Genomic DNA, 229,195 nt, shown 5'->3' on the forward strand with positions numbered 1-229,195 from the left:
CGAAGCGGCCCCCTGCAACATCTCGCTGATGCGCCAGGCTCAGGTGGTCAAGAAGGGCGTCGCTGCCGCCAGTGGCACGCCGCGCGAATTCTGCACCATCACCGTCACCGACGGTATCGCCATGGGCCACCAGGGTATGAAGTCGTCGCTGGTGTCGCGCGAGGTCATTGCCGATTCGGTCGAACTCACCATGCGCGGCCACTGCTACGATGCACTGGTCGGCCTTGCCGGCTGCGACAAGTCGCTGCCCGGCATGATGATGGCCATGGTGCGGCTCAACGTGCCGTCGATCTTCATCTATGGCGGTTCGATCCTGCCCGGCAGCTATCGCGGCCGCCAAATCACCGTGCAGGATGTGTTCGAAGCGGTCGGCCAGCATTCGGTCGGCACGATCGGCGATGCCGAGCTGCTCGAGATCGAACAGGCCGCCTGTCCGTCGGCCGGCTCCTGCGGCGCGCAGTTCACCGCCAACACCATGGCCACCGTCGCCGAGGCGATCGGTCTGGCGCTGCCCTATTCCTGCGGCGCGCCGGCGCCTTACGAAATGCGCGACCGCTTCAATTTCGCCTCGGGCGAAAAGATCATGGAGCTGATCGCGAAAAACATCCGGCCGCGTGACATCGTCACGCTGAAGGCGCTGGAGAATGCGGCGACCGTGGTTTCCGCCACCGGCGGCTCGACCAATGCAGCCCTGCATCTGCCGGCGATCGCGCATGAGGCAGGGATAAAGTTCGACCTCTTCGACGTGGCGAAAATTTTCGAGAAGACGCCTTACATCGCCGACCTCAAGCCGGGCGGCAAATATGTCGCCAAGGACATGTTCGAGGCCGGCGGCATTCCGCTGTTGATGAAGACGCTGCTCGACCATGGCTATCTGCATGGCGATTGCCTGACGGTCACTGGCCGCACTTTGGCCGAAAACATGGAGCACGTTGCCTGGAATGAACACCAGGATGTGGTCCGCCCGGCCAACAGACCAATTACCCAAACCGGCGGTGTCGTGGGGTTGAAGGGAAACCTTGCCCCCGAAGGCGCGATCGTGAAGGTCGCGGGCATGGCGGAGTTGAAATTCTCCGGCCCGGCGCGCTGCTTCGATTCGGAAGAGGAATGTTTCGAGGCGGTGACGCATCGCAACTACAGAGAAGGCGAGGTCCTGGTCATTCGCTACGAAGGACCGCGCGGCGGCCCGGGCATGCGCGAGATGCTGTCGACGACGGCAGCGCTCTACGGTCAGGGCATGGGCGGCAAGGTGGCGCTGATCACCGACGGCCGCTTCTCGGGCGCGACGCGCGGCTTCTGCATCGGCCATGTCGGGCCGGAAGCAGCGGTTGGCGGCCCGATCGGTCTCATCCGGGATGGCGACGTGATCTCGATCGATGCGGTGAATGGTACGATCGACGTGGCGCTGACCGAGGCCGAACTGGCGGCGCGGGCAAAGACATGGAAGGCGCGCACGACCGACTACCAGTCGGGCGCGATATGGAAATACGCACAGACGGTCGGGTCTGCCCGCGACGGCGCGGTCACCCATCCGGGCGGTGCGAAAGAAACACACTGCTATGCGGATATCTGAGTTGTTGAGGTCGTCTGTCCTTCCGGCACTGGTCGCTGTCGCGATCTTTGGCGCCGTGGGCCAGGCTTTGGCCTTCGACGACAAGGTGTTCGACGACAAGACCGGCGTGAAGCCGCAGTCGAGCCCCTGGGCGGTGTTCCAGTTCGGCTTCTCCGCCTATAAGAACGGCCACAAGGAACAGGCCGCCGAGGCCTATAAATACGCCGCCGAAAACGGCCAGATCGGCGCCACCTGGAAGCTTGCCCGCATGTATGCCGAAGGCGACGGCGTGGCGCGCGACGACTATGAGGCGTTCAAGTTCTTCTCCGAGATCGTCGACCAGGATGTTGAGCCCGGCTCGCCTGAGGAAAGCTACGTCTCCGACGCGCTGGTGGCGCTCGGCGACTATCTGCGCACGGGCATTCCCGGCAGCCCGGTCACCGAGAACGAGGTGGCGGCCCAGGAATATTACATGCGCGCCGCCGCCAACTACCGCAACCCGAACGCTCAGTTCGAGATGGGGCAGATGTTCCTGAAGGGCGAGGGCGGCGTGAAGGCCAGCGTCAAGCAGGCCGGGCGCTGGTTCCAGCTCGCCGCCGAGAAGGGCCATGCCGGCGCGCAGGCGACGCTTGGCCATCTCTTGTTCCAGAGCGGCAAGATCGTTCGCGGCCTGGCGATGATGACCGCGGCACTCGAGCGCGCCTCGCCGGCCGACCAGCCCTGGATTCGCGGCATGCAGGAAGAGGCCTTCGCCGCCGCCGGCGAAGCCGACCGGCGCACGGCGATTTCACTGGCCGACGACATCCTCACTAAGGGCACCGCCAACACGGACCAGTAAGGTCGTCTGCCGGCATCTCCCCACAACGGGAGATCGGCTAATGGGCAAAATCAGTTCTCGGTCGGCTCTGTCGGCACCATGCTTGGCGCGGGCGTCGAGATCGGGGTGACGTGCAGATGCGGCGCCATCGTGTTTTCGGGACAGCTGTCGCCGACCTTGGTCCAGGATGTGTTGTTGAGCACCATCTCGCAGCGCGCCAGATGGCTCTGGTCGGCAACGGTCAGGCAGGCGACCTGGCCGACCGGATAGGATTTTCCATTGGCGAGACATTCCGGGGCGGCGAAGGCCGGCAACATCGCGGCCGTGGCAAATGCCACGCCGATCGGACAAACAACAAATCGAATGGTCATGGGAACCCCAGCCGCCATGATGATTTTCTCTCATGCGCCCGATTTGTGGCGATACAACGTCCAGACCAATCGACGGCGGAGGGGCTCCGGTCAGGCCGGCTGCAAGGCGAGGTCGATCGCCACCGGCACGTGATCGGACGGCTTTTCCCAGGCGCGCACATGCTTTTCGATCGAGGCCGACGAGAACCGGTTGGCGGCTTCCGGCGACAGCAGCAGATGGTCGATGCGGATGCCGTTGTTTTTCTGCCAGGCGCCGGCCTGATAGTCCCAGAAGGTGTAGGTGTCGGGCGCATCGGTGACTGCGCGCACCGCTTCGGTGAAGCCGAGGTTGAGCAGCCGCCGGAAGGCCTGCCGCGTCTGCGGCTGAAACAGCGCGTCGCCCAACCAGTTCTCCGGAAAGCGTGCGTCGATCGGCTCGGGAATGACGTTGTAGTCGCCGGCCAGCACCAGTGCCTCTTCCAGCCTCAGCCGCTCCTCGGCCCAGCGCTCCAGCCGCGCCATCCAGTTCAGCTTGTAGGGGAACTTTTTGTCGTCATCGATCGGGTTGCCGTTCGGCAGATAGAGCGAGGCGACCCGAAGCGCACCCTTGTCGGTCGAGAACACGCCTTCGATGAAACGCGCCTGCTCGTCGGTATCGTCGCCCGGCAGGCCGCGATTGACTTCGTCGAAGCGCAGCTTCGACAGCAGCGCCACGCCATTAAAGCCCTTCTGGCCATGGGTTTCGACATTGTAGCCCAGGGCCTCGATCTCGGCGCGCGGGAACTGCTCGTCGACCGTCTTGATCTCCTGCAGGCAGACGATGTCGGGCGCGCTCTCGGTCAGCCAATGGGTGAGGTTGCCGATGCGGGCGCGAACGCCGTTGATGTTCCAGGTGACGATTTTCATGACGGTCTTATTCTTCCTGCGGCGGGTGGCGTTCGACGAGGCCGATCGTATTGCCTGCCGGGTCCTTTAGGAAGGCCATCCACTCGCTTTCCCCCGCCGGACCGAATTGGCCTTCGGTGTCGCGATGCACGAGCGTCGGCGGCGCGGTGAAGGGGACGCCAGCGGCTTTCGCCTCGGCGTGGAAGGCTTCGAGGCCTGCAATGTCGAGATAGACCGTGCCGGCCGGAACGCCGTCGGTGAACAGTAGCCTGACATCGCCGGCCATGATGAAGGCGATACCGGGAGGATCGTAGCGGGCGTGAACGCCCATGCCGAGCACGTCACGCCAGAAGGCTAGCGTCGAATCAAGATCGCGTCCGGCCGACAGCGCGACCTGACGGACCGCGCCGATGGCAGGCATGCCGCTAGATGGAGAAACTGGTGCCGCAGCCGCAGGAGGCGACCGCATTCGGATTGCGGATCTGGAAGGACTGGCCCATCAGATCGTCGACGAAGTCGATTACCGAGCCGCCCATATAGACCAGCGACAGATCGTCGATCAGCACGGTCGCGCCATCCTTCTCGATGGCGACGTCGTCGTCGTTGCGCGTGTCGACCAGGTCGAACTTGTAAGAAAAGCCGGAGCATCCGCCGCCTTCGACGGAAACGCGCAGCGCCGTCTTGCCGGCCTCGCCAGACACAATCTTGGCAATCCGCCTGGCGGCGGCTTCGGTCATGTCCACTTTCATGGCGGTCTTGGCATCAGCGCCCATGGGCGTCACCTTGCTTTCGGTTTCACATGATAGGTATGAAGCGCAAGGGGCCAAGTCAACTGCGGCAGCATCAGCCATGACCAATGAGTTGGGCGACATCGGGTTCGGCTATCGGCCGCGCGCGGCCTATGCCACCGATCCGGCGCGCTCGCGCGGTCGGCTGTTCGTCGAGGTCGAAAGCCCGACCCGCACGCCGTTCCAGCGCGACCGCGACCGCATCATCCATTCGACGGCATTCCGGCGGCTCAAGCACAAGACGCAGGTCTTCATCGCCCATGAGGGCGACCATTACCGCACAAGACTGACCCATTCGATCGAAGTGGCGCAGATTGCACGTGCGCTGGCGCGGGCGTTGCGCGGCGACGAGGATCTCGCCGAGGCGGTGGCGCTGGTGCACGATTTCGGCCACACGCCCTTCGGCCATACCGGCGAGGACGCGCTGAACGACAAGATCGCGGCCTGGGGCGGTTTCGATCACAACGCGCAATCGCTGCGCATCGTGACGCGGCTGGAGGCGCGCTACGCCGAATTCGATGGGCTGAACCTGACCTGGGAGACGCTGGAAGGCCTGGTCAAGCACAATGGCCCGCTGACCGACGCCAGCGGCAAGGGCCTGAAAGGGCCGGTGCCGCAGGCGATCCGCGATTATTCGGAACTGCAGGATCTCGAACTCGACCGGTTCGCCGGCATCGAAGCGCAATGTGCCGCGATCGCCGACGACATCGCCTACAACACGCACGACATTGACGACGGCCTGCGGTCAGGGCTGCTGACGCTCGACATGTTGGAGGCGGTCTCGCTGCCGGGAAAGATCCTGGAGGGCGTGCGCCAACGCTATCCCGGGCTCGATGACGTGCGCACCGGCCACGAACTGATGCGGCGGCAGATCACCGCCATGGTCGAGGATGTCATCGTCTGCGCGACCGCCAATCTGGAACGAGTCAGGCCCCAGAGCGCCGATGCGGTGCGGGCGGCGGGCGAGACGATGGTGACCTTTTCCGCCGAGATGGCCGCAGCCGAGAAGGAACTGAAAGCCTTTCTCTACAAGCACCTCTACCGGCACAAGGAGGTGATGCGGGTGCGCGCCGGCGCCGAGCAGATCGTCAGGGACCTGTTCGACGTCTATTTCGCCGACCCGCGCGCCATGCCGGATGGCTGGCGCGAGGGGCTGGACAGGGCCGACGATCGCATCAAGGCGCGCAGCGTCGCCGATTTCCTGGCCGGGATGACCGACACCTACGCGCTCAAGGAACACAGGCGTTTGTTTGACCGCACCCCGGATTTGAGCTAGGGCGGGCGCGATTTTGCCGGCCAACGAGCCGGATTCGCCATAAAGCCACCAGAGCAATACCCCATGAACATCTTCGCCGATTTCACCGCGCGAGTCACAAAGGCTGTCGAAGCGCTCGATCTGAAAGACAAGGATGGCGTTTCGCCCGACCTGTCGCGCATTGCCGTCGAACCGCCGCGTGACGCCAGCCATGGCGACCTCGCGACCAATGCGGCGATGGTGCTGGCCAAGCCCACCGGGCAGAACCCGCGTGCGCTGGCCGAGAAGCTGGCGCTGGCGTTGCGCGATGACAAGGATGTCGCCGCCGCCGAGGTCGCCGGCCCTGGCTTCGTCAATCTCCGGCTCAAGGACGGCTTCTGGCAGGCGCATCTGTCGGCGCTTCTGGGCGAGGGCCGCAATTACGGCCGCTCGACGATCGGTGCCGGCCGTAAAACCAATGTCGAATATGTCTCGGCCAACCCGACAGGCCCGATGCATGTCGGCCATTGCCGGGGTGCGGTCGTCGGCGACGCGCTCGCCAACCTGATGGCGTTTGCCGGCTACGACGTGACCAAGGAATATGTCATCAACGATGCCGGCGGACAGATCGACGTGCTCGGCCGCTCGGTCATACTGCGGTACCGGGAGGCGCTCGGCGACGAGATCGGCGAGATTCCGACTGGCCTTTATCCAGGCGATTATCTGGTTCCTCTCGGCCAGGCGCTGGCGAAAGAGTTCGGCCGCAACCTGCTCCAAATGCCGGAGGATGAGGCGCTGGCCATCGTCAAGGATCGCGCAATCGATGCGATGATGGTGATGATCCGTGAGGATCTGGCGCTGCTCAACGTGCATCACGACGTGTTCTTCTCGGAGCGCACGCTGCATGCCGACAATGCCAGGAAGATCCGTTTGGCGATCAACGACCTGACGCTGAAGGGCCACATCTACAAAGGCAAGCTGCCGCCGCCCAAGGGCGAGAAGCCGGACGACTGGGAAGACCGCGAGCAGACGCTGTTCCGCTCGACGGCGGTCGGCGACGACATGGACCGGGCGCTGGTCAAGTCGGACGGATCGTTCACCTATTTCGCCGCCGACGTGGCGTATCTGAAGGACAAGGTCGATCGCGGCTTCGTCGACCTGATCTACGTGCTCGGCGCCGACCATGGCGGTTACGTCAAGCGGCTGGAAGCCTTGGCGCGGGCGATTGCCGGCAACGAGGTGAAGCTCACGGTTCTGCTCTGCAATCTGGTCAAGCTGTTTCGCGACGGCGAGCCGGTCCGGATGGGAAAAAGGGCTGGGAATTTCATCACGGCGCGGGAAGTTATTGAAGAGGTGGGCCGCGACGCGGTGCGCTTCATGATGCTGTTCCGCAAGAGCGATGCGCCGCTCGACTTCGACTTCGCCAAGGTCACCGAGCAGTCCAAGGACAATCCGGTGTTTTATGTGCAGTACGCCTCGGCGCGCTGCCATTCGGTGTTTCGGCAGGCCAGCGAGCAGCTGGGCGAGGCGAATTTCGATCGCAAAAGCCTGGCTGCCGCGGCGGCTTTGCTGACCGACGAGGGCGAGCTTGGCCTGATCCGCAAGCTCGCCGAATATCCACGCCTGATCGAATCCGCCGCTCTTGCGCTGGAGCCGCATAGGCTGGCATTTTATCTCTATGATCTGGCTTCCAGTTTCCACGGACACTGGAACCGGGGCACGGATAATCCGGACTTACGTTTTGTTAAGGTTAACGACCGACAATTGACGCATGCCAGACTAGGGCTGGTGCAGGCTGTTTCGGACGTTCTCACGTCCGGCCTGACGCTGATCGGGGCCGCCGCGCCCACCGAAATGCGTTAGGTTTGACTAAAAAACCTGTCACCTTTTGCCCACATTGCGCTGGTAAGGGCCAACCCTGCGCGACGTCCATGGCGTCCGAATGAGTGCGAGTTCGGGAACAATAATGGCAGACAGAACCCAGCTGAGAGTAGCCGACAACAACGACATCGCTGACGATGATCCGTTCGCGGAACTGACCAGGATCATGGGATTCGACCCACGCCAGCCGGTCAAGCAGCAGGCGCGGGTCGAGCCGCAGGTCGCTGCCGCCAGTCAGCCCGTGCAAGAGGACGATTTCGACATCGACCTCGAAAAGGAACTGATGGGCGACTTCGACGCTGGCGACAGCGATGCTGCTCCGGTTGTCGAGACTCATGAGCCGGCATTCGAAACGGCGGCCGTGCATGCGGCTGACGACGATCTTGCGCTGTCGCTCGACGACGATTTCCATCTGGACTTCACGGGTGCCGATGATCAGGCGGTCGTCGCCAGCCATGCCGATCTCGGCGCAGCCGAAGCCGCGCCATCTGTCGAACCTGCCTTCGACGCCGATTTCGACAACGCCGTCGCGAGTTCGCTCGATGACGTTTCGCCCTTCGAGGACGATCTGCCGATCGAGGAAGAACTCGCCGCGTCGCTCGATCAGGATTTTCACATCGAGGACCATGCCGTCGAGATCGAGGACGAGGCCGTAGAGGCCCAGCATGCCATTGCCGAAGTGCCGATGGCTGTCGAGCCGGCCCCTGAGCATGAATTCGATGATGCGGTCGCGCTTTCGCTCGAAGATGAACTGACGCTGGACGGCCATTCGGCTGATCAGCGCCCTGTGGCTGCGGCCACGGCCGACTATCCGGACCTGGTGCCAGCCGCCGCGCACGAGGCTGAGGCGATTTCCGACGAGGATTTCGACGGTCGCTTCGAGGCCGCGATGGCGGATGTCGATGTGGATTTTGACGTTCAGGCGGATGAGCCGGTGGCCTTTGACGTGGCTGATGCGCACGACGTGTCCGCCCATGCCGAGGATGCGAGGGACGAACTCTCGAGCTCCGAAGCCGCTTCGGAAGATGATTTCGATCTGAACCTGGATGACGCGTTCGCCGAGCCTGCCGAAGAGCCGGTCGCCGAGGTTGCGGCTGCCGCGGTCCAGCCGATAGCTCCAGCAACGCCAGCGGCCGTCATGGCCGAGCCGGCGCCGGCCCCAGTGGCGGACGAACGCAGCCTCGAAGACGAGTTGAACGCGCTTCTGGGCGCCATGACGGCGCGCACGCTGCCGTCGGCCAAGGAGCCTGTCGTGGCTCAGCCTGTCGCCGCTCAGCCCGTTGTGGCTCAGCCGGTTGCCGCTCCCGTTCAGCCGTATGCTGCTCCATATGCTGCCGCGCCTGCAAAGGCCGCCGAGGAACCGGCCGATCTTGTCGGCGATCTCGACTGGGATCTCGATGAGCAAGCGCCCGAGGATCTGCATGCCTCCAGTGCCGCTCACGATACCGATCTCGACAATCTGCTGCTCGACGAGCTTCAGGGCCAGGATCCTGGTTCGGATGCCGCTGATCTCGATGTCGATTTCGACAATGATGCGTTCGACGCAGCCTTGGCCAGGAGCCTAGATCCGCGCGACGAGCCTGCCTCCCGGCAGGATCCGGCCGATTCCCTCGATTGGCTGGCCGAGCGCTCCGCTCCGACGGAGCCGACCCGTTCGTGGAGCCGCGTGACGCCGGTTCCCCAGCAGCCGGCATTTGCCGCGCAGCCGGCCGCTTCGGTGGCCCCGGCAGTGGCTCTTGTGCCGACCTACCGTGCGCCCGAGCCGGTTGCGGCTGCTCCTTATGCAGCCCCCGTATCGGCGCCACAGCCGCGACAGTCCTCGCGCTACGAAGAGATGCCCGATGTCGAAACGGTCGATGTGCCGGAGCGCGTCGTGGCGCTGGCGGACGATCTCGACATTCCGGAACTGCATTTCGAGGAAGACGAGCCGGCCACCGCTGGTTATGACGATCTCGACGCCGAGTTCGCCAGCCTTCTGACGGAAATGAATTCGGTGGAGGTTGCGCCGGCTCCCGCTGCACCCGCAAGCAGCGCTGCCTATGCCGACGATTCCTACAATGCCGGATTCACTTCGGGCTATCAGGCGCCGGCATATGAAGCGCCCAAACCAGCCTTCCAGCCGGAAGCACGGACCTATGCGGCGCGGCCGGCGGAAATGCCCACGCGCACAGCGGCGAATACAGGCTATGCCGATGCCGCCGACGGCTTCGATCTCGACAGTTTGCCCGGCAGCCAGCCGGTCTCGCAGCCGGACGACTTCACCGTCGATGAACTCGACTATGATCCTGAGTTGGACGAGGCGATGTCCGTTCCGGGTCTCGGCGAGCGTCAAGCGGCCAAGCCGTCGGGCCGTCGCGGCCTGTTCATAGCCGCCATCGTCGGTGCCGTGGCGGTCGCGGGCGGCCTTGGTGCCTTTGCCCTGTCTTTCGGCGGCAAGGGCGGCAGCGAAGCGCCTGTCATCGTCAAGGCCGACAATTCGCCGATCAAGGTCAAGCCGGAAAATCCGGGCGGCACCGTGGTGCCGAACCAGGACAACAAGGTCTACGACGCCGTGGTCAAGGGCGCGAAGCCCGCCGAGCCGGTACAGCAGAAACTTGTCACCAACACTGAAGTCCCGGTGGATGTGCAGGCGAAGGATCCGGCCCGTGCTGTCGATCTTTCTGCTGATCAAGGTACTGCCGTTGGTGGAGCCGACGACGGCAATGCCGCGCCGACTGCCAGCGCGGCACCGGCCGCCAATGCAGCGCCGGCCGACAATGCGGGGGCGTCCGCGCCCAAGTCCGAGGATCGCATCGCGCAGGTGCTGCAGGATGCCGACAAGGGCACCAACACCGATGTCGTCGCCGTCGCGCCGCGCAAGGTGAGGACCATGGTGGTGAAATCGGACGGCTCGCTGGTGCCACGCGAGGATCCGGCACCGGCTGCGCCGCAGGTGGCAGCCGCCGAGCCGACCGATCCGGCGCCGCAGCATGTCGCGCCGTCCGCCGATGCCGACCAGACCGGCACGGTGGCGCCCGCCGCCCAGTCGGACGACGAGCCGGCCCTCAAGCCGGCAGCCAAACCGGCGGCCAAGGCTGAGGCCAAGGCGCAGTCAGCGAACACGCCGGCCAAGGTAGCGATCGCGCCGCAGCGTCCGTCCGACCAGCCGGTCGACGTCGTCGGCGAGGTTAAGCCCGATCAGGTTGCGTCCATCGATCCGGCAACGACGGCGACCGGTGGTGGTTCGTGGTCGATGCAGGTTGCTTCGCAGCCGACCGTGGAAAGTGCGCAGTCGACCTACCAGGACCTGCAACGCCGCTACGGCGGCGTGCTTGCCGGGCGCACCGCCAACATCGTCAAGGCCGAGATCGCCGGCAAGGGCACGTTCTACCGCGTCCGCGTCGTAGCCCAGTCGCGCAACGATGCCATCAATCTGTGCACCAGCTACAAGGCTGCTGGCGGCAATTGCTTCGTGTCGCGTTAGACGACGTTCAACCGTTCAAAGCCGGCGCGGCCCCAGGTCGCGCCGGCTTTTTATGTGCCCGGCGTTTTTCATGTGGAAGCATTTCTGCCGTTGGACCGCATGTACTCCCCGACGATTCCCTTTAACCGCGCGAAGCCCTAGACTCCTGATATGACCGAATCAAAATCCATGATCCTCGGCTGTGCCGGGAAATCGCTCACCCGCGAAGAAATCAATTTCTATCGCAATGAATGCCCATGGGCCTTCATCCTGTTTGCCCGCAATATTGGCGAGACCGAGCAGATCCGCGATCTCGTCGCCGAGATGCGCGACTGTATCGGACGGCCGGACGCGCTGGTGTTCATCGACCAGGAAGGCGGCAGGGTGCAACGCCTGCGGCCGCCGCTGGCGCCGAACTATCCGGCCGGCGGAGCGCTTGGCGCGCTGTGGCGCGACGATCACGACGCCGGCGCCCGTGCTGCCTGGCTGATGGCGCGCCTGCATGCCTTCGACCTCTTGCGCTACGGCATCACGGCGGATTGCCTGCCGGTGCTCGACGTGCCGATCGAAGGCGCCAGCGACGTCATCGGCGCGCGCGCCTATGGCAAGGAGCCGCGCCCGGTCATAGAACTCGGCCGTGCTGCCGCCGAAGGCCTGATGTCCGGCGGCGTGCTGCCGGTGATGAAACACATTCCCGGCCATGGCCGGGCCTTTGCCGACACACATTTCGAGCTGCCAATAGTCAACGCCTCGCTGAGCGATCTGCAGCGACATGATTTTGCCCCGTTCCGGGAGCTCAACGACCTGCCGATGGCGATGACAGCGCATGTCGTGTACAGCGCCATCGACCCCAACAACCCGGCGACCACCTCCGGCAAGGTCATCGACGAGATCATCCGCCACGAGATCGGCTTCGATGGGTTGCTGATGAGTGACGACACCTCGATGAAGGCACTTTCTGGGGATTTCCCGACAAAGGCGGCCTCGATCCTTGCGGCGGGCTGCGATCTGGTCCTTCACTGCAATGGCGTTTTCGAGGAGATGGCGGGCATCGCATCGCGCACCAAGGGGCTTGAGGGCAAGTCGCTGGAGCGTGCAAAGCGGGCACTGACCTATATAAAGAAACACGACGCGGTCGAGGAAACCGAGATACGCGCGGAATTCGCCACCTATTTCGATGCGGTGGCCTAGCAAAAGGAAGTGACAGGGACAGTGGCGGAAACATTGGAAGGCAAGGCCGCGAAGGCCGCACCGATGGACCGCCTGTGGGCCGAGAACGACGATCCACGCGTCACCGGCGATCCGTCGCTGGTCGTCGACGTGGCCGGCTTCGAAGGCCCGCTCGATCTCCTCTTGCATCTTGCCCGCACCCAGAAGGTCGACCTGGCGCGGATTTCGATCCTGGCGCTGGTCGAGCAATATCTGACCTTTGTCGAGACGGCGAGGGCGCTGCGGCTCGAGCTTGCGGCCGACTATCTGGTGATGGCGGCGTGGCTGGCGTTCCTCAAGTCGAAGCTGTTGATCCCCAAGCAGCCGGGCGAAGAGGGCGAGAGCGGCGAGGAACTGGCAGCGGTGCTGCAATTCCGGCTGAAGCGGCTGGAAGCCATGCGCGACGCGGCGGCGCGTCTGGTCAACCGCAACCGGCTCGGCCGCGACGTGTTCGCGCGCGGCATGCCGGAAATGGTCATCATCGAGAAGCGCAACGCCTATTCGGCGTCGCTCTATGATCTGCTGACCGCCTATGCCCAGCAACGGCAGAAGCAGGCGATCAACAATGTGACGATCGCCAGGCGCGGTGTCTGGTCGCTCAAGGACGCGCGCGACATCCTGACCCGCCTGGTCGGGGCTGTGAGCGACTGGACGACGCTGGAAAGTTTCCTGATCGTGTACATGACCAGTCCCGAGGAGAGGCGCACGGCGATCGCCAGTTCCTTCGCGGCAACATTGGAACTGGTGCGCGACGGCACGATGGATGTGCGCCAGGATCAGACGTTCGCGCCGATCTATCTGCGCGGCCGTGCACCGGCAATCAAGGCAGTCGAGGTGGCATCATGAGCGAACGCGCCAACGCTTCGGTTATCCCCTTCAAGGTGGATGATGGGCCGGAAGAGGGCGATCTTGACCAGGCGTCCGTCCAGAGTTCGGCACAGAACCCGGCCGAGCGCCTGCATATGGCGGAGGCCATGCGCATGGCCGAGGCGATTGTCTTCGCCAGCGCCGAGCCCGTCAGCGAAAAGCAGCTTGCGGTACGCCTTCCCGACGGCATCAATGTCGCCGTGGCAATGGCGGAGTTGCAGCAGGTCTACGCCCGGCGCGGCGTCAATCTGGTGCGGGTCGGCGACGCCTGGGCTTTCCGCACGGCAGGCGACCTCGCCTTCCTGATGAGCCGTGATACGGTGCAGCAGCGCAAGCTGTCGCGCGCGGCGCTCGAAGTGCTGGCGATCATCGCCTATCACCAGCCGGTGACGCGCGCCGAGATCGAGGACATCCGCGGTGTCGAGACGTCGAAGGGCACGCTGGACACGCTGCTCGAGACCGAATGGGTGCGCATGCGCGGCCGCCGCAAAACGCCCGGCCGTCCCGTCACCTACGGCACGACCGAAACCTTCCTCGACCATTTCGCGCTCGAGGAAATCCGCGATCTTCCCGGCATGGAGGAGCTGAAGGGCGCCGGCCTACTCTCAGGCCGCATGCCGTCGAATTTCTCCATTCCGCAGCCGCCGGCCGACCCCGACGCGCTGACCGATGACGAGGATCCGCTGACCGATATCGATCTCGAGGAACTCGGCCTTTTGACGCCGCGCGTCACGGAAGATTCGACCGCGGGCGTCTATCAAAAGCGGCTTTACGCCTTTACATGCGCCGTTTGGTAGCGGGCCGCCTTGCCGAAAATGCGTGACATCCGCCAGCCTTTCATAAACTCTGTCGCGGTTGTGTTTGAATCCCAACGCGAAAACGCATAGATCATCGCCAGGGAAAACATTCGAGAGAGATTTGCTATGGGTTCATTTTCGATTTGGCACTGGATGATCGTGCTGGTCATCGTGCTTCTGGTGTTCGGCCGCGGCAAGATTCCGGAACTGATGGGTGACATGGCCAAGGGCATCAAGAGCTTCAAGAAGGGCATGGCGGACGACGACGTCGCCGAGGACAAGCGCACCGTCGAACACCGTGCCGATGAGACCGTTTCGGCCGTGAAGGAAAAGGCCAGCAAGAGCTGAGCCAAGAGTTCTAGTCGGAACAGAATGCCATGTTTGAAGTCGGCTGGACCGAAATGCTGGTGATCGCGATCGTCATGATCGTGGTCGTCGGGCCGAAGGATTTGCCCAATATGCTGCGCACCTTCGGGCGCACGACGGCGAAGCTGCGTGCCATGGCCGCCGACTTCCAGAAACAGTTCAACGAAGCGCTGAAGGAAGCCGAGCTCGACGACGTCAAGAAGTCGGTCGACGAGCTCAGGGGCCTGAGTCCCGTTGCCGAGATCAAGAAGCAGCTTAATCCGTTCGAGCAAGCGGCAGCCGATGTGCGCGCAGGTGTGGACGCGGCGATGAAGCCGAAGCCGGCGGCTGATCCGGCAGCACCCGCCGCTTCGACGCCGCAGGCAGCCGAGCCGCTGAAGAATGGCGCGACGGAAATGCCTGGCGTCAGCGGGCCAGAGGCCGCGCCGCCAACGCCGATTTTCCCGGCGATGACCGATGAATCGGTGGTAGCGGCATCCACGGAATCTGCCGTGGCGCCGAAGGCATCCGCGGCCAAGAATGCCGTCAAGGCAGCGCCGGCAGCAAAAGCGCCGTCCAAGGCTGCGACTTCCGCCAAGACCGCGACGGCAAAAGCCGCGCCGGGGGTCACGGCTAAACCTGCACCTGCGCCCAAGGCGTCGACAAAGGCCGCGACAGCGGCAAAGCCTGCAACCGCCGCTTCGACGAAGCCCGCCGTCGCCAAGACTGCTGCTGCCAAGACGACGACTGCCGCAAAGACCGGGGCGAAGGCCGAACCGAAGCCTGCCGCGGCGAAAAAGCCGGTGGCCAAAAAGACGGCGGGAGCCGCCAAGTGAGCGTTTCGGACAAGGAAAAGGACGAGATCGAAAAGTCGTCGGCGCCATTGATGGAGCATCTGATCGAGTTGCGCAGGCGGCTGATCTGGTCGCTCGGTGGCTTCTTCGTTGCCTTCCTGGTTTGCTTCTTCTTCGCCAAGAGGCTGTTCAATCTGTTGGTCGTCCCCTTCAAATGGGCGACGAAATGGGCGGGTCTCGATCCGCACAAGGTCGAGCTGATCTACACCGCGCCGCAGGAATTCTTCTTCACGCAGGTCAAGCTCGCCATGTTCGGCGGCATGGTCATCGCCTTTCCGCTGATCGCCACGCAAATCTACAAGTTCATTGCGCCCGGCCTCTACAAGAACGAGCGTAACGCCTTCCTGCCGTTCCTGATCGCTTCGCCGATCCTGTTCCTGATGGGCGCCTCGCTGGTCTATTTCTTCTTCACGCCGATGGTGATGTGGTTCTTCCTCGCCATGCAGCAGGTCGGCACCGACGACCAGGTGCAGATTTCGCTGCTGCCGAAAGTGTCGGAATATCTCAGCCTGATCATGACGCTGATCTTCTCCTTCGGCCTGGTGTTCCAGCTGCCGGTGGTGACCAGCCTGATGACGCGCGTCGGCATGCTGTCGTCCAAGGCGCTGGCGGAAAAGCGCAAATGGGCGATCGTCATCGCCTTCATCGTTGCTGCCGTGCTGACACCGCCGGATCCGATGAGCCAGATCGGCCTGGCCATTCCGACCATCCTTCTCTACGAGGTCTCGATCTGGGCCGCGCGATGGATCGAGCGGGACCAGGAAAAGCAGCGGCTGGCACGCGAGAAGCAGGACGCCGGGGAGACCGTGGCGGATAAAACACCGGACGAGCCTCCAGCGCCGGCTGCTTCGTAAACCGTCAGCGACGGCGGAAAACGACAACCGCCGCCCAGCCTCATCTTGCATCGGTCAAGGATGCGGTTTACGCCCTCGGAGCTTAGCTCAGGAGCGTTCAAATCATGCTTGACATCAAATGGATTCGCGACAACCCGAAGGCCCTTGTCGAGGCGCTGATCAAGCGCTCGTGGTCGGCGGCAGAGGCGCAATCTACGGTCGATGATTTGATCGCCAGGGACGAGGCGCGGCGCGAACACGTCACCGAGCTGCAGACCAAGCAGGAGCGCCGCAACGCCGCCTCGAAAGAGATCGGCAACGCCATGCGTTCAGGCGATGCCACCCTTGCCGAGAAACTCAAGGCTGAAGTCGGCGAGATCAAAACCTTCATCCAGAATGGCGAGGCGCGCGAGCGCGAACTCGACAAGGCGCTGAACGACGCGCTGGCGGTGCTGCCCAATGTGCCGCTCGAAGACGTGCCTGTCGGCAAGGACGAGCATGACAATGTGGTCAAGCACATTGTCGGCAAGCTGCCGACGCGGCCGAACTGGGTGAAGGAGCATTTCGAGATCGGCGAAGCGCTCGGCATGATGGACTTCGAGCGGGCGGCAAAGCTGTCGGGCTCACGCTTCACCGTGCTGAAGAGCGGCCTGGCGCGGATGGAACGCGCCATCGGCCAGTTCATGCTCGACCTGCACACGACCGAGCATGGCTATGAGGAAGTGATCCCGCCGCTGATGGTGCGCGACGAGGTGCTTTTCGGCACCAACCAGTTGCCAAAATTCGAGGAAGACCTGTTCTTCACGCCGCACGGGGAGGGCAGGCTTGGCCTGATCCCGACCGCCGAAGTGCCGCTCACCAACCTCGTGCGCGAGGAAATCACCGCGCACGAGAAACTGCCGCTGCGCTATACCGCGCTGACACCGTGTTTCCGTTCGGAAGCGGGCTCGAGCGGGCGCGACACGCGCGGCATGCTGCGCCAGCACCAGTTCTACAAGGTCGAACTGGTGTCGATCACCGATCAGGAATCCTCGCTGGCCGAACACGAGCGGATGACGCAATGTGCCGAGGAAGTGCTGAAGCGGCTCGAATTGCCGTTCCGCACCATGGTGCTGTGCACCGGCGACATGGGTTTTGGCGCCCGCAAGACCTACGACATCGAGGTCTGGCTGCCCGGCCAGAATGCCTATCGCGAAATCTCGTCCTGTTCGGTCTGCGGCGATTTCCAGGCGCGCCGCATGGATGCCCGCTACAAGGACAAGGATGGCAAGGGCAACCGCTTCGTCCACACGCTCAACGGTTCGGGCACCGCTGTCGGCCGCGCTCTTATTGCTGTCATCGAAAACTACCAGAATGAGGATGGCAGCGTAACCATTCCTGAAGTGCTGCGGCCTTACATGGGCGGTCTGGCAAAGATCGAAGCGAAATAATGCGCATTCTTCTGACCAATGACGACGGCATTCATGCCGAGGGGCTGGCGTCGCTCGAACGCGTCGCCCGCACCCTGTCCGACGATGTCTGGGTGGTGGCGCCGGAGCAGGACCAGTCCGGCTATGCGCATTCGCTGTCGATCTCGGAGCCGCTGCGGCTGCGCAAGATCGGCGAGAAGCATTTTGCCGTGCGCGGCACGCCGACCGATTGCGTCATCATGGGCGTAAAGAAAATCCTGCCCGGTGCGCCCGACCTGATCCTGTCCGGCATCAATTCGGGCGCGAATATCGCCGACGACGTGACTTATTCCGGCACCGTCGCGGGCGCCATGGAAGGCGCGCTGCTCGGCATCCGCTCGATCGCTCTCAGCCAGGGCTACTCTTACGTCGGAGAGGACCGCGTCGTACCCTACGAGACCACCGAGGCGCTGGCGCCGGCGCTGCTGAAGAAGCTCGTCGCGACGCCGTTGCCGGACGGCGTGCTGCTCAACGTCAATTTTCCCAACTGCCTTCCCGATGAGGTCGTCGGCACGGTCGTCACCACCCAAGGAAAGCTCGTGCACAGCCTATGGGTGGACGAGCGCCGTGACGGGCGCGGCCTGCCTTACTATTGGCTGCGCTTCGGCCGCGAGCCGGTCGAAGGCAAGCAAGGCACCGACCTCCATGCGCTGCGCAATCGTCTGGTGTCGGTGACGCCGTTGCAGCTCGACCTCACCGCGCATGAGATCCGTGATCAGCTGAGCAAGGCGCTTGCATGAACCTGCCAATCGATGACCGCGAAGGATTTGCTGCTTTCCTGTTGCGCCTGCGCGGCAGGGGCACCGTGCCGAAGGCGCTGATAGCGGCTTTCGAGGCGACTCCACGGCGCGGCTTCCTGGCGCCTCACTTCCACCAGATCGCCTGGTCGGACCGTATGCTGCCGATCGAGTGCGGCGAGGCGATCGAAGGCGCCGACATGCAGGCGGCGGTGATCGCGGCCCTCGCCATCGAAGCGGGAAACCGCGTGCTCGAGATCGGCACCGGTTCCGGCTATACGGCGGCGGTGATGTCGCGGCTGGCGGCGCGCATCGTCACCGTCGATCGCTACAAGACGCTGGTCGAACAGGCCAGGCAGCGTTTCGAGGCACTTGGTATCGGCAATGTCATCGTGCGCCAGGCGGATGGCTCCGGTGGGCTGCCTGCCGAAGGGCCGTTCGACCGCATCGTCGCCTGGGCGGCTTTCGACAGCTTGCCGCGCTTCCTGCTCGACCAACTGTCGAGCGGCGGCATCGTCATCGCACCGATCGGGCCGGAGGAGGGCGAGCAGGTGCTGGCCAAGCTGACCAAGGTCGGCAGCCGTTTCGAGCGCGAGGACATCGGCATGGTGCGGCTGCAGCCGATCCTGCGCAGCGTCGCCGCAGTGATCTAGTTTCCGGCAGAGCACTGGTCCGCGGTCGAACACCTGTTCGGCCTCATGATCCATGCCTCCAGCTATCCCCAAAATGTTTTAAGAAAATTTTCGTCGGATTCTAATGGGTTAACCGCCCAGTAACATTAACGCGCTTTAATCCTGTCTCAGTTGGTGCAGCGTTTGTGCGGGTTAGTGCGATGCAACTCAGTGTTTTGAAGACAAACAGTCGCAATCTGGCGCGAGGCTGCGCTGTTCTCATGATTGCGGGTGCCGCCGCCGGGTGCAGTTCCCAGGCTTCGCGGTTCAACAGCGTCGACGATGTCTTCACTTCCTCGACCAACAATCAGCGCGCCATCATCAACAAGCAGGATGCCGCGCAGCCCTATCCGGGCGATGTATCGGCTGCTCCGCTTGACGGCAGCCACACGCAGTCGGTCAGCCGCTCCAGCCTCGAACCGGTTTCGAGCCGGCCGTTGCCGCCGCCCGCTTCAGCTCAGGCCGCGCCGGCACTCGCGCCTGCTGCCAATCCGGTGCGTGTCGCATCGGCGCCAGCCATGGTGCGCCCGGCGCCGCATGTCGACAGGGTGACAACCGGCACCGTCGAGCCGGCGGCCAAGCCGTTCAAGAATGCCCAGCCCGACGCGCCGAAGATGGCAGAAGCGGGCAGGCCGCACGCGACCGAGATCGTCGTTCGCGACGGCGAAACGATCAACGGCTTGGCGCAGCATTACAAAGTGCCGGCCGACGTCATCATGAAGGTCAACGGGCTTAGCGCGACCAAGGGACTGAAGACCGGGCAGAAGATCGTCATTCCGGCCTATGCCTATTCGAGCAAGGCCGAGCCGAAGGTCGCTGACGCGAAGCCGGCGAAGGACGGCAAGCACGATTTGCCGGCCACCGCGCCGGACAAGGTCGCCGTCCTGCCGCAGCAGCCGAAGCTCAAAGAGGGCAAGGCTGCCGCGCAGGTCGATGCTTCGGCGGCTGCAAGCCAGCCCAAGGAGCCCAAGCCCGCGCAGGTCGCCAAGGCAACCGGTGCCGCCGGCACCTATACGGTCCAGTCGGGTGACACGATGTCCTCGATCGCCAGGAAGACCGGCGTCGGCGTCGTTGCGCTGAAGCAAGCCAATGGCATGAAGGATGGCCTGCTCAAGATCGGCCAGACCCTGAAAGTGCCGGCAGGCGGAACCGCGACGGTCGCCAGCGCCAAGCCGGCTAAGGTCGATCCGGTGACCACGGCAACCACCCAGCCCCCGGCAAAGACCACGCCGTCGGAGACGCTGGCATCCTACACTCCGCCGAAGAAAGACGCGAAGGTCATCCAGCAGGCTGAGGACGACGAAGCGGTGGCGCCCGATGCCACGGGTATCGGCAAGATGCGCTGGCCGGTGCGCGGCCGGGTGATCTCCGGTTTCGGATCCGGCAAGGACGGCGTCGACATCGCCGTGCCGACGGGCACGCCGATCAAGGCGGCCGAGAACGGCGTCGTGATCTATGCCGGCGACGGGCTCAAGGAATTCGGCAACACGGTGCTGGTGCGCCACGAGAACGGTCTGGTCACCGTCTACGGCCATGCCAGCTCGATCGAGGTGCAGCGCGGCCAGAAGGTCAAGCGCGGTCAGGAAATCGCGTTGTCGGGCATGAGCGGCACGACGGACTCGCCGAAGCTGCACTTCGAAGTGCGCAAGAACTCGGCGCCGGTCGATCCTTCGACCTATCTCGAATAGAATAAAAAACGCAATTTGCGGGCCGTCTGACCTCCAGTCCGGCCCGCCGGCTCAGCCCGTTCCGCAAGGAGCGGGCTTTTTCAGTTTTGTGCAAAAGCCCGCCAGCAAGACTCACAGATGATCGCGCAGCGTGTCGGCGATCATCTCCTCAAGGCTGCTGGCCTTGACGCCCAGAAGCGCCTCGGTGTCGGAGGCATCAACCAGCAAGGGGCTCTCGAAAAGATAGCTCATCTCAATGACCTCATGCATGCCCAAGGCTTCCATCTCGGCGACGGAATAGGAGCGTATCGCTGAAACCTCTCGTCCGAGCAGCGCCGCGGTTTTCTGGATGAGCTCGCGCGGCGAGGCGTATTGCGAGGGAACGTGAAACGCCCGATCCCATTCACCCGTGTAGCGGGCGGCCGCGACCAGTGTGTTCGCGACGTCCTTGGTGAAGGTCCAGGCATGGTTTGCGTCGAGATCTCCAATGAAGGCGGTGGGCTTGCCCTCAATGATAGAGGGCAGCGCGACCAGGGAGAAGTAGCTGATCGCGCCCTGTCCGAGATAGTCGCTGGAGCGTATTTCGATCGCCGGCACATCGGCACGGACCGCTCGCTGCCACATGATCGTCCTGGTTGTTCCTTTCCTCGACGTCGGATCCAGGGACAGGTTGGAGCGGAGCGGGCTGTCGGCGTTTTCCCCATAACCATAGAGGTTTCCGAGCACGATAAGCTTCGCGCCGACCGCTTCGGCCGCGCGCACGGTGCCGTCGATGATGGGGAAAAAGTCGGTCGGCCAGCGATGATATGTGGCCATGGCACACATGAAGATGGCATCGGCGCCTCGGCAGATACGCGACAGTTCCGAGGCATCCGTGGCATCGGCCTGTATGGTCCGCACGTTCGGCAACGCGTTCGAACCGACGCTTCGGCTGGTGAGAACGACATCATGTCCTTCCTCACCAAGAAGGCGCGCGGTCTCGCGTCCAACCGGGCCCGCGCCGACAACAACATAGAAACTCATGGCAACCTCTCTTCCAAGCTTGACGGAGAGGCGTGCGTACAGGTTCGCGGCATTGAAAATCGCGCGGGAATTGCCAAATCTTGAACAGGTTTCGCCATGAATCGAGAGAGCATGCGTCCGCAATCCGCTCCGGCCCGATCCCCGTCCGACGTAACAATGGTTTCCCGGCATATTGAGGCGGGCGTCCATCGCCTGCCGCGGGCGCCACACCACCGTGTCATGGTGCATGCAAGCGCGGCGACGCGCTCCTACTGCAATCAGGTCGGGCGCTATTTCGTCAGGCGCGCCGGCGATATCGACCTGGTGCCGGCTGGCGAGGAGGGCGGTTTCGAGGCTGAAACCGCGTTCGACACGATTGAGATTGTCTTGCAGCCAGCGCTGATGGAAAGGGTAGCGGTGGAACTTGGCGGCAGGGCGCTGGCAACGCGACTCGACACGCGCCATCTGCTTCGTGACCAGCGCATCGAGCATCTTGCTCGCGCACTGCAGAGCGATCTCGATGCGCCGAGCGGCTCTCTGTTTGCCGACAGCATTGGCGCCGCGCTCGCGGTCAGGCTGCTCGGCCTCGATGATATAGACATCGACCGAACGAACCGCTTGTCGGACACCCAGCTCAAGCGCGTCCTAGAGTACATTGAGGCCGCTCTGCATGAGCCGCTCTCGATCGATCGACTAGCCCGGGTTGCCGGCGCCAGCAGCTCGCATTTGCGGACATGGTTCAAGGTGGCGACGGGCGTCACCTTGCATCGCTATGTGTTGCGACGTCGCGTCGAACGCGCGCGCCTCCTGCTGCAGCAAGGCGATCTCAGCACAAGCGAGGTCGCGGAATTGACGGGCTTCGCGCACCAGTCACATCTGGCGCATTGGATGCGCCGCGAGATTGGCCAAACGCCGCGCGACGTGCGACGGGCGCGGCCGCCCAGGTGACACGCCTCAATCCTTGAGCGGCTTGCCAAGCCGGCCGGCCAGGTCCTGCGTGAACTGCCAGGCGACGCGGCCCGAGCGGCTGCCGCGCGTCGTCGCCCATTCCAGCGCTTCCGCGCGCAACTGCTCGGGGTCGATGTCAAGGCCATGATGGCTCACATAGCCATTGATCATCTCGAGATATTCGTCCTGCGAACATTTGTGGAAGCCGAGCCAAAGCCCGAAACGATCGGACAGCGAGACCTTTTCTTCGACCGCTTCGGACGGGTTGATGGCGGTCGAGCGCTCATTGTCGATCATGTCGCGCGGCAACAGATGGCGGCGGTTCGAGGTGGCGTAGAAGATGACGTTGGCCGGGCGGCCTTCGACGCCGCCTTCGAGTGCCGCCTTCAGCGACTTGTAGGAGGTGTCGTCATGATCGAAGGACAGGTCGTCGCAAAACAGGATGACGCGGAAGGGCGCCGCCTTCAGCAGACCCATCAGTTTGGGCAGCGTGTCGATGTCTTCGCGGTGAATCTCGATCAGCTTGAGCGGCAGGTCGGATTTGGCCCTGGCGTTGATCTCGGCATGCACGGCTTTGACCAGCGACGATTTGCCCATGCCGCGCGCGCCCCACAACAGCACGTTGTTGGCGGCAAAGCCGGCGGCGAAGCGTTCGGTGTTGTCGACGAGGATGTCGCGGACACGGTCGACGCCGCGGATCAGGCCGATGTCGACGCGGTTGACCTTGCGCACCGGCTCCAGATAGCCGGGATCCGCCTGCCAGACGAAGCAGTCGGCCTCGCCGAGGTCCGTTTCAGGCACCGGCGGTGGGGCGAGGCGGCCGACAGCCTCGATCAGGCGGTCGAGTTTCTTGTTGAGGGCGTCGATGCTGCTGTCGGTCATTTCAGGTCTTTTTGGTTCGTTTCCTGGGGCGGGCAGGTGGGGGCGTTCGAATCCGTCGCGTTCGAAACCGGTTCCAACCTTTTGTTCGAGCGTGATCTTTTCCGAAAACCGGCTCGCGCTTTTCGCGGTCATGCTCTAACACGGCCCGACAAGCCGGAAAAGCAGCCGATTTGCCCGGCCGCGCAGTTGCATTGACAACTTTACCGACTATATTCCGGCCAAATTTCAAGGGGCCGCCAAACTCCGCAGGACGGTTGGCTGCTGTTTTCAAAATTCAGGAGTACCTCGATGTTCGTGACACCGGCATACGCCCAAGGCATCGGCGGCGCCTCTCCTGATATGTTCATCAGCATTTTGCCGTTTGTCCTGATTTTCGTGATCATGTATTTTCTGATCATCCGCCCGCAGCGCACGCAGCTGAAGAAGCGCGGCGAGATGCTGGCGGCGGTCCGTCGCGGCGACACGGTCGTCACCGGCGGCGGTTTCGTCGGCAAGGTGACGAAAGTGATCGACGACAACGAGCTCGAGATCGACCTTGGCGGTGGCACCAAGGTGACGGCGCTGCGCTCGACGATCGCCGATGTGCGCGTCAAGGGCGAACCGGTAGCCAACCAGAACGCCAAGAAATAACCCAATTCCAGGCGGAGCGATCCGCGGACACGCTCTGACGGACGACGCCATATGCTGTATTTTTCGCGCTTCAAGATGATCCTGATCTGGCTGGCTGTGGCCGCCACAGTGGTCCTCGCCGCGCCCAATCTCATCCCTGCAAGCACATTGGCACAGTTGCCCAGTTGGGTGCCGAAGCGGCAGATGACGCTTGGCCTCGACCTGCAGGGTGGCTCGCACATCCTGCTCCAGATGGACCAGAACGACCTGATCAAGGCGCAGTTGGAGACGACACGCGACGAGATTCGGACGTTGTTGCGTGATGCAAAGGTAGGCTACACCGGCCTTGCCGGCACGGGCCGGACCGTGCAGGTGCGCATAACGGACCCAGCTCAGATTGATGCCGCAAAGAAGGCGTTGAAGACTTTGACCGATCCGGTGGCTGCAGGCCTGTTCACCGGCGGCTCCATCCAGGAAATGTCGCTCGACGATTCCGAACCGGGCGTGCTCAAATTCACAGCCACCGACGCCGGCGTTAAATACCGTACCTCGTCCGCATTGGCGCAATCGATCGAAGTCGTCGAGCGCCGCGTCAATGAACTCGGCACCACCGAGCCGATCGTGCAGCGGCAGGGCGACGATCGCGTCCTGGTTCAGGTTCCCGGCCTGCAGGATCCGCAGCGGCTGAAGGAGATCATCGGCCAAACCGCCAAGTTGACCTTCCAGATGGTCGACGATTCGATGCCGGTGCAGGATGCGTTGAAAAATCGCCCCCCAAGCGGTTCATCGATCCTTTATTCGCAGGACGATCCACCGGTTCCCTACCTGATCGAGAACCGCGTGCTTGTTTCGGGCGAGGATCTCGCCAAGGCGACGGCAACTTTTGATTCGCGAACCAACGAACCGGTGGTGTCGTTTACCTTCAACTCGCGCGGAGCAACACGCTTCGGTCAGGCGACGGCGGCGAATGTCGGTAAGCGCTTCGCCATCATCCTCGACAATCAGGTGATTTCAGCGCCACAAATTCGCGAACCTATCCTTGGCGGCTCCGGTCAGATTTCCGGCAGTTTCACCGCTGAAAGCGCCAACGATCTGGCCGTGCTGTTGCGCGCCGGCGCGTTGCCGGCGAAGCTGACCGTGATCGAGGAACGAACCGTCGGTCCGGGCCTTGGCCAGGATTCGATCCATGCCGGCAAGGTCGCCGGCATTATCGGTTCGATCCTCGTCGTTGCCTTCATGTTCGTCGCCTATGGCTTCCTCGGTTTCCTCGCCAACATCGCGCTGGCGGTGCACGTGGCGATGATCGTCGGATTGTTGTCGCTGCTCGGGGCGACGCTGACCTTGCCGGGTATTGCCGGTATCGTGCTGACCATCGGCATGGCGGTCGATTCCAACGTGCTGATCTACGAGCGTATCCGTGAGGAACGGCGTGCCGGCCGCTCGGTGATCCAGGCGATCGACACTGGCTTCTCGAAGGCGCTGGCGACCATCGTCGATTCCAACGTCACGTCGCTGATCGCCACCGTGGTGCTGTTCTATCTCGGCACCGGCCCGGTGAAGGGCTTTGCCATCACCTACGCCATCGGCATCCTGACCACGGTCTTCACCGCTTTCACCTTCACGCGCCTGCTGGTGTCGATCTGGCTGCGCCGCGCCCGTCCGAAGGAATTGCCGAAGGCGCCGGTGACCTTCATTCCGCCGGGTACCAAGATCCCCTTCATGGGCATCCGCCGCTGGACGTTCGCGCTGTCGAGCTTCCTGTCGGTGCTGTCTGTGGTGCTGTTCATGACGGTCGACATCAATTACGGCATCGACTTCAAGGGCGGCTCGATGATCGAGGTGAAGGCCAAGAGCGGCGACGCCAATCTCGGCGATATTCGCGCCAGGCTGATGGAACTCAATATCGGCGAAGTGCAGGTGCAGCAGTTCGGCGCGCCGAACGACGTGTTGATCCGCGTCGGCACGCAGGATGGCGGCGAGAATGCCGAGCAGACGGTCATCGACAAGGTGCGCGGCGAGCTGCAGGACCAGTATGATTTCCGCCGCGTCGAGGTCGTGGGACCAACGGTTTCCGGAGAACTCGCCAAGCAAGGCACCATCGCCATGCTGGTCGCGCTGATCGGCATCCTCGTCTATGTCTGGTTCCGTTTCGAGTGGCAGTTCGCTGTCGGCGCCATCGTGGCGACGGTGCACGATGTGGTCATGACGCTCGGTTTCTTCGTCATTACCGGGCTTGAATTTAACCAGTCGTCGCTGGCGGCGATCCTGACCATTATCGGTTACTCGCTGAACGATACGATCGTGGTCTATGACCGCGTTCGAGAGGATTTGCGAAAATACAAGCGAATGCCGCTGCCGCAGCTGTTGAACAACGCCATCAACGAGACGCTGTCGCGAACGACGCTCACCTCGGTGACGACGATCCTGGCGCTGTTGGCGCTGGTGCTGTTCGGCGGCGAAGTCATCCGCTCCTTCACCATGGCGATGCTGTTCGGTGTCGTGTTCGGCACCTATTCGTCGATCTTCATCGCGGCACCGCTGCTGATCCTGTTCAAGCTGCGGCCACAGGCTTCGGCCGATGAGGAGAAGCCGGTCAACGGCGGCAAGGCGGTCGCGACCTGACGCGCGGCCCCGAAGGGGTGACAAAGTGGTGACCGGCAAAGGCATCGTCATCCGCGAGGCGCATTTCCCCGGCCGCGCGCCGATCGAGGCCTATGGCAATGGCGGTTTCCGCTTTGCCGACATGTCGCATCGCGGCTCGCTGCTGTGCCTGCCATCCGGAATTCATGGCTGGGAGCCGGCGGATACTTCAGCGTTGACGGTGGCGGATTTCGAAAAACTTCTGGCCGAAGCCGACAAGGTCGAGATCCTGCTGGTCGGCATGGGCAAGGATTTGCGGCCGTTGCCGGCGGCGCTGCGGCTGGCGTTGAAGGAGGCAGGCATCGCCTCCGACCCGATGTCGACGGGCGCCGCGGTGCGGACCTACAATGTGCTTCTGGCGGAAGACCGCGCCGTGGCTGCCGCGCTCATCGCCGTCGATTGATATGTATGAAAATGCCAAAATCGTCATGGACGCGGTGCGCGCCGCCGACCATGATCGGTATCTGACGGTGCTCTACGCGCCGGCCGAGAAGCGCGATGCGCTGTTTTCGCTCTACGCTTTCAATGCCGAAATTGCCGGCATCCGCGACCGCATTCATGAAGCTTTGCCGGGCGAGGTGCGGCTGCAATGGTGGCGTGACCTCATCGCCGCCGACTATGATGGCACAGGCATCGGCCATCCCGTTGCCGACGCGCTGAAGGCGACAATTTCCGCCCATCGCCTGCCGAAATTGGCCTTCGATAACATGCTCGAAGCGCGCATCTTCGATCTCTATGACGATCCGATGCCCTCGCGCACCGATCTGGAAGGCTATTGCGGCGAGACGGCGGCCGCGCTCATCCAGCTTGCGGCAATGATGCTCGATCCCTCCGAGGCGCCTCGCTTCGCCGAACTCGCCGGCAGGGCCGGCTGCGCGCAGGCCATGACCGGCCTCCTGCTTCTGCTGCCGCTGCACCGTAAGCGCGGGCAGTGTTTTGTCCCGGCCGAGATACTGGCGGCGGCGGGGTCGTCGCCCGAAGAGTTTGTTGCCGGCGATGGCAGGCCTGGAGCGCGGCGCGCCGTGGCGGCGATGATCGCGCTGGCGCGCGAACATCTTTTCGCTTTCGAGCAGGGCGCCGCAGGGCTGCCGGCATCGTTGCGACCGGCATTCCTGCCGCTGGCGCTGTCGCGCGCCTATCTCGACAAGATGGAAGGCTCGCGCCAATCACCGCTCGACGGCGTCGCGAGGCTGTCCGCCTTGCGCCGGCACTGGCTGCTGTTGCGGCGCGCGAGCAAGGGCTGGCTGGCACTTTGACGTAAACGTCAATCATGCTAAGGATTCGGCCGAGCTGGGAACTGTCGCCGAAGACGACAGGCCGGCCCGGAGGAAATCCATGAGCTTGCCCGTTCTGGTCGCGATCGTCGTCCTTGGCATTGCGCTGTCGGTTGCCGCGGTGCATTTCACCGGCGGCAGCAAGGCGGCCACACTGGCCAATCCGGATCAGGCGTTGCACCGTTTCGCCGAGGATTTTCCGGATGAAGTGGCGCAAACAGTCCGCCTGACGGCGGACGCCAAGACGGCATTCCTGGACCTTGGGCGAGGGCGCACCGGCATCGTTCACAGCATCGGCGACTGCTTCTTGACGCGTATCGTCACGGCTGCGGACGTCTCGGTGTCCAGTTCCGAAGAGACGAACACAATTCTGATGCGGCTGAAGGACTTCACCTGGAAGGGCGGCCGCTTCCGCTTCGCCAATGCCGGCGATCTACAGGCCTTGCTTAACGCTCTTGAAGCACGCCAATCAGATGCCGCCAGCGAGGCCGCGTGATGGACAGCTATGATTTTCCGCAGGTCACCCAGCTCGCCATTCCGTTCTTCGTCGCCGCCATCCTGATCGAGCTCTGGCTGGTGCGCACCGGCCGCGCCAAGGGCTCGTTCGAGACACGCGACACGCTGACCAGCCTGATGATGGGCACCGGCAATGTCGTCGCCGGGCTGCTGCTTGGCGTCGTCTCCTACTGGGCGCTGCTGTGGCTTTGGCAGTTCCGTTTCTTCAATCTCGGCCTGTCGGTCTGGGTCTTCCTGGCCGCCTTCCTGCTCGATGATTTGCGCTACTATGTTTATCACCGCATCGCGCACCGGGTGCGTTGGGTGTGGGCCGAGCATGTCAACCATCATTCAAGCCAGCACTACAATCTATCGACGGCGCTCAGGCAAAGCTGGACCGGCCTGTTCACCTTCATGTTCGTGCTGCAGGCGCCTTTGGTGCTGCTCGGCTTCCATCCGGCGGTGATTGCCTTCACCTTCGGCTTCAATCTGGTCTGGCAGTTCTGGATCCACACCGAGACGATCGGCAAGATGTGGGGCTGGTTCGAATTCATCTTCAACACGCCCTCGCACCACCGCGTCCACCACGCCACCAATCCGCGCTATCTCGACGCCAATTATGCCGGCACGCTGATCATCTGGGACCGCATGTTCGGCACCTTCGTCGAAGAGCTGGAAGAGGACCGGCCGCGCTACGGCATCGTTAGGAATCTCGGCACCTTCAACCCGCTGAAAGTGGCGTTCCACGAATGGATCGGCATGTTCAGGGATGCCTTCGCGCCTGGACTGACTTTGGGCGAGCGTCTGAACTACCTGATCAAGCCGCCCGGCTGGAGCCATGACGGTTCGCGCGAGACCTCGGAGACACTGAAGGCGGCTTATGTGCGGAGAAATCCGTCAGAGGCGGGCAAGCCGGGCCTGCCGGGAGCGAGCGCGGAGCCGGCGGAGTAGCGTACGAGCCTAGTCGACGACCTTGATCCGCACCTTTGAGGTGTCAGGCAATTCGTTTAATTGGCGATGAAGATCGGCCATACCGATGAACTGCTCTGTGACCGGAATTACGAACATGTTCTCGACGTCAAATTTGCCCTCGGCGAAGACGGGCAGGATGGTGAAGTCGTAGCATTCTCCCGCCTTCGGCTTCTTGCCCGGCGGCGTGAAGACGTTCGACAAGCGGTGGCAGGAACCATTCGTCAACGCGATTGGCAGCAGTCCTGATCATCTCCTCAAAGTCCGTCCTGCTGTGAGCTACCTGCTCGACCAGGCCCGTCCCGGTGTCCAACCAATGAACCCCACTGTTCGGTCGTTCGACAAACAAGCCTCCCACCATTGAGCAGACAAGCGGCGTCCAAGGCTCTGGCAAAAGCCACGACCAGGCCTTCGCTGCCTTCTGCGCGACATCCGGTTCAAGTTGAAAAGCGATCTCTCGCCAAGTGATGTTCATTGGACTTCAAGCCACCACATCACCATTGTCTCGTGCCGCCACTTGCGAAATTCGGCTCTTCACCCGGTCTACTGCTTCGTCGAGCAAAACATCGGGCCTCTCGCGGGTCATGTGCGCCATGGCCGTCGTGACGGCCCGACCAGCCCGGTCAGCTGGCTTTGGGCTGTTGCGCGTCAGTGACGGGAACACCCCATGAAGGCAGGAGTCTATCGTTCGATGTTCGCACCAGCGAGTTATAGACGGCAAGGCTCTGCAGGCGCTGCGTTTCACTGCTACACTGCTGGACGAAGCCACCCGCATACCATGTGCAACCGAGCCGTTCGCCCGGCAAGGCACCAGTCGCCCAATCCTTGACGATACCGTCGGGACCAACGCGAAAATAGGCAAGCCGGTAGCGCGTGCCAACGCTTTCGCGCTGCATCAGGACCCCGGCATCCACATTCGTTCGCGTGGATTCCACGTTGTCGATATGTCGATAGACCGTATCGCCGTCCGCCAGGCGATACGCGCCGATCATCGGCCCGTAGATGGTCGCGCCTGCCAGACCTTCGACAGACATCTGGCTTTGCGATGCAATCTGCGTGTAGGGCTTGCCTGTCGCATACCGCATGTAGTTGCGGTCACCGAGCGACTGCAGCGCCTCCGGCGCTGTGGTACAGCCCGCGCAAGCAGACAAAATAACGAAGGCCAGAACAGATCTACCCGGAAACATGGATGGCCCCCGACGATGAGGGCCGCAAGCTAGCCCGCCGCCGCTTAAACGTAAATCCGTTTATTCCGCTGCCAGGGTCTGCGCCGGCAAGCCGAGCCATGCACGGCAGTGGGCCAACGCCCGTGCCGTCGTCGCCTTCTTCTTGGCAACCGATTTGTCCTTGCCGCGGAAGCGGCCCTCGAAACCGTCAGGACGCAATTTCGTGCCAGCCTCCAGCGGCGGGAACAGGCCGAAATTGACGTTCATCGGCTGGAAGGAGCGTTTTCCGGGTTCGTCCTCCGAGACGATGTGGCCGCCGGTGATGTGGTTGAGCAGCGCGCCGAAGGCGGTGGTCAGCGGCGGCAGCGACGGCGCCTGGCCGAGCCGCTCGGCGGCGGCGAAGCGGCCGGCGAGCAGACCGATAGCCGCGCTCTCGACATAGCCTTCGCAGCCGGTGATCTGGCCGGCGAAACGCAGACCGGGGCGCGACTTCAGCTGCAGCGAGGCATCAAGCAAGGTCGGCGAGTTGATGTAGGTGTTGCGGTGCAGGCCGCCGAGGCGGGCGAAATCGGCATTTTCGAGGCCGGGAATGGTGCGGAACACCCGCACCTGCTCGGCGTGCTTCAGTTTGGTCTGGAAGCCGACCATGTTGTAGAGCGTGCCCAGCGCATTGTCCTGCCGCAGCTGGACGACGGCATAGGCCTTGACGGTCGGATTGTGCGCATTGGTCAGCCCCATCGGCTTCATCGGACCATAGCGCAGCGTCTCGACGCCGCGTTCGGCCATGATCTCGATCGGCAGGCAGCCATCGAAATAGGGCGTGCCTTCCCACTGCTTGAATTCGGTCTTCTGGCCGTCGACCAGTGCCTGCACGAAGGCAAGGTACTGCTCCTTGTCCATCGGACAGTTGATGTAGTCCTTGCCGGTACCACCGGGGCCGACCTTGTCGTAGCGCGACTGGAACCAGCAGGTGTCCATGTCGATCGTGTCGAAATGGATGATCGGCGCGATGGCGTCGAAGAAGGCGAGCGCATCGGCGCCGGTCGCCTCGGCAATCGACTGGGCAAGGGATGGCGCGGTCAAAGGCCCCGTGGCGATGATCGCCTGGTCCCAGTCGGCAGGCGGCAGGCCAGGCACTTCCTCGCGCTGGATGGTGATCAGCGGGTGCGCTTCGAGCTTTTTCGTGACGGCCTCGGAGAAACCGTCGCGGTCGACGGCCAACGCGCCGCCGGCCGGCACCTGGTTGGCGTCGCCTGCGCTCATGATCAAGGAGCCGGCCAGCCGCATCTCGGCGTGCAGCAGGCCGACCGCGTTGTTCTCGGCGTCGTCGGAGCGGAAGGAATTGGAACAGACGAGCTCGGCCAGGCCATCGGTCTTGTGCGCGTCCGTGCCGCGAACCGGGCGCATTTCATGCAGCACCACGGGAACGCCGGCTTGCGCCGCCTGCCATGCGGCTTCGGAACCGGCGAGACCGCCGCCGATGATATGGATGGGATTTTTGCTCATGAGCGCCGGAATAATCGCTTGGGGCGGCGATTGCAATTGCCGTGCTTGGTGCGGGCAAACGCAGATGGCGAAACCAGGCACTGAATACAACAACACCCGCCGGGGGAGGAGGTCCGGCGGGTGTCGTTTTGGGGGTCGATCCTCGGGAGGAGGTGAAGATCGACCGTATTCGTCATCGCCGGGGAGGAGGTCGGCTTTGACGAAATCTCTTTCGCGTTTTGAAAGGGGGCGAAACCCTTTTGGGCAAAATCCGTTTTGCCCCGGGGGAAACAACGCCCGCCGCGGGAGGAGGTGCGGCGGGCGCCGTTTGGTTGGCCAACCCTCGGGAGGAGGTGAAGGTCGGGCCTATTCGTCATTGCCGGGGAGGAGGTCGGCTTTGACGAAATCTCTTTTGCCATTTTTAAAAGGGGCAAAACCCTTTGGAGCAAAATCCGTTTCGCTCCGGGGAACAGCGCCCGCCGCGGGAGGAGGTGCGGCGGGCGCCGTTTTGGTGGTCAACCCTCGGGAGGAGGATAAGGGCTGACCGTTCGCTGGAGGTCGGGGAGGAGGTCGACCCCAGCGAAATTCCGTTAGATCGCCCGGCGGGCGATGATCTTGATTTCGTCGCGGACGATACCGAGATCATGCAGCTGGCGGTTCGAAAGGCGACCCAGCTCGGTAACCGTCTCGCGATAAACGCGCCAGTTACGATAGTTGCGGATCAGGTTCATTGTCGTTCTCTTTTCAGAAACTTGTTCGGACCATTTGCGGTCCGAAGAATTAGACCGCCTTGCGAGCGACGTAAGGAATGTCGCTGCGGCTGATGCCGAGGTCGGTCAGTTCACGGTTGCTCAGGCGGCTCAGCTCGGACACGGTGTCCCTGTAGCGGCGCCAGTTGCGGTAGTTGCGGATCAGGTTCATGGTAGTTCTCGTTTCGTCTTTCTTGCGGATCATTCCGTTTGTGTACGAACCATAAATAGGCGGGCTCATATCGATTTAAAAGCGCTATGGCTGCATGGCAGCAATGCAAATTGTGCAATGCAACATTAACGAGCCTTCACGGACCTGACACAAAGAAGCCAGAATCGGAAAGTGCCGTGACGTCAACGGTTTGGCTGGTTCGGCTGAAAAAAACGACCTAGCGGGGAGGCAGGACATGGCGGGCTATTCGACACGGGTCAGAGCCGACATCGCGCGATGGCTGCAGACAGGCCTGATCGATGCCGCGACGGCCGATGCCCTGACGCGTGACGTCGAGGCCAATACGCGCAAATCACTGAGCTTCGGTTCGATCCTGGCGATGATGGCGGCCCTGCTGTTTGGCGCGGCCATCCTGATCTTCGTCGCCGCCAACTGGGACGCCATCCCGCGGCTGGCGCGGGTGGCAGCGCTGTTTGCCATCATCCTTGGCGGCTATGTCGGCGGCGCGGTGCTGAAGACGCGCGACCATGCGGCGATCGGCGAAGCGCTGTGGATCGTGGCGGCGGCGGCCTTCGGCGGTTCGATCGCCCTGATCGGCCAGATGTATCACTTGTCCGGCGACGAGGCGTCCGCGCTGGTCACCTGGGGCGCCGGCACGGCGCTGGCGGCGGTGGCGCTCAGGTCGAACCCGCTGACGGTCGCTTCGGTGGGCATCGCCGATGCCTGGCTGTTCCTGAAAGGATACGACTACTACAACCGCAGCGAATTTCCGCATTTCTTCGTCGTCATGGCGATCGTGCTGTTTGCGATCTCGTTCTGGACCCGCAGCCAGGCCGCTCGCCACCTGATCATCCTGTCGCTGCTCTTCTATCTCACGCTGCTGGTCACGGATCATGAGACGCTGCGGGTGGCGATCCCGCTGGTCGTCGTGTCGGCATTGCTGTTCGCGGCTGCCGTCTTCGCGCCCGACCCGGTGGACAGGATCGTGCAGCTTGGCGGCCGTTTGCCGCTGCATGCGCTGTTCGGCTTCCTCACTGGCCTGGCGATGATCCAGTTCTCACTCGCGGATGAAAGCAGCTACAATAGCGGCTTCGCCCTCGCCTCGGTGGTGGCGCTGGCCGGCATCGTTGCGGCAATCGTGCTGGCGGGACGGGAAAGCCGCGGGCTGCGCTGGCTGGCCTATCTCGGCTTCGCCTTCGAACTCGCCATCATCTATGTCGTGACCTTGCAGTCGATGCTCGACACCGCCGGCTTCTTTCTCGCGGCAGCGGTGCTGCTCGGCATCCTCGCCATCATCATCATCCGCGTCGAAAAACGCATGAAGGGTCCGGCCACCGGAGGAGCCACCGCATGATGACCGGAAAGAGGCTTGTTGTCTCGGCGCTGGTATTGGCGCTCGTCCAGATCGGCTTCCTGAGCTGGATCATTGCAGGGCGGGCGGCGATCCTGCGCAGCGGCAAGGAAGTGCTCCTGAAGATCGAACCCGTCGATCCGCGCGACCTGCTGCGCGGCGACTACATCATCCTCAGCTACAGCATCACGCGCATACCGGTGAAGATGATCGCCAACATCCCCGCCGACAAATTTTCCAGCGACGATACGTCGATCATGGTCCGCCTGAAGAAGGGCGCCGACGGCTATTGGGCGCCGACCACCGCCTGGTTCGGCAGGCCGCCGGCGCCGGCCGCGGCCGATGAAGCGGACATTGCAGGTCATGTCGCGGCCGGCTGGGATCTGCGCGAGGAAGGCGCGACAATCGCACCGGATTACGGCATCGAACGCTTCTACCTGCCGGAAGGCCAGGGTATGGCGATCCAGAACGACATGCGTGTGCGTCCATTCGGGATACGGCTTGCCCTTGCCAGCGATGGTACCGCGCAGATCAAGGCGCTGGTCGATGGCGACAAGACGCTGTTCGAGGAGCCGCTGTACTAGGCTGCATACTCATGATTGACGCGCCGGCGCTGGCGCGTCGCCCTCGAAGATTTCGCGCGGGGCCATGCCGATAGCTGCGGTGCGCGCGGTGATCGCCAATGTCGATTTCAGTCGAACGAAGCAGGAGATTGTTCAGTGCCGCTCGAACTCATCAACCCCGATGATCTGCCAGTTCCAGAAATGTACACGCAGGTTGTCGTCGCGACGGGATCCACGCTGGTATTCGTCTCAGGTCAGCAGCCCGAAGACATACACGGCAAGCTCGTTGGGCATGGTGATTTTGCGGCGCAAGCGCGCCTGGCATTCGGCAATCTCGGTCGAGCGCTCAATGCGGCAGGTGCACGCCCTGAGCACGTTTGCAAGATCACGATCTACATTGTCGATTACAGGCGCGATGAACACGTTCCGATCATTGAAGAAGCGCAGATTTCGCTGTTTGGAGATCACAAACCAGCCAATGTGGTGGTCGGGGTAGCGATAATGTCCCCAGGCTACCTCATAGAGGTCGACGCGATAGCGGTCATTTGACGAGGCGATCAGAAGCTAACGGTTTCAGATGGCCTGCCACCCGGAGCTCGCAGAGCGAAGGGTGGTGCGGGTAGAGGGACTCGAACCCCCACGATCTCTCGCCAGAACCTAAATCTGGTGCGTCTACCAGTTCCGCCATACCCGCAGCGCTCCGGCAATCCCATGTAGCCATCATTCTGTCAATGTCAGAGACGAGATGTCGGGTCAGGGCCGAAATGTTGGTTATTCGCCTAAGCGCGAAGACTGTTGAAAATTAGCCTCGCCTGTGACAAAAGGCGTGTCAAATGTGACGGGACGCGACGATCCGCTTCTACAGAATGTGATAAGAAGTAGGAAAAACAAGAACTTATTCACATTTTGGAACGCAGTTTGGGAGAGTTTGAGCCGTAGTTTCGGTCAAATCGCCAGGTTCCGTACCAAAAGCCATTCCCGGCAAGATTATACCGGCAGGCTGTAAACGGCAGAGGCCGTGGCAGTCTCATTGGTGAAAACAAAGGTTTTACGATGCAGGTCACCGAAACGCTCAACTCCGGTCTCAAGCGCGAGATCAAGATCACCGTGCCGGCCGGTGACATGGAAGCCAAGCTGATGGCGCGGCTGTCGGACGCCCGCAACAAGGTTCGCATCAACGGCTTCCGGCCGGGCAAGGTGCCGGTGCAGCACCTGCGCAAGGTCTATGGCAAGTCGTTCATGGCCGAAGTGGTCAACGAGATCCTCAACGATTCGACCCGTTCGATCATTACCGGCCGCGGCGAAAAGGCCGCCATGCAGCCCGAAGTCATCATGACCGAGGACGAGAAGGAAGCCGAGAAGATCCTGGCCGGCGGCACCGATTTCGAATTCCGCCTCAATTACGAGATCATTCCGGCGATCGAGATCAAGGATCTCTCCGACATCAAGGTGACGCGCCAGGTGTTCGACGTGCCGGACGCCGAGATCGACGATCAGGTCAAGCGCGTCGCCGAATCGGCGCGTAGCTACGAGCCGAAGACCGGCAAGGCCGCCGAAGGCGACCGCGTCAGCATCGACTATGTCGGCAAGATCGACGGCGAAGCTTTTGCCGGCGGCGCCGGCACCGACCAGCCGCTGGTGCTGGGCTCCAAGGAGTTCATTCCGGGCTTCGAGGACCAGCTTATCGGCTCCAAGGCCGGCGACGAGAAGCAGGTCACCGTGACCTTCCCGGAAAACTACCAGGCGGCGCATCTGGCCGGCAAGGAAGCGACCTTCGACGTCACCGTCAAGGAAGTGTCGAAGCCTGGCGAACTGGAAATCAACGACGAGACCGCCAAGAACCTTGGCCTGGAATCGCTGGAGCGCCTGCGTGAGATCGTGCGCGGCCAGATCGAGAACCAGTTCGGCTCGATGACGCGCCAGAAGGTCAAGCGCCAGCTGCTCGACCAGCTCGATGCGGCCTATTCGTTCGAGGCACCGTCGAAGCTCATTGACGCCGAGTTCAACAACATCTGGGCCCAGGTCAACCGTGACCTGGAAGCCGCCGGCCGTACCTTCGCTGACGAAGAGACGACCGAAGAAGAAGCCCGCGCCGAATATCTGCGTCTTGCCGAGCGCCGCGTGCGCCTCGGCCTGGTGCTGGCCGAGATCGGCGAGAAGGCCGGTGTCACCGTATCGGACGAGGAATTGCAGCGCGGCCTGTTCGAGCAGGTTCGCCGCTTCCCGGCCAACCAGCAACAGGAAGCTTTCGAGTTCTACCGCAACAACCCCGAGGCGCTGAACGCGCTGCGCGCGCCGATGTTCGAGGAGAAGGTGGTCGATCACCTGCTCGGCCAGATCTCGGTCACCGACGTCAAGGTCAGCAAGGAAGAGCTGATGGCCGACGACGAGGAAGCGGAAACCACGACCAAGGCGAAGCCCGCCAAGAAGGCCGCGGCCAAGAAGGCTGAGGCCAAGGCGAGCGAGGCCGGCGACGAGGCAGAAGAGCCGAAGAAGAAGGCGGCGCCGAAGAAAAAGGCTGCCAAGGACGCTGAATAAGTTTCTCGTACTTGATGGAATCGACGAAGGCCGCCCTCGGGGCGGCCTTTTTCGTTGCGAAACTGCAACAGCCGATTCGCTTCGCGGTAGGTGGCACTTGGCTAAACCAAGCGCTAATCACTATCTGCGCTGTTGCTGCAAACCGTGTGGTTCCTGGAGGGGGCGTTGAGCCTATTCTTCGAAACGGGGCGTACCGTCGCCTTGGCGCTTGTTCTGGCCTTCGCCTGTGATCTCACGCAAGCCGACGCGCTTGCGGGCGACTGGCGCTTCGGCACGGACGACGATGGCCTTGTCACCGCTTCGCTTCACGGCACCAACAAGCTGATCACGGGCGGCGGTGCCTTGAGTTATAGCCCGGTGCTGACCATCGCCTGCCGGGCAGACGGCGAACCGCGCTGGACCGAATGGCTGCAATTGAATGACAAGGTTTCGGCCAGCCGCAAGATCACCATGTCGGTCTCCGTCGACGGCGGCGGCAAGTTCGACGAGAGTTGGTCGGTCGGGTCTCGCGGCCGAATGCTGGTGCGCGACGGCGCCGACGGCATCAAGCGCCTTGTTCCCGCAAGCCGGCTGTCGCTTTCCTGGCGGTTCGGATTGTTGTCAGGCCGTGGCCAGGCGGATTTCGACCTTGCCGGGCTCGAAGAGGCGGTCGAGCAGATCGCCGGAACCTGCCGGACCGCTCCTCCATGAGCGCGTCTGGTTACTAAACCTCCGCAATGTTTGGCTTTTTCTACCCGCCGCCTGGATTCCATGGTATGTAAGTACTGCAATTCCACCGGGGAGAGATATTCGATCGTCCGAGGCATAAATGGCGATCAGGGAGGGAATGCCATGCGCGCTATAGCGTTTTTCGCTGCGGTCTCCGTTACGATCTTCATCGCGCATCCGTCGCGGGCACAGGATGCCGCGGCTGGTGAGAAGGTCTTCACCAAATGCCAAGTCTGCCACATTGCAAACGAGGACAAGAACAAGATCGGTCCATCGCTGCACGGCGTCATCGGCCGCACGGCCGGTACGCATCCGGATTTTAAATATTCCGATGCCATGATTGCGGCAGGCAAATCCGGCGTCAAATGGGACGAGCCAACGCTGACGACCTACCTTCACGATCCCAGGGCCATGGTCAAAGGCACCAAGATGACGTTTCCCGGCCTCAAGAACGATGCAGACGTGGCCAACGTCATTGCCTATCTGAAAACGTTCTCCAAGTGACCTGGCTCCTCCGCCATTCGTCTAACACCTTGTTTTACCGTGATCTTATTGGAATCAAAGGGACAGCGTAAGCAAAAACAGGGTTCGGTTTTCGCCCGCGTGGGCGTTCAGTTCGGGACCATGGCCTAGCTTGCCTGCTTCCATCGGTGGTCGCCTGCAATGTCGACTAAGGAAAGCCACCTCGGGGACAACACCGGCGTCCGTCTCTCGGAAGCGATGGCCGCCGATTTCTTCGCGCTGCTGAAGCCGCGCGTCATGGCGCTCTCCATCTTCACCGCTTTCGTCGGCCTGATGGTGGCTCCCGTTGCGATGAATCCGATCATCGCCGTGATCGCCATCGGTGCGATTGCGATCGGGGCAGGGGCGGCCGGGGCTCTCAACATGTGGTATGACGCTGACATCGACGCGCTGATGTCACGTACGTCAAAGCGGCCGGTTCCGTCTGGCCGCATCATGCCAGGCGAGGCGCTCGGCTTCGGCCTGGTGCTTGCCGGGTTTTCGGTCATGACGCTCGGCTTGTTGGTTGGGTGGCTCGCCGCATCGCTGCTGGCCTTCACCATCTTCTTCTACGTCGTCATCTACACGATGTGGCTGAAACGCTCGACGCCGCAGAACATCGTCATTGGCGGCGCCGCCGGCGCTCTTCCTCCAGTCATCGGCTGGGCGGCGGCCACCGGCGCCGTCGGCGTCGAAAGCCTGGTCCTGTTCCTGATCATCTTCCTGTGGACGCCACCGCATTTCTGGGCGCTGGCGCTGTTCAAGGTCGGCGACTACGCCGCCGCCGGCATTCCAATGATGCCGAATGTGGCCGGCCCGGCTTCGACGAAGAAGCAGATCCTTGCCTATGCGCTGCTTCTGGCGCCGGCCGGCGTGCTGCCTTGGGCCGTCGGATTCGCCAGCGGTTACTACGGAATCGTCTCGGCCGTATTGGGCGCGGGTTTTATCTGGCACGCCTGGAAGGTCCTGGCCGCTGCCGAAAAGGAACTGAAGCCCGCCAAGGCGCTGTTTGCCTACTCGATCATCTATCTTTTCGCGATCTTCGCCGCGCTGCTTGCCGACACCGTCATCATGCGCGCGCTGGTTTCAGCCGGCGTTTGAACGGTTGGCAGTGCCACGCTAAGACCGCACGCTGATCCGTTACGATGGCAGCGCACAAAATCCCAGCAGCAGCAGAATGACTATGCCGAGGCCAAGTATGAGAACTGTCCTTGCGTCCATGACCTACACCTTCGACCTCGCGCAAAGCTGCGAAAAACCGGATCGATTTTCGCCTCGCTGACCTCCGGGCGGGAGATCCTGCGCCAATCAAAGTGCCTGCAGCGTCCCGGGCGCGCCAAAAAGGGGCGCGCGGCACTGTGTGAGAATATCGAAGAAAGACTTCCGGGGCCAGCGTCCCGCCCGCCACCACCAACCCTTACCAACAAGGCGACAAGTCCCGCACAAGAGAGTATGTTAGGGGCAGTGCAGGTCGCGTTTGCGTGGCCAGCCATGCACATCGGTGGCACCGTGAACCCCCCGACCTTGCCGGACCTGATCTGGAGGAACGGTCATGGCGAGCTTTCACGTGATTGCAGGTGCCAGCGAGACGCTGGAGCATATGAGAATTCGAAAGATCGGTGTTTCCGACCTCTTCGACGCACTCAGGCGCGGCGTCGATGATTTCATGGTCAAGCCCTCGCATATTGTCTTTCTCTGCCTGATCTACCCGCTCGTCGGCGTCGTGCTCGCCGCCTGGACATCGGGCGCCAATGCGCTGCCCTTGCTGTTTCCGCTGGTGTCCGGCTTTGCGCTGATCGGCCCGTTCGCGGCGATCGGCCTCTATGAGATCAGCCGCAGGCGGGAGGCCGGGCTCGATACGTCCTGGCGGCACGCTTTCGAGGTCCGGAATTCCCCGGCTTTGCCGGCGATCGCGGCGGTCGGGATCATGCTGTTTGCGATCTTCATCGCGTGGCTCCTGACTGCGCAGATGTTCTACCAATATCTGTTTGGCCCGGCGCCGCCGGAATCGATATCCGGCTTCATCAATCAGATATTCGCCACCGGGCGCGGCTGGACGCTGATCATCCTCGGACACGCCATCGGCTTCGTCTTCGCCGTCGTGGTGTTGTGCACGACGGTGGTTGCTTTCCCGCTGCTGCTCGACCGCGATGTGGGCGCCTACGAGGCCATCCACACCTCGGTGCGGGCGGTTATGGCGAACCCGATCACCATGGCTGTCTGGGGATTGATCGTCGCTGTCGCGCTGATCATCGGCTCCGTGCCGGTGTTCGCGGGACTGGCGGTCGTGCTGCCGATCCTCGGTCACGCCACCTGGCATGTCTACCGCAAGGTCGTAGAGCCGCCGGCCTCCGCCAGACCGGCAAACTGAGCCGTTCCAGCTTTTGTCGCGTCGGCGAGGGCGCGCCGGCGCGACAGGATCAGGTTCAGTAGGCAGCGTGGCTGAAGCGGGCCTGGCGTGCATCCCTGGTCAGGTTGCGGAAGTCCTTGCCGCTTACATGCACCAGCGTCCGGTGGTCGCCGCCCTCGAAATAGATGTCGGCGGCGTTGCCGAGGCTTTCATCGAGGATCACCGGCACATCGTAGGCCGCGCCGATCGGTGGGACGGCGCCGATGTCGCAATCGCCGAAGAGGGAAACCACCTCATCTTCGGAGGCGAGGCCGAGGCGTCTGTCCATGAGGTCCTGCAACCTGCCGAGCTCGATCCTGTGCGTGCTCGGAACCACGGCCAGCGCATAGCCGAGTTCGTGGTGAACGACCACTGACTTGGCCATGATGCTGCCGGGCACATGTGCGGCTATTGCCGACTGCCTGCTGGTGGATGTGCGATGGTGCGGGACGGTGTCGTAGGAAATTCCCTTGCCGTCGATAAATTCCCTAAGTCTGTTTGCGATGGTCATTTTTGGCGTCCCTCTTGCTTGAGTTTGCGACGCATGCGGAAACGAGGGCAATTCGTTCCTCCTGTCGTTTCCGGTACCAGGAGAAATGCACCAGCGGCCGCTTGTTTCAAGGCCGCCGACTAGCAAGCGGCGCGGGCTTTCCGGCTGCGGTTGTCGCCGGCCGGCCCGGAGTGCGGGTCAGGGGCCAGCGCCGAAAAACGTCATCCGGGTCAAAAGCGTGTAATCGGCCTCGAAGAGCATCATCGCCACGAACACAAGCACCAGTATCGGCGGCAGGATGATCGCATAGGCGAGCGCCAGCCGTTCCCAGGCCATATGCATGAAGACAGCGACAATCAGCCCAGCCTTGAGGATCATGAAGATCAGGATCAGCGACCATCTGAGATAGCCGTGCAGGCCGAATAATCGACCAGATAGGAGCAGGTGCTGAGGATGAACAGCCACGCCCAGACCACCAGATAGAGCTTGATCGGGTGTTCCTGGTGAACTTCGGCATGGGCGGCCGCCACCGGCGCATCATGTGCGTGAAGTGCGTGTTGCCCGAGGCCGTTTGCGGTTGCTTCAGCCATATCTGCCTCTCACCAAAGATAGAAGAAAGCGAAGATGAACACCCAGACCAGATCGACGAAATGCCAGTAGAGCCCCATGATCTCGACGTTCTCGTAACGGCCCTTGCGGCTGGTGAAGAAGCCGGGCCGCCCGGTGTCATAATCTCCGCGCCAGACTTTGCGCGCCACGATGATCAGGAAGATCACCCCGATCGTCACATGCGTGCCGTGGAAGCCGGTGATCATGAAGAAGCATGAACCGAACTGCGCCGCGCCCCAGGGGTTGCCCCAGGGCCGTACCCCTTCGGTGATCAGCTTGGTCCATTCGAAGGCTTGCATGCCGACGAAGGTCGCGCCCAACGCAGCCGTCAGAAGCATCAGGATCGCGGTTTTGCGGCGGTCGCGGCGATAGCCGAAATTCACCGCCATCGCCATGGTTCCGCTGCTCGAGATCAGCACGAAGGTCATGATGGCGATCAGGATCAGGGGGATTTCCTGGCCGCCGATGCGCAGCGCGAAGACCTCGCTCGGGTTTGGCCACGGCACGCGCGTGGAGATGCGCGCGGTCATATAGGAGAGTAGGAAGCAGCCGAAGATGAAGGTGTCGCTGAGCAGGAAAATCCACATCATGGCCTTGCCCCAGGACACGTTCTTGAACGCGCGCTGGTCGGAGGCCCAGTCGGCGGCAATGCCATGCCAGCCAGCTGGTCTTGGCCTCATTTGGCCGGTGTGCGTCACTGTCTCAGCCATCCCTATCTCCTAGGTCAGCAGTTGCCGGCAAATATCGATGAACGTCGCAGCCCAGCCGGCCAAAAGGGCGAAGATGGCCAGCCAGACGAAGAGCAGGAAATGCCAGTACATGGCGCAGAGTTCGACGCTTAGGCGCAGCCGCTGCGGCCGCACTCCGTTCCAGGCGCCGGCGGTCGTCCTGCCGAGACCGATCAGACCGCCCAGTATGTGCAGGCCATGCATGCCGGTGATCAGGTAGAAAAAGCTGTTGGCGGGATTGGCGCTGAGCAGGTAGCCGTCTTCGGTCAGTTGCTGCCACGCCACAAGTTGTCCGACCAGGAAGGCGATCGCGGTCAACCCGGCCGTGGCAAGGCCGAGCCGGACGTTGTCGATCTGGCCTTTGCGCGCGGCAAATACGGCGCATTGCAACGCGACGCTGCTCAGCACCAGCACGCCGGTGTTCAGCCAGAGCAGGCGCGGCAACGGCAGCGGCTGCCAGTCCGACACTGCCATCCGCATGAAATAAGCGCTGGTGAAGAGCGCGAACAGGCAGCCGACGACGGCGAGGAAAACGCCGAGGCCGATCTTGGCGGTGGGCAGCGCCGACCGGTCGAAGCCGACAATGTCGCTGGCCAGACCTTGTTCGAGCCATGGCTTCGCTGTCAGCCGCTGGTGCGAAAGCCACCAGCCGGCAAAGCCGGCGATCACGAGCAAGAAGACCAGGATGACACTCATGCCGGCTCCCTGGAGGGGGCGAAGGCGCCCGGCACGTTCTGCGGGATGAAGTCCTCCTTGGCACCCGGCACGCTGTAGTCGTAGGCCCAGCGGTAGACGATCGGCAGGTCCTTGCCGAAATTGCCATGCGCCGGTGGTGTTTGCGGCGTCTGCCATTCCAGCGTCGTGGCCCGCCACGGGTTGCCGCCGGCCTCGCGGCCATGGCGGATGCTCCAGATCAGGTTGAACAGGAAGACCATCTGGGCGAAGCCGACGATGAAGGCCATGATGCTGATGAACGAGTTCAGGTGATGGGCCGACTCCGTCATTATGGTCATGTCGGTCAGTTCGGCATAACGCCGCGGCACGCCCATCAGGCCGAGATAATGCATGGGGAAGAAAATCAGGTAGGCGCCGAGGAAGGTGACCCAGAAATGGAACCGGCCGAGCGTCTCGTCGAGCATGCGGCCGGTGACCTTCGGGTACCAATGGTATATCGCGCCGAACACCACGATAATCGGGGCGACACCCATGACCATATGGAAATGGGCGACGACGAACATTGTGTCGGACAGCGGAACATCGACGACGACGTTGCCGAGAAACAACCCGGTCAGCCCGCCATTGACGAAGGTGACGATGAAGGCCAGCGCGAACAGCATCGGAATGGTGAGATGGATGTCGCCGCGCCATAGGGTCAGCACCCAATTGTATACCTTGATGGCGGTCGGAACGGCGATGATCAATGTCGTGGTGGCGAAGAAGAAGCCGAAATAGGGGTTCATGCCGCTGACATACATGTGGTGCGCCCAGACCACGAAGCTCAGCGCGCCAATGCCGACGATGGCCCAGACCATCATCCGGTAGCCGAAGATGTTCTTGCGCGCATGGGTGCTGATCAGATCGGATACGATGCCGAAGGCCGGCAGCGCCACGATGTAGACTTCGGGATGGCCGAAGAACCAGAACAGATGCTGGAACAGGATCGGGCTGCCGCCATTGTGCGGCAGTTGCTCGCCCATCTCGGAGATCGCCGGCATGAAGAAGGAGGTGCCGAGCGTGCGGTCAAGCAGCATCATCACGCAGGCGACGAACAGTGCCGGGAAGGCGAGCAGCGCCATGACGGTCGCGGTGAAGATGCCCCAGACCGTCAGCGGCAGGCGCATCATCGTCATGCCGCGCGTGCGGCCCTGCAGCACCGTCACGACATAGTTCAGGCCACCCATGGTGAAGCCGATGATGAACAGGATCAGCGAGGAGAGCATCAGGATGATGCCCCAGTCCTGGCCGCCTGGCGTGCCGCTCATGATGGCTTGCGGCGGGTAAAGCGTCCAGCCGGCACCTGTCGGTCCGCCCGGCGCGAAGAAGCTCGACACCAGAACCAGGACGGCTAGCAGGTAGATCCAGTAGCTCAGCATGTTAACATAGGGAAAGACCATGTCGCGCGCGCCGACCATCAGCGGGATGAGATAGTTGCCGAAGCCGCCGAGGAAGAGCGCGGTGAGCAGATAGATCACCATGATCATGCCGTGCATGGTGATGAACTGGTAGTAGGCCTCCGGGGTGATGAAGTCGAACGTTCCGGGAAAACCGAGCTGCAGCCGCATCAGCCAGGACAGCACCAGCGCCACAAGGCCGATGGACGTTGCCGTCGCCGAATACTGGATGGCGATGACCTTGGCGTCTTGCGAGAAGACGTATTTCGTCCACCAACTGTGCGGATGGTAGAGTTCCATCTCGCCCACTTCGGCGGGCGGAACGGCATCTGCGGGTGTTACGTCGACCATAGGAACACCTCCGTGTTCTTTTCAGCGAGACCCGACCGTTTCGAGCTGTGCTGCAACCTTCAAACCCGACGGCATCGTCCTGCCCGGCGTCTGGTCTGCCGAGCCTGTTTTCTGGGGCGCCGACAGTTGCGCGAAAGTCTGCTGCTGGCCGAGCCAGGCTAGGTAGTCCTGTTCGGTGTCGACCATGACCACGCCGTGCATCAGGGGATGGCCCTGGCCACACAGTTCGGCGCACAGGACCTGGAAGCTTCCGGTCCTGGTCGGGGTGAACCAGAAATAGGTGACCGAACCCGGGATCATGTCCATCTTGGCGCGGAATTCCGGTATGTAGAAATCGTGCAGCACGTCGATCGAGCGCAGCAGCACCTTGACCGGCTTGCCGACCGGCAGATGCAGATCCGCCGCTTCGACCACGACATCGTCCTGGCCGTTGGGATCGCCGGGGATAACACCGAGCGGGTTTTCAGATGATACGTCGCGGGTGTCCGACGTGCCGAGCTTGCCGTCCTTGCCGGGCAAGCGGAAGCTCCACTGCCATTGCTGGCCGATGACCTCGATCTCGGTGGCGTCGCTCGGAACGTTGACGAAGCGGCTCCAGACGAACAGGCCAGGAACCAGCAAGGAGGTGACACCGACCGCGGTGACGATCGTCAGCCACGATTCCAGCCGCTTGTTCTCCGGTTCGTAGGCGGCGCGGTTGCCTTCCTTGTGCCGGAAGCGGAAAACACAATAGGCCATGAAGAGAACGACGGCGGCGAAGACGACGCCGGTGATCCAGAACGTGATGATGATGGTGTGGTCGATATAGTCCCAGTTCGAGGCAATCGGCGTCCACCACCATGGGCTCAGGAAGTGGAACAGCACCGAGCCCACGACGATCAAAACGAGTACAAGCGCAATGGCCATGTCCCGTTCCTCCGGATATTTCGCGGCGCGCGAAGCAGGCCTGCGAAATACCAAGCCGCATCATGCTCGATTTTCGGTTGAAATTCCAGAGCCGACTATTTGATGTGCAAAACGTTGCTTTTCGCCGGCCGGAGCCCTGACGTCGATTTTGGCACGACGGTACTTCGAGGTCGACGGGTCTCGAACAGGGTGGCGTCCAATAGGACAATTGGAAGAGACGCCCTAGTTGGAACGCGGCGCCTGAAATCGTTTTCCCGAAAAGACCTCGAGCGCTTGCGGCTTTTCACCGCTGACGATCCACTCGGTAAGGTATTTGGCGAAGCCAAGGGCGATGGCGAAGCCATGGCCGGTCCAGGCGAACCCATAGATGGTGTTGTGCAAGGCAGCAGGCGTGTCGACGATCGGGATACCGTCAATCGCACAACTCTCGACGCGGGAAGCATCGACCTTCAGGAAGGCGGACTCATCGATGAAGGGCAAGGTCGCGATGGCATCGGTCAGGCCGAGAGCTGTTGCGCTGAGCGACCCCTTCCAATGGCCCTCCGGCGTATAGGCAACGCTCTGGCCGCCTGAAAGCATCAATGTCCCATCCAGGAGCTGCTTCACCGACAGTTTGCGGTGGGCATGTCCGAGAAGATGATTGATCTTTTTGCCGTGCGGGTTGGTGACGAACATCATCTGCGGCATCAGGGTGATGACGGGCATGATTTCCTGCGGCTGGAGAACCGGTTTCAGCAGCGGCAGCACGCCATTGTTGGCAAGGAGAACGAGTTTGTCGCCAACCGGCACAACTTCGCCGCTCGCCAGCTTGACCCCGGTTGCCCTCCCTTTGTCGTGGAGGATTTCGGTGACGCGCGTGCCGGTGCGCAGGGCCGCTCCAGCCTTGCGCGCCTGTTCGGCGAAGGCCCGCGTGGCGAAGGTGTGATCGCACACACCGTCGTGCGGGCAGTAGATCGAACCGATCAGATCCCCCGACAGCTTCGGCTCACGTTCCAGCGTTTCGTCTCGGTCAAGAAGCTCGGAGGGAACGCCAAGTGCGTTCTGTGTCATGGCCATGGCTTCCATGGTGCCGCGCACTTCATGCTCGTGAGCGCCACGCGGGATATTGAAGAGATGAAGGCCGCCGATCCGGCGGTAGCCAACGCCGCCTTCGAACTGTTCCTGATATCTCGCCCAGAGCGGAAAGCTGACCGTTGCCATTTGCAGTTCGCGCAAGTCGCGGCCGTTTGCCCGCACGCCCCGTTCGCCGGAGCCGCCCGATGCGCCGGCCGCGATGTCGTCGGCCTCGAGCAGCGTGACGGTCCTGCCGGCCTGCGCCAGTTCATAGGCGAGGCTCGCACCGTAGATGCCGCCTCCGACGATCACGATTTCAGACGCGGCGGCCTGTGTGGTCATGCTGTCAGTTCCTTCTCGGATATTTTCGTGTGTATCGCATGCGTGGGAAAGTTGGCTTACTTCAAGCCGCCGCCGCCGGACAAAAATTGCCGGAAGCAGTCGGATCGGCCGGCGGTGAACATGTCGTGCGGAGAGCCTTCCGCCTCGACCGCGCCCTTGTGCAGGAACACGACCTTGCTGGAGACGTCCCTGGCGAAGCCCATTTCGTGGGTGACAACCAGCATCGTCCTGCCTTCCTCGGCGAGCGCGCGCATGACACGCAGCACCTCGCCGACAAGCTCCGGGTCGAGCGCGGAGGTCGGCTCGTCGAAAAGCATGACCTTCGGGTGCTGGGCCAGTGCCCGGGCGATGGCAACCCGCTGCTGCTGGCCGCCGGACAGATGGGAGGGGTAGTGATTGCGCTTCTCGGCAATGCCGACCTTTTCCAGCAACGCTTCAGCCTCCTCCACACAATCGGCGCGCGAACGCTTCTGGACGTGGATCGGGGCCTCGATCAGGTTTTCCAGGATCGTCATATGCGACCAGAGATTAAAGTTCTGAAACACCATGCCGATGCTTGCGCGCATGCGCTGCAACTGATGCCTATCGGCAGGCCGCGTCCTGCCACCCGCCTGTATCAACTGGATGCTCTCTCCGCCGACCTCGATCCGCCCGCTATCGGGCGTTTCAAGCATGTTGATACAGCGCAGCATGGTCGACTTGCCGGAACCGGAGGAGCCGAGGATGGAGATGACATCGCCTTCCATCGCCTCGAGTGAGATGCCTTTCAGCACCTCGAAAGCGCCGAAACTCTTGCGAAGCTCTGTCAGGCGCACGGCCGGCTTAAGCTGGTCAGTCATAGGGTTGCTCCTTGCCTGGGTGCCGCAGCTGGAGGCGGCCTCAGCTCGGCGCTCAGCGCGTATTCGGCCCACTGAACGAGCCGCGTGACGGTAAAATTGAGGAAGAGATAGATCGCGGCCGCGACGATCAGGATTTCGATGGCACGAAAGGATTCGGAAATGAGCTGCGCTGCCAGACCAGTCACCTCCATCAGGGTGATGATGGAGGCCAACGCCGTCGATTTTATCATCAGGATGAATTCGTTGCCGTATCCCGGCAAGGCATGGCGCAAGGCAAGCGGGAAGACAATGCGGCAGTGGAGGGTGAAGCTCGACATGCCGCAGGCCCGCGCGGCCTCGATCTGGCCTGATGGAACCGACAGCAATGCACCGCGAACGATCTCGCAGGAATAGGCGGCGGTGTTCAAGGTCAAGGCGATGAGCGCGCACCAATAGGGTTCGCGCAGGAGAGGCCAGAGAAAACTGGTCCGCACCGCATGGAACTGGCCAAGCCCGTGATAGATCAGGAAAATCTGCACCAGCAGCGGCGTGGAGCGGAAGATGAAGACGTAGAAGGACGCGGACCAGGCCAGGAGCCGCAGGCCGGATAGCCGCGCCAGGGCGAGCATAACAGCCAGAACGGCACCCAGCCCGACGGAGGATACTGCGAGTTGCAATGTCAGCGGCACTCCCGTCAGAAGCTTCAGCAGTGTCCCGTAGAGGAACGGAAGATCCATCAGGTCCGCCTCGTGCCGAGTGCGAGCCGCCCTTCGGCCTGCCGCAGAAGCCATGTCGAGAACGACGAAATGGCCAGATACAGAACGGCGGCGGCGAAGAAGAATGTGAATGGCTGGCCGGTCGATCCGGCGCCGATCTGCGCCTGGCGCAGGATTTCCACGAGCCCGGTGACCGAGACCAGTGCGGATTCCTTGAGCACCAGCTGCCACACATTGCCGAGACCTGGTAGGGCATGCCGCAGCACCAGCGGCGCGATGATGCGGCGAAACATCGTCAGGCGGGACATGCCGGCGGCGATCGCCGCCTCGATCTCTCCAGGCGAAACCGCGCGATAGGCGCCGCGCATGATCTCGGCCTGATAGGCGCCGGACACCAGCCCAATCGCCAGCGCACCGGCCATGAAGCCCGGCAGGCTGACGAAACCCGAAATGCCGAACAGGCCGGCCAGCGGTGTCAGGACCGCGCTTGAACCGAAGTAGAAGAGATAGATGACGAGAATGTCGGGTATGCCGCGAAGCACGGTGGTGTAGGCATCGGCGATCAAGCGTGGAAGAACGCCGCCTTTGATCTTTGCCCACGCGCCGAAGCTTCCCACCAGGAGGCCGAAGGCGTAGCCGGTCGATGCCACGGCAAGCGTCATCATCGCGGCTTGAAGCAGTGCCGCTCCCCAGCCGGCTTCGCCAAATCCCAGAACGAAATCGGAGGCTGTCATTGCGGTGGCTCGTCGCGCAGGGCGCAGCAGCGTGGGGCAGGGGTCATTGGCGGTTGGCATCCCTGAGACGAGTGTCATGGGGAATGCGAAGGCGACCCGGCGCGCCGGGTCACTCATCGCGTCAAGAGGCGACAATCGCGAAAAGACGCGAAGCGCTCGCGCTCGTTCGTTTCAATTCTTCACAGAGATATCGACGCCGAACCATTTTTCCGTCAGCGCCTTGTTGAAACCGTCGGCGTTGACCGCATGGATGGCGGTATTGAACTTGTCCTTCAAAGCGGTGTCGCTCTTGCGCAAGGCCACGCTTGTCCCGCTGGCCAGGAGAAAAGTTGGTCCCACGAGTTCCGCCTCAGCCATGTCAGGCTTTTTCAGCGCCTCGGCGAGAACCGTGATGTTGGCCATTGTGAGATCTATGCGACCCGCCAGAAGATCGAGATTGGCCTCATCCTGCGTCTTGTAGGATCTGACCGTGACCGCGTCCTTCAGATACTCGTCGACAAATTTGCCTGCCGTCGTCGATCCCTGGATGCCGAGGACTTTTCCCTTGAGTGCTGCGTCGAGCTTTTCGACAATGTCCTTTGATCCGGAGGCCTTGTCGCGGAGATCGAATTTGTCATGCCAGGGCAGGGCCTGCGCCAAGCCGCTGCCCTTCAATGCCAGGAAAGCGTTGGGCGCGGTCGAGTATGGATCCGAAAACGCGGCCACTTTCTCCCTTTCGGGCGTTACGCCCATGGAGGCGATGATCGCATCGAATTTTCCGGCGTTCAGCGCCGGTAGCATCCCATCCCAGTTCTGCGCGACGACTTCGCATTGCGCCTGCATGCGCTTGCACAATTCCTTGGCAAGATCGATCTCATAACCGGCAAGCGTGCCGTCCGGGAGCGTATAGTTCCACGGCGCATAGGCGCCTTCGGTTGCGATGCGGATGTGGAGCGCGTCCTGCGCCGACGCCTCACCATTTGAGTAAAGGCCAGCCAGCGATACAGCCGCTGCCAGGATGATATTTCTGATCATGCGAAGCTCCCACTCTTGTTTTTGAAACGCCCGCAGCCTCGCCGCCGACGATAGGAAAAACCGATATCCTCACACGGGGCAGGCGAGGCATCGATCTTTTCCGCTGTTGGCGAGTGCCTATCCAGGACTCACTGGAGCGGGTTAGTCGCTCGACTAGAAAGGAAAGTTCCGACGTATTCCAATATGAAATGTTGTGCGGAATATAGCTTTTTCCTATAGATTTTGCCTCACTCGAGCCGGAGATCGCTGATGAACTACAAGCAGCTTGAAGCATTTCGAGCCGTCATGGAGGCAGGAACGGTCACCGGCGCGAGCGAGGTTCTGCATATCGCCCAGCCTTCGGTCAGCGCGCATATCTCGAACCTGGAACATGCGTTGAAAATCCCGCTCTTCATTCGTCGGGCGGGACGTCTGGTTCCGACGGCGGAAGCCATGCTTCTCAATGAAGAGGTCGGGCGGATCGTCAAGGGAATGGCGAGGATACGGCGCCTGGCTGGAGACATCGGGCAGTTGGAAGCCGGGCGGCTTATGATCGGTGTCTATCCGGCGCTTGCCAGCATCGTCTTGCCGCGTTTCCTGAAGTCGTTTGCTGGTCTCCACCCGAAGGCGCGCATGGGCATCTTTCCGGCGGCTTCGCTGCGGATCACGGAATTGACGGCAAACAAGGAGATCGACCTCGGTCTCATTCAGATGCCGGTGGTCGATCCCGCCATCGCCTGCGATCTGATTTTCCAGACGGAATGCGTGTGTGTGGCGCCGCTCGACCATGCATTCGCCAATGACAGCGTGATTTTCGCGCCCCAGCTGGAAAGGCAGGAATTCATTGCGCTCGGCCGCGAGGACCGCACGCGACAGGACATAGAGCGTATCCTGGATCATGCCGGCGTTGCCGTCGACCATCGTTTCGAAACACCTTTCGCCGATACCGCATGCGCGCTGGTCGCGCAGGGCCTCGGCGTGTCGATCGTCGACCCGTTCTCGGCGACTCGATGGGCCGGCAAGTTGACGATACGTCCCTTCAGTCCCGGTCTTCTCTGCGACATCTACATGGTCAGAAACAGGGCTCAGGTCTCGTCCATGCTGCAACAGGCGTTCGAGCGGGAATTCCGAACCGCACTCGAGGAGAATGTTAGCGGAGGCGCACGCTTATTCTAGCCGGCTTCCAAATCCTATTTCAGCAGGTCGACCAGGACGTCGAAGGCAGCGTCGATATCGGCACGAATCGCCTGGCGGACGGCTTCGGCGTCGCGGTTGCGTAGCGCCGCATACATCGCCTGATGGTGCTCGTTGGCGGTCGAATAGTTTCCGGAGTCGTGCAGCATGTTGAAATAGGGGCTGATCTGCAGCCACAAATTCTCGATGATGTTGAGGATGTTTTCCGAGCCTGCCGCCCGGTAGATGGAGAAGTGAAAGGCGTAGTTGGCTCTGAGATAGGATTTGACGTCTCCCGCCGCATTGGCCTGTTCTAGGGCAGCCAGGTGCTGGCCAAGCTGCGCGATGCCTTGGTCGTCGATGCGTTCGGCCGCCCAGGCGGCAGCGATCGCCTCGATTTCGAAGCGGACATTCCGGAGATCGACCAGGCGCGCGCGGCTGAGTGCCGGGATGCCGATCGAGCGGCCTGAAACAACCATCAAGGCGTTGGCCGCCGTCAGCCGCCGCAACGCCTCCCGGACCGGCATCGGGCTGACTCCGAAGGCGTCGGCGAGACTTTGCACCGTCACCATCTCGCCAGGCACGATGCTGCCGTCGAGGATCAATTCGGTGACATGGCGATAGACCCTGTCCTGCAGGGTCTCCCTGGACAGGGGCACGATCTCGACACCAGGCTTCCTGAACGCCGCTCCGGCCATTTCCCAATCTTTCCGCGCAAAGGCCGCGCCACGACCCGTTCCCGGAATGCAGGGTTCCGGCTGTCGCGTCAAGCGTCCGCGCCTGTCGCTTTGCCGTCAAGTTATTTTATCATTGATCTTTGATCAAATGCTGATACGGTCGCCGACATCGAATGACAAGGGCCACGTCTCGTGCCCTTGGGAGGCATTCGGTCGTTCGTTTCGGGAGGAATTCACATGGGTATCGGATTGAAAGTCCGGCGGCTCGCGCTGCTGGCCGGCATGGCCGTATGCGCCTTTGGCATGTCGGCCGCCGAGGCAGCCGAAAAGCACAAGATCTTTCTCAGCATGAGCTACATCGGCAATGACTGGCAGGCTGAGGCGGCAAACATGGTCAAGGCCATGGCCGCTCACAAGAGCCTTGCCGACAAGGTCGACCTGCAGGTCCAGGTCGCCGGACCCAACGCACAACGCCAGATCCAGCAGATCAACGCCATGGTGCAGAGCGGCGCCGAGGCGATCGTCGTCTATCCGATCTCGCCGACCGCGCTCAATCAGGTCGTCAAGAACGCCTGCGACAAGGGCGTGAAGGTCTTTGCCTATGACGCAGAGATCACCGAGCCTTGTGCGTACAACGTCCACATTGACCAGCTGGAAGCGGGCAGGGTAACCGCCGAATGGCTGGTGAAGAAGCTCAATGGCAAGGGCAACATTATCGCCATCACCGGTGTTCCCGGAACATCGGTCGACGATCAACGGACAAAGGCCGCCAAGGAGGTCTTTGCCAAGTATCCCGACATCAAGATTGTCGGCGAGGCTGTCGGCATGTGGAGCCAGGCGGTCGCCCGCACCGAGCTTTCCAAGATCCTGGCCACGCGCAACTGGAACGACATCAACGGTCTGTGGATGCAGGTCGGCTGCTTCACCGCAAACTCGATGCAACTCGAAGCCGGCAAGAAGGCCAGCGAACTCTTGCCTTGCGCCGGCGAGGGCTCCAATGGCGGCCGCATCCAGATGCTGCCTGAGGGCACCGACGTCGAAGGTGCGGCTCCGCCCTATGCGCCGGCGGGCGCACAACGCATTTCCTATGCCTCGCCACCTTATTCCGGCGCGCTGGCGCTGAAACTTGCCGTCGAGGCGATCGAGGGCAAGGATGTGCCGAAGACCACGATCCTGCCGCTGCCGCTCGTCACCAACGAGACGATCAAGCTGTGCGATGAAGGCACCTGGGCGGAGATGAAGGCCGGCTGCAACGTCTTCAAGCCGTCGCTGGTGTCCAATCCCGGCTGGTTCGCCTCGATCTTTTCCGACCAGACGCCCGAGATCGGCCTCAACGCCGCGCTCGTCGGACAGCCGGAGAACTGAGCCTCCCAAGGCAGATCCTGACGATGCACGGATGTCTTGTCCGTGCATCGTCGATCCGCGCCAATGCATGGCGTCCAAAAGTGCGCAGCCTGCGATCGAGGATATGACAGAACATTCCACGCTCCCCGCTATCGAGATTGACGGTATCAGCAAGGCGTTCGGCGCGACCGTCGCACTGGACGGCGTGTCGTTCCGCATCGCGCCCGGCAGCGTCCATGCGCTGCTGGGTGAGAATGGAGCCGGCAAGTCGACGCTGGTGAAACTGCTGTCGGGGCTGGTGCGGCCGAGTGCCGGTCATATCAGGGTCTTCGGCAAGGAGATCGGCTATGGCGCGCCGCGCACGGCCCATGCGCTGGGCGTGCAGACGGCGTTCCAGGAGATGACCCTGGTGCGCGATCTCTCCGTCCTCGACAACATGCTGTTGCCCTACGCTCCCGTCGGCGTCTCCGGCCTGATCCGCCGCGGTGCTGCCCGCAAGGCGGTCCGCCGCCACATCGACGAGCTCGGTTTTTCCGTCGATCTCGACGCGGAGGTCAGCGAACTCGAGCTTTCCGTGCGGCAGAAGATCGAGATCGCGCGCGCCGTCTACCGCAAGCCGCGCATCCTGCTGCTCGACGAGCCGACCTCGACGCTCGCCGGTCGCGATGTCGACTGGCTGGGCGACATCATCGCCAGGCTGAAGGCGGCGGGCACCACTATCGTCTTCATCACTCATCGCATGCGCGAGGTGCGCGCCTTTTGCGACACGCTGACGATCCTGAGGAACGGCCGCCACATCGTCACCGCGCCGGTCGCCGATGTTTCGGATGCCGACGTCATCGAAAAGATCATCGGCCGCAGCATCGAACAGACCTTCCCGCCCAAGCCCGACGGCGCCCAGGCTTTCGGCCCGCCGGTTCTTGGCGTGCGCGATCTCAAGGTCGGGCGCAAGCTTGACGGCGCGCGCTTCGACCTGCGCCAGGGCGAGATACTCGGCATTGCCGGACTGCAAGGCATGGGCCAGCAGGACCTGTTCCTGGCCTGCTTCGGCATGGCTGAAATCACCCGTGGCGACGTGCTTGTCGACGGCCGCAAGGTCTGGCTTGGCTCGCCTGCGGATGCGTTGCGGCCGAATATGGCCATCGGCCTCGTGCCGGAAGACCGCAAATCCGAAGGCCTGTTCCTGAAACTGTCGGGCAGCCAGAACGCCACTTTGCCCGTGGTGTCGCGCTTCACACGCTTCGGCCTTGTCGATGCCGCGGCCGAGATCCGCTCCGTCGAGGAGGCGTTTGCCACTGTAGAGGTCGACCGCCGCGCGCTGTGGACGCGGGCCGGGGCGTTTTCCGGCGGCAATCAGCAGAAGATCGCCATCGCCAAATGGCTGGTGGCGCAGAGCCGCATCCTGCTTCTGTTCGATCCCACGCGCGGCATCGATGTCGGCACCAAGCATGAGCTCTATGTGATGATGCGAAACTACGTCGCCGCCGGCGGCTCGATCCTGCTGCACTCGACCGAGATTCCCGAACTGGTCCACCAATGCGACCGGGTCCTGGTGCTCTATGACGGGCGCATCGCGGCCGAGCTCGAAGGTGACGCCATCACCGAGCCCGCCATCATGCGGCCGGCGCTTGGCCATGCCGGGGACGAAGCCGCATGAGCAGCGCCGCAATTTCCTCGCCTGTTTCCACTGGCTTCGGCCTGCGCCGTGCGCTGGTGCGCCATCGCGGCGCGCTGATCGCCGCTATCGTTCTTGCGACCCTGCTTTTCATCGTCGACTGGATCAGTGCCGGGCCGCTGACCTATTTCGACGTGTCGTTCCTGTCCAGCGGTGGCGCGACCTCGGCGCTGGCGGCAATCGGCCAGACCATCGTCATCCTGTCGGGCGGCTTCGACCTGTCCGCCGGTGCGGTGATCTCGCTGGTCAATGTCGTGCTGGCATCGAGCATGGATCCGATGGCGCCAGGCGCCAGCATCCTTTTGTGGACGGCCATCGGCATCGGCGTTGGCATGGCGGTAGGCGCCTTCAACGGCTTCTTCATCGCGGTGCTGCGCATGCAGCCGATCGTGGTGACGCTGTCCACCATGTTCATCCTGCAAGGCGTCACGCTGCTGGTGATGGACAAGCCCGGGGGCTTCGTGTCGCCCGATCTCGGCACGTTCTATCTGGGCGACGCGATCAGCGGCTGGCTGCCAATGCCGCTGGTGGTGATCGGCGTGGTCCTGCTCGCCTGGTTCTGGCTGAAGGGAACCCGTTTCGGCACGGCACTCTATGCCGTCGGCAGCGACCCGGATTCGGCCGCTGCCGTCGGCATCAATGTCGTGCTGGTGCGCTTTGCCGTCTATGTCATTGCCGGCGGCTGCTACGGCCTTGCCGGCGTGTTCATCAGCGCGCAGACCGGCAGCGGCGACCCGCTGGTCGGCAATCCGTTGCTTCTGTCGATGTTTGCGGCGGTCGTCGTTGGCGGCACGCGCCTTGGCGGCGGGCAGGGTGGTCCGGTGGGCACCGTCTTCGGCGCCTATATCCTGATGATGGTGGTGAACATCCTGCTGGTGCTCAATGTGTCGGCCTACTATTCGACCATCGCGGAAGGCACCATTCTGGTGCTGGCGGCCCTTGCCGGATCCTTGTCTCATGCATCGGTGCTTGCCGTGCAGTTGCGTGCGGCCCGCGCCCGGATCGCCGCCCGGCGCGCCGGAATCTTGCCCTCGCAGCTCGAGCCGATCGACCGGCGGCTGAAGATCGCCGGACCGTCGAATGGCCCACGCGGTCCGGCATCGCCGCGCCCGGCTTTCCGCCTGCGCAATGCCGAGACGCTGCGCTATGCGCTGCCCGCCTATGTCTGCCTGCTCGTCATCGTCATCGTAACCCAGGTCTGGCTCGGCCGCGCCATCCTCAATCCGGGTACTGGAATTCATTGCTCGTGCTGTCGTCCTTCCTCGCCGTGCTGGCGCTGGGGCAGGGGACGGTCATCCTGACCGGCGGCCTCGATCTTTCCGTGCCGTGGACGATCGGTATTTCCGGCATCATCCTGGCCGGCATGGTCAATGGCTCCGATGCTGCGCTGCTCTACGCCTTGCCGGTCGTGCTGATGATGGCCTGCGCCATCGGCTTCGCCAATGGCTTCGGCATCGCTTATCTCGGCATCTCGCCGATCGTCATGACGCTCGCCACCAACGGTATCCTGCAGGGTTTCGCGCTGATCTATTCGCAGGGAACGCCGGCCGGGTTTTCCTCGCCGATGCTGCGCTGGTTCATGACGGCCAAGCTCGGTTTCGCGACGCCGATCGTCCTGTTGATGATCATCTTTGTCGTCGGCGCGGTGCTGCTGCTTGGACGCACGCCGTTCGGGCGCCGGGTCTACGGTATCGGCAACGGGCTGCGCGTGGCGCGGCTGTCGGGCGTCGGCGTCGAGCGCACGCTGATCCTGGTCTACATGCTATCAGCCGTCTGTGCCGCCGTTGTCGGCATCATGCTGACTGGCTTCTCCGGCCAGGCCAGTCTTGGCATGGGCGACGATTATCTCTTGCCGTCGATTGCGGTCGTGGTGGTCGGCGGCGCGCTGATCACCGGTGGGCGCGGCCATTATCTCGGCATGCTCGGCGGCGTGCTGCTCTTGACGGCGCTGCAGATGCTGCTGGCCGGCACCACGCTGCCCTACGCCACCAGGGCAATTCTTTACGGGCTGGTCGTTCTCGGCGCCGTCATGGCGCTGCGCGAACGGCGGCTGCAATGAAAAGGACAGGACGATGAGCACCAAGGCACCCGCATCGGCGGACGAATTTCTGGCCGGGCTGAAGGGACAGCGCGTGCTGGTGACGGCAGGCGCCGGCGGTATCGGTTTCGCCGTTGCCGATACGCTGTCGCGACTCGGCGCGCGCATCGTCGTCTGCGACATCTCCGACGAGGCGCTGGCCGCGGCTCCGGGCAAGATCGACCTGGTCGCGGCGGTCAAGGCGGACGTCTCGCGCGATGAGGACGTCGATCGGCTGTTCGAGACGGTCAAGGAAAAACTCGGCGGGCTGGACGCGCTGATCAACAATGCCGGCATTGCCGGGCCGACCGGCGGTGTCGACGAGATCGAGCCGGACGACTGGCGCCGCTGCATCGACATCTGTCTGACCGGCCAGTTCCTGTGCGCGCGCCGCGCCGTGCCGCTGATCAAGGCGGCGGGTGGGGGCTCGATCGTATCGATGTCGTCGGCCGCCGGCCGCCATGGCTACGCGTTCCGCACGCCCTATTCGGCGGCCAAGTTCGGCGTCATCGGTTTCACCCAGAGCCTCGCCAAGGAACTTGGGCCGCACGGCATCAGGGTCAACGCCATCCTGCCCGGCATCATCGAGGGACCGCGCATCGAGGGCGTCATCGCGGCTCGCGCCAAGCAGGTCGGCATCAGCCACGAGGAGATGACCGGGCGCTACCTGCAGAACATCTCGCTGCGCCGCATGACCAGTCCTTATGATGTCGCCTCGATGGTCGCGTTCCTGCTGTCCGACGCGGGCATCAACATTTCGGGCCAGTCGCTCGGCGTCGACGGCAACGTCGAAACACTGTGAGGACCAATCCATGGCCAATGTCGCGATTGTCGGAAGCGGGTTCATCGGTCGGGCCTGGGCGATCAGCTTCGCCCGCGCCGGCCATGCTGTGCGCATGTGGGACCAGTCGCCTGCTGCGACGGGGGGCGCGCGCGACTACATAGAAGGTGTGCTCGGCGACCTTGCCGCGAACGACCTGCTGCGCGGGCAGTCGGTCGACACCGTGCTTGGCCGTATCACCATCGTTGCCGAGCTGGCGGAAGCGCTGGCCGATGCAGCGCATGTCCAGGAGAACACACCTGAAAACCTCGATGTGAAGCGGGAGGTGTTCTCGCTGATCGACAGGCTTGCCGGGCCGCAAACGGTCATCGCCAGTTCCACATCGGCGCTGTTGCCGTCGAAATTCACCGACCATCTGCAAGGGCGGCACCGCTGCCTGGTCGTGCATCCGATCAACCCACCCTATCTCATTCCGGCTGCCGAGGTTGTGCCGGCGCCGTGGACGTCCGCCGAGACGCTGGAAAGGACTCGCGCCTTCCTCATCGATGCCGGCCATGCGCCGTTGGTGATGAAGCGCGAGCTTGACGGATTCATCATGAACCGCCTGCAAGGCGCCTTGCTGGAGGAAGCTTTCCGGCTTGTCGCGGACGGCTACGCCAGTGTCGAGGATGTCGATATCGGCATCCGCGACGGCTTGGCGCTGCGCTGGTCGTTCATGGGACCGTTCGAGACCATCGACCTCAACGCGCCCGGCGGCGTGCGCGATTATGTCGATCGCTACCAGGGCATCTATTCCAACATTTTTCCGCAGATGCTGCGCCGGGTCGACTGGGCGGGCGAGGTCATGACAACCGTCGAGGCCGAACGCAGCAGGCGCTTGCCCAGGGAGAGCCTGGGTGAGCGGCAGGTGTGGCGGGATCGCCGGCTGATGGCGCTGGCGGCGCACAAGAAGAAATCGGATCAGGAGTTCGGACAATGAAAGAAACCAGCCGCAAATCAGGCGCATCGGCGGTCAAGGGCAAGGTCATCATCACCTGCGCGGTGACGGGGGCGATCCATACGCCGACCATGTCGCCCTATCTGCCGATTACGCCCGATCAGATCGCCTCGGAGGCGATCGCGGCGGCGCAGGCCGGTGCCGCGATCCTGCATCTGCATGCCCGCGATCCGGAAACCGGCAAGCCTGACCAGACGCCGGAGGCCTTTGCCCGCTTCCTGCCGCGCGTCAAGCAAGGCACCAATGCCGCCATCAACATCACCACCGGCGGCAGCCCTTACATGAAGGTCGAGGAGCGCGTGCGCCCGGCCGCCCAGTTCAAGCCGGAAGTGGCCTCGCTCAACATGGGCTCGATCAATTTCGGGCTCTATCACCTCGCCGACAAATACGAGACCTTCAAGTTCGACTGGGAAAAGCCGCATCTGGAGGCGACGCGTGACCTCGTTTTCCGCAACTCGTTCAAGGACATCGAGTACATTCTGGCGACTTGCTACGACAATGGCACGCGCTTCGAGTTCGAGTGCTACGACATTGCGCATCTCTACAACCTCGCCCATTTCGCCGATCGCGGGCTGGTGAAGCCGCCGTTCTTCGTGCAGTCGGTGTTCGGCCTGCTCGGCGGCATCGGCACCCATCCCGAAGACGTCGCCCATATGAAGCGCACCGCCGACCGGCTGTTCGGCGACCAGTTCCGCTGGTCGGTGCTCGGCGCCGGCGCCAGCCAGCTGCGCATTGCCGCGCAATCGGCCGCACTCGGCGGCAACATCCGGGTCGGGCTGGAGGACAGCCTGTGGGCCGGCAAGGGCAAGCTTGCCAAGTCGAACGCCGAACAGGTCTTGCTGGCGCGTAAGATCATCGAAGGGCTTGGCATGGAGGTGGCGACGCCCGACGAGGCGCGCGAAATCCTGTCGCTGAAGGGTGGCGACAAGGTCGCTTTCTGACGCGACCGGAACAAGCGCTGCGCGGTCACCAAATACACAGGAGGATGGCATGAAGATCGAAGTCGTGGTGGACGTGAAGACGACGCTGGGCGAAGGCCCGCTCTGGGACGTCGAACAGGAGCGCCTGTACTGGATCGACAGTTTCGACGGGCGCGTGTTCCGCGCCACCGCCGACGGGCGCGAGATCCGCTCCTGGGACGTGCCGATGAAGATCGGCTCGATGGCGCTGCGCAAGGACGGCAGCGGCGCGGTCGTCTCGCTGCAGCGCGGCTTCCATCTGCTCGATTTCGCCACCGGCGAGGTGACGCTGATCCATGATCCGGAGCCCGACAGGCCGATGAACCGGCTCAATGACGGCAAGGTCGACCGGCGCGGCCGCTTCTTCGCCGGCTCGATGGATACGATGGAGGAGGGACCTTCAGGCGGGCTCTACCGGCTCGATCCGGATTTCTCCGTTACCAGGATCGATTCCGGCATCATCTGCTCCAACGGTCCCTGCTGGAGCCCTGACGACCGCACCTTCTATTTCGCCGACACCTGGACCGGCGAGATCTGGGCCTACGACTACGACATCGCCACCGGTGCCGCCACCAACCGCCGCACCTTCGTGCGCGTCGACACCAGCAAGGGCGGTGCTGCGGATGGCTCGACCGTCGATGCCGACGGGTACCTGTGGAATGCGCTGGTCTATGACGGCCGCCTGGTGCGCTATGCGCCGGACGGTACCGTCGATCGCATCATCGACATGCCGGTGAAGAAGATCACCAGCGTGATGTTCGGCGGGCCAAAACTCGACACGCTCTATGTCACCTCGATGGCCAAACCACCGCTGCCGCGCTTTCCCGGCGACGGCGTCCTGCGCGGCAGCCTGTTCGCCATATCAGGCCTCGGCGTGACCGGCGTTCCGGAGCCGCGATTTGGCGGCTGAGGGTTAGCGGCACCATTTCTCCACCGCGATCGCAATCGCCTTTGTGCAATCGACGAGATCGCGCACCGAGACGCGTTCATTGGGCTGATGCGCCTGCGCCGGATCGCCGGGACCGAAATTGACGGTCGGCGTGTTGCCAAGGCCGGTCGGCAGGCCGATGTCGCTGTGCGCGCCGAAACCGCTGAGGGTCGGTGACAGATCGGCTTCCTCGACCGCCTGCTGAAAGACGCCGACGAACGGATTGTCCGACGGGATCTCGGCGCAATCGGCGTCGAGGATCCACTCGATGCGCGCCGGATGCTTTCGCAGATAGGGGTCCGCCTGGCAGACATTGGCGATGTGCTCTTCGATTTCGCGCTTGACGTTGCCGCCCAGCCTGAACTCGTCATGCTCGCTCGGCAGGTATTGCGCGTCAATGATGATCTCGCCGCGTCCTGCCATGGAGGAGGGTGTTCGCCGGCATTGATCTGGGTGACGATGATCTGGTTAGGCAGGTCCATCAGCGGATGGTTTTTCCGGGGATCGAACATCCAGCGCCGGTTGAGAATGTCGATGCCGTCGAGGATTTGCCGGCAAAGCTGGATGGCATCGACCGGGCCGCTGGAATACCAGGCATTCGGCGTGAGTTCGGCATGGCCGCCTATGCCGTCGATGATGATCTTGCCCCACAATATGCCGTGGCAGAGCGGCGCTATTTTGTTGGCCGTCGGTTCGGTCATGATGCCGGCATCGGCGTGAAAGCCGCGATCGACCATGGCGAGCGAGCCCATGCCGCCGATCTCCTCGTCGACAACCGTGGTGAACACGATATCGCCGGACAGGGGAATGTCGAGCTCCTTCAGGATTTCGACGGCCATCAGCATGCAGGCGACGCCGCCTTTCATGTCGACCGTGCCGCGGCCGTGCAGAAATCCATCCTTGAGGACGGGCTGGAACGGGTCGGTCGTCCAATGGCTGGCGGCGCCGGGTGGGACGACGTCGATATGGCCGGTGAGCATGATGGAGCGTCCGCCGCCTGCACCCTTCAGGACGCCACCGAGATTGGGGCGGCCGTCGAAGGTTCGGCCCTTGTTGGCGCCGGCACGGCCCTTGTATTTTTCATAGAGCGCCGGCCCGTCCGGATCCCAGAGATCGGTGGAGAAGCCGAGCGCTTCGATGCGTTTTTGCAGATAGAGCTGGCAGTCACGCTCGCCCGGCCCGGCCTCCTTGGGATTGGATTTCACGATCGAGGGGAAGGCGACGAGATCGCTCAGCGTTTCGACGATGCGGTCGGCGGCTGCCTCGACGCGCGCGGCGATGATCTCTTCTTTGGACGGCATCATGATCTCCAACGTTGGGAAAGTCGGTCGGCGAGAAGGACGAAAACCAGAAGGGCGCCGACAATCCCCACCTGCCAAACCGTGTTGATGTTCAATTGCAGAAGGCCGGTCTTCAGCGTGACCAGAAGCAGGACGGCCGCGAAGACGCCGCCGACGCCACCGCGCCCGCCGGTGATGACGATGCCCCCCAACATGGCGGCGGTCAGCGATTCGAGTTCGAGGTTCTGGCCGATATTCGGCCTGCCGCTGCCGAGCCAGGCCAGCGAAACCAGACCTGCGGCGCCGGCGAGCGCGCCGCTCAAGCAATAGAGAATGAAGCGCACGCGATCGACTGGAATGCCGACCAGCTTGGCCGAGCGTTCATTGAAGCCCATGGCGTAGATCCAGCGCCCCCAGGCCGTCGAGATCAGCACCAGGCCGGCCAGGACGAAGCAGGGGATGGCAAGTGTGAGAAAGGGCATGGGAATGCCCATGACGACGCCACGCCCCCAGACAAGCAGCCATGTGGGCACACCTGCCTGGGCGGCGCCGCCGGTAACGGCAAGTGCCGCGCCGGAATAGACGAAGAATGTGCCGAGCGTCGCAATGAAGGGGAGAAGCGCCAGCCCGTTGACAAGCCACCCATTCAACGCACCGAGCAGCGCCCCGGCCAGGATGCAGACGGCCGGCAGCAGGATAGGCGGCAAGCCCAGCTTGAGGCAAAGCATGGCAAGGATGGCCGAAAGCGAGACCGCGCCGCCGACCGACAGGTCGATGCCGGCGCCGCCGGCCAGGATGACCAGCGCTTGGCCAAGACCGACCAGGGCCAGGATCGTCGAGAACTGAAGAACGGTGGTGACGGTGCCGAGATTGAAAACCGAAGGCCTGAGCGCCAGCAGGCCGACAATCACGATCAGCCAGAGCGCGCAGAGCAAGGCCAAGGTGAGGGCTGGGCCCTGCAGATTGCGGAGCGTCTTCATGCGCGGGCCCGCTGTATCAGGCCAAGCGGCAAGCGGTTGGAGACGGCCTCGAAGCCGAGCACGCCGATGATGAGAACGCCGGTAACGACAGGCTGCCAGAGCGAGGGGACGCCGATCAGCAGCAATCCGTTCTGGAGTATGCGCAGCAGAAGCACGCCGAGCACGGTGCCGATCAGGCTGCATTTGCCGCCCAATATGCTGGTGCCGCCGAGAATGACCGCGGCAATGGCATCGAGCGCCAGCGTGCCGCCGATCGTCATTTCGACATTGCGGTAGGTGGCGACATAGAAAGTGGCGGCAATGCCGGTCAGAAGGCCGCTGATGAGGAAGGTCATGAAGCGGGTCTTGATGACCGGGATGCCCGACAGCCGCGCCTTTTCCTCCGAATTGCCGATCGCCAGCAGATGCAGCCCATAAGGCGTTCGCCGCAACGCCAGCCAGACGATGAGATAGGCAATGGCGATCACCAGGGCAGGCACGGGGACACCGAGTACGGTCGTTGCAAGAACATTGGTGAGGCTCGAGGGCAGGCCGGAAAGCCATTGCCCGCCGAGCAGGACGAAGACGGCGGTGCGGTAGACGCCGAGCAGGCCGAGCGTTCCGACGATGGCCGGAACGCGGCCCAGCACCACGACGGTTGCCGTCACGCATCCAAGCAAGGCCCCGACCAGCGGGCCGACAATGATCGCCAGCGCCGGATTGCCATCGGCACCAAGCACGCGGCCGATGGCGATGGCCGCGAGCCCCATGACGATGCCGATCGACACATCGATGCCGCCCATAGCCAGAAGCAAGGTCATGCCAAGGCCGATCAGCAGCAGTTCGACGCTGTTGCGCAGCACCGTCGCTGCATTGCCCGAGGTGGCGTAGTGGGGCGATGCGACAGAAAAGATGACGATCGCCAGCAAACAGGCGACAAGCAGAGACCACTCTCGTCCGTTCATGGCGAAGAGACCATTTGCAGACTGTCGCACCGCGTTCATGTCAGGCTCAGAAGTTGAACTTGTCGACATTGTCCTTGGTGAAGACAGCCGGCGGCCCGAGCAAAAGGATGCCCTTGGCGGCGTCATAGGTGACGGGCTTGTCCAGGCCGGCGATCTTGTTCTCCGCCTCGAAGGCCTTGCCGTCGATCAACTGTTTGCCGGCCCAGACCGTGAGATAGCCTAGCTGCTCTGGATCCCACAGCACGGTAAAGCCGAAGGCGCCGCTCTTCAGATAGGAACGCGCCGTGTTCGGGCTGCAATAGCCGGCGCCGATGACCGAGCCGATCTTGCCGGCGGTCTCGATGGCCTGGGCAACGCCCGGGCAGGTCGAGGACGCGACGGCGATGATGGCCTTGATATCGGGATTTGCGGCCATGAGATCGCCTGATATCTGCGCGGCACGCTCGGCCGTGCCGCCGGCAAATTGCGGCGCCAGCAGCTTCAGCTTCGGATATTTGGCGGTGGCTTCCTTCTGCATGAAGCCGATCCAGGCATTGAGATTGGACGCCGTCGCCTCGCCGGAGACGATGCCGATCGTTGCGTCCTCACCGACGCGTTTGACGAGTTCGTCGATGATCGTGGTGCCGAGGCCTTCGTCGGTCGCCTGCGCCACATAGACCGCACGGCCGCTGTCGGGTGCATCGCTGTCGCTGGTGAATAGTTTGATGCCCTTCGCCTTGGCGCTCTCGACCACGGGGGCGATGCTGGAGGCATCGAGCACACTGACCGAAACCGCCTCGACGCCTTGGTCGATCAGGTTCTGGACGATCTGCAGCTGGTCGACCGGATTGGTGTCGACCGGACCGGAATAGATGAAATCGACACCAAGGTCCTTGGCGGCGCGATTGCCGCCGGCTTCCATGGCGTTGAAATAGGGGATGCCGATCAGCTGCGGGACAAAGGCGACCTTGTGCTTGTCGGCGGCATGGGCTGCCGTTGCAACAATGAGGGAGAGCGCGGAGGCGGCGAGCACTTTCTTGAGCTGTGAAAGCATTTTGGTTTGATCCTCTCTGGAAATGACGTGCGTTTCAGTTTGTTTTTTCGAGCGCCCGCACGTCGGGATGAGCGCCTGTTATGAGCGAAACGACTTCTTCGTGATTGGTTTCGGTGGCCAGCCGTTCGGCCACCTTGCGGCCGCGCCGGAACACGACGATGCGGTCGGCAACCTCGAAGACTTCGGAAATGTTGTGGCTGATGAGGACGACGGCACAGCCGCGCGCGGCAAGCCGCCGCGTCAGCGCCAGGACCTTGCGGGTCTCGGCGACGGCAAGCGCCGCCGTCGGCTCGTCCATGATGACCAGTTTGGCGTTCAGATTGAGCGCGCGGCAGATGGCGACGGCCTGGCGCTGGCCGCCGGACAGGCTGCCGACAGGCGCTTCCGGATCGGAAATATGGGCATCGAGTTCCTTCAGCAGGCCATCGACGCGCTGGCGCATTTCCTGGCGCTTCAGAAACGGAATGCCCAAAATGGAGCGTTTCAATTCGCGGCCGAGAAAGACGTTTTCGGCGATCGACAGGTTCTCGGAAAGCGCCAGTTCCTGGAAGATTGTTGCGATCCCCGATGAGGCTGCATCCTTGGGCGAATGAAAGGCAACCGGATTGCCCTCGATGACGAGTTCGCCGTCGCTCGGTGCATGAGCGCCCGCCAGGATCTTGATGAAGGTCGATTTACCCGCACCGTTGTCGCCGAGCAGCGCCAGCACCTCGCCGGAACGGATTTCCAGGTCGACATTTGAAAGCGCCGTCAGCGCACCGAAGCGCTTGGCGATGTTCCTGGCGACAAGAAAGGGTTCTGTCATGACGGTTATCCAGCGATTGCGGATTGGTTAGACGGCCTTGCTCACCCAGCGCAGCACGTTGGTCCAAAGGCGCGCATAGCCGGGCCATTCGACAAAACTGTTCGGCAGCCAGTGCGGGCCGATATCTGACGTCCAGACCAGGGTGCGACCCTCGCCATGGCGTCCCGTGACCAGCAGGGGGTGACCGCCCTGGTCCTGCGGCAGCCGGGCCAGGACTTCGACATCGTCCCGCTCGCGGGCAACGACCTCATTGGCGCCGAGAAGAATGGGCCATTCACCGTCGATGCCGGCAAAGAGCGGGTGATCCCTGGGCCCGATGATCTCAGGCCGAAAGCCCTCGGGGATCTCAAGCCGGTCATCGTTGGGCAGGCAGGTCACCGGCAGCGCATCCTCGACAGCCGTGCGGTGCCAGCGCGCCTTGCCGTCGATGCCCTGGAAGGAGAAGTAGCCGCCGATCATGATCAGGCCGCCGCCGGCCAGCGTCCAGTCGCGCAATAGCTTGAGCCGGTTGGGGACCGTCTTGCCGTGCAGCCAGACATCGGGATGGAGCAGCAGCGAGTTCGCGCCGATGTCGGAGAGGATGATCGCCTTGTATTGCGCCAGGCCCTCCATGGTGAAAGGCAGCTTTTCGACGGCCTCATGGGCCGGCATGTACTCAAGATCAAATTCGCTGTCCTTCAGGGCGGTGACGAGCGGTGTTGCACCCAGATGAAAGGTGACGCTGCCGAACTGGTCGAAGCCCTTGTAGTGAGTCGCCGAGCTCATCCAGCTTTCGCCGACCAGAAGGACTTTTGCTTTCGCCATGATCATACTCTCCTGATTTCGTCCGATGGGCGGATGCCCAGAAACCGATAAGTCTTTGATTTAACTTGCCATCACAGTGTCGTTCGCCGAGGCGGTGGCCTTCAGGGTCGCGAAATCCGCGATGTAGCCCTGCGCGCCTTCGACCGTGGTCGTCAGGCTTGCGCCGATCGCGGCATAGCGGGCGGCGGCGTCCAGCGACGCGCCATGCAGCCACAGGCTCAGGAAGATGCCGGCGAAGCTGTCGCCGGCGCCGGTGGCATCGACGCGGTTGACCGGCAGTGCCGGCACCTCGATCTGTGGGCCGCCACCCGACGGGAAGACGACCGCGCCGAACTCGCCAAGGGTGAGCACGACCGTCCCGCGCGGCTTGATGCGTGACAGCATTAAGCGCACCTCTTCGATCATGCTCGCCATCCCGGTGCGAAAACCGAAAATCTCGCGCATCATCACGTCGTTGATGAAGGTCAGATCGATCTGCCTGACCATCTGTGTGAAGGTTTCGGGCGTGCGCGCGCTTCTGGGCAAACCGGCCGAATGCAGACTGACCCTCCAGCCGGCCTGATGAAAGCGCGCGATGGAGGCGGTCATCGTCTCATAGTGAAAGCCTTCGATATGCAGGCAGGCCGGGCGCTGCTCGGGCTGGATGTCCAGATTGGCGGTCAGGTCGACCTCGCCAAGCTCGAACGGTTCGCTGATGATGGTGCGGCTGCCGTTGCGCTCGATGATGACGATCGCTTGGGAAAGCCGGTTGTTGGGCGTGCTGCGGATAGGGAGGGCGTGGACACCCAGTTTGGCGAGTTCGCCCAAAGCCCAGTCGCTCTCGGCGTCCCTGCCGACCGCTGTCGCCAGTTCCACGTCAAGCGCGTAGGGGGCCCCGACGCCGGCCGCGGCAACCGCGAGATTGGCGGCCGGGCCGCCCAGCGCCTTTTCGATATGGCTGGCGGTGATGCGGTCGTCGCGATGCGGCAGCACGTCGACGCGGCACAGGAAGTCGACGCTGACGCGACCGGCGACCAGCAGCCTTGGCAGATGATCGAGGTTTTTTGGCCTGCGGGGCGCGCGGCCGGGCAGGGAACGGGCAAGGAACTCGGCCGGTACATCAGCGCGGCAACCGCCTTCTCGATGCGTTCGCGTGTGTCTTCCCTGAGGCCGGCGGTGCCATTGATGAAGTTCGAGACCGTGCCGATGGAGACACCGGCGGTTCGTGCGACATCCGCTATGGTAGGGCGCTTGCGTTGCAATTGCCTGGTTCCGATTGAAGCGTTTCAAACGGTAGCAGTGGAAGCGCGACGCCTCAACGAAACTGTTTTCCAAAAAAATGGAGATCGCACTTGTTCATTGGAAGATTGATCCAATCAGGCGGGGATGATTGGATTGCTCTTTCCATGATTGAATGATTTTCAAATTTCCGAATTTCGTTCGATCCGTGGCGCCTGATCGAACGCTCATCGCAGCGCCTTCCAGCAACTCAGCGAGTAGCTGCCGCCGCGGAGTGGCCGTCGGGCGTTTTTCTGCTACGGCCAGAAACAGCAATGCCGCCGGGCGGACCCGGCGGCATTGTCTTGGATAAATCAGGATACTGCCGTTCTGGTCGACGCCTAAGGCGTGGTCTGCGCTTCGATCTTGGTAGCCATCTGGTCGATCTTGCCGGCAAGGACACCCTGGGCCCAGGCCGTGACCTCGTCATCGACCGGCTTGTTGGCCATGTCCGTCAGCGCTGCATCGAGTGATGCCTGGTCGGTACCGACGGTCGCCGTGGCAGCCGCCGCCTCAGCCTCGTCGGCCGCCGCGTTGTCGGCGTCGACAATTGCCTGCTGAGCAGTGATCTGGTCTTTCACCGCCTGGATCTGTTCAGGCGTAGCGGTCGGATCCGCCTGCAGCGCGGTCAGCTGCGCATTCAGCGTATCCAGTTGCGCCTGGGCGGCCGCCGCCGTGGCGGCTGCCGTCTCAGCCGCGGCCTGAGCAACCTTGGCTTTCGCCGACTGTGTCACAAAGGCCTGGATGCCGGCGAACTTCTTGCTCTTGGAATTCATATAGGCGTTGATGTTGCGCTGCAGGGAGTTCAGCCGGCCGAGCTTGGCATGGATGTTTTTCTCCTTGGGCACGGATGCGACCTGAGTGGTTGTGTCGACCGTGGTGGAGGTCGTAGTGCCCGCGTCCACCTTGCCAACATGGCCTGGAGCCGATGCCGACTTGCCATGCGAGGCGCCGCTGTTGCCATTGCCATTGCCGCCAGCATTGCCGTTGCCGTTACCCCCGCCGTTGCCGTTGCCGTTGCCGTTACCGTGCCCGTTGCCGCCGCCATTGCCGTGCCCGTTGCCGCCGGCTCCAGCGAGCGCTGGGGACGCCAGAAGCGCCAATGCGGCAAGCGCCGCGAACAGAGTTTTTCGGTTTGTCATGGTGTCTCCTCGGGGAATCGCCGCCTCCGCCCCACCGCTAGAGCAAGCGTAATATGAGAAACCCCTAATTGTACGGAGTAAACTTTAGACAAATGCGGTCGCAATGCGCGATCTCGATGATGGCAGGTGGCATAACTATTTGATATTTCATGAAAATAAACGCCGTAAGGTCGCTGTGCTACTGAAGTCCCATGCCGGCCAGACCATCGTCCTAGCTGCCGCCAATGTCGTCGAGCGGTTGGTCAGAAACGCGCTGGAATGCAGGAGTCAATGCAGGAGTCGATGAGCAAAACCTGGTCGGTATGCGCCATGCGAGAAACGCTCTTGCTTCCCTGTCGGCGAAGACGAGCGGGCCACCTTTTTGGTTGTCGCCCTAGATCAGCAACAAACCCTTCATGCTGGCGTATCCCTTGCGCCCGATGATGATGTGGTCGTGCACGGCGATGCCCAGCCGTCTGCCTGCTTCGATGATCTCTTTCGTCATCTCGATGTCCGCGCGCGACGGCGTCGGATCGCCCGAAGGATGGTTGTGCACCAGGATGATCGCGGTGGCCGACAGTTCGAGCGCCCGCTTGACGACTTCCCTGGGATAGACGGGCGTGTGGTCGACAGTGCCGGTCTGCTGCACCTCGTCGGCGATCAGCGTGTTCTTCTTGTCGAGGAACAGGATGCGGAACTGCTCGCGCGCTTCGAAGGCCATGGCCGAGCGGCAATAGGCGAGAAGCTGCGTCCAGGACGAAAGGACCTCGCGGCCATGCACTTCGCCATGCGCCATGCGCTGCGCTGTCGCCGCCACGATTTTCAGGTCGAGCGCCACCGCCGGGCCGATGCCCTTGACCTCCTGCAGCAGGTTGATGGGCGCGCCGAGCACTTCGGCCAGCGTGCCGAAGCGCGCCAGCAGCGCCCTGGCGGCCGGCTTGGTGTCGGCGCGCGGGATCAGCCGGAAGAGCAAGAGCTCCAGAAGCTCATAATCGGGCAGGGCATCAGGGCCAGCCGAGGCAAAGCGCTCGCGCAAGCGGTCGCGATGGCCGAGATATCCAGGTTTTTCGGCTGGAGCCGGCCTGGCCTTCGCCGCGGGCCGAACCGGCACCTCGGCAAAGAAACTCCGCTCGTCGTCGTCGCCCGTTGTCCCCATCAGCCCCCGCATCCAGCCAATCAGTCGGGCAAAGCGGTCGCCCGACGTATTAAAACATCAGGCCGGCAGGCCGGGCCGGTCGAGGTTGTTGGGCGAGAGCGTGAAAATCTCGCAGCCCGTGTCGGTCACGCCGATCGTGTGTTCGTACTGCGCCGACAGCGAGCGATCGCGTGTCACCGCCGTCCAGCCATCCGACAGCACCTTCACATGCGGGCGGCCGAGATTGATCATCGGCTCGATGGTGAAGATCATGCCGGGCCGCATCTCGACGCCTTCATTGGCGCTGCCATAGTGCAGGATGTTCGGGGCGTCGTGGAACAGCTGGCCAACGCCGTGGCCGCAGAAGTCGCGCACCACCGAGCAGCGCTCCGCCTCGGCATAGGTCTGGATGGCGGCGCCGATGGCGCCGGTGCGCGCACCCGGTCTGACCGCGGCGATGCCGCGCATCAGGCATTCATGGGTGACCTCGAGCAACCGCTCGGCGGCGCGCTTGATCGTGCCGACCGGATACATGCGCGAGGAATCGCCGTGCCAGCCGTCGAGGATGTAGGTGACGTCGATGTTGACGATGTCGCCATCCTTCAGCGGCTTGTTGTCTGGAATGCCGTGACAGACGACATGGTTGATCGAGGTGCAGGACGATTTCGTGTAGCCGCGATAATTCAGCGTCGCCGGCAGCGCGCCGTGGTCCATGCCGAACTCGAAGACGAAACGGTCGATAGTGTCCGTGGTGACGCCGGGCGCGACCATCGGCACCAGCGCGTCCAGGCAACGCGCGGTGAGGTCGCATGCCTTGCGCATGCCGGCAAAACCGTCCTCGCCATAGAGGCGGATCTGGCCGGTGTTTCTGAGAGGGGCCGTGGCGGCGTCGAGATAGGTGACCATTTTGTCCGTATAGAAGGGTGGGCGCTGCAGGAGTGCTGGCGTGAAAATCCCACCAGATTTGGCACTTGGAGGCAAAAGGTTCAAGGAAGAACTGCCTGATGCAGCCCGAGCCGCCCGGATATTCGTATCGCTAGGGCGCTCTCTTGTCGGTTTTCACATGGTTTGCTTTCCTTTCCGGCCATCGTGCGCTAGGGCGGGACGATGTTTTGGAGATCGCGTCCAGCCCTGAAGCGCGCTAGATCGCTTGAAGCGCCGCTGACCGCAGCCTGCTCATGTCTGATGGGCCTGGTGCTGCTGGCGATGCTGTGCCTCGGCCGGCCCGACGTGCCCACCTTCGCGGACCCGTACAGGGCGGTGCCAGCGTTGGCGTCGAACGGTCGGGCGAAGTCGCGGCGCTGCTGCGCGTCACCAACAAGGCTCAGGCATTGGAGGTTCGCACCGCCCGGCCGGTGCTGGCCAAATTCGCCGGCGGTCATCCGGCCTTGCCGGCTCCGCAAGCTGCTTTCCTTTGGCTAGACCGGATTTCCCAGGCTGTGCCTGTTGCCGGATCTGGCACGGCCTCTGCTCCCAGCGCGAGCACCAACCAGCCGCGTGCGCCGCCGTCCAGGCTGGCCTGAGCGGTCCAGGACCGCACTTCACCTCCAGTTTCAAGCCATTCGCGCCCGCGACCCGTGCGGCGGCTTTTCAGCCGCGCATGGGTGGCGCAGCGCGTCATTTCCGGATGATTGCAATGCAACAACGTATCAAGACATTCAAAAGCCTGACGCGTGCGGCCTCGGCTGCTTCCTTTCTGTCCGTGCAGGCGTTCATCTGTATCGGAACCGTCTATTGGGCGATCGCCGAGACGCTCTATCTGTCGGGAACCGGAGCGCTCGTCCTTGGCGCGATGTTTGCCTTGCCGTCGGCCTATGTTCTGCTGACCGTGGTGCGCATGGCCTTCGACGCGGAGACCGACCCGGCCAACCAGTAATCGCGCCGCCAACTTGGAAAGTTCTGCCGGCCTAGCTGGTGCCGGCGAACTTTCCTTGGCCCGTTTGCAGCAAGAACGGCCGTTTCCGCAGTGACGACACATTTGCGTGGCACTAGCCGGTCAAAGCAACTTTTGACGACGAACGGCGTTGCTTGGGCGACGCCGGTTCGGGAGATGCCTGATGGATAGATTGCAATTCGAGGTGCCGGTGCGCATTGCGCAAGGCTCCGGCTTGCCCGTCGAGGAGATTTACAGCGTCGACCAGGCGCTGGATTTTCTTCAGGACTGGCCGGCACGCCGGCAGGGGCCGGTGTATCAAAAAGCCTTCAACGCCTGCTTCGGCGCCACGGTTGACGTGGTCAAGACCGAGGATGCCTGCCGTGCGTTCATGGCGTTCTGCCGCGTCACCGGACTGATGGCCAGCGACATGATGGCGCCGCGCAAGCGTGGCGGCGAGGCGAGGGCGCTGCAGGCTTGAGGCCGTTCGCCCTACAACCACTCCGCTTCCCAACCAATTCTGCTTGAACGAAGGTGATGATCTCGTTTGCGGATCATCACGTGCATCTCGTCCTATGACGACGCATTGACCTGCGCGTTAAGCTTCCGTTTCCACATCAGAGGCTACGCCATTGCTTGTTCAGCAATGGTTGATTCGTTGCGTCAGTTCATGGTTTGGAAGATGTCCCCAGAAAAAGTCCGTGCATTCCCGATCGACCGTCAGCTATTCTTGGTCAGGGAAGTTGCAGCCAAGCTCTACGATCTGCATGGCGAGCCTGCAGCCTCGTTCTGGAGGGCTAAGGCAGCCGAATTGCTTGACCTCGTTGTTGGGTCGGGCAGGGACAGAGCCACAGCCAGTGATGAGGTGCGCAGGTTTTTCCTGGCCGTACAAAGAGAGCTTTCGGCTGAGCTGGCTGCTGAGCCGGCTCCAGTTCTTTCCGCCTGAAGCAAACATTGGTCTATTGCGCTACGCTATTTACTCCAATAGCGCGTAAATGCTTGCCGATAGCTATGGGGATCTGTGCTTGAACGGCAACACTGCACCTAATTTACATCACCTCTATTCTTAGGAGCGCTTATTGCCATTGCAATCTGTTAGGTTGCATTAGCAAGGGCAGATTCGCGCCGGGGGTGGTGCGGGTCAGGGGGGTGATGATGACTCGTGTTGGGAGGGGCGCAGCCGAGTCTCGCTTTGTTTCTGGCTGGTTGAAACAGAGATTTCTTGGCCTTTCAGGGCTTGCGGCGGTAGCGGCCATTCTCATGGCGCTGACGCTGTTCGTCGGCTCGACGGGTCCTGCCGAAGCGACTTGCACGGGGCCAAGTGGTGGCGTCGAGACCTGCGCGGGAGCCGGAACGCAGTCTGACGTCAGCTACACCGCGCCTGGCGTCACGACGCTCAACGTCAACACGCTGACGATCGACCCCAGCCGGATATCGCTGACGGGGACAGGTGCGGCGCCAGCTGCTCCCGGCGAGGCGCACTATACGTGCAGCACCGGCATCGCGAGCGACTGCACAATCACGTTGGCGGTTCCCGCGAACGGCAGCAATCCGGCCCAGCCGGAAAAATGCGTGGTCAATTCCGGCGCTACGAGCGGCGCGACCTGCGTGGCGCCACCGCCGGTCGCTGCGGGCGGGCCCTCCGGCAATTCCGGTCCGACACTTGTGGTCAACTACAATCAGCCCACCGCCAACACCAACACGCCGAACAGCGGCGCGGTGATCGCGACCGGCACCATCGGTGTTCTCGGCGCTTCCAACGGCAGCCGCGGCGGCAATGGTAGCAACGGCTACGTCTTCTCCGATGGCGGTGACGGCGCCAATGGCGCGGATGGCGGCACCGTGACCGTCAACGTTGATGGGGCCGTCAAGACGAGCAACAATTGCGTGTTGCCAACAGCTTGTCCTAATGCGGGCATCGTGGCCAGCAGCGTCGGCGGCGATGGCGGCGATGGCGGCGACGCCAAGGGCATTTCGGGCGATGCCGGCGATGGCGGGCTGGGCGGTAGCGGTGGCAATGCCACGGTCAATTTCAACAGCGGTAGTGTCGAAACGCTGGGTAATTATTCGGCGGGCATCGCAGCCATCAGCCAGGGCGGCCATGGCGGCAATGGCGGCGGCGGCGGCGGCCTGGTCTTCAATCCGGGCGGCGGCAGCCCGGCAGGTGCCGGCGGCAACGCCAATGTCTTCACCGGTGTCGGCACGGCGATCACCACCTACGGCATCTATTCGCACGGCATAGCCGCGCAGTCGATCGGCGGCGGCGGCGGCGGCAGTGCCGGTGGTTTCGGCCTGTTTTCGTCCTCCGGCGGCGGCGGCGGCAATGGCGGCAATGGCGGCATCGTGCAGGTGATCAACAATGCCAATATCACCACCTGGGGCAACAATTCACAGGGCATCCTGGCCCAGACGATCGGCGGCGGCGGCGGCGACGGCGGTTCGAACTTCGGCCTGTTCGCCTCGGGCGGCAGCGGCAGTCTCGGTGGCAATGGCGGTCCGGCGAATGTCGTGACGGTCAGCGTCACCAATTCCGGCGCGATCGTCACCCATGGCCAGGAATCGAACGGCATCCTGGCGCAGTCGATTGGTGGCGGTGGCGGCAATGGCGGCAATTCAGGCGGTCTCGTGTCGCTTGGCGGCGACGGCGCCTCGACCACCAATGGCGGCATCGTCGAAGTGACGAACACATCAGCCGGTTCGATCAGCACCGACGGCAAGCAGTCCGCCGGCATCTTCGCACAGTCGGTCGGTGGCGGCGGCGGCAATGGCGGCACCTCCGGCGGCCTGTTCTCGGCCGGCGGCAAGGGCGGCGCCGGCGGCAATGGCGCGCGGGTGACGGTGATCAATGCCGGTGATATCGAGACCGGAAAAAATGGTGCCGGTTCCGTCAATTCCGCCGGTATTTTCGCACAATCGGTCGGTGGCGGCGGCGGCAATGGCGGCGGTGCTTTCTCCGGCGGCATCGGCTTCAGCGTGGCGATTGGCGGCGCCGGCGGGAGTGGCGGCACGTCCGGCGCGGTGGAGGTGCTGCGCGACGCCAACGATACCGCCTATTCGATCATCACCCATGGCGACCAGTCGGATGCCGTTTTCGCGCAATCGATTGGCGGTGGCGGCGGCAATGGCGGATTTTCGGTTTCGGGCGCGGTCGGCGTGCTTGCGCTCGCCATGGGCGGGGCTGCCGGCAATGCCAGTGACGGCAACATCGTGACGGTGGAGACCGCCGGCTCGCTGACCACCTATGGCCAGGGATCGCGCGGTATCTTCGCGCAATCGATCGGCGGCACGGGCGGCAATGGCGGCGCCGCGATCGCGGTGGCGGTCAACGCCACCGGGACATTCGCGGCGGCGATCGGTATTGGTGGCGATGGCGGCGCCGGCGGTGCATCGAAACTCGTGACCGTGTCGAGCCTCAGCGACATCTCGACGGCCGGCAACAATGCCGGCGGCATCGTTGCCCAATCGGTCGGCGGTGGCGGCGGCAATGGCGGCTATTCGATCGGCGGTGCCATCGGCGGCGCGGTCGGTATTGCCGTCAATATTGGCGGCAAGGGTGCCGGCGGTGGTTATGGTGCCGACGTCATTGTCGGCAGTTCCGGTTCGATCCACACAAAAGGCAACAATTCGACCGGCATCCTGGCGCAGTCGGTCGGCGGCGGCGGCGGCAATGGCGGCTTCACCATCTCGGCGGCCCTTGGCGGCGGCGCGGCGAGCGTCGGCCTTGGCGGCGCGGGCGCGGACGGCAGCAATGCGGGCAACGTCACCGTCAATGCCGACGGCGCCGGCCATGCGGTCGCCACCGGCTATACCGGCACCTGGAACCTTGTCACCGAAGGCAAGAACGCGGTCGGCATCCAGGCCGAAAGCATCGGTGGTGGTGGCGGTAATGGCGGCTTCTCCGGCAGCCTCGCGGCGGGCGGCCTTGTCGGTGTCGGCGTCAGCCTCGGCGGCTCCGGTGGGGGCGGCGGCGACGCTGGTACGGCGACCGTCAACAATGGCAAGAAGGTCGGCAACACCGTCACCCAGAACAACATCCTGACGATAGACGACAACTCGACCGGCATCCTGGCGCAGTCGATCGGTGGTGGCGGCGGCAATGGCGGCTTTGCCGTGACGCTCAGCGTTTCCGGTTCCTATGAAGGTGCTGGCGGCGCGGCCGCGGTCTCGGTCGGCGGCAGCGGTGCCACCGGTGGCGTCGGCAAGGACGTTTTCGTCACCAGCTACGGCAACATCGCCACTTATGGCAAACAGTCCGACGGCATACTGGCGCAGTCGATCGGCGGTGGCGGCGGCAATGGCGGCTTCAGCGTCGCCGGCACGTTCACGACCGGCGCGCTGGGCGCTTCGGTGGCCGTCGGCGGCAGTGGTGGCAGCGGGCAGAGTGCCGGCGAGGTGACGGTGACCTCGACCGGCAACATCCAGACCCATGGCGACCAGTCGATCGGCATCATGGCGCAGTCGGTCGGTGGCGGTGGCGGCAATGGCGGCTTCGCCGGCGCCGGCGCGATCACGCTGCAGGGCGTCAGCGCCGCGGTCGGGCTTGGCGGCAATGGCGCCGGCGGCGGCAGCGCGAAAACCGTCCGCGTCACCTCGACCGGCGATATCACGACCTATGGCGACCAGGCGATCGGCATTCTGGCGCAATCGGTCGGCGGCGGCGGCGGCAATGGTGGTTCGACCGTTTCGCTGGCGCTTGCCAAGGATGCCGGTATCGGCGTGGCGCTGGGCGGCAAGGGTGGCGCGGCCGGCAACGGCCTTGATGTCACTGTCATCTCGACCGGCAACATCTCGACCGGCGCCGGCTTCATATCAGGCGGTGTTCGCGGCACGGGTGCTGCCGGCATCCTGGCGCAATCGGTTGGCGGCGGCGGCGGCAATGGCGGCTTCGCCGGCACGCTTGGCGGCGGCAAGTCGATCGCTGTCGGCGTGGCGTTTGGCGGCAGCGGCGCCGGCGGCGGCAGCGCCGATATCGTCAAGGTCACCTCGACCGGCAACATCTCGACCAATTTTGACAATTCGTCCGGTATCATCGCCCAGTCGATCGGTGGCGGCGGTGGCAATGGCGGCTTCAGTGTTGCCGTAACCGGTGCGCTCGGCGATCCCGATGCGGCAACGGCGTCGGTCGCGATCGGCGGCAAGGGCGGCGTCGGCGGCGTCGGCAAGGACGTGACGGTGACGAGCACCGGCACGATCACGACAACAGGCAAATTCTCCAACGGCATCCTGGCGCAGTCGATCGGCGGCGGCGGTGGCAATGGCGGCTTCGCGGTCGCCGGCTCGGCCACGACAGGCAATGCCGGCATCGGCGTCGGCGTCGGCGGCACGGGCGCCACCGGCTCGACCGCTGGCAAGGTGATCGTCAACAGCTACAGCGTCGTCGACTCCAATGGCCAGCCGGTGCTGCAGCCGCCGCCCGCAAACACCGTCTCGATCTGGACCCAGGGCGACAATTCATCGGGCATCTTCGCGCAGTCGGTCGGCGGCGGCGGCGGTTCGGGCGGCTTCGCCGGCAGCCTCGGCGTCGGACTCGGCGGTGGCGGGCTGGGCGTCAGCATCGGCGGCGGCGCCGGATCCGGCTCGACCGCCGATACCGTCACCGTCACCAGCTACAACAACATCCTGACCGGAGGGAAGATTCCTTCGGCATCATGGCGCAGTCGGTCGGCGGCGGTGGCGGCAATGGGGGCTTTGCCATTGCGCTGGCCGGCAGCAAGGATATGGCGGCGAGTGTCGCGGTTGGCGGCTCCGGCTCGAGCGGCGGCGACGCCGCGGTCGTGATCGTCACCAGCCACGGCAATATCGAAACCGACGGCGACGGTTCGCATGCGATTTTCGCACAATCGGTCGGTGGTGGCGGCGGCAATGGCGGTGGCGCCGTGGCCGGCACTTTGACCGGCCAGGGCACGGGCAGTCTGGCCGTCGGTGTCGGCGGTTCCGGCGACAATGGCGGCGACGGCAAAGCGGTGACCGTCACCTCGACCGGCGATCTCAGGACCGAAGGTTTGAAGGCCGACGGCATCCTGGCACAGTCGATCGGCGGCGGCGGCGGCAATGGCGGCTTCTCCGGCGCGCTGGCGATCACCACGGGGGCCGGCGCGATCGGCGTCGGTGTCGGCGGTTCAGGCAAGGGCGGCGGCAATGCCGACACGGTCACCGTGACCTCGACCGGCAACATCGTCACCCTCAAGAACGGTTCGAACGGCATATTGGCGCAATCGGTCGGCGGCGGCGGCGGCAATGGCGGAGCCGCGGTCACCATCGCCGGCGCCGGCCAGAAAGCGGCCGCGGCGGTATCGGTTGGCGGCAGCGGCGCCAAGGGTGGCACTTCCCAGCTGGTCACGGTCAACAACATCGGCACGATCAACACGACCGGCGACAAGGCGAACGGTATCCTTGCCCAGTCGATCGGCGGCGGCGGCGGCACTGGCGGCTTCGCCATTTCCGGAGAGATGGTGGTCGACGGCGCCGGTGGCGCCAGCGTCAGCGTCGGCGGCAATGGTGGTGCCGGCCAGGATGGCGGCCGCGTCATCGTCAACAGCAATGTCGGCACTACGCTCGCCAACAACAACGCGACCATTCACACCGTTGGCGGGGATTCGAATGGCATCTTCGCGCAGTCGGTCGGCGGCGGCGGTGGCGATGGCGGCTTCTCCGGTGCTGTTTCGGTCACCGGCCAGAATGCCAAGGCCGCGATCGCGGTGTCTGTCGGCGGCTCCGGTGCGGGCTCCGGCGATGGCAAGATCGTCAACGTCACCTCGGTGGACAACATCCTGACCGAAGGCAATGGCGCGAACGGGATTCTGGCGCAGTCGGTCGGCGGCGGTGGCGGCAATGGCGGGTTCTCCTTTGCCGCGACGATCAAAGGCTCACTCGGCAAGAACCCGAGCAAGAACGGCGCGGTCTCGGTATCGCTGGGTGGCGGTGCTGGTTCGGGTGGCGATGCCGAGAAGGTTACGGTCGATTCCACCGGCATCATCCAGACCGGCGGCGACAAGGCCTTCGGCGTGCTGGCGCAATCGGTCGGCGGTGGCGGCGGCACCGGCGGGCTTAGCGTGGCGGCAGCGCTCAACCTCGGTGAGGGCGGCAACCAGATCACCGCCGCGGTCGGCGGCGAGGGCGGCGGCGGCGGCACCGGCGGCGAAGTTCTGCTGACGCGCCACGGCTCGACCATCACCACCGGCGATCAGTCCGTCGGCCTGTTCGCACAATCGGTTGGCGGCAGCGGCGGCAATGGCGGCATGGCGATCTCCGGCGTGATTGCCGGCACCGATGCCAAGACCCTGTCGGCCAGCGTCGGCGGCTTCGGCGGCGCCGGCACCAACAGTGGCAAGGTGACGATCGACAACACCGGTGCGATTTCGACCTACGGCGTCGAATCGCACGCCATCCAGGCGCAGTCGATCGGCGGCGGCGGCGGCAATGGCGGCATGGCCGTCTCGGCCGTCATCGGCTCGCTCGGCACCGGAACCAATTTCAATGCCGGTGTGACCGTTGGCGGCTTCGGTGGCGACGCAGGCTTTGCAGGCGACGTCTTCGTGACCAATCACGGCCTGTTGCAGACCGGCTTGCTCGCGGCCGGCCAGACCGTGACCAATGGTGACGGCGCCTACGGCATCTTCGCGCAATCGGTCGGCGGCGGCGGCGGCTCCGGCGGCAACGCCATCACCGGCGTGCTCGGCCTGAACGGCAACAATGCGGGCACGCAGGTTAACGTCAGCGTCGCCGTTGGTGGCTCGGCCGGCAACGGCAACACGGGCGGCAACGTCACCATCAGGCAGTATGGCGGCATCGAAACCAACGGCATGGGCGCCTTCGGCATCCTGGCGCAATCGATCGGCGGCGGCGGTGGCACAGGCGGTCGCGCCAATTCGATCTCGCTGCAGCTTGGTGCGAAATGCACCCTTCCGAAGGTCTGTGAACCGGCCGGTGGCAAGCCGAACTGGAACCTCCAGGCGACGGTCGGTGGCGCCGGCGGAACCGGCAATGACGCCCAGACCGTCGATGTCGGCAACTATGATTTCATCACCACGCATGGCGACAAGTCGTCCGGCATCGTAGCGCAGTCGATCGGCGGCGGCGGCGGCATTGGCGGCGACGCCTATGTGGGCACCGGCGGCCTGCTGGCGATACCTTACGTGCCGGTCGATCCGACGCTGCTCCTGAAGCCGCTCGGCACCAGCAGCCTGACCAGGTCCGGCACGGTCGCCATTGGCGGCAACGGCGCCGGTGGCGGCAATGGCGGTACCGTCATCGTTGCCAATGAAGGCGTGATCACCACCCACGGCACCAAGTCGGACGGCATCCACGCCCAGTCGATCGGCGGCGGCGGCGGCGATGGCGGCGACGGCGAGGCCGGCGCGCTCGGCACCGTCGGCATTGGCGGTCAGGGCAAGGCCGCCGGCAATGGCGGCTCGGTCACCGTCACCAACGGCAAGACCGACCTCAGCCAGGCCGGCACGGCCATCATCCAGACATTCGGCACGTCGCCGACGCCGCCGGCAGAGGGCGCGCCGAGCGCCGACCCGGAACAGGGCTATTCGGCCGGCATCTTCGCGCAGTCGGTCGGCGGCGGTGGTGGCACGGGCGGTGGCGCCGGTGGCCTGCTGTCGCTCGGCGGCTCGGGCAAGGCGGGCGGCACCGGTGGTCATGTCACGGTCAACAATTATGGCGGCATCCTCACCCATGCCGATGATTCGGTTGGCATTTTCGCGCAATCGATCGGCGGCGGCGGTGGCGCCGGCGGCTCGCTCGGCATCAGCGCGATCGCGGTCGGCGGCTCGGGTGGCGCCAGCGGCTCCGGCGGCCAGGTGGATGTCATCAACGACGCGATGATCGAGACGCACGGCATCGATCCCTACGCGATCCAGGCGCAGTCGGTGGGTGGCGGCGGTGGTTCGGGCGGTGGCAAGAATGGCGGCATCACCGGCTCGATCCCGGCCCTTATCTCGATCGGTGGCGCCGGCGGCTCGTCCGGTATCGGCGGCATCGTCAATGTCACCAACAACAACAGCCTGCACACTTATGGCGCCGGCGCGGACGGCATCAACGCTCAGTCGATCGGCGGCGGCGGCGGTTCGGGCGGCCGTGCGATCGGCTTCATCGCCGTCGGCGGCAAGGGTGGCGATGTCGGCAACGGCACCACCGCCGGCAGCACCGGCTCTGGCGGCGCGGTCACCGTCAACAACAATGCCAATGGCACGATCACGGTCGAAGGCGTTGGCGCACACGGCATCTTCGCGCAGTCGGTCGGTGCCGGTGGCGGCTCGGGCGGCGGCGCCTTCGGCGTCAGCATCGTGCCGGTTGCGATCGGCGTCGGTGGCGGCGGCGGCAGTTCGGGCGATGGCGGCGTGGTCACCGTCAACAACCGTGGCGACATCACGACGGTGTCAGCCTCGTCGGTGGCGATCTTCGCTGAATCGATCGGTGGCGGCGGCGGCACGGGCGCCATGAGCGTGGCGGCGAGCCCCGCGCCTGGCGCCTTCACCTTCGGCATCGGCGGCGATGGCGGCGCCAATGGCAAGGGCGGCAACGTCAATGTCACCAATTTCAGCGATGGCATCATCCACACAAAGGGCTTTGGTTCGACCGGCATCATGGCGCAGTCGGTGGGTGGCGGCGGCGGTGCCGGCGGCGCGTCCTATTCCGTGTCGGGCGGTCCGCCCGGACTCGCCATCGCACTCGGTGGCAAGGGTGCCGCCGGCGGCGACGGCGGCATTGTCACCGTCATCAACAATGGCGCCATGCAGCTCGACGGTGACAATTCCGTCGCGATCTTCGCGCAATCGGTCGGCGGCGGCGGCGGCTCAGGCGGCACGGCGATTGCCGCGGCGATCGGCGTGCCGGTGTTCATCGGCGGCGACACCGGCGCGACCGGCAAGGGCGGCGATGTCACCGTCACCAATACGGGGCAGATCATGCTTACCGGCAATGGCTCTGTCGGCATCTTCGCGCAGTCTGTCGGTGGTGGCGGCGGCGTGGTGACCGCGGGCACCGACGGCATCGTCCAGGCCGTCGCCGGCGGCAGCGGCAATGGCGGTGTGGTGACGATCAACAGCAACGTCGCCATGCTCATCACCGGCGACAATTCGGTCGGCGTGTTCGGTCAGAGCATTGGCGGCGGTGGCGGCGTCGGCGGCTTTTCCGGCAACTATCTCGGCCTCGACCAGGCGCCGGCCGCAAGCAGCATGATGATGGCCATGGTCGCGGCCCCGCAAGGCTTCATGGGCAGCGCCGGCGGCGGCGGCACCGGCGGTGCCATCACCTTCACGCAGACGGCCGACCTCGCGGTCACCGGCAAGAATTCCTTCGCGCTGATGGAGCAGAGCGCCGGCGGCACTGGCGACATTGCCGACAATGGCGACATTAACGTCACCATCGCCAGCGGCGTGACGATCACCGGCGGTTCAGGTGCGGGTGCCGGCATCGGCTACAAGGACGGCAAGGACAATCTGCTGACCAACAACGGCATCGTCCGTTCGATATCGCTGATCGACGGCTACGCCATGCGCGGCGGCGTCGGCAACGAAACGTTCGACAACAAGTACCTGACGGTCGGATCGATGGACCTCGGCGCCGGTCTCAACACCTTCAACAACAAGACCAACGCGGTCTATCTGATGGGCGACACGGTCTATCTCGACCTGCCCGGCCAGTTCAACAATGACGGTTACGCGGCTCCCGGCGGTCTCGACCGCGTCATGACGACCGAGGTCACCGGCAACTGGTCGCAGTCGCTTGGCGGCGTCTATCTGCTCGATCTGGACCTCGACCCTGAAGCGGACCGCATCAATGTGAGCGGGACGGCCGACGTCGATGGCCTGGTCAGCATCAACATCATGAATCCCGGCGCGGCAAAGCCAGGCAACCAGGACTACATCATCCTGGAGGCGCAGGGCGGCGTCACCGACAATGGACTGAAGCTCGATACGATCCCGAGCGCGGTGGCGCAGTATTCGCTGAAATATCCGAATCCTGAGGATGTCGTCCTCAATGTTGACATCAATTTCGCCCGCACCGGCCTGACCGAAAACCAGACCGCGGTGGGTCAGGCGATCAACGCGATCCAGACCGATCTGACGTCGCCGAACTTCACCAAGATCGCCAATGCGATCTTCTACATCCCGACGCTCGACCAGCTTGGCGCCGTCTACGACACCATCTCTGGCGAGGGCATCAGCGGCTTCCAGCAGCCGGAGTTCGACGCCAACAACACCTTCCTGGCCCAGATGAACCGGCAGTCCGATGCCTGGCGCATGGGCCTGTCGACGGATCCGATGAGCCAGTCGCTGAAAGTGCCGGAGGTGGCCTATGCCGAACCGCCGGGCAAGGCGCATCCGTTCGATGCCTTGACCAAGGCGCCCAATGCGCAGCGCTGGAATTACTGGGCAACAGCGGGCGGCAATTCGGGCGTGGCTTCCGGCGATCCCGTGGTCGGCAGCGCGGCCCTTGGCTACAAGTCCGGCAACTTCGCCGTCGGCCTCGACTCGCAGGGCGATCCCGACGTCCTGATGGGCTTTGCGCTCGGCGGCGTCGCGGGATCCTTCGCCGTGCCCGATCGCGAAACGTCCGGCAATATCATCGGCGGCCATGCCGGCGCCTATGGTGCACGCAAATGGGGCCAGTTCTACATCAACGGCTCGCTGGCGATGGATCTCTACAGCAATACGACCGACCGCTTCACCTCGGTGCCTGGCGCGCCCAATCCGCTCAATCCGGTGCCGGCCATCACCAGAGAACACTGGACCGGCGATTTCATGAGCGCAGGCTTCGGCACCAGCCTCGAGGCCGGCTGGCGGCAGCCATTCGGCGCCGGCGCCATCACGCCGTTCGCCGGGCTGCAGTTCCAGGCACTGGCGATGCAGGCCTTCTCGGAAAAGTCGACCAGCGACGGAGCGCTCGGCCTCGACTTCGACAGCCGCACGGTCATCTCGCTGCCGGTGTCGCTCGGCCTGCAGCTCGACACGACGGTTGCCATCGGCGAGACGAAGACGCTGCAGGCCTGGGGCCGTGCCGCCTGGCTGCATGAGTTCAATCCCGACCGCTCGGTGGAGCCAACCTTCCAGGCGGCCCCCGGCTATGCCTTCGTTGTCCAGGGGGCAGCGGCGGCCGAGGACGCGGTCACCGTCAACGCCGGCGTCAAGCTGAACTGGAGCTCCAACACGTCGGTGTTCGCCACCTTCGACGGCAAGTTCGGCGACCGGGTGCAGACCTATGGCGGCAATGTCGGGTTCAGGGTGAACTGGTAGGCGAGGGCACGGATCGCTCGCCAGTCAGTGCATGGCGCACCTATCGTGGGCCGGCAGCTCTGAGGCATCGAGGCTTGCCTTCGCTGGCGCTCATGTGAGGTGCGTTTTGTTCATCAGCGATGTCTGCGTGCACCGGTCAGCCAACGGGCGGGTGTTTTGAAGCCAATTCAAAAAATGAACGGAACTTTTTAGCCGTTCCTTCATATATGCGTGCTTTCTAATTTAAGCTATGGCTTTGAATTGCTTCACCCTAATTCGGCTCATGGCAACCGGTATACGCCGGGGGACAAGTGCAAATGTCGCCACCATCTTCGCCCTCAGCCTGCCGATCGTTGTCGGCGCCGCCGGCTTCGGTGTGGAGACCTCCTACTGGTACTACAACAGCCTGAAGCTGCAGGCGACGGCGGATGCCGCGGCCTATGCCGGCGCGCTCGAACAGATCTCAGGTTCCGACAAGCCGACGATCGTCGCGGCCGCGACACAGTCGGCAGCGACGAACGGGCTGGGCTCGGGCACGATCGTCGTCAACACGCCGCCTGCGTCTGGACCGAACACGGCGAAGAAAGCGGTCGAGGTCATCGTCGGCCAGAAGCTCGACCGGATGTTCACCTCGATCTTCACGCAAGCTCAGGTTCCCGAACAGGCGAGGGCGGTCGCCCTCATCACCAACGCGTCGAAAGCCTGCGTGCTCGCGCTCGACCCATCCGCTTCGCAGGCGGCGCTGTTTTCCGGCAACACCAGCGTGACCCTCATCGGCTGCTCGGTCATGGCCAATTCGATTGCCTCGGACGCCGTCAAGCTTCAGGGCTCGGCAGGCCTGCAGGCCGATTGCCTGATATCAGGGGGCGGCGTTTCCCTCAGCAATCCCGTTACGACCGTCTGCGCGGCGCCGATAATTCATGCGCTGCCTGCCGCCGATCCATTTGCCGACCTGCCGGCCCCGGCAGCCTCGAATCCCTGCCAGAACGATAACAAAGCCACACTGAGTCCAGGCACCTATTGCAGCGGCATGACGCTAAAGGGCAATGTCACGCTCTCACCCGGCGTCTACGTCGTCCAGGGCAATCTCAAGATAAACGCCAACGCTGCCATCACCGGCAGCGGGGTGACGATCTTCATGTCGGGCAGTTCGACGGTCAGCATAAACGGCAACGCGTCCGTGAAGCTCAGCGCGCCGACTTCGGGCACCTATTCAGGCGTTCTGTTCTATGGCGACAGAACCGGCAACAGCGCATCCAGCACTTTCAACGGCACAGCCGACTCGCTGCTGACTGGGGCCATCTACTTCCCAAAACAGCAGATCAGCTATCTCGGCAACTTCTCGGGCAACAACGGCTGCACCCAAGTCGTCGCCAATACGATCCAATGGTCAGGGAATTCAACCATCAATCAGGATTGCACGAGCCTCGGAATGCGAGACATTCCGGCCACGCAGTCCGTGGCACTGGTCGAGTAGCTTCCCATGGAACGCCGACCAGAGCCGAACCTTGGCGACGCTTCAGGCGTTGCCGCGGTCGAGTTCGCGATGGTCCTGCCTTTCCTGTGCGTAGCGCTGCTCGGTATAATCGACGGCTGGTCCTATGTGACGAGCTCGCTGTCGATGCGTGCCGGCGTGAAGACCGCCGCCAATCTGATCATGGAAGGCTCGAGCAATGATACGGCGACGCAGGCGGTTGCCATTTCGAGCTGGGAGAAGCGGCCGGCGGACGGCCAGGTCACGCTAAGCCGGATCTACATGTGCGGGACGACCGTGGTCGATGCCTCCACCCTGTGCAGCGGGCCAAAAGTGCCATCGGTCTATGTCCAGATCCAGGCATCCGCCACCTGGACGCCGCCCTTCAGCTTCGGCGTCTTTTCTGGTCCGAGCGTCATCGGCCACCTGGAGGTGATCCGTGTTCGGTAGGGCTAGCGCGTTCAGGCGGAACCGATCGGGCGGGGCCGGGTTGGAGTTCGCGCTGATCGCGCCCTTCCTCATCATATTGCTGTTCGGGATCTTCGCCTTGGGCTGGTCGATGAACTCCGTCTCCAGCGTCCGCTATACGCTGGAGACATCGTCACGCTCGCTGCAGCTTCAGAACACGCTGACCCAGGCCGACATCCAAGCGATCGCCACGCAGAAATTGCAGGCCTTGGGTTTGAAGGATGTGAACGTGACGATCGCCATCGATCCGGCGAGCGGCGGCTTCCGCATGGCGCATCTGACCGCCACCTATGCCTTTGTCGTCGACTTCCCTTACCTCGACACCTTCCCGATCAACTACGCGACCACTGTCACCGTGCCGCTGGTCGGCGGTTAGGCAGGCGTTATCCGCTGTGTCGCGCGACCTCTGATCGTCAACGCCATTCCAACCGTTATGTCGAGGCCGATGGCGCACACGTCCCCACAGCGCGCTGAGCCGGAAACCCTCATGCCGCCTTTGATTGACGCGCCGTCTCGCCAGCATGATCCTCAAATCGCGAAGAGGGCAAGTTGCCGGCCGCTGCAAGACTATCCAACAGATGGAGGATTTCGCGGGCAGCCTCGGATTTGCACGAGTAGAAGATGTTCTGCCGCTGACGTCGAGGAGTTACGAGTTTCAGGCGCATCAGCTTGTAAAGGTGCTGCGACAAAGCGGATTGGCTCAATCCAACTCGCTTGGCGAGATCGCCAACTGACAATTCCCCCCCAACCAAATGAACCAAAATCAACAGCCGCTTTTCTGAGCCCATCAAAAATAACAGCTCAGCGACATCACTCTTTGCGGCCAGTTTTTCGGGGGTCACCTTCTTCTTCCTCTAGATTCTGTCTGCTGCTGCGGTAAACGCTCAGTTAGGTTCAAAGCTTCCCAGAATTTCCTGGTGCTAAGAAAATGGCCGGCGCTCAGTTGGGCGGGGGGTGTTGGGGTAGAGGCGCCGGCCAGGCGGAAACGGGCCCGCCACAAGCACACGCTAATATACGGTGCCGCCAGCGCCTATGGTGTGATCGCGGAAGCCTGGTGCCGTAGCGGGCGGGCGCCCGACCGGCTGGGCGGACTGGATGCGCGGCGTCGGCTTCGAGCCAAACGGCACCTGGCACGGAACCAATTTCAGCGACAGCGATCTGGCACTCGCGGCCGCCGAGCGGGGCCAAGGCGTGGCCCTGGGCAGCTTGACTTTAGCAAGCGAGGCGATCGCTTCAGGGAGCCTCGTCCAGCTATTCGAGCACGTGCTTGATGCGGGGCGTGGATGGTATGCAATCTCCACGCAGGACCGGCTTCGGGACGTTGATGTGCGGGGACCTGGGATTGGCTGCGTGGACAGGCGTTGCCCGAGTCGCACGTCCCTTGATCGTCAACTAGGTCACGCCTGGGAGGGTTGCGATTGCTCATCGCCAGCGGCCGATGCGTCTACTTGACCTTTTCAATCTCCGGGCCTGGCATCTGGTCGGTCGCCGGAGCCGGCTTGCAATCCTGGCCCTTGCAGTCGAGGACTGGGTCTTCGGCCGGAGGCAGGCAATTTTGCCCCTCGCAATGAACTGGCGGCTGCAGTGGTGCTATTTCGCTGTTTGGCGGAACAGGCTTATCTTCAGCGCGTGCGCCTGATAGTTCTACTAGGCCGACGATGGCTGTGCACAAAAGCGACGTCTTCAGCAAGTTCATTCCCGCCTCCACGGCTGAGAGCGGGTGGAACTTACACCTTCGGGTTGATGCCTACATCCTGTCGCCCGCGAACGATGTTAACAGCGCGTTTCAACAAGCTCGACGCGGATGCGAAACTGCCCAGTAGAAGAAACCGGACGAGCGGTTGGCCGTTGCGCAATATGTTCTTTGCGCTCGCCAGAATGCTTACATTTTAAGGCTGAGTCCATGCATCAGAGGTCTCTAAAGTCTCGGCCATAAAATTAGCAACTGCTAAAATTTCTCCTTTGCGTTTAATCGCGCCGTAATGTGCCCGAAACGATAATGCCGGGATCAGTCACTGTGGCTGGCAAGCCGACATTGGAGAAAACGATGAAAAAGCTCCCCTTGCTGTTAGCGACTTCTGTCGGTGCGCTGGGCATTTTCACGGCAGCTAATGCCTTCGCAAGCCAGGTCTCCGATCACGGTGGTGCAGCGACCGTCAACGCGCCAAATGATGATGGTCAGGGTGTCACCGCCGGCGACCAGAACGATGATGATGCGGTCGAAACCGAAGCCAGCAATGGCCACCATGGTGACGATAGCGCCACCGCCGGCCAGCAAAAGGGTGGTGACGACCAGGGTGAGAAATCCGGTGATGACAGCGGTGACCACCAGAGAGGTGAGCACCAGAGCGGTGAGCATGCGGGTGGCGAGGGCGGTGGCAGCGGTGGTGGTGGTGGTGGCGAGGGTGGTGGTAGCGGTGGCGGTGGCGGCGAGGGTGGTGGCGGCGGCGGTGACGACTGACACAGGCGGCTTAGCCGGCCAGTTAAGCCTTGTCGCCAAAGCGATCATGGTTTTCCACCGTTAACTCTTTGGATCGAGTTTTCTTGCTGGAGCTTCGGTGACTCGTTTATTAGAAATCCCTTATGGAGCGACGGCACACAATCCGAAGAGTCATGGATGGGCTCTGGGAGGTCTACGACATAGACAACAGCAAGGTTGTGCGCGTGGGCGGAGTGCCCTTGACAAACTTGTTGGATGAAGACGCGCTCGACGCGTTGGACCTGATAAGGGATGGCTTCCTGACTCCTGGCCAGCCCAGGAAGACAAAGGCCTAAGGCGAGGTGCCAGTTCCGCACGACTAGTCGTGCGTCGGAGGTTGCAATCCCAGACGCAAACGCTGATCTTCAGCGAAAGCGATGGCATCTGGCTCACGTTCGAAGGCTCTGGAATAGCTGTTGCCGTCCGTTGTTACGACCCTAACAACCCACTCGCCTAAGGATTGGCTGATTTCTACTGCTGGGGCAGACGGTCTGTTATCGGCCATGCCCCTGCTTTAAAAACTGACGGTTTCGGAATGTCTCACGAAGTTCGTTGCCCCCTTATTAGATCATCTTAATATAATGCCATAGCAATTGCGATACCAGCTTAAGCTGACCTAAACGGGACGCTTTCCGGATGGCCTGGCGCATGAGCGGGCCAGACGATGCTGCGGTGTAGAACAGCGGCCGGCGAGAACGCGCGCTGGCAGGGCTCCCTACGGTCTGGGCAGCGGAAGGTTTCCTTCGGCGCAGGCAACCTGATAGCCTTGCTGGATAAGTAGTCTCCAGATCCCCGGAGCCTCGGTCATGTGCAACGACTACGAACAGCATGTCCTCTGGGCTGAATATTGCCGGATGATGGCTTCACTGGCGCTGAAAATCCCGACCCATCAGACCGAGCTCGACCTGCCAAAGGCTGACGACGTCCGCATCAACGATCCGGCACCGATCATGCGCACCGCGGGCGATGAGATCGAGCTGGCCTCGATGACTTTCGGATTTCCGCCTTCCGGACCGAAAGGCGGACCTGTGTTCAACTTCCGCTCGGAAGGCCGGCAATTTGCAAATAGCAACCGCTGTCTCATTCCGGCGTCGGGCTTCTTCGAATTCACCGGCACGAAATATCCGAAGGCCAAACATCGCTTCGCAATTAACGGCGCCCCGTTCATGGCGATAGCGGGCCTATGGCGAGAAGGCGCGGGCAACAAGCCTCCTACCTTCACCATGCTGACGACGGAGCCAGGGCCGGATGTCGCACCAATTCACAACCGGCAGATTGTCGTCCTGCAGCCAGAGAACTGGGCGGCCTGGCTCAACCTGTCGAAGCCCGAGGGCGAGCTGGTGCGACCGCTGCCGGCCGGGTCGCTGTCGGTGGAAACGGTGCGCGCCGAGCGTTCGTGACTTATATGCACTTCCGTCGGAAGTAGGCGTTGGCGATGAGCCAATTTGCGATCCAGGCCTGCCCGAATAACCGTTGCTGCTGGGCTATGCCATAAGCCTGCAAAAAGGCCCCGGCGCAGGGTGAATCGCCGGAGCTTTAGCCATGTACGAGCTACTCAGCATGTCTGCTTATTACGATGCGCTAACATGCTCAAGAATCCGTAAATCCGCCACACAACCTGTAGCTGGTGGCAGGCGAGGGAAGGGCAGGAATATAATCCTTCCTGTTGCGGCGAACCCCTCAAAAACGGAGATCGCCAAATGGCCAGGACCAAACCTTCCAAGCAGTTATCGCAGGCTGAAATCGAGAGCTTCCTGGTGGCAGCGGAAGCGCTCCACAAGAGCATCGTGAAGCCGCTCATATCGCCTACATGCGATCACTACCGCGCTACGCGAACCCTGCATACCCACAGATCGGGATGTGAATAGGACGCCCAGCCTAGCCGACTTGGGGGTTCCTTCGGGGCAAGCCGGCTATTGCTTTCGTCGGCCCACGCTCATCGTCAGGGGCGTCGGCTCCACAGGGGAGTAGGGTGCTGATCGGCCGTGTTGCCTGGCACCACGTTTTAAACCCTGCGCAGCTTTGATCACTGCCTTGCGGCTGTTGCCGTGTTTTAGGATCAACTCCCAGACCAGGTCCGCTGTCAAACCGTTCTCCGAAGCGAAACATTCGACCTCATGGTCGTGAATAGCATCATGCCAAGGCTTAAAGCCACCCATTTGGGACTCCGCTCTAGGCGCCGCATGGCATGTATATGCGTTAATGCTAATATATGCGAAACATGCGAACGAAGGACGTAAGGCCTTGGCGATGCCCGACAAGCCTGCAACAACCTACATCGTCAGCGTGTTCGATAAGCCTTATTGGCGCACTATCCTCACCACCAAGGACAGGGCAGAAGCAGAGGCGATGGAACAGGCGATAGTCCAGGACGGAGTGAAAGCGGCTGGCGGGAGAGAACATCGCAGCAGCCGAAGTCCTCCGATGCGACCTCTTCCGGCTCACTCATCCATTGCGGGAGCGTTTCGAAAAAGAGGGATGGCCAGGCGATGCGCTGAAAGGCGGTGCAGCCTGCCAACCGCAAGGTGATGGATGAACGCAAAGCCGTCGGCTTGATTTGAAATCCCAACTGGGTCGGAATTTGGCCCGCTGCCGCTGGTGGCGGGCCTTTTAGTTGGCGACATCGGAACAAAGAGAACGGCTATTGGGTTTCAAGTGACGGAGGAACCGATGCCAAATCAAGCCAAAGAGCCACGGCCGGCACCCGACCCGCATAAGACGCCTGTCGATGACGAAGCAGCCCCGGAGCCTAAACATATCGATCCGCCACCGCGAGACGTGCGAGAGGCACCGGTACCAAATCCAAACGGCGAGAAGACGTGACCGCCAGCCCGCTGCCTCACGGTGGCGGGCTTCCTGTATCTTGTGGCAGAAAAGTCACGCAGCTTGAATATGCAGAGCCTTCAACCGGAGCGAGCTTATTATCCAGCCAAGCGAGGCGTACCGTTTGACTATCCACGAGTAAATGGGGTTGCTCGTGACGCCTCCCGAACTAGCGCCCGCTGCCCTTCAGGTGGCGGGCTTTTTCATTTTTCCAGCTACGGAGTGCTGATGCCAGCGAGACGGAAGAGTTCTGGCCAGCGAAGCACGAGCGCCAGGACACCTCCAAAAACTATTAAGAACTGCCAAAACCCCAAGGTGCCCTTCATCTCGCCCCTCAAGCCGGAAATATCTTTGCCCAAGGCAGACACGTCCTCTTTCGTCGCCAGAGCATTAGCGCGCTCATCCAGGCGGGCGAGCGTAACCTTGATGTCGATTATCGCATCTTCGAGGGCTTTAACGCGCTGCTCCACAGGATCATATGTACCGCCACCATCGCCAGATTCAAAGGCTTGGGCGCCAAGTTCGTGATTCTCGTTTGAGGGGACGAGGCGTGCGTATGGTTCAACCATTTTGCACCGGCTTTGCTGTTGTCATGGCGTGCATCACCAGATTGTCGATCTGGCTGATCGCGTTCCGCTGGTGCAACAAGGCGGCATCAAAGTGCTTCTGAGCGCCTTCAGTATCCCCGTGGGTAAGAGCCTGAAGACAGGAGGAGAGGTCGCTTTGGCCGATGATGCATTCACGTATCGAGAGAAATAGATTGTCGAGATCTGACCGCCGCAAAATCACTTGCAACGGCGCGTCTGCGGGCACGGAGGCCCACATTCGCTACGCTTCTTGAGTGATAACAGGCTCGGGAGCTTTGGGCGATTCGTCCATTATCCCCTCTTGCTTTTCCGATATCGGGCGGATCTGCCCGATACTCGCAGGGCCGTGGCTAATTGCAAATGACAGGATTCGCGAGGGGATATTGGCCAAAAATTGGACAGGGCAGGGAGGTTTTCTCAAGCGCTTGAAATTGCTGGTACGCCCAAGGGGAATCGAACCCCTGTTACCGCCGTGAAAGGGCGGTGTCCTAACCGCTAGACGATGGGCGCGCTCAGACGAAGCGGCTTATACTGACGTTGTGCGCAACCGGCAACCCGTCAGTTGCCGCCTTGGACAACTTTTTTGCGGACCTGCCAGGTTGGCGATTTCGCCGGGGTTGGGCATCACGGCCGCGCGGCTTGGCGATTAGCAGAAACGCCCATCGCCTCGTCATTCTAGGGTCAGCGCTGCGTCGCTTCGCTCCTTGCTCCGCCCTAGAATGACGAAGTTGGGGACGCTTAGGCCAATCTCGAATGTTTGGGGATGCTCCACTGGAGCGACATTGCCTGAACGGCCTCGGCTGCCAACAGGCTCCGGCCTGTCAAATCGTGCCGCTAGCCGTCGTCGCCACCGCCGCTGCGCCGGCGGCAGCGCCAGTTCCAGTCGCGCTCGGGGCCGACGTCGACGTGGACCGATTCGGTGTGGCAATAGGTGCCGACACCGCCGCGGCCAGGCATGGTCCTGATGTAGTTCGCCAGCTCCCATTTGGAGACGCCGGGCACCTGGATGTCGGCGGCGGCGCAGTACATGTGCAGCGAATTCTGGCGCCGTTGGCGCGGCGGTTGCGGGCCGGGTCGCGATAGCCCGAGGTGACCACCATCTTGCGGCCGTAATGGCCTTCGATCGTCTTCAGCACGCGCACCAGCGACGGCTTCAGGCAGGCGACGTCGACGCTTTCGTTCTGCCTCAACAGCCCGTTGGGCGCGAGCCTGGCCATGCCGGCGGCGGACGCGACCTGATAGGAGCCGCCGATTGGACCCTCGTCCTCATTGAGGTCGACGTCGCTTTCATCGTCGAGGCCGGATTTGCGCTTGATCTCGAACAGCGCCGTCTGGCGCACGCCGGGCAAGGCATCGCTGCCCGTGATGTGACCGGTGTCGTCACCGGTCGAAGCCAACTGTATCGGTTTTGCCGTGGCGTCGGCCGAGGCCAGCGTGATGATCGGCTTTGCCGGTGCGGCCGGCGCGGGCTTGGCCTGCACCGGTGGCTGTTCGCCTGTGCGCGTGTTGATCAGTGGAGCGGCTGTGGCCGAAGCGGGCGTGGCGCCAAACATGGAGGCCAGGAAGCCTTTTTCTTCGGCGCCTCGGCTTGCGGCGCCTCGCCCGCCGTCACATAGACCGGATTGTTCATCACAGGTGCTGCGGCCGGCTTTGGCGTTGTCACCGCGGCGTCGGCGGCGGCGATCTTCTGGGCGACCGCGTCGGTCTGCTGCGCCGTCTGTGCGGGCTGCTGCAAGGCCTGCGGCGTTTGTCCCACGATCGTTTCAGCGCCGGCCGGCACTGTCAGCGGAAAGGCGGCCTGCGGCTTGGCCATCGGCACGTAGGCGACCTTTTCGGGCAGCGCCCTATCGCCTTCGCTCATCACGGTCGTTTGCGTTGTTGTCGTCTGCGATGTCGAATCGGCGGTGGCGATGGGCTTGCCGGTGGCGGCCGCATTGATGTCCGAGGCGGAGGCGTTGTAGCCGGGCATTCCGACTGACATTGTCGGGTCGCCGGCCGATGTGCAGGAGGCCAGGAGCACGGAGCAGAGCGCTGCCACGATGGCGCGGCGTTCTCCCTTTGCGAGGCTCCATCCTGCTGATTTCAAAGTCAAATTCCCCCTCGATGTCCGGTCGGTATGTCCTTGGCGCAGCCCTAGGATGTCTGCGTCGAGGTGACCTTTGTCTCCGATCCGGAAACGAGACCTGTGTCAAATCCGCAAGCCTGGAAGTATTTTTGCAATGATTGCCGAATTGCGGCTGCTTGATGGTTGACGACACCATTTCGCCCGCTTTTGCCGGGCCGTCAACTCACCACACATTACAGTCCGTTACACACGCACCTTCACATAGGTGCCGGGCGCATCGCCCAAGGTTTTCATATGCTTGCCGGGTTTGCGGGCAGGCACGCGGGTGTTGTCCTTGGCCTCTATCCAGCTTTGCCAGTGCGGCCACCAGGATCCCGGATGGTCTGTGGCCGTGGCGATCCATTGGTTAAAATCGCCGATCGGCGCGCCACCGGTCCAGTACTGATATTTGTTGGATGCGGGCGGATTGACGACGCCGGCGATATGGCCGGAGCCTGCCATGACATAATCGACCTTGCCGCCGAAATATTTCGAGCCGAGGAAGACGGACAGCGCCGGCGCGATGTGATCTTCCCGGGAGGCGAGGTTGTAGATCGGGATGGTGATGTCGCCCAGCGAGATGGTGTGGCCGGCGAGCTCCATCGTGCCCTGCGAAAGCGTATTATCGAGGTAGCAGTTGCGGAGGTAGAAGGAGTGGTTGGCCGCCGCCATGCGGGTCGAATCGGCGTTCCAGTAGAGCAGGTCGAAGGGCAGGGGATCCTTGCCGCGCATGTAGTTGTTGACGACATAGGGCCAGATCAGGTCGCCTGAGCGCAGCATGTTGAAGGCGGTCGCCATCTTCGTGCCGTCGAGATAGCCCTTTTCGTTCATCGACTTTTCCACCGCCGCGACCTGTTCCTCGTCGACGAAGACTTTCAGGTCGCCGGCATGGGTGAAGTCGACCTGCGTGGTGAAGAAGGTCGCCGACTTGATGCGGTCGTCGCCCTCGGCGGCCATCAGGGCCAGGGCCGCCGCCAGCAGCGTGCCGCCAACGCAATAGCCGATGGCATTGACGTCCCGCTCGCCGGTGGCCTTCTCGATCGTGTCGAGGCCGTATTGCAGGCCTTCCCTGATATAGGCTTCCCAGCTCTTGGCGCCGTGGCGCTCGTCTGGATTGATCCAGGAGATGACGAAGACGGTATGGCCTTGCTCGATCGCCCAGCGGATGAAGGATTTCTGCGGGTTGAGGTCGAGTATGTAGAACTTGTTGATCCATGGCGGGCAGATCAGCAGCGGGCGCTTCAGTACCGTCTCGGTCGCAGGATCATACTGGATGATCTCGGCGACATCGCTACGGCCGACCACCTTGCCGGGCGTGGTGGCGATGTTCCTGCCGATCTCGAAGGGCGAATAGTCGGCCTGCCGCAGCTTCAGGTCGCCCTTGCCGGCGGCGATGTCCTCGGCCAGCATTTTCATGCCGCGCACCAGGTTCTCGCCGTTGGAAGCGACGGTTTCGCGAAACAGTTCCGGGTTGGTCAGGATGAAATTCGACGGCGAGATGGCGTTGGACACCTGCTTGACGTAGAAACTCGCCTTGTGGCGAGTGTGCTCGTCCAGACCTTCGGCGTGATCGACCAGTTCGGACGCCCAGCGTGAGGTGACGAGATAGGCCTGCTTGAGGAAATCGAAGAAGGCGTTGCGGCCCCATTCCGGATCCTGGAAGCGCTTGTCGCCGCGCTCCGGCTTGACGGCGTCGTCGGGTGCTTCCGCGTTGGGACTGACGCGCTGGATGGCATTCGCCCACACGGTCATGTAGCCGGCGAACAGCCGCGTCTGCGCTTCGAGCGCGCGCTGCGGGTCGGCAAGCCAGTATTCGCTGAGCTTGGAGAAGGTCTTAACCATGTCGACGACCGGCTCGGCGACGTGGTCGCGCACTTCGCCGCGTTCGCGCGGTTCGGCCCAGGCGGACGCCGCCTTGCCGGCCTGCTCGATCATACGCGCCATATTCAACGCAAAGCGCTCCGGGTCCTTCACCAGATATTGCTCGACGGTCGAAGGCTCGTCATCTTCCGCTTTGCCCGAATCGGGTGTTTTGGACATGGTTCGCGGGGTTCCTCCCGAAGCGTTTTCTTGACATATTAACATGGGACATCCGACAGGGTCCAATCTCGCTCTACCTCGGCTGCCAAGGAAACAATATGACGATTTATTTTGGCGGGACTGTTTTTTTTGCTGCCGCACGCTTTTTCCGCATCGGCGCGGCGATCGTCCTCCTGGCGATTGCCGGGTGTTCGAGCACGAATACCAGTGGTCCGGTGCCCATGGCCGAGAATGCAGGCCCGAAGGATACCGGCACCTTCCCGAACCTCAACATCCCGCCACAAGTGGCGAACAAACAGTTCACCGCGGACGAGAGCAAGGCCAAGCTCGCCGAACTCAAGGCCGCCAAGAACGCGCAGGGCGCCAAAAGTGGTGGTGGCGCTGCCGGCAATCAGGCGGCACTGACGGATCTGGCCAAGAAGCATGGCCCGCAGACGCTGGAGCAGATCGAAGGCAAATGCGATCCCACCCTCGACCCTACCTGCAAATGAGTATATAGCGCGCGCCCAATACCCCTTTTGCTGTCTGGAACTGCCATGGAAGAGTTTCACAAGGTTCGCCGGCTTCCGCCTTACGTGTTCGAGCAGGTCAACCGGCTCAAGGCCAGCGCCCGTTCGCGCGGCGCCGACATCATCGACCTCGGCATGGGCAATCCGGACCTGCCGACGCCCAAGGCCATCGTCGACAAATTGTGCGAAGTGGTGCGCGATCCGCGCACGCATCGTTATTCCTCGTCGCGCGGCATTCCGGGCCTGCGCCGCGCCCAGGCCGCCTATTACCAGCGCCGCTTCGGCGTGAAGCTCAATCCCGACACGCAAGTGGTGGCCACGCTCGGCTCGAAGGAAGGCTTCGCCAATATGGCGCAGGCGATCACCGCGCCCGGCGATGTCATCCTGTGCCCAAACCCGACCTATCCGATCCACGCTTTCGGCTTCATCATGTCGGGCGGCGTCATCCGTTCGCTGCAGGTCGAACCTGATGATGGCTTCATCCCGGCGCTTGAGCGCGGTGTTCGTCACTCGATCCCGAAGCCGCTGGCGCTGATCCTCAACTATCCGTCGAACCCGACGGCGCTGGTCGCTTCGCTCGATTTCTACAAGGACGTGGTGGCGTTCGCCAAGAAGAACGACATCATCATCCTGTCCGACCTTGCCTATTCCGAGATTTATTTCGACGGCAATCCGCCGCCTTCGGTGCTGCAGGTGCCGGGTGCCATCGATGTCTGCGTCGAGTTCACCTCGATGTCGAAGACCTTCTCCATGCCCGGCTGGCGCATGGGCTTTGCCGTCGGCAACGAACGGCTGATCTCGGCGCTGACTCGGGTGAAGTCCTATCTCGACTACGGCGCCTTCACCCCGATCCAGGTGGCGGCGGCGCATGCGCTGAACGGTGACGGCGCCGATATCGCCGAGGTGCGTGACATCTATCACAAGCGCCGCGACGTGATGGTCGATTCCTTCGGGCGCGCCGGATGGAACATTCCGGCACCCGCCGCCTCGATGTTCGCCTGGGCGCCGATCCCCGAACCGTTCAAGCATCTCGGCTCGCTCGAATTCTCCAAGCTGCTCATCGAGCACGCCGATGTGGCGGTGGCGCCCGGTGTCGGCTTCGGCGAACATGGCGACGATTTCGTGCGCGTGGCGCTGGTGGAAAACGAGCACCGGATCCGCCAGGCGGCGCGCAACATCAAGCGCTTCCTGTCGAGCAGCGCCAAGCAGCCCAACAATGTGGTGCCGCTGTCCGCCCACCGGTAAGCAAAAATTCGATCTGATTTGAGGGACGTCGCCTTCCATGGCTGAAGCTCTGCGTGTTGGAATTGCCGGACTTGGCACGGTCGGTGCATCGGTGGCGCGTGTGCTGCGCGACAAGGCAGCGGAACTGACCCGGCAATGCGGGCGCGACATTGTCGTGTCGGCGGTTTCGGCGCGCGATCCGAAGCGCGACCGTGGCGTCGATGTCAGTTCGGCGAAATGGTTCGACGATCCGGTCAAGATGGCGCAGACCGCCGATATCGACGTTTTCATCGAGCTGATTGGCGGCGATGAAGGGCCGGCGCGCCTGTCGGTGAAGGCGGCGCTCGAAGCCGGCCGCCATGTCGTCACCGCCAACAAGGCGCTGCTCGCCAAGCATGGCGTGGCGCTGGCCGAGATCGCCGAGAAGAAGGGCGTGCTGCTCAACTACGAGGCGGCGGTGGCGGGTGGCATTCCCGTCATCAAGACGATGCGCGAGGCGATGGCCGGCAACTCGGTCACCCGCGTCTTCGGCATCCTCAACGGCACCTGCAACTACATTCTGACCCGCATGGAGGCCGAGGGCATCTCGTTCGATGCCTGCCTGAAGGACGCGCAACGGTTGGGTTACGCCGAGGCCGATCCGACCTTCGATATCGAGGGCCATGACACCGCGCACAAGCTGTCGATCCTGACCAGCCTTGCCTTCGGCACCAAAATCGCCGCCAACGACATCTATATGGAAGGCATTTCCAACATCACCCAGGCCGACATCCGCGCGGCCGGCGATCTCGGCTACCGGATCAAGCTGCTCGGCGTCGCCCAGCGCACCGAAAGCGGCATCGAGCAGCGCGTGCACCCGACCATGGTGCCGACGGCCTCCGTCATCGCGCAGGTGCACGGCGTCACCAATGCGGTGGCGATCGAGACCGACATCCTCGGCGAACTGTTGCTCTCCGGTCCCGGCGCCGGCGGCAACGCCACCGCCTCGGCCGTCATCGGCGACGTCGCCGACATCGCCAAGAGCCGGCCCGGTTTCCAGCACGGCCCGGTCTTCGGCCGGCCGGCGAAGGAGCTCAGGCCCTACAAGAAAGCGCAGATGCGCAGCCATGCCGGAGGCTATTTCATTCGGCTGACCGTGCATGATCGCATCGGCGTCTTTGCCGCGATCGCCAAGCGCATGGCCGACAACGATATTTCGCTGGAATCGATCGTCCAGCACGCGGTCAATGGCGAGGCCGAGGCGCAGAAGACAGTGATCCTGGTGACGCACGAGACCACCGAGGCTGCCGTGCGCAAGGCCGTCGACGGCATCACCAAGGACGGCCATCTGACCGACAAGCCGCAGGTCATCCGCATCGAGCGGGCGGGGTAGCTCCGTCTCCGGGGAGAATCCCCGCCGGCCAGCGGTCGATCCGATTGGCGATCAGCCGCGAATAGACCGGAACGAAATCGTTGCAGCACCGTTCTCTTGGTCAGCAACCAAGGGAGCCGCTTCATGGCCGATACCAACAAATCCGACACGCCAGGCATCGACGATATCCAGAAAACCCTGGAAAAGCAGATCGCCGAGTTGCGCAAGGAAATCACCAAGATCAACAAGAGCATTTCGGCGCGGGGCGCGGAAATGCTCGATGACGCCAGCGAGCAGGCTTCGGATTTTTACGAAACGGCCGCGGCGCGCGCATCGCGCACGGCACAGCAGCTGCGCAGCCAGGCCCAGGCGGTCTCGGAAGTCGCGCGAGAAAATCCGGGCACGACAACCGCCGTGGTCGGCGTGATCGGCCTGCTCGGCTTTCTGGCCGGAATCGCCGTCGGCCAGTCGTTGAACAACGACACATCGCGCCGCTGGTACTGAAAGCGTCGGTCTTGAGTCGGCATTGCCGGCTCCCGTTTTAGGAAATCATTTCTAGGAGGGCATCGTGGCTTCATCCATGTTGATCGGCATTCTGATCACATTTCTCGTCATCATTCTCGTTCTCTATCTGGTGCAGCGCCTGCCGCTCGACGCCAGGATGCGACAGATCGTGCAGGTTATCGTCATCATCATCGGCATCATTTCGCTGCTCAAATACCTTGCGGTTTTCTAGATCGCGAGACCAACAGTTTGGGCGTCTTCAAGGCGGCCCGGTCGTTTGCGACCGGGCCGCAATCTTGTTGGGAATACGGTTCAATCGATTGATATTGCTGGCCTTTCGATAAAACTTGCGGCAGGTCTTGCCGTTGTCATGCTCGTTTGACAAAACAGGCGCGCCTCCGGCGGGAGGCGCTACGCGAACGAGGATTTCCCGAAAATGAATGTGGCCCAGAACATTGTCGCCGGCCTGGACCGGATACTCACCATGGAACTGGTGCGCGTCACCGAACGGGCCGCTGTCGCGGCCGCCAGGCTGCGCGGCCGCGGTGATGAGAAGGCTGCCGACCAGGTCGCGGTCGACGCCATGCGCCAGGAGCTCAACTGCCTGGCCATCAAGGGCACGGTGGTGATCGGCGAGGGCGAGCGCGACGAGGCGCCGATGCTCTATATTGGCGAGGAGGTCGGCACCGGCAAAGGTCCGGCGGTCGACATAGCGCTCGATCCGCTCGAAGGCACGACGATCTGCGCGAAGAACCTGCCCAACGCGCTTGCCGTCATCGCCATCGCCGAGAAGGGCAGCCTGCTGTTCGCGCCCGACGTCTACATGGACAAGATCGCCATTGGGCCGGGCTATGCCGAAGGCGTCATCAATATCGATGCCTCGCCGGCCGAGAACATCGCGAGCCTGGCCCGGGCCAAGGGCGTCGCGGTGTCCGATATCACCACTTGCATCCTCGACCGGCCGCGCCACGCCAAGCTGATCGATGCCGTGCGCGCCACGGGCGCGGCGATCCGGCTGATCGGTGACGGCGACGTCGCCGGCGTCATCCACACCACCGACCCGGAAGAAACCGGCATCGATATCTATCTCGGCACCGGCGGCGCGCCGGAAGGCGTGCTGGCTGCGGCTGCGCTGCGCTGCACCGGCGGCCAGATGCAGGGCCGGCTGATCCTCGACACACCCGAGAAGATGGCCCGCGCGGCGAAGATGGGGATTTCCGATCCGAAGCGGATCTATCACGCGGAAGACATGGCGCGCGGCGACGTGCTGTTCGCTGCCACCGGCGTCACCGACGGCAACATGCTGGCCGGCGTCAAGTTCGGCCGCACCTACATCACCACGCACACGATCGTGCTGCGCTCCTCGTCACGCACCGTGCGCGAGATCAAGGCCCGGCACCAGGATCTGGATAAGTTCTAGAGCAGCTTGCGAAGCCGCACCGCAGTTGCTAGCCCATGGCTGCATCTGAACCCTGGCCGCGCAAGGATTGACGATGAATGCGTTCGACTGGCACGCGGATCCGATTTCGCGTGCCACGCCCATCACGAAATCCTATCGCAACACCCAGAATGTGCGCCGCTTTTCACCCGCGAATGCGGCGATACGTTCAGGTTCGACCGGCCTTTCATGGCCTGGCTCAAGGACGGTCTGGAAAAGACGATGGGGGATGCAGCCGACGAATGGATCCGGCGCCAGGCTGAAAAGCGGAAAGCGTAGTTTTTCTTGAATTTTCCTGCGACGCCACCCGCCGCGAACCGTTTGGCTTTGCCCGCCTTTGGCCCTGAGGCGGACCGCGTTCTCGCGAGGCGCTTCAGCCTGTTGCTTGTGCGTGTCGTTATCCCAAAACCGCTGCACACATTTTGGGCGATATGCACTATCCTGCTGCCAACCATAGATTGGCAGAGCGCATGATGGGCGACAGGCGCCTCTTCCTCGATGTCAGGCAGTCGGCGACCGGTCTCTCCTGGGAGCACCGGCTGACCGAACGCCAGGACATGGTCGCGCTTGCCATCGCGCAAGGCCATGGCGTGCCCGACATCGTCGCGCGCGTGCTGGCCGGACGCGGCGTTACCGCCGATGAGACCGAGCGGTTCCTCGATCCGACGATCCGCGACCTGTTGCCCAATCCGGCCTCGCTGACCGACATGGACAAGGCCGCCACCCGCATCGCCGCGGCAGTGATGGCGAGGGAAAAGGTGGCGATCTTCGGTGACTACGATGTCGATGGCGCCGCCTCGTCGGCCTTGCTGAAGCGGTTCCTGGCGCATTTCTCCATACCGTCGGAAATCTATATTCCGGACCGTATCTTCGAGGGTTACGGCCCCAATCCAGATGCCATGCGCGAACTGGTCTCGCGCGGCGCAACGCTGATCGTCACCGTCGATTGCGGCACCAACAGTGCCGTGTCGGTCGATGCGGCCAATGAAGCCGGCGCCGATGTCGTGGTGCTCGACCACCATCAGGTCGGCGGCGCCTTGCCGGCGGCGATCGCCGTCGTCAATCCGAACCGCGACGACGATCTTTCCGGGCAGGGCCATCTGTGTGCCGCCAGTGTTGTCTTCCTCACCTTGGTGCAGACCGCAAAAGTCCTGCGTGGCCTGAGCGATGCCGCGCCGCCCGACCTGCTTTCGCTGCTCGATCTCGTGGCTCTCGCTACCGTTTGCGATGTGGTGCCGCTCACCGGCGTCAATCGCGCTTTCGTCGTCAAAGGGCTGCAAATGGCGCGCCAACAGAAGAACGAAGGCCTGGCCGCGTTGGCGCGGGTTTCCCGTATTGGCGAACCGATTAGCACCTTTCATCTCGCCTATCTGATCGGTCCACGTATCAACGCCGGCGGGCGCATCGGCGATGCCGCTCTCGGCAGCCGGCTGCTTGCGACGGACGATCCGGTCGAGGCCCGGACCATCGCCGAGACGCTCGACCGGCTGAACCAGGAGCGGCAGCTGATGGAACAGGAGATGCTGGCCGCGGCGCGTGCCGAGGCCGATGCCGAGCTCGCCGGCGGCAACGGCCCGGCAATCGTCGTCACCGCCAGCAACAATTGGCATCCCGGCATTGTCGGCCTGCTCGCCTCGAGGCTGAAGGATCATGCGCGCCGGCCGGCTTTCGCCATCGCTTTCAACGCCATTGGCATCGGCACCGGCTCGGGCCGTTCGGTGTCGGGCTTCGACCTCGGGCGGCTGGTGCGCGAAGCCGCCGATGCCGGGCTGATCGTCAAGGGCGGCGGCCATGGCATGGCGGCCGGCATCACGGTGGAACGCGCCAGGCTGGGTGAGCTCAGGGCGTTCTTCGAGGAGCGAGCGGCTGCCGACGTGTTTCGGTTACAGGACGAGGAGAGCCTGGCGATCGACGGCGCGCTTGCCGCCGAAGGCGCGACGCTCAGCCTGCTCGATGCGCTGGAAAAGGCCGGTCCCTTCGGCGCCGGCCACGTTGCGCCGGTTTTCGTGCTGCCGCGCCACCGGCTGGCCGACGCCCGGCCGGTCGGCACCAACCACATCCGCTGCGAATTGCAGTCGGACAGCGGCGGCCGCATCCAGGCGATCGCCTTTCGTGCCGTCGATACGGTGCTTGGCGAATTCCTGTTCAAGAACCGCGGCAAGACCGTGCATGTCGCCGGCTCGCTGTCGGGCAATCATTGGAACGGCAACCGCACCGTGCAATTCCGCATTGTCGACGCGGCAAGGGCGTAGCTGCGTCTGAATCTATAAAGCTTGGTTGGCCGATGCGTAACTAGGCGAGAACAGTCTGCAGCCGGGTCAGTTCGCCGATCTGCGCCATCGTCGCCTGGTAGCCGAGCTGGATCGCCTCATCGGCGCGATGGAACTCGGTCAAGCCGATATGGCTGAGTTTCGGCTGCAGCGACATGTCGGGCGGATCGCCGGCAAGCCTGGCGCGCGAGATGCGGTCCTGGATGATGTTGAAGGCCTCGACCATGACGCCGGTGATGCCGAGGCGGCTCTGATGCGACTGGTGCTCGGCGTCGACACGGCCGGCGCGCGGCGCGTCTTTTTCGATAACCAGTTCGCCGGCGCTGTGCTTTATCACGGCAGCGCGGCCGAACAGATCATAGTGGAGGTTGACCGCCACCACGAGCGGCTGCTCGTAGGCGCGGCAGACCGATACCGGCACCGGATTGACCAGCGCGCCGTCGACCAGCATGCGGCCGTTGCAGTTCACCGGCTCGAACACGCCAGGCAATGCGTAGGACGCGCGCATGGCCGTGATCAGCGAGCCGCTCGACAGCCAGATCTCGTGGCCAGTACGGATTTCCGATGCGACGCTGACAAAGGGTTTTGGCAGGTCCTCGAAACGGATGCCGTTCACATGTTCGCGCAGACGGGCGTCGAGCTTCATGCCGCCGAACAGGCCGCTGCCGCGCAGATTGAGATCGAGCAGGCCGAAAATGCGCCGCTTGGTCAGGCTGCGGGCGAACTCTTCCAGCTCGTCCAGTTTGCCGGCGAGATAACAGCCGCCGACCAGTGCGCCGATCGAGGTGCCGGCGATCATCGAAACTTCAATGCCGGCTTCATCGAGCGCGCGCAGCACGCCGATATGAGCCCAGCCCCTGGCGCAACCACCGCCCAGAGCGAGCGAAATGCCTGTTTTCTTGGGAGATTTCGTATCGGAAGCGCCGCCGTGAGAGGTCAGGCCGTTGGCCTCCCTGACATCTGGTCTGTTCCGCAATGACGCCCACTCGAGCATCATGATCTCCCTTGTCCCAAGGCTAATATACGGACGGGCCGTATCGAAATGATGAATCTGTGTGGTTGGTGTGAAGTAGAAGGTTCAAGCTGACGGCTTTCGATACGTGTTTTCCGCATCGAACAGCGGCTTGCTGCCGTCGTCAAGAAGCGTCCCCTTGCCGTCGACCAGGCCCACCGTCCGATAAAAGCATGAACGCCGGCCGGTGTGACAGGTTGCGTCGTGGCCCAATACTTTGACGCGCAGCCACAATGCGTCCTGGTCGCAGTCGGTGCGCATCTCGACGACGTGCTGGAAATTGCCCGAGGTTTCGCCCTTCTTCCAAAGCGCGTTGCGCGAGCGTGACCAGTAGTGGGCGATGCCTGTTTCCAGCGTCAGCGCCAATGCCTGCGCATTCATATGCGCGACCATCAGCAGCATGCCGTCTTCGGCGTCGGTGACGACGACCGTGACAAGGCCGGCCGCATCGAAGCGCGGTGAAAACACCGCGCCTTCCTCCAGGGCCTTCTTGTCTGACGTAGCTTTGGGAAATTCCAGTGCCGACATCGCCGGTCTATTTTCCTGTTGACCGTGACGCCGGTGAGGGGCTTACGCCCCGCCGCGCACCATGGTGACGAAACGAACCTGCTCCTCGGGCGTATCCTTGAAGACGCCGGTGAAGGTGGAGGTGAGCGTGGTGGAACCCTGCTTGCGGATGCCGCGCATGGCCATGCACATATGCTCGGCCTCGATCATGACGGCGACGCCGCGAGGGTTGAGCACATCCTGGATGACGCTGGCGATCTGCGCGGTCAGCGCTTCCTGCGTCTGCAGGCGATGGGCAAAGATATCGACCACGCGCGCGATCTTGGACAGGCCGACGACCTTGCCATCCGGCAGGTAGCCGACATGCGCCTTGCCGATGATCGGCACCATGTGGTGCTCGCAATGCGAATGGAACTGAATATCCCTAACGATGACGAGATCGTCGTAGCCGGCGACCTCCTCGAAGGTGCGGCCGAGTTCCTCGGCCGGGCACATGTCGTAGCCGCCGAACATTTCGCGGTAAGCCTTGGCCACGCGCTTGGGCGTATCGATCAGCCCCTCGCGGTCCGGATTGTCGCCGGTCCAGCGCAGCAACGTGCGCACGGCGGCCTCGACTTCGGCTTCGCTCGGCCGGTCGGTGACCGGCTTTTCCATGTAGGCGGACTGGGGCATGAATTTCTTGATGACGGCATCCATAAAAGGCGTCTCCCGTAGTTCCTCTCCAAGGAGGAACGAGTTGAACGGACCACGACCTTTCGGTGTCGGAAACTCGCCCCGTTTCCAGCCCCGTAAGCGGCGTGAACTTCCCGGCCAGGACAGCGGCGCTCATCGCCTTGTCGTTACCGGACTGCCAGCATTATATAAGGTCGTAGCGAGCGAAAGGAAGACGCAACAGCGGCAATCGCTGTTCGCTTGGCGGCGACGGATTGGAAAATAATGATCAACGACGTCTATAACGCGAAAATTCTCGGCTTTGCCGGAAACATCGCCCGCATCGGCCGGCTCGATCATCCTGACGCGACCGCCAAGGCGCATTCCAAGCTTTGCGGCTCGACCGTTACCGTCGATCTCAAGATGGCGGACGGAGTGGTCACGGACTTCGCCCATGACGTGAAGGCATGCGCGCTCGGCCAGGCGTCGTCCTCGATCATGGCGCAGCACGTCGTCGGTGCGAGTGCCGAGGAATTGCGCACGGTGCGCGACACCATGTTGAAGATGCTGAAGGAAAATGGCGCACCGCCCGAGGGGCGCTTCGCCGACCTGAAGTATCTGGAGCCGGTGCGCGACTACAAGGCACGCCATGCCTCGACCATGCTGACCTTCGACGCGGTGGTCGACGCGATCGGCCAGATCGAAAAGAAGCGCGCCGAAGAAGCGGCTTAGACTTGGGCGGCCGGTGGTCCGGCGCGAAGCTCTTCGACAAGCCAGTCCACAAAAATCTCGGCCTGTCGGCTAAGACGCTGGAAGTCAGGGGCGACAAGCCAATACGCGCCATAGGGGACTTCCATTTCGAATGGCCGGACCAAGAGACCGGCTCGAAGATCAGCACCGTTCAGGATGCGGTCGCCCAAAGCGACGCCGTGCCCGAGTTTCGCGGCCTGCATGGCAAGCGCGGCGTCCGTGTAAAGCGGTCCTCTCTGGAGGGCGAGCTCCGGAAGGCCCATTGCCTGAAACCAGCTCGCCCAGCCATCGCGATTGTAGTCGTGGAGCAAGGTGTAATGCCGCAGGTCGGCCGGTGATGTCAGGGGCGCGCCCGACGCGAGCAACCCCGATGACAGGACCGGCGTCACCAGCACGTCGACCAAATGCCGCGCTTCCGTGCGTGGCCAGGACCGGGCATGCGCTCCGTATCGAATCGCGATCTCTGCTTCGTGTCCACGAAACTCTATGAGCCGGGAGTCCGCGTCGACTGAAATGTCGATCTCGGGATGGCGTTGCTGGAACGAATTGAGCCGCTGTATCAGAAATTCGCCCGCAAAGGACGGCTCGACGCTGACCCGCAACGGACTCTGAGCCGGCTTGCTGACGATTTCCGACAGCCGACGGTCGATGTCGTCAAAGCTGGTGGTCAACTGATCGAGGAGATTTTGCCCTGTTTCCGTCAGTTCGACTCGGCGGTGAAGCCGCTCGAACAGCGGCTTGCCGGTCAGCGTTTCCAATTCCCTTATCTGCCGGCTGATCGCCGCCTGCGAGACGAAAAGCTCCTCGGCGGCCTTGCTGAAACTCAGGTGCCGGCCGGCCGCCTCGAAACTCCTCAATGCCGTCAACGGCAGGCGTCCGCGCTTCATTTCGCATAATCCAGGGTTATCCGAAGTGGAAATTATACTCGTTTGAAGGCCAAGGCCAGCGGCGGTCTAATCGCGTCAAAGGAGACCGATCATGATCCAGTTGCTAAACATCTTCGGTGATGTCATGCGGATCGCAACGTTCCAATGGCGCGACGACAGGCACCATGCAAAGCGCAGCGAGGAGCCGGCCGGCACCGGCCGCTGGGCGCCTCCTGTCGACAGGCAGCCGTTTCGCCGCTCCCGCCCATGGCAACACGGCGGATAAGGGCGGAGGGATTGCGTTCTCCCGACGAAGCTCACATCTATCGCGGGAAGAACGCGATACGGAGACCGCGGTGCACGACCCGCATGGGCATGCCCACACTGCCAGGCCGCCGGGGCGCGGCCGCAACTGGCCCGGCCCGTGGCGCAGGACGCCTGGCCGTCTGCTCGGCACCTCGCTTGTGCGCCTCTACCAGCTGACGCTGTCCGGCTTTGTCGGCAATTCCTGCAGGCATTTGCCGACCTGTTCGGAATATGCGCATGAGGCGATCGCCCGCCATGGCCTGTGGGCCGGCGGCTGGATGGGATTTTTCCGGGTTCTGCGCTGCGGGCCCTTCGGCACGCATGGCATCGATTTGGTGCCGGAAGTGCTGGCGGACCGTTATGTCTGGTTCATGCCGTGGCGGTACTGGCGGATCGGCCGCAAGCACGCCGAAACGAAGGCATGATTGCACCGGCCACGCCTCGGGCGGCAGTTCGCGTTTACGATCCGGTAGGGTTAACGCAAGCCTGCACAAAGACTGCGCATTTGAGACAAAATCGAGACAAGAGACCTCGCTAAGCCCGCTCGCGAACACCTTCTGGAGCGAGCATCAATGCGTAACATCGACCGTCTTCCCTTTATCCTGGCTGGAGTCCTGTTCCTGCTCGCCTGGCTGCTGGGGTTCCCGATGCGCGCGCAATCGGCGCCGCTTGGGGATGTGCAGTGCACGCTGATCGCCGATGCGGCGAGCGGCAAGGTGCTTTACCAGGACGGCACTTGCGACCAACGGTTCAGCCCGGCCTCGACGTTCAAGGTGCCGCTTTCGCTGATCGGCTATGACGCCGGCATCCTGAGCGACGAGCACACGCCGAGCTGGGACTACAAACCCGAATTCAACGCCGTGAAGCGGGACCAGAAGACCGTCGATCCGGTGATCTGGGAACGGGATTCGATTATCTGGTTCTCGCGGGAGATCACGCGCCGGCTCGGGGCAGAGAACTTTGCCGGCTATGTCTCGAAACTCGACTACGGCAACAACGACGTTTCCGGCAATCCCGGCAAGAATGATGGCCTGACCCATTCCTGGGTGAATTCCTCGCTCAAGATCACGCCGGTCGAGCAGGTCGATTTCCTGCGCAAGCTGCTTGCCCGCAAGCTGCCGGTCTCGGCCAAGGCCTACGACATGACGTCAGCGATCATCCCGACATTCCAGGCTGGTGGCTGGACGGTGCAGGGCAAGACCGGCAGCACCAGGCTGGCCAACGATGCCGACAAGATCAAGGACAAGCGTTCGCTCGGCTGGTTCGTTGGCTGGGCGAAAAAGGACGGCCAGCAGATCGTCTTTGCGCGCCTGGTTGTCGATGCCACCCGCACCGACATGCCAAAAGGCCTCAAGACGCGGGCGGCGTTCCTGAAAGACCTGCCGCTGCTGGTGAAGTAACCCGGTCAGGCGGTTCGGCGGGCACGGATGATGTGGCCGCCGGAATTGCTCGTCATTCCCCTCGGTGCTCCGGAAAAGCGGGCGGCGATATCGCCGCTCTCGATATCTTCGATCTCGTCGAAGCCGAGCTTGCCCAAGGATTTCGCCAGCTCGGTCGGAGCGAAGAAGCTGATCCATGGCTCCCCGACAGAAGCGACACGCGCCGCATGGAAGGCCAGCGCCCCCTGTCCCGCCGCATCGCGGTTCTCAGCCGGTTCGCTATAGTCGAACACGACCTCCGAGCCGGGGACACCGGCTATCCAGGACAGCGTGTTGAAGATCGCTTCTTTCGTCAGGTAGGGCACGACACCCAACCACATGAAGAAGCTGGGCTCGGTCGACCGCAAACCGGCCGCAGCCAGTTCCGCGGACAAGCTTTGCCGCTCGAAATCGACTGGCACGAATGTCGTGGCGGGTGGCTCGGCGAGCCCACTATCGACAATACATTTGCGTTTCCAGGCTTGCGTGGCCGGGTGGTCGACTTCGAACACGCTGAGATCCGGATACGGATTGCGCAGCGAAAACGTATCGAGGCCGGCGCCAAGCACGACGAGCTGCCGGATGCCGCGACGCACCGCCGCCGCCAGCCAGTCCTCGGCGAACCGGGCGCGCGCGGTGACGAACAGGCGCATGCGCCGGCGGCGCTCGTCCTCTTGTTCAAGCTCCTGTGCCGTGGGCGCAGCTTCACCCAGAATCGCGATCGCGTAGGGATCGCGAAACAACCCTGCCTGCGGCGAAAATTGGTGCAGAGCCCTCATACGGGCGACGCCAAGGGCGGTTCGGCTGGGTGTTGCGTTTTCCATGTGGACAATTCCAGACGATTGCGGGGATGTTTGCAAGCCTGGGCGACAGGCCTGCGACATCCCTGCAGACATTTCCTGACGGCCAGGCCAATCAGCGCTCTTTACCTGACGCGGCACTGCCTCTAAAACCCGCCCGCTTGCCGGACGCATCCGGCCCCCACGACCACCCGCGCTCGTTTGCGGGACTGGATAGGAGAACCATATGCTGAATTCCGTTTCCCTGACATTTCCCGATGGCTCCGTCCGCGACTACGACGCGGCGATGACTGGTGCCGGCCTTGCCGAATCGATCTCGAAGTCGCTGGCCAAGAAGGCCGTCGCCTACGCCGTCGACGGCACCGTGCGCGACCTTTCCGACCCGCTCGGCAAGTCCGGCAAGGTCGAGATCATCACCCGTGACGATGCGCGCGCGCTAGAGCTTATCCGCCACGACACCGCGCACGTGCTGGCGGAAGCCGTGCAGGAATTATGGCCGGGAACGCAGGTGACCATCGGGCCGGTGATCGAGAACGGATTCTATTACGACTTCGCCCGCAATGAGCCGTTCACCCAGACGACTTTCCGGTGATCGAGAAGAAGATGCGCGAGATCATCGCGCGCAACAAGCCGTTCACCAAGGAGGTCTGGTCGCGCGACCGGGCGAAAAAGGTGTTCGCCGACAAGGGCGAGCGCTACAAGCTCGATCTGATCGACGCCATTCCCGAGGATCAGGATCTCAAGATCTATGCGCAGGGCGACTGGTTCGACCTCTGTCGTGGCCCGCACATGGCCTCGACCGGCCAGATCGGCAACGCCTTCAAGCTGATGAAGGTGGCCGGCGCCTATTGGCGTGGCGATTCGAACAACCCGATGCTGACGCGCATTTACGGCACGGCCTGGGCCGACCAGGCGCAGCTCGAAGCCTACCAGACCATGCTTGAGGAGGCCAGAAGCGCGACCATCGCAAGCTCGGCCGCGAGATGGACCTGTTCCATTTCCAGGAAGAGGGGCCGGGTGTCGTGTTCTGGCACGCCAAGGGCTGGAAGATGTTCCAGAACCTGGTCAACTACATGCGCCGCCGTCTCGACGAGCAGGGCTACCAGGAGGTCAACGCACCGCAGGTGCTCGACAAGAGCCTGTGGGAAACGTCAGGCCACTGGGGCTGGTATCGCGACGCCATGTTCAAGGTGACGGTCGCCGGCGACGACACCGATGACGACCGCGTCTTCGCGCTGAAGCCGATGAACTGCCCGGGCCATGTGCAGATTTTCAAGCATGGGTTGAAGTCATATCGCGATCTGCCCGTAAAACTTGCAGAATTCGGCAACGTGCATCGCTACGAACCGTCGGGTGCGCTGCACGGGCTGATGCGCGTGCGCGGCTTCACGCAGGATGATGCGCATATCTTCTGTACCGAGGAGCAGCTGGCATCGGAATGCCTGCGCATCAACGATTTGATCCTGTCGACCTATGCCGATTTCGGTTTCGACGAAATCAGCGTCAAATTGTCGACGCGGCCGGACAAGCGGGTCGGCACCGACGAGGCGTGGGATCATGCCGAGGCGATCATGGGCAGCGTGCTGGAGACGATCAGGACGCGGTCCGGCAACCGGATCAAGACCTCGATCAATCCGGGCGAGGGCGCCTTCTACGGGCCGAAGTTCGAATATGTGCTGAAGGACGCCATTGGCCGTGAATGGCAGTGCGGCACGACGCAGGTCGATTTCAACCTGCCGGAACGGTTTGGGGCCTTCTACATCGGCTCGGATTCGGAGAAGAAGCAGCCGGTCATGGTGCACCGCGCCATCTGCGGTTCGATGGAGCGTTTCCTCGGCATCCTGATCGAGAACTATTCCGGCCATTTCCCGCTGTGGTTTGCGCCGCTGCAGGTGGTGGTGGCGACGATCACCTCCGAGGCGGACGGCTATGCGACCGAGGTGGTGGCAAAGCTGAAGGCTGCCGGGCTTCTGGCGGAAGCCGATCTGCGCAACGAGAAGATCAACTACAAGGTCCGTGAGCACTCGCTGGCCAAGGTGCCGGTCATCCTCGTCTGCGGCAAGCGCGAGGCGGAGGAACAGACGGTCAACATGCGCCGGCTTGGCTCGCGCGACCAGGAATCGCTTGGGCTTGTCGAGGCGATCGAACGGCTGACCGAAGAAGCGGTGACGCCGGACCGCAGGCGCAAACGCGCTGCCTGATCCGCATGGTCCCAGGAATGGCGGTGGAGCGATCCACCGCCATTTTCATATCCCTGTCACGCCGATCTTGTAACGAATCGCTATGCTCAAGCTGAAATTGCGCGAAAAACCATTTCCCGAACTTTCCTACGCCAATCCGCACCAACCGGTGCTAACGCGCTGGGTCATCCATTCCATTGAAGGCCTGTCGGGGCGCGACCGTTATGCCGCGCTCTATGATTTCTGGCGCCGTCAGGTGGTGCCATCGGGCGAGCGCGTGTTCAGCCGCATGCTCGACCTGATCGACGTGCGGATACGGACCGCCGACCAGTGGCCGCCCGCGCCATTGCCGGACACACCGCTGGTGATCGTGGCCAACCATCCGTTCGGCATTGGCGACGGCATCGCCGTGCTCTCATTGGTGGAGCAACTGGGGCGGCCATTCCGGGTGATGATCCACAAGGATCTGCTCAAGATCCGCGAGATGGAGCCCTATTCGCTGCCGATCGATTTTTCCGAGACCAAGGAAGCGCTGAAGAACAACATGGCCGTGCGCCACGAGGCGGTGCGGCTGCTGAAGGAGGGCGTCACCATCGTGGTGTTTCCCGCCGGTGGTGTCGCCACCGCGCCGAAAGGCTTTGGCCGGGCGCGCGACCTGCCCTGGAAGATGTTTCCGGCACGCCTGGTTCAGGATGCCAAGGCGTCCGTCATTCCGATGCATTTTTCCGGACAGAACGGCAGGCTGTTCCATCTGGTCAGCGGGCCGATGAACATGGCTGAACGCGACGGCCGCGTCGCGAAATTCGTCGGCAAGGCCTCGCTGACACTGCGCCTTTCGATGCTCATCCACGAATTCGCGCGGCTGTCCGGCAAGGCGATCGATGTACGCGTCGGCGAGGTGCTGAGCTGGAGCGAACTGGAGCCGCTGCGTGACCGCAAGCTGTTGCTGGAGCGGCTTTACCGCGGCGTGTTCGACCTCGCGCCGCAGCTGCCGCGCCGCCGGATTCCCTTCCTGCCGGCACGCACCAAGCTGGCAGCCTGAGATCGGGAGCATACGGCTGAAGGCTAATCCGCGCCTTCTTCCGGATCCATCGCCGCGGCTTCGGTGGCGAGAACCTCGATTTCCTGGTTCTGTCCGGCCACCACCGTGAAATCCTTCTGGTAGATGCGGTCGCGGTTCTTGGCGATGATGGTGTAGTCGCCCTCGGCAAGCACCATCGAGGCGAAGGCGCCGACAGTCTCCTTGATCGGATCGCCGGATTCGTTGAGCAGCGACCAGGACGTGTCGGCGATGGCTTCGCCGCCGGTCTCGCGCACCAGCTTCATCGTGATCTCGGCGGCGTGATGCTCGACGGTGGCTTCGGTCAGTTTGCCGGCCTCGACGCGAATGTCGGAGCGGATGACCGCATTGACCGCGCCATAGGTCGAGACGACGTGGTAGATGCCCGCATTGAGCCGCACGACGCTGTTTGGCTCGACATCGGGAATGATCAGCGCGCGGTCGCCATTGGCCTCGGCGGTGCCCTCATAGATCGAAAAGCGCAGTTTCTTCGGCGGAATGCGCACGCCGCCGGACAAGACCGCGTCGAGTTTCAGGCCGCCGGCATCGAGCACCAGGCTTTCCCGCTTGGCTTCCTTGCCGACAGTGATGCGCTTGGTGGCGCCGGCGCGGCCATAGGAGGCATGGACCAGATAGCTGCCGGGCTCGAGCTGAAAGACGGCGCTGCCGCCATGGGCGGAGGCGACCATCGGCAATTTGCCGTTGACGGCTTCAGGCTTGAAGACACGCCAGACGAGACCACGGGTGATGTCGGTGCCCTTGTCGGTCAGCTGGGCCGACAAGGTGATGGAGCCACCGCCGCCAAGCGCCAGCGGGGTTTCGCTCTTCGGCGTCGCATAGCTCGAAATTCCGGGAAGTTTCAGGTCGCTGACGCCGTCCTTTTGCTGCGCAGCAGCCATGGAGACCGGCAGCAGGAACAGCGCGGCGCAGAGCCAGACCAGGAAAAGACGCAGTCGCCCCTCAAACATGCCTTGCGTTGAAGCCCATGGCGGTGGCAATTTCAAGGCTTAAGAGTCCAATCGATGACTCTTCAGCCCGGCGCTTGCGCGCCTTTGCCCGAGCCGCCCGAATTCCCGATGGTGCGCTTCAGCTCAAAACAGAGTGTTTCAGGAGACTTGCGCCCATGGCGTCGCCGATCATCGACTTCCTGCTGAGCCGAAATTCAGCGCCGATTCCGGACCTCAAGGAGCCGGCGCCCAGCGACGCCGACATCGCAACGATGATCGCCGCCGCCACGCGTGTGCCCGACCATGGGCGGCTCGAGCCGTGGCGCTTCATCGTCTATCGCGGCGATGCCCGCATCGAGATCGGCAGGAAGCTGGCGGCGTTTGCCGAACAGCGGGAAGGGCCGCTGCCCGAGGGTCGCCGCAACCAGGAACTGGCGCGCTTTTCGCGCGCGCCGCTGGTGATCGGCGTGGTGTCGGTGCCGAAGGAGAATCCCAAGATCCCGCAATGGGAAATGTTCCTGTCCGGCGGCATGGCGGCGATGAATCTGATGATTGCTGCCAACGCGCTGGGCTATGGCACCAACATGATCAGCAACTGGTATTCCGACGTGCCGGAGGGCAGGGCGATCCTCGGACTGGCGCCGCAGGAGCGCGTCGTCGGTTTCATCCATATCGGCTCTTATGCCGGCCCGGCGCCGGAGCGGCCGCGGCCTGATCCTGCAAAACTCTATGCCGATTACTCAGGACCCTGGGTGGGCTGAATGTTCTACGAGCCGTCCAAAGGGCACGGGCTGCCGCATGATCCGTCGAAGGCGATCGTGGCGCCGCGCCCGATCGGCTGGATATCGACGCTGAACAAGGCCGGCGAGATCAATCTCGCGCCATACTCGTTCTTCAATGCGGTTTCGACGCGACCGTTCATCGTCTGGTTTTCCTCTGAGGGCGAGAAAGACAGCGCCTCCTTCGCCCAGGAGACCGGCGAGTTCGTCGCCAATCTGGTCGGCCGCGATCTTGCGGAGAAGATGAATTACACGTCGGTCAACGCGCCGCGTGGCGTCAACGAGTTCGTTTACGCCGACCTCGCCATGGCGCCTTCACGTCTCGTCAGGCCGCCGCGCGTGGCGGCAGCGCCGGCCGCACTGGAATGCCGGGTGACCGAAGTGTTTCGCCCAAAGGCGCTAGACGGAACCCCGACGAGCGCCGTCATCGTCGCCGGTGAGGTGGTCGGCGTGCACATCGACGACGCCTTTCTGAAAGACGGCCTGTTCGACATCACCAAGGCCGGCAATGTCGCCCGTCTCGGCTACATGGACTATGCCAGCGTCGACGAGGTCTTTTCGATGCGCCGGCCACGCTGGGGTAAGGAGTAGGGGCTGCGAACTCGACCGATCACCGTGCCTTGTCGGTGCTCGTTTTCCGCCGCGCCGTCATGACGGCTCTGATATAACCGGGCTCTCCGATCCGAATGCTGCCGTCGGGAAGGCCGAGGATGCGGTCGAGAGCGATCTCGTAGAGCCTGACGCGTTTCTCCAGGACTTCGATCGCGATCTCCATATCGGCGTCGCTGCCGCCGGCGATCGCCTTGGCGACGACGTCATGCGTGGCCAAGCCGAACTGCATGACGATGTCGGCGACGCCCTCGGGATCGAAGGTCCTGAAAGTGCCGTCTTCGACACCTTGCCGGATGATCTTGACCAACAGGGGTGAAAACGACGCGCTGGCCGCCAGGTTGATGCGGTGGAACAGCACCAAATTCTCTGGCTGAAACATCGTCTCGAAAAGAGCCCAGGCCTCCGCCGCGGTCTCGATCTTGGCCTGCCGCGACTGGCTGAGCAGGCCATTCAGGCGGCCAAGCGGGTCGAGGCCGGGATCGTCGACTATGCCCTGAACCCCAGCCAGTGCCTGTCTGGCGAAGCGGTCGGCCAGTGCTTCGAGAAGAGCCTCCTTGGAAGGGAAGTAGTGATAGAAGGCGCCCTTCGAGATGCCGGCGGAAGCAATGACGTCGTTGAGGCTCGCTCTGTCATAGCCCTGCGTCAGGAACAGTGCCTGGGCATGGTCCAAAATGTCCTCTCGCCTGAGTTCCGGATGCTTGATGACACGGGGCATGACGAACCTTCTGCACGCGATGGCCATTCCCGTCCAGCACGGGATAGGCCGCTTGAACTATAGACCACTGGTCGGTATGATAGACCACTGGTCTACTTCAGCCAATGCCGGCGAGGGGCATACCGTGGAAGGTCGATCATGATCGCGAAATTGGTGCTTCAGACATTCATCTGGTTCGGCGTCATGGGCGCCTTGCTCTTCCTGTCGGCCGGCACGCTTGCCTGGCCGGGTGCCTGGATCTACCTGGTGGTGATGGTCGGGCTCAGTCTCACAATGGGTGTGGCGCTGGCGCGGCGCGATCCAGGCCTGATGAATGAGCGGCTGAGCCCTCCTATCCAGAAGAACCAGGCCGCGGCCGACAAGGTCCTGCTCTCCATACTGCTCATAGGCATCTTTGGCTGGCAGATCTTCATGGGATTCGACTTCCGTTTCGGCTGGTCGGCGGTTCCCGTCTGGGCGCAGGTGGTTGGCGCGCTGGTCCTGCTGGTCGGCATCTGGATCTGCTACCTGACCATGCTGGAGAACAGTTTCGCGGCGCCGGTGGTGAAGATCCAGGACGAACGCGGACAGCGCGTGATCAGCACCGGGCCTTACAGCTATGTCCGCCACCCGATGTATGCCGGCGCCATCCTCTTCTTCGCCGGTACGGCACTCCTGCTTGGCTCGTGGTGGGGGCTGGCATCGGTGCTCGTGTTCATCATTCTCCTGGCCATCCGCACCTTCATCGAGGAAAAGACCCTTCGCACCGGACTGCGCGGCTATGATGACTACGCAGCCAGGGTGCGCTACCGCCTGATCCCGATGGTCTGGTAGCAACCGTTACCAGCCGCGTGCGGCAGGTTTGCCACCACGGAAGGAATCCTTAGCCGTGACCACGCGAAAGCGATTCCCCTTCCTCCAAACACAGGTTAAGAGAGCGGCTTCGGCGTTGCGCTGGGGTTGGCGCATCGGCCTTGGGGATAGTGCGGGGGCACCGGCGGCATGAAGAAACGAGACTCGCTGGGAACCCGGCTGCGCTACGGCTTCGACAAGAGCATGGCCGCCGGCCCGATCGCGCTGATCGGCTGGCTTGCCGTCGTTTCCCTGCTGATCATCATCGCCGCCGCGGCTTTCCTTGCGGTGACCCGTATCGCGCCGGAGGGCGGCGAGCCGCTGGGCTTCTTCGAAGCGTTCTGGGAATCGCTGATGCGCACGCTCGATTCCGGCACGATGGGCGGCGACACCGGCTGGGCCTTCCGCCTCGTCATGCTGGTCGTCACGCTTGCCGGCATCTTCGTCGTGTCGGCCCTCATCGGCGTGCTCAGCGCCGGCGTCGACGGCAAGCTCGATGAATTGCGCAAGGGCCGTTCGCGCGTGCTCGAGGCCGACCACACCATCATCCTCAACTGGTCGCCGTCGATCTTCGACGTGATTTCCGAACTCGTGATTGCCAATGCCAGCCGCCGGCGGCCGCGCATCGTCGTCATGGCCAATATGGACAAAGTCGCGATGGAGGATGAGATCGCAGCCAAGGTTGGCAAACTGGGCAACACGCGCATCATCTGCCGCAGCGGAGATCCGACCGATCTGTATGATCTCGCCATCGTCAATCCGCAGAGTTCGCGGTCGGTCATAGTGCTGTCGCCGGACGGCGACGATCCGGATTCGCAGGTCATCAAGACGGTGCTGGCGCTGGTCAACGACCCGAACCGGCGCAGCGACCCCTACAACATCGCCGCCGAGATTCGCGATGGCAAGAATGCCGAGGTCGCCCGGGTCGTCGGCGGGGCCGAGGTGCAGCTGGTGCTGGCCGATCAGCTGATCTCGCGCATCGTCGTGCATTCGAGCCGTCAGTCGGGCCTCAGCGGTGTCTATTCGGAGCTGCTCGATTTCGACGGCTGCGAAATCTATACGATCGAGCAGCCTGATCTTACCGGCAAGACCTTCGGCGAGGCAGTGATGGCGTATGAGCACTGCGCGCTGATCGGGCTTTGCGACCAAAAGGGGAGCGTCAATCTCAACCCGCCGTCAGAGCTGGTGATCGGTGGGGATATGCGCGCCATTGTCATCGCCGAGGACGATGCCGCGATCAAGCTCGGCAGCACCGGGATCAAGATCGACGCGGCAGCGATTCGTGGCCCCCGGCCCGTCGAGGCGAAGCCGGAGCGCACGCTGATCCTCGGCTGGAACCGGCGCGGGCCGATCATCACCTATGAACTGTCGCGCTACGTCGCGCCCGGTTCGATCCTGACCATCGCCGCCGACACGCCAGGCCTCGAGCAGGAAGTCGCCGGACTGCCGGTCGCCGGCGACAATCTGTCGGTCTCCTGCCGCATCACCGACACGTCGAGCAGCACGGCGCTTTCAAACCTGGACGTGCCGTCCTACGACCACGTACTCGTCCTCGGCTACAGCGAAACCATGGCCGCGCAGCCTGCCGATACGCGCACGCTGGTGACGCTGCTGCATCTGCGCAAGATCGCCGATGATACCGGCCTGCACATCTCCATCGTCAGCGAGATGATCGACGTGCGCAATCGGGAGCTTGCGGCGGTGACCAAGGCCGATGATTTCGTCGTCAGCAACCGGCTGGTCAGCCTGATGTTGGCCCAGGCGTCCGAGAACCAGCACCTGGCTGCGATCTTCGATGATCTGCTCGACGAGCAGGGTTCTGAAATCTACATGCGTCCGGTCGCCGATTATGTCGCCATCGATCAGCCGGTAACCTTCTGGACGATTGCGGAGTCGGCGCGGTTGCGCGGCGAGATCGCCATAGGCTACCGGCGCATCCGCGCCGGAGATGCCGACCAGCGGGCACTGGGCGGCGTCACCGTCAATCCGCTGAAGTCGGAAGCGCTGGCCTATCTGCCGGAGGATCGGATCATCGTCCTGGCGCGGGACTAGAGCGGTTCACCGTTTCATGGAAACGGTGAACCGCTCTAACTCTTTGTTCTGACGCAATTCCGGACGGAAAACCGCTCACACTTTTCCTGGAATTGTTCTAAACGAAGATCCCGGCTGCCTTGGCGCGTGCCAGCAGCCGTTCGGCCAGCCGCAAATGCGGGCGGTCGAACATCTTGCCGTCGATGCCGACGACGCCGGGATTTCCGGCGGCTTCGAACGCCGCGACGATTGCCGCCGACTGTTTTACCGCCTCGGTCGAGGGCGTGAAGGCGGCGTTGATGACGGGCACTTGATCGGGGTGGATCGCCATCTTGCCGGTGAAGCCGTCGCGCTCGGCTTCAGCGCACTCAGTAGCAAAGGCCGCCATGTCGCGAAAATTCGGGAACACGGTGTCGATCGCCGCGACCTCGGCGGCACCGGCCGCAAGGATGGTCGCCAGGCGAGCATGGCGGAAGAGATCGGTGTAGCGGCCTTGCTCGTCACGGGCCGTGCGCGCGCCGATCGCCGCCGACAGGTCTTCCGCGCCCCAGGTGAGACCGGCGAGCCGCGCGCTAACGCCGGCATAGGTCGCGGCGGCGAGCACACCCGCCGGGGTTTCGGTGATGATCGGCAGGATCTTGATCGAGCCGTCGGCCAGGCCGTTCTCGGCCTCGTGCACCCTGAGCTTTGCCGAGAGCTGCTGCACATCTTGGCCGCTGTTGGACTTCGGCAGCATGATGCCGTCCGGCTTCACGGGAACAAGCGCCGCAAGATCGTCATCCGTCAGCCCGGTCGAGAGGTCGTTGACCCTGATATAAATCGCCGCGCTGGTTTGTCCCCTGCGTTCGGCGATAAAGCGTGCCGCGACCGCGCGCGCATTTGCCTTGTTCTGTGGCGCGACGGAATCCTCGAGGTCGACGATCACGACGTCGGCGCCGGCGCCAAAGCCTTTTTCAAGCTTGCGCTCGGAATCCCCGGGGACGAACAGCAGCGAGCGCATCAGGCGGCCTTCTTCAGCATCATCGCTTGCCTGGTGCATTTGGCGACAAGGTCGCCATGCTGGTTGTAGGCGCGGTGCTCGAATTCGACGATGCCGCGATCGGGCTTCGATTTGGACTCGCGCACCGAAATGACTGTGGTCTCGACGCGGATCGTGTCGCCGTGGAACACCGGATGCGGAAAGGTGGTTTCCTTCATGCCGAGGTTGGCGACCGTCGTGCCGACCGTGATGTCGTTGACCGAAATGCCGATCATCAGGCCGAGCGTGAACAGCGAGTTGACCAGCGGTTTGCCCCACTCGCTCCTGGCGGCGAAATCGAAGTCGATATGCAGCGGTTGCGGGTTCAGCGTCATCACCGAAAACAGCATGTTGTCGCTTTCGGTAACAGTCTTGCGCAGCGTGTGCTGGAAGACATGGCCGACGACAAATTCCTCGAGATATAGCCCGGCCATTTTCAGTCTCCTGCGCTGATTGACGGTTGATAGGCGCTGCATCCAGCACTCGCAAGCCAGTTAATGAACATGGTGAACCGTTCGTAAACCATTTCTGCCTACCGTCTTCAGCGGGGCCGGAAACCTTCCGGCAAGGGGCGTAAGCAGACGGGCATGGTTGTTGTTTCGCATTTCCTGAAGTGGATCTACACGGCAAGAGTGTCCGAGCGCGCCGCCGCGGCCAACGCACTGGCCCGGGCCTATGTCAATTCCGAATTGCCGTTCGAGGATCGCTGCGCTGCCGAGGCGGCACTGACGCTGCTGCTCGACGATGCCTCGTCGAAGGTGCGGCTGGCGATGGCCGAAGCGCTTTCGATGAGCCAGCATGCGCCGCTGCAGATCATCAGTGCGCTGGCCTCCGATCAGCCGGAAGTCGCCGGTGTGGTGCTGGCGCGTTCGCCGCTGCTCACCGACGCCGATCTGATCAACCGTGTGGCGGCGAGCCAGAAGGCAACGCAGAAGCTGATCGCCGACCGTCCCGTTGTCTCGATGGCGCTGTCGGCGGCCATCGCCGAGATCGGCGAGGCGGAAGCCTGCGCGGTGCTGCTGGCCAACAGCGGCGCCGACATCGCTTCGCTGAGCTTTCGCCGCATGGCCGAACGCCATGGGCATCTGCCGCTGGTACGCGAGGCGCTGATATCGGATGCACGTCTGCCTGCCGACTGCCGGCATATGCTGCTCATCAAGCTCGGCGAGACATTGAAGACGTCACCACTGGTGATGGCGTTGATGGGCGCCGCGCGTGCCGACCGCGTTATGCGGGACGCCTGCGTCAAAGCCTCGGTGACGCTGATCGAGGGCACGCACCAGGAAGAACATGCCGCGCTGATCGAGCATCTCAGGCTGCGCGGCGATCTCACCGCGAGCTTCCTCATCCGCACCATTGCGCATGGCAAGGTCGATTTCTTCGGCTCCACGCTGGTCGCGCTCAGCCTGCAATCCGAGCCGCGGGTGAGGGCGCTTTTGGCCGGCGGGCACGATGTGGCCTTGCAGGCATTGTTCCGCAGTGCCGGCCTTGCCGCCGCCACGCATGCCATCATCCTGCGTGCGCTGAAAATCTGGCGTGAAGTCGCCAATGGCAAGCGCGTCGCCGGCGTGCAAGAAGTCAGCTGGCTGATGCTCAAGGAATTGGGCGGGCAAGCCGCGGAAGGCGATCTTGCCGCCCTGGTCAAGTCGATCCATCTCGATGCGCTGCGCGAGAACGCGCGGGGTCACGCGCTGGCGATCGCGGCGGCCTAGCTCGATACCTTTCGAACGGCCGGATGGTCTTGATGCTTGCGTTGTCGGCGCAAAAAATCGGTACTATGTTTCAAGCATGCGCCATCCATCTTCAACGCGCCTGACGGTACCGGTCGAGATTCGGCCGCTGATTGATGAAATCAGGGTTCGTCTGAACCCCGATTCCATCTGGCTGTTCGGCAGCCGGGCCCGGGGCGACAATCGACCTGACAGCGACTGGGATATTCTCGTTGCTTTGCCGGATGATGCCAGACCGGAACTGCTGGACCCACTGATCGGTTGGGCGATTCAACACGAACTCGGAATTCCTGCGACAATCCTGTCCACCACATCGAGTGCTTTGGCTGCGAGCTGGGATTCGCGAAACACGATCGCCTATGACGTCGCCCGGGACGGACGTCGATTGGATGTCTGACCAGTGGACCATCGCCAGCGCGCTTCGGTTGGCGAACGGGTGTATCCGGGATGCGCATATCCTTGCTGCATCAGGATCCCGCAACGCAGCCTATCTCAGCCAGCAGGCGATTGAGCAGATCATCCGGGCACTCGCGACTTCAGAGGCTATTCACATAGAACGTCACGATGCCCACCAGCTCGACAAGATTGTAAGGCGATTTCCAGACGATAACGCTGAGAAAGCAGAGTTGAAGTCACTCGTTTGGCTGGAGGCCTATGCGACCACTTTCAGATATACTTTGCCTTCTGGTCAGATACCCCGTGCGCCCGAAAAGGCAAAGCTTCAGAAAGCCATAGAGGACATTTCGAGCCTTATCCTGCGAGTCGCGGGGCACTTCAAAGTTGACCTTGGCGATGAATCAAAGCCGGCCCAGACCGTGACACCGATGCGCGGGTCTAGCCCGCAATGACATTCGTCTAAGACCTGTTTTTAGTGAAAAAATCCGGAAAATCCTCCATCGCTGCGGCAATGATGCGCAGTGATGCCGCGATCTGCAGCATTTCGCCGGTGGCGTTTCGCTGGGCGATGCCCGCGGCATACTGCCGGGCGACGGCGATGGTCGCTGTTTGCGGATCGCCAGGGGCGCGGAAGAGCAGTTCGCGTGCCAATCCCCTCAGGAAATTGGCGATCGAAAGTGTGGTTTCGGACGGGATGGCGTGGTTTTGGCTGGCATCGCGCAGCCGCAGGATCTCCAGGCCGACCGTGACTGCGGCGACGCCGCCACCCAGCACCGCCTCGCCCTTCCTGCCGGAATTCTGCACCAGCGGCATCAGCTGGTTGATCCGATCATAGGCGAGGCTCTCGAAGGCCGAACGCCTCGGCACGCGCTCGTGCAGGCAAAGCCGCGCCAGATCCTCGCGCATGGCGCGCACGATACGATTGGCTGCGAGCCACGGATCTGCGGGTAGCACGACAATGAAGACGCCGATTGCCAGCAGGATGCCGACCAGCACCGACGCCGAGCCGGCGAAGAAGGGGCCGGGATCGTAGGTCATCGCCTGATGCGGGCTGAGGAAGGCTAGGAAGTTGATGGCGAAGGCCGTGGCTATCCCGACATAGCGCGGATTGGCCATGCCCAGTGCCGTCGGCACCAGAATAGGCACGACAAACAGGACGAACCAGCCGAAGCCGGGCAGGGCAGGCAATGCGATCTGGCCGACGAGGAAGGCGAAGGGCAAAGCGAGCAACGTTCCCTTGAAGAAGCCCCAGGACACCTGCACAGGGTCGGGGCGAGCGGCAAACAGGCTCGACACGACGGCAACGAGAATGACGGTGCCGGCCGCTTCCGACCATTTCGTCGTCAGCCAGAACGCCGCGACCAGCAGTGTGGCAAGGGCGGCGCGGATGGCATTGCGCGCCGCGCCGGGATAGTCGCGATGCACCACCAGGGCAGGCTGCCGGCTGCCGGGACCCGGCCGGCGCGTGACCGGCGCGCGCAGTGCGTCGAGCCCGCGTAGCACCTGCTTCAGCGCTTCGGCGAAATCGGCGGCGATGGTGAGGCGGGTGATGGTGCCGACCCTGTCGTCGCCCTGATCGGTCGTGGCATCTGGCATTTGCCGGGCCTTGGCCGAGATGGCGTCGAGGCGTGCCGCCCAGGGCGTGGTGTCATCCAAGGCGCTGGGCTTGGCGGCTAGCTCGCTCACAAGCGCCTGCAATTCCGAGCGCACCGGGATAAGGGCCGCGTTCTTCGGAGCGGCGTGCGAATGCAGCGCACGGGCCGCCGACAGGGCCGAGAGCAGTTGCCCGATCGTGCGCCGGACCGGATGGGCGCGCGGTGCGAAGCTCGGCGCTTCGAGCCTGGCATAGGCGCGCATCTCGCCAAGCGTCTGGGTGTCGGCGATCAGTTTCCGGTGCAGGCCGGCGAGCGTTGCCGGATCACCACCGGAAAACGCACCGCCGGCATAGGTGGCGAGATCGAGAATGCAGCGTTTCAGCCGCGAGATGATGGCATCACTGGCGAGTTTCGGCAGGATCAGCCGGCTGGTCACGCCGGCGCAGACGATCCCAAGCACGATTTCCGCGCAACGCGCGACAGCGAGATCGACGACCAGATGCGGCTGTCCGAAGGCAGGCAGGCCGATGATCATGGCGGTGTAGCCGGCAAGTGCGGCACCATAGGCTTCGGGATTGCGCAGCAGCGAAGAGACCAGAGTGCAGATGCCGATCCAGACGGCGAGCACTGTCACCAGCACCCATGGATTGGTGCCGAACACCGTGGTGATGCCGATCGCCGCAACGCCACCGGCGAGCGTGCCGAGCAACCGGTAAAAACCTTTCGCCAGCACCATGCCGGCAACCGGCTGGGCGACGATGAACACCGTCATCATCGCCCATTGCGGATGGTCGAGCTTGAGGGCGTAGGCAGCGAGAAGCGCGATCAGGCCGGCCGACACAGTTCTAAGGGCGAAAATCCAGTCCGAGCGCGTCGGTTGCGTCAGTCCGGCCAGGCTCGTTTCGAAATAGGCTTTCAGCCAGGCGCCGGTCACATGCTCGTCTCCGCAAGTTGAGCCTGTTATGGACCGGCAGACGGCTAGATATCCAGCACTTCCGTTTCGGCGAATTCGGCACGTTCCTGGATGAAGCGGAAGCGGGCTTCCGGCTTGGTGCCCATCAGCTCATCGACCCTATCCTTGGTGGCTGAATCGATTTCGTTCACATCGACCCTGAGCAGCGTGCGCTTCCTCGGATCCATGGTGGTCTCCTTGAGCTGCGAGGCCATCATTTCGCCCAGACCCTTGAAGCGGCCAAGCTCGACCTTGCCGCGCCCGGTGAATTCGGTGCGCAGGAGTTCGTCCTTGTGCGCGTCGTCGCGGGCGTACGCAACCTTGCCGCCCTGCCTGATCGAGTAAAGCGGCGGCACCGCCAGAAAGAGGTGGCCGCCGCGCACCAGCGCCGGCATCTCCTGATAGAAGAAGGTGATCAAAAGCGAGGCGATGTGGGCGCCGTCGACGTCGGCGTCGGTCATGATGATCACGCGGTCGTAGCGCAGATCCTCGTCGCGATACTTTGAGCGCGTGCCGCAGCCAAGCGCCTGGATCAGGTCCGATATCTGCTGGTTGGCGGCCAGCTTGTCGTTGCCGGCACTGGCGACGTTGAGGATCTTTCCGCGCAATGGCAGCACCGCCTGGCTGGCACGGTCGCGTGCCTGTTTGGCCGAGCCGCCGGCCGAGTCACCTTCGACGATGAACAGTTCGGCACCTGCCGCGGCGTTCTGCGTGCAGTCGGCGAGCTTGCCCGGCAGGCGCAATTTGCGCACCGCGCTCTTGCGCGACACCTCTTTTTCTTGGCGGCGGCGCACCCGCTCGTCGGCGCGCGCGATCACCCAGTCGAGCAGCTTCGAGGCTTCCTGCGGATTGTCGGCCAGCCAATGGTCGAACGGGTCGCGGATCGCGGTCTCGACAATCCGGATCGCCTCGATCGTCGCCAGCCTGTCCTTGGTCTGGCCGACAAACTCCGGCTCGCGGATGAACACCGACAGCATGCCGGCGGCCGAGATCATGACGTCTTCCGAGGTGACGACGGAGGCACGCTTGTTGCCGACGAGATCGGCATAGGCGCGCAAGCCGCGCGTCAGCACGTTGCGGAAGCCGGCCTCGTGGGTGCCGCCTTCAGCCGTCGGGATGGTGTTGCAGTAGGAATTTATGAAGCCGTCGCCGCCGAACCAGGTCACCGCCCATTCGAGCGAGCCATGGCCGCCCTGCTTTTCGCTTTTTCCCGCGAAAATTTCGCGCGTCACCTGGAAGTCGTCGCCGAGCGACGCCTTGAGATAATCCTTCAGGCCGCCCGGAAAATGGAACTCAGCCTTGGCCGGCGTCGGGTCCTTGTCCTTGATCAGGGAGGGATCGCAGGTCCAGCGGATTTCGACGCCGCCGAAGAGATAGGCCTTCGAACGCGTCATGCGATAGAGCCGAGCCGGCTCGAAGGCGCAGCCCTTGCCGAAGATCTGCTCGTCGGGATGGAAGCGGGTCTTGGTGCCGCGGCGGTTATGGACTTCGCCGAGGTGCTCCAGACCGCTTACGGGGATGCCGCGCGAGAATCTTTGGCGGTAGAGCTGGCGGCCTCGCGCGACTTCGACCTCGAGATGGTCCGACAGCGCGTTGACGACGGAGACGCCGACGCCGTGCAGGCCGCCCGAGGTCTCGTAAACCTTGGAGTCGAATTTGCCGCCCGAATGCAGCGTCGTCATAATGACTTCGAGCGCCGGCTTCTTGTATTTCGGATGCGGATCGACCGGGATGCCGCGGCCATTGTCGGTAACGGTCAGGAACCCGTCGGCCGAAAGCTCGACGTCGATGAAGGTGGCATGGCCGGCAACCGCCTCGTCCATGGAATTGTCGATGACCTCGGCGAACAGATGGTGCATCGCCTTGTCGTCGGTGCCGCCAATATACATGCCCGGCCGGCGGCGTACCGGCTCCAGGCCTTCAAGCACCTCGATGTCGGCGGCACTATAGCCCTCGCTGCCATCTTTGGTCGCGGCCGGGCGCTTGGCCGCTGCCTGCACCAGCGGATCCGCCGGGCGCGCGGGTGTACGAACAGGCTGTGGTTGCTTGTCGATATTGCCGAAGAGATCGTTGTTGTCGTCCATGCCTGCCATCGGGTCCGATGCTGCGAATCACCCGTCGATACTGCCACGCTTTGCGGCGCCAAGCGACGGAGGTTCCTGTTACGTTCGGGGATTTGACCCCTCATATCCTAAAACCATTCGATAACCAAGCCGGCGGAAATAGGTCCAATACCACCGTTCTGCATTCCTGATTCTTTAACAAAGCGGCCTAGCGTGAGCCCAACATAACAAGAAACTGCAGGCATCAGGGGTTTCGGCGTGAGGGGCAAGGCCATAACGATGATCGGCATCGCTGCCGTTTTCGGCGCGATCTCGATCTTTGCCGCGGATTTCTGGGTCAAGAGCCAGGCCAAGCCCAATGCCGAGGAGAAGACGGCGTCGATCGCCGCTCCGGCACCGCCCAGGATCGAGTTCAAGACCATCGTGGTGGCGAACGCGCCGTTGCGCTACGGCATGGAACTCGACCGCGCCAAGCTGATCGAAATCCCGTGGCCGCAGGATTCGCTGCCGCAGGGCGCCTTTGCCACCATCGATGGATTGCTCGGCGAAGGCAATCGTATCGTGCTGTCGCCGATCGAGGTCAACGAACCGGTGCTGCTGACCAAGCTGTCGGGTCCGAACGGCCGTGCAACGCTTTCCAACATGATGACACCCGGCATGCGGGCGGTGACCATCCGCACCGACGAGATCGCCGGTGTCGGCGGCTTCGTCACGCCGGGCGACCGCGTCGATGTCGTGCTGACGCGCGATGCCGGCGAAATCCAGGAAGTGGCCAAGAACGCGCAAGGGGCGGCCGGGTCGACCGTCACCTCCGAGATCGTCGTTGCGGACGCCAAGGTACTGAGCGTCGGCCAGGGTGCCGATGTGCGCCAGACGACGCCACAGATCTCCAATTCGGTGACCATCGAGGTGACGACCGAAGGTGCGCAGAAAGTGGCGCTTGCCCGCACGGTTGGCACGCTGTCGCTGTCGCTTCGTTCCGCGGGCGAAGGCGGCGATGGCAAGAACGGCGTCACCACCATCTCTTCCTTCGGCGGATCGGTGGCGGCCAAGGCTCAGGCGGCGGCCGGCTCGCTGTTCGATGCGATGACCAAGGAGCCGGAGAAGCCGAAATTCAAGACAATCGTCGTGACGCGCGGCACGAAGGCCGAGGAATATCAGGTTCCTGCGCGGGACCAGAAGTAAAGGCCGGTGGGGACCGGACGGGACAGGGCAATGTTGATGCGTACCCTATATCGAATGACGGGCCGGCTGCGCTTCGTGCGCATCCTGGCGATGGCGGTTGCTCTGGCTGCGGGCGGGATGCTCACCTTGCCCGGCGCGGCCAAGGCGGACAATGATGTGGTCTATGTCTCGTCGACCAAGAACGCGTCGATCAAGGTAGCCAAGGGCAAGCCCAAGACGATCGTGACGAGTGCCGCCTTCTACCAGATCGTCATCGGCGATCCGGAGATCGCCAACGTCAATCCGCTGACCGACAAATCCTTCTATGTGCTGGGCAACAATCTCGGCACCACCGGTATTGCGCTGTTCGACGACAAAAAGCAGCTTGTCGGCACCATCGACATCGAGGTGACGCTCGACACCGACCAGCTGGCCAGCACCATCCGCGCCAGCGTGCCGGACGCCAAGATCAAGGTCGGCTCGGCCAATGGCCGCGTCGTGCTGTCGGGCGAAGCCGATGACGCGGTGGCGGCGGACAAGGCAAGCAAGATCGCCAGCCGCTTTTCCGGCAATGAGGAAGTGATCAACTCGGTCAACATCTCGTCCTCGCAGCAGGTTCAGCTCAACGTCCGCTTTGTCGAGATCAACCGCCAGGCCGGCCAGGATCTCGGTGCCAAATACAGCGCCAATTTCGCCTATGGCCTCGGCGGGCGCGACGTCACCATCGATCCGGGGACCGTGCCGGCGGCAGGCACCGGCGAGATCATCGGCCGGCTGTTGTCGAACGGTGTGTCGATCGATATCGCCATCAAGGCGCTGGAAGAGCGCGGCCTCGCCCGGCGGCTGGCGGAACCGAACCTTATTGCCCGTTCCGGCGAGACGGCGAGCTTCCTGGCCGGCGGCGAGTTCCCGATCCCGGTCTCGGAAGACAACGGCAAGATCTCCGTCACCTACAAGAAATACGGCGTCAGCCTGGACTTCACGCCGACCGTGCTCAAGGACGGGCTGGTGAGCCTCGACATCGCGCCGGAAGTCTCTTCGATCGATGCGTCGTCCTCCTACAACATCGGCACTATCTCCGTGCCGGGCTTCATCGTGCGCCGCGCCAGGACGTCGGTCGATCTCAAGAACGGCCAGAGCTTCATGATCGCGGGACTGCTGCAGTCGCAAAACGACATCACCACGTCGCGCATTCCCGGCCTCGGCAAGATGCCGGTGCTCGGGGCGCTGTTCTCGTCGAAATCCTACCAGCGGCGCGAGACCGATCTGGTCATCATCGTCACGCCCTATCTGGTCAAGCCGGTCGATCCGTCGAAGAAGATGGCCGAGCCGACCGACGGCACGCAGCCGGCCAGCAATGCCGACTATTTCCTCAACAACACCGAGGAAGTGAAGGCGTCGGACAGCGGCCGCGCGTTGGCGCTCGCCGATGGCAACACCGCACGGACCGCTCCCGCCACCACGGTCGGGCACTTCCTCGATCTGCCGAAGGACTGAAGCCATGCGTCTGGTCCTGAGATCGAGCGTCACCTTGCTTCTTGCCGGTTTGGCCGGCGGCTGCACCAGCGACGATTATGTCCGCAGCGAAGGGGTGACGTCGGGTGCCGGCAACGCCCAGGCCGCCAACACCGTCATGCAGATGGTCGACCCGTGGAAATACGGCGTCCAGAACACCAGGCTTCTCGTGCCTGCCAAGCGTGGCGATGCCGGACCTGTCACGCCCGATCAGGCGGCGGGCGCGAAGGCATCTCAGACGCCCACGGGCACCGCGGGCAACTGACCCCAAAGGGCGATCAAGCTCACAGGCTGACAAAAAATGGCAAACGGCATCAAGACCCGGAAAATCCTGCTCGTATCGACGGACAGGACTTTCGTGCAGGACACGCGGACCGCATTCGCCGCCTCCGAGATCATCCAGCTCTCGGCGGTGGAAAAGAATGTCACCGAACTGCGCGGCGAGATCCAGGAGACGGATTTCGGCGCCATCATCGTCGACATGGACGCGGCGAAGCTGGAGGAGGTCGAGTCGCTGCAGCGCATCATGCGCCGGCTGGAGGGCAAGGCGCCGGTGGTCGTGGTTACCCAGGAGTTCAACGCCGCCGCCGTGCGCATCCTGGTGCAGCTCAAGGTCGCGGACTTCCTGGTCAAGCCGATCACCACTGCCGATCTGGTGCGCTCGGTCGTGCGGGCCCTGCAAGGGCCGGGGCGTGAGGAAAACACCGAGTCGCAGATCTACACCTTCATGCCGGCCGCCGGCGGCGTCGGCACCACGACACTGGCGCTGCAGACCGCGTTCCAACTGCATCATTCGGTGACGCGCGGCGCCTCGACCTGCGTGGTCGACCTCAATTTCCAGCAGGGCGCCTGCGCCGAATATCTCGACCTCGAGCCGCGTTTCGACATCACCGAGATCGAGAACCAGCCAGAACGTCTCGACCGGCAACTGCTCGATGTGATGCTGTCTAAGCATGCCAGCGGCCTTTGCGTGCTGGCGGCACCGACGCACCCTGCGGAGATGCGCTCGTTCAAGACCGATGTCGTGGTGCGTATGCTGGATCTCGTCTCGGCCTATTTCGACAATGTCGTCATCGACATGCCGCGCACCTGGTTTCCGTGGACGGAGACCGTGCTGCTTGGCTCCAACAAGCTCTATATCGTCGCCGAGATGACGGTGCCGTGCCTGCGCCACACGCAAAGGCTGATCCAGGCGGTCTACGAGACCGCCGGCAAGGAAGTGAAGCCGAACGTCATCGTCAACCGTTTCGAGCAGAAGATGTTCGACAATGGCATCAAGCAGGCGGACGTCCAGGAAATCCTAGGTGAGCATTTCGTCGGTGGCATCTCCAACAACTACCGGCTGGTGCGCGAGGCGGTCGACCGCGGCGTGCCCCTGCACGAGATCGATCCGAACGCCAATGTCATCAACGATTTGAAGAAGATCATCCTTCCGGAAGAGGCAGTCGCGACCGGGGTCAAGTCGAAGTCGCTGTTCAGCTTCGGCAAGGGTCTGTTGAAGAGGAAGGCCGGATGACCAGTCGTTTTTCAACCCTGCAGAATCGCGACGCGCGCCCGCTCCGTCCGGCTGATACAACGCCGGTCGCGCATCACGCGGTCGTCATCCCGACCAGCCGAAAGGCATCGCCGGCAAAGCCGGATGTCGCACCGGCAAAGAGCGCCAACAAGGTGCTCGATGCGCGCGTGCGCATTCACCGGATGCTGCTCGAAGAAATCAACCTCGTGGCGCTGGAGCGTTTGCCCAAGGAGGAGATGCGCCGGCAGGTGCATGATTTCGTTTCGGAAAAAACCCGCCAGGAGCGAATGGCGATCAACACCGTCGAACTCGAAGCGCTGGTCGACGATATCGTCGACGAGATGGTCGGCCTCGGTCCGCTCGAGCCATTGCTCAAGGACCCCGATATCAACGACATCCTGATCAACGGCCACCAGAACTGCTTCATCGAAAAGAAGGGCAAGCTGCAGCAGGTCCATATCCCGTTCAAGGACGAGGCGCATCTGCTTAGAATCATTAACAAGATCGTCGCCGCGGTCGGCCGCCGCGTCGACGAATCGCAGCCGATGGTCGATGCACGCATGCTGGATGGCTCGCGCTTCAACGCCGCCATCCGCCCGGTTGGCGTCGACGGGCCGCTGGTGTCGATCCGCAAATTCTCCAAGAACAAGCTCGGCCTGCACAAGCTGGTCGAATTCGGCGCCATCACCCAGAACATGGCCGAAGTGCTGGCGGCGGCGGTGCACGCCCGCAAGACGACGATCATCTCGGGCGGCACCGGTACCGGCAAGACGACGATGCTCAACGCGCTGTCGGCCTTCATTCCCGAAGACGAGCGGCTGATTACCATCGAGGACGCGGCCGAACTTCAGCTGCAGCAGCCGCATGTCGCGCGCATGGAGACGCGCCCCGCCAACATTGAGGGCCATGGCGAGTTGAAGCAGCGCGATCTCGTCAAGAACGCGCTGCGCATGCGCCCCGACCGCGTCATCCTCGGCGAGTGCCGCGGCGAGGAGGCTTTCGACATGCTGCAGGCGATGAACACCGGCCATGAAGGCTCGATGGCGACCATCCACGCCAACACGCCGCGCGACGCCATTTCGCGCCTCGAACAGATGCTGGGCATGACCGGCATGCCGATGACGGTGCAGTCGATCCGCAGCCAGATCGCCAGCGCCATCGATATCATCGTCCAGCTGACCCGGCTTTCCGACGGCAAGCGCAAGGTGACAAGCGTCGCCGAGGTGACCGGCATGGAAGGCGACGTCATCCAGACGCAGGAGATCTTCCGCTTCGTGCGCACCGGCATGGATGCCGACGGTGGCATTCTCGGCTATTTCGAGGCGACCGGCATTCGGCCGCGCTTCCTCGAGGATATGCGCGCCATGGGCATCGAGTTTCCCGGGCGGTATTTCGAACCCGGCCGGCCGCAGGAGTAACCAGGTGTTCGACGGGCTGAGCGCGATCTATGTCGTCTACGCCGGAGCAGCGCTCACCGGCATCATGATCGCCGAGGCCTGCTATCTCCTTTACGCCGGCCGCAGCGACAAGCGCACCGCCATCAACCGGCGCATGAAGCTGCAGGAAAACAAGATCAGCCAGGAGCAGGTGCTGATCCAGCTGCGCAAGGAGCGCGGCCTCGACGCCGGCACCTCGCTGTTCTCGCCGGACCGGTTCCGCGCGCTGCGCACGCAGTCGGGCATGATCATGCCGCTGTCGAAATTCCTGATGATCACCTCGGGCGTGGCGATGGCCATGAGCCTGGTCGCCATCTGGCATGGCTTGCCGCTGCTGATGGGGCTTCTCCTGTTCGTCGTGCTGCTGCCGCTGGTGCCGGTGATGGTGATGCGCTTCAAGCGCAAGCGCCGGCTCAAGCGTTTCGGCATGCAACTGCCCGAGGCCCTGGAGCTGATCACGCGCGGCCTCAAGGCCGGCCACCCGGTGCCGGTGGCCGTCGCCATGGTGTCGCGCGAGATGCCCGATCCGATCGGCACTGAGTTCGGCGTCATTGCCGATGAGGTGACCTATGGTTCCGATCTGGTCTCGGCATTGAATTCGCTGTTCGACAGGGTTGGCCATGAGGATCTGCCGCTGTTCATCACCGCCGTCTCGATCCAGTCGAGTTCAGGCGGCAATCTGCGCGAGATCCTCGACGGCCTGGCGTTGACGATCCGCGAGCGCGGCAAGTTGCGCCGCAAGGTGCGCGCCATCTCGACCGAAGGCCGCATGTCGGCCTACATCCTGACGGCGATACCGGCGCTTTTGTTTGCCGCCATCATGGCGCTCATGCCGGGCTTCTACCGCGATGTCTGGGGCGAGCCGAAAACCTGGTACCTGATCGGCGGGTCGGTCGCCTGGCTGATGCTGGGCAATCTGATGATGTTCAAAATGTCGAATTTCAGGTTCTGACATGCAGGGCTTCATCGAGTTCCTCGCCTCGCTTGCGCCGACCTCCCTGATACCGGTGGCCATCCTGCTTTTGGCCCTGGGCAGCGTCGCGGTCGCGTGGCCGATGGTCATGGCGAAGGGCGACCGCAACGAGGTGAAGCGCCGGCTCAAGGTCGACAAAAGTGCGGTGACCGCGAAACCGGAGCCGCTGCAGAAGAAGAACACAGGCGTCGTGCGCGAGAAGGCGGTCAAGCGGGCGCAGGAGTTCTACGCCAAGAGCGATCCGGAAAATGTCGCCCGGTTGCGCATGAAGCTGATCCAGGCCGGCTATATGGAGCCGCGCGCCGTCGGCACGTTCTTCATCATCCGCTTCTCGGCGCTGGTCGGCGCCGCGATCGGCGCCTTTGTCCTCAACCAGTGGATGGCCAGCGCCGAAGCGACGATGGCCAGCCGCTGGGCGTTCGTCATCCTGTCGGGCGTGGCCGGCTATTTCCTGCCTGGCCTGGTGCTGACCCAGAAGGTGCGCGAGAAGATGCGCGAATACCGCAACGGCTTTCCCGATTTCATGGACCTGATGATCGTCTGCTCGGATGCCGGCATGAGCATGGAGTCCGGCATCGAGCGCGTCTCGAAGGAACTCGCCAAGACCTATCCGGCACTCAGCCAGAATCTGCAGCTGGTGTCGCTGGAACTGCGGGCCGGGCGGAGCCTCGACGACGCGCTGAAGGCGCTCGCCGAGCGCCTCAGCCTGGACGAGGTCCGCTCCTTCGCCACGCTGTTGCAGCAGTCGAAGGAACTCGGCACCAGCCTGTCGGGCGCGCTGCGCGTCTTCTCCGACGAAATGCGCCACAAGCGCATGTCGCTGGCCGAGGAAAAGGCGCACGCCTTGCCGGCCAAGATGTCGATACCGGTGACGGTGTGCATCCTGCCGGTGGTGCTGATGATCGCGGTCATTCCAATCATCGTCAAAATGACGAACGGCCAGTTTCACTGATGTTCAGAGGCGGCCATACAGTGAGTCTATACGGGGCGAAGAGGGATTAAAGTGCACTGTCACCGTAATTCTTAGTGTCCAATTCTCAAATGCCCAGACAATTGGCGACCTACGAGGATGGTTTGGCAACATTGCGGGTCACGGCGGGCTTGGGCTCGGTGGGTCCATGGACTACTTTACTGGAGATAGTCCTCATGGTCAGGTGACGGGCGGCGGCGCAACGGTAGGGGCTGCAGCAGGCGCATCATTTACCGCCGCAGGAACTTATACGACGGTCTACGATCCATTCGAATAATGGTGAAACATGCTCAAAAGGTTTAGATCTGCGTTGGTGGTAGCTATCGCTACTGCCTGGATAGCAGCCGTTTGCCGCAAATACACTACTAGACAATACATACGTAGGGTATCCAAGAGTTACTGATCCTGGTAGGGGGGGGCTAATTTTCCCTTATAGCGTCAAGGGTATTGTTGTTTACGTAACTTATGAGCAGATGTATGTCTTGTCTATTTTAAGATATGTCACAATAATATCTGGAATACTTATGGTTGTACTTGTCTTTATAAATTATTTCTTTCCTTTTAGAAAGAATGACAAACCCAATCGGTGATCTGTGTGCAATCGGCCATCAGGTGCTGGCAGAAAAAACCGTTCTTAGGTCTTAGCAATGCTGTCTCTGTTCCAGACAAGGGCGCTTCTGACGCACTTCAATCGCGCCAGGATGTTTTCCAACTGAGAATCCGAATTACGGTGAAGGGAATTACCCGCAATTCGGCATTGCCAGTGGGAAGCAGGCGCGCCCGAACGCTTGGATGAGGTTTACGGATACTTGCAAACTCAGCAAATGAGAGTCGACAAATCCAGAGCAGGGGCCGACAACCATCATCCCGCCCCAACGCGGCCCTGCGACATGAGAACTCCATGCGAATACTGTTTCTTGCCCTCGCTCTGGCCGCCGCCGGCCTGTCGCCAGCCCACGCGGCTGCCGACGATTGCGGTGATACCGCCGCGCTGTTGCGGCAGGCTTATCCCAAGGTTCAGAAAAGCGCCGACGGCCGCTCGTTCACGCTCGAACCGCATACCAGCATCCCGCTCGCGGTCCCGCAGGACGGTATGCCGGGCCTGGTCTGCAAGGTCTGGCCCGCCCATGACGATCTGTTGCTGGTCGCGGTGCCGCTGATCGACAGTGTCCAATCCGTCGACGGCCAGCATGTTGGCGATATCGAGCTTCTGGTCGTCGACAGGAAGACCTTGCAGGTGCGTCAGCGCCTGCTCCAGCCCAGGCTGATGAACGACGATGCCGTCGCCATCCGTGGCATCGAATTCGATACCGCCCGTTATGGGCTGGCGCCCGGTGTCACCGCCTTCGGCCTGCGCATCGACATGGCCAATCATTCGCAGCCCAATCCCTTCAATGAAACCGACCTGCGGCTCTACGCCGTCGCCGGCAACGCCCTGCACGGGGTGCTCGACGGCCTCGTCGTGGCCGGCTTTGGCGGCGAAGGCGACACCAATTGCGCGGGATCCTTTTCATTCGAGCCAGGTCAGCCTGGCGATGAGCCCGACGATCCATCGCGGCTACCACGACATCATCGCGGTCGAGCGAAAGGATACCGACGAGCCGGCTCCCGACAAGGATGGCGAGTGCCAGTCCCATCCCGGCAAGTCCGTGAGCCGGACCTACCGGCTGCGCTATGACGGCAGCCGCTATCCGGTTCCGGCGGCGCTCAAGGCCATGGACCCGCCGTGAGAGCGCCGCTCGCGTCTGCTTGAGGCGTCAGAGACCGTTTGGAAATTCTACTCCGGCGGCCATCTGAAGGCGGTTTCTGCGCTTCCGGTGCTCACAGACCTGAATGTCCGCTGCGCTCCGGTTCTCGAAACCACCATCATATGACTCGCCAGAGCGAATTTCGAAACGGTCTCTCGCGGTCCAGTGGTTAATGGCCGGTATTCCCGAGCCCTAATCTTGGATGCATTTCGGCACCGAAGCTTAACCGCTGTGCTGTAGTGTCTTTCCCGAAGAACGACCCGACAAATCGGGCGACGGGGCAGGGCATGCGTCAGATAAAATTTGCGGCGGTGGCCACGATGGGGGCCGTCTTGATGATCACCGGGTGCACGACGAACAACAACGTCGACACGACCAAGACGACCGCGATCCAGCCGGCGGCCAGGGATGTCGACACATCCGATCTGGCGCAAGGCAAGGCGCAGTTTCGCGACGCCAATTATGGTCTCGCCGAACAGCATTTCCGCAAGGCCGTCGAGCTGAAGGCCGACAATGCCGAGGCCTGGATGGGGCTCGCCGCCTCCTATGACGAGCTCGGCCGCTTCGACTTTGCCGACCGTGCCTATGGCCAGCTCTTGAAGGTCGCCGGCCGCAAGCCGCAGATCGTCAACAATATGGGCTATTCGCAACTGTTGCGCGGCAACAAGAAGAAGGCCAGGGCGCTGCTGCTCGAGGCGAAGGCCGGCATGGCCGACCCGACGGTCGTCAACGCCAATCTCGCACTGCTGAACAAGGGCTGATGCGCGTTTGATCCTCGCTTCTGCCTTGGTGCGATTTCCAGACAGGCGGTGTCGACGCTTTGTAAACCGTAACCGCAGCTTGGGTCGAAAGATCGGCTGAAAACCATGTCCGAGGGCAGCCGCTGACCTAGAATGCGGCGTAACCGCCGACGCTCGAGAGGCCTCCGCCCGAAATGTTGGATTTCAGTTCGCTCCTGCTCGCGGCCGCGCTGTCGGGCACCTGCCTGGCCGTCACCATGTTTGCCATCTGGCTCACCGCGCCGCGGGCGCGTTTCGTGCTGACGGTGGCGTGCGGCATCCTCGTGCTTGTCGCGCATGTGATCCTGTTCTGGCGCTACACCAAGGGGCCCGATCCGCTGCTTTGCCAGATCGCGCTGGCGCTGCTCAGCCTGGGCTTCCTGATCCTCTGCATTTCGGCCATGCAATATCTCGGCGTGCCGGAACACAGGCGTGCGATCCTGCCGACACTTGCCGCCATGGCGATCTGCGCGGCCGTGACCTTCCTCGGTCTTGACGGTGTCGGCTTCATCGTCACCTACGCGACGGTCACCGTCCTGCTGTCGACGATCGGAGCCATGTTCTGGGTCAATGGCAGTCACGATCGCCGGATCCTGCTGGTGGTTTCGTTCCTGAGCGGCACCTGTGCGGTGTCGTTTGCCCTTTGCGGCGCGGTTCTGATGGCCAAGGGGCAGTGGACGCTGGGGGCGGCGCCCGACAACTGGGCCGAACGTCTGAATTCCGTCGTTGCGGTGGCCTGCATGACCGGCCTCGGCGCCTTGACGCTCTCGCTTCACCATCTGCAGGCACAGATAGAGCTGAAGGCCGAAACCATGACCGATCCATTGACCGGGCTGATGAACCGTCGCGGGTTGATGTCGCTCCACGGCGAGCGGCAGTTCGGCCCGTTCATGGCGGTCGTCATGTTCGACCTCGATCATTTCAAGAGGACCAACGACGTCTACGGTCACCCGGTCGGGGACCAGGTCCTGTGCCGCTTCGCCGCCGTCATCCGGAAATATGCCAGGACCGGCGTCGACGCCTTTCGCCTGGGCGGCGAGGAGTTCGCCGTCGTCATGTCGCGGATGACGGAAGAGCGCGCCTATGATCTCGCCAGCAAGATCGGCGTTGCCTTCGGCACCGAAGTCGTTGCCACACCGCACGGTCCGTTGCGCAGCACGGTCAGCGGCGGCATCGGCTTTGGCAGCGCCGACGGCAGCAGCCTCGACGAGGTGCTGGCCGAAGCGGACGCCGCGCTCTACGCCGCCAAGCGCGCCGGCCGCAATTGCGTCATCAGCCATAGAAGGATGGGCAAGGCCGAACCGGTCAAGCCGGCCTTGCGCTCAGCGTAGCTATTCAGCCGCTCCCAAATAATCCGACAGCGGCGGGCAGGAGCAGACCAGATTGCGGTCACCGGCGACATTGTCGATGCGCGACACGGGCGGCCAGTATTTGGCCGCCGTGTCGGCGTCGCCGGCGGGATAGGCCGCTTCCAGGCGCGAGTAGGGATGGGTCCACTGGCCGGCCAGCGTCTCGGCGGCGGTGTGCGGTGCGTTGACCAGCGGATTGTCGGTCAAAGGCCACTCGCCCCTGGCAACTTTCGCCGCTTCGCCCGCAATGGCGATCATCGCTTCGCAGAAACGGTCGAGCTCGCGCTTGGGCTCGGATTCCGTCGGCTCGACCATCAGCGTGCCGGCGACCGGGAACGACATGGTCGGCGCGTGGAAGCCGTAGTCGATCAGGCGCTTGGCGATATCGTCGACGCTGATGCCGGCGCTGTCCTTGAGCACGCGGGTGTCGAGGATGCATTCATGCGCGATACGATCGTGCCGGCCCTTGTAAAGCAGCGGGAAGTGCGGCGCGAGCCGTGTCGCCACGTAGTTGGCCGAGATGATGGCGGTCTCCGTCGCCTGCTTCAGGCCGGCTGCGCCCATCATGCGGATATACATCCAGGTGATCGGCAGGATGGAGGCGCTGCCGAAGGGTGCTGCCGACACGGCATGCGCGGAGCCTTCGGTGACATGGCCCGGCAGATAGGGTTTCAGGTGCGCCCTGACGCCGATCGGGCCGATGCCGGGGCCGCCGCCGCCATGCGGGATGCAGAAGGTCTTGTGCAGGTTCATATGGCAGACATCGGCGCCGATATCGGCGGGCCGGGCGAGCGCGACCAGCGCGTTGAGGTTGGCGCCGTCGAAATAGACCTGGCCGCCATGCTCGTGAATGAGGGCGCACAGGTGGCGGGCGCCTTCTTCGTAGACGCCGTGCGTCGAGGGATAGGTGAACATCAGCGCCGCGAGATTTTTGGAATGCTCGTTGGCCTTGGCCCGCATATCGTCCATGTCGATATTGCCGTCTTCCAGGCAGCGCACGACGACAACGCTCATGCCGACCATCGCCGCACTGGCCGGATTGGTGCCATGCGCGGAGGAGGGGATCAGACAGACGGTGCGATGACCTTCGCCGCGCGAGCGGTGATAGGCGCGGATGGCGAGCAGGCCGGCATATTCGCCCTGGCTGCCGGCATTGGGCTGCAGGCTGACCGCGTCGAAGCCAGTGATTTCCGACAGCCAGCCTTCCAGCTCGCCGATCATGGCGCGGTAGCCGGCCGAATGGCTGGCCGGTGCGAAAGGATGCAGATTGGCGATGCTTGGCCAGCTTACCGGCATCATTTCGGCCGCCGCATTGAGCTTCATGGTGCAGGACCCGAGCGGAATCATGGAGCGGTCGAGCGCCAGATCCTTGTCGGCCAGCCGGCGCAGCAGGCGCATCATGTCGGTTTCCGACTTGTTCTCGTTGAAGACCGGCTGGGTCAGAAACTCTTTTCCACGCGGCTTGCCGGGAACGGTGCTGTCGGCTGAAGCGGCGGCCTTGGCGCCGAACAGGGAAGCGATCGCGTCGAGATCGGCTTCGGTCGAGGTCTCGTCAAAGGCGATGCCAACATGGTCGGCGTCGAGGACGCGCAGCAGCCGGCCGGCCTTTTCGGCGGCGGCGGCGATCTCAGCGGCCTTACCTTTCGCCGCCACCGTCACCGTGTCGAAGCGGTGGGCGCCGAGCACCGAAACGCCGGCCGCCTTGAGGCCGCTTGCGAGACGGTTGGCGAGCGCGTGGATGCGCCCGGCAATCGCCTGCAGCCCGGCGGGGCCGTGCCAGATCGCATAGGCCGTCGCCATGTTGGCGAGCAGGGCCTGCGCGGTGCAGATGTTGGACGTGGCCTTGTCGCGGCGGATATGCTGCTCGCGCGTCTGCAAGGCCAGGCGATAGCCGGGTCGGCCCTTGCTATCCGTGGACTGGCCGACCAAGCGGCCGGGCATCAGGCGCGTCAGCCTGTCGGAAACGGCGCAATAGGCGGCGTGCGGGCCGCCAAAGCCCATCGGCACGCCGAACCGCTGCATCGGGCCGACGGCGATGTCGGCGCCGAGTTTCGCCGGCGCATCGGTCAGCGTCAGGCCAAGCGGATCGGCGATGAAGACGACCAGCGCGCCGGTGGCGCGGGCCTTGTCGATCGCGGCCTTGTGGTCGCCATAGACGCCGAACGTGTCGGGCCAGGAGACGAGCAAAGCGGCCGTGTTGTCGTCGATCGTCTCGCCGTCGATCTCGATGCCGAGCGGTTCGGCGCGGGTGCGCACCACATCCAGCGTCTGCGGGTGCGGCGTGCCGGCGAACGCCACCTTGGTGCGCTTGTCGCGGTGGTGGCGCAGCGCAATGCCGACCGCTTCGGCGACCGCGGTTGCTTCATCGAGCAGCGAGGCCGATGCCACCGGCAGGCCGGTCAATTCGGTGACCAAGGTCTGGAAATTGAACAGCATTTCCAGACGACCCTGGCTGATCTCGGCCTGATAGGGCGTATAGGCGGTGTACCAGGCCGGATTCTCGAACAGATTGCGCTGGATGACCGGCGGCACATGGACGCCGTGATAGCCGGCGCCGATGAAGCTCTTCAGCACCGTATTCCCAGCCATGATCGCCGACAATTCGGCCAGCGCTTCGGCCTCGCTGGCTGGCGCCGGCAGGGTCAGCGGCAGGTCGAGGCGGATCGACTGCGGCACGGCCTGGCTGATCAGCGTTTCGACGGAGGGAACGCCGATCACCGCAAGCATGGCTCGGACGTCGTTGACACCAGGACCGATATGGCGGGCCGAGAAGGGGGTGAGTGCTGTGGTCATCATCTCTAGTCCTGATTTCAGGCGATATGGGCTTTGTAGGCGGCCTCATCCATGAGGCCGGCGAGTTGGCTTTCGTCCGCGAGCTTCATCTTCCACAGCCAGCCGGCGCCGGTGGCGGCCGAGTTGACCAGCGACGGATCGGAAGACAGCGTGCCGTTGGCCTCGGTGATCTCGCCGTCGACCGGCGCGTAGACGTCGGAGGCCGCCTTGACGGATTCGACCACGACGGCGGTGTCGCCCTTGGCCAGCTTCTTTCCCGTTTCCGGCAGTTCGACGAAAACGAGGTCACCGAGCTGCTCCTGCGCGTAGTCGGTGATGCCGACGGTGGCGATGCCGCCTTCGACGCGGAGCCACTCGTGATCTGCGGTAAAATAGGTCGTTGCCATCGGGATTATCCTTTGCGGTAGCGATGAGGAGTAAAAGGCAAGGGGTTGATTTCGATCGGGATTTTTGTCCCGCGAACATCGGCGAAGAGTTTTGCGCCCGGCTTGGCCAAAGCGGACGGGACGTAGCCCATGGCGACGGGATGGCCGGCCGAGGGACCGAAGCCGCCCGATGTGACGTGGCCGGCGGGATTGCCGTCGGCGTCGAACAGAGCAGCACCGGCGCGTACCGGCTGGCGGCCTTCCGGCTTCAGGCCAACGCGCTTTTGCGCCGGGCCGCGTTCCACGGCGTCGCGCAAGGCGTCTGCACCGATGAAGGCGCCGGAAGCGCGGATGTCCTTGGGGATTGCCCACATCAGCGCGGCTGCGGCCGGGTCGGTCTCTGGCGTGATGTCCTGGCCATGCAGGCAAAGCCCGGCCTCCAGCCGCAGGCTGTCGCGCGCGGCAAGGCCGATCCACAGCACGCGCTCATCTTGCAGCAGCTTCGCGACAAGGGCGCGCGCATCGGCTTCAGGCAGGCCGATCTCGAAACCGTCCTCGCCGGTATAGCCGGACCGGCTCATGAACCAGTTCTTGCGCGGCTCGACACCGTGCATGAACAGCAGCGAGCCAGTCTCGATGCCGGCGCGGGATAGCACGGCCCAGGCCTCGGGCCCCTGGATGGCCAGGAAGACGCGGTCGAGCGGCTCAACCTTCACATCGAAATCAGCGGCCAGCGCGCGCAAATGCTTTTCGTCGGCAACGGCGTTGCCGGCATTGGCGACCACCATGAACCTGGTGTCGCCGAGCCTTGTGACGATCAGGTCGTCGAGGATGCCACCGGCCTCGTTGAGGAAGAAGGACAGTTTGGATTGCGAGATTTCGAGCGCGCCGGCGTCCAGCGGGCAGGCGCGGTTGAGCAGCGCGACCGCTTGCGGCCCGCTGACCTCGAACAGTTTCATGTGCGAGATGTCGAACAGGCCCGCATGCTCGCGGGTATGCAGGTGCTCCTTCATGACGCCGGCAGGATAGGTCAGCGGCATCGACCAGCCGGCAAAGGCGCCGAAGCGCGCACCGGCGGCTGCGTGGATATCTTCGAGGGGAAGGTGTTTGTTGTCGTCGCCCGTCATGTCGTCTCCAGAGTCGCACGCAATCGGCCGCGAATGGCGACCAGTCCGTGCCCCTCTGTCTGAAGCCTGAGAGACTCGCGCAACCGGAACTCTGTCAGCGGCGCTTACACCTTCGGCGCGGGGGCAAGCCCCGACTTTCCAGAGTGTCTTTCCCGTCTACGGTTCTTTTGCCTGAGAGATTTCGGGCGATTTCCCCTTCGGCGGCAGCTCTCGCTGCTCTCTCCCGCAAACAGGTAGGACTCAGAACCGAGCCCTCGACGCGCCATCCATAGCCCGTCGGCGACACCTTGTCACCTCCCAGCGACATCAAAGGTGCGTTGATATTCAGCCAGCCTGCAAATGGCTGACCTGAATCTCTACACACCTAAAGCGCGTCGCGCCGACAAGTCTTCGCTAACCACGCCGTTTGCCGGTTTTTCAAGACACTCCTGATATATCGGGCCCATGTAACGCTTTGGGGCGGACGGGGACGACAATGGGCGAACTGATCATGAGCGCGCCGGTGGCAGGGCTGACGTCGAAGAATCGCATTGCCTCCGAAGATGTGGTGATGCTGCGCCGCGACGTGTTCGCCGATGGCGTGGTGACGCGAGGCGAGGCCGAGGCGTTGTTTGCGCTCGACCAGACGGCGCGGGACAAGTGCGCCGAGTGGGCGCCGTTCTTCGTCGAGGCGGTGACCGACTACATCGTCCATCAGGAAAAGCCGTCCGGCTACATCTCGCAGGACAATGCCGACTGGCTGGTCCGCATCATCTCGCGCGACGGCATGGTCGACAGCCGCACCGAACTCGAATTGCTGGTCCATGTGCTGGAAGAGGCGAGATCCTCGCCGGGCAAGCTTTGCGTCTATGCGCTGGAGCAGGTCGCCCATGCCGTCATCGACGGCAAGGGGCCGCTGATGTTGGGTGGCGCGCTGGTGCCCGGACTGATCGCCAAGGCGGAAGTCGAGCTGCTGCGCCGCATCCTCCACGCCCATGGCGGCGACGGCAACATCGCCATCACCCGCGGCGAGGCCGAGGTGCTGTTCAAGATCAACGAACAGACCGCACAGGCCAAGAACGATCCGTCCTGGAACGATCTGTTCGTCAAGGCGATCGCCAATTTCGTCATGTGCTCGGCCGGTTATGAAGCGCCGACCCGCGATGTGGCGCTGCGTCAGGAAAGCTTCCTCGAACACGCCGATCCGCAAATCGGCGGCTTCTTCAGCCGCATGGTCTCGGGCGGCCTTGCCGGCATCATCGAGGCTTACCGGTCCCCCGATGACATCGAGGCCGAGTGGGAAGCCAAGAACAGGGCGGCCGAGGCCCTGGCCCGCCGCGCCGAGACGATCGACGCCGGCGAAGCCAAATGGCTTGTCGAGCATATCGGGGCGAACCGGCCTTTGTACGAGAATGAGCGCGCGCTGCTGACCCTCATCAAGCATGCCTCGCCGGAGATCCATCCGGCGTTGAAGCCGCTGCTCGACAAGGTCGCCTGAGAGAACAAGCTTCCAATTCGCGGCACCCCTCTCGGTTTCGATAGGGTTAATCGGCCATGAAATTCCTCTAGTGTCGGGCGGGGACGTCCACTCTGGGGAGTACAAATATGACCGTGCTTCGTAAGATGCTTGCGCTTGCACTCGCCTTTGGCCTTGGCTCGACAACGCTGGCCTTCGCCGGCGGATGACGCCGCAACAACAGGCCGACGCGCGCACCAAAGTCGAAACAGCCGTGGCGCTGGCCAACATCGCCAAGGCTGACAAGGACGGCGAGGCGATGCTCGTCGCAGCCAGAATGCTGGCCGAGGCCGGCCCGGTGGCCGAGCAGGGTGCCAAAGTGACGGACGGCAAGCCGACGCTCATGGACACCGGCAAGATGGCCAAGATGGCTAAGGACATGGGCGCCGACGCCAAGAAGGCTGATGCCGTCGCCAGCATGGCAACGTCGAACGGCGAAACGGCGCGCAGCGATGGCTATTGGTATTACAGCTGCGATTCCTACAACAACTGTCAGTGGATCTACGCCGGCTATTGAGCAGGGCCGGGGGGCTCAATCATAGCAGGCGTTCGTGATCGGCCCGTGGCTTCCACGGGCCGATCATCTTTTTGTGTTGAGGCTAGATCCCGCCATACCAGTCGTAGCCATTGTCTTCCCAATAGCCGCCACGGCCGCCGCCGACATTGGCGAAGCCGTCGACCAGTTCGATCTTGTAGAGATATTTCGGCATCTTGTAGCCGAGCTGGCGCTCGACGCGGACGCGCAGCGGCGCGCCGTTCTCGACCGGCAGCGGCTTGCCGTTCAGGCCGTAGGCGAGGATCGTTTGCGGATGGCGGGCGTCGATCAGGTCGATCGTGCCGTAATATTTGATGTCGCCGGACAGGCTGCGGTCGATCGTGTCGAGGCAATGGAACATGACGTAGCGCGCCTGCGGCTTGACCACCGCCTGGTCGAGCACCAGCGATAGCGGCGTACCAGTCCATTTGGCGATGCAGCTCCAGCCTTCGACGCAGTCGTGGCGGGTGATCTGGGTGCGGCTCGGCATGTTCTGAAGCTGTTCGCGGGTGAGCGACAGCGGCTTTTCGACGAGGCCCGAGACTTCCAGGCGCCAGTCGGCGAAATTGTTGGCGAGCAGGCCCTTGTAGGTGTCGTCGTCAGGGGCGGTGACGCCGTTCGGCCGCTGCGGCTGGCGGATGTCGGCCTCGGTGAATTCCGGCGCCAGCGCGTCGCGGCCAGCAAGCAGGCGTTGCGCGCGGTACGTCAGGCCATTGGCGTTTTCGAGGAAACTGCGCAGGCCGCTGCCGATGCTCAACTGGCTGTCGAAGGCGTCGCAGCCCGACAGCATGATGCCGGAGGCGCCGAGGCTGGCGGCGGTCAGGAATTTCCGGCGGCTGATCTGGAATTTTGCCATGTCAGGCACTCCTCTCGGTCGTCTTGTCGTCATGCGCGGGAGGGTCGGTGCGGTACCAGCCGGTGATGATCGAGCGCAGTTCGTTGATCGGGCCGGCGGCCAGGATCATTAGGATGTGGATGATGAAGAAGCCGACGAGCAGCAGCATGACGGTGAAATGGATGGTGCGCGCCGTCTGCCGGCCGCCGAGCACCTCGTTGAGGAACGGCAGCACCGAATTCATGCTGGGCGACATGGCAAGGCCGGTGATGATCATCAGCGGCAACAGCACGAACAGCACCCCGCCATAAGCCATCTTCTGCAGCGTGTTGTATTCGCGTGTGTGATGGAATTTCAGCTTGGCGTGGTCGACGATGTCGCGCGGCAGGCGCTTGAGGTCGTCGAGGCGCGGGGCGAGATCGCGCCTGATATGACCGTTGATCAGGCTGGCGACCAGCCAGACGATCAAGGTCGTCGTCAGGATCCAGGCAAAGAAGAAATGGATGACGCGGGCGGTGCCGAGATCATAGTAGGACGGGATGGTCGCCCAGGACGGGAAACCGCGCGCCGTCTCGTTGCCTGGCGGACCCGACCAGCCGAGCACGCCCGTCGTGTTGAAGCGGTGCCCCAAGATTTCTGTGTAGCCGCGCGGACCGGCATCGGTGTTCACGGCGCCGATTTCGAAGATGGTGTTGTTGTAGCCGAAGCCGGATTGCTTGCCGATGTAGAGCTGTGGCCGGGCGTTGAAGATCTGCAGGCCGGAAAGCAGCATGAAGAACAGCGAAATGGCCCAGATCCAGTGCGTCAGCCGCGTCCAGCGCGATTGCCGGTAGATCAGTGTGCTGTTGCTCGACACGGGGGCGTCCGGCCCGGTGGCGGATCGGCTTCTGGCAACCGATTCCATCTTGTCTCGTCTCCCGGCCTCGCGGCGTGGCCTGTGCGCTCATTGTCCTCCTGATACGTCGCGATCCAAACCGATGTTTCATCCGATCACGGATTTATTACGGACTACCCAGGCTGACGGCGAGATTGACGGCGGCGGCGACGATGACGGTGTTGAAAAAGAACGACAGGATGGAATGAACAAGCACGACGCAACGCATATGCGTGGTCGAGATGTTGGTGTCGGCAGTCTGCGCCGTCATGCCGATGACGGTCGAGAAGTAGAGGAAATCCCAACCTTCGGGCCGCTTGTCGCCTGGGAAAAGCAATCCGCCGACCGGGATTTTCTTCTTTGTTTCAGCGTCCACAGCATCGCCGTCCATCCAGTAGACATGCGCATAGTGCAGTGCCGCCATGGCATGGATGGTGAACCAGCCAAGCGGGATCGATAGCAGCGCGAAACCGAGCTCGACGGAATTGCCTCTGTCCTTCTGATTGATCAGCAGGAACAACGAGATAACGGCGACCACAACGACGACAAGCGTCACCGCGAAGATGACCAGCACTGGCATGTCGGTGGCGCGCGCATACTTGCTCAGATACTTGCCGGTGAACGTTGGCATCTGGCTGACGACAAGAATGATGTAAGTGGCGAAAAATGCGTTGGCGCCGATCGAATAGGCGAGCGGGGCGTGCAGCAGCAACGCCACAACAAACGCCACAGCACCGAAACACGCCGACATTGCGAACAGCATATGGCGCTGCATGGGTTTCTGGATCGGAGGTTCGGCGGCCATGGCGGTCTCCACCCTTGATGGCGCTCGGTTTCTAGCCGGGTGTGGCGGATTTCAGGGCGCGCCGCAAGATGCGGTCGAGTTCGCCGAGGAACCGCGAGCGGTCCTGCGGCGCGAAGGAGGCGTTATAGCCCTTGCTTTCGCCGGTCTCGCGCAGATGCTGCTTAAGGTCGCGCATCGCCACCGCCATGCCGATGGTTTCGGGCGTGAACGGGCGCCCGGTTGGCCCAAGCACATGCGCGCCCAGCGCCACGGCGCGAGCGGCGAGTGGAATATCCGCGGTCACCACGACATCATTGGATTTAGCATTCTCGACGATCCAGTCGTCCGCGGCATCGGCGCCCTTGGAGACCACGACGTTGCGGATCATCGGATCGCGCGATGGCCGCAGGCCGCCATTGGAGACGTAGGTGACGACGACGCCAAGACGCTCGGCGACTTTTTCCACCTCGGCCTTGACCGGGCAGGCATCGGCGTCGACGTAGATGGCAGGGCGCTCATTCATGCTTGCGTGATACCGTCCTCGACGACGATCTCGGCTTCCTTGTCGACCATATGTTCACGCATAACCAACTCGGCTTCCCTTACTGCTCTTTTCACATAAGGGCCTCTGGCGCTGAATGTGATTTCGTCGACACAGCTATCGATTTCGCCGATATCAATGCTGACGCGTTTGTTGTGACGAAATGTTCGCCAGAGGTCTTCGCCGAAATTGCGAATACGGTGGATGTCCGAGGCTTGCCAGTCGCGAAATTTGATGCGGATCATGACCATCAGGTTGCAGCTTTCGCGCGGCCGATGCGGGCCGAGTCCGAAACGACCGGCCCGCAACCATTCAGGCCGGCAAAGCGCCGGACTTCTTCGCCGTCCATGTGGCGATATAATCCATCAGGCCGGGGTTGAGGCAGTCATAGGGTTCCAGCCCGATTGTCTTCAGCCGCGCCCGGATGCCGTCCATCCGCTTTGGATCGACGCCGGATTCGATGATCGACGAGACGAAGGCGGTGAAGCCCGGCGGCGACCAGCCATCTTCGACGAAGCGCTCGGGGTGGATGAAGGTCAGCCCCTTGAACGGATGGTCGCGCTCGACCGGGCCGTGCATGTGGACACCGCAGCCGGTGCAGGCATGACGCTGGATCAGCGCTGAGGGGTCAACCACCTTGAGCTTGTCGCCATTCTCGGTGACGGTGACATCGCCGGTGCCGGCCACGGCAACCACCGAGAACACCGCGCCGTCCGGCTTCCAGCACTTGGTGCAGCCGCAGGCATGGTTGTGGGCGATCTGCCCCTTGACCTTCACCTTGACCGGCTTGCTGGTGCAGGCGCAGACCAGCGTGCCGCCGGCAAAGCTCGCGCTCTCCTTCGGCAGGCCATTGTCGATTTTCGGATGCAGTTTCTCCGCCATTCTTTTCTCCTCCCAGTTGTGAACCACAGAGGTCGCTGGCCGGTCGGTCGGCGGCGTGTGGCTTGCTTCAGTAAACGACGACGCTGCGGATCGACTTGCCCTCATGCATGAGGTCGAACCCCTTGTTGATGTCTTCCAGCTTCAGCAGATGGGTGATCATGGGATCGATCTGGATTTTGCCGTCCATGTACCAGTCGACGATGCGCGGCACGTCGGTGCGGCCGCGCGCGCCGCCAAAGGCGGTGCCCATCCAGGTACGGCCGGTGACCAACTGGAACGGCCTGGTCGAAATCTCCTGGCCGGCGCCGGCGACGCCGATGATGACCGACTTGCCCCAGCCGCGATGCGAGGCTTCCAGCGCCTGGCGCATCACCTTGGTGTTGCCGGTGCAGTCGAACGTGTAGTCGGCGCCGCCGATCTGGTCGGCGCCGCGCTTGGTCATGTTGACGAGGTGCGGGACGATGTCGGCGTCAATCTCCTTCGGATTGACGAAATGCGTCATGCCGAACCGCTCGCCCCATTCCTTCTTGTCGTTGTTCAAGTCGACGCCGATGATCATATCTGCACCGGCCAGCTTGAGGCCCTGGATAACATTGAGGCCAATGCCGCCGAGGCCGAAGACGACGGCGGTCGCGCCTTGCTCGACCTTGGCGGTGTTGATGACGGCACCGATGCCGGTGGTGACGCCGCAGCCGATGTAGCAGATCTTGTCGAAGGGAGCGTCGGGATTGACCTTGGCCAGCGCGATCTCGGGCAGCACGGTGAAGTTGGAGAAGGTCGAGCAGCCCATATAGTGGAAGATCTTGTCCTTGCCGATCGAGAAGCGCGACGAACCGTCGGGCATCAACCCTTGCCCCTGCGTGGCACGGATGGCGGTGCACAGGTTGGTCTTGCGCGACAGGCAGGACGGGCACTGACGGCATTCCGGGGTGTAGAGCGGGATGACGTGGTCTCCCTTCTTGACCGAGGTGACGCCCTTGCCGACATCGACCACGACGCCGGCGCCCTCATGGCCGAGAATGGCCGGGAACGCCCCTCGGGATCGGCGCCCGACAGTGTGAACTCGTCGGTGTGGCAGATGCCGGTCGCCTTGATCTCGACCAGCACCTCGCCATCGCGCGGACCGTCGAGGTCGACCTCCATGATCTCCAGCGGCTTTCCGGCGGCGACAGCGACAGCGGCGCGGGTTTTCATAAGGCGTCCTCCAAATGCGAATTTTTTTCCAAGGTTTCAGGTTTTCTCGACACGATCAACTGGAAGCTGATGCCGAGAAAGGGCCACAGCGATGAATTGGAATCGCAAATCGATTGAAAGCCAGTGATTTGCACGGTCGGCTTGACCCCGCAAGCACAGGCCATAAAAGGAACGACCGACCGGAGGGGAATGACCTCAGCATGTTCACGAAAATCCTGATCGCCAATCGTGGCGAGATCGCCTGTCGCGTCATCAAGACGGCGCGCAAGATGGGGATCGCCACGGTCGCCGTCTATTCCGATGCCGATCGCGATGCCGTGCATGTCGAGATGGCCGACGAAGCGGTGCATATCGGGCCTTCGCCGGCCGCGCAGAGTTATTTGCTGCCTGAAAAGATCATCGCCGCCTGCAAGGAAACCGGCGCGCAGGCCGTGCATCCCGGCTATGGCTTCCTGTCCGAGCGCGCCGCCTTTTGCGAAGCGCTGGAAGCGGAAGGCATCGTCTTCATCGGCCCAAAACCCAAGGCCATCAAGGCGATGGGCGACAAGATCGAATCGAAGAAATTCGCCAATGCCGCCAAGGTTTCCACCGTGCCCGGCTGGCTCGGCGTCATCGAGAATGCCGATCATGCCGAAAAGATCGCCGGCGAGATCGGCTATCCCGTGATGATCAAGGCCTCGGCCGGTGGCGGCGGCAAGGGCATGCGCATCGCCTGGGACCAGTCGGAAGTGCGCGACGGCTTTGATCGGGCGCGCTCGGAGGCCAAGAGCTCGTTCGGCGACGACCGCGTCTTCATCGAGAAATTCGTCGTCGATCCGCGCCATATCGAGATCCAGGTGCTGGCCGACGCGCATGGCAATGCGCTCTATCTCGGCGAGCGCGAATGCTCGATCCAGCGCCGCAACCAGAAAGTCGCGGAAGAGGCGCCATCGCCGTTCCTCGATGCCAAGACGCGCAAGGCCATGGGCGAGCAGTCGGTGGCGTTGGCCAGGGCCGTCGACTACCAGAGCGCCGGCACGGTCGAGTTCATCGTCGACAAGGACAAGAACTTCTATTTCCTTGAAATGAATACACGATTGCAGGTCGAGCATCCGGTGACCGAACTCGTCACCGGCATAGATCTGGTCGAACAGATGATCCGCGTCGCCGCCGGCGAAAAGCTCTCGATAAAGCAGAGTGACATCAAGCTGAAGGGTTGGGCGGTGGAAAGCCGGCTCTACGCCGAGGATCCCTATCGCAATTTCCTGCCGTCGATCGGCCGGCTGACGCGCTACCGGCCACCGGAGGAGGGGCAATTCGGCGACATCGTCATCCGCAACGACACCGGCGTCACCGAAGGCTCGGAGATTTCGATGTTCTACGACCCGATGCTCGCCAAATTGTGCACCTGGGCGCCGACACGGCTCGAGGCGATCGATGCCATGTCGGAAGCGCTCGACAGTTTTGTCGTCGACGGCATCGAGCACAACATCCCGTTCCTGGCGGCGCTGATGCAGCATCCGCGCTGGCGGGAAGGGGCGATATCGACCGGCTTCATCGCCGAGGAATATCCCGACGGTTTTGCGCCCGTTGTTCCGAACAGCGAGGAAAAGGCCGTGCTGGCCTCGATCGTCACTGCCGTGGAGCTGCTGCGCCGCGACCGGCTCGACCGGCTGGGCGGGCGGCTCGCACCGCATTCGGGAGTGCTCAAGCGCGACTGGGTGGTGAAGCTCGGCGACGACTATCTCCGGGCATCCATCCTCGAAGGCATGATTTCCATCCCGATGCAGATCGACCTGTCGATCGAAGGCGGCAAGGCGCTGACCGTTTCATCCGACTGGCGGCCGGGCGACCTGATCTGGCGCGGCACAGTCGGCAAGCGCTCCGTTGTCGCCCAGATCCGGCCTGTCGCCAACGGTCTTCGCATCGCCTGGAAAGGCATGTCGGTGACCGCCCGCGCCATGCTGCCGCGCATCGCCGAGCTCGAACGGCTGATGCCGGAGAAGGTGGCACCGGACACGTCGAACCTGTTGCTCTGCCCGATGCCCGGCCTCGTCGTGTCGATCGCCGTTGTCGAAGGCCAGGAGGTCAAAGCCGGCGAGACGCTGGCCGTGGTCGAGGCAATGAAAATGGAAAACGTGCTGCGGGCGGAGCGCGATCTCATCGTGTCGAAGCTCAACGCCAAGCCGGGCGACAGTCTTGCCGTTGATGCAGTGATCATGGAATTCGCCTGAAGAGGCGGAAGCCTGTGATTGTCGGTCGTTTGTGCTGGACTGGTATCGCCAGGTCCCGGACAATACATCTCCATCGACTCAAAGCCTTCGACTGCGCGAGAAACCATGGCGGATGACAGACTTCGACGCGACCCACTGAAGCGCGAAGCCGCGATTGCCGCCGCGCGGCCGGAGACGCCGGCGCGGCCGTTCGTGCATCTGCGCGTGCATTCGGCCTATTCGCTGCTCGAGGGCGCGCTTCAGCTCGGCAAGATCGTCGGTCACGCCGTCAAGGACGAAGCCCCGGCGATCGCCGTCACCGACACTAACAATTTGTTCGGTGCGTTGGAGTTCGCACAGAAGGCAGTGAAGGACGGCATCCAGCCGATCATCGGCTGCCAGACCGCACTCGCCTTTTCCGGTGAAAACAGCGACGGCCAGCGCGACCGCCGCCGGCAGGGCCCGGAGATGCGGCCGGTCGTGCTGCTCGCCGCGACCGAAGCCGGCTATTCCAACCTGGTCAGGCTGGTAAGCCGCGTCTATCTGGAAACACCGCCCGGCGAGGCGGTGCACCTGACAACCGAGATGCTGGAGGGCAAGGCCGATGGGCTGATCTGCCTCAGCGGCGGGCCGCGCGGCCCGATCGGCAACGCCTTGAAGGAGGATCGCCGCGATCTGGCCGAGGTGCGGCTTTTGACGCTGAAGGCGCTGTTTGGCGACCGGCTCTATGTCGAATTGGACCGGGTTGCCGGTTACGACCGGGTCATCGAACATCAGACAATCGATCTCGCCTACGCGCATGAACTTCCGCTCGTTGCCACCAATGAGGCGTTTTTCTCCTCGCGCGATGATTATGAGGCGCATGACGCGCTGATCGCCATCGCCGAGGGCTCCGTCGTCGCCGTCGACACTCGCCGGCGACTGTCGCCGGACAATTTCCTGCGCAGCCAGGCCGACATGGCAAAGCTGTTCGCCGACCTGCCGGAAGCGATCGACAACACGGTCGAGATCGCACTGCGTTGCTCCTACTATCCAAAGACCCGCAGCCCGATCCTGCCGCGCTTCACCGGCGGCGATGCCTCCGACAAGGATGCGGCCGAAAAGGCCGAGGCCGCGGAACTCGCCCGCCAGGCGCGCGAGGGGCTCGACGCGCGGCTCGCTTTGCACGGACCAACGCCGGGCTACACGGTCGAGCAATATCGCGAACGGCTCGAATTCGAGCTCGGCATCATCGAGAAGATGAAATTTCCGGGCTACTTCCTGATCGTTGCCGACTTCATCAAATGGGCCAAGGCGCAAGGCATTCCGGTCGGACCGGGCCGTGGTTCGGGCGCCGGATCGCTGGTCGCCTATTCGACGACCATCACCGATATCGATCCGCTGCGCTTCTCCCTGCTGTTCGAGCGCTTCCTCAATCCGGACCGCGTGTCGATGCCCGACTTCGACATCGACTTCTGCCAGGATCGCCGCGAAGAGGTGATCCGTTACGTCCAGCAGAAATACGGCCGTGACCAGGTCGGCCAGATCATCACCTTCGGTACCCTGCAGGCCCGCGCCGTGCTGCGCGACGTCGGCCGCGTGCTGCAGATGCCCTATGGCCAGGTCGACAAGCTGTCCAAGATGGTGCCACAGAACCCGGCCAATCCGGTCAAGCTTGCCGACGCAATCGCCAACGAGCCGCGCTTTGCCGAGGAGGCCGAGAAGGAGCCGATCGTCCAGACGCTGCTCGACATGGCGCAGAAACTCGAGGGCCTTTACCGCCACGCCTCGACGCACGCCGCCGGCATCGTCATCGGCGACCGGCCTTTGTCGGAGCTGGTGCCGATGTACCGCGATCCGCGCTCGGACATGCCGGTCACCCAGTTCAACATGAAATATGTCGAGCAGGCCGGCCTGGTGAAGTTCGACTTCCTCGGCCTGAAGACGCTGACCGTGCTGGAGACGGCGGTAAAGCTGATCCGCCGCCGTGGCATCGACATCGATCTGGCCACGATCCCGCTCGACGATCCCGACACATACGCCATGCTCTCGCGCGGCGAAGTGGTCGGCGTGTTCCAGGTGGAAAGTGCCGGCATGCGCAAGGCGCTGATCGGCATGCGGCCCGACTGCATCGAGGACATCATCGCGCTTGTCGCACTGTACCGTCCGGGCCCAATGGAGAACATCCCGACCTACAACGCCAGAAAGCATGGCGAGGAGGAGATGGCGTCGATCCATCCCAAGATCGACCATCTGGTGAAGGAGACGCAGGGCGTCATCGTTTACCAGGAACAGGTGATGCAGATCGCGCAAGAGCTGTCCGGCTATTCGCTCGGCGAAGCCGACCTTCTGCGCCGCGCCATGGGCAAGAAGATCCGCGCCGAGATGGACAAGCAGCGCGAGCGCTTCGTCTCGGGTGCGGTCGAGCGCGGCGTCAGCAAGCCGCAAGCCGACTTCATTTTCGACCTGCTGGCCAAATTCGCCGACTATGGTTTCAACAAGTCGCACGCCGCCGCCTACGCCGTCGTTTCCTACCAGACCGCCTATCTCAAGGCGCATTATCCGGTCGAGTTCCTGGCGGCGTCGATGACGCTCGATATGGGTAACACCGACAAGCTCGCCGACTTCCGCCAGGATGCGCTGCGCCTCGGCATTGAGGTGCTGGCGCCGTCGGTGATGACCAGCTTCCGGCCTTTCGAGGTCGGTGAGAACCGCATCTATTATTCGATGGCGGCGCTGAAAGGTGTCGGCGATGCGGCGGTCGAGCACATCGTTGCGGTGCGTGGCGAAAAGCCGTTCAAGAATCTCGCCGATTTCTGCGAGCGGGTCGATCCCAAGATCGTCGGCAAGCGGGTCTTCGAAAGCCTGATCATGGCCGGCGCGCTCGACTGTTTCGGCCATGACCGCGCCCAGATGATGGCCGGTGTCGAACGGATGATGGGGCTGGCTTCGCTCGCCCAGCAGAATGCCGTTTCCGGCCAGGCCGATATTTTCGGCGCCTCGCTGGGCGCACAGTCGCAGGCGCTCAACCTGCCGGCGACGGATCCATGGCTCGCCGCGGATCGGCTGCACCGCGAATTCCAGGTCGTCGGCTTCTATCTCTCGGCCCATCCGCTCGATGAATACAAGGTGGCTTTGCAGAAGATGCGGGTGCAGAACTGGGCGGAGTTCTCGGCCGCCGTCAAACGCGGCGCTTCCGCCGGTCGCCTGGCCGGTACCGTGACTAGCAAGCAGGAGCGCAAGACGCGCACCGGCAACAAGATGGGCGTGGTGGCGTTTTCCGACACCTCCGGCCAGTACGAGGCCGTGCTGTTCTCCGAAGCATTGGCCCAGTACCGCGACCTCCTGGAAGCCGGCCGCTCCGTCGTCATCACGGTCGCGGCGGAGGACAGGCCCGAGGGCGTCAATTTGCGCATCAACTCCGTGCAATCGCTGGAGGACGAGGCAAGCCGCATCCAGAAGGCGCTGCGCATTTTCGTCAGGAACGACGGACCGGCCTCGATGATCCAGTCCCAGCTCACCCAGCGTGGCGAAAGCCAGGTGAGCATTATCGTGATCAAGGAAGAGGCGCAGGGCGAGGTCGAGATCGCCTTGCAGGGCGGCTACCGCGTCTCGCCGCAGATCGCCTCGGCGATGCGCGCCGTGCCCGGCGTGGTCGAAGTGGAACTGGTCTAGAGCCGATTCGCTGATGGCTGGAGGGCCATGGACGCGCGGACGGCAGCTTTGGCACTGCAAGGCCTGCGGGCATGTTCTCAACATACCCGACGAGGGAAACTGAGCAGCGGCAGCGTTACGATGCCGCCACTTCGGCCGCCTGTGCCGGCTTGCGCTGCAGATTGAGCAGATTGCCCATCAGGATAAGTAGCGCGCCGCCGGCGGTGAACGCGTCGATCTGCTCGTGGTAAAGCAGCCAGCCGATCAGAGCCGACAGCGGTACGCGCAGGAAATCCATCGGCGAAATGACGGTGGCGTCGGCATAGCCGAGCGCGCGGGCCATGCAGAAATGCGACGACATGCCGGTGAAGGCAATCAGTACGATCCACGGCCACAGCTCCAGCGGCGGGTTACGCCACGTATAGAGCGCCGGAACCAGGCCGACCACGGACTGGATGATCAGCATCCAGAAGATGATGCGCACGACGCTGTCCGTTCGCGTCAGCGACTTGACCATGACCACCGAGATGCCGAAGCAGACCGCGGCACCGAGCACGACGAGATGTCCCGGATCGACCGAGCCGACACCGGGGCGAACGATGACCACCACGCCGATCAGCCCGAGCACGACTGCCGCCAGTTTCGGCCGGCTCAGCCTTTCGCCGAGAAACGTCACCGCCAGGATCGCGGTCCAGATCGGCGTGGTGAATTCGATCGAGATCAGCACCGCCAGCGGGATCAGTGTCAGTGCATAAAGCCAGGCCGCCTGGCCGGTATAGTGGATGACATTGCGGGCGATATGGGCGACGGGGCGCTGCGTGCGCATCGCCGCAAAGCCGCCGCTCGTCATAACCAGCGGCAGCAGAATGAAGAAACCGATCACCGAGCGCAGTTCCAGCACCTGGAAGACGTTGAGCTCAGCTGTCGTGGCGCGGCCGGCGATCGACATCCCCAGAAACGAGGTAATCGACAGCGCCATCCAGAACGCGGCCTTGGGGATCGAAGGGGTGGGTGCCATGGCAGCTATCTCGCAGGCCGGGGCTTTTGCCGCAATCGCTAGTCGTTCCATTCTTCTGGGCCAGTCGCAGCGATGGCGTTGCAAAACAGTCGCGGGCGGAACCCGATACGGCCATGGGCGTTGAGTCTCGATATTTTGTCCCTGCTTTGCAAACCCGCCTTTCCAATATCGACAAGGAGAGTTTCATGAGACCATTCGCGCAAGTCGCGCTTGCTGCCTGCCTGGCGATTGCCGCGGGCGCTGCTCATGCCGACGAGACCAAATTTCTCCAGTCGTTCAAGGGCAATTTCGCCGGCAAGGGCACTGTCCAGGTGACCACGGACGTGCCGAACGTCAGTGTTTCCTGCAGCTTCAAGTCGAACGCTACCTCAACCTCGCTCTCCCTGGATGGCAATTGCCGCGGTCTCGTTGTGGTGTCACGGGCCATCAGCGCCAATCTGAAGGTCACAGGTGCGAAATACAGCGGCGTCTATGTCGGATCTCGCACCGGGCCGGCGCAGCTGAACGGCAGCCGGTCGGGCAACGCGATCAATCTTGGCATCCGCTGGGCTCAAGAGGTCAATGGCGATCGCAAGGCGCGGATGACGGTTGAGAAGCGCGGCGAGAACGGCATCCGGCTGACGGTCACCGATACCGATCCGAAAACCGGCAAGAGCGTGGTGACGAGCCGCATAGATTTGACACGAACCTGATCGCTCAGTCCTCCAGCGGCTCCGGCGGGTGGGCATCGCGGCCCCTGCCGAACGTATAGCCGGTTTCCACCGCCTTGCGGCCGAACTTGTCGCGCAGCGCGTCGATGGCGCCTTCGGCCATGGCACGTTTGCGCGACTGGACGTCGACCAGATCGGGCGGGTCGGCCTTGTCGTCGTCGGAGAGGTCGCTGACGCCAATGCCGAGCAATCGAAATTTCGTTCCGTCCGTTTCCTTGCGAAGGAGCTCCACTCCGGTCTGAAAGATACGGTCGGCGAGCCGTGTCGGGTCGCCGAGTTGGCGGTTGCGCGTGCGCAGCTTGAAATCCTGGGTCTTCAGTTTCAGCACCACGGTGCGTCCGGCAATGCCAGATTTTTTCAGCCGGGCCGAGACTTTTTCCGAAAGGCCCCTTAGCACCGAGACCAGTTCCTCCAGAGACGCGATGTCAGTGTCGAATGTGGTTTCGGCCGACACGCTCTTGGCGTCTTGGTCGGGATCGACGCGGCGGACGTCCTCCCCACGCGAAAGTCGGTAGAGCCGGTCGCCCATTGTGCCATAGCGGCGCATCAGGTCGCCACGCTCCATCGTCTGAAGCTGGCCGATGGTGCGGATGCCGTCGCGTTCCAGCGTGGCGTTGAACGCCTTGCCGACGCCCCAGATCATGGTCACCGGCTGCGTCGCCAGGAAGCCGACCGCCTCGGCCTCGCCGATGACCGAGAAGCCGCGCGGCTTGCGGAAATCGGACGCGATCTTGGCGAGGAATTTGCAATAGGAGAGGCCGGCCGAAACGGTGATGCCGATCTCCTTCTCGACGGCCAGTGCAAAGCGCGCCAGCACCACTGCCGGCGGCAGGCCGTGCAATCGTTCGGTGCCGGCGAGGTCGAGAAACGCCTCGTCGATCGACAGCGGCTCGACCAGTGGCGTCAGCGCCTGCATCATGGCGCGCACCTCGCGGCCGACACGCACATATTTTTCCATGTTGGGCGGGATCACGACCGCCTCGGGGCAGGCCTCGAGCGCCTTGAACATCGGCATGGCGGAGCGAACGCCGCGGATGCGGGCGATGTAGCATGCGGTGGAGACGACCCCGCGCTTGCCGCCGCCAATGATCAGTGGCTTGTCCTTGAGCGCGGGGTTGTCGCGCTTTTCGATCGCCGCGTAGAAGGCGTCGCAATCGATATGGGCCAGATGCAGCCGGTAAAGCTCGGGATGGCGGGCAAGGCGAGGGCTGCCGCAGCGCTCGCAGCGGCGCGTTTCACTGCGCTGAAACGTCAGGCAGTCACGGCAAAAACCGTGATCGGGATTGTTGACAGGGGCCGCCATCGCTGCGAACATAAAGAGAACAGAGGCAATGGTACGACAGTGCAGGGCCAGCGACAAGCTTGGCCTGGGGAGAACCGTATGAGCACGACCATAGCGCCGCTAGCGCCTGAGCTCTGGCCTGATTTCGAGGACCTTTTCGGCAAGCAGGGCGCCTGCTATGGCTGCTGGTGCACGCATTTCCGGCTGGCGCCGGCGGCGCGGCGCGAGAGCAGCCGCGAACGCAACAAGGACCATATCAGGGCGCGCATCGAAGCCGGCCCGCCGCCCGGCCTGCTGGCCTTCGAGGACGGCAAGGCGGTCGGCTGGATGCAGATCGGGCCGCGCGCCGACGTGCCCGAATGGAACAACAAGGGCAGGGGCTCGGCGCCGATCGACCCCGCCGACGCTTCCGATCCGGCCGTTTGGGCGATCTCCTGCTTCTTCATCCGCGCCAAGGCACGGGGCCGAGGCATCACGCATCGCCTCGTCGAAGGCGGTATCGATTTCGCCCGCAGCAACGGGGCACGGCTTGTCGAGGCCTGCCCGATCGACCTGTCGCGCGATTCGCGCTCGATCGGCCTGTTCGTCGGCTCGTCGGGCGTGTTTGAGAAGGCCGGTTTCGAGCGGCTGGTGGAACGCAAGGCGGGCCGGCCGCTGATGCGGCTGGTGCTGAGGCCGATTGCCTGACTGTCATCATCTTGCAGTTGTGATGGTATTTCCCTACCAGAAGTACGAAACGATTTTTGCCTTTCGACCCAACGGAGAATTGCCGTGAACCGTATGCTGCCAGTTGCCTTTACCGCGCTTCTGTTCTGCGCGCCCGCTTTCGGTCAGACCGTCGACAGCCAGGGGGCGAAGCAATTGTCCGATGATCTGTCCCGCTATGTCGGCAAGCAGGCGCTCGACAAGGGCATTCTGAAGGTTTCGGTCGAAGGCGACGCCTACAAGATCGTGTTCGATCTCCAGGCGCTTGCCGCGACGGTTCCCGCAGAGGGAAAGGTGAAATTCGACTTCGCGCCCTACGCCCTGCTGGTCAAGCCGCGCAGCGACGGGACCTGGGATGTCTCGATGGATTTTTCGCAGAGCGGATCCTTCGAGTTCAACGGACCCGAGGGGCTGCAAAGCACGCAGTTTTCGATCAAGGACGGCAAGGGTTCCGGCGTCTACGACCCCAAACTGGCTGCCTTCATCAGCGGCGCCAGTTCGATGGCGGGCATGACGATCGCATCGAAGGAGGCCAAGCAGCAGATGGAAGCCAGCGCTGGCGCCGGCACCGCGACCATCGCCGCCACCAAGGCTGCCAATGGCGGCGTCGATTTCACCACGTCGCAGAAAGTTTCGAATTTCGTCGAAACGATAAAATTGAATGATCCCGAGAACGGGCTGAATTTTCCGGTCACCGTGAAGTCGCCGGAATTGTCGGTGGAAGCCAGCGGCAAGGGCGTGCAGACCAGGCCGCTGCTCGACCTCCTGGCATTTGCCGTGGCCAATGAGGACGAGAAGACGCTGAAGGCAAACCAGGCGCAGCTGAAGTCGCTTCTGCTCGCCGCGCTTCCGGTGTGGGAGCGCATCGACGGCACCTATGGCTTCAAGGATTTCGCGGTCGACAGCCCGATCGGCACTTTCGGGGCGACGCAGCTCAGCACCGCGTTCGGCAGCGACGGCGTTTCCCAGAGCGGCAAGGTCACCTACGGCATCAAGGCGTCGGGGCTGACCGTACCGCAGCAGCTTTTGCCGAGCTGGAGCGTGGCGCTGCTGCCCACCGATATCGACCTGAACTTCGGCGGTGCCAATATCGATCTCGATAGCATGGCGAGGAAGGCGATCGAAGCCTTTGATCTCAATCAGGATCCGCCACTGTCGCCCGAGTTCGGCGACCAGCTCAAGGCCGATTTCCTGGCCAAGGCGCCGAAGGTCGTCATCGGCCACAGCACTGTGAAGAACAAGGACATGGAGATCGCGCTGGAAGGCGAGATGACAAGCTTCGGTGAGAAGCCCGACGCAAATCTCACTGTCGATGTCGCCGGCTTCGACAAGATCATGGCGCATCTGCAGGAAGCGGCAAAGACGGAGCCCGAGGTCGGGCAGTACGTGCCTGCCGCCCTGATGGTGAAGGGGTTTGCCAAGACACTGCCGGACGGCCGGCTGGAATGGGCTGTCAGCACCAAGGCTGACGGCTCCGTCACCGTCAATGGCGTGATGCTGAAGCCCGCCGATCCGGCGGTGGACGACAGCGTCGACGATAGCGACGGCGCGGACGATAGCAGCGGCAGCGACAATGGCGGCGGCGCCAACGGTGGCGGTGGCGCCAATAGCGGCGGCGGCGACAATGGCGGGGCCGGTGCGAAGCTGAACCCTTGAGGGTTCGGCTCTAGACACTTGTTTTGACGCAATTTGGAATGCGCCCTTCGGAGCGGACAGCTTGACTAAGCAGAATTGACTTGGAAGCCGGGCTTTCGAAAGATGGAAGCCATGACTGCACATCGCGCGCACAGCATCGAGTTCAAACGTCAGGTAGTGCAAGAGTTCCTCTCCGGCGAGACGCTTCATGGTCTGGCCAGGCGGCACGAACTAGCGCGTAACCTGATCCGTATCTGGGTCCAGAAATACGAGGCCGGCGCCTTCGACGAGGATGTAGCGGCGGCCGAGACGATGCAGACCTATGAGGCTCGGATCGCCGCGCTGGAGCGGCTGGTAGGCCGGCAAGCCTTGGAAATCGAGTTTCTAAAGGGGGCTCTGAAAAGCGCACCACGTCCCAGAAGCGGGCCTACATCCGTGATCACCGGCCCCGCGGTGTCTCCATCGCTGAAGGATGCCGGCTGATGGGGATCGCGCGATCAACCTACTACGATCAGCCCGAAACCGCCGTGGATGACACAGCGCTCGTCGAGACGATGGGTGAGATCTCCGACAGCTTCGAAGCCTACGGCTATCGCCGCATGCAGGCGGCGCTGCGGCAGAGCGGCATTGTCGTGAACCACAAGAAGATCAGACGATTGATGCGCGAGCATGATCTGCAGCCCAGGATCAGGCGACGCTTCATCGCCACCACGGACAGCAATCATGAATTGCCGATCTTCCCGAACCTGGCGAAGGACGTGACACTCGATGGCCCGAACCGGCTTTGGGTAAGCGACATAACCTACGTGGCGATTGCGGCAGGCTTCGTCTACGTCGCGGTCATCTTGGATGCCTGGTCCCGCAAGGTCGTTGGTTACGCCATCGGCCGTTCGATCGACGCGCGCTTGACCGTTGCAGCATTGAAGGCGGCAATCGAACGGCGAAAGCCGCCGCCGGGCTGCGTCCATCACTCGGATCGAGGGGCGCAATATGCCGCGCTCCTCTATCGCAATCTTCTCGCCGAGCACGATCTTATTGGATCGATGGGTCGGCGCGGCAATCCTACGATAATGCCAAAGCGGAAAGCTTCATGAAGACGATGAAGGTCGAAGCCATCTATCCGATGGCCTATGAAACCTTCACCGACGTCGCTGAGGACCTTCCCCGCTTCATTGATGAGGTCTACAACACCCGCCGATTGCATTCAGCGCTCGGCTATCTCAGCCCGCAACAGTTCGAAGACCAACACGCCCGGAAGATGGTCAAAACTGCCGCTTGATCCTGTCCGCTCCGAGGGGCGCACTCCAATTCCCAAGGGAAAGCGCTACGCGCTTTTCCCGGGAAAACCGTTTCACACTTTTCCTGGAATTGCTTTAGAGCCCCAGCGCGTCCGCGATCTTCGCTGCGGCTTCATGCCAGTCCTGGACGACGATGACATCGTCCGGGACCGCCGGCAGGAACGCCCGCAGCGAATTGTCGGCCATCAGGTGGAAAAGACTAGCGTCGGCGACCTTCTCCCGCACCGATGCCAGATTGTGCGGCTGATCGTCGACGAAGACCACAGGCCGGCCGTTCTTGCCGCGCAGCCTGGCCACTGCCGGTCCCTTGGCCATTTCGGTGGTCAGCAGCGGGTAGCTCAGGCCCAGCGCATCGAGATGGGCGCGGCGGACGGCGCGATGCCGGTGCGGCATGGCCGTCAGCAAGATGATTTCCGCGCGGTCGCCAAGCCTTGCCAAGGCTTCCGCGGCTCCGTCGGTGATGCTTTGCCAATCGGCTTGTGCGTCGAAAAAATCGCCCAGGAGTGCCGTGACTTCGGGCTGTTCGATCAGCCGGCCGCTGGCCGTTTCGGCAATGTTGCCGGTCAGCCGGAAGGACGCCAGTGTCAGGCCGTAGCCGCGCGATTTCAGGAAATGCGGGAAGGGGCGGATGAACTCGAGCACGACGTCGTCGACGTCGAGCACCAGCAGCGGCCGGTCGTCGGCCGAAAGTTCCTCGATCTGGCGCGCAGTCTCCGGATCATCGCTCATATGGAATGCTCATGGTTGTCGTCGCCGAGCGGCAGGGCGCGCAACGCCTTGCCGACGGCGGCGGGCGGCGTGCCGGTCTCCTCGGCAAAGCGCATCAGGGTCGGCTCGTGGGCGAGGATGAACTGCAGCACGCCGGCCAAAAAGCCCGGCTCGCCGGCGGCCTTGCGGATCGAATGCGCTTCTATTCCGGTGATCGCCAGAAAACGCGGCAACAGTTCCGGATCGGAGGCAACGAAACCCAGCGCCTTCACGGCAATGGTTTCCGCCTCTTCGCGCATTGACGCCGCGTTTGCCATCACTACCTTCGGTATGTGGAATGAGTCTCTTCCGCAGTAATGGCAAGAATTGCTTGCGGCAAGCCTTTACAGCGCGGCGCGCCGTTTGGACGCGCAGGCAGGCGAGGTGGAATTCGCGCTGCTTTGCAGCCCGAAGGTTTCCGTTTCGTCAATCATATTGCCGTATAGTGAAGCAGGGTTTGGTGCGTTCAACCAGGGGCGCATGACGGTCACCTTCGAGCGGAGGGACGGCCGGGACGGGATGTCGATGCCTAAGAAGGTCATGATCGTCGAGGACAATGAGCTCAACATGAAGCTCTTTCGGGACCTCATCGAAGCAAGCGGCTACGAGACGGTGCGCACCCGCAACGGGCTCGAGGCGCTGGACCTAGCGCGCAAGCACCGGCCCGATCTCATCCTGATGGACATCCAGTTGCCCGAAGTGTCGGGGCTAGAAGTGACCAAATGGCTGAAGGAAGATGACGATCTGCACGTCATTCCGGTCATCGCGGTCACCGCCTTCGCCATGAAGGGCGACGAGGAACGCATCCGCCAGGGCGGCTGCGAAGCCTATATTTCGAAGCCGATCTCGGTGCCGCGTTTCATCGAAACCATCAAATCCTATCTGGGCGATGCCTGATGTGCCATTCCAGCCGAGCCGGAGCCTTGTGAAATGACTGCGCGGATCCTCGTCGTCGACGACATCCCTGCCAATGTGAGGCTGCTGGAGGTTCGGCTGCTGGCCGAATATTTCGAGGTGCTGACCGCCACCAATGGGCCCGACGCGATCGAGACCTGCGAGAACGGCAAGGTCGATGTCGTGCTGCTCGACGTCATGATGCCCGACATGGACGGGTTCGAGGTCTGCCGCAGACTGAAGAGCGACCCCGCAACATCGCACATTCCGGTGGTGATGATCACCGCGCTCGACCAGGTGTCCGACCGCGTGCGCGGGCTGGAAGCTGGCGCCGACGATTTCCTGACCAAGCCGGTCAACGACCTGCAGCTGATGACGCGCGTCAAGAGCTTGGTCCGGTTGAAATCTCTCACCGACGAGCTCCGGCTGCGCGCCTCGACGACGCGCAACATCGGCATCGAGGAACTGCTCAGCCGCAATTTCGCGTCCGAGGACACGATCCCGAAAGTGCTGTTGATCGACGAGCGCAAATCGTCGGTCGAGCGCATCCAGAAAATGTTGCGCGACCGCGCCGATCTTGACGTCAGCGGCGACCCGCATGCCGGGTTCTTTCAGGCCGCCGAGACGTCCTATGAATGCGTGATGATCTCGACGGCCTTCGCCGATTTCGATCCGCTGAGGCTCTGCTCGCAGTTGCGCTCGCTTGACCGCACGCGTTTCGTGCCGATCATCCTTTTGGCCGAGGAGGGCGAGGAGGAGCGCATCATCCGCGGCCTCGAACTCGGCATCAACGACTATCTGATGCGGCCGATCGACCAGCAGGAACTGACGGCGCGGCTGCGCACCCAGGTGCGCCGCAAGCGCTACAACGACCAATTGCGCGCCAGCGTCACCCAGACCATCGAGATGGCGGTCACCGACGGCCTGACCGGACTGCACAACCGCCGCTATCTCGACAGCCATCTGCAGACGCTGTTCGACCGCGCCGTGGCGCGGCGCCGGCCGTTGTCGGTGATGATCACCGATCTCGACCGCTTCAAGTCGATCAATGACGCGCATGGCCATGATGGCGGCGACGAGGTGCTGCGGGAATTCGCGCGGCGGCTGCGCAAGAATGTCAGGGGCATCGACCTTGCCTGCCGGTTCGGCGGCGAGGAGTTCGTGGTGGTGATGCCGGATACCGATGGCGCTGTGGCCGAGAAAGTGGCCGAACGCATCCGCGCCGAAATCGCCCAGAAGCCTTTCGCCATCGGTGCCGACGGCAAGACGATCGAGGTCACCGTCAGCGTCGGCGTGTCGTCGGTGCTGAAGGGCGTGGACACGGCGGCGGCGCTGATGAAGCGCGCCGATCTCGCGCTTTACGAAGCCAAGAGCGGTGGCCGCAACCGTGTGGTTGCCAAGGCGGCGTAGCGGTCCGAGACCGATTGTGCGGTCAATCCAACAAGGTTAGCCATTTACCTTAATCCAAGCGATTCGCGAGCCTTGGTTAAGAAACTGTTGATTTTCATAAGCTCTTGCGCAAATGTGCAGGCCAAGACGAAGCCGGCACGAGGATACATAGCCGGCTCGATCCCTAGAAATACCCCATGATGCTCAGGTCCGCCGCATCTCCTGGGTCCGTGGGGTCGGCCGGCCGGCGCTGGCACATAGTGGCCTCCTCGTACCGCTGCCAAACGCCGACCGGCCCCCTTCTTCCAAACAGACATCAGAACTTCGTGCCAAGGCACGAAGGACTCTGATTTTTTGCCTGCAGGCAATCCGGGCTCCCGTCTTCGATCCACGGCTGTCGGCCGTTCAAAGCGATCCGCGCAGGAGAGCACCCCTTCCATTTCGTACATATGGCGCACAAGGGGCTTGCGGCAAGACCCGGCTCCTCCCGTAAAAACCACGCAGATCAGGCGCGAAACGGGAGTGACGATTAATGATTTTTGATCATGCTGTGGTGATCGCCGGAGCCGGTCCGACCGGGTTGATGCTGGCAGGCGAACTCACTCTGGCGGGCATCGATGTCACCAGTGTCGAGCGGCGCCCGGACCAGCAGTTAATCGGCTTGCGCGCGGGTGGCCTGCACGCACGCACCATCGAAATTCTCGATCAGCGCGGAATTGCCGAGCGGTTCCTCTCGCAGGGGCAGCGCTTCCCGACCGTCGGCTTCCACATGATCCGTTTGGATATCGGCGACCTTCCCAGCCGGCACAATTATCTGCTGGCGCTGCGGCAAAACCACATCGAGCGGATATTGGCCGACTGGATCAAAGAGTTGGGGGTGCCGGTCTATCGCGGACAGGACGTCACTGACTTCACGCAGCATGATGACGGTGTCGACCTGGATCTGTCCGGCGGCCGACGGTTGAGGGCGCAATATCTCGTCGGCTGCGACGGAGGGCGCAGCACAATCCGCAAGGCGGCGGGCATCGAGTTCGCCGGATGGGACCCGACGATGAGCTGGATGATCGCCGAGGTCGAAATGGCTAGGGAACCGGCATTGGGCTTTCGCAGCGACGCCTACGGAATTCATGCCATAGGCAAGATCGAGGAAACCAACCGGGTGGGTGTCGTGCTGACCGAGAGGCAATTGACCGTCGGCGGCGAACCGACGCTGGCCGATCTCCGCCAGGCGCTTATCGCTGCCTATGGCACCGATTTCGGGGTCCACAGTCCGACCTGGATCTCCCTTTTCACCGACATGACACGACAGGCCGCCGCCTACCGCGACAGACGTGTCGTGTTGGCCGGCGACGCCGCGCATATCCATCCTCCGATGGGCGGGCAGGGGCTCAACATCGGCGTGCAGGACGCGGTCAATCTGGGGTGGAAGCTCGCCCAGGTGGTCAAGCGGACATCACCGGAAAGCCTGCTCGACAGCTATCACGCCGAGCGCCATCCGATCGCCGCTCGCGTGCTGCGCAACGCGATGGCACAGGTTGCGCTTCGTCGCATGGATGCCAGCACCAAGGCCTTGGGCGACATCTTTACCGAGCTGCTCGGCATGGATGAGCCGCGCAAACGGATCGCCGCGGAGATGTCCGGTCTGGGCATCCGGTACGACCTCGGCGAGGGACATCCACTGCTTGGGCGGCGAATGCCCGATCTCGATCTGGTCACTCGCAATGGCCCGTTGCGGGTCTTCAGCTTGCTGCACGATGCCCGGCCGGTACTTCTCAACCTCGGCGAACCTGGCGGACTGGACATCGCGCCTTGGGCGGATCGGGTCCTGCAGATCGAAGCTGGATACGACGGCACCTGGGAACTGCCGGTCCTCGGGACGGTCGCCGCGCCCGCCGCCGTGCTGATTCGGCCCGATGGCTACGTGGCCTGGGTTGGGATTGGAACCCAAGACGGGCTGGCTGACGCGCTGACCACCTGGTTCGGGCCGCCCGCCGCGAGTAAGCGCCTTTGCGTCAGAAGCGTTCGCGGTAATCGCGCGGGTTTGTGCCGAGGGCTCTTAGAAAGCCGCGCCGCATCGTCTCCTCCGATCCGAAGCCGCAGCGACGGGCCGTCTGGTTGACGGCCTGGCCTCGTTCCAGCATCCGTCGCGCCCCCTCGATCCGGATCTCCTTGATCGCGCGCGCAGGTGTGCGGCCCGTTGCCTCCCGATAGTGCCTGGAGAAACTGCGCGGGCTCATATTGGCGCGCTCGGCCAGGTTCGGCAGCGAAAGGTCGCCGTCCAGATTGTCCTGAATCCAGCCATGCAGCCGGTCGAAGCGTTCGTCGCCTTGCTGCAGCTTGAGCGTCTGGCTGAACTGCGCCTGGCCACCGGGTCGTTTCAGGAAGACCACCAACTCGCGCGCCACCGCAAGCGCCACGCGCCGGCCAAGGTCTGCCTCGACGAAGGAAAGGGCGAGATCTATGCCCGCCGTCACGCCTGCCGACGTCCAGACATTGCCGTCACGGATGAAGATCGGGTCGGGTTCGAGGCGGACCGCTGGAAAGCGCCGCGCGAACTCGGCGCACCGTCCCCAGTGGGTAACCGCACGCCGGCCGTCGAGCAGTCCTGCCGTCGCCAGAAGCATGGCGCCACTGCACACGGACGCCGTTCGCGTGGCGTCTCGCGAGCGGCCGATTATCCATTGGATCAGTTCGGGATCCTCGCAGGCCGCGTTGACGCCCCATCCGCCAGGCACGATCAGCGTGTCGATCCTCGACCCATGCGGCGGCAGCGCCCCGGTTTCGAGCACGAGGCCGGCGGACGTTCTGATCCGCGGGGAGGCGGCGACGACCGCGACCTCGTACGGAGCTGGTTCACCGGCCTGCGTCCTGAAGTCGTTGGCGCTGGCGAAAACCTGAAGCGGCCCGCTGACATCGAGGAGCTGGATGTCGGGATAGGCAAGGATTTCGATATGGCGCATTGCGATTTGGCTTGAAACGAGGGGTGATTGGCGATCGTGCCAAAGCATGATGCCTTAGATTGGCTGGAGTCAACCTATGGAGAGTTCCATGACCCTTCGTTTCGGCATCCTCGTCTTCCCCAATGTCCAGCAGCTCGACCTCACCGGCCCTTATGAAGTCCTGGCATCGGCAAAGGGCGCCGAGGTGGAACTGATCTGGAAGGATCGCAATCCGGTGATGTCGTCGACGCGGCTGTCGCTCAACCCAACGGCGACCTTCGACGATTGCCCGCCTCTCGATGTGCTGTGCATTCCGGGTGGAGGCGGCGTCAACCCGCTGCTGGAGGACCACGCCGTCCTCGATTTCGTGCGGGAGCGGGCTGTGCAGGCACGCTATGTCACCTCGGTATGCAGCGGTGCCCTGGTGCTCGGTGCCGCCGGCCTGCTCAAAGGCAAGCGGGCGACGACGCATTGGTACGCGCATGATTTCCTCGCCGAGTTCGGCGCCATTCCAGTCAACGAGCGCATTGTCGAGGACGGAAACCTGATAACCGCTGGCGGCGTCACCTCGGGGATCGATTTCGGCCTCCTCCTGGTCGCCAGGCTTCTCGGCCAGGCCGAGGCCGAAACGGTGCAGCTCTCACTCGAATATGCCCCGGCTCCTCCGTTCCAGTCGGGCACGCCCGCCCAGGCTTCGCCTGCCGTGCTGGCGGAAGCAACGAATCGGCTCGCGGGTTCGAGGCAGATTCGCGAGGAGATGTTCGCGCGCTGGCGCGCCACGCGCGCAGCCGTCACGCCGACGCGAGCCCAAGCCTGAACTGACGGGCCGAACGGCGCCAAGGCGCGTCGTTCGGCCTGTCCCTGTTTCGGCTGTTGACACGTCTCTCCGTCCGTGCAGAATTGGTTGGACCATTGGACCACTTTTGCATCGGGAGGATTTGTGGACCAGAACAGCCTGCCACCCATTCAGACGACGGCGCGCGATGACGCCGTGCTGAAGGCGTTGGTGGGTTTTGTCCGCGCCGAATCCCTGCAGCCCGGCGAGCGGCTTCCGACCGAACGCATCCTGGCCGAGCGGCTGAAGGTCAGCCGCAACACGGTGCGCGAGGCGCTGACGCGGTGGGAGGGACTTGGCCTGGTCGAGCGCCGGCAAGGCAGCGGCACCTACCTCAAGGCGGCCGTGTCACCCGACATGCTGCACATGCCGCTGACCTTGGCCGGCGGTAATGACTTCACCAGCCTGATGCATACGCTGGAAATCCGCCGCGCGCTCGAAGCGGAGGCGGCGGCCCTTTGCGCCGAACGCGCCAGCCCGGCGGACATTGCCGAGATCGAGCGCAAGCTCGACATCATGGAGCAGGCGTTCCGCACCCGCGATGGCATGTCGTCGGAAGAGGACTGGGAGTTCCACCAGGCGATCTATCGGGTCTCTGGCAATCCGCTGTTCGAGCAGATCATCGCCGCCATGCACGAGCTGTTCCACCGTTTCTGGGAGCATCCGCTTGGCGTGCGCGATTTCGGTCACGCCAGCTTTCCCTACCATCGCACCGTTTACGAATGCATCGCCGCACGTGATCCGCAAGGCGCCCGCGCCGAAGCGCTCAAGCTGATCGCCACCGTCGAGGACGATCTCAAGCGCGGTGCGGCCAAACTCAAACTTTCGAGCCAGACATGAACGAGCATCCGACCGGTTTCGATTACGACTATCTTGCCGAGGCGGCGACACTGCTGGCGCATGACGAGCCGTTTCCGGGCGGCGCGGTGGTGCCGCCGATCTACCAGACGTCGCTCTTCACCTTCGCCAATTATGCCGAAATGGCCGACACCTTTGCCGGCAAACGAAGGCAGCCGATCTATTCGCGCGGCGACAATCCGACGGTGATGGAGTTCGAGGCGCGCGTGGCCGCACTCGAGGGCGCCGAGGCCGCGCGCGGTTTTTCGAGCGGCATGGCGGCGATCAGTGCCACGGTGCTTGCCTTCGTCGGCGCCGGCGAACGCATCGTTGCGGTGCGCAACTGCTATGGCGATGCCTACCGGCTGTTCGAGCGGCTTTTGCCGCGGCTCGACATCAAGGTCGACTATGTCGACGGCTCCGATCCGGATGCGGTGGCGGCGGCACTTCCCGGTGCCAAGCTGCTTTACCTGGAAAGCCCGACCTCGATGATGTTCGAGCTGCAGGACATCGCGCATCTGGCTCGGCTGGCGAAAGAGCAGGGCATCATCACCACCATCGACAATTCCTGGGCCTCACCGGTGTTCCAAAAGCCGATCTCGCATGGCGTCGATCTGGTGCTGCACTCGGCCTCGAAATATCTCGGCGGCCACAGCGACACGGTCGCCGGCGTGGTGGCGGGCTCGGCCGTGCACATCAAGCACATCAACGAGCAGACCTATTCCTATCTCGGCGGCAAGCTGTCGCCGTTCGAGGCCTGGCTGCTGTTGCGCGGGCTGCGCACGCTGCCGCTGCGCCTGCCGCACCACATGAAGAGCGGGCTGACCATCGCGGAGCGGCTGAAGGCGCATGCCAATGTCGAGCGCGTCAACCATCCCGTCTATTCGAACCATCCCGGCAAGGCGACGCTGGCCGGTTATGCCGGACTGTTCTCCTTCGAGGTGACGGACGATATCGACATCCCGGTCTTCGTCGATGCGCTGAAATATTTCCGCATCGGCGTCAGCTGGGGCGGGCACGAGAGCCTGGTCGTGCCCGCCAAGGCGTCGCTGGAGCAGACGCCGGGACTGAATTCGATGGCGCGCTTCGGCGTCAGCCCCCGAACCATCCGCTTCAATGTCGGATTGGAAAGTGTCGAAGACCTCTGGGCCGACGTCGCCCAGGCCTTCGAAAAAGCCAGAAAATAACAAGCGGGTTCAAAATGGGAGTCTTGAACATGAAAAAACTGACCGTCATGCTTGCCACCGTTGCGGGGCTGGCGATTTCCGCCGGAGGCGCGCTGGCCGACTCGACCCTGAAAATGGTCGAAGTCATCACCAGCCCGCCGCGCACCGAATTCCTGAAGAAACAGATCGCGGAGTTCGAAGCCGCCAATCCCGGCGTCAAGGTCGAGCTGGTCTCGCTGCCCTGGGGCCAGGCCTTCGAAAAGTTCCTGACCATGGTGCAGGCCGGCGACACGCCCGACGTGGTCGAGATGCCGGAACGCTGGATGGGCCTCTATGCCAACAATGCCCAGCTCGAGGATCTCGGCCCCTATATGGCCAAATGGGATGACGCCAAGACGCTCGGCGACCGTGCCAAGCAGTTCGGTTCGACGGTCAACAACACCCAGTACATGATCCCCTACGGCTACTATGTGAACGCGCTGTTCTGGAACAAGAAGCTGTTCAAGCAGGCCGGTCTCGACGGCCCGCCGGCCACGCTCGACGAGTTCGTCGCCGACTCCAAGAAGATCTCCGCCATTCCGGGCAAGTACGGCTACTGCCTGCGCGGCGGCCCCGGCGCCTTCAACGGCATGCACATGTTCATGAACATCGCCGCCGGCAAAGGCGGCTACTTCAACGAAGACGGCACCTCGACCATCAACGACGAAGGCTCGGTCAAGGGCCTGCAGATGCTGGCCGACATGTACAAGGACGGCCTGGCGCCGAAGGATGCGGTGAGCTGGGGCTTCAACGAAACCGTCACCGGCTTCTATTCCGGCACCTGCGCCATGCTCAACCAGGATCCGGACGCGCTGCTCGGCATCGCCGACAAGATGAGCGCAGACGACTTCGCCGTGGCGCCGCTGCCAGTTGGTCCGAGCGGCAAATCCTACCCGACGCTCGGCTATGCCGGCTGGGCGATGTTCGCCAATTCCCAGCACAAGGACGATGCCTGGAAGCTGATGGCGACGCTGCTGTCGCCCAAGGACAATCTGGAATGGGCCAAGGAAGTCGGCGTCGTCCCGATCCACAATGGCGCCGACCAGGATGCCCATTTCAAGACCGAACAGTTCAAGGGCTGGTTCACGGAGCTCAGCGACAGCTCCAAATATGAAATGGTGACGCCGCCGACGCATCTGGAAAACCTCGGCAATTTCGTCGACCAGGTGGCGATCAAGAATTTCCAGGAAGTGCTGCTCGGCCAGAAGACGGCCAAGGAAGCGGCCGACGCATGGGCTGCTTTCCTGACCAAGGAGCAGCAGGACTGGCTGGCGAAGAACAAGAAGTAGGCGCAACTTCTTCCTTCTCCCCGTTCACGGGGAGAAGGTGTCACGAAGTGACGGATGAGGGGCGGCGCCACGCCTCGATAGGTTCGCGCCGCCCCTCATCTGCCTGCCGGCATCTTCTCCCCGTTGAACGGGGAGAAGGACGCTGTTTGCCTACCGGCCCTCATCCCCCACCGTAGAGCCAAATCCATGACCTACGCCCTGTCCGAAATCCGATCCGCCGGCAAGCCGCGCCGCAAGCGGCTGTCGCATGCCGCCATCGAGCCCTGGCTCTATCTCAGCCCGGCGATCATCCTGCTGGTCGTGGTGCTGTTGGTGCCGCTGGTCATCGGCATCAGCTATTCCTTCCGCAAATTCTCGGCCTTCAAGTCGGAATATGTCGGGCTCGGCCAGTATCAGGCCATGCTGTCGGATCAGGTGCTGGGGCAGGCGCTGGTCAACACGCTGTGGTGGACGGTCGCCAGCCTGTTCTTCCAGTTCTTCCTCGGCCTTGGCTTGGCGCTGCTGCTCGACAAGCCGTTCTGGGGCCGCAAAGTGGTGCAGGCGCTGGTGTTCCTGCCCTGGGCGGTGCCGTCCTTCCTGTCGGGCCTGACCTGGGCCTGGCTGTTCAATCCGATCGTCGGACCGCTGCCGCACTGGCTGTTCGCGCTCGGGCTGAAGGCGGAGCCGACCAATGTGCTCTCCGATCCGGCCACGGCGATGTGGGGGCCGATCATCGCCAATGTCTGGTTCGGCATTCCGTTCTTTGCCATCACGCTTCTGGCGGCGCTGAAGTCTATCCCGTCCGAATTGCATGAGGCGGCGGCGATCGACGGCGCTTCGCCCTGGCAACGCTTCACCAAGGTGACGCTGCCGTTCCTGGCGCCGACCATCGCCATCACCGTGATGCTGCGCACCATCTGGATCGCCACCTTCGCCGACCTGATCTTCGTCATGACCGAGGGCGGACCGGCCGGCTCGACCAATACGGTGCCGGTCTACATCTATGTCAGCGCCTTCAAGTCGCTGGACAAGGGCTATGCCTCGGCGGTGGCCGTGCTGCTGCTCGTCCTGCTCATTGCCTATGCGATCGCACTGATCGCTATCCGCCGCTCACTGGTGAGGCACGTCTGATGATCGCGGGACGTTCTGCTTCACAACGGTTCTTCGGCGGCGTCGGCCTCTATGCGGCCATCGTGGCCTATGTGGTCTTCGCCCTGTTCCCGATCTACTGGACGCTGAAAATCTCGGTGACGCCGGAGCGGCTGCTCTATTCCGAAGGCATCACCTTCTGGCCGTCGCACATGACGTTGCAGAACTTCGTCACCGTGCTCGAGGCTACCGATTTCCCGCGCTATTTCCTCAACAGCGTCATCGTCTCGGTATCGACCGCGGCCTTGGTGACGGTCATTGCCACGCTCGCCGGCTACGCCATGTCGCGCTTCACCTTTCGCGGCAAGGCGGCTCTGGCCCTGATGCTGCTGTTGACCCAGACCTTTCCGCTGGTGATGGTCATTCCGCCGATCTACCGCGTCATGGGGCAGATCGGCCTGATCAACAGCCTGACCGGGCTGATCATCATCTACACCGCCTTCAACACCGCCTTCGCCACCTTCCTGATGCAGTCCTTCTTCGACGGCATCCCCAAGGATCTTGAAGAGGCGGCGATGATCGACGGCTGCACGCGTGCGCAGGCGATGCGCAAGGTGATCGTGCCGCTCACGCTGCCCGGCATGGGCGCGACGCTTGGCTTCGTCTTCACCGCAGCGTGGAGCGAGCTTCTGTTCGCCCTGATGCTGATTTCCAGCGACGACCAGAAGACTTTTGCCGTCGGCCTGCTCACCTTCATCGGCAAATTCGCCGTCGACTGGGGGCAGATGATGGCGGCGTCCATCCTGGCGCTGATCCCGGTCTGCATCTTCTTCGCCTTCCTGCAACGCTATCTCGTCACCGGCCTGACCGCCGGCGCCGTCAAAGGATAGATCGATGGCTTCTGTTACGCTCGATAAGGTCCGCAAGGATTATGGCGCCGTCCGCGTCCTGCATGCGGTCGACCTTGAAATCGCCGACGGTGAGTTCGTCGTCCTGGTCGGCCCGTCCGGCTGTGGCAAGTCGACGCTTTTGCGGATGATCGCGGGGCTGGAGGAAGCCTCCGGCGGCGAGATCCGGATCGGCGAGCGGCTGGTCAATGACGTCGCACCAAAGGACCGCGACATCGCCATGGTGTTCCAGTCCTATGCACTCTATCCGCATATGGACGTGTCGAAGAACATGGGCTTCAGCCTGCTGTTGAAGAAGGCGGAGAAGACGACCATCGACGCCAGGGTCGACGGTGCGGCCAAGCGGCTCGGCCTGGACACCTACCTGCAACGCCTGCCGCGGCAGCTGTCCGGTGGTCAACGCCAGCGCGTCGCCATGGGCCGCGCCATCGTGCGCGATCCCAAGGTCTTTCTCTTCGACGAGCCGCTGTCGAACCTCGACGCCAAGCTGCGTGTCCATATGCGCGCCGAGATCAAGGCGCTGCACCAGCAATTGAAGACCACCTCTGTCTATGTCACCCACGACCAGATCGAGGCGATGACCATGGCCGACCGGATCGTCGTCATGCATGACGGGCTGATCCAGCAGGTCGGCGCGCCGCTCGATCTCTATGATCGGCCGGCCAATATGTTCGTTGCCGGTTTCATCGGCTCACCAGGCATGAACTTTTTGCCGGCGACGGTTCGCAAGGGCGGGAAGTCGGATGCCGTGCTGGCCGATGGCCAGAAGCTGCGGCTGCCGGATGGCTTGCCGCTCAAGGACGGCGACGCGATCACCATCGGTCTGCGGCCCGAGCATATAAGGCTGGCCGATGACGGCGCGCTGCAGGGCGAGGTGGTGGTGGTGGAGCCGCTCGGGCTTTCAACGCAGTTCTACGTCAAGCTGGCCAACCAGCAGCTCTGTGTCTTTGCCATGGGGCGCGCCGGCGTGAAGCCTGGCGATACGGTGCGGCTGGCCGCCGATCCGGTGTCGCTGCATCTGTTCGACCCGAAAAGCGGCGACCGCATCGGCTGAGGGAACTCAGCCCGCAGGCTCTGCTTTGCAAACAAAAACGCCGCCCGATGGGCGGCGTTTTTGTTTGCCGGAGGGAAACCCAGATTACTTGATCTTGGTTTCCTTGAATTCGACATGCTTCTTGGCGACCGGGTCGTACTTGCGGAACGACAGCTTGTCGGTCTTGGTACGGCTGTTCTTGCTGGTCACGTAGAAGAAACCGGTGTCGGCGGTCGACAGAAGCTTGATCTTGATGTTTGCGGCTTTGGCCATGATCTCAGTCCGTTATGTTCGTGGGGTTTTGGCCGCTGGAGCACGGGAAAACACCCGGACGCGGGAAACTTGGCGCGACACATAAAGAACGTGCCCGGAAAGTCAAGCCCGGTGGACCGGATGTAGCCCGCCCGGGCCGTCCATTAGGTATAAATCAGGCGGTTTCCGCCTCGGGCACCGCAACCTTCTTCCAGTCTCCGGTGGTGTTCCACCAGCGATTCGGGTTGGCGCGGTCGTCGAGCCCCTTGGAGCGGCTGGCGAGGATCGGCTGGATGCGGATCACCGGCTCCTGATAGGAATGGGCCTGGAAAATCGCCTCGACAACACGGCTCGCCAACGCCTGGTCATCAGGCAGTTCGAAGGAAACCTCGACCGTGCCCGGGCGGCGGCGCAATTCGGTTTCGGCGCCGGCCGCGGCTCCTTCGAGCGGCCTGTAGCGCTCGATACCGTGCGCCGACTGATAGGCGTTGCGGTCATACTTGCCCATGACCAGCGGGGCGATCGCAACCACCGCGTCCATGATGCGGTCGACATCCGCGGCCGGGGCCTGGAAGGTCACAAGCAGCAGGAGCGTCATACGCAGGGATGTGGTTTCAAAGCCGCTGTCGATCATGGGAGTGTCCTCAACGTCCGATGTTTGGGGACACTCTTTACCCTGAGGCTCCTGACACGGTTCTGTCAGCAGCGGTCGCTTGTCAAAGGGTCAAAGGAGAAATCTTGCGCACCAGCCTGACGCCAACCAGCGCCATGTAGGCGGCGAAGAACAGGCCGAGCGACCAGCCGAAGCCGGAAGGCCCGAAACTGTCCATGCCGATGCCGATCGCCTGTGGGCCAAGCACCATGCCCACGCCGTAGCAGAGCACGAAGGCGGCATTGGCCGACGCCAGTTCGTGACCGGAGAGCTGCGAACCGAGATGAGCGAGGCCGATCGTGTACATGGCCGCGACGACACCGCCCCAGACGAATAGAAGCGCTGCCATCAAGTGCCAGTTCGCGGCAAAGAAAGGCATGAACAGGGTGCCGGCAAGGCCAACCGTGGCGCAGGCGAGCAGCAGATAGCGCCGGTCCGAAACACGGTCGCTGATCATGCCGATCGGGATCTGCAAGAGGACATTGCCGAGGCCGATCATGGTCAGCAGCAACGCGGCGTCGGCTTCGGAATAGCCGATGCGGTTGCCATAGACGGGGAACAGCGCGAAGCCGCCGGTCTCGACGGCGCCGAACACCAGCACGGCAAAAGTCGCGGTCGGCACCAGCCAGATGTAGCGCAGGAAATTGCTGGTTTCGCCGTCGGCTACAATGCTCGGGCTTTCGTTGCGCGCTGCCAGCACCGGTATCGCGGCCAGCGTCACCAATCCAATGATGACGCCGAACGGCCTGAACCCTGAGCTGCCGAGATGCGCGAACAGCCACGGTCCGGCGGCAAAACCGAGCGACAGGACGGTGGCGTAGATGCCAAGGACAAGGCCGCGCCGGTGCGGCGGTGCCGAGGTGCTGATCCAGAATTCCGACAGGATGAACAGCACCGTCAACGCGATATGCAGCACGATGCGCAGCGGGAACCACATCCAGAAGTCGGGCGCGAAATGGAAGCCGACGAAGGCGAGCGCGCCGGTGGCGATCATCGCGATCATGGTCCAGGCGACGCCAAAGCGCATGGCGAGCGGCGTCGCCAACGGCGCGCCGGCGATCGAGGCCAGGCCGGCGACGGCCGTGTTAAGGCCGATCATCGAAGCCGAGTGGCCACGCGTTTCCAGAATGACGCTCAGCAGTGGCATGCCGAGGCCAATGGCGATGCCGACGACGCTGATCGACGAAATCGCCGCCACCATCGGCAGCCAGTGTACGCGTTCGTCGCCCTGTGGTTGGGTATCGACCGTCATGGGATGCTGAATACTCTGTCTCTTTGATCGTACGCAATTCCGGACCGAAAACCGCGTCACACTTTTCCTGGAATTGCTCTACAGAAGTTCGCGGGTGAAGCGGTTGCGGACAAGCCGGTAGAAGGGGACGGGGCCACCCGGACGTAGCAATGGATCACGGGCAAGGCGCTTTTCCAGCTCGTTCAGGATCATTCGGGTGATGTCGGGTATGTCGGCTTCCCTGGCCTTGGCAAGCGGCAGCCAGACCAGTTCCTCGAGTTCGTTGGTCGGGCCACCGCCCGGCAATTCGACGGCGACGTCGCTGCGCCAGGCGCTGAAGAAACGCGTGTCGAAGCGGCGAACCCGGTTGGGCGGGGTGATGGCGCGCGCGATGAAACGCAGCGTTTCGAGCGAAGGCCTTACGCCATGTTCGACAAAACCTTGCCAGTCACGCTTGTCGGTCGCGAAGGCGGCCTTCTGGCCGATCAACAGACCGGCTTCCTCATAGGTCTCGCGGATTGCGGACAAGGCGACCGCGCGGGCTCGCGCAGCACTGGTGCGGCCGGGACCGGCAAGCAGCTTCGCTTCCTCGTCGCGATGCAAGGCGGTGGCGGTCGCGATGCGGCTGTCGGCCGGATCGGTGCGGCCGCCGGGAAACACGAATTTTCCAGGCATGAAGGCGTGGCCGGCGTGGCGGCGGCCCATCAGCACCAGTACCTCATCGTCCTTGCGGTCGAGCAGGATCAGGGTCGCGGCATCACGCGGACGCAGGGGCCGGCCGCCATGTGCGGCGAGACCCTTGTCGAGCTTGTCGACATCCGCCTTGGTCATTGCTTCCATGCGCTGGACCTAGCGGAAACTTCTTGCAAACGAAAGTGGCCTTTCACGGTCGGTATGTTGCGCCAGCAGCGCTTCAGGCGCCGTGGTGGGACTCCGCCCCATCCTTTTCGCCACCGAATCCGTGCATATAGAATGCCCATTGCAGTCCGATGACGGCGCCTTTGACAGGCTGCAGCAGCGCGACCGACAAAACGATGGTCAAGGGCACCCAGATGGCGATGTGCTGCCAGGTGGACAGCGTCGACGTCGCTTCCACGCCCATGAAGGCACCGAGAACGATGTGGCCGACGATGACGATGACCAGATAGGCCGGCAGGTCGTCGGCGCGATGGTGATGGATCTCCTCGCCACAGACGCTGCAGGTCTCGACAGTCTTGGTGAAGCCGCGGAACAGCTTGCCTTCGCCGCAGTTCGGGCAGCGGCCCAACAGGCCGCGCTTCATCGCCGTCCACAAGGGGCGGGCAACCCGGCCCGTGTGATGTTCGCCGCCGAAAACCTGTTCTTGTATCCCTAATTCTTTTGGCATCATCGTCTCCTGCCGCGCGAACCCGGTCGCGATTGCGACGCACGAGCGCGGCCCTTAGCCTTGTGAAACGACTTACTGGAGCCTGGCAGGGGCTTCGGGTCGGTCAACATCTCAAAGCGCATCGCGCCGGCCATTGGGGCCACCTCGACGAGCCGGACCTCGACGTGGTCCGCGAGCTGGTAGCCTTTGCCCGAGCGTTCTCCAAACAGGGAGCGGGCGGTTTCGTCGTATATATAGTAATCGCCGCCCAGAGTTGACACCGGGATGAAACCATCCGCGCCATATTGCGGCAATTGGACAAATAGTCCTGATTTGGTGACGCCGGAGATGCGGGCGTCGAAGCGGTCGTCGATGCGCTCGGCGAGATAGGCGGCGATAAGCCGGTCGACCGTATCGCGCTCGGCCGCCATGGCACGCCGTTCCGTGCCGGAGATCAGTATTGCAACGTCTTCGAGCCGAGCTGCTTCGTCCTGCGTCAGTCCTCCCGGGCCGAGACCGAGTGCGGCATTAAGCCCGCGATGCACGATCAGGTCGGCGTAACGCCGGATCGGCGAGGTGAAATGCGCGTAGCGCCTGAGGTTGAGGCCGAAATGGCCAATATTTCCAGGTGAGTATTCGGCCTGGCTCTGCGAGCGCAGCACCACCTCGTTGACCAGCGCCTCATTGTCGGCGCCGCGCACGCGCTCCAGAATGCCGTTGAATTGGCTAGGCCGCATCTGCGCGCCGCGCGCCAGCGACAGGCCAAGTGTCTGCAGGAATTCGCGCAGCGATTCCTGCTTGGCAAGCGACGGCGCATCGTGGACGCGGTAGACCAACGCCTGCTTCTTCGCCTCCAGCGTCTCAGCCGCGGCAACATTGGCCTGGATCATGAATTCTTCGATGAGCTTGTGGGCGTCGAGCCGGTCAGGCACCATGACGCGATCGACCGTGCCGTCCGGCTTGAGCAGGATTTTGCGCTCCGGCAGGTCGAGTTCGAGCGGCTGGCGGCCGGCGCGGCCGCGCTTGAGGATCGCATAGGCATCCCAAAGCGGCTTCAGCACCGTGTCGAGGATCGGGCCGGTCTTGTCGTCGGGCACACCGTCGATCGCCGCCTGCGCCTGCGGGTAGGCCAGCTTCGCCGCGGATTTCATCATCACACGGTGGAAGGAGTGCCTGATCTTGTGGCCATCGGCTGAAAAGGTCATGCGCACCGCCAGCGCCGGGCGATCCTGGCCTTCACGCAGCGAACAGAGATCGTTGGAGATGCGTTCGGGCAGCATCGGCACGACGCGGTCCGGGAAATAGACCGAATTGCCGCGCTTCAAGGCTTCGCGGTCGAGGGCCGTGCCGTAGCGGACATAGGCGGCGACATCGGCGATGGCGACAGTGGCGATCACACCGCCCGGGTTCTTTTCGTCGAGATCGGGTGTGGCGAAGACGGCGTCGTCATGGTCCTTGGCGTCGGCCGGATCGATGGTGACCAGCGGCAGGTCGCGCCAGTCCTCGCGATGATCCATCGTTGCCGGCTTCACGGCCTCGGATTCGGCGATGACGTCGGCCGGGAAGATGTGCGGGATGTCGTGCGCGTGGATGGCGATCATCGAGACCGCCTTTTCGCTGGTCAGCGAACCCAGCACGTTGAGCACCTTGGCGCGCGGCAGCCCATAGCGGGAGGCGCGCGCGGGCTCGACCTCGACCAGGTCGCCGTTCTTGGCCCCGTTCTGGAATTCCTTGTCGACGATCAGTTCGGGCTGGCGGCGTTCCACCGGCTCGATGCGGAATGTGCCGTCCTTCAGCACACGAAAGACGCCGAGAACGGCATCGGTGCGCTTCTCGAAGATCTTCATCACCCGCCCGGTATAGGCAGGGCCGGACGGATCATCGGTCGGAAAGGTCTTGGCCAGCACGCGGTCGCCGATGCCCGGTGCTGGACCATTGCCGCTGCGCGACACGCGGATCGAGACGACGGGTGGTTCGCCCGTGCCCACGGACTCGGCCGGATGCGCTAGCAAGACACCGTCGCCGTCGCGGCCAAAAATGTCGAGCACGGCGACGTGGGGCAGGGCGCCGACGCGGGTCAGCCGCTTGCGCTCCTTGGTGAGCACGCCTTCATCCTGCAGGTCGCGCAGAATGTCCTTCAGCCAGATGCGGTCATCGCCGCGCAGCGCGAACGCCTTGGCGATGTCGCGCTTTCCGGCACGATCGGGATTTTCGGCGATGTAGCGCAGGATTTCGTCGCGCGAGGGCCTGTAGTCGTCCTTGACCTTGGCTCTCGTGTCGGCGGTGCGCGGATCGCCGTGGCTTCGTCCGGTGATCCTGCGCGCCACGCCGTCCTACCCTTTTTCTTCGCGGCCGGCTTTCTGGCCGCTGTTTTCTTGGTTGCCGGCGCTTTGGCCGCTGCCGCCTTGCGGAACGGCTTCTTGCCGCCGCCGCCCTTGGCTTCCTTCTCGGCAATCAGCGCCAGCGCATCCTCGATGGTCACCGATTGCGGATCCTTGCCCTTGGGCAGCGTGGCATTGACCTTGCCGAAATTGACATAAGGCCCGTATTTGCCGTCGCGCACGACGATCTTGCCGCCGCCATCCGGATGGTCGCCAAGTTCCTTGAGCGCAGCTGCAGTGCCACCGTTGCGGCCGTTCTTGCCCTTCGACTGCTTCTCGGCAATCACCGTGACCGCGCGGTTGAGGCCGATCGAGAACACATCCTCGATGCTGTCGAGATTGGCGTAGGTGCCATCATGCAGCACGAACGGGCCGTAGCGGCCGAGCCCGGCCGAGATCATCTTGGACGTTTCCGGATGCTTGCCGATATCGCGTGGCAGCGCCAGCAACGCCAGCGCCTTCTCGTGATCGATGGATTCAGGCGTCCAGCCCTTGGGCAGGCTCGAACGCTTGGCCTCCTTGCCGTCACCGCGCTGGAGGTAGGGGCCGAAGCGGCCTGAGCGCAGCGTGATTTCCTCGGCCGTATAAGGGTCCTTACCAAGCACCTTGGTGCCCTCGTCGCCGCCGCCATTCTCGCCATTCGGATTGGCAGCGTCGCCGAGCTGGCGTGTGAAGGAGCATTCCGGATAGTTCGAGCAGCCGACGAAAGCGCCGAACTTGCCGAGCTTCAGCGACAGGTTGCCGGTGCCGCATTTCGGGCAAATGCGCGGGTTCGAACCGTCTTCCCTTGTGGGGAACACCAGCGGTGCCAGTTCCTCGTTCAGCGCGTCGAGCACGTCGGTGACGCGCAACTCCTTGATGTCGGCGACCGCACCGGAAAAATCCTTCCAGAAATCGCGCAGCACGTCTTTCCAGGCGAGCTTGCCGTCGGAAATCTCGTCGAGCTTTTCCTCGAGCGATGCGGTGAAGTCGTATTCGACATAGCGCTCGAAGAAGCTTTCCAGGAAGGCCGACAGCAGGCGGCCCTTGGCCTGCGGCACCAGCCGGCGCTTGTCGATCGTGACATAGTCGCGGTCTTCGAGCGTCTTCAGGATCGCGGTGTAGGTAGACGGACGGCCGATACCGAGCTCTTCCAGCTTCTTGATCAGCGTCGCCTCTGAATAGCGCGGCGGCGGCTCGGTCGTGTGCTGCGTTGCGTTGATCGCCTGGCGGGCAAGCTGCTCGCCGGCGCGGATTTCGGGCAGACGACGGTTTTCCTCGTCTTCCGCGTCGTCGTCCTTCTGATCGGTGTAGGCGGCGATGAAGCCGTCGAAACGAACGACCGAACCGACGGCGCGAAGCTCGGCGGTGCGGGCGCCGTTCACCGCCTCGATCTCGACGGTGGTGCGCTCGATCTCGGCCGGCTGCATCTGGCTGGCGATGGCGCGCTTCCAGATCAGCTCATAAAGCCGCATCTGGTCGGAATCGAGGTATTGCCGGACCGATGCCGGGGTGCGCATGAAATCCGTCGGGCGGATGGCCTCGTGCGCTTCCTGGGCGTTCTTGGCCTTGGCGGTGTACTGGCGCGGCTTTTCCGGCAGATATTTCGGGCCGAATTCCTTGGCGATGGCGTCGCGAGCACCCGAGATCGCCTCGGGCGCCATCTGCACGCCATCGGTTCGCATATAGGTGATCAGGCCGGTGGTCTCGCCGCCGATCTCCATGCCTTCATAGAGCCGCTGCGCCACTTGCATGGTGCGGGTGGCCGAAAAACCGAGACCCGATGAGGCCGCCTGCTGCAGCGTCGAGGTGGTGAAGGGTGGGCCGGGGTTGCGCTTGGTCGGTTTGGCTTCGACGGACAGCGCCTTGAAGGTCGCGCCCTCGAGCATTCCCTTGATATCGTCGGCTTGCGCCTTGTTGGCAACGTCGAGCTTTTGCAGCTTCTTGCGCTCGAAGGCGGTCAGCCGCGCTTCGAAAGTCTCGTTGCGCGGCGTGCCGAGGAGGGCGGCGATCTGCCAATATTCCTCGCGGATGAAGCGTTCGATCTCGGATTCGCGGTCGCAGACCAGGCGCAGCGCTACCGACTGGACGCGGCCGGCGGAGCGGGCGCCAGGCAATTTGCGCCACAGCACCGGCGACAGCGTGAAGCCGACGAGATAGTCGAGCGCCCGGCGGGCAAGGTAGGCATCGACCAGCGGCGCATCGATCTGGCGCGGATTGGCCATGGCTTCCAGCACCGACGATTTGGTGATGGCGTTAAAGACGACGCGGCTGACCGTCTTGTCCTTCAGCGCGCGCTTCTGCTTCAGCACTTCCAGCACGTGCCAGGAGATGGCTTCGCCTTCGCGATCCGGGTCGGTGGCGAGGATCAGGCCGTCGGCATCCTTGACCGCCTTGGCGATGTCGGCGAGGCGCTTGCCCGAGGCGGTGTCGACCGCCCAGGACATGGCAAAATCCTCATCCGGACGCACCGATCCGTCCTTGGCCGGCAAATCGCGGACATGGCCGAACGAGGCCAGAACCTTGTAGTTCCTGCCGAGGTATTTGTTGATTGTCTTCGCCTTGGCCGGCGATTCGACGACGACGACGTCCATGAGGTCTCATATCAGCTGTGGTGCGGCAGAAGAATTCCGCTGCGCGCGACGAAATCTCGTTCTATTTGCCGCTCACATGGCCGCGCTTTTGCATCCGGTCAAGGGGAAGCGCCCAAATTGCGGAGCTGTCCGCAGCAATACACTCTTAGAGTGTATGGAGAAATCACAGATTTTGGCTTGGAGAGATGGTGGTCCCGAGTCGGCTGCAATGGCTCGGTTTCATGTTTGCATCGAGTCGAGGAAGAATCCGCCGCAATGCCGCACCGAGGCGTGGGCGCTACGGTTCACAAACAAGCTGGCCGCCGGATCGAGGAAGGATGTCCGGCGACCAGGCCATATCCCGCCGGCGAGCGGGATATGGCATGAGGGTTCAGTCGGCTTTGGCGGTATGCCAGACGCCTGCGACGCCATCACCGCTCACATCTCCGGCTTTCTTGTCCTTGATGAATGTGTAAAGCGGCTTTCCGTCATAGGCCCACATCTTGGTGCCGTCGGTACGGTCGACGATTGTCCATCCTTCGGAAGTCTTCGCGCCGGCCTCGGCCTTCAGCGGTGGCCAGTTGGCGGCGCATTTGTCGTAGCAGTTCGACTTGCCCTTCTCGTCCTTGTCGTAGGTGTAAAGCGTCATGCCCTTGGCATCGGTGTAGATCTTGGTGCCTCCGACATCGGCTTCCTTCCACGCTTCGGCGGCGAAGGATGCTGCGGTGCTGAGCAGAAGTGCTGCCAGCCCTATTGTTATGGTTTTCATGGAAATCTCCCTGGCTGATATTTGGAGACGCGCGGGAAATCGCGGCCTCTTTATTACAACGTCCCATGCCGGCGCTTTCGTCCCGATCTACGCATGCGGCGATGACTTTCCACACAATGGTGATTGGCAGACAGGCCTGGCCGTCGCTATATCCGCCCGGGAGCAGTTGGAGTTTTGGAATGGCATTGGACATCGGCTATGTCAGCGCGGTCGGGGCGGGGGCCATCTCGTTCCTGTCGCCTTGCGTGCTGCCGCTGGTGCCGCCCTATCTCTGCTACATGGCAGGCGTGTCGGTCGACGATTTTCGCGGCAATGCGGGTGTGACAGCTCGGGAAGGTACGCGTGGTGCGCTGCTTTATTCCTCGATCGCCTTCGTGCTCGGCTTCTCGACGGTGTTCGTCGCGCTCGGCGCCGGCGCTTCGACCATCGGCCGGCTGCTGCGTGTCTGGCAGGAGCCGCTGGCGATGGGTGCCGGCGTGCTGATCATCCTGATGGGCCTGAATTTCCTCGGCATCCTGCGCATTCCGCTGTTGTCGCGTGAGGCGCGCTTCCAGTCACAGGGCAAGCCGGCCAGTGCCGTCGCCGCCTATGTCATGGGGCTCGCCTTCGCCTTCGGCTGGACGCCGTGCATCGGCCCAGTGCTGGGGCCGATCCTGACGCTGGCCGGCGGCCGCGAAACCGTGGGCGAGGGCGCGCTGCTGCTCGCCGCCTATTCGCTCGGACTTGGCATCCCCTTCCTGATCGCAGCGCTGTTTTCCGGCGCCTTCATGCGCTTCCTCGGCAAATTCCGCGTCCATCTCGGCCGTGTCGAAAAGGCGATCGGCGCGCTGCTGGTGGTCGCCGGTGTGTTTTTCCTCACCGGCGGCGTGCAGGCCGTGTCCTATTGGCTGCTGGAGAATTTCCCGGTGCTGGGGCGGCTGGGATAGCGATCCGCCGCACGCTTTTGACTGCCGTCAAAAGTGAGGTTCGACACGTTGGAAGATGCAGACGCTTTTGAATCCGTCGGCGAGTGGCTGGATGAGGATAGCGGTCGGTCGCTCTTGCCAACCGGTTGGCTGAGCCAGCAAATAGAGCTTTCCGTCGATCCGCTGCGTATCGAAGTGGACATAGCGCCAGCTCACACCCGGATAGAGCCCTGGCATGTGTCCGGCTATGACGCTCCATCCCAATGGCAGTTTGTCCGCCGAGAACGTGTCCCCATCGTCATCGAGCATGCTCTCTTTCAGAATTCTTGAAGGGTCGGCTGTGACCGGCGCCAGCAGCATAAGGTCGCCGTCGAAATAATGATTGGTCCCGCTCCAACGGACAAGCTTGCGAAGCACGCCGGGCGACACCTCGATCGTTGCGACATTGAGATCTTGTCCTGCGGTCTCCACAGGGAAGACGTTGGCGGTGTCGTTGATGGTGGTGCTGACACTTTGAAATCCTTTTGGCCGAAGGCGCAGCAATTTTCGGCAGAGACGCGGCCCGGTGGTCCCACGCTCCAACAACATGGTGCCAATTGGTGGCCGGCTCCCTGGCGCCGCATATTCGATGTGATCGACCTTGTGGCGATTGAGCTGAAATGGCTCGTCCTTACAGGTAATTTCCCCTTTTTCGGGCGCCTTGTCGCTGGCGGCGACACTGCAATAGCTCAGTCGATCCGGCCGAATAACGATTCCGATCAGCCAAGGGTCCTCGTCCGCACCGTAGCCGGGCTTCCATTGTCTGCGCGATAGAATCTTTCGCTTTGCAATCCAGAGGCTGAAGAAGGCCGGCGGATCGCCGCCGCCCATGCCATAGCCAAAGGCTTGCTCCTGCCCGTCGCGAAGGCGGATTGTCCAGCCATTGGCCATGGTGCAAGTCGATTGGCCGAGGGTAGGCGTCACCGATAACCCTTGGTCGGCGCTGGCCGGCAGTTGACGGTAGACGATTGGATCTTCGTCCACTGTCATTGTAAAGCGAACCAGCGCGACGTCGTGGCCGGGTTGGCAAACCACCTCGGCATGTGGGGTGGAATAATCGGCTTGGGCGATGCCCGGACAGGTCAATGTGCAAAGAAAAATTACAAACGCGGCAAAAGCATGCAGGTCACGGCTCAACATTCACAGTGTCCTCTTTCTGAACATGCCGGCGTCACTATCCCAAGCAGCAAGAGCAACGACAGCCAGCAGAAACTTCTCCCGAAATCTTTTGCAATATCCAAGACCCGCTGATTGAAAGTCAGCTGCTCTTCACCACCTCACCGGAATTTAACCGCATTGGTGCAGCATGGCGCCGCTGCTATCCTGTCTTGATTCCCAACCCTTTTCCTATGGTTGTTCGCCTATGAGCCAGAGATCCTGCCTGTCCGTCATCCTCGCCGCCGGCGAAGGCACGCGCATGAAGAGCGCGCTGCCTAAGGTGCTGCACCAGATCGCAGGCCTGCCGATGGTCGCCCATGTCGTGAAGGCGGCCGACTCCGCCGGTGCCAGCAGCGATGCGATCGTCATCGGCCATGGCGCCGAAGAGATGCGCAAGGCGGTGGCGAAGTTCGCACCCAAGGCCGAGACTTTCGTGCAGGAAGAGCGCCTGGGTACGGCGCATGCCGTTCTTGCCGCACGTGAAGCGATATCAAGGGGTTATGACGACATCCTGGTGATGTTCGGCGACACGCCGCTGATCGATGCGGAAGCGCTGAACCTGGCTCGGCTGAAACTCGCCGAAGGTGCGGCCGTCGCTGTGATCGGCTTCCGCCCGCCTCTTCCAAACGGCTATGGCCGGCTGGTCGAAAAAGGCGGCAAGCTGATTGCCATCCGCGAGGAAAAGGACTGCTCCGAGGCGGAGAAGAAGATCGGCTTCTGCAATGCCGGCATGATGGCGGTGGCCGGCGCCCATGCGCTGAAGCTGCTCGACGCGGTCGGCAACAAGAATGCCAAGGGCGAGTACTATCTGACCGACATCGTCGAGATCGCCGGCGCGCAAGGTCTCGACGTCGTCGCCACCGAGGCCAGCTTCGAGAATGCGCTCGGCATCAACAACCGCGCCGAGCTGGCGCAGGCCGAAGGCATCTGGCAGGCACGCCGCCGTCAGGAGGCGATGCTGTCGGGCGTGACGCTACTCGCGCCGGAGACCGTCTATTTCTCGCACGACACCGAGATCGGCGCCGACACCATTGTCGAGCCGAATGTCTGGTTCGGCCCGGGCGTGAAGATCGCCGGCGGCGCCAAGATCCATGCCTTCAGCCATATCGAAGGCGCTACCATTGCATCGAATTGCGATGTCGGGCCGTTCGCGCGGCTGCGGCCAGGCGCCGATCTCCGGAACAAGGCGAAGGTCGGCAATTTCTGCGAGGTCAAGCAGGCTGTTGTCGAGGAGGGCGCCAAGGTCAACCATTTGACCTATATCGGCGATGCCCGCGTCGGCGCGGGCGCCAATATCGGCGCCGGCACCATCACCTGCAATTATGACGGCTATTCGAAATTCTTCACCGACATCGGCGAGGGCGCCTTTGTCGGCTCGAATTCCTCGCTGGTGGCCCCGGTCTCGATCGGCAAGGGCGGCTACATCGCGTCCGGCAGCGTCATCACCGAAAGCGTGCCCGACGATGCGCTGGCCTTCGGCCGGGCCCGCCAGAAGACGATCCCCGGCAAGGGCAAGGAATTGCGCGAGCGTTTTGCTTCGGCCGCCGCGGCGAAGAAGAAAGCCGCTGGCGCCGACCACTGACGGTCAGCTGGCAGCCGCCGTATCCTCACCGAAAGCGGCGGTCACCTCGATCTTGCCGACGATCGCCTTGTTGAAACCATCGAGGTCCTCGGCGGGGATCCAGTATTCCAGATGGGCCTTGCTGCCGGCATGCTCGACCCTGTAGCGGTCGAGAAAGCTTTTCAGCACGGCAAAGCGGGTCACGAAACCCGCACCGCTGGCCGGCACATTCCAGTCGCGCGCGATTTGCACGGCATAGGCTTCCGACAGAACCGGATAGAAGATCGGCTGTTCGGGCAGGCGTGGCGGAAATGCCCGCATGTCCGACGCCTCGATCAGTTTCAATTCCTGAGGTCCGACAGGACGCCAGAGTGTAATGGTGGGCTGGGTCTCATTCATGGCTGAAGCTTAGCCAAAATATTGTCGGAACGAAAAACCGGATCGCTGAAAACCGAACAATTGCAGTAACCGGATTGCAAGAGCGGCCTGTCATGATGCATGCGTTGACAACCGTCCGTTACACCGGACGAAATGCAATGTGACTTTCACGGCAGGCCGGCCATCCCTAAATAGCGCTGGTTTTCCATGGGGAATCGGGGACTGTCTGCATGTGCGGTATCGTTGGAATCGTCGGTCATTCGCAGGTTGCGCCGCTCATCGTCGATGCGCTGAAGCGGCTTGAATATCGCGGCTATGACTCGGCCGGCGTCGCCACCATCGAAAAGGGACAACTTGGCCGCCGCCGCGCCGAAGGCAAGCTGATCAACCTCGAACGCCGGCTCAAGGAGGAGCCGCTCGACGGCACGATCGGCATCGGCCACACACGCTGGGCGACCCATGGCGTGCCCAACGAGACCAATGCGCATCCGCATTTTTCCGACGGCGTCGCCATCGTCCACAACGGCATCATCGAGAACTTTGCCGAACTGCGCGACGAACTGGTCCGTGACGGCTACTCCTTCTCGTCGCAGACCGACACCGAGGTCGTCGCGCACCTGGTGGCGCGCGAACTCGCCAAGGGGCTGAAGCCGGTGCAAGCCGCGCACCAGGCGTTGAAGCGGCTCGAAGGCGCCTTTGCGCTGGCCATCATGTTCAAGGGCGATGAAGATCTGATCGTCGGCGCCCGCAATGGTCCGCCACTGGCCGTCGGCCATGGTGATGGCGAGATGTTTTTGGGCTCCGATGCCATTGCGCTGGCGCCATTCACCAATTCCATCACCTATCTCGAAGATGGCGACTGGGCGGTGGTGCGCCGCGACAGCGTCGCCATCTTCGACATCGACGGCAAAAAGGTCGAGCGCAAGCGCCAGCAGTCGCTGTCGACCTCCTTCATGGTCGACAAGGGCAACCGCCGGCATTTCATGGAGAAGGAAATCCATGAGCAACCCGAGGTGATCTCGCACACGCTGGCCCATTATGTCGATTTCGTCTCCGGCGTCTCGAAGCCGCTCGACCTGCCATTCGATTTCGCCAAAATTGGCCGACTGGCGATCTCGGCCTGCGGCACCGCCTATCTCGCCGGCCTGATCGGCAAATACTGGTTCGAGCGCTATGCGCGGCTGCCGGTCGACATCGATGTCGCCTCGGAATTCCGCTACCGCGAGATGCCGCTGTCAGCCAACGATGCCGCCTTCTTCATCTCGCAATCGGGCGAGACCGCCGACACGCTGGCTTCGTTGCGCTACTGCCGCAAGGCCGGCATGAAGATCGGCGCCGTCGTCAATGTGCGGGAATCGACCATGGCGCGCGAATCCGACGTCGTGCTGCCGACGCTTGCCGGTCCCGAGATCGGCGTCGCCTCGACCAAGGCTTTCACCTGCCAACTCTCCGTGCTGGCGTCGCTTGCCGTGCGCGCCGGTGTGGCACGCGGCACGATCTCGAAAGATGAGGAGAAGGTCCTGGTGCGCGCGCTCTCGGAAGCGCCGCGCTATGCCAACCAGGTGCTCAAGCTCGAAGAGCAGATCGAGCGGATCGCGCGCGAACTGTCGCGCTACAAGGACGTGCTCTATCTCGGCCGCGACACCAATTTCCCGCTGGCCATGGAAGGCGCGCTGAAACTCAAGGAGATCTCCTATATCCACGCCGAAGGCTATGCGGCGGGCGAATTGAAGCACGGGCCGATCGCGCTGATCGACGAGAACATGCCGGTCATCGTGATTGCGCCGCATGACCGGATTTTCGAGAAGACCGTGTCCAACATGCAGGAAGTGGCGGCGCGCGGCGGCAAGATCATCCTGATCACCGACAGCAAGGGGGCGGCACACTCAAGCGTGAAGACGATGGAGACGATTATCTTGCCGGACGTGCCGGAAATCATCTCGCCGATCATCTATGCGCTGCCGATCCAGATGCTGGCCTATTTCGCCGCCGTGTTCATGGGCACCGACGTCGACCAGCCGCGCAATCTGGCGAAATCGGTGACAGTGGAGTAGGGACCTCAACAGGCGCTCTTTAAAAACTTCGCAGTTCCAAACGGCCTTCCGGTTCACTAATGTTGCGCTGCAACCCGCGCTCCGGTGAACCATGTCCGATGCTCCCAAGACCTCCGGCATGACCCGGCTGAGGAACTATTTCCTCACGGGCTTCGTCGTCTGCGCGCCGCTGGCGATCACCGCCTATATCGCCTGGTCGTTCATCGGCTGGGTCGATTCCTGGGTAAAGCCATATATTCCGGCGCGTTACAGCCCGGACACCTACCTGCCGTTCCCGGTGCCGGGGTTCGGGCTGATCGTCGCACTGATCCTGATCACGCTGATCGGTTTTCTCACCGCCAACATCGTCGGCCGTGCCATTGTCGGTTTCGGCGAACGCCTGCTTGGCCGCATGCCGCTGGTGCGCGGCATCTATGGCTCGCTGAAGCAGATTTTCGAGACCGTGCTGTCGAACAAGGGCGACATGTTCCGCCAGGTCGGGCTGGTCGAATATCCGCGCAAGGGTGTGTGGTCGCTGGTGTTCGTCGCCAGCGAGAAGGAAACCGAGATCAATGAGAAGCTCGATCAGGAAGGCGATCCGCTGATCGCGGTGTTCATGCCCTGCACGCCGAACCCGACGACCGGCTTCCTGATGTATGTGCTGAAGTCTGACATTGTGCTGCTCGACATGACGATCGAGGACGGCGCCAAGCTGATCGTTTCGGCCGGGCTGGTGGCGCCGAAGTTAAGAGCAAGATGGTGACGCTGAATGGCGAGCCGATCAACGGCACGGTGGCCAACCCGCCGCTAGGGCCTCATCCGGCGCGCAAGAGCCGCACAGCCTCGTCGCGGCCGAACAAATAGAGCAGCAGGCGCAGCGCCTCGCCGCGGTCGGATTGCAGCTCCGGGTCGCGCGACAGGATCAGCCTGGCATCGTCGCGGGCGGCCTCCAGAAGATCGGCATGCGCCTCGATGCGCGCCACTTGGAAACCCGGTGTGCCCGACTGGCGGGTGCCCAGCAACTCACCTTCGCCGCGGAGCTTCAAATCTTCCTCGGCGATCAGGAAACCGTCCTCGGTCTCGCGCATTACAGAAAGCCGGCGTTTTGCGGTCTCGCCAAGCGGGTCCTTGTAGAGCAGCACGCAGGAGGAGGGCTTGTCGCCGCGCCCGACCCGGCCGCGCAATTGGTGCAGCTGCGCAAGGCCAAAGCGCTCGGCATGCTCGATGACCATGACGGTGGCGTCGGGCACATCGACGCCGACCTCGATGACCGTGGTGGCGATCAGGATGCGGGTCTCACCTTCCTTGAAGGCGCGCATCGCCTCGTCCTTCTCGGCGCCCTTCATGCGGCCATGGACGAGGCCGATGCGGTCGCCGAACAGCGGCTTCAGCGAAGCAAAGCGGTCCTCGGCCGACATCAGCTTGATCTCTTCGGATTCTTCCACCAGCGGACAGATCCAGTAGATCTTCTGGCCGCCGGCGACGGCGTCCTCCATGCGGGCGACCAGTTCGTCGAGCCGCTCAAGCGGCAGCGTGACGGTGCGGATCGGCTGGCGGCCGGCCGGTTTTTCCGTCAGCTTGGAGACGTCCATGTCGCCGAAAGCGGTCAGCACCAGCGTGCGCGGGATCGGGGTCGCGGTCATCACCAGCATGTCGGGCGCATCGCCCTTGGCGGTGATGGCAAGCCGCTGGTGAACGCCGAAGCGATGCTGCTCGTCGATGACGGCCAGCACCAGGTCGTGGAAGGTCACCGTCTCCTGGAACAGTGCGTGGGTGCCGACGACGATGTCGATCTCGCCGCTGGCCAGGCCGGCCAGCGTTTCGGTACGCTCGCGGCCTTTCTCGCGGCCGGTCAGGATGGCGATGCGCAGCCCGACCTTGGCGGCAAGTGGTGTGATCGTCGCCAGATGCTGGCGCGCCAGGATTTCGGTCGGCGCCATCAGCGCCGCCTGGCCGCCGGCCTCGACCGCGCGCGCCATGGCAAGCAGTGCGACCACGGTCTTGCCCGAGCCGACGTCGCCCTGCAGCAGCCGCAGCATGCGCTCGGGGTCGGCGAGGTCGGCATTGATTTCGGCGAGCGCGAATTCCTGGCTTGATGTCAGCGAATAGGGAAGGGCGGCGCGCAGTTTCTCGACGATGCGGCCGTCGCCGACCAGGGGACGGCCGGACAGGCGGCGGATCTTTGCCCGCACCAGCGCCAGCGAGACCTGGCCCGCCAGCAATTCGTCATAGGCAAGGCGCCGCCAGGCAGCACCATCGATCGAAACATCGATCGGGTCGGCCGGATTGTGGATGCGGGTCAGCGCATCGGCAAAGGCGGGAAAAGTGTGCCGGCGCATGAAGGCGCCGTCCTGCCATTCGGGGAATTCGGGCACGCGGGCGAGCGCCTGGCCGATCGCCCGGCGCAGCACCTTGCCCGACAGCCCGGCGGTGAGCGGATAGACCGGCTCGACCAGCGGCAGGTTTTCCGCCTGGCTGGCCAGCGCGATATGATCGGGGTGGACCATGGTCGGGCGGCCGTTGAACCATTCCATGCGGCCCGAGACCACGACATGCTCGCCAACGGGCATTGCCTTTTCGAGATAGGCGGCGTGGGCATGAAAAAGGTCAGACCGATTTCGCCGGTGTCATCATGGGCATAGACCCTGTAGGGCACCGACTTGTTGCCGCGCGGCGGCGGCTGGTGACGGTCGATGCGCACGTCGAGCGTGACGATCTGGCCTTCCGCGGAACCCGCAATGCCGGGCCGGCTGCGGCGGTCGATGACGGTATGCGGCAGCACGAACAGAAGGTCGCCCGCGCGGGCCGCGCGATCACCAAGATCAGCCGTGACAACCTTCTCGATCAGCGCGCCGACCTTCGGCCCGACGCCGGCAAGCGAAGTGATCGGAACAAACAAGGGATCAAGGATGGAAGGACGCATGATGTCAGCTTATGTCGCGACGGCTACAGCGCAAGGCTGACAGCCCCTTTTATCCACGCTATATGCGCCGCAGCAAGTGAGGATGCGGCACGATGACCGGAACGAAACGATCAAGCGAGGGGCTGGACGCCCACCGCCGCAAGCTGTTGTTCCGCTCCTGGCACCGCGGCATGCGCGAGATGGATCTCATCCTCGGCACCTTCGCCGATGCCGAGATCGGTGCCTTGACCGGAGAGGAAATCGACCAATATGAGAGGCTCCTCGACATTCCCGACACCGACTTCCTGCCGCTGATCACGGGCGAACGCCCTGTGCCGGCGGATATCGATTGTGCCGTCCTGCAAAAAATCCTGGCGTCCCGCCGGACCATGACTTTCTGAACAAGCAATTCCAGGAAAAGTGCGAAGCGGTTTTTCCACAGGAATTGCGACAAACAAGACCGTGATTTGATGAGCCTCATTCCCACCATTGGCCTGCCGAAAGGCCGTGCCGGCCAGTTCATCGTCGACGGCGTCGCCGATGGCTATGAAGCCTTCGCGCTGGTGCAGGCGGCGCTGGAGATCGCGCCTGACAAGCCGGTGCTGTTCGTGGCGCGCGACGGGCAGCGCCTGCCGGCGATCATCGAGGCGCTGGCCTTCGCTGCGCCCGGCCTGCCGGTGCTGGAACTGCCGGCCTGGGATTGTCTGCCCTACGATCGCGTCTCGCCCGGCTCGGACGCCGCCGCCAAGCGTCTCGATGCGCTGACCGCCATGATCGCGCTGGCGAAGAAGCCGCACCGCGCCGTCATCCTCACCACCGCCAATGCACTATTGCAGCGCATTCCGCCCGCCGACCTGGTCGAGGCGCAGACGTTTCATGCCGGGACCGGCAACCAGATCGACATGAACGCGCTGGTGTCGCGGCTGGAAACGTCGGGCTTCGAACGCGTGCCGACGGTGCGCGGCATCGGCGAATTCGCGGTGCGCGGCGGCATTCTCGACCTGTTCGCCCCCGGCTGGACCGAGGCGCTCAGGCTCGACTTCTTCGGCGACACGCTGGAATCAATCCGCGTCTTCGATGCCGCCACGCAGCGCACCACCGGCCAGCGCAAGTCGATGGCGCTGCAGGCGATGAGCGAGGTGGCGCTGACGCCGGAAACCATCAGCCGCTTCCGCCGCTCCTACATCGAAGCCTTTGGTGCGCCCCAGCGCGACGACGGACTTTATGCGGCGGTCAGCGAGGGCAGGCGCTTCGCCGGCATGGAGCACTGGTTGCCGTTCTTCTACGAGCGGCTGGAGACGGTGTTCGACTATCTGCCGGACACACCCGTCATTTTCGACCATCTGGCGCATGAAGCGCTGGCCGAGCGCCACACGCTGATCCTCGACCATTACGAGGCGCGCAAAAAGCAGGCGGACGCCGCGTTGAAGGATGCCGTGCCCTACAAGCCGGTGGCACCGGATCTGCTCTATCTCTCTCCGGAAAACCTGATCGCCTCGCTTGGGCCTCGTGAAGCGATCGACTTCACGCCTTTCGACGCGCCCGATGCCGGTGCGAAAAAGATCTACCATGCCGGCTCGCGCCATGGCCGCAGCTTCGTCGAGGAGCGCGCCGATCCGAACGTCAACGTCTTCGATGTCGTCGTCAGGCATATTGCCGACGAACGCGCCGCGCGCCGGCGTGTCGTCATCGCCGGCTGGACCGAAGGGTCGCTTGATCGGCTGGGCCAGATTCTCACCGAGCATCATCTCGGTAATCTCAAGCAGGTCGAAACACTTGCGCAAGCGGAACAGCTCGAGCCGGGGCAGGCCGCTCTTGCCGTCCTGCCGCTCGAATCTGGTTTCGAGACCGAAAAACTGGTCGTCGTCGCTGAACAGGACATTCTGGGCGACCGGCTGATCCGGCGTTCCAAGCGCAAGAAGCGTGCTTCCGATTTCATTGCCGAGGCCTCGGCTCTGTCGGCCGGCGACATCGTCGTTCATGCCGACCATGGCATTGGCCGCTTCATCGGCCTGCGCACGATCGAGGCGGTCGGCGCGCCGCATGATTGCCTGGAAATCCACTATGCCGGCGATGACCGGCTGTTCCTGCCGGTGGAAAACATCGAGCTTCTATCACGCTACGGCTCTGATACCGCCGAGGCGACGCTGGACAAGCTGGGCGGCGGCGCCTGGCAGTCGCGCAAGGCAAAGCTGAAGCGGCGCCTGCTCGACATGGCCGGACAACTGATCCGCATCGCCGCCGAGCGGCAGATGCGTGCCGCACCGGCGCTGGTGCCGGCCGAAGGCCTCTATGACGAATTCTCAGCCCGTTTCCCCTATGAGGAAACCGACGACCAGCAGACGGCGATCGACTCGGTCAGGAATGACCTCGGCGCCGGCAAGCCTATGGACCGGCTGATCTGCGGCGACGTCGGCTTCGGCAAGACCGAAGTGGCGCTGCGCGCCGCTTTCATCGCGGCGATGGAAGGGTTTCAGGTCGCGGTGGTGGTGCCGACGACGCTGCTGTCGCGCCAGCATTTCAAGACGTTTTCGCAACGCTTTTCCGGCCTGCCGATCCGCGTCGCCCAGGCCTCGCGGCTGGTCGGCGCCAAGGAACTGGCCGAAACCAAGAAGGGCATCGCTGAGGGCCAGGTCGACATCGTCATCGGCACCCATGCGCTGCTCGGTTCGGCGATCTCGTTCAAGAATCTCGGCCTGCTGATCATCGATGAAGAGCAGCACTTTGGCGTCAAGCACAAGGAACGGCTGAAGGACCTGAAGACCGACGTCCACGTGCTGACACTGTCGGCGACGCCGATCCCGCGTACGTTGCAACTGGCGCTGACGGGCGTGCGCGAACTGTCGCTGATCGCGACCCCGCCGGTCGACCGCATGGCGGTGCGCACGTTCATCTCACCCTTCGATCCGCTGGTCATTCGCGAGACGCTGCTGCGCGAGCGTTATCGCGGCGGGCATTCCTTCTATGTCGTGCCGCGCATCAGCGATCTCGCGGAAATCCATGATTTCCTGCGGGAATCCGTGCCGGAGCTGAAAGTGGCGGTGGCCCATGGCCAGATGCCGCCCGGCGAACTCGACGACATCATGAATGCCTTCTATGACGGCCAGTATGATGTGCTTCTGTCGACCACCATCGTCGAATCAGGCCTCGACATTCCAACCGCCAACACGCTGATCATCCATCGCGCCGATATGTTCGGCCTGTCGCAGCTCTACCAGTTGCGCGGCCGCGTCGGCCGCTCCAAGGTGCGCGCCTATGCGCTGTTCACGCTACCGGCCAACCGCAAGCTGACCGACACCGCCGAGCGCCGGCTGAAAGTGCTGCAATCGCTCGACACGCTGGGCGCCGGCTTCCAACTGGCCAGCCACGATCTCGATATCAGGGGCGCCGGCAATCTCTTGGGTGAAGAGCAGTCCGGCCATATCAAGGAGGTCGGTTTCGAACTCTACCAGCAGATGCTGGAGGAGGCTGTCGCCGAGGTGAAGGATTCCGGCGAGGTCCAGGATGGCGGCTGGTCGCCGCAGATCGCCGTCGGCACGGCGGTGATGATCCCGGAAAGCTATGTGCCGGACCTGCAGCTCCGGCTGGCGCTCTACCGCCGTCTCGGCGACCTCGAAAACACCGAGGAGATCGACGCTTTCGGCGCCGAACTGATCGACCGTTTCGGGCCGCTGCCGGACGAGGTGAAGCATCTCCTGAAGATCGTCTTCATCAAGGCGCTCTGCCGCAAGGCCAATGTCGAGAAGCTCGACGCCGGGCCGAAGGGTGTCGTCATCCATTTCCGCAAGCGGGAATTCTCCAATCCGGTCGGCCTGGTCAAGTTCATCGGCGAGCAGGGTTCGCTGGCCAAGATTCGACCGGACCACAGCGTCGTCTTCGTGCGCGATTGGCCGACGCCGGACAAGCGCCTGGCGGGCTCGGCGGTGGTGATGACGCAACTCGCGCGGCTGGTCGAAAAGGCGGCCTGAGGTGCATTGATATTCAGGTGATGCCGGCCTGCAAATGGCTGATACCTGCGGTTCCGGCCTTCGCCGGCCGAAGCATGCATTCATGAGAGTGACGTAGCAGTTAAGGCTACGGCCGGCGTAGGCCGGTGCTCACGGACCGAATGTCCGCTCCGCTCCGGTTCTCGGTATCAACCATTTTCGGCTCGGCCTGACCTGAATCTCAACGCCCTCAGCGCCGCTTGTGCATTCGCCAGCGCTGAAATTCCGGTCTAGAATAGGAAATCGGCTTCGTGTATGGAGCCGCCACCCCATATTGGGACGGGAAAAGGCGGGCGAGGGTGCTCGCCGGAAAGAGCGTTGGGTGCAGCGATGACGAAATGGTCGCCGAATTCGTGGAGAGCAAAGCCGATCAAGCAGGTTCCTGCCTATCCGGACCTTGCCGCGCTGAAGAACACCGAAGCCCAGCTCGCCACCTTTCCGCCGCTGGTCTTTGCCGGTGAGGCACGCAAGCTGAAGAAGCAGCTCGCGGCTGTCGCAGCCGGCGAAGCGTTCCTGCTCCAGGGCGGCGACTGCGCCGAGAGTTTTGCCGAGCATGGCGCCGACAACATCCGCGACTTCTTCCGCGTCTTCCTGCAGATGTCGGTCGTGCTGACTTTTGCCGGCGCACAGCCGGTGGTGAAGGTCGGCCGTGTCGCCGGCCAGTTCGCCAAGCCGCGCTCGTCCGACAATGAGACCAAGGGCGAGGTCACGCTGCCGAGCTATCGCGGCGACATCATCAACGGCATCGAATTCGACGCCAAATCGCGCATTCCCGATCCCGCCCGCCAGGAAATGGCCTACCGCCAGTCGGCGGCGACACTCAACCTTCTGCGCGCCTTCGCGCAGGGCGGCTATGCCAGCCTGGAGAATGTGCATAGCTGGATGCTCGGCTTCGTGTCGGATAGCCCGCAGGGCGAGAAGTACGAGTCGCTCGCCAACCGCATAACCGAGACGATGGACTTCATGAAGGCCGTCGGCATCACTTCGGAGACCAATTATGCGCTGCGCGAGACCGATTTCTACACCAGCCACGAGGCGTTGCTGCTTGGCTATGAGGAGGCGCTGACCCGTGTCGATTCGACCTCGGGCGACTGGTACGCCACTTCGGGCCACATGATCTGGATCGGCGACCGCACCCGCCAGCCCGACCACGCCCATGTCGAATATTGCCGCGGCATCAAGAACCCGCTCGGCCTGAAATGCGGCCCGTCGCTGACCACTGACGGCTTGCTGGAACTGATCGATCTGCTCAACCCCGAGAACGAGCCCGGCCGGCTGACGCTGATCGCCCGCTTTGGTTCGGACAAGGTCGCCGACCATCTGCCGAAGCTGGTGCGCGCGGTGCAGAAGGAAGGCCGCAGCGTGGTCTGGTCGTCGGACCCGATGCATGGCAACACCATCGAGGCAGCCGGCTACAAGACGCGGCCGTTCGACCGCATCCTGAAGGAAGTGCAGACCTTCTTCGAGGTGCACCGCGCCGAAGGCACGCATCCGGGTGGCATCCATGTCGAGATGACCGGCAAGAATGTCACTGAATGCACCGGTGGTGCGCGCGCCATCACGGCCGAGGAACTGCAGGACCGCTATCACACGCATTGCGACCCGCGCCTCAATGCCGACCAGGCGATCGAACTGGCCTTCCTGGTGTCGGACCTCCTGAAGAAAAGCCATCCGGTGCAGCACAAGCAGGTCGCCAACGGCTGATCCCGGCCACTGGGCCTATAAGAAAAAGGCGCCTGGGAACCCGGCGCCTTTTCCATTTTCAGCTGATGGTCTGTGCCACGCCGGTGCGGGCGCTATCGGCAGGAGGCGTTAGTCCTTCTTATAGAGCAGCCAGCTCTTGCCGGCGCGGCCAGCCATCGCCGAATGCCTGGTGACGCGGTTGCGGCCGCTGACCTTCGACCGGTAGAGTGCCCGGTCGGCCTTTGTGTAGAGGTCCTCCGGGCCTTCGGCCTCCGATGCCATGCAGATGCCCATCGAGACCGTCACGGTGCCGTAATTCATGCCGGTCTGGCTGCTGGTGAATGGCGTCTGCTCGATCAGGGCGCGAATGCGCTCCGCGATCTCGTAAGTGGCGACTTCGCTGGCGCCCTCAATGATCAGCGCGAATTCCTCGCCGCCGGTGCGGGCGACGAACATGTCGCCGCGAATGCTGGTCTGGAAAATCTCGGCGATGATCTGGATGATCTTGTCGCCGACAGGATGGCCGTAGCGGTCATTGATATCCTTGAACCGATCGATGTCAGCAAGGATCAAGGCATTGAACAGGATGCCCTTGTTGCTGTTGTAGATTCGGGTGATCTCCTTGTCGAAGGCGCGGCGGTTCCAGATCTGGGTCAACGGATCGGTGTTGGCCAGCCGCTTGTATTCCTCGAGCTTCGACTTGACGCTCTCGAGTTCCGCCGTCTTGTCGCTGAGCGTCGAGGCGACCTGTCGGCCATGATCGATCGTCGAATTGGTGGCAACGGCCATGGCGTTGGCGATCTTCTGCAGAAGATCCTGTGAAAGCAGGCTGCGGCCACTCAAACCGCTCGATGTCTCGTCGAGGATCCTGCCGTATTTTTCGATGTGGCTGCGCTCGCTGCGCAACAGCGCGGCGACCTCCTCGAGCTCCCGGGCGATGACGTCCCTGGCGTGCTCGACGATGCCCGGGCCGTGATTCTGGGCGAAGAAAGCTCGCCCGATCTGATCCAGCTCATCCTGCGTCGGCCGGTTGCTCAAGGACACGACGGCGAGGCTGAGCTCGCGGTTGGTGCCGTTCAATGCTTCGTAGAAGATCTCGTAGTTGCGCGGCAGGCCGAGCACGCCCAGCTGGCGCATGGTCGCGACAACAGCGGATGCGATATCGGTGTTTTGTTCTGTTGGGGCGGCTGCGGGCTGCATGTCTGATTCACTCTTCCCCTCGGATCCCGACGCGGAATTTGCGGGTTCCATTGGCCGCCGAGCTGGGGAGCGCGACCCGATAGTCCAGAACATCTTGCGAAGAGGCGCGTCCCCACCCGCGACCTTCGCTTGGCGTGACCATAATTGCAGCAGCGCTAAAGTTTCCTTAATTCGTGCAGCTTCCACAGGTTTTTCTCTACCTGTGGCTGTAGAAGCATAAACTTTCGCACCATGGTCGCGGGGCGGCACACAGTTTGGCGGCTTTGAATTTGAAATCCGCTCGGCGTGCTTCTGGAAATGAAACTGAATTTCGAATTCATCACGGCAGTCGATGTCGTATTTGCTTGCGCGCAACCACCGCAAAGCTGGAATCCTGGCAACGATGCTGGACGAGGTTTCTTCAAGGGGTGCCGAAATGAGCGACAGTCACCAGGGATCATGCCTGTGCGGAGCGGTCCGCTTCCGGACAAGGGGAGCGCTGCGAGGGGTCGTCTATTGTCATTGCTCGCAATGCAGGAAGCAAAGCGGGCATTTCTATGCCGCGACCAATGTTGCCGACGCCGACATCGTGATCGAAGGCACGGAAAGCATCACCTGGTATGAGGCGTCCGCTTTCGCCGGGCGCGGCTTCTGCAAGACATGCGGGTCGGTGCTTTTCTGGAAGCCAAGGGCTCAAGACTATATTTCGGTGATGGCGGGAGCGTTCGACAAGCCGACGGGTCTCAAGGGCGACTGTCATATCTTCGTTGGCGACAAGGGCGACTATTATTCGATCGACGACGGGCTGCCGCAGTTTGAAAAGTCGACGCCTTCGATAGCGGTCGCTGAATGAATTTTGGACGAGATGCCTTATTCCCTTGATCGGGCCGTTGCTTTATCCCGTGCCGGTGATCCGGAAAGAGGTTTGGGCATGCAGCGGCTGATCGACGCTTTTATCAATTCGGTGCGGGCGTTTCGCAAGCTGGCCGCCAGCGAGAAGGCATTCCAGCAGGAGCTGATGCTCCTTGCGCTTGCCCTGCCGGCGGCGTGGTTCGTTTCGGTCTCCTGGCGTGGTTATGCCTTGCTGATCGGCGCGGTGCTGCTGCTGATCATGGTCGAGGTGCTGAACACCGGCATCGAGGCGGCCTGCGATGCCTTCAGCCGCGAGTTCAATGTCGACATCCAGCTGGCCAAGGATTGCGGTTCGCTGGCGGTGCTGATTTCGGTGGTCATCGTCGCCGGCGTCTGGGGCATCGCGCTCATCGAGCGGGTCACCGGCTTTCCCATCTGACCGTCCGAGCGCCCATAGAGGCCGGCGGCATCACTGCTCCCGACGACGCTCCCGCTTGGCGATGTGGCGGGCGACAAGCCAGGCAAGCACACCCACGGTAAGGCCGATGCCGAGCCCGATCAGCAGCCGCTCGTGGCGCAGCAGCGCCTGGCCGACGAAATGCTCGGCGCCCAGCCCGAAAACATAACCAATGGTGCTGAACAGCACCGCCCAGATCACCGATGAGATGGCGTTGAGGATGACGAAGCGGGGTGCTGCTATGGTCGACAGGCCGGCCGCGATGCCGCCGACCAGACGCATGCCGTAGACATAGCGGTTCGACAGCACGAAAATGTTGGGGTGGGTGTTGAGCAGACGATAGGCGCGGCGGAAGCCGGGCCGCCTGCGCAGCCTGACGACATGGCGATTGTCGGCGAAACTTCTGCCAAGGATGAAGAAGAAGGTGTCGCCGACGAAAGCGCCGAGTGCTGCCGCGGCAACGGCATGCCACAGCACGAAAACATGCTGGTGAGCGAAGAAGCCGCCGAGGATGGCGGCGCTTTCGCCTTCGGCGACGCAGCCGAGGAAGACGGCAAGCAGCCCATACTGTTCGATGAAATGATGAATGGCTTCGGTCATGAAGCCGACTGCTGCTGCGCCAGCCTCTCGTCGATCCGCTTGACCATCTCGGCCAGCCGCACGATCTCGTCTCGCATGCCGATGATCTGGCTGTGGCGCAGTTCATCGAGTTTTTCGTGCAGCGCCATGATCTCGATCTCGGCCTTCAGATTGACTTCGTAGTCGTGGGCGGCATCGATGCGGTCGCGTTCGGTCTGGCGGTTCTGCGCCATCATGATCACCGGCGCCTGCAAGGCGGCGACCATCGACAGCACGAGATTGAGGAAGATGAACGGGTAGGGGTCGAAGGCATCGCGCGACAGCAGCCAGACATTGCCAGCGGTCCACAGGACCAGAAAGGCCAGGAAACCCAGGATGAAGGACCAGGAGCCGCCGATGCGGGCGATCGTATCGGCAAGCCGGTCGCCAAAGGTCTGGTGGAAAGCGACCGCTTTGTTGGTGTCCCTGGAGATCGTGGTGCGCTCGAGCGTCGATTGCAGCACCCGGTTCTCGAGTTGGCTGAGGCCGTCCGGCCGTCGCTTGAGCCAGCGGTTCGCCAGATCGTCGATTGTCTTGTACATAGCCGTCTCCGTCGTCAGTGGAGATAGACGTAGAGGCTGCCGGCTCTCGCGGGAAGTGGTACATTCAAGCCAACAGCGAGGGAACTATGGCCGATTTCCAGAAAATTCGCCTGCGTGCGGCAAAACGCAAGGGCGGCGAGGCGGAGCTTTCGACGCTGCTGGGGCCGGTGCCCGACAATGCCGCCGTCGCCGATATTCCGGACGATCGTATTCTCTCGACCATGGCCGAGCGGATCTTTGCCGCCGGTTTCGTCTGGCGCGTCATCGAACAGAAATGGCCGGGCTTCGAGGAGGCGTTTCTGCGCTTCGAGCCGAAGCGGCTGTTGTTCCAGCCTGACGATTTCTGGCACGATCTGGCGTCCGATCAGCGCATCGTGCGCAACCCGCAGAAGATCAAGTCCGTGCGTGATAACGCGGCCTTCGTCGAATGCGTGTCTGGGGAATTTGGCGGCTTCGGCGAATTCCTAGCCAACTGGCCGGCCGACGACCAGGTCGGGCTGATGGCCTATCTCGGCAAGCATGGCAGTCGCCTTGGCGGCAATACCGGCCAGTATTTCCTGCGCTGGCTGGGCTGGGATGCCTTCGTCATTTCAGCCGACATGGCAGCGGCCCTTCGCGATGCCGGCCTCGACATCGCCGAAAGCCCGACCTCGAAGAGGGATCTCGACAAGATCCAGGCCCAGATCAATCAATGGGTGACGGATACAGGCCTGCCACGCCGGCACATTTCGCGCATCCTGGCGATGTCGATCGGCGAGAACCATTCGCCGCAGTCGCTGCGCGAGTATATGGGCGACGACTGATCGTTGGTCTGGTCACAATGACCGAGGTCGTCCGGCTCGACACGATTGACGATATCAATCGGTCTGGGGTGGTCCAAACGAACGCCATTGCGAGGCGAATTTTGCCGCGCTAAGTCAGCAGGCATGACCAAGAAGCTTGACATCCTTCGCATCGCAATCGCCCAGCTCAACCCGACCGTCGGCGATGTCGCCGGCAACCTCGCCAAAGCCCGCGAGGCGAGGGCCGATGCCGCGCGCCAGGGCGCCGATCTCGTGCTCTATACCGAGCTTTTCCTGGCCGGTTACCCGCCGGAAGATCTGGTGCTGAAGCCGGCCTTCCTGAAGGCCTGCGAAAAGGCGGCGCAGGAGTTTGCCGCCGACACATCGGATGGCGGCCCCGGCGTCATCATCGGCACGCCGCTGAAGCGCAAGAGCGGCACGCACAATTCGGTCATCGTCGCCGATGGCGGCAAGATCCTGGCCGAACGCTACAAGCTCGACCTGCCGAACTATGGCGAATTCGACGAGAAGCGCGTCTTCCAGGCAGGGCCGGAACTGCAGGGACCTGTCAATTTCCGAGGCGTGCGCATCGGAATTCCGATTTGCGAGGATATCTGGGGCGATGTCGGCATCTGCGAATCGCTGGCGGAAAGCGGGGCGGAAATCCTGCTGGTGCCGAACGGCTCGCCCTATTATCGAGCCAAGATCGATGTCCGTCACCAAGTGGTCATCCGCCAGGTGATCGAATGCGGGCTGCCGATCACCTATGCCAACCAGCTCGGCGGCCAGGACGAGCTGATCTTCGACGGCGCGTCGTTTGCCATCGGCGCCGACAAGACATTGGCTTTCCAGATGAGCCAGTTCGAGGAAGCGGTCGACGTCATCACGTGGAAGCGCGGGGATGATGGCTGGGTCTGCTCGGAAGGGCCGATGTCGAAGATTCCCGAGCGGGAGGAGGCCGACTATCGCGCCTGCATGCTGGGCCTGCGCGACTATGTCAACAAAAACGGCTTCAAGAACGTCGTGCTCGGCCTGTCCGGCGGCATCGATTCGGCGATCTGCGCTGCCCTTGCCGTCGACGCGCTCGGCGAAGAGCGGCTGCGCGCTGTCATGATGCCTTACCGCTACACGTCGAAGGATTCACTGAAGGACGCCGAGGATTGCGCCCGGGCGCTCGGCTGCCGCTATGACATCGTGCCGATCTTCGAGCCCGTCGAAGGCTTTCTGCATACGCTGACGCAGCTTTTCGAGGGCACCAAGGAAGGCATCACCGAGGAGAACCTGCAGAGTCGCGCGCGCGGTACCATCCTGATGGCGATCTCCAACAAGTTCGGCTCGATGGTGGTCACGACTGGCAACAAGAGCGAGATGTCGGTGGGCTATGCCACGCTCTATGGCGACATGAATGGCGGCTTCAATCCGATCAAGGACCTCTACAAGATGCAGGTCTACGCGCTGTCGCGCTGGCGCAACAGCCATGTGCCGCCGGGCGCGCTCGGGCCGTCAGGCGAGGTCATCCCGAAGAACATCATCGACAAGGCGCCGTCGGCGGAATTGCGCGAGAACCAGACCGACCAGGATTCGCTGCCACCCTATCCAGTGTTGGACGACATCCTCGAATGCCTGGTCGAGAACGAGATGGGCGTCGACGATATCGTCGCGCGCGGCCATGACCGGGCGACGGTGACGCGCATCGAGCATCTGCTCTACATCGCTGAATACAAGCGCCGGCAGGCGGCCCCGGGTGTGAAGATCACCCGGAAAAATTTCGGCCGCGACCGCCGCTATCCCATCACCAACCGTTTCAGGGATCGCGGATAGCGAGAGGGTTATTTTGAGAAGCTTGGGGGGCCTGCATGTTCATCAGCTATTTCAAGGGAACGCCTGAATATCACATCGTCCGCTTCAAGAACGGCAAGGTTCGAGAGCAGGGGCGCGGCATCAGCTTCTGGTACGGCACGCTGGGCACGACCATCGCCATGGTGCCGGTGACGTCGCTCGACAACCCGTTCATCTTCACCGAAACCACGGCCAATTTCCAGGATCTGGCGATCCAGGGGTCGGTCAGCTACCGCATCGTCGATCCGGTGAAGGCGGCGGAAGGTTTTGATTTCAGCGCCAGGCTCAGCAAATCCGACATTGCCGGCGACGGCCGCGAGAAGATCGCCGAGCGCCTCGTGCTGGCCATCCAGAGCCGGGCGCGGGCCGTGGTGTCGAGCATGACGCTCGAGCAGGCGCTGGCCGAGGTGACCAAGCTCGGTGGCAATCTTGCCGAGCTGCTGCGTGGCGATCCGATCGCCTCGACCGCGGGCCTGTCGATCGAGGAGGTCCATATCACCTCGGTCCAGCCGACACCGGAAATCCGCAAGGCACTGCAGACCGAATATCGCGAGGCGCTGCAGCGCCAGGCCGACGAGGCGATCTATGCGCGCCGGGCGCATGCGGTGGAGAAAGAACGCGAGATCAAGCAGAGCGAACTGGCGACCGAGATCGAACTGGCCGAACGCAACAAGCTCCTGGTCGACACCGAGGCGCGCAACAAGCTGACGCTGGCCGAGGCCGCGGCCAAGGCGCAGCAGCTCGAACTCACCGTCTATTCGTCGGCGCCCGCCAACGTGCTGACGGCAATGGCCTTCAAGGCCTGGGCGGAGAAGGGCGGTTCGGTCGGCAATCTGTCGATCACGCCTGATATGCTCACCAGCGCGCTCAGCCAGCTTGCCGCGCCGGCGAAGACCGAGAAGTGATTTAGCCGGTGGCCGGCGAACAGGGCAACAGGGCGATCGACCGGGTGATCGTCGTCACTCGCAAGACCGAGCTCGAAGAGCTGACGACGCGCTTCAACACGCAAGGGCAGGCGCGCTTCTATCTCAGGCAAGCCGGCATGAATTTCGACCCAGTCAAGGCGGCGCACGATATCTATCATCACGCGCTCGACCGGGTCATGGGTTCACTGCCCTCGGGCCTCAAGCAATTGCGGCTTGACCGTGAGCTGGTGCCGCAGTTCGAGTTCGGCTCCGATGTGGTGATTGCGCTTGGCCAGGACGGGCTGGTTTCCAACACGGCAAAATACCTGCCGCACCAGCCGCTGATCGGCATCAACCCCAATCCGGCGCTTTTTGACGGTGTCCTCTTGCCGTGGAATGCCGACGACACCGAACAGGTCCTCGATCTGACGATTTCCGGCAAGGCCAAGCGCCAGGCGGTGGTGATGGCCGAGGCGCGTTCCAATGACGGAAGGCGGCTGATTGCCTTCAACGACCTGTTCGTCGGCGCTTCGACGCATGTCTCGGCCCGATACGAACTGACCTATGGCGGCAGGACCGAGCGCCAGTCATCGAGCGGCATCATCATTTCGACCGGCGCCGGCTCCACTGGCTGGCTGCGTTCTGTCATGGCGGGCGCTGCCGGACTGGCCGCGGCCTATGGCGACACATCTGTGCCGACCGTGCCGCCGCAGGGCTATGACCGCGAAGGTGAGCAGCTGTTCTTCTCGGTGCGCGAGCCGTTTCCGAGCAACACGACGGGTGTGTCGCTCGTCCATGGCGTCATCACCCGCGACCGGCCACTGGTCGTCTCCTCCCGGCAGAGCAAGGGCGGCGTCATCTTCAGCGACGGCATGGAGGTCGATTTCGTCGAGTTCAATTCCGGCACGGACGTGACGATCGCGATTGCCGACCAGAAAGCCTATCTCGTCGTACCGTGAGGTCCTGTGTTGTCGGGTGACGGTGACGCTTTGAGAACGCGCTTTGGATCGCCGGGCACAAGCGGGAATCGCGGTGGTCCTCCGATCGGCCTGCCGCTCTCCGGTAGGAGAGTACGAATCAATCTCGATGTTGGTGTGACCGTGCTTGGCGCGGGGGCGGCGCAAGAAATCTCTTGCCATGTTCGGCATATATATAGTTAGATGAAGTAATTGCGGCATTGTAATATTCCTAGTGATAACCGACAGGTGCGCCGTCTGTGCCAATAGGCGCGGCGGTATCTTGGTCGTGCTGCAATGGTTTTCCAGAGATCGATGGATGTCTTCTGGCGGACAGGCAGGAAGGCGAGGAGCCTGATTTATTTAAAGTTTTTTGAAATCTGATATTGCTCTTGATTGGACAAGTAGGGTTCTGGAGGGGGACGCTATGCTTGATCTGGTAAGATCGAAACTTGGGTGTGTTTGGCCGGCCGCCAGAGAATTTCGCAAAGTATCGCTGACGTTGGCGGTGCTGATGGCGTCCAGTTGCATGGCAGTATGTGGACCGGCCGACTATCCTGCCGCGTCGCTGACGCCGCAATCGCAACCGGGTTGGAACGACACGCCAAATCAGATCGATCTGTCCGCGCCGCCCGATGAGGCGCAGGGCGGCATGACCGAGGCAGGAACACCCATCAGCAAGCGGCCCGAGCAGTGCTTTCCGGCCGAACAGCGCAACCTCTTCAGCGAGGTCGACAAGGTACCGGGACCCGACGGCACGCCGCGGCCATTCAACTATCTCGACGGAGGTAAGGTTTCGAAGGAAGCCCGCGACGCCATTCGCGGCAAGAACACCTGGATCCTTTGGGGCGAAGGCAATGAGGTGTTCTGGGATTGGGTACAGCAGCACGGCTATGGATTGGCCGACTTCCTCGTTCTCCTTGACTCGCGCAAGCGCGACACGCGGTTTGCGGATTCGGGGCTCATCAACCAGCCGGGTATGAAATCCCAAACAGACAGAAGCAAGACCATACTCGGGCTCTATCTCGACCAGGCGGATGGCGACAAGATCAAGCTGCAGCCGCCTCCGACCGATATAGATTTCGACACATCCAAGCCGGCTGTTCGCCCTGCGATGCCGGATACGCACGCCGGCCGTGAATTGTTCGAGCCGGGCGATCGGGCGCTCTATGAGAAGGTACTTGCCCAACTCGCCGACGATGGTGTCGATCCGACAGTCTATGGCTACGCCAGCGGCATCGTCGGCTTGCGGCTGTTTCCCAATCCGAACTTCTTCGGCAAGACGGACGCCGCGCAGAAGGCGCGCGATCTGTGGATGAAGGAGATCGCCAACAACCCCAAGGGCGACAACTACTACACGGACTCCTCCATCAATGCCGACCCCAATCTGGTGCGGCCTTTCCGGGTCAGCATGTCCTGCGGATTCTGTCACATCGCGCCGCATCCGCTCAATCCGCCGGCTAATCCCGAAAAGCCGGAGTGGTCGAACCTGTCCAGCACAATCGGCGACCAGTATTGGAAGCCGGTGGCCACCTTCACCAATCTGAAAAAGGCCGACAGCTTCCTCTATCAGTTCCTTGCCAGTCAGCAGCCGGGCACCATCGACACCTCGCTGGTCAGCACCGACCACATCAACAATGCCAACACCATCACCGCGATCTTCGATCTTCCGGCGCGCCTTGCCCGCGCATCGGCCAATCCGCCAGAAGAGCAAAGCGCCTCCAATCTGCTCATTCCCGGCGTCGAAGATCCGCAGTCGGCGGCAAATCCGCGGCACACGCCGCGCGTGCTGCTCGACGGCTCGGACAGCGTCGGCGTCTTCGGAGCGCTGTCGCGCGTCTACCTGAACATCGGCACCTATTCGGAGGAATGGAAACGTCTGCACAACACCGTGGTTGGCTTCAAGCCGCAACGCCCCTTCGCTGTGGCGACGGCGCTGAAGAACTCTGTCTACTGGCGCACCGCGGAGAAGTATCGCATTCCGTACATGGCCGCATTTTTCACATATGTGGCCAAGGACACCGGCGAGACCGTCACGCAGCCCATGCGTCTTGCCGATACGGGGGATGGAAAACGCCGCATCGAAGCCGAGCGCGCCGATGCCAGCAAGGGGCGCGGCGTGTTCATCCAGAATTGCGCGGTGTGCCATTCGAGCAAGCAGCCAGCGGGCTTCTCGCTCAGCTTTGCGCGTGACTGGGCCGACAAACAGGTGCTTGCGCCCAACCCGTCGCCGGCGCTGACGCTGCCAATGGACTTCGCCGACTGGGACAGCTTCAAGAAGAGCCCGGCCTATGGTGACTATGTCAAGCAGATCAGCGACCTTGCCAGCCAGGCGTCCGATCAGTCCGACCCGTTCATCAAGGACAATTTCCTGTCGACCGATATACGGGTGCCCGTCACCCTTGTCGGCACCAATTCGGGGCGAGCTGTTGCGACCAATGCCATGCGCGGGCAGGTCTGGGACAATTTCTCGTCGGAGACTTACAAGAACCTGCCCGCAGTGGGTGAGGTGCATTTCTTCAACCCGTTCTCCGGCAAGCCGGTCGATGCCTGGGGCAACAACGACAGCTATGCGCCACCGGCCGGTGGCCCCGGATACTACCGACCCGCCTCGCTGATCAGCCTGTGGGCGACAGCCCCCTTCCTGCACAACAATGCGCTCGGCGAGTACACGCACGATCCGTCGGTGGTTGGCCGGCTGAAGGCATTCGATGACGGTATCGACAAGATCCTGTGGCCCGACAAGCGCGAGGCGAGCCCCCCGTGCGCCTCGATGGCGACCTGCGCGGCAAGATGGCGCTCGCCGGAGGCGACCACGGTTTCATCTATCGAACGACCCAGCCCAGCTTCATCGACTTTTCGCCACGCTTCATCCACCCCCTTGTCACCGGGGTGATCGGTCCGTTCTGGACGTCGTTCCTGACCACGTATCTATGGAGTGGGCTGGGGTTGGCGGCGCTGATTCTGGCTTTCGTCGGTCGATCGCGCCATGCGGGCTTTGCATTCGCGCTGATCGCCGTGCTCGTGGCAGTGCTTCTGCGTCTCAGCCGTTTCGATACGGTCTACCCCTCGCTGTGGCTGGTGCCGGCGATTGCGGCCGCCGCGGCGGCGCTGCTCTGGTTCGCGCTGCAGAACCAGCGCTGGGTCAGCCCCGTGGTTTTCCTCGCACTGGCTGGACTGTTCGCCTTTACCGGCTTCCAGGCCAATGCCTTCGTCGACGGCAAGCTGGGTGGCATCAAGCTCGGCCCGGTGCCTACCGGCACACCGGTGAACCTGATCATGAACCTCAATCCGGAAGCGCCCACTGGCGATCTCCTGCAGGCGGTGTTCGGCATGACGCGCGGCTTCCTGCGCATCAACAAGGACCAGTTGTCGGAAGAGGATGGCAGAGCCTGGAAGGCGTTCGAGGCTGAAGCAGCAGCTCCATTGATGCGGGTCAGCAAGTGTCCGGACTTTGTGCTGGATCGCGGGCACTGGTTCGCGCAATCGTTGAGTGACGAGGAGAAGAGGCAGCTGAAGGCCTTCCTGGCGACGCTCTGATTTCTTCTCTGGTTGGGGGGCAACCGAACATGGCAATGGACTTGCAGCAGGCGCTCGAGGACGCAAAAAAACCCGATTCAACGCCATTCGACTACATCGTCATCGGCTCCGGCGCCGGCGGTGGCCCGCTTGCCGCGCGGCTTGCCCTGAGCGGCAGGCGGGTACTGGTCATCGAGGCCGGGCTCGATACGGCGCTAGCCGGAAGCACAAAGCCGCAAGAGGTTTACGCCGTCCCTGCCTACAACGGCGCCGCCACCGAGGATGCGGCGACCAGCTGGGACTTCTCGGTTCGCCATTACGAGAATGACGCCGTTCAGGCCAGGGACGCCAAATACAACAAAGCCAAGGACCCCTCGGCCAATGGCGGCAGCGGCAAGGGTGGCATCTTCTACCCAAGGGCGGCCGCGCTCGGCGGCTGCACCGCGCATCATGCGATGATCATCATCCGCCCCAACGACAGCGATTGGGACGAGATCGCCAGCTATACCGGTGACGACAGCTGGCGTTCGGAGACGATGCAGGGCTATTTTCCGAAGATCGAGCAGTGCCTCTACTACAATGTCTACAAGGGTTTTCTCGGCCGCATTCTCGGCTGGCTGCTGTGGCTTATCCAGGTCTTTGCCACCTTGATCAACCCGCGCCGGCAACTCGACCCGAACGGACACGGCTCAAAAGGCTGGCAGCCGACCAGCTTCATCGACCCGATCGTCATTGCGGGCATAGCGCGCGGTGACCGCACGCTGCTCAAGCTCCTGTTCAACGTCATCTGGTCGGCGCTCGCGGGCAAGGACGAACGCTCGGCTTTCAAGCGCGCGCTGGCGCATCTGCAGATCATCCAGTTTCTCGATCCGAACGTGCGCGCCGACGACATCAAGACCCGGGCCCGCCTGACGCTGCTGTCGATCGGCACCAACGGCGAGCAGCGCTACGGCTTACGCGAATGGCTGCTCAAGGTGGCCCAACTGCACCAGGACCGGCTGGTGCTGATGACGGGTACGCATGCCATGCGCCTCATCTTTGACAAACCCGGCAAGAACAGGAACGGCAAGGCCTCGGCGCCGCGGGCGATCGGGGTGGAGGTCGCGCGCGGCCAGTATCTCTACAAGGCAAGCAAACGCCACGACCCGGCATCGGGCGCAACTATCGAGCACTATTTCGCCAAACGCGAAATCATTGTCTCCGGCGGCTCTTTCAACAGCCCGCAATTGCTGATGTTGAGTGGTATCGGCGACGTCGGAAAATTGAAGAAACTCGGCATTGCCGGACCGCGCGACAGCGCCGGAAAGCCAGTTGCGCCGGTGGTGAACCTTCCAGGCGTCGGCCTCAACCTGCAGGACCGCTACGAGGTCAGCATCGTCTCCGAGATGAAGCAGGATTTTTCCACCTTGAAAGGTGCCAGCTTCAAGCCCGGCGACCCCACCGATCCGTTGTGGGTACAATGGGATAAAGACAAGACCGGGCTCTACGGGACCAATGGCGGCGCGCTGGCGATGATGATGTCGTCCAAGGTCAACACGAAGCCCGACAATCCCGATTTCTTCGTCTTCGGCGCGCCGGCAGCCTTCCGGGGCTACTACTGGAACTGGTCGAACGAGTTGCTCCGGGCCACCAAGAGCGCGGCCACGGAGCAGCGTAACCTTTGGACCTGGGTCATCCTGAAAGCCTACACCAACAACGATCTCGGCACGGTCAACCTGCTCAGCGCCGATCCATTCGACGTACCCGAGATCAACTTCAATTCCTTTCCTAAGGCCGGAGGCAATGCCGACCTGATCGCGCTCTGTGAGACCGTCCAGCGCATGCGCGAGATCAACGGCAAGATCACCGGAATGAAGGCGGAGATCCAGCCCGGCACAGCAATAGCCAACAATCCCAAGAAACTGGAGCAATGGGTGCAGGACGAGGCCTGGGGCCATCATGCCTGCGGCACCTGCCGGATGGGGGCCGATCCCTGGCGAGAGAATGTCGTGGCACTAAGGGACAAGAACGCGGTGCTGGACAGCCGCTTCCAGGTGCATGGCGTCGCCGGGCTCAGGGTCGTTGACGCGTCGGTTTTCAAGAAGATCCCCGGATATTTCATCGTCACCCCGGTGTTCATGATCGCCGAGAAGGCCGCGGACACGATCCTGGCAGATTATCCGGCCTATCCGAGCGAAATCGAACAACTCGAGGCCGCGGCGATCTACAATCGGCGCGAAATCGCCGGCGAGAAGACGGCGGTGGGGTTGGTGCAGACGAAGCTGCCGCAGGACTGCATCGGGCTGGCGCTGTCTGGTGGCGGCATCCGCAGCGCCACCTACGGCCTCGGCGTTCTGCAGGCCCTGGCGGCCACGCCAATGCTGCCAATCCTGCGCAAGGTCGATTTCCTGGCAACGGTTTCGGGCGGGGGCTATATAGGCGGCTTTCTCGGCCGGCTCTACACGCGCATCCCTGACGACGTCCCCAAAAAGGCCGAGCGCGTCGAAGCAGTGCTCGGCGACACCAACGCGCCGGAAATCTGGTGGCTTCGGCGCCATGCGGACTACCTCGTCAGCGCCGGCCGCTCGGATCTCGAAACCAATGTCGCCGTAATTGCCAGAAACCTGGCAGCCGAACTGTTCTGCGTGGCTGCGCTGGTGCTCGGCCTGCTCGGCGCACTGCGCTGGATCTCGGATCATTTTTCGATCTTCGCCGCAACGGGATGGGCGATCCATGGTATTGCGGTGTCGCCCTATTGGCTGGTGTCGGCGGCGGTGCTGGCACTTGCCGTGCTGCCGGCCGCCGGTGGCTACTGGCTGACGTCCAACATGCCCACAAAACAGCCTTACCCGGTGTTTGCCCTGCTGTTATGGGCCACCCTGCTTTGCTGCGCGATTGCCTCGATCGGCGTGACCGGCACCGGCAATTGGGGGCTGATCGCCATCGGTGTGCTATTGCTGGCCTGGCTGTGGCAGGATGCGGTGCGCTGGCTCGACCAGCCAGGCGACCTGCACGACGATGCCGAGGAGCGCGAAGCCGAGGCGCTCCGGCAGGCCGCGGCAGCCAAGGCCGCCGCGTCCCAGGCTGCAACCGCCCAGGCTGCCGTCGCCCCGACCGCCGCCGCCCAGACTGCCGCTGCTCAGGCGGCTGCCGCCCAGGCGGCAGCCGCGTTGGTCGCCACCGCGCAGGCGGCCATCGCCCAGGCCGCGGCCGATCTGAGGAAGGAAGAAACGCGACAACGCGGCCTGGCCGCACTCTATCGCAACCGCCTGGCCCGCGTGCTTGGCAGTTCACTTCTGCTGTTTGCGGCGAGCCTTGTGTTTGTCATCCTCGATACGCTGGCGCATTATATCGGGAAATCCAGCGGCGCGCCGAGCATGGGCGTTTTGTTGGTCATCGCGCCGCTGGTGCCATTCCTGCGCAAAATCGTCATCGCGCTTGCTCCAAGCAAAGTCGAGCAGGCGGCCGAGCGCCTCGGCGTGGCACCAAGCCGGCTGTTCATTCCGCTGCTGGCGTTCTCGCTAGCGGGGCTGCTGTTTCTGGCGCTCGACGTCGTCGCGCATGCGAGCTTCGAGGACAGGTATGGCGGCCCGGTCTTCGGTGTCTGGCTGACGGCTGCAGCGCTGCTTACATCCGTGGCTCTCGGCCGGGCGATCAATTTCGTCAACCTGTCTTCGCTGCAGCAACAATTGGCGCAGAAGCTGACGCGCACCTTTCTCGGTGCCTCCAACGATGCTCGCGTGCATCCGCAGGGTACGGCCTCGCCGGTTCCGGTCCAGGTTTCGGACGACAATGACGATACGCCGCTCAGCGGCTACCATCCCGAGGCCAAGGGTGGGCCGCTGCATCTGATCAGCGTGTGCGTCAACCAGACGGTCGACCATATTTCCGGACGGCAGCTGCGCCAGAACAAGAGCCTGCCGATGTGCTTGGGCCCCGGCGGCATCAGCGTCGGGCGGCAGTACCACGCGATCTGGGAAACAGAGACGGCCGGCCTGCCCGACAACAAGATCAATGTCCGCGCTTTGCCGGTGGCGCCGGATCCGCACAAATTCCATGTGCTTGCCACCTCCGACGGCGACACCGCGACGGTCGAGCAGCTCAGCCTCGGGCACTGGATGGGGATTTCGGCAGCTTCGCTGTCCACCGGCGCCGGGCGAACGGGCAGCCTGCCGATGTCGCTTCTGTTCGGCCTGTTCAATGTGCGGCTGGGCTATTGGTGGAACAGCGGTATCAATGCCGGCAAACGTCCCGGGCGCTACCCGCCCAATCTCTGGCGGCGGATCAAGGGACTGCCAGCCGCCATCTTCGCGGTGCAGACCATTCTTTTCAACGAATGGCGCGGCTATTTCGAAGGGCCTTCGGCCAGGCGCTGGTATCTGAGCGATGGCGGGCATTTCGACAACACAAGCCTCTACGAGCTCATCCGCCGCAGGCTGCCGTTCATCATCGCCGTCGACGGCGGGCAGGACCAGAATTATCAGCTGGACGACCTTGCCGTGCTGATGCGCCAGGTGCGGCTGGATTTCGGCGCCGAACTCAACTGGCTCGATCCGAGCCCAGCCGCTCCGGGCGCCAGCGCCTGGGTCGGCCTCGATGCCGCGGCCGCCGCCGTAAAGGCGACGATCCCGGCCTGGATCAAGAAGCTGGTTCGCCACCCCGAGGCGATCGGCGGGCTCGAACAGATCAAACGCGACAGTGCCAGCGGCGCGGCCCTGGCGTGGGTTTCCTATGCCGACGACAAGGATAAGGGCAGCTGGCTGCTGCTTATCAAGGCCAGTCTGGCGCCCAAGGTCCGGGCCGACGTCCTGAACTATGCGGCGACGCACCCATCCTTCCCCAACCAATCGACCGCCGACCAGTTCTTCGACGACGACCAATGGGAAAGCTACAGGTCGCTTGGCGAAGCCGCCGGAAAGGCAGTGTTTGGATGAATGCCGCGCAACAGCACCTGACATGAGCGGCGAGGCGCCGTTCAACGAGGCCTTCTCGGCCGAAGACGCGGCCTATGCGGGCTCACGCTTTGCCGAGGTCAGGCAGGCGCTGTTCGCGAACCCTTATCAGCAGAGATGGGGCGAGACTGGCGGCCCCGCCCTGCCGACATACAAGGTTACCTTGCTCAGCGTGTTGAGCGGCTTGTTGCCGTTCGGACGTGCCTACGCATTCCGCGATGCGACCGCGCGTGCGATCGATTCTTCGGCGGATTTGCGCTGGGGGCCAGACAATAGAGGCTACCGGCGGCTGCTGCATCCAAATGGTATCTGCCTGACGGGCATGTGGACCATCTCCGAGGAGACAGGCTATTCCGGCTACTTCCAGCGAGGCAGCCAGGCACTTGTGGTTGCGCGCTATTCCACATGCTGCACCGAGACCCGGCGTGGGCGGTCGCGTTCGCTGTCCATGGTCGGAAAATTGTTTCCGACCATGGACAGCGACCATGCGGCGCCTCTGCGCACAGCCAACTTCATCACCCAGCAGGACATTGGCGGTGACTACACTAGCACCATCAACGACGCCGAACTCCGCAACGCACCTGACACAACGGTGTGGCGACGTGGCTTAGGCGCGGCGGTGCTTCTGACCACCGGCATCGTCTTCTCCATCGTCGACCGCAAGCCCAGCATTCGCCAACTCTATCCCGTTGCCGAACTCGGAAAACCCGCCGGCGAGGCGACCCGCGCCCCAACGTTCATGCGTCTTCGCGTCAATGACAGACAGCCGAGGGTTGCGGGCGCGGATCTCGATTTTCGCGATGAGATCATGGCGCAGATCTACGACGCCGGAGATTCCGCGCCGAAAAGGAAGCTGTCGTTCGACATCGACGTGACGGACGACGGAGAAACGCACGGCTTCCCCATACGCGAAAGGCGTAGCTTCAAGAACTGGCGAAGGGTTGGGAACCTCGTGTTCAACGAGGCGGTTGCCTCCTACAATGGCGACTTTGTGGTGCATTTCCCACATCCGACGTGGCGCGACGACCAAAATGATCCGGCGACCGCGACACGGATGCACCGGAAGAAAGTTCGCTGAGGCGCCATTTGTCGTCCTCGGCACATGCCTTGACTCCCGATGATCCCGAGCTCGGCACGATTTCGCCCTGGAGCCTGTCGACCGGTGACGGAGCACGGGGTCTATGAGAAATTGGGTATCAAGGCATCGACGGACCGCCGCTACGTGCGCCTCGATCGTAGCCCGGGCCCGCGACGAAACCTTCCACCAGCAGTTGTTGCAAAATAACCGCAGTGGTTGGACCAGATGGGTTTTTTGGCGTGAGCCCGTCTTGGCGATGCGTCGGGCCGTCACTATAAAGACCGTTCCGCGATTCATTCGCGGGAGGTCCGAATGGCAGTATTTGAAATGCGAGGCCGCGAAGCCTAGGTCTCATCAGGCGCTCCGCGAAGGTCCATCCTTCGCCTCGGCGCCGGATTGAGCACAGGCTTATGCCGATGCCGGTCGCCGCCCGACTACGGGCGTGACGCCAAAATATGCCACTCCGCTTCTGGGCAATCATTAGCCCCTTGCGCGGCTTCTTCAATTTTTGACCTTACTGGGATCGGGCTCGTTTGCGCCCGAATGACATCATGGCTCGTTTCAAGATCGATTTGCGCGCGAGCGCCTTTCGCAGCGTTCTTGGTTTCACGCTCACCCATTGGCAGCGCCAGCCCTGGCGGCTTTCGCTGATCATGGGTGGTTTCCTGCTGTCGACGCTGGCCGACGTCCTGACGCCGCTCTATTCAGGCCGGCTGGTCGACGCCGTCGCCAGCAGCGCCGGCGCCGACGCCATTGCCTGGAATGCCGCGATGACGGCGTTTTCGATACTGATGGCGCTTGCCCTGACCGGCGTCGTGCTGCGCAACCTGGCCTTCATGGGCATCGTCGAACTGACGCTGAAGATGATGGCCGACATCGCCGCCGATGCCTTCCATCGCGTTCAGCGCTTTTCAACCGACTGGCACGCCAACTCGTTTGCCGGCTCGACCGTGCGCAAGGTGACACGCGGCATGTGGGCGCTCGACCTGCTCAACGACACCATCCTGATCGCATTGTTGCCGTCGGTCGTCATGCTCGTCGGCTCGACGCTGCTGCTCGGCTGGTTCTGGCCGCTGATGGGTGTGGTCGTGGCCGTGGGCTCCGTGCTGTTCATCATGGTGACGGCGATGCTGTCGCTTGGCTATGTCGCGCCGGCGGCAAGGCTCGCCAACACCTGGGACACGCAACTCGGCGGCTCGCTCGCCGACGCTGTCAGCTGCAACGCCGTGGTCAAGGGCTTTGGCGCCGAGGAGCGCGAAGAGCGCCGTCTCGCCAAGGTGGTCGCCAAATGGCGGGCGCGCACGCGGCGCACCTGGGTGCGCGGCACAATCAACGGCACCACGCAAGGGGCGCTGCTGCTGGTCATGCGCGCGGCCGTGATCGGCCTGTCGCTGCTCTTGTGGTCGTGGGGGCAGGCGAGCGCCGGCGACGTCGCCTTCGTGCTGACCTCGTTCTTCGTGCTGCAGGGCTATTTGCGCGATATCGGCACGCATATCCGCAATCTGCAGCGCTCGATCAACGACATGGAGGAACTGGTCGATTTCCAGTCCGAGCCGCTCGGCATCGAGGACCGGCCCGGCGCCAGACCGATCCGGATCACGCAAGGGGCCATCAGCTTCGACAACGTCACCTTCCACTACGGCAATCACCGGTCGCCGCTCTATCGCGACTTTTCGGTTGATATCACGCCAGGTGAACGGGTCGGGCTTGTCGGTCACTCCGGTTCGGGCAAGACGACTTTCGTCAAGCTCATCCAGCGGCTCTATGACGTGAATGCGGGCAGGATCCTGATCGACGGCCAGGATATCTCTGAGGTGGCGCAAGCGTCGCTGCGCGGGCAGATCGCCATCGTCCAGCAGGAGCCGATCCTGTTCCACCGTTCACTGGCAGAGAACATCGCCTATGCCAGGCCGAGCGCAACGCAGGAGGAGATCGAGCATGCCGCCAAGCTGGCAAGCGCGCACGACTTCATCATCAGCCTGCCGAAGGGCTATGGCACGCTGGTCGGCGAGCGCGGCGTCAAACTGTCGGGCGGCGAGCGTCAGCGCGTGGCGATCGCGCGCGCCTTCCTGGCCGATGCGCGCATCCTGATCCTGGACGAGGCGACATCGAGCCTCGATTCGGAATCGGAAGTGCTGATCCAGCAGGCGATGGAGCGGCTGATGGTCGGCCGCACGACGCTGGTCATCGCCCACCGGCTGTCGACGGTGCGGGCGCTCGACAGGCTGCTGGTCTTCGATCGTGGCAACATTGTCGAGGAAGGCTCGCATGACGAGCTGATCCGGCTGAAGGGCGGCATCTACCGCCGTCTGTTCGAGCGCCAGGCGCTCGAGCTGACCAAGGGACTGGTCATCTGACCTGAGGTGGCCTCCGGCTTCGGCCGGAGGCCACCTCATCAGGCGCTGTCAGCTAGAGTGACCTACGCGGCATCTTGCGGCATCCCGGTAGTTTAGACGTTGTTTATGATGCCAGGGCACAACACGTCTTTTCTACCACTGGTTGCTGCATATTTACTCAAAAGCAACCCAGGGGGCGTAAGCCCGTACTCTGGGATCAGATTGGTCAGCGCAGGATTTCGGCTTCACGATGCATCTTGCTTCCGAAGATATCGGTGTGGAAAAGGTGGCCGCGCCGTCGGTGCTGGCGACCCACCACGGCTCGGTTCGGCCGCTAGCTGCCGAAGATCTCGAGCGCGTCGCCGCACTCTTTCTGACGAAGTTTCGCCGGCGTCGGCGTCATCTCCTTGATCGCGCGATCGCGGAGACGGCCGAGTATATGAGAAAGATCTATCTTGACCCTGCCGGCCAGTCCGGTGAGAGCATCGCTCTTGTCCAGATCAACCCACAGGGCGATCTGGGTGGCTTCCTCGGTGTCCTGAAAGCCCGCTACGAGCTCAACGGAACGGAATTGAAAGCCGCGATCATCGGTCCGCTCATGGCCGACACCGGCACCGATCACGGCTCGGCCGGACCGCAATTGCTGCGCGCCGTGCATCAAGGCGAATTCGATCTGCACCTGACCGATTCGGCCAACCGGGTATCCCTGGCCTTCGCGCGTCCGTTGAAATACCAACTCCTGCCGGTGCATTGTCTGGGATGGACCCGCATTTTCCGCCCGGCCGCGGTGGCCTCCGCCGTGGTGCGCGGTAAATGGCCGGGCCTGTCTCGCTTTGTATTCGATCCTTGCGCCAAGGCATTCGATCCTTTTACGAGAAAAAGGTTCGAGCCGTCCGTCCAGCATGCCTCGTCACACCGGGTGCATCGCGAGCCGATGGATGCCGCGCAATTTGCGGCGCGGTTGCCGACGCTTATGTCCGATTACGCGCTTCGGCCGCGTTGGCAAGATGGGGAACTGCCACGGCTGCTGGCATTGGCGGCCGAGAAGCGGGCCGACGGTCCCCTTCATTTCGGCGGGACCTACGACGAAGCTGGTAAGATGCTCGGCTGCTACGCTTTCTACGGTCAAGCCGGCGGCATCGCGAACCTGCTGCAAATCCAGGCCTCCGGATCTCACTGGGGCGCAACGCTGGATGGCCTTATCGCGGACGCGTGGAATATGGGCTGCGCAGGCATCATCGGGCAAGCGCAGAGCAGATTCATGCCGCAACTCTTCAGCTATAAGAATGTTTTCTTCCGCTATGCCGGGGGAACGATGGTCCGCTCACGCATTCCCGAGGTTGCGGAAGCGGTGCGTTCCGGCGACATCTTTATCGGCGGCTTGATGGGCGACCGCTGGACCCGTCTCAGTTCCGACGACTTCGGCCACTGATCGCCTTCAACGACCTGATCTGGTCGGACAAGGAGCCAAGCGCCTCGCATGGCCTTGGTCTTTTCATCGCGTGCGTCATGTTCTATGTGTGCCGAGCAGCGCGGGGGCGCATCTTGTCAATCACAAAGGCATCCGGTACGCCCCGCTCATGACAGTTACCGTTCGTTTCGCCCCGTCACCGACCGGCCGCATCCATATCGGCAATGCGCGCACCGCTCTGTTCAACTGGCTGTTTGCGCTCAACAACAAGGGCCGCTTCATCCAGCGCTTCGACGACACCGACATCGCCCGCTCGAAGCAGGAATTCGCCGACGCCATCCTCTATGACCTGCATTGGCTGGGTATTTTCCCGGATGCCACCGAATATCAGTCGCGACGCTTCGAGGTCTATGACGCGGCGGTCGAGCGGCTGAAGGCTGCGGGCGTTCTCTACGCCTGCTACGAAACCCCGGAAGAACTCGATCTCCGGCGAAAAGTGCGCCGCACGCGCGGCCTGCCGCCGGTCTATGGCCGCGAGGCCTTGGCGCTGACACATGAGCAGGTGGCCGAATACCAGTCTGACGGGCGCCGGCCGCACTGGCGCTTCCTGCTGCCCAATTTCACTGGGGATCCGCTGCAGCCGGAGCGCACCGAGGTCCACTGGAACGATCTGGTGCGCGGCGAGGAAACGGTCGATCTGGCCTCGCTGTCCGACCCGGTTCTGGTGCGCGAGGACGGCACCTATCTCTACACGCTGCCGTCCGTCGTCGATGACATCGAGATGGGCGTCAGCCATGTCATCCGCGGTGACGACCATGTCACCAACACCGGCGTCCAGATCGCGCTGTTCAAGGCGCTGGGCGCCGAGCCGCCTGTCTTCGGCCACCACAATCTTTTGACTACCGTGTCGGGCGAGGGGCTGTCGAAGCGCACCGGGGCGCTTTCCATCGAAAGCCTGCGCGAGGACGGCATCGAGCCGATGGCCGTCGCGTCGCTCGCCGTGCTGGTCGGCACCTCGGAGAATGTCGCGGCCGCGCATGATTTGATTGAACTCGCCAGCCATTTCGACCCGGCCGCGACCTCGAAATCATCGGCAAAGTTCGATCCCGACGAATTGTTCGTGCTCAACCGCGTGCTGCTGCACCATATGCCGTTCGACGAGGCGCGCGACAGGCTGATGGTGCTTGGCATCTCCGGCGAACAGGCCGAGCCGTTCTGGCTGGCGGTGCGCGGCAATCTCGACCGTCTTGCCGATGCTGTGGGCTGGTGGCGCATCCTGCGCGAGGGGCCGCAGGAGCGGTCCGAATTTTCGGCCGACGACCGCGATTTTCTGCATCAAGCCTTCGATATCCTGCCCGAAGAGCCCTGGAACGGCACGGTCTGGAAGGATTGGACCGGCAAGATCAGGGAAGCAACCGGGCGCAAGGGCAAGGGGCTGTTCATGCCGCTGAGGCTTGCCCTTACCGGACTGCCTTCGGGGCCGGAGCTTGCAGATTTATTGCCGCTGATGGGTCGGGAAGGAACGTTGGCCCGACGACCCTGACCTTGCGCTGCTCCGGCGGCAGGGCGGACACCGGCGCCGTCACCGGCTTGGCGGAAAGCCGCTTGATGGCTTCGCGGTCGAGCCCGCCCTCCCTGTTGGCCAGCGTCTCCGGGTCGGCGCCCGGATCGGGCTTGGAGGCCGGCACGGGAACGAACGGTGCCGCGTCCGTTTCCGGCTGGGACTGCTGCGGGGACGGCGGGTTGCCGCCAATGATCTGGAAATTCTGCGCGGCGTTGCAGCCGCAAGCCGGCGGCCGCGACATGTTGGACTGCTTGTAGAGATAGGCGGTCGGCAATTCGCTGTAAGGCCTGCCGGTGACGGATGACGTCATCGAGGCGGAATCGTCGTCCATGCCACGCGAATAGAAGACCTGCATCTCGGTACCGGGGCAGCTCGATTCGCAATTCTTCTGGTCGCGCTCGAAATCGCTCGTCGAGGCAGCGTTCGACATCGGGAAGAAATAGCCGTCGCAGGTGCGCACGCAGGTGGTGTGAAACTCGCCGCCGGTGCTCGGAAAGTCCGGAATGTCGGGCAGGTTCAGGACGCGACGGACATTGCGCTCCTCGCCTGCATCATCGGGCTGGTCAAGTGTGTCACTCTGCTGGCTGTCGTTGCCGAAAAGCTGGTTGAACAGGTTCGCGTTGCCGTCTTCTTCTCCTTGGTCCGCTTCCTGCAGCGGCGCGTGGCGCGGCGCAACCGTGTCGTCGCGGCAGCCATTGGCGTCGAGCGCGGCCAGGATGCGGCCACGGTCGCGGCGTGATCCGCCGCCGGCGAGCCGGGCACGCTTGGCCTGCAGACTGTCGAGATTGGCGTTCATGCGAGCGATGGTGGCGTTGAGCCCGGCGCATCGATTGATGTTGCGGGAAAACAGCGAAAACCCGCAACCGGCATCGCTTGCCTGGTCGCGGGCCTTCGAGATCTGTTCGCGCTGCCGGTCGATCGCGGCATCGTATCTCCGGATTATGGCCGGGCCACCGCCACCGCCGCGCGAAGCAGCGGCAAGATCGGCCTCCAACTGACGGCAAACCTGCGAGGCGGCCTGTGGTTCGGTGATGGTGGCGCCGGACAGCAGAAGGCCAAGCAGCATGGCAGCATGCGCCCGCTTCAACCCTGCGCTTGTCATCCGCCTCAAATCCCGCTTGCCTGTGGTCGCCAAGCTACCCCGTTCGCGGTTAATCGTCTATTTCGGATGCTATCTTGTGGTTGGCCAAAAGCCCTTTGGTCGCGGCATTGGGCGGGTTCAATCCGCAGAGCAACAAAGGATAGACCGCTTCGGCTGGTTGTCAGAACTTGTAGTTCATGCCGATCTTGACCGCGTTGAACGTGTTGTCGAACGTGGTGTTGGAGTTCGGGGCATAGTCGATGGTCTGGTCCCGCAGGTCGACATACTGGTATTCGAACTTCGCCGACCAATGGTCCGAGATCGCCTGCTCGAGTCCGGCGCCAACGGTCCAGCCGACCTTGGTGTTCTTCTCGGAAAAGCTGTTCGAGGGACCGTCGAGATACCGGTTTTCGATGCTGCCAAACGCCAACCCACCGGTGCCGTAGATCAGGGTACGATCGAACGCATAGCCGGCCCTCGCGCGCAGCGTTCCAAACCAGTCCACCTTGGTGTCGTAAGTATCGCCTGCGCCGAGATGGATCTCGTCGGAGTGCCCCTTGATGTCGGCTCCGGAAAAATCAGCCTCGACGCCCAGAACAGCCGAGTTGACTTGGTAGTTGTAGCCGAACTGGACGCCGCCCAGGAAACCATCGGTATCGTAGTCCTGCGAGCCTCGGATTGTCGGGGTGTTCGGCAAATTGTAAGTTGCGTCGGTCCTGCCGAAACCATAGCCAATTTGCCCGCCGACATAGACGCCGGACCAGTCGTGAACGGTTGCAGGCTCGGCACTGATGGCATCCGCGGCCAGAGCTTGCCCGCTGATCAGCGACAACAATGCGGATGCGAGCAACAGGCCCTTCACGACGTCCTCGCCGTCAAATCAGATGGCACGACCATATCAGGTCGGCATTCCCTGTGAAATCCGCTTCCGGCCAAGGCCGAATTTCCGCAATCGCAAGTTGCTGGCCGGCAACACTCCGGTTTTGGAACGAGGCGGTTGCTGGCCTATGGGACAACGGCCCCAGGCAGAACCTGCAGGCGCCGGCCTAGTCCAGATTGGCGATTGCCTGCGCCTTGTGCGCGGCCTCGACCACGGCCAGCGCCGTCATGTTGACGACACCGCGCGACGTCACCGACGGCGTCAGTATGTGCGCCGGCTTGCCGGTGCCGAGCAGGATCGGCCCGACATGCAGCGCATCCATCATGGCGCGCAACGCCGTCAGCGTGATGTTAGCCGAATCGAGGTTCGGGAACACCAGCAGATTGGCTTCGCCCTTCAGCCGCGAATGTGGATAGACGCGCTGGCGCAGATGTTCGGACAGCGCGGAATCGGCATGCATTTCGCCGTCGCACTGCAGCTCCGGCGCGATGCGCGCCAGGATCGCCGCCGCCTGCCGCATCTTGAGCGCGCTTGGTGAATCGCGCGAGCCGAAATCCGAATGCGACAGAAGGGCCGCCTTTGGCTCGATGCCGAAGCGCTGGATTTCCTCGGCCGCCAGCACGGTCATCTCGGCGATCTCCTCGGCTGTCGGGTCGACGGAGACGTGCGTGTCGGTGAGGAAGATGATGCCGCGCTGCGAAATCAGCATGGACAGCGTCGACAGGTCATAGTCCTTGATGCCCGCGCGAGGACCAATGATCAGCGTCACGTTGCGCAAATGGCGCTCGAAACGGCCCTCAAGGCCGCAGACCATGGCGTCGGCATCGCCGCGCTTCAGGGCAAGTGCCGCGATCACCGTGTTGTCGGTGCGCACCATGGTGCGCGCGGCCTCCGTCGTGACGCCGCGCCGTCCGGCGAGTTCGATCAGCAGATCGACATAGTGGCGGTAGCGCGGATCGTCTTCCGGGTTGATCAGGCCGAAATCGACGCCCGGCTTTATGCGCAGTCCGTAGCGCTTCAGCCTGACCTCGATGACGTGCGGACGGCCGATCAGGATCGGCTCGGCGATGCCCTCCTCGAGCACCACCTGGGCGGCGCGCAGCACGCGCTCATCCTCGCCGTCGGCATAGATGACGCGCTTGGCGCTCGATGCCTTGGCCGAAGAGAACACCGGCTTCATCACCAGGCCGGAGCGGAAGACAAAGCGGTTGAGCTTGTCGATATAGGCGGCGAAGTCGGTGATCGGCCGTGTCGCCACACCGGTGTCGCAGGCTGCCTTGGCAACGGCCGGCGCGATGCGCAGGATGAGCCTGGGGTCGAAGGGCGAGGGGATCAGGAATTCGGCCCCGAAGATCGGCGTCTCACCCGAATAGGCGCGTGCGGCGACGTCCGAAGGCTCTTCGCGGGCGAGGGCGGCGATGGCCCGCACGGCGGCCATCTTCATCTCTTCATTGATGGCGCTGGCGCCGCAATCGAGCGCGCCGCGGAAGATGTAGGGGAAGCACAGGACGTTGTTGACCTGATTGGGAAAATCGGACCGGCCAGTGCAGATCATGGCATCGGGGCGAGCGGCGCGCGCCACTTCCGGCATGATCTCGGGATTGGGATTGGCCAGCGCCAGGATCAGCGGTTTCGGCGCCATGTGTTGCAGCAGTTCCGGCTTCAGCACGCCGGCGGCCGAAAGGCCGAGGAAAACGTCGGCGCCGGGGATGACATCGGCCAGCGTGCGCGCCTCGGTGTCCTTCACATAAGGGTCTTTCCAGCGATCCATCTCTTCGGTGCGGCCTTTGTAGGCGACGCCGAAACGGTCGGTGACCCAGATGTTTTCGATGCGCACGCCGAGCGAGACCAGCAGGTTGAGGCAGGCAAGGGCGGCCGCGCCGGCGCCGGAAGTGACGACCTTGATGTCCGATATGGTCTTGCCGGCGAATTCCAGTCCGTTGAGCACGGCGGCCGCGACGATGATGGCGGTGCCGTGCTGGTCGTCGTGGAACACCGGTATCTTCATACGCGCCTTGAGCTGTTCCTCGACCTCGAAACATTCAGGCGCCTTGATGTCCTCGAGGTTGATGCCGCCAAAGGTCGGCTCCAGCGCCGAGATCGTCTCGACCATGCGCTCGATCCCCGGCGCGTCGATCTCGATGTCGAAGACGTCGATGCCGGCGAACTTCTTGAACAGCACCGCCTTGCCTTCCATGACCGGCTTGGAGGCCAACGGGCCGATATTGCCGAGGCCGAGCACGGCCGAGCCGTTGGAGACGACGCCGACCAGGTTGGCGCGCGCCGTGTAGTCGGCGGCGGTCGCCGGATCGTCGCGAATCTCCAAGCAAGGGGCCGCCACGCCGGGCGAATAGGCCAGCGCCAGGTCGCGCTGGTTGCCGAGCGGCTTGGTCGCCTGGATTTCGAGCTTTCCCGGCGTCGGGTGCTTGTGGAAGTAAAGGGCGGCTTCGTCGAGGTCCGAACGTGCCGTTTTCTTGTTCTCGCCTTCCATGCGGCCGCTCCCTCGAAACCTGCTTCGGGAGTCCTTTTAGCATGCGGCCAAGGTTTTTCGCGACGCTAATTGACGCGCCGACAGCTTTAAGTGCCGGCACGTCAAAAATCACGATATGTCAGATGCTTACGGCTGTTTCATGCCAGATGAGTCCTGCCGCTTAACGGACCTTTCGATCAGAAGGCGCTGACATAGAGACCGCCGTCGACCGGTATGTTCTGGCCCGTGAGATAGCCGGCATGGACCGAGCACAGGAAGGCGCAGATCTGGCCGAATTCTTCCGGCGTGCCGAGCCGCTTGGCGGGCACGTCGGCGCTGATACGGGTCTTGCGCGCGGCGGCAGCGGCGGGGTCCTCGACAGTGCCGGCCTCATGCGGGCCGCGCAGACGGTCGGTGTCGAGCTTGCCCGGCAGAAGACTGTTGATGGTGACATTGCGGTCGATCACCGTTCGCGCGACGCCCGCAAGGAAAGAGGTCAGGCCGGCGCGCGCGCCCGACGACAGGTCGAGGCCAGGGATGGGAACATAGACCGAGAGCGAGGTGATGTTGACGATGCGGCCGAAGCCGCGCTTGGCCATGCCGTCGAGGACGGCCTGCACCAGCTCGATCGGCGTCACCATGTTCTGGGTGACACCTTCAAGGATCTTGGCGCGGTCGAGTTCGCGGAAATCGCGCAGCGGCGGGCCGCCATTGTTGTTGACCAGGATATCGGGTTCCGGGCAGGCGGCGAGCAGCGCCTTCTGCACTTCTGGCTTGGAGACGTCGCCGACGACTTCCGTTACCGTCACGCCATAGCGCTCGCGCAGCTCCGTGGCGGTTTTCGCCACCAGTTCGGCATTGCGGCCATTGACGACGATGTCACAACCGGCTTCGGCCAGCGCCATCGCGCAGCCTTTTCCAAGACCCTTGCTCGAAGCACAGACGATGGCCTTCTTCCCGCGGATACCGAGATCCATGACGATTTCTCCTGTGATTTGCCCGGCAAGCTAGTCCTTAGGCTGGACCAATCGCAACCGTCATACGGTTGTTGCATGAATCGGGGCATAGGCTGCTTGAAAGCAAGGGTGAAATCGCGATGTCAGGCCAAGAGCCCCGCACTTTCCGCAGCATGTTCATTTCCGACGTCCATCTCGGCTCGAAGGCGGCGAAGGCCGACTTCCTGATCGATTTCCTACGCTACCACGACGCCGACATCATCTATCTGGTCGGTGACATCGTCGATGGCTGGCGGCTGCGGCGCAGCTGGCACTGGCCGCAAAGCCACAATGACGTCGTGCAGAAATTGCTGCGCAAGGCACGCAAGGGCGCCTCGATCACCTATATCGCCGGCAACCACGACGAATTCGCCCGCCAGTTCCAGGGCGTGCATTTCGGCGGCATCGTCGTTGCCGACCGCGCCATCCATGAAACAGCCGACGGCAAGCGCCTGCTCGTCATCCATGGCGACCAGTTCGACACCGTGGTGCACAACGCGCGCTGGCTCGCCCATCTCGGCGACCACGCCTATGACGCCGCGATGATCGTCAACCGCGTGGTGACGCGGCTGCGCCAATTGCTCGGCCTGCCTTACTGGTCGTTCTCGTCCTGGGCCAAGGTCAACGTCAAGAAAGCAGTGAACTTCATCGGCTCGTTCCAGACCATGCTTGCGGAAGAAGCGCGCCGCTCGCATGTCGACGGCATCATCTGCGGCCATATCCACCATGCCGCCATCGAGAATTTCGGCGATGTCCAGTACATCAACACCGGCGACTGGGTGGAAAGCTGCACGGCCGTGGTCGAGCACTTCGATGGCCGGATGGAAATCCTGACCTGGGCGCAGGTGCTGCCGGAGTCGTTTGACGAACCTTTCATCCCGATGCTCATCGAGGATCGGGTCGGGCAGGCGGCCTGATGCCAAGGTTGCGACCGTTTTAAGCGTCAATCGATTAGTCCAGCCGGTTTCGTCTGGTTTTCCGCCATGTTAAGGGATCGATCTACGTCGCCGGCCGATCGTACGCGGCGTAATTGGATCGATTCATGTCCCTGCCGCCGCTTTCGCCCGAACAACTTGTCAAGCCGCGCCATTTCGAGCTGCGCATGAGCCTGATTTTCGGCACGCTGTTCATATCGCTCGGCACGCATCTGCCCTATTTCCCGCTCTGGCTGCAGGCCAAAGGGTTTCACGCCGAGCAGATCGCGGTCATCCTGGCGGCGCCGATGTTCCTGCGCGTGGTGACGACACCGCTGCTG

The 229,195-nt window shown here is 63.0% G+C and carries 197 protein-coding genes, 2 tRNA genes, 12 pseudogenes and 1 riboswitch (2 of these 212 cut by a window edge); of the genes and pseudogenes, 123 read left to right on the plus strand and 88 right to left on the minus strand.

What is annotated here, in order from left to right:
- Together ilvD and AC0V8S_RS19800 are read left to right on the plus strand one after the other, a co-directional pair.
- On the plus strand, positions 1–1,573 hold the 3' portion of the coding sequence (gene ilvD, locus AC0V8S_RS19795; RefSeq protein WP_095199892.1) for a dihydroxy-acid dehydratase. It extends 152 nt beyond the left edge of the window; only the last 1,573 of its 1,725 coding nucleotides appear in the window; its start codon lies beyond the left edge, outside the window; it ends in the stop codon at positions 1,571–1,573.
- Entirely contained in the window at positions 1,560–2,390 is an 831-nt protein-coding gene (locus AC0V8S_RS19800) for a tetratricopeptide repeat protein (protein WP_475432896.1), read from the plus strand. The genes ilvD and AC0V8S_RS19800 overlap by 14 nt, the downstream gene beginning before the upstream one ends.
- Before the next feature lie 50 nt (positions 2,391–2,440).
- On the opposite strand, the gene AC0V8S_RS19805 is transcribed toward AC0V8S_RS19800, so the two are convergent.
- From AC0V8S_RS19805 to erpA, 4 genes are all read right to left on the minus strand, one after another.
- On the minus strand, positions 2,441–2,758 hold the full coding sequence (locus AC0V8S_RS19805) for a hypothetical protein (protein WP_183460259.1): 318 nt from the start codon (positions 2,756–2,758) through the stop codon (positions 2,441–2,443).
- Positions 2,759–2,830: 72 nt separating this feature from the next.
- Positions 2,831–3,625: an exodeoxyribonuclease III gene (gene xth / locus AC0V8S_RS19810; protein ID WP_183460257.1), complete on the minus strand. Its 795-nt coding sequence runs from the start codon at positions 3,623–3,625 to the stop codon at positions 2,831–2,833.
- Positions 3,626–3,632: 7 nt separating this feature from the next.
- The gene (locus AC0V8S_RS19815) at positions 3,633–4,025 is read right to left on the minus strand and encodes a VOC family protein (protein ID WP_475432897.1); all 393 of its coding nucleotides are present in this window, start codon (positions 4,023–4,025) and stop codon (positions 3,633–3,635) included.
- A gap of 4 nt (positions 4,026–4,029) precedes the next feature.
- Positions 4,030–4,377: an iron-sulfur cluster insertion protein ErpA gene (gene erpA / locus AC0V8S_RS19820; RefSeq protein ID WP_027024881.1), complete on the minus strand. Its 348-nt coding sequence runs from the start codon at positions 4,375–4,377 to the stop codon at positions 4,030–4,032.
- A gap of 76 nt (positions 4,378–4,453) precedes the next feature.
- Here erpA and AC0V8S_RS19825 point away from each other — a divergent pair, with 76 nt between their 5' ends.
- The 13 genes from AC0V8S_RS19825 to AC0V8S_RS19885 all read left to right on the plus strand — a co-directional run bounded on the left by AC0V8S_RS19825 (position 4,454) and on the right by AC0V8S_RS19885 (position 20,398).
- Positions 4,454–5,668 carry a deoxyguanosinetriphosphate triphosphohydrolase gene (locus AC0V8S_RS19825; RefSeq protein WP_475432898.1) on the plus strand — a complete coding sequence of 405 codons (1,215 nt, stop codon included), beginning with the start codon at positions 4,454–4,456 and terminating at the stop codon, positions 5,666–5,668.
- Positions 5,669–5,731: 63 nt separating this feature from the next.
- Positions 5,732–7,489, plus strand: coding sequence for an arginine--tRNA ligase (gene argS / locus AC0V8S_RS19830; protein ID WP_475432899.1), 1,758 nt, complete (start codon positions 5,732–5,734; stop codon positions 7,487–7,489).
- A 103-nt stretch (positions 7,490–7,592) separates the two neighbouring features.
- The gene (locus AC0V8S_RS19835) at positions 7,593–10,970 is read left to right on the plus strand and encodes an SPOR domain-containing protein (RefSeq protein ID WP_475432900.1); all 3,378 of its coding nucleotides are present in this window, start codon (positions 7,593–7,595) and stop codon (positions 10,968–10,970) included.
- A gap of 150 nt (positions 10,971–11,120) precedes the next feature.
- Positions 11,121–12,140 (plus strand): beta-N-acetylhexosaminidase, encoded by a 1,020-nt coding sequence (gene nagZ / locus AC0V8S_RS19840; protein ID WP_475432901.1) that lies wholly within the window; start codon positions 11,121–11,123, stop codon positions 12,138–12,140.
- A 63-nt stretch (positions 12,141–12,203) separates the two neighbouring features.
- Positions 12,204–13,004 carry a segregation and condensation protein A gene (locus tag AC0V8S_RS19845; RefSeq protein WP_475438660.1) on the plus strand — a complete coding sequence of 267 codons (801 nt, stop codon included), beginning with the start codon at positions 12,204–12,206 and terminating at the stop codon, positions 13,002–13,004.
- Positions 13,001–13,822, plus strand: coding sequence for an SMC-Scp complex subunit ScpB (gene scpB / locus AC0V8S_RS19850; RefSeq protein ID WP_475432902.1), 822 nt, complete (start codon positions 13,001–13,003; stop codon positions 13,820–13,822). Before AC0V8S_RS19845 ends, scpB begins: the two co-directional genes overlap by 4 nt.
- A 126-nt stretch (positions 13,823–13,948) precedes the next feature.
- On the plus strand, positions 13,949–14,170 hold the full coding sequence (locus AC0V8S_RS19855) for a twin-arginine translocase TatA/TatE family subunit (protein WP_013895102.1): 222 nt from the start codon (positions 13,949–13,951) through the stop codon (positions 14,168–14,170).
- A 29-nt stretch (positions 14,171–14,199) separates the two neighbouring features.
- Complete coding sequence (gene tatB, locus AC0V8S_RS19860) at positions 14,200–15,003, plus strand: Sec-independent protein translocase protein TatB (RefSeq protein WP_475432903.1); 804 nt, start codon at positions 14,200–14,202, stop codon at positions 15,001–15,003.
- Positions 15,000–15,875: a twin-arginine translocase subunit TatC gene (gene tatC, locus AC0V8S_RS19865; RefSeq protein WP_172228252.1), complete on the plus strand. Its 876-nt coding sequence runs from the start codon at positions 15,000–15,002 to the stop codon at positions 15,873–15,875. The genes tatB and tatC overlap by 4 nt, the downstream gene beginning before the upstream one ends.
- Before the next feature lie 104 nt (positions 15,876–15,979).
- Complete coding sequence (gene serS / locus AC0V8S_RS19870) at positions 15,980–17,284, plus strand: serine--tRNA ligase (protein WP_475432904.1); 1,305 nt, start codon at positions 15,980–15,982, stop codon at positions 17,282–17,284.
- The gene (gene surE / locus AC0V8S_RS19875) at positions 17,284–18,042 is read left to right on the plus strand and encodes a 5'/3'-nucleotidase SurE (RefSeq protein ID WP_475432905.1); all 759 of its coding nucleotides are present in this window, start codon (positions 17,284–17,286) and stop codon (positions 18,040–18,042) included. The genes serS and surE overlap by 1 nt, the downstream gene beginning before the upstream one ends.
- Positions 18,039–18,692, plus strand: a complete 654-nt coding sequence (locus AC0V8S_RS19880; protein ID WP_475432906.1) for a protein-L-isoaspartate(D-aspartate) O-methyltransferase — start codon at positions 18,039–18,041, stop codon at positions 18,690–18,692. Before surE ends, AC0V8S_RS19880 begins: the two co-directional genes overlap by 4 nt.
- 179 nt (positions 18,693–18,871) lie before the next feature.
- Positions 18,872–20,398, plus strand: a complete 1,527-nt coding sequence (locus tag AC0V8S_RS19885; RefSeq protein ID WP_183460237.1) for a peptidoglycan DD-metalloendopeptidase family protein — start codon at positions 18,872–18,874, stop codon at positions 20,396–20,398.
- A gap of 111 nt (positions 20,399–20,509) precedes the next feature.
- Here AC0V8S_RS19885 and AC0V8S_RS19890 read toward each other — a convergent pair whose 3' ends face one another.
- The gene (locus tag AC0V8S_RS19890; RefSeq protein WP_475438661.1) at positions 20,510–21,400 is read right to left on the minus strand and encodes an NAD-dependent epimerase/dehydratase family protein; all 891 of its coding nucleotides are present in this window, start codon (positions 21,398–21,400) and stop codon (positions 20,510–20,512) included.
- A gap of 111 nt (positions 21,401–21,511) precedes the next feature.
- Here AC0V8S_RS19890 and AC0V8S_RS19895 point away from each other — a divergent pair, with 111 nt between their 5' ends.
- On the plus strand, positions 21,512–22,327 hold the full coding sequence (locus tag AC0V8S_RS19895) for a helix-turn-helix domain-containing protein (RefSeq protein WP_475432907.1): 816 nt from the start codon (positions 21,512–21,514) through the stop codon (positions 22,325–22,327).
- Positions 22,328–22,333: 6 nt separating this feature from the next.
- Here AC0V8S_RS19895 and AC0V8S_RS19900 read toward each other — a convergent pair whose 3' ends face one another.
- The gene (locus AC0V8S_RS19900; RefSeq protein WP_183460233.1) at positions 22,334–23,209 is read right to left on the minus strand and encodes an ATP-binding protein; all 876 of its coding nucleotides are present in this window, start codon (positions 23,207–23,209) and stop codon (positions 22,334–22,336) included.
- Between the two features lie 288 nt (positions 23,210–23,497).
- Here AC0V8S_RS19900 and yajC point away from each other — a divergent pair, with 288 nt between their 5' ends.
- The 6 genes from yajC (at position 23,498) to AC0V8S_RS19930 (ending at position 29,178) form a co-directional block, all read left to right on the plus strand.
- The gene (gene yajC / locus AC0V8S_RS19905) at positions 23,498–23,839 is read left to right on the plus strand and encodes a preprotein translocase subunit YajC (RefSeq protein WP_010909882.1); all 342 of its coding nucleotides are present in this window, start codon (positions 23,498–23,500) and stop codon (positions 23,837–23,839) included.
- Between the two features lie 51 nt (positions 23,840–23,890).
- Positions 23,891–26,440: a protein translocase subunit SecDF gene (gene secDF / locus AC0V8S_RS19910; RefSeq protein ID WP_183460229.1), complete on the plus strand. Its 2,550-nt coding sequence runs from the start codon at positions 23,891–23,893 to the stop codon at positions 26,438–26,440.
- 25 nt (positions 26,441–26,465) lie between these two features.
- Entirely contained in the window at positions 26,466–26,861 is a 396-nt protein-coding gene (locus AC0V8S_RS19915; RefSeq protein WP_183460227.1) for an Mth938-like domain-containing protein, read from the plus strand.
- Between the two features lies 1 nt (position 26,862).
- Positions 26,863–27,714 (plus strand): phytoene/squalene synthase family protein, encoded by an 852-nt coding sequence (locus AC0V8S_RS19920; RefSeq protein ID WP_183460225.1) that lies wholly within the window; start codon positions 26,863–26,865, stop codon positions 27,712–27,714.
- A gap of 79 nt (positions 27,715–27,793) precedes the next feature.
- Positions 27,794–28,228 (plus strand): hypothetical protein, encoded by a 435-nt coding sequence (locus AC0V8S_RS19925; RefSeq protein ID WP_475432908.1) that lies wholly within the window; start codon positions 27,794–27,796, stop codon positions 28,226–28,228.
- A complete protein-coding gene (locus tag AC0V8S_RS19930; protein ID WP_183460223.1) occupies positions 28,228–29,178 on the plus strand; it encodes a sterol desaturase family protein in 951 nt (316 codons plus the stop codon). Before AC0V8S_RS19925 ends, AC0V8S_RS19930 begins: the two co-directional genes overlap by 1 nt.
- 9 nt (positions 29,179–29,187) lie before the next feature.
- Here the strand turns inward: AC0V8S_RS19930 and AC0V8S_RS19935 are convergent, their stop codons facing one another.
- The 5 genes from AC0V8S_RS19935 to AC0V8S_RS19955 form a co-directional block, all read right to left on the minus strand.
- A complete protein-coding gene (locus tag AC0V8S_RS19935; protein ID WP_183460221.1) occupies positions 29,188–29,400 on the minus strand; it encodes a hypothetical protein in 213 nt (70 codons plus the stop codon).
- A 419-nt stretch (positions 29,401–29,819) separates the two neighbouring features.
- Positions 29,820–30,383 (minus strand): hypothetical protein, encoded by a 564-nt coding sequence (locus AC0V8S_RS19940; RefSeq protein WP_475432909.1) that lies wholly within the window; start codon positions 30,381–30,383, stop codon positions 29,820–29,822.
- 60 nt (positions 30,384–30,443) lie between these two features.
- Complete coding sequence (gene trmFO, locus AC0V8S_RS19945; RefSeq protein WP_475432910.1) at positions 30,444–31,868, minus strand: methylenetetrahydrofolate--tRNA-(uracil(54)-C(5))-methyltransferase (FADH(2)-oxidizing) TrmFO; 1,425 nt, start codon at positions 31,866–31,868, stop codon at positions 30,444–30,446.
- Between the two features lie 569 nt (positions 31,869–32,437).
- Complete coding sequence (locus AC0V8S_RS19950) at positions 32,438–32,578, minus strand: DUF1127 domain-containing protein (RefSeq protein WP_019858543.1); 141 nt, start codon at positions 32,576–32,578, stop codon at positions 32,438–32,440.
- 49 nt (positions 32,579–32,627) lie between these two features.
- Positions 32,628–32,768, minus strand: a complete 141-nt coding sequence (locus tag AC0V8S_RS19955) for a DUF1127 domain-containing protein (protein ID WP_013531315.1) — start codon at positions 32,766–32,768, stop codon at positions 32,628–32,630.
- Between the two features lie 235 nt (positions 32,769–33,003).
- On the opposite strand from AC0V8S_RS19955, the gene AC0V8S_RS19960 reads away from it, so the two are divergent.
- The 3 genes from AC0V8S_RS19960 to AC0V8S_RS19970 all read left to right on the plus strand — a co-directional run bounded on the left by AC0V8S_RS19960 (position 33,004) and on the right by AC0V8S_RS19970 (position 35,231).
- Entirely contained in the window at positions 33,004–34,122 is a 1,119-nt protein-coding gene (locus AC0V8S_RS19960; RefSeq protein ID WP_475432911.1) for a DUF2157 domain-containing protein, read from the plus strand.
- Positions 34,119–34,703, plus strand: a complete 585-nt coding sequence (locus AC0V8S_RS19965; protein ID WP_096446732.1) for a GDYXXLXY domain-containing protein — start codon at positions 34,119–34,121, stop codon at positions 34,701–34,703. The genes AC0V8S_RS19960 and AC0V8S_RS19965 overlap by 4 nt, the downstream gene beginning before the upstream one ends.
- 135 nt (positions 34,704–34,838) lie before the next feature.
- On the plus strand, positions 34,839–35,231 hold the full coding sequence (locus AC0V8S_RS19970) for a RidA family protein (RefSeq protein ID WP_475432912.1): 393 nt from the start codon (positions 34,839–34,841) through the stop codon (positions 35,229–35,231).
- 62 nt (positions 35,232–35,293) lie between these two features.
- On the opposite strand, the gene AC0V8S_RS19975 is transcribed toward AC0V8S_RS19970, so the two are convergent.
- A tRNA-Leu gene (locus AC0V8S_RS19975) sits at positions 35,294–35,376 on the minus strand.
- A gap of 359 nt (positions 35,377–35,735) precedes the next feature.
- Between AC0V8S_RS19975 and tig the strand changes: the two genes are divergently transcribed.
- The 5 genes from tig (at position 35,736) to AC0V8S_RS20000 (ending at position 40,800) form a co-directional block, all read left to right on the plus strand.
- Positions 35,736–37,220: a trigger factor gene (tig, locus tag AC0V8S_RS19980; RefSeq protein WP_475432913.1), complete on the plus strand. Its 1,485-nt coding sequence runs from the start codon at positions 35,736–35,738 to the stop codon at positions 37,218–37,220.
- A 165-nt stretch (positions 37,221–37,385) separates the two neighbouring features.
- Positions 37,386–37,910, plus strand: a complete 525-nt coding sequence (locus AC0V8S_RS19985; protein WP_183460208.1) for a hypothetical protein — start codon at positions 37,386–37,388, stop codon at positions 37,908–37,910.
- Between the two features lie 141 nt (positions 37,911–38,051).
- The gene (locus AC0V8S_RS19990; protein ID WP_183460206.1) at positions 38,052–38,432 is read left to right on the plus strand and encodes a c-type cytochrome; all 381 of its coding nucleotides are present in this window, start codon (positions 38,052–38,054) and stop codon (positions 38,430–38,432) included.
- A gap of 159 nt (positions 38,433–38,591) precedes the next feature.
- Positions 38,592–39,530 (plus strand): heme o synthase, encoded by a 939-nt coding sequence (locus AC0V8S_RS19995; RefSeq protein ID WP_475432914.1) that lies wholly within the window; start codon positions 38,592–38,594, stop codon positions 39,528–39,530.
- A gap of 451 nt (positions 39,531–39,981) precedes the next feature.
- On the plus strand, positions 39,982–40,800 hold the full coding sequence (locus tag AC0V8S_RS20000; protein WP_096446722.1) for a DUF2189 domain-containing protein: 819 nt from the start codon (positions 39,982–39,984) through the stop codon (positions 40,798–40,800).
- Between the two features lie 55 nt (positions 40,801–40,855).
- On the opposite strand, the gene AC0V8S_RS20005 is transcribed toward AC0V8S_RS20000, so the two are convergent.
- From AC0V8S_RS20005 to AC0V8S_RS20055, 11 genes and pseudogenes are all read right to left on the minus strand, one after another.
- Entirely contained in the window at positions 40,856–41,329 is a 474-nt protein-coding gene (locus AC0V8S_RS20005) for an aminoacyl-tRNA deacylase (RefSeq protein ID WP_183460200.1), read from the minus strand.
- A gap of 177 nt (positions 41,330–41,506) precedes the next feature.
- A pseudogene (locus tag AC0V8S_RS20010) lies at positions 41,507–41,898 on the minus strand (cytochrome C oxidase subunit IV family protein).
- A 9-nt stretch (positions 41,899–41,907) separates the two neighbouring features.
- A complete protein-coding gene (locus AC0V8S_RS20015; protein WP_475432915.1) occupies positions 41,908–42,627 on the minus strand; it encodes a heme-copper oxidase subunit III family protein in 720 nt (239 codons plus the stop codon).
- A 9-nt stretch (positions 42,628–42,636) separates the two neighbouring features.
- Positions 42,637–43,341 carry a cytochrome c oxidase subunit 3 gene (locus tag AC0V8S_RS20020; protein ID WP_183460196.1) on the minus strand — a complete coding sequence of 235 codons (705 nt, stop codon included), beginning with the start codon at positions 43,339–43,341 and terminating at the stop codon, positions 42,637–42,639.
- Positions 43,338–45,107 (minus strand): cytochrome c oxidase subunit I, encoded by a 1,770-nt coding sequence (gene ctaD / locus AC0V8S_RS20025; RefSeq protein WP_095199928.1) that lies wholly within the window; start codon positions 45,105–45,107, stop codon positions 43,338–43,340. Before ctaD ends, AC0V8S_RS20020 begins: the two co-directional genes overlap by 4 nt.
- A 21-nt stretch (positions 45,108–45,128) precedes the next feature.
- Positions 45,129–46,013: a cytochrome c oxidase subunit II gene (locus tag AC0V8S_RS20030; RefSeq protein ID WP_475432916.1), complete on the minus strand. Its 885-nt coding sequence runs from the start codon at positions 46,011–46,013 to the stop codon at positions 45,129–45,131.
- Positions 46,014–46,235: 222 nt separating this feature from the next.
- On the minus strand, positions 46,236–47,408 hold the full coding sequence (locus AC0V8S_RS20035; RefSeq protein WP_475432917.1) for an NAD(P)/FAD-dependent oxidoreductase: 1,173 nt from the start codon (positions 47,406–47,408) through the stop codon (positions 46,236–46,238).
- A gap of 56 nt (positions 47,409–47,464) precedes the next feature.
- Positions 47,465–48,247 (minus strand): ABC transporter ATP-binding protein, encoded by a 783-nt coding sequence (locus AC0V8S_RS20040; protein WP_475432918.1) that lies wholly within the window; start codon positions 48,245–48,247, stop codon positions 47,465–47,467.
- Positions 48,244–48,963: an ABC transporter permease gene (locus tag AC0V8S_RS20045; protein WP_475432919.1), complete on the minus strand. Its 720-nt coding sequence runs from the start codon at positions 48,961–48,963 to the stop codon at positions 48,244–48,246. The genes AC0V8S_RS20040 and AC0V8S_RS20045 overlap by 4 nt, the downstream gene beginning before the upstream one ends.
- Positions 48,963–49,676, minus strand: a complete 714-nt coding sequence (locus tag AC0V8S_RS20050; RefSeq protein WP_475432920.1) for an ABC transporter permease — start codon at positions 49,674–49,676, stop codon at positions 48,963–48,965. Before AC0V8S_RS20050 ends, AC0V8S_RS20045 begins: the two co-directional genes overlap by 1 nt.
- 171 nt (positions 49,677–49,847) lie before the next feature.
- Positions 49,848–50,690, minus strand: a complete 843-nt coding sequence (locus tag AC0V8S_RS20055) for a transporter substrate-binding domain-containing protein (RefSeq protein ID WP_475432921.1) — start codon at positions 50,688–50,690, stop codon at positions 49,848–49,850.
- A 249-nt stretch (positions 50,691–50,939) separates the two neighbouring features.
- Here AC0V8S_RS20055 and AC0V8S_RS20060 point away from each other — a divergent pair, with 249 nt between their 5' ends.
- Positions 50,940–51,845: a LysR substrate-binding domain-containing protein gene (locus tag AC0V8S_RS20060; RefSeq protein WP_475432922.1), complete on the plus strand. Its 906-nt coding sequence runs from the start codon at positions 50,940–50,942 to the stop codon at positions 51,843–51,845.
- Positions 51,846–51,859: 14 nt separating this feature from the next.
- Here the strand turns inward: AC0V8S_RS20060 and AC0V8S_RS20065 are convergent, their stop codons facing one another.
- Positions 51,860–52,540 (minus strand): GntR family transcriptional regulator, encoded by a 681-nt coding sequence (locus tag AC0V8S_RS20065; protein ID WP_183460182.1) that lies wholly within the window; start codon positions 52,538–52,540, stop codon positions 51,860–51,862.
- A gap of 216 nt (positions 52,541–52,756) precedes the next feature.
- Here AC0V8S_RS20065 and AC0V8S_RS20070 point away from each other — a divergent pair, with 216 nt between their 5' ends.
- The 7 genes and pseudogenes from AC0V8S_RS20070 (at position 52,757) to AC0V8S_RS20100 (ending at position 61,262) form a co-directional block, all read left to right on the plus strand.
- Entirely contained in the window at positions 52,757–53,884 is a 1,128-nt protein-coding gene (locus tag AC0V8S_RS20070; protein ID WP_475432923.1) for a sugar ABC transporter substrate-binding protein, read from the plus strand.
- A 103-nt stretch (positions 53,885–53,987) separates the two neighbouring features.
- Positions 53,988–55,520, plus strand: a complete 1,533-nt coding sequence (locus tag AC0V8S_RS20075) for a sugar ABC transporter ATP-binding protein (protein ID WP_475432924.1) — start codon at positions 53,988–53,990, stop codon at positions 55,518–55,520.
- A pseudogene (locus tag AC0V8S_RS20080) lies at positions 55,517–57,597 on the plus strand (ABC transporter permease). The gene AC0V8S_RS20075 and the pseudogene AC0V8S_RS20080 overlap by 4 nt, the downstream one beginning before the upstream one ends.
- A 13-nt stretch (positions 57,598–57,610) precedes the next feature.
- On the plus strand, positions 57,611–58,417 hold the full coding sequence (locus AC0V8S_RS20085; protein ID WP_475432925.1) for an SDR family oxidoreductase: 807 nt from the start codon (positions 57,611–57,613) through the stop codon (positions 58,415–58,417).
- A gap of 10 nt (positions 58,418–58,427) precedes the next feature.
- On the plus strand, positions 58,428–59,375 hold the full coding sequence (locus tag AC0V8S_RS20090; RefSeq protein WP_475432926.1) for a 3-hydroxyacyl-CoA dehydrogenase: 948 nt from the start codon (positions 58,428–58,430) through the stop codon (positions 59,373–59,375).
- Positions 59,372–60,334, plus strand: coding sequence for a 3,5-dioxohexanoate:acetyl-CoA acetone transferase (gene kce, locus AC0V8S_RS20095; protein WP_475432927.1), 963 nt, complete (start codon positions 59,372–59,374; stop codon positions 60,332–60,334). Before AC0V8S_RS20090 ends, kce begins: the two co-directional genes overlap by 4 nt.
- Positions 60,335–60,383: 49 nt before the next feature.
- Positions 60,384–61,262 (plus strand): SMP-30/gluconolactonase/LRE family protein, encoded by an 879-nt coding sequence (locus tag AC0V8S_RS20100; protein ID WP_475432928.1) that lies wholly within the window; start codon positions 60,384–60,386, stop codon positions 61,260–61,262.
- Positions 61,263–61,265: 3 nt separating this feature from the next.
- On the opposite strand, the gene AC0V8S_RS20105 is transcribed toward AC0V8S_RS20100, so the two are convergent.
- The 12 genes and pseudogenes from AC0V8S_RS20105 to map form a co-directional block, all read right to left on the minus strand.
- The gene (locus AC0V8S_RS20105; protein WP_475438662.1) at positions 61,266–61,703 is read right to left on the minus strand and encodes a M20/M25/M40 family metallo-hydrolase; all 438 of its coding nucleotides are present in this window, start codon (positions 61,701–61,703) and stop codon (positions 61,266–61,268) included.
- Between the two features lie 101 nt (positions 61,704–61,804).
- Positions 61,805–62,584: pseudogene (locus AC0V8S_RS20110) on the minus strand (M20 family metallopeptidase); the annotation flags it as partial.
- Positions 62,581–63,540 (minus strand): ABC transporter permease, encoded by a 960-nt coding sequence (locus AC0V8S_RS20115; protein WP_475432929.1) that lies wholly within the window; start codon positions 63,538–63,540, stop codon positions 62,581–62,583. The gene AC0V8S_RS20115 and the pseudogene AC0V8S_RS20110, both read right to left, overlap by 4 nt.
- Entirely contained in the window at positions 63,537–64,523 is a 987-nt protein-coding gene (locus AC0V8S_RS20120; RefSeq protein WP_475432930.1) for an ABC transporter permease, read from the minus strand. Before AC0V8S_RS20120 ends, AC0V8S_RS20115 begins: the two co-directional genes overlap by 4 nt.
- Before the next feature lie 7 nt (positions 64,524–64,530).
- A complete protein-coding gene (locus AC0V8S_RS20125; RefSeq protein WP_475432931.1) occupies positions 64,531–65,517 on the minus strand; it encodes an autoinducer 2 ABC transporter substrate-binding protein in 987 nt (328 codons plus the stop codon).
- 34 nt (positions 65,518–65,551) lie between these two features.
- Positions 65,552–66,322 (minus strand): ATP-binding cassette domain-containing protein, encoded by a 771-nt coding sequence (locus AC0V8S_RS20130; RefSeq protein ID WP_183460168.1) that lies wholly within the window; start codon positions 66,320–66,322, stop codon positions 65,552–65,554.
- A gap of 27 nt (positions 66,323–66,349) precedes the next feature.
- Positions 66,350–67,126 carry a glutamine amidotransferase gene (locus AC0V8S_RS20135; protein WP_183460166.1) on the minus strand — a complete coding sequence of 259 codons (777 nt, stop codon included), beginning with the start codon at positions 67,124–67,126 and terminating at the stop codon, positions 66,350–66,352.
- 60 nt (positions 67,127–67,186) lie between these two features.
- Positions 67,187–68,098, minus strand: coding sequence for a carbohydrate kinase family protein (locus tag AC0V8S_RS20140; protein ID WP_475432932.1), 912 nt, complete (start codon positions 68,096–68,098; stop codon positions 67,187–67,189).
- 173 nt (positions 68,099–68,271) lie between these two features.
- Positions 68,272–68,367 (minus strand): annotated as a pseudogene (locus tag AC0V8S_RS20145) (LacI family DNA-binding transcriptional regulator); the annotation flags it as partial.
- Between the two features lie 357 nt (positions 68,368–68,724).
- On the minus strand, positions 68,725–69,525 hold the full coding sequence (locus AC0V8S_RS20150) for a hypothetical protein (protein ID WP_475432933.1): 801 nt from the start codon (positions 69,523–69,525) through the stop codon (positions 68,725–68,727).
- A 373-nt stretch (positions 69,526–69,898) separates the two neighbouring features.
- Complete coding sequence (gene radC / locus AC0V8S_RS20155) at positions 69,899–70,660, minus strand: RadC family protein (RefSeq protein WP_475432934.1); 762 nt, start codon at positions 70,658–70,660, stop codon at positions 69,899–69,901.
- A 57-nt stretch (positions 70,661–70,717) separates the two neighbouring features.
- The gene (gene map, locus AC0V8S_RS20160) at positions 70,718–71,545 is read right to left on the minus strand and encodes a type I methionyl aminopeptidase (RefSeq protein ID WP_183460160.1); all 828 of its coding nucleotides are present in this window, start codon (positions 71,543–71,545) and stop codon (positions 70,718–70,720) included.
- Between the two features lie 272 nt (positions 71,546–71,817).
- On the opposite strand from map, the gene AC0V8S_RS20165 reads away from it, so the two are divergent.
- The 9 genes from AC0V8S_RS20165 to AC0V8S_RS20205 all read left to right on the plus strand — a co-directional run bounded on the left by AC0V8S_RS20165 (position 71,818) and on the right by AC0V8S_RS20205 (position 87,054).
- The gene (locus AC0V8S_RS20165; RefSeq protein WP_475432935.1) at positions 71,818–72,162 is read left to right on the plus strand and encodes a hypothetical protein; all 345 of its coding nucleotides are present in this window, start codon (positions 71,818–71,820) and stop codon (positions 72,160–72,162) included.
- Positions 72,163–72,275: 113 nt separating this feature from the next.
- Positions 72,276–72,515: a hypothetical protein gene (locus AC0V8S_RS20170; protein WP_475432936.1), complete on the plus strand. Its 240-nt coding sequence runs from the start codon at positions 72,276–72,278 to the stop codon at positions 72,513–72,515.
- A 181-nt stretch (positions 72,516–72,696) separates the two neighbouring features.
- A complete protein-coding gene (locus AC0V8S_RS20175; protein ID WP_475432937.1) occupies positions 72,697–72,993 on the plus strand; it encodes a DUF982 domain-containing protein in 297 nt (98 codons plus the stop codon).
- Positions 72,994–73,059: 66 nt separating this feature from the next.
- Positions 73,060–73,458 (plus strand): DUF6074 family protein, encoded by a 399-nt coding sequence (locus AC0V8S_RS20180; protein WP_475432938.1) that lies wholly within the window; start codon positions 73,060–73,062, stop codon positions 73,456–73,458.
- Between the two features lie 314 nt (positions 73,459–73,772).
- Positions 73,773–78,290, plus strand: coding sequence for a beta strand repeat-containing protein (locus AC0V8S_RS20185; RefSeq protein WP_475432939.1), 4,518 nt, complete (start codon positions 73,773–73,775; stop codon positions 78,288–78,290).
- Complete coding sequence (locus AC0V8S_RS20190) at positions 78,212–84,757, plus strand: hypothetical protein (protein ID WP_475438663.1); 6,546 nt, start codon at positions 78,212–78,214, stop codon at positions 84,755–84,757. Before AC0V8S_RS20185 ends, AC0V8S_RS20190 begins: the two co-directional genes overlap by 79 nt.
- 229 nt (positions 84,758–84,986) lie before the next feature.
- Positions 84,987–86,213 carry a pilus assembly protein TadG-related protein gene (locus AC0V8S_RS20195; RefSeq protein WP_183460146.1) on the plus strand — a complete coding sequence of 409 codons (1,227 nt, stop codon included), beginning with the start codon at positions 84,987–84,989 and terminating at the stop codon, positions 86,211–86,213.
- A 6-nt stretch (positions 86,214–86,219) separates the two neighbouring features.
- A complete protein-coding gene (locus AC0V8S_RS20200; protein ID WP_183460144.1) occupies positions 86,220–86,660 on the plus strand; it encodes a TadE/TadG family type IV pilus assembly protein in 441 nt (146 codons plus the stop codon).
- 40 nt (positions 86,661–86,700) lie between these two features.
- A complete protein-coding gene (locus AC0V8S_RS20205; protein WP_475432940.1) occupies positions 86,701–87,054 on the plus strand; it encodes a TadE/TadG family type IV pilus assembly protein in 354 nt (117 codons plus the stop codon).
- A gap of 109 nt (positions 87,055–87,163) precedes the next feature.
- Here AC0V8S_RS20205 and AC0V8S_RS20210 read toward each other — a convergent pair whose 3' ends face one another.
- Complete coding sequence (locus AC0V8S_RS20210; protein WP_475432941.1) at positions 87,164–87,520, minus strand: ArsR/SmtB family transcription factor; 357 nt, start codon at positions 87,518–87,520, stop codon at positions 87,164–87,166.
- A gap of 253 nt (positions 87,521–87,773) precedes the next feature.
- On the opposite strand from AC0V8S_RS20210, the gene AC0V8S_RS20215 reads away from it, so the two are divergent.
- Positions 87,774–88,130: a type 2 periplasmic-binding domain-containing protein gene (locus AC0V8S_RS20215; protein ID WP_475432942.1), complete on the plus strand. Its 357-nt coding sequence runs from the start codon at positions 87,774–87,776 to the stop codon at positions 88,128–88,130.
- Here AC0V8S_RS20215 and AC0V8S_RS20220 read toward each other — a convergent pair.
- Together AC0V8S_RS20220 and AC0V8S_RS20225 are read right to left on the minus strand one after the other, a co-directional pair.
- Positions 88,123–88,374 (minus strand): hypothetical protein, encoded by a 252-nt coding sequence (locus AC0V8S_RS20220; RefSeq protein ID WP_475432943.1) that lies wholly within the window; start codon positions 88,372–88,374, stop codon positions 88,123–88,125. The two genes, AC0V8S_RS20215 and AC0V8S_RS20220, sit on opposite strands and share 8 nt — an antisense overlap.
- Positions 88,375–88,746: 372 nt before the next feature.
- A complete protein-coding gene (locus AC0V8S_RS20225; protein ID WP_183460138.1) occupies positions 88,747–89,187 on the minus strand; it encodes a hypothetical protein in 441 nt (146 codons plus the stop codon).
- Between the two features lie 776 nt (positions 89,188–89,963).
- On the opposite strand from AC0V8S_RS20225, the gene AC0V8S_RS20230 reads away from it, so the two are divergent.
- Positions 89,964–90,557 carry an SOS response-associated peptidase gene (locus tag AC0V8S_RS20230; protein ID WP_475432944.1) on the plus strand — a complete coding sequence of 198 codons (594 nt, stop codon included), beginning with the start codon at positions 89,964–89,966 and terminating at the stop codon, positions 90,555–90,557.
- Between the two features lie 1,638 nt (positions 90,558–92,195).
- Here the strand turns inward: AC0V8S_RS20230 and AC0V8S_RS20235 are convergent.
- From AC0V8S_RS20235 to phaC, 5 genes and pseudogenes are all read right to left on the minus strand, one after another.
- Positions 92,196–92,549 (minus strand): hypothetical protein, encoded by a 354-nt coding sequence (locus AC0V8S_RS20235; protein ID WP_183460134.1) that lies wholly within the window; start codon positions 92,547–92,549, stop codon positions 92,196–92,198.
- On the minus strand, positions 92,542–92,805 hold the full coding sequence (locus tag AC0V8S_RS20240; protein ID WP_475432945.1) for a hypothetical protein: 264 nt from the start codon (positions 92,803–92,805) through the stop codon (positions 92,542–92,544). Before AC0V8S_RS20240 ends, AC0V8S_RS20235 begins: the two co-directional genes overlap by 8 nt.
- Positions 92,806–93,002: 197 nt before the next feature.
- A tRNA-Glu gene (locus AC0V8S_RS20245) sits at positions 93,003–93,077 on the minus strand.
- A gap of 324 nt (positions 93,078–93,401) precedes the next feature.
- A pseudogene (locus AC0V8S_RS20250) lies at positions 93,402–94,659 on the minus strand (YcbK family protein).
- Between the two features lie 216 nt (positions 94,660–94,875).
- Entirely contained in the window at positions 94,876–96,711 is a 1,836-nt protein-coding gene (gene phaC, locus AC0V8S_RS20255; RefSeq protein ID WP_183460130.1) for a class I poly(R)-hydroxyalkanoic acid synthase, read from the minus strand.
- 98 nt (positions 96,712–96,809) lie between these two features.
- On the opposite strand from phaC, the gene AC0V8S_RS20260 reads away from it, so the two are divergent.
- The 8 genes and pseudogenes from AC0V8S_RS20260 to recJ all read left to right on the plus strand — a co-directional run bounded on the left by AC0V8S_RS20260 (position 96,810) and on the right by recJ (position 103,989).
- A complete protein-coding gene (locus tag AC0V8S_RS20260) occupies positions 96,810–97,202 on the plus strand; it encodes a hypothetical protein (protein WP_475432946.1) in 393 nt (130 codons plus the stop codon).
- A 45-nt stretch (positions 97,203–97,247) separates the two neighbouring features.
- Positions 97,248–98,465, plus strand: coding sequence for an LL-diaminopimelate aminotransferase (locus AC0V8S_RS20265; protein ID WP_183460128.1), 1,218 nt, complete (start codon positions 97,248–97,250; stop codon positions 98,463–98,465).
- A 37-nt stretch (positions 98,466–98,502) separates the two neighbouring features.
- Positions 98,503–99,816: a homoserine dehydrogenase gene (locus AC0V8S_RS20270; RefSeq protein WP_183460126.1), complete on the plus strand. Its 1,314-nt coding sequence runs from the start codon at positions 98,503–98,505 to the stop codon at positions 99,814–99,816.
- 123 nt (positions 99,817–99,939) lie between these two features.
- Complete coding sequence (locus AC0V8S_RS20275; protein WP_475432947.1) at positions 99,940–100,299, plus strand: hypothetical protein; 360 nt, start codon at positions 99,940–99,942, stop codon at positions 100,297–100,299.
- Between the two features lie 64 nt (positions 100,300–100,363).
- Positions 100,364–100,531: a Thivi_2564 family membrane protein gene (locus AC0V8S_RS20280; protein WP_095199965.1), complete on the plus strand. Its 168-nt coding sequence runs from the start codon at positions 100,364–100,366 to the stop codon at positions 100,529–100,531.
- Between the two features lie 204 nt (positions 100,532–100,735).
- The gene (glpX, locus tag AC0V8S_RS20285) at positions 100,736–101,719 is read left to right on the plus strand and encodes a class II fructose-bisphosphatase (protein WP_183460124.1); all 984 of its coding nucleotides are present in this window, start codon (positions 100,736–100,738) and stop codon (positions 101,717–101,719) included.
- Between the two features lie 73 nt (positions 101,720–101,792).
- Positions 101,793–102,016: pseudogene (locus tag AC0V8S_RS20290) on the plus strand (DUF6434 domain-containing protein).
- A 191-nt stretch (positions 102,017–102,207) separates the two neighbouring features.
- The gene (recJ, locus tag AC0V8S_RS20295; protein ID WP_475432948.1) at positions 102,208–103,989 is read left to right on the plus strand and encodes a single-stranded-DNA-specific exonuclease RecJ; all 1,782 of its coding nucleotides are present in this window, start codon (positions 102,208–102,210) and stop codon (positions 103,987–103,989) included.
- Between the two features lie 40 nt (positions 103,990–104,029).
- On the opposite strand, the gene AC0V8S_RS20300 is transcribed toward recJ, so the two are convergent.
- The 3 genes from AC0V8S_RS20300 to folE form a co-directional block, all read right to left on the minus strand.
- Positions 104,030–105,001, minus strand: a complete 972-nt coding sequence (locus AC0V8S_RS20300) for a patatin family protein (RefSeq protein WP_183465311.1) — start codon at positions 104,999–105,001, stop codon at positions 104,030–104,032.
- A gap of 84 nt (positions 105,002–105,085) precedes the next feature.
- The gene (gene hisI, locus AC0V8S_RS20305; RefSeq protein WP_475432949.1) at positions 105,086–105,547 is read right to left on the minus strand and encodes a phosphoribosyl-AMP cyclohydrolase; all 462 of its coding nucleotides are present in this window, start codon (positions 105,545–105,547) and stop codon (positions 105,086–105,088) included.
- 42 nt (positions 105,548–105,589) lie between these two features.
- Positions 105,590–106,222 (minus strand): GTP cyclohydrolase I FolE, encoded by a 633-nt coding sequence (folE, locus tag AC0V8S_RS20310; RefSeq protein WP_183460118.1) that lies wholly within the window; start codon positions 106,220–106,222, stop codon positions 105,590–105,592.
- Positions 106,223–106,462: 240 nt separating this feature from the next.
- Here folE and AC0V8S_RS20315 point away from each other — a divergent pair, with 240 nt between their 5' ends.
- Positions 106,463–106,909 (plus strand): iron-sulfur cluster assembly scaffold protein, encoded by a 447-nt coding sequence (locus AC0V8S_RS20315; protein WP_095199970.1) that lies wholly within the window; start codon positions 106,463–106,465, stop codon positions 106,907–106,909.
- Here the strand turns inward: AC0V8S_RS20315 and AC0V8S_RS20320 are convergent.
- Positions 106,906–107,814 (minus strand): LysR substrate-binding domain-containing protein, encoded by a 909-nt coding sequence (locus tag AC0V8S_RS20320; RefSeq protein WP_475432950.1) that lies wholly within the window; start codon positions 107,812–107,814, stop codon positions 106,906–106,908. The two genes, AC0V8S_RS20315 and AC0V8S_RS20320, sit on opposite strands and share 4 nt — an antisense overlap.
- A 91-nt stretch (positions 107,815–107,905) precedes the next feature.
- On the opposite strand from AC0V8S_RS20320, the gene AC0V8S_RS20325 reads away from it, so the two are divergent.
- From AC0V8S_RS20325 to blaOXA, 3 genes are all read left to right on the plus strand, one after another.
- Complete coding sequence (locus AC0V8S_RS20325) at positions 107,906–108,079, plus strand: hypothetical protein (protein ID WP_475432951.1); 174 nt, start codon at positions 107,906–107,908, stop codon at positions 108,077–108,079.
- A gap of 70 nt (positions 108,080–108,149) precedes the next feature.
- Positions 108,150–108,524, plus strand: coding sequence for a membrane protein insertion efficiency factor YidD (yidD, locus tag AC0V8S_RS20330; RefSeq protein WP_475432952.1), 375 nt, complete (start codon positions 108,150–108,152; stop codon positions 108,522–108,524).
- 147 nt (positions 108,525–108,671) lie between these two features.
- Positions 108,672–109,499 (plus strand): class D beta-lactamase, encoded by an 828-nt coding sequence (blaOXA, locus tag AC0V8S_RS20335; RefSeq protein WP_475432953.1) that lies wholly within the window; start codon positions 108,672–108,674, stop codon positions 109,497–109,499.
- Positions 109,500–109,504: 5 nt separating this feature from the next.
- On the opposite strand, the gene AC0V8S_RS20340 is transcribed toward blaOXA, so the two are convergent.
- Positions 109,505–110,260 (minus strand): SAM-dependent methyltransferase, encoded by a 756-nt coding sequence (locus AC0V8S_RS20340; RefSeq protein ID WP_475432954.1) that lies wholly within the window; start codon positions 110,258–110,260, stop codon positions 109,505–109,507.
- A gap of 283 nt (positions 110,261–110,543) precedes the next feature.
- On the opposite strand from AC0V8S_RS20340, the pseudogene thrS reads away from it, so the two are divergent.
- Both thrS and AC0V8S_RS20350 read left to right on the plus strand, forming a co-directional pair.
- A pseudogene (gene thrS, locus AC0V8S_RS20345) lies at positions 110,544–112,518 on the plus strand (threonine--tRNA ligase).
- A gap of 82 nt (positions 112,519–112,600) precedes the next feature.
- On the plus strand, positions 112,601–113,539 hold the full coding sequence (locus tag AC0V8S_RS20350) for a lysophospholipid acyltransferase family protein (RefSeq protein WP_475432955.1): 939 nt from the start codon (positions 112,601–112,603) through the stop codon (positions 113,537–113,539).
- Positions 113,540–113,562: 23 nt separating this feature from the next.
- Here AC0V8S_RS20350 and AC0V8S_RS20355 read toward each other — a convergent pair whose 3' ends face one another.
- The gene (locus tag AC0V8S_RS20355; protein WP_183460106.1) at positions 113,563–114,525 is read right to left on the minus strand and encodes a hypothetical protein; all 963 of its coding nucleotides are present in this window, start codon (positions 114,523–114,525) and stop codon (positions 113,563–113,565) included.
- Positions 114,526–114,680: 155 nt separating this feature from the next.
- Between AC0V8S_RS20355 and AC0V8S_RS20360 the strand changes: the two genes are divergently transcribed.
- Positions 114,681–115,265 (plus strand): nitroreductase family protein, encoded by a 585-nt coding sequence (locus tag AC0V8S_RS20360; protein ID WP_475432956.1) that lies wholly within the window; start codon positions 114,681–114,683, stop codon positions 115,263–115,265.
- Entirely contained in the window at positions 115,266–115,874 is a 609-nt protein-coding gene (locus AC0V8S_RS20365) for a flavin reductase family protein (RefSeq protein WP_475432957.1), read from the plus strand.
- 19 nt (positions 115,875–115,893) lie between these two features.
- On the opposite strand, the gene AC0V8S_RS20370 is transcribed toward AC0V8S_RS20365, so the two are convergent.
- A complete protein-coding gene (locus tag AC0V8S_RS20370) occupies positions 115,894–116,610 on the minus strand; it encodes a TetR/AcrR family transcriptional regulator (RefSeq protein WP_475432958.1) in 717 nt (238 codons plus the stop codon).
- A 138-nt stretch (positions 116,611–116,748) separates the two neighbouring features.
- On the opposite strand from AC0V8S_RS20370, the gene AC0V8S_RS20375 reads away from it, so the two are divergent.
- Positions 116,749–117,423 carry a methyltransferase family protein gene (locus AC0V8S_RS20375; protein ID WP_475432959.1) on the plus strand — a complete coding sequence of 225 codons (675 nt, stop codon included), beginning with the start codon at positions 116,749–116,751 and terminating at the stop codon, positions 117,421–117,423.
- Positions 117,424–117,591: 168 nt separating this feature from the next.
- On the plus strand, positions 117,592–119,493 hold the full coding sequence (locus AC0V8S_RS20380; RefSeq protein WP_475432960.1) for a CASTOR/POLLUX-related putative ion channel: 1,902 nt from the start codon (positions 117,592–117,594) through the stop codon (positions 119,491–119,493).
- Positions 119,494–119,590: 97 nt separating this feature from the next.
- Here AC0V8S_RS20380 and AC0V8S_RS20385 read toward each other — a convergent pair whose 3' ends face one another.
- Together AC0V8S_RS20385 and AC0V8S_RS20390 are read right to left on the minus strand one after the other, a co-directional pair.
- Positions 119,591–120,472 (minus strand): HpcH/HpaI aldolase/citrate lyase family protein, encoded by an 882-nt coding sequence (locus tag AC0V8S_RS20385; RefSeq protein ID WP_475432961.1) that lies wholly within the window; start codon positions 120,470–120,472, stop codon positions 119,591–119,593.
- On the minus strand, positions 120,472–120,924 hold the full coding sequence (locus AC0V8S_RS20390) for a MaoC family dehydratase (RefSeq protein ID WP_183460092.1): 453 nt from the start codon (positions 120,922–120,924) through the stop codon (positions 120,472–120,474). Before AC0V8S_RS20390 ends, AC0V8S_RS20385 begins: the two co-directional genes overlap by 1 nt.
- Before the next feature lie 153 nt (positions 120,925–121,077).
- Between AC0V8S_RS20390 and AC0V8S_RS20395 the strand changes: the two genes are divergently transcribed.
- The 3 genes from AC0V8S_RS20395 (at position 121,078) to AC0V8S_RS20405 (ending at position 123,068) form a co-directional block, all read left to right on the plus strand.
- Positions 121,078–122,202, plus strand: coding sequence for a DUF2336 domain-containing protein (locus AC0V8S_RS20395; RefSeq protein ID WP_475432962.1), 1,125 nt, complete (start codon positions 121,078–121,080; stop codon positions 122,200–122,202).
- A gap of 76 nt (positions 122,203–122,278) precedes the next feature.
- Entirely contained in the window at positions 122,279–122,617 is a 339-nt protein-coding gene (locus AC0V8S_RS20400; protein WP_475432964.1) for a nucleotidyltransferase family protein, read from the plus strand.
- Positions 122,610–123,068 (plus strand): HEPN domain-containing protein, encoded by a 459-nt coding sequence (locus AC0V8S_RS20405; RefSeq protein ID WP_183460088.1) that lies wholly within the window; start codon positions 122,610–122,612, stop codon positions 123,066–123,068. Before AC0V8S_RS20400 ends, AC0V8S_RS20405 begins: the two co-directional genes overlap by 8 nt.
- Positions 123,069–123,075: 7 nt before the next feature.
- On the opposite strand, the gene AC0V8S_RS20410 is transcribed toward AC0V8S_RS20405, so the two are convergent.
- Together AC0V8S_RS20410 and parE are read right to left on the minus strand one after the other, a co-directional pair.
- On the minus strand, positions 123,076–125,145 hold the full coding sequence (locus tag AC0V8S_RS20410) for an FUSC family protein (protein ID WP_183460086.1): 2,070 nt from the start codon (positions 125,143–125,145) through the stop codon (positions 123,076–123,078).
- Positions 125,146–125,189: 44 nt separating this feature from the next.
- Entirely contained in the window at positions 125,190–127,247 is a 2,058-nt protein-coding gene (gene parE / locus AC0V8S_RS20415) for a DNA topoisomerase IV subunit B (protein WP_475432965.1), read from the minus strand.
- Positions 127,248–127,484: 237 nt separating this feature from the next.
- Here parE and cpaB point away from each other — a divergent pair, with 237 nt between their 5' ends.
- The 11 genes and pseudogenes from cpaB (at position 127,485) to AC0V8S_RS20470 (ending at position 138,658) form a co-directional block, all read left to right on the plus strand.
- Entirely contained in the window at positions 127,485–128,411 is a 927-nt protein-coding gene (cpaB, locus tag AC0V8S_RS20420) for a Flp pilus assembly protein CpaB (protein ID WP_475432967.1), read from the plus strand.
- Positions 128,412–128,441: 30 nt separating this feature from the next.
- A complete protein-coding gene (locus tag AC0V8S_RS20425) occupies positions 128,442–129,887 on the plus strand; it encodes a type II and III secretion system protein family protein (protein WP_475432969.1) in 1,446 nt (481 codons plus the stop codon).
- Between the two features lie 4 nt (positions 129,888–129,891).
- Positions 129,892–130,170, plus strand: coding sequence for a hypothetical protein (locus tag AC0V8S_RS20430; RefSeq protein ID WP_475432971.1), 279 nt, complete (start codon positions 129,892–129,894; stop codon positions 130,168–130,170).
- 36 nt (positions 130,171–130,206) lie between these two features.
- Positions 130,207–131,421: a CpaE/TadZ family protein gene (locus tag AC0V8S_RS20435; RefSeq protein WP_183460078.1), complete on the plus strand. Its 1,215-nt coding sequence runs from the start codon at positions 130,207–130,209 to the stop codon at positions 131,419–131,421.
- On the plus strand, positions 131,418–132,839 hold the full coding sequence (locus tag AC0V8S_RS20440) for a TadA family conjugal transfer-associated ATPase (protein WP_183460076.1): 1,422 nt from the start codon (positions 131,418–131,420) through the stop codon (positions 132,837–132,839). The genes AC0V8S_RS20435 and AC0V8S_RS20440 overlap by 4 nt, the downstream gene beginning before the upstream one ends.
- 4 nt (positions 132,840–132,843) lie before the next feature.
- Positions 132,844–133,809 (plus strand): type II secretion system F family protein, encoded by a 966-nt coding sequence (locus AC0V8S_RS20445; RefSeq protein ID WP_475432973.1) that lies wholly within the window; start codon positions 132,844–132,846, stop codon positions 133,807–133,809.
- Between the two features lies 1 nt (position 133,810).
- On the plus strand, positions 133,811–134,782 hold the full coding sequence (locus AC0V8S_RS20450) for a type II secretion system F family protein (protein ID WP_475432974.1): 972 nt from the start codon (positions 133,811–133,813) through the stop codon (positions 134,780–134,782).
- Between the two features lie 1,111 nt (positions 134,783–135,893).
- Positions 135,894–136,253, plus strand: a pseudogene (locus AC0V8S_RS20455) (PA3715 family protein); the annotation flags it as partial.
- Between the two features lie 82 nt (positions 136,254–136,335).
- Positions 136,336–136,530, plus strand: a complete 195-nt coding sequence (locus tag AC0V8S_RS20460) for a hypothetical protein (RefSeq protein ID WP_475438760.1) — start codon at positions 136,336–136,338, stop codon at positions 136,528–136,530.
- A gap of 305 nt (positions 136,531–136,835) precedes the next feature.
- A complete protein-coding gene (locus AC0V8S_RS20465) occupies positions 136,836–137,309 on the plus strand; it encodes a hypothetical protein (protein ID WP_475432976.1) in 474 nt (157 codons plus the stop codon).
- A gap of 173 nt (positions 137,310–137,482) precedes the next feature.
- On the plus strand, positions 137,483–138,658 hold the full coding sequence (locus AC0V8S_RS20470; RefSeq protein WP_475432977.1) for a GGDEF domain-containing protein: 1,176 nt from the start codon (positions 137,483–137,485) through the stop codon (positions 138,656–138,658).
- Here AC0V8S_RS20470 and gcvP read toward each other — a convergent pair whose 3' ends face one another.
- From gcvP to gcvT, 3 genes are read right to left on the minus strand one after another with little or no spacing between them, the layout of a single operon-like run.
- The gene (gene gcvP / locus AC0V8S_RS20475) at positions 138,659–141,472 is read right to left on the minus strand and encodes an aminomethyl-transferring glycine dehydrogenase (RefSeq protein ID WP_475432979.1); all 2,814 of its coding nucleotides are present in this window, start codon (positions 141,470–141,472) and stop codon (positions 138,659–138,661) included.
- A gap of 14 nt (positions 141,473–141,486) precedes the next feature.
- Positions 141,487–141,855, minus strand: coding sequence for a glycine cleavage system protein GcvH (gene gcvH / locus AC0V8S_RS20480; protein WP_096446562.1), 369 nt, complete (start codon positions 141,853–141,855; stop codon positions 141,487–141,489).
- Between the two features lie 5 nt (positions 141,856–141,860).
- Positions 141,861–142,961: a glycine cleavage system aminomethyltransferase GcvT gene (gene gcvT / locus AC0V8S_RS20485; protein ID WP_475432980.1), complete on the minus strand. Its 1,101-nt coding sequence runs from the start codon at positions 142,959–142,961 to the stop codon at positions 141,861–141,863.
- 149 nt (positions 142,962–143,110) lie between these two features.
- Positions 143,111–143,197: riboswitch (glycine riboswitch) on the minus strand.
- A gap of 239 nt (positions 143,198–143,436) precedes the next feature.
- Between gcvT and AC0V8S_RS20490 the strand changes: the two genes are divergently transcribed.
- Together AC0V8S_RS20490 and AC0V8S_RS20495 are read left to right on the plus strand one after the other, a co-directional pair.
- The gene (locus AC0V8S_RS20490; RefSeq protein WP_475432982.1) at positions 143,437–144,438 is read left to right on the plus strand and encodes a hypothetical protein; all 1,002 of its coding nucleotides are present in this window, start codon (positions 143,437–143,439) and stop codon (positions 144,436–144,438) included.
- A 184-nt stretch (positions 144,439–144,622) separates the two neighbouring features.
- Complete coding sequence (locus AC0V8S_RS20495) at positions 144,623–144,973, plus strand: hypothetical protein (protein ID WP_475432984.1); 351 nt, start codon at positions 144,623–144,625, stop codon at positions 144,971–144,973.
- 82 nt (positions 144,974–145,055) lie between these two features.
- On the opposite strand, the gene AC0V8S_RS20500 is transcribed toward AC0V8S_RS20495, so the two are convergent.
- The 7 genes and pseudogenes from AC0V8S_RS20500 to AC0V8S_RS20530 all read right to left on the minus strand — a co-directional run bounded on the left by AC0V8S_RS20500 (position 145,056) and on the right by AC0V8S_RS20530 (position 150,050).
- Positions 145,056–145,847 (minus strand): molybdopterin-binding protein, encoded by a 792-nt coding sequence (locus AC0V8S_RS20500; protein WP_475432986.1) that lies wholly within the window; start codon positions 145,845–145,847, stop codon positions 145,056–145,058.
- Between the two features lies 1 nt (position 145,848).
- Entirely contained in the window at positions 145,849–146,730 is an 882-nt protein-coding gene (locus tag AC0V8S_RS20505; RefSeq protein WP_475432987.1) for a cytochrome b/b6 domain-containing protein, read from the minus strand.
- Between the two features lie 97 nt (positions 146,731–146,827).
- Positions 146,828–147,505: a DUF1345 domain-containing protein gene (locus AC0V8S_RS20510; protein WP_475432989.1), complete on the minus strand. Its 678-nt coding sequence runs from the start codon at positions 147,503–147,505 to the stop codon at positions 146,828–146,830.
- Positions 147,506–147,536: 31 nt separating this feature from the next.
- Positions 147,537–148,007, minus strand: a complete 471-nt coding sequence (locus AC0V8S_RS20515; RefSeq protein ID WP_475432990.1) for a YaiI/YqxD family protein — start codon at positions 148,005–148,007, stop codon at positions 147,537–147,539.
- Positions 148,004–148,333 (minus strand): hypothetical protein, encoded by a 330-nt coding sequence (locus AC0V8S_RS20520; protein ID WP_475432992.1) that lies wholly within the window; start codon positions 148,331–148,333, stop codon positions 148,004–148,006. Before AC0V8S_RS20520 ends, AC0V8S_RS20515 begins: the two co-directional genes overlap by 4 nt.
- Before the next feature lie 4 nt (positions 148,334–148,337).
- Positions 148,338–148,907, minus strand: a complete 570-nt coding sequence (gfa, locus tag AC0V8S_RS20525) for an S-(hydroxymethyl)glutathione synthase (RefSeq protein ID WP_475432994.1) — start codon at positions 148,905–148,907, stop codon at positions 148,338–148,340.
- A gap of 67 nt (positions 148,908–148,974) precedes the next feature.
- Positions 148,975–150,050: pseudogene (locus AC0V8S_RS20530) on the minus strand (S-(hydroxymethyl)glutathione dehydrogenase/class III alcohol dehydrogenase).
- Between AC0V8S_RS20530 and AC0V8S_RS20535 the strand changes: the two are divergent.
- From AC0V8S_RS20535 to dnaE, 3 genes are all read left to right on the plus strand, one after another.
- Entirely contained in the window at positions 149,979–150,218 is a 240-nt protein-coding gene (locus AC0V8S_RS20535) for a hypothetical protein (protein ID WP_475438761.1), read from the plus strand. The pseudogene AC0V8S_RS20530 and the gene AC0V8S_RS20535 sit on opposite strands and share 72 nt — an antisense overlap.
- 83 nt (positions 150,219–150,301) lie before the next feature.
- The gene (locus AC0V8S_RS20540; RefSeq protein ID WP_475432996.1) at positions 150,302–152,314 is read left to right on the plus strand and encodes an acetyl-CoA carboxylase biotin carboxylase subunit; all 2,013 of its coding nucleotides are present in this window, start codon (positions 150,302–150,304) and stop codon (positions 152,312–152,314) included.
- Positions 152,315–152,419: 105 nt separating this feature from the next.
- Positions 152,420–155,947: a DNA polymerase III subunit alpha gene (gene dnaE, locus AC0V8S_RS20545; protein WP_475432998.1), complete on the plus strand. Its 3,528-nt coding sequence runs from the start codon at positions 152,420–152,422 to the stop codon at positions 155,945–155,947.
- A gap of 115 nt (positions 155,948–156,062) precedes the next feature.
- Here dnaE and AC0V8S_RS20550 read toward each other — a convergent pair whose 3' ends face one another.
- Positions 156,063–156,944: a DMT family transporter gene (locus AC0V8S_RS20550; protein ID WP_475433000.1), complete on the minus strand. Its 882-nt coding sequence runs from the start codon at positions 156,942–156,944 to the stop codon at positions 156,063–156,065.
- Between the two features lie 185 nt (positions 156,945–157,129).
- Between AC0V8S_RS20550 and AC0V8S_RS20555 the strand changes: the two genes are divergently transcribed.
- Positions 157,130–157,636 (plus strand): hypothetical protein, encoded by a 507-nt coding sequence (locus tag AC0V8S_RS20555; protein WP_475433002.1) that lies wholly within the window; start codon positions 157,130–157,132, stop codon positions 157,634–157,636.
- Between the two features lie 4 nt (positions 157,637–157,640).
- On the opposite strand, the gene AC0V8S_RS20560 is transcribed toward AC0V8S_RS20555, so the two are convergent.
- Positions 157,641–158,969, minus strand: coding sequence for a DNA polymerase IV (locus tag AC0V8S_RS20560; protein WP_475433004.1), 1,329 nt, complete (start codon positions 158,967–158,969; stop codon positions 157,641–157,643).
- A gap of 66 nt (positions 158,970–159,035) precedes the next feature.
- Between AC0V8S_RS20560 and AC0V8S_RS20565 the strand changes: the two genes are divergently transcribed.
- The 5 genes from AC0V8S_RS20565 (at position 159,036) to AC0V8S_RS20585 (ending at position 162,555) form a co-directional block, all read left to right on the plus strand.
- Positions 159,036–159,623 carry a GNAT family N-acetyltransferase gene (locus AC0V8S_RS20565; protein WP_183460046.1) on the plus strand — a complete coding sequence of 196 codons (588 nt, stop codon included), beginning with the start codon at positions 159,036–159,038 and terminating at the stop codon, positions 159,621–159,623.
- Between the two features lie 93 nt (positions 159,624–159,716).
- Positions 159,717–161,297 carry a hypothetical protein gene (locus tag AC0V8S_RS20570; protein WP_475438664.1) on the plus strand — a complete coding sequence of 527 codons (1,581 nt, stop codon included), beginning with the start codon at positions 159,717–159,719 and terminating at the stop codon, positions 161,295–161,297.
- Between the two features lie 111 nt (positions 161,298–161,408).
- On the plus strand, positions 161,409–161,759 hold the full coding sequence (locus AC0V8S_RS20575) for a transposase (protein ID WP_183460044.1): 351 nt from the start codon (positions 161,409–161,411) through the stop codon (positions 161,757–161,759).
- Positions 161,738–162,370, plus strand: a complete 633-nt coding sequence (locus AC0V8S_RS20580; protein WP_475438665.1) for an IS3 family transposase — start codon at positions 161,738–161,740, stop codon at positions 162,368–162,370. The genes AC0V8S_RS20575 and AC0V8S_RS20580 overlap by 22 nt, the downstream gene beginning before the upstream one ends.
- Positions 162,367–162,555 (plus strand): integrase core domain-containing protein, encoded by a 189-nt coding sequence (locus tag AC0V8S_RS20585; protein ID WP_475433006.1) that lies wholly within the window; start codon positions 162,367–162,369, stop codon positions 162,553–162,555. Before AC0V8S_RS20580 ends, AC0V8S_RS20585 begins: the two co-directional genes overlap by 4 nt.
- A gap of 94 nt (positions 162,556–162,649) precedes the next feature.
- Here AC0V8S_RS20585 and AC0V8S_RS20590 read toward each other — a convergent pair whose 3' ends face one another.
- Both AC0V8S_RS20590 and AC0V8S_RS20595 read right to left on the minus strand, forming a co-directional pair.
- The gene (locus tag AC0V8S_RS20590) at positions 162,650–163,303 is read right to left on the minus strand and encodes a hypothetical protein (RefSeq protein ID WP_475433008.1); all 654 of its coding nucleotides are present in this window, start codon (positions 163,301–163,303) and stop codon (positions 162,650–162,652) included.
- The gene (locus AC0V8S_RS20595) at positions 163,300–163,599 is read right to left on the minus strand and encodes a DUF3572 domain-containing protein (protein ID WP_027052046.1); all 300 of its coding nucleotides are present in this window, start codon (positions 163,597–163,599) and stop codon (positions 163,300–163,302) included. Before AC0V8S_RS20595 ends, AC0V8S_RS20590 begins: the two co-directional genes overlap by 4 nt.
- Positions 163,600–163,801: 202 nt before the next feature.
- Here AC0V8S_RS20595 and AC0V8S_RS20600 point away from each other — a divergent pair, with 202 nt between their 5' ends.
- The 3 genes from AC0V8S_RS20600 (at position 163,802) to AC0V8S_RS20610 (ending at position 167,723) form a co-directional block, all read left to right on the plus strand.
- A complete protein-coding gene (locus AC0V8S_RS20600) occupies positions 163,802–164,218 on the plus strand; it encodes a response regulator (protein ID WP_432421222.1) in 417 nt (138 codons plus the stop codon).
- A gap of 33 nt (positions 164,219–164,251) precedes the next feature.
- Complete coding sequence (locus AC0V8S_RS20605; protein ID WP_475433010.1) at positions 164,252–165,625, plus strand: PleD family two-component system response regulator; 1,374 nt, start codon at positions 164,252–164,254, stop codon at positions 165,623–165,625.
- 511 nt (positions 165,626–166,136) lie between these two features.
- Complete coding sequence (locus tag AC0V8S_RS20610; RefSeq protein ID WP_475433011.1) at positions 166,137–167,723, plus strand: FAD-dependent monooxygenase; 1,587 nt, start codon at positions 166,137–166,139, stop codon at positions 167,721–167,723.
- Here the strand turns inward: AC0V8S_RS20610 and AC0V8S_RS20615 are convergent.
- Positions 167,617–168,564: a GlxA family transcriptional regulator gene (locus tag AC0V8S_RS20615; protein ID WP_475433013.1), complete on the minus strand. Its 948-nt coding sequence runs from the start codon at positions 168,562–168,564 to the stop codon at positions 167,617–167,619. The genes AC0V8S_RS20610 and AC0V8S_RS20615 overlap by 107 nt on opposite strands.
- An 88-nt stretch (positions 168,565–168,652) precedes the next feature.
- Here AC0V8S_RS20615 and AC0V8S_RS20620 point away from each other — a divergent pair, with 88 nt between their 5' ends.
- The 7 genes from AC0V8S_RS20620 to AC0V8S_RS20650 all read left to right on the plus strand — a co-directional run bounded on the left by AC0V8S_RS20620 (position 168,653) and on the right by AC0V8S_RS20650 (position 175,739).
- Positions 168,653–169,360, plus strand: a complete 708-nt coding sequence (locus tag AC0V8S_RS20620) for a DJ-1/PfpI family protein (protein WP_183460042.1) — start codon at positions 168,653–168,655, stop codon at positions 169,358–169,360.
- Between the two features lie 123 nt (positions 169,361–169,483).
- Positions 169,484–170,218, plus strand: coding sequence for a FadR/GntR family transcriptional regulator (locus AC0V8S_RS20625; protein WP_183460041.1), 735 nt, complete (start codon positions 169,484–169,486; stop codon positions 170,216–170,218).
- A complete protein-coding gene (locus AC0V8S_RS20630; RefSeq protein WP_475433015.1) occupies positions 170,215–171,402 on the plus strand; it encodes a PLP-dependent transferase in 1,188 nt (395 codons plus the stop codon). The genes AC0V8S_RS20625 and AC0V8S_RS20630 overlap by 4 nt, the downstream gene beginning before the upstream one ends.
- A 29-nt stretch (positions 171,403–171,431) precedes the next feature.
- Positions 171,432–172,709, plus strand: coding sequence for an ABC transporter substrate-binding protein (locus tag AC0V8S_RS20635; RefSeq protein WP_475433017.1), 1,278 nt, complete (start codon positions 171,432–171,434; stop codon positions 172,707–172,709).
- Between the two features lie 186 nt (positions 172,710–172,895).
- Entirely contained in the window at positions 172,896–173,819 is a 924-nt protein-coding gene (locus tag AC0V8S_RS20640; protein WP_183460038.1) for a carbohydrate ABC transporter permease, read from the plus strand.
- Positions 173,819–174,667: a carbohydrate ABC transporter permease gene (locus AC0V8S_RS20645; protein ID WP_475433019.1), complete on the plus strand. Its 849-nt coding sequence runs from the start codon at positions 173,819–173,821 to the stop codon at positions 174,665–174,667. The genes AC0V8S_RS20640 and AC0V8S_RS20645 overlap by 1 nt, the downstream gene beginning before the upstream one ends.
- Before the next feature lie 4 nt (positions 174,668–174,671).
- Positions 174,672–175,739 (plus strand): ABC transporter ATP-binding protein, encoded by a 1,068-nt coding sequence (locus AC0V8S_RS20650; RefSeq protein ID WP_475433021.1) that lies wholly within the window; start codon positions 174,672–174,674, stop codon positions 175,737–175,739.
- An 84-nt stretch (positions 175,740–175,823) separates the two neighbouring features.
- On the opposite strand, the gene rpmG is transcribed toward AC0V8S_RS20650, so the two are convergent.
- From rpmG to AC0V8S_RS20690, 8 genes and pseudogenes are all read right to left on the minus strand, one after another.
- Positions 175,824–175,991, minus strand: coding sequence for a 50S ribosomal protein L33 (rpmG, locus tag AC0V8S_RS20655; RefSeq protein ID WP_006201775.1), 168 nt, complete (start codon positions 175,989–175,991; stop codon positions 175,824–175,826).
- Between the two features lie 154 nt (positions 175,992–176,145).
- Positions 176,146–176,604 (minus strand): YqfO family protein, encoded by a 459-nt coding sequence (locus AC0V8S_RS20660; RefSeq protein WP_475433036.1) that lies wholly within the window; start codon positions 176,602–176,604, stop codon positions 176,146–176,148.
- An 82-nt stretch (positions 176,605–176,686) separates the two neighbouring features.
- Entirely contained in the window at positions 176,687–177,874 is a 1,188-nt protein-coding gene (locus AC0V8S_RS20665; RefSeq protein WP_475433037.1) for an MFS transporter, read from the minus strand.
- A 78-nt stretch (positions 177,875–177,952) separates the two neighbouring features.
- On the minus strand, positions 177,953–178,693 hold the full coding sequence (locus AC0V8S_RS20670) for an NUDIX hydrolase (RefSeq protein ID WP_183460031.1): 741 nt from the start codon (positions 178,691–178,693) through the stop codon (positions 177,953–177,955).
- A 73-nt stretch (positions 178,694–178,766) separates the two neighbouring features.
- Positions 178,767–179,219, minus strand: coding sequence for a DUF983 domain-containing protein (locus tag AC0V8S_RS20675; protein WP_183460030.1), 453 nt, complete (start codon positions 179,217–179,219; stop codon positions 178,767–178,769).
- Positions 179,219–181,525 carry a ribonuclease R gene (gene rnr / locus AC0V8S_RS20680; RefSeq protein WP_475433040.1) on the minus strand — a complete coding sequence of 769 codons (2,307 nt, stop codon included), beginning with the start codon at positions 181,523–181,525 and terminating at the stop codon, positions 179,219–179,221. Before rnr ends, AC0V8S_RS20675 begins: the two co-directional genes overlap by 1 nt.
- An 8-nt stretch (positions 181,526–181,533) precedes the next feature.
- Positions 181,534–184,152 (minus strand): annotated as a pseudogene (topA, locus tag AC0V8S_RS20685) (type I DNA topoisomerase); the annotation flags it as partial.
- A 370-nt stretch (positions 184,153–184,522) separates the two neighbouring features.
- The gene (locus AC0V8S_RS20690) at positions 184,523–184,900 is read right to left on the minus strand and encodes a COG4315 family predicted lipoprotein (protein ID WP_183460027.1); all 378 of its coding nucleotides are present in this window, start codon (positions 184,898–184,900) and stop codon (positions 184,523–184,525) included.
- 179 nt (positions 184,901–185,079) lie between these two features.
- Between AC0V8S_RS20690 and AC0V8S_RS20695 the strand changes: the two genes are divergently transcribed.
- The gene (locus AC0V8S_RS20695; RefSeq protein WP_475433042.1) at positions 185,080–185,826 is read left to right on the plus strand and encodes a cytochrome c biogenesis CcdA family protein; all 747 of its coding nucleotides are present in this window, start codon (positions 185,080–185,082) and stop codon (positions 185,824–185,826) included.
- 27 nt (positions 185,827–185,853) lie between these two features.
- Here AC0V8S_RS20695 and AC0V8S_RS20700 read toward each other — a convergent pair whose 3' ends face one another.
- Entirely contained in the window at positions 185,854–186,984 is a 1,131-nt protein-coding gene (locus AC0V8S_RS20700) for a hypothetical protein (RefSeq protein ID WP_475433043.1), read from the minus strand.
- A 223-nt stretch (positions 186,985–187,207) separates the two neighbouring features.
- On the opposite strand from AC0V8S_RS20700, the gene glmU reads away from it, so the two are divergent.
- Positions 187,208–188,584, plus strand: coding sequence for a bifunctional UDP-N-acetylglucosamine diphosphorylase/glucosamine-1-phosphate N-acetyltransferase GlmU (glmU, locus tag AC0V8S_RS20705; RefSeq protein ID WP_475433045.1), 1,377 nt, complete (start codon positions 187,208–187,210; stop codon positions 188,582–188,584).
- Positions 188,585–188,587: 3 nt separating this feature from the next.
- On the opposite strand, the gene AC0V8S_RS20710 is transcribed toward glmU, so the two are convergent.
- Positions 188,588–188,962, minus strand: a complete 375-nt coding sequence (locus AC0V8S_RS20710; protein ID WP_475433047.1) for an ADP-ribosylation/crystallin J1 — start codon at positions 188,960–188,962, stop codon at positions 188,588–188,590.
- 209 nt (positions 188,963–189,171) lie between these two features.
- On the opposite strand from AC0V8S_RS20710, the gene glmS reads away from it, so the two are divergent.
- Together glmS and AC0V8S_RS20720 are read left to right on the plus strand one after the other, a co-directional pair.
- A complete protein-coding gene (gene glmS / locus AC0V8S_RS20715; protein WP_475433048.1) occupies positions 189,172–190,995 on the plus strand; it encodes a glutamine--fructose-6-phosphate transaminase (isomerizing) in 1,824 nt (607 codons plus the stop codon).
- Between the two features lie 91 nt (positions 190,996–191,086).
- Positions 191,087–191,838 (plus strand): annotated as a pseudogene (locus AC0V8S_RS20720) (DUF502 domain-containing protein).
- Here AC0V8S_RS20720 and recG read toward each other — a convergent pair.
- Positions 191,790–193,897, minus strand: a pseudogene (gene recG / locus AC0V8S_RS20725) (ATP-dependent DNA helicase RecG). The pseudogenes AC0V8S_RS20720 and recG sit on opposite strands and share 49 nt — an antisense overlap.
- 92 nt (positions 193,898–193,989) lie before the next feature.
- Here recG and AC0V8S_RS20730 point away from each other — a divergent pair.
- The 3 genes from AC0V8S_RS20730 to AC0V8S_RS20740 all read left to right on the plus strand — a co-directional run bounded on the left by AC0V8S_RS20730 (position 193,990) and on the right by AC0V8S_RS20740 (position 199,566).
- On the plus strand, positions 193,990–194,277 hold the full coding sequence (locus AC0V8S_RS20730; RefSeq protein WP_183460015.1) for a succinate dehydrogenase assembly factor 2: 288 nt from the start codon (positions 193,990–193,992) through the stop codon (positions 194,275–194,277).
- A 69-nt stretch (positions 194,278–194,346) separates the two neighbouring features.
- Complete coding sequence (gene mfd / locus AC0V8S_RS20735) at positions 194,347–197,844, plus strand: transcription-repair coupling factor (RefSeq protein ID WP_475433050.1); 3,498 nt, start codon at positions 194,347–194,349, stop codon at positions 197,842–197,844.
- A 348-nt stretch (positions 197,845–198,192) separates the two neighbouring features.
- Positions 198,193–199,566 (plus strand): class II 3-deoxy-7-phosphoheptulonate synthase, encoded by a 1,374-nt coding sequence (locus tag AC0V8S_RS20740; RefSeq protein WP_183460011.1) that lies wholly within the window; start codon positions 198,193–198,195, stop codon positions 199,564–199,566.
- A 108-nt stretch (positions 199,567–199,674) separates the two neighbouring features.
- Here the strand turns inward: AC0V8S_RS20740 and AC0V8S_RS20745 are convergent, their stop codons facing one another.
- Complete coding sequence (locus tag AC0V8S_RS20745; RefSeq protein ID WP_475433052.1) at positions 199,675–200,745, minus strand: GGDEF domain-containing protein; 1,071 nt, start codon at positions 200,743–200,745, stop codon at positions 199,675–199,677.
- A 415-nt stretch (positions 200,746–201,160) separates the two neighbouring features.
- Between AC0V8S_RS20745 and AC0V8S_RS20750 the strand changes: the two genes are divergently transcribed.
- The gene (locus AC0V8S_RS20750; protein ID WP_032933467.1) at positions 201,161–201,577 is read left to right on the plus strand and encodes a GFA family protein; all 417 of its coding nucleotides are present in this window, start codon (positions 201,161–201,163) and stop codon (positions 201,575–201,577) included.
- Between the two features lie 78 nt (positions 201,578–201,655).
- Positions 201,656–202,015 (plus strand): diacylglycerol kinase, encoded by a 360-nt coding sequence (locus AC0V8S_RS20755; RefSeq protein WP_183460007.1) that lies wholly within the window; start codon positions 201,656–201,658, stop codon positions 202,013–202,015.
- Between the two features lie 30 nt (positions 202,016–202,045).
- Here AC0V8S_RS20755 and AC0V8S_RS20760 read toward each other — a convergent pair whose 3' ends face one another.
- Positions 202,046–202,633: a DedA family protein gene (locus AC0V8S_RS20760; RefSeq protein WP_183460005.1), complete on the minus strand. Its 588-nt coding sequence runs from the start codon at positions 202,631–202,633 to the stop codon at positions 202,046–202,048.
- Positions 202,630–203,193: a DUF1003 domain-containing protein gene (locus AC0V8S_RS20765; RefSeq protein ID WP_183460003.1), complete on the minus strand. Its 564-nt coding sequence runs from the start codon at positions 203,191–203,193 to the stop codon at positions 202,630–202,632. The genes AC0V8S_RS20760 and AC0V8S_RS20765 overlap by 4 nt, the downstream gene beginning before the upstream one ends.
- Positions 203,194–203,279: 86 nt before the next feature.
- On the opposite strand from AC0V8S_RS20765, the gene AC0V8S_RS20770 reads away from it, so the two are divergent.
- The 10 genes from AC0V8S_RS20770 to gltX all read left to right on the plus strand — a co-directional run bounded on the left by AC0V8S_RS20770 (position 203,280) and on the right by gltX (position 222,493).
- On the plus strand, positions 203,280–203,996 hold the full coding sequence (locus AC0V8S_RS20770) for a DNA-3-methyladenine glycosylase I (protein WP_475433056.1): 717 nt from the start codon (positions 203,280–203,282) through the stop codon (positions 203,994–203,996).
- 123 nt (positions 203,997–204,119) lie between these two features.
- Positions 204,120–205,796 carry an NAD+ synthase gene (locus tag AC0V8S_RS20775; RefSeq protein WP_475433058.1) on the plus strand — a complete coding sequence of 559 codons (1,677 nt, stop codon included), beginning with the start codon at positions 204,120–204,122 and terminating at the stop codon, positions 205,794–205,796.
- Positions 205,797–205,831: 35 nt separating this feature from the next.
- Positions 205,832–206,719, plus strand: a complete 888-nt coding sequence (locus tag AC0V8S_RS20780) for an SPFH domain-containing protein (protein ID WP_475433059.1) — start codon at positions 205,832–205,834, stop codon at positions 206,717–206,719.
- A gap of 8 nt (positions 206,720–206,727) precedes the next feature.
- Positions 206,728–207,678, plus strand: a complete 951-nt coding sequence (locus AC0V8S_RS20785; protein ID WP_475433061.1) for a diacylglycerol kinase catalytic domain-containing protein — start codon at positions 206,728–206,730, stop codon at positions 207,676–207,678.
- Between the two features lie 526 nt (positions 207,679–208,204).
- Positions 208,205–210,571 (plus strand): hypothetical protein, encoded by a 2,367-nt coding sequence (locus AC0V8S_RS20790; protein WP_475433063.1) that lies wholly within the window; start codon positions 208,205–208,207, stop codon positions 210,569–210,571.
- Between the two features lie 673 nt (positions 210,572–211,244).
- Complete coding sequence (locus AC0V8S_RS20795; RefSeq protein ID WP_475433065.1) at positions 211,245–216,107, plus strand: GMC family oxidoreductase; 4,863 nt, start codon at positions 211,245–211,247, stop codon at positions 216,105–216,107.
- A gap of 22 nt (positions 216,108–216,129) precedes the next feature.
- Entirely contained in the window at positions 216,130–217,203 is a 1,074-nt protein-coding gene (locus tag AC0V8S_RS20800; RefSeq protein ID WP_183459991.1) for a hypothetical protein, read from the plus strand.
- 551 nt (positions 217,204–217,754) lie between these two features.
- Complete coding sequence (locus AC0V8S_RS20805) at positions 217,755–219,560, plus strand: ABC transporter ATP-binding protein (RefSeq protein WP_475433067.1); 1,806 nt, start codon at positions 217,755–217,757, stop codon at positions 219,558–219,560.
- A 229-nt stretch (positions 219,561–219,789) separates the two neighbouring features.
- Positions 219,790–220,971 carry a hypothetical protein gene (locus tag AC0V8S_RS20810; protein WP_183459987.1) on the plus strand — a complete coding sequence of 394 codons (1,182 nt, stop codon included), beginning with the start codon at positions 219,790–219,792 and terminating at the stop codon, positions 220,969–220,971.
- Positions 220,972–221,119: 148 nt separating this feature from the next.
- Positions 221,120–222,493, plus strand: coding sequence for a glutamate--tRNA ligase (gltX, locus tag AC0V8S_RS20815; RefSeq protein WP_475433068.1), 1,374 nt, complete (start codon positions 221,120–221,122; stop codon positions 222,491–222,493).
- Here the strand turns inward: gltX and AC0V8S_RS20820 are convergent.
- The 4 genes from AC0V8S_RS20820 to AC0V8S_RS20835 form a co-directional block, all read right to left on the minus strand.
- A complete protein-coding gene (locus tag AC0V8S_RS20820; RefSeq protein WP_475433070.1) occupies positions 222,411–223,616 on the minus strand; it encodes a DUF2865 domain-containing protein in 1,206 nt (401 codons plus the stop codon). The two genes, gltX and AC0V8S_RS20820, sit on opposite strands and share 83 nt — an antisense overlap.
- Before the next feature lie 160 nt (positions 223,617–223,776).
- Positions 223,777–224,457, minus strand: a complete 681-nt coding sequence (locus AC0V8S_RS20825; protein WP_183459981.1) for an outer membrane protein — start codon at positions 224,455–224,457, stop codon at positions 223,777–223,779.
- Positions 224,458–224,641: 184 nt separating this feature from the next.
- Positions 224,642–226,966, minus strand: a complete 2,325-nt coding sequence (locus AC0V8S_RS20830) for an NADP-dependent malic enzyme (RefSeq protein ID WP_475433072.1) — start codon at positions 226,964–226,966, stop codon at positions 224,642–224,644.
- A 176-nt stretch (positions 226,967–227,142) separates the two neighbouring features.
- Positions 227,143–227,922 carry an SDR family oxidoreductase gene (locus tag AC0V8S_RS20835; RefSeq protein ID WP_183459977.1) on the minus strand — a complete coding sequence of 260 codons (780 nt, stop codon included), beginning with the start codon at positions 227,920–227,922 and terminating at the stop codon, positions 227,143–227,145.
- 119 nt (positions 227,923–228,041) lie between these two features.
- Here AC0V8S_RS20835 and AC0V8S_RS20840 point away from each other — a divergent pair, with 119 nt between their 5' ends.
- Both AC0V8S_RS20840 and AC0V8S_RS20845 read left to right on the plus strand, forming a co-directional pair.
- A complete protein-coding gene (locus AC0V8S_RS20840) occupies positions 228,042–228,857 on the plus strand; it encodes a UDP-2,3-diacylglucosamine diphosphatase (RefSeq protein WP_475433074.1) in 816 nt (271 codons plus the stop codon).
- Between the two features lie 125 nt (positions 228,858–228,982).
- Positions 228,983–229,195, plus strand: the 5' portion of a protein-coding gene (locus AC0V8S_RS20845; RefSeq protein WP_475433076.1) for an MFS transporter. 1,053 nt of this gene lie beyond the right edge of the window; the window shows 213 of its 1,266 coding nt (coding positions 1–213); its start codon is at positions 228,983–228,985; its stop codon lies beyond the right edge, outside the window.

This window comes from Mesorhizobium oxytropidicola (assembly GCF_056174625.1).

What these genes read in the sequence shown, in the direction of transcription:
- AC0V8S_RS19800 (WP_475432896.1), top strand. Translation starts at nt 1,560, where the DNA reads ATGCGGATATCTGAGTTGTTGAGGTCGTCTGTCCTTCCGGCACTGGTC.
- AC0V8S_RS19805 (WP_183460259.1), bottom strand. Translation starts at nt 2,758, where the DNA reads ATGGCGGCTGGGGTTCCCATGACCATTCGATTTGTTGTTTGTCCGATC.
- xth (WP_183460257.1), bottom strand. Translation starts at nt 3,625, where the DNA reads ATGAAAATCGTCACCTGGAACATCAACGGCGTTCGCGCCCGCATCGGC.
- AC0V8S_RS19815 (WP_475432897.1), bottom strand. Translation starts at nt 4,025, where the DNA reads ATGCCTGCCATCGGCGCGGTCCGTCAGGTCGCGCTGTCGGCCGGACGC.
- erpA (WP_027024881.1), bottom strand. Translation starts at nt 4,377, where the DNA reads ATGGGCGCTGATGCCAAGACCGCCATGAAAGTGGACATGACCGAAGCC.
- AC0V8S_RS19825 (WP_475432898.1), top strand. Translation starts at nt 4,454, where the DNA reads ATGACCAATGAGTTGGGCGACATCGGGTTCGGCTATCGGCCGCGCGCG.
- argS (WP_475432899.1), top strand. Translation starts at nt 5,732, where the DNA reads ATGAACATCTTCGCCGATTTCACCGCGCGAGTCACAAAGGCTGTCGAA.
- AC0V8S_RS19835 (WP_475432900.1), top strand. Translation starts at nt 7,593, where the DNA reads ATGGCAGACAGAACCCAGCTGAGAGTAGCCGACAACAACGACATCGCT.
- nagZ (WP_475432901.1), top strand. Translation starts at nt 11,121, where the DNA reads ATGACCGAATCAAAATCCATGATCCTCGGCTGTGCCGGGAAATCGCTC.
- AC0V8S_RS19845 (WP_475438660.1), top strand. Translation starts at nt 12,204, where the DNA reads ATGGACCGCCTGTGGGCCGAGAACGACGATCCACGCGTCACCGGCGAT.
- scpB (WP_475432902.1), top strand. Translation starts at nt 13,001, where the DNA reads ATGAGCGAACGCGCCAACGCTTCGGTTATCCCCTTCAAGGTGGATGAT.
- AC0V8S_RS19855 (WP_013895102.1), top strand. Translation starts at nt 13,949, where the DNA reads ATGGGTTCATTTTCGATTTGGCACTGGATGATCGTGCTGGTCATCGTG.
- tatB (WP_475432903.1), top strand. Translation starts at nt 14,200, where the DNA reads ATGTTTGAAGTCGGCTGGACCGAAATGCTGGTGATCGCGATCGTCATG.
- serS (WP_475432904.1), top strand. Translation starts at nt 15,980, where the DNA reads ATGCTTGACATCAAATGGATTCGCGACAACCCGAAGGCCCTTGTCGAG.
- surE (WP_475432905.1), top strand. Translation starts at nt 17,284, where the DNA reads ATGCGCATTCTTCTGACCAATGACGACGGCATTCATGCCGAGGGGCTG.
- AC0V8S_RS19880 (WP_475432906.1), top strand. Translation starts at nt 18,039, where the DNA reads ATGAACCTGCCAATCGATGACCGCGAAGGATTTGCTGCTTTCCTGTTG.
- AC0V8S_RS19885 (WP_183460237.1), top strand. Translation starts at nt 18,872, where the DNA reads ATGCAACTCAGTGTTTTGAAGACAAACAGTCGCAATCTGGCGCGAGGC.
- AC0V8S_RS19890 (WP_475438661.1), bottom strand. Translation starts at nt 21,400, where the DNA reads ATGAGTTTCTATGTTGTTGTCGGCGCGGGCCCGGTTGGACGCGAGACC.
- AC0V8S_RS19895 (WP_475432907.1), top strand. Translation starts at nt 21,512, where the DNA reads ATGCGTCCGCAATCCGCTCCGGCCCGATCCCCGTCCGACGTAACAATG.
- AC0V8S_RS19900 (WP_183460233.1), bottom strand. Translation starts at nt 23,209, where the DNA reads ATGACCGACAGCAGCATCGACGCCCTCAACAAGAAACTCGACCGCCTG.
- yajC (WP_010909882.1), top strand. Translation starts at nt 23,498, where the DNA reads ATGTTCGTGACACCGGCATACGCCCAAGGCATCGGCGGCGCCTCTCCT.
- secDF (WP_183460229.1), top strand. Translation starts at nt 23,891, where the DNA reads ATGCTGTATTTTTCGCGCTTCAAGATGATCCTGATCTGGCTGGCTGTG.
- AC0V8S_RS19920 (WP_183460225.1), top strand. Translation starts at nt 26,863, where the DNA reads ATGTATGAAAATGCCAAAATCGTCATGGACGCGGTGCGCGCCGCCGAC.
- AC0V8S_RS19925 (WP_475432908.1), top strand. Translation starts at nt 27,794, where the DNA reads ATGAGCTTGCCCGTTCTGGTCGCGATCGTCGTCCTTGGCATTGCGCTG.
- AC0V8S_RS19930 (WP_183460223.1), top strand. Translation starts at nt 28,228, where the DNA reads ATGGACAGCTATGATTTTCCGCAGGTCACCCAGCTCGCCATTCCGTTC.
- AC0V8S_RS19940 (WP_475432909.1), bottom strand. Translation starts at nt 30,383, where the DNA reads ATGTTTCCGGGTAGATCTGTTCTGGCCTTCGTTATTTTGTCTGCTTGC.
- trmFO (WP_475432910.1), bottom strand. Translation starts at nt 31,868, where the DNA reads ATGAGCAAAAATCCCATCCATATCATCGGCGGCGGTCTCGCCGGTTCC.
- AC0V8S_RS19950 (WP_019858543.1), bottom strand. Translation starts at nt 32,578, where the DNA reads ATGAACCTGATCCGCAACTATCGTAACTGGCGCGTTTATCGCGAGACG.
- AC0V8S_RS19955 (WP_013531315.1), bottom strand. Translation starts at nt 32,768, where the DNA reads ATGAACCTGATCCGCAACTACCGCAACTGGCGCCGCTACAGGGACACC.
- AC0V8S_RS19960 (WP_475432911.1), top strand. Translation starts at nt 33,004, where the DNA reads ATGGCGGGCTATTCGACACGGGTCAGAGCCGACATCGCGCGATGGCTG.
- AC0V8S_RS19965 (WP_096446732.1), top strand. Translation starts at nt 34,119, where the DNA reads ATGATGACCGGAAAGAGGCTTGTTGTCTCGGCGCTGGTATTGGCGCTC.
- tig (WP_475432913.1), top strand. Translation starts at nt 35,736, where the DNA reads ATGCAGGTCACCGAAACGCTCAACTCCGGTCTCAAGCGCGAGATCAAG.
- AC0V8S_RS19990 (WP_183460206.1), top strand. Translation starts at nt 38,052, where the DNA reads ATGCGCGCTATAGCGTTTTTCGCTGCGGTCTCCGTTACGATCTTCATC.
- AC0V8S_RS19995 (WP_475432914.1), top strand. Translation starts at nt 38,592, where the DNA reads ATGTCGACTAAGGAAAGCCACCTCGGGGACAACACCGGCGTCCGTCTC.
- AC0V8S_RS20000 (WP_096446722.1), top strand. Translation starts at nt 39,982, where the DNA reads ATGGCGAGCTTTCACGTGATTGCAGGTGCCAGCGAGACGCTGGAGCAT.
- AC0V8S_RS20005 (WP_183460200.1), bottom strand. Translation starts at nt 41,329, where the DNA reads ATGACCATCGCAAACAGACTTAGGGAATTTATCGACGGCAAGGGAATT.
- AC0V8S_RS20015 (WP_475432915.1), bottom strand. Translation starts at nt 42,627, where the DNA reads ATGGCTGAGACAGTGACGCACACCGGCCAAATGAGGCCAAGACCAGCT.
- AC0V8S_RS20020 (WP_183460196.1), bottom strand. Translation starts at nt 43,341, where the DNA reads ATGAGTGTCATCCTGGTCTTCTTGCTCGTGATCGCCGGCTTTGCCGGC.
- ctaD (WP_095199928.1), bottom strand. Translation starts at nt 45,107, where the DNA reads ATGGTCGACGTAACACCCGCAGATGCCGTTCCGCCCGCCGAAGTGGGC.
- AC0V8S_RS20030 (WP_475432916.1), bottom strand. Translation starts at nt 46,013, where the DNA reads ATGGCCATTGCGCTTGTACTCGTTTTGATCGTCGTGGGCTCGGTGCTG.
- AC0V8S_RS20035 (WP_475432917.1), bottom strand. Translation starts at nt 47,408, where the DNA reads ATGACCACACAGGCCGCCGCGTCTGAAATCGTGATCGTCGGAGGCGGC.
- AC0V8S_RS20040 (WP_475432918.1), bottom strand. Translation starts at nt 48,247, where the DNA reads ATGACTGACCAGCTTAAGCCGGCCGTGCGCCTGACAGAGCTTCGCAAG.
- AC0V8S_RS20045 (WP_475432919.1), bottom strand. Translation starts at nt 48,963, where the DNA reads ATGGATCTTCCGTTCCTCTACGGGACACTGCTGAAGCTTCTGACGGGA.
- AC0V8S_RS20050 (WP_475432920.1), bottom strand. Translation starts at nt 49,676, where the DNA reads ATGACAGCCTCCGATTTCGTTCTGGGATTTGGCGAAGCCGGCTGGGGA.
- AC0V8S_RS20055 (WP_475432921.1), bottom strand. Translation starts at nt 50,690, where the DNA reads ATGATCAGAAATATCATCCTGGCAGCGGCTGTATCGCTGGCTGGCCTT.
- AC0V8S_RS20060 (WP_475432922.1), top strand. Translation starts at nt 50,940, where the DNA reads ATGAACTACAAGCAGCTTGAAGCATTTCGAGCCGTCATGGAGGCAGGA.
- AC0V8S_RS20065 (WP_183460182.1), bottom strand. Translation starts at nt 52,540, where the DNA reads ATGGCCGGAGCGGCGTTCAGGAAGCCTGGTGTCGAGATCGTGCCCCTG.
- AC0V8S_RS20070 (WP_475432923.1), top strand. Translation starts at nt 52,757, where the DNA reads ATGGGTATCGGATTGAAAGTCCGGCGGCTCGCGCTGCTGGCCGGCATG.
- AC0V8S_RS20075 (WP_475432924.1), top strand. Translation starts at nt 53,988, where the DNA reads ATGACAGAACATTCCACGCTCCCCGCTATCGAGATTGACGGTATCAGC.
- AC0V8S_RS20085 (WP_475432925.1), top strand. Translation starts at nt 57,611, where the DNA reads ATGAGCACCAAGGCACCCGCATCGGCGGACGAATTTCTGGCCGGGCTG.
- AC0V8S_RS20090 (WP_475432926.1), top strand. Translation starts at nt 58,428, where the DNA reads ATGGCCAATGTCGCGATTGTCGGAAGCGGGTTCATCGGTCGGGCCTGG.
- kce (WP_475432927.1), top strand. Translation starts at nt 59,372, where the DNA reads ATGAAAGAAACCAGCCGCAAATCAGGCGCATCGGCGGTCAAGGGCAAG.
- AC0V8S_RS20100 (WP_475432928.1), top strand. Translation starts at nt 60,384, where the DNA reads ATGAAGATCGAAGTCGTGGTGGACGTGAAGACGACGCTGGGCGAAGGC.
- AC0V8S_RS20105 (WP_475438662.1), bottom strand. Translation starts at nt 61,703, where the DNA reads ATGGCAGGACGCGGCGAGATCATCATTGACGCGCAATACCTGCCGAGC.
- AC0V8S_RS20115 (WP_475432929.1), bottom strand. Translation starts at nt 63,540, where the DNA reads ATGAAGACGCTCCGCAATCTGCAGGGCCCAGCCCTCACCTTGGCCTTG.
- AC0V8S_RS20120 (WP_475432930.1), bottom strand. Translation starts at nt 64,523, where the DNA reads ATGAACGCGGTGCGACAGTCTGCAAATGGTCTCTTCGCCATGAACGGA.
- AC0V8S_RS20125 (WP_475432931.1), bottom strand. Translation starts at nt 65,517, where the DNA reads ATGCTTTCACAGCTCAAGAAAGTGCTCGCCGCCTCCGCGCTCTCCCTC.
- AC0V8S_RS20130 (WP_183460168.1), bottom strand. Translation starts at nt 66,322, where the DNA reads ATGACAGAACCCTTTCTTGTCGCCAGGAACATCGCCAAGCGCTTCGGT.
- AC0V8S_RS20135 (WP_183460166.1), bottom strand. Translation starts at nt 67,126, where the DNA reads ATGGCGAAAGCAAAAGTCCTTCTGGTCGGCGAAAGCTGGATGAGCTCG.
- AC0V8S_RS20150 (WP_475432933.1), bottom strand. Translation starts at nt 69,525, where the DNA reads ATGACAAACCGAAAAACTCTGTTCGCGGCGCTTGCCGCATTGGCGCTT.
- radC (WP_475432934.1), bottom strand. Translation starts at nt 70,660, where the DNA reads ATGGGGACAACGGGCGACGACGACGAGCGGAGTTTCTTTGCCGAGGTG.
- map (WP_183460160.1), bottom strand. Translation starts at nt 71,545, where the DNA reads ATGGTCACCTATCTCGACGCCGCCACGGCCCCTCTCAGAAACACCGGC.
- AC0V8S_RS20165 (WP_475432935.1), top strand. Translation starts at nt 71,818, where the DNA reads ATGTCTGATGGGCCTGGTGCTGCTGGCGATGCTGTGCCTCGGCCGGCC.
- AC0V8S_RS20170 (WP_475432936.1), top strand. Translation starts at nt 72,276, where the DNA reads ATGCAACAACGTATCAAGACATTCAAAAGCCTGACGCGTGCGGCCTCG.
- AC0V8S_RS20175 (WP_475432937.1), top strand. Translation starts at nt 72,697, where the DNA reads ATGGATAGATTGCAATTCGAGGTGCCGGTGCGCATTGCGCAAGGCTCC.
- AC0V8S_RS20185 (WP_475432939.1), top strand. Translation starts at nt 73,773, where the DNA reads ATGGCGCTGACGCTGTTCGTCGGCTCGACGGGTCCTGCCGAAGCGACT.
- AC0V8S_RS20195 (WP_183460146.1), top strand. Translation starts at nt 84,987, where the DNA reads ATGGCTTTGAATTGCTTCACCCTAATTCGGCTCATGGCAACCGGTATA.
- AC0V8S_RS20200 (WP_183460144.1), top strand. Translation starts at nt 86,220, where the DNA reads ATGGAACGCCGACCAGAGCCGAACCTTGGCGACGCTTCAGGCGTTGCC.
- AC0V8S_RS20215 (WP_475432942.1), top strand. Translation starts at nt 87,774, where the DNA reads ATGCGCGGCGTCGGCTTCGAGCCAAACGGCACCTGGCACGGAACCAAT.
- AC0V8S_RS20220 (WP_475432943.1), bottom strand. Translation starts at nt 88,374, where the DNA reads ATGAACTTGCTGAAGACGTCGCTTTTGTGCACAGCCATCGTCGGCCTA.
- AC0V8S_RS20225 (WP_183460138.1), bottom strand. Translation starts at nt 89,187, where the DNA reads ATGATCGCTTTGGCGACAAGGCTTAACTGGCCGGCTAAGCCGCCTGTG.
- AC0V8S_RS20230 (WP_475432944.1), top strand. Translation starts at nt 89,964, where the DNA reads ATGTGCAACGACTACGAACAGCATGTCCTCTGGGCTGAATATTGCCGG.
- AC0V8S_RS20235 (WP_183460134.1), bottom strand. Translation starts at nt 92,549, where the DNA reads ATGGTTGAACCATACGCACGCCTCGTCCCCTCAAACGAGAATCACGAA.
- AC0V8S_RS20240 (WP_475432945.1), bottom strand. Translation starts at nt 92,805, where the DNA reads ATGTGGGCCTCCGTGCCCGCAGACGCGCCGTTGCAAGTGATTTTGCGG.
- phaC (WP_183460130.1), bottom strand. Translation starts at nt 96,711, where the DNA reads ATGTCCAAAACACCCGATTCGGGCAAAGCGGAAGATGACGAGCCTTCG.
- AC0V8S_RS20260 (WP_475432946.1), top strand. Translation starts at nt 96,810, where the DNA reads ATGACGATTTATTTTGGCGGGACTGTTTTTTTTGCTGCCGCACGCTTT.
- AC0V8S_RS20265 (WP_183460128.1), top strand. Translation starts at nt 97,248, where the DNA reads ATGGAAGAGTTTCACAAGGTTCGCCGGCTTCCGCCTTACGTGTTCGAG.
- AC0V8S_RS20270 (WP_183460126.1), top strand. Translation starts at nt 98,503, where the DNA reads ATGGCTGAAGCTCTGCGTGTTGGAATTGCCGGACTTGGCACGGTCGGT.
- AC0V8S_RS20275 (WP_475432947.1), top strand. Translation starts at nt 99,940, where the DNA reads ATGGCCGATACCAACAAATCCGACACGCCAGGCATCGACGATATCCAG.
- glpX (WP_183460124.1), top strand. Translation starts at nt 100,736, where the DNA reads ATGAATGTGGCCCAGAACATTGTCGCCGGCCTGGACCGGATACTCACC.
- recJ (WP_475432948.1), top strand. Translation starts at nt 102,208, where the DNA reads ATGATGGGCGACAGGCGCCTCTTCCTCGATGTCAGGCAGTCGGCGACC.
- AC0V8S_RS20300 (WP_183465311.1), bottom strand. Translation starts at nt 105,001, where the DNA reads ATGCTCGAGTGGGCGTCATTGCGGAACAGACCAGATGTCAGGGAGGCC.
- hisI (WP_475432949.1), bottom strand. Translation starts at nt 105,547, where the DNA reads ATGTCGGCACTGGAATTTCCCAAAGCTACGTCAGACAAGAAGGCCCTG.
- folE (WP_183460118.1), bottom strand. Translation starts at nt 106,222, where the DNA reads ATGGATGCCGTCATCAAGAAATTCATGCCCCAGTCCGCCTACATGGAA.
- AC0V8S_RS20315 (WP_095199970.1), top strand. Translation starts at nt 106,463, where the DNA reads ATGATCAACGACGTCTATAACGCGAAAATTCTCGGCTTTGCCGGAAAC.
- AC0V8S_RS20320 (WP_475432950.1), bottom strand. Translation starts at nt 107,814, where the DNA reads ATGAAGCGCGGACGCCTGCCGTTGACGGCATTGAGGAGTTTCGAGGCG.
- AC0V8S_RS20325 (WP_475432951.1), top strand. Translation starts at nt 107,906, where the DNA reads ATGATCCAGTTGCTAAACATCTTCGGTGATGTCATGCGGATCGCAACG.
- blaOXA (WP_475432953.1), top strand. Translation starts at nt 108,672, where the DNA reads ATGCGTAACATCGACCGTCTTCCCTTTATCCTGGCTGGAGTCCTGTTC.
- AC0V8S_RS20350 (WP_475432955.1), top strand. Translation starts at nt 112,601, where the DNA reads ATGCTCAAGCTGAAATTGCGCGAAAAACCATTTCCCGAACTTTCCTAC.
- AC0V8S_RS20355 (WP_183460106.1), bottom strand. Translation starts at nt 114,525, where the DNA reads ATGTTTGAGGGGCGACTGCGTCTTTTCCTGGTCTGGCTCTGCGCCGCG.
- AC0V8S_RS20360 (WP_475432956.1), top strand. Translation starts at nt 114,681, where the DNA reads ATGGCGTCGCCGATCATCGACTTCCTGCTGAGCCGAAATTCAGCGCCG.
- AC0V8S_RS20365 (WP_475432957.1), top strand. Translation starts at nt 115,266, where the DNA reads ATGTTCTACGAGCCGTCCAAAGGGCACGGGCTGCCGCATGATCCGTCG.
- AC0V8S_RS20370 (WP_475432958.1), bottom strand. Translation starts at nt 116,610, where the DNA reads ATGCCCCGTGTCATCAAGCATCCGGAACTCAGGCGAGAGGACATTTTG.
- AC0V8S_RS20375 (WP_475432959.1), top strand. Translation starts at nt 116,749, where the DNA reads ATGATCGCGAAATTGGTGCTTCAGACATTCATCTGGTTCGGCGTCATG.
- AC0V8S_RS20380 (WP_475432960.1), top strand. Translation starts at nt 117,592, where the DNA reads ATGAAGAAACGAGACTCGCTGGGAACCCGGCTGCGCTACGGCTTCGAC.
- AC0V8S_RS20385 (WP_475432961.1), bottom strand. Translation starts at nt 120,472, where the DNA reads ATGCGCTCGCTGCTGTTCGTCCCCGGGGATTCCGAGCGCAAGCTTGAA.
- AC0V8S_RS20390 (WP_183460092.1), bottom strand. Translation starts at nt 120,924, where the DNA reads ATGGCCGGGCTATATCTCGAGGAATTTGTCGTCGGCCATGTCTTCCAG.
- AC0V8S_RS20395 (WP_475432962.1), top strand. Translation starts at nt 121,078, where the DNA reads ATGGTTGTTGTTTCGCATTTCCTGAAGTGGATCTACACGGCAAGAGTG.
- AC0V8S_RS20400 (WP_475432964.1), top strand. Translation starts at nt 122,279, where the DNA reads ATGCGCCATCCATCTTCAACGCGCCTGACGGTACCGGTCGAGATTCGG.
- AC0V8S_RS20405 (WP_183460088.1), top strand. Translation starts at nt 122,610, where the DNA reads ATGTCTGACCAGTGGACCATCGCCAGCGCGCTTCGGTTGGCGAACGGG.
- parE (WP_475432965.1), bottom strand. Translation starts at nt 127,247, where the DNA reads ATGGACGACAACAACGATCTCTTCGGCAATATCGACAAGCAACCACAG.
- AC0V8S_RS20425 (WP_475432969.1), top strand. Translation starts at nt 128,442, where the DNA reads ATGTTGATGCGTACCCTATATCGAATGACGGGCCGGCTGCGCTTCGTG.
- AC0V8S_RS20430 (WP_475432971.1), top strand. Translation starts at nt 129,892, where the DNA reads ATGCGTCTGGTCCTGAGATCGAGCGTCACCTTGCTTCTTGCCGGTTTG.
- AC0V8S_RS20435 (WP_183460078.1), top strand. Translation starts at nt 130,207, where the DNA reads ATGGCAAACGGCATCAAGACCCGGAAAATCCTGCTCGTATCGACGGAC.
- AC0V8S_RS20440 (WP_183460076.1), top strand. Translation starts at nt 131,418, where the DNA reads ATGACCAGTCGTTTTTCAACCCTGCAGAATCGCGACGCGCGCCCGCTC.
- AC0V8S_RS20450 (WP_475432974.1), top strand. Translation starts at nt 133,811, where the DNA reads ATGCAGGGCTTCATCGAGTTCCTCGCCTCGCTTGCGCCGACCTCCCTG.
- AC0V8S_RS20460 (WP_475438760.1), top strand. Translation starts at nt 136,336, where the DNA reads ATGAGCCCGACGATCCATCGCGGCTACCACGACATCATCGCGGTCGAG.
- AC0V8S_RS20465 (WP_475432976.1), top strand. Translation starts at nt 136,836, where the DNA reads ATGCGTCAGATAAAATTTGCGGCGGTGGCCACGATGGGGGCCGTCTTG.
- AC0V8S_RS20470 (WP_475432977.1), top strand. Translation starts at nt 137,483, where the DNA reads ATGTTGGATTTCAGTTCGCTCCTGCTCGCGGCCGCGCTGTCGGGCACC.
- gcvP (WP_475432979.1), bottom strand. Translation starts at nt 141,472, where the DNA reads ATGATGACCACAGCACTCACCCCCTTCTCGGCCCGCCATATCGGTCCT.
- gcvH (WP_096446562.1), bottom strand. Translation starts at nt 141,855, where the DNA reads ATGGCAACGACCTATTTTACCGCAGATCACGAGTGGCTCCGCGTCGAA.
- gcvT (WP_475432980.1), bottom strand. Translation starts at nt 142,961, where the DNA reads ATGACGGGCGACGACAACAAACACCTTCCCCTCGAAGATATCCACGCA.
- AC0V8S_RS20490 (WP_475432982.1), top strand. Translation starts at nt 143,437, where the DNA reads ATGGGCGAACTGATCATGAGCGCGCCGGTGGCAGGGCTGACGTCGAAG.
- AC0V8S_RS20495 (WP_475432984.1), top strand. Translation starts at nt 144,623, where the DNA reads ATGACGCCGCAACAACAGGCCGACGCGCGCACCAAAGTCGAAACAGCC.
- AC0V8S_RS20500 (WP_475432986.1), bottom strand. Translation starts at nt 145,847, where the DNA reads ATGGCAAAATTCCAGATCAGCCGCCGGAAATTCCTGACCGCCGCCAGC.
- AC0V8S_RS20505 (WP_475432987.1), bottom strand. Translation starts at nt 146,730, where the DNA reads ATGGAATCGGTTGCCAGAAGCCGATCCGCCACCGGGCCGGACGCCCCC.
- AC0V8S_RS20510 (WP_475432989.1), bottom strand. Translation starts at nt 147,505, where the DNA reads ATGGCCGCCGAACCTCCGATCCAGAAACCCATGCAGCGCCATATGCTG.
- AC0V8S_RS20515 (WP_475432990.1), bottom strand. Translation starts at nt 148,007, where the DNA reads ATGAATGAGCGCCCTGCCATCTACGTCGACGCCGATGCCTGCCCGGTC.
- gfa (WP_475432994.1), bottom strand. Translation starts at nt 148,907, where the DNA reads ATGGCGGAGAAACTGCATCCGAAAATCGACAATGGCCTGCCGAAGGAG.
- AC0V8S_RS20540 (WP_475432996.1), top strand. Translation starts at nt 150,302, where the DNA reads ATGTTCACGAAAATCCTGATCGCCAATCGTGGCGAGATCGCCTGTCGC.
- dnaE (WP_475432998.1), top strand. Translation starts at nt 152,420, where the DNA reads ATGGCGGATGACAGACTTCGACGCGACCCACTGAAGCGCGAAGCCGCG.
- AC0V8S_RS20550 (WP_475433000.1), bottom strand. Translation starts at nt 156,944, where the DNA reads ATGGCACCCACCCCTTCGATCCCCAAGGCCGCGTTCTGGATGGCGCTG.
- AC0V8S_RS20555 (WP_475433002.1), top strand. Translation starts at nt 157,130, where the DNA reads ATGAGACCATTCGCGCAAGTCGCGCTTGCTGCCTGCCTGGCGATTGCC.
- AC0V8S_RS20560 (WP_475433004.1), bottom strand. Translation starts at nt 158,969, where the DNA reads ATGTTCGCAGCGATGGCGGCCCCTGTCAACAATCCCGATCACGGTTTT.
- AC0V8S_RS20565 (WP_183460046.1), top strand. Translation starts at nt 159,036, where the DNA reads ATGAGCACGACCATAGCGCCGCTAGCGCCTGAGCTCTGGCCTGATTTC.
- AC0V8S_RS20570 (WP_475438664.1), top strand. Translation starts at nt 159,717, where the DNA reads ATGCTGCCAGTTGCCTTTACCGCGCTTCTGTTCTGCGCGCCCGCTTTC.
- AC0V8S_RS20575 (WP_183460044.1), top strand. Translation starts at nt 161,409, where the DNA reads ATGACTGCACATCGCGCGCACAGCATCGAGTTCAAACGTCAGGTAGTG.
- AC0V8S_RS20585 (WP_475433006.1), top strand. Translation starts at nt 162,367, where the DNA reads ATGAAGACGATGAAGGTCGAAGCCATCTATCCGATGGCCTATGAAACC.
- AC0V8S_RS20590 (WP_475433008.1), bottom strand. Translation starts at nt 163,303, where the DNA reads ATGAGCGATGATCCGGAGACTGCGCGCCAGATCGAGGAACTTTCGGCC.
- AC0V8S_RS20595 (WP_027052046.1), bottom strand. Translation starts at nt 163,599, where the DNA reads ATGGCAAACGCGGCGTCAATGCGCGAAGAGGCGGAAACCATTGCCGTG.
- AC0V8S_RS20600 (WP_432421222.1), top strand. Translation starts at nt 163,802, where the DNA reads ATGACGGTCACCTTCGAGCGGAGGGACGGCCGGGACGGGATGTCGATG.
- AC0V8S_RS20605 (WP_475433010.1), top strand. Translation starts at nt 164,252, where the DNA reads ATGACTGCGCGGATCCTCGTCGTCGACGACATCCCTGCCAATGTGAGG.
- AC0V8S_RS20610 (WP_475433011.1), top strand. Translation starts at nt 166,137, where the DNA reads ATGATTTTTGATCATGCTGTGGTGATCGCCGGAGCCGGTCCGACCGGG.
- AC0V8S_RS20615 (WP_475433013.1), bottom strand. Translation starts at nt 168,564, where the DNA reads ATGCGCCATATCGAAATCCTTGCCTATCCCGACATCCAGCTCCTCGAT.
- AC0V8S_RS20620 (WP_183460042.1), top strand. Translation starts at nt 168,653, where the DNA reads ATGACCCTTCGTTTCGGCATCCTCGTCTTCCCCAATGTCCAGCAGCTC.
- AC0V8S_RS20630 (WP_475433015.1), top strand. Translation starts at nt 170,215, where the DNA reads ATGAACGAGCATCCGACCGGTTTCGATTACGACTATCTTGCCGAGGCG.
- AC0V8S_RS20635 (WP_475433017.1), top strand. Translation starts at nt 171,432, where the DNA reads ATGAAAAAACTGACCGTCATGCTTGCCACCGTTGCGGGGCTGGCGATT.
- AC0V8S_RS20640 (WP_183460038.1), top strand. Translation starts at nt 172,896, where the DNA reads ATGACCTACGCCCTGTCCGAAATCCGATCCGCCGGCAAGCCGCGCCGC.
- AC0V8S_RS20645 (WP_475433019.1), top strand. Translation starts at nt 173,819, where the DNA reads ATGATCGCGGGACGTTCTGCTTCACAACGGTTCTTCGGCGGCGTCGGC.
- AC0V8S_RS20650 (WP_475433021.1), top strand. Translation starts at nt 174,672, where the DNA reads ATGGCTTCTGTTACGCTCGATAAGGTCCGCAAGGATTATGGCGCCGTC.
- rpmG (WP_006201775.1), bottom strand. Translation starts at nt 175,991, where the DNA reads ATGGCCAAAGCCGCAAACATCAAGATCAAGCTTCTGTCGACCGCCGAC.
- AC0V8S_RS20660 (WP_475433036.1), bottom strand. Translation starts at nt 176,604, where the DNA reads ATGATCGACAGCGGCTTTGAAACCACATCCCTGCGTATGACGCTCCTG.
- AC0V8S_RS20665 (WP_475433037.1), bottom strand. Translation starts at nt 177,874, where the DNA reads ATGACGGTCGATACCCAACCACAGGGCGACGAACGCGTACACTGGCTG.
- AC0V8S_RS20670 (WP_183460031.1), bottom strand. Translation starts at nt 178,693, where the DNA reads ATGGAAGCAATGACCAAGGCGGATGTCGACAAGCTCGACAAGGGTCTC.
- AC0V8S_RS20675 (WP_183460030.1), bottom strand. Translation starts at nt 179,219, where the DNA reads ATGCCAAAAGAATTAGGGATACAAGAACAGGTTTTCGGCGGCGAACAT.
- AC0V8S_RS20690 (WP_183460027.1), bottom strand. Translation starts at nt 184,900, where the DNA reads ATGAAAACCATAACAATAGGGCTGGCAGCACTTCTGCTCAGCACCGCA.
- AC0V8S_RS20695 (WP_475433042.1), top strand. Translation starts at nt 185,080, where the DNA reads ATGGCATTGGACATCGGCTATGTCAGCGCGGTCGGGGCGGGGGCCATC.
- AC0V8S_RS20700 (WP_475433043.1), bottom strand. Translation starts at nt 186,984, where the DNA reads ATGTTGAGCCGTGACCTGCATGCTTTTGCCGCGTTTGTAATTTTTCTT.
- glmU (WP_475433045.1), top strand. Translation starts at nt 187,208, where the DNA reads ATGAGCCAGAGATCCTGCCTGTCCGTCATCCTCGCCGCCGGCGAAGGC.
- AC0V8S_RS20710 (WP_475433047.1), bottom strand. Translation starts at nt 188,962, where the DNA reads ATGAATGAGACCCAGCCCACCATTACACTCTGGCGTCCTGTCGGACCT.
- glmS (WP_475433048.1), top strand. Translation starts at nt 189,172, where the DNA reads ATGTGCGGTATCGTTGGAATCGTCGGTCATTCGCAGGTTGCGCCGCTC.
- AC0V8S_RS20730 (WP_183460015.1), top strand. Translation starts at nt 193,990, where the DNA reads ATGACCGGAACGAAACGATCAAGCGAGGGGCTGGACGCCCACCGCCGC.
- mfd (WP_475433050.1), top strand. Translation starts at nt 194,347, where the DNA reads ATGAGCCTCATTCCCACCATTGGCCTGCCGAAAGGCCGTGCCGGCCAG.
- AC0V8S_RS20740 (WP_183460011.1), top strand. Translation starts at nt 198,193, where the DNA reads ATGACGAAATGGTCGCCGAATTCGTGGAGAGCAAAGCCGATCAAGCAG.
- AC0V8S_RS20745 (WP_475433052.1), bottom strand. Translation starts at nt 200,745, where the DNA reads ATGCAGCCCGCAGCCGCCCCAACAGAACAAAACACCGATATCGCATCC.
- AC0V8S_RS20750 (WP_032933467.1), top strand. Translation starts at nt 201,161, where the DNA reads ATGAGCGACAGTCACCAGGGATCATGCCTGTGCGGAGCGGTCCGCTTC.
- AC0V8S_RS20755 (WP_183460007.1), top strand. Translation starts at nt 201,656, where the DNA reads ATGCAGCGGCTGATCGACGCTTTTATCAATTCGGTGCGGGCGTTTCGC.
- AC0V8S_RS20760 (WP_183460005.1), bottom strand. Translation starts at nt 202,633, where the DNA reads ATGACCGAAGCCATTCATCATTTCATCGAACAGTATGGGCTGCTTGCC.
- AC0V8S_RS20765 (WP_183460003.1), bottom strand. Translation starts at nt 203,193, where the DNA reads ATGTACAAGACAATCGACGATCTGGCGAACCGCTGGCTCAAGCGACGG.
- AC0V8S_RS20770 (WP_475433056.1), top strand. Translation starts at nt 203,280, where the DNA reads ATGGCCGATTTCCAGAAAATTCGCCTGCGTGCGGCAAAACGCAAGGGC.
- AC0V8S_RS20775 (WP_475433058.1), top strand. Translation starts at nt 204,120, where the DNA reads ATGACCAAGAAGCTTGACATCCTTCGCATCGCAATCGCCCAGCTCAAC.
- AC0V8S_RS20780 (WP_475433059.1), top strand. Translation starts at nt 205,832, where the DNA reads ATGTTCATCAGCTATTTCAAGGGAACGCCTGAATATCACATCGTCCGC.
- AC0V8S_RS20790 (WP_475433063.1), top strand. Translation starts at nt 208,205, where the DNA reads ATGGCAGTATGTGGACCGGCCGACTATCCTGCCGCGTCGCTGACGCCG.
- AC0V8S_RS20795 (WP_475433065.1), top strand. Translation starts at nt 211,245, where the DNA reads ATGGCAATGGACTTGCAGCAGGCGCTCGAGGACGCAAAAAAACCCGAT.
- AC0V8S_RS20800 (WP_183459991.1), top strand. Translation starts at nt 216,130, where the DNA reads ATGAGCGGCGAGGCGCCGTTCAACGAGGCCTTCTCGGCCGAAGACGCG.
- AC0V8S_RS20805 (WP_475433067.1), top strand. Translation starts at nt 217,755, where the DNA reads ATGGCTCGTTTCAAGATCGATTTGCGCGCGAGCGCCTTTCGCAGCGTT.
- AC0V8S_RS20810 (WP_183459987.1), top strand. Translation starts at nt 219,790, where the DNA reads ATGCATCTTGCTTCCGAAGATATCGGTGTGGAAAAGGTGGCCGCGCCG.
- gltX (WP_475433068.1), top strand. Translation starts at nt 221,120, where the DNA reads ATGACAGTTACCGTTCGTTTCGCCCCGTCACCGACCGGCCGCATCCAT.
- AC0V8S_RS20820 (WP_475433070.1), bottom strand. Translation starts at nt 223,616, where the DNA reads ATGACAAGCGCAGGGTTGAAGCGGGCGCATGCTGCCATGCTGCTTGGC.
- AC0V8S_RS20830 (WP_475433072.1), bottom strand. Translation starts at nt 226,966, where the DNA reads ATGGAAGGCGAGAACAAGAAAACGGCACGTTCGGACCTCGACGAAGCC.
- AC0V8S_RS20835 (WP_183459977.1), bottom strand. Translation starts at nt 227,922, where the DNA reads ATGGATCTCGGTATCCGCGGGAAGAAGGCCATCGTCTGTGCTTCGAGC.
- AC0V8S_RS20840 (WP_475433074.1), top strand. Translation starts at nt 228,042, where the DNA reads ATGTCAGGCCAAGAGCCCCGCACTTTCCGCAGCATGTTCATTTCCGAC.